The sequence below is a fragment of the Coriobacteriaceae bacterium genome, from assembly GCA_025993015.1.
Lineage (GTDB): Bacteria > Actinomycetota > Coriobacteriia > Coriobacteriales > Coriobacteriaceae > Collinsella.
The window spans coordinates 2186879-2384616 of record DAJPFV010000001.1; the positions used below are offsets into that span (position 1 = coordinate 2186879).

Annotated in this window: 180 protein-coding genes, 8 tRNA genes and 5 pseudogenes; 56 read left to right on the plus strand and 137 right to left on the minus strand. The window is 59.7% G+C overall.

The annotated features are described in order from the left end of the window. The first annotated feature begins 51 nt into the window (after positions 1 to 51). The 15 genes from OIL77_09545 (at position 52) to hflX (ending at position 18147) form a co-directional block, all read left to right on the plus strand. Entirely contained in the window at positions 52 to 1722 is a 1671-nt protein-coding gene (locus tag OIL77_09545) for a ribonuclease J (protein HJI45644.1), read from the plus strand. Position 1723: 1 nt separating this feature from the next. Continuing rightward, complete coding sequence (locus tag OIL77_09550; protein HJI45645.1) at positions 1724 to 4504, plus strand: DNA translocase FtsK; 2781 nt, start codon at positions 1724 to 1726, stop codon at positions 4502 to 4504. Further along, complete coding sequence (locus tag OIL77_09555) at positions 4504 to 6015, plus strand: helix-turn-helix domain-containing protein (protein HJI45646.1); 1512 nt, start codon at positions 4504 to 4506, stop codon at positions 6013 to 6015. The genes OIL77_09550 and OIL77_09555 overlap by 1 nt, the downstream gene beginning before the upstream one ends. A gap of 26 nt (positions 6016 to 6041) precedes the next feature. After that, entirely contained in the window at positions 6042 to 6539 is a 498-nt protein-coding gene (locus OIL77_09560; protein ID HJI45647.1) for a YajQ family cyclic di-GMP-binding protein, read from the plus strand. Between the two features lie 27 nt (positions 6540 to 6566). After that, entirely contained in the window at positions 6567 to 7916 is a 1350-nt protein-coding gene (gene rimO, locus OIL77_09565; protein ID HJI45648.1) for a 30S ribosomal protein S12 methylthiotransferase RimO, read from the plus strand. Positions 7917 to 7925: 9 nt separating this feature from the next. Then, a complete protein-coding gene (pgsA, locus tag OIL77_09570; protein ID HJI45649.1) occupies positions 7926 to 8564 on the plus strand; it encodes a CDP-diacylglycerol--glycerol-3-phosphate 3-phosphatidyltransferase in 639 nt (212 codons plus the stop codon). Between the two features lie 12 nt (positions 8565 to 8576). Next, positions 8577 to 9107 (plus strand): CinA family protein, encoded by a 531-nt coding sequence (locus OIL77_09575; protein HJI45650.1) that lies wholly within the window; start codon positions 8577 to 8579, stop codon positions 9105 to 9107. 323 nt (positions 9108 to 9430) lie between these two features. Continuing rightward, positions 9431 to 10513 (plus strand): recombinase RecA, encoded by a 1083-nt coding sequence (gene recA, locus OIL77_09580; protein ID HJI45651.1) that lies wholly within the window; start codon positions 9431 to 9433, stop codon positions 10511 to 10513. 11 nt (positions 10514 to 10524) lie between these two features. After that, positions 10525 to 11217, plus strand: a complete 693-nt coding sequence (locus OIL77_09585) for a recombination regulator RecX (protein HJI45652.1) — start codon at positions 10525 to 10527, stop codon at positions 11215 to 11217. Positions 11218 to 11474: 257 nt separating this feature from the next. Next, positions 11475 to 13025, plus strand: a complete 1551-nt coding sequence (rny, locus tag OIL77_09590; protein ID HJI45653.1) for a ribonuclease Y — start codon at positions 11475 to 11477, stop codon at positions 13023 to 13025. A gap of 1 nt (position 13026) precedes the next feature. Beyond that, the gene (locus tag OIL77_09595) at positions 13027 to 14112 is read left to right on the plus strand and encodes an ATP-binding protein (GenBank protein HJI45654.1); all 1086 of its coding nucleotides are present in this window, start codon (positions 13027 to 13029) and stop codon (positions 14110 to 14112) included. A 74-nt stretch (positions 14113 to 14186) separates the two neighbouring features. Then, entirely contained in the window at positions 14187 to 14504 is a 318-nt protein-coding gene (locus tag OIL77_09600; protein ID HJI45655.1) for a stage V sporulation protein S, read from the plus strand. A 45-nt stretch (positions 14505 to 14549) separates the two neighbouring features. After that, positions 14550 to 15920: a tRNA (N6-isopentenyl adenosine(37)-C2)-methylthiotransferase MiaB gene (gene miaB / locus OIL77_09605; protein HJI45656.1), complete on the plus strand. Its 1371-nt coding sequence runs from the start codon at positions 14550 to 14552 to the stop codon at positions 15918 to 15920. Beyond that, positions 15920 to 16858: a tRNA (adenosine(37)-N6)-dimethylallyltransferase MiaA gene (miaA, locus tag OIL77_09610; GenBank protein ID HJI45657.1), complete on the plus strand. Its 939-nt coding sequence runs from the start codon at positions 15920 to 15922 to the stop codon at positions 16856 to 16858. The genes miaB and miaA overlap by 1 nt, the downstream gene beginning before the upstream one ends. Continuing rightward, on the plus strand, positions 16858 to 18147 hold the full coding sequence (gene hflX / locus OIL77_09615) for a GTPase HflX (protein ID HJI45658.1): 1290 nt from the start codon (positions 16858 to 16860) through the stop codon (positions 18145 to 18147). The genes miaA and hflX overlap by 1 nt, the downstream gene beginning before the upstream one ends. On the opposite strand, the gene OIL77_09620 is transcribed toward hflX, so the two are convergent. Together OIL77_09620 and lexA are read right to left on the minus strand one after the other, a co-directional pair. Next, positions 18132 to 18836: a DUF1624 domain-containing protein gene (locus OIL77_09620; GenBank protein HJI45659.1), complete on the minus strand. Its 705-nt coding sequence runs from the start codon at positions 18834 to 18836 to the stop codon at positions 18132 to 18134. The genes hflX and OIL77_09620 overlap by 16 nt on opposite strands. Beyond that, on the minus strand, positions 18836 to 19480 hold the full coding sequence (gene lexA / locus OIL77_09625; protein ID HJI45660.1) for a transcriptional repressor LexA: 645 nt from the start codon (positions 19478 to 19480) through the stop codon (positions 18836 to 18838). The genes OIL77_09620 and lexA overlap by 1 nt, the downstream gene beginning before the upstream one ends. 163 nt (positions 19481 to 19643) lie before the next feature. Between lexA and OIL77_09630 the strand changes: the two genes are divergently transcribed. From OIL77_09630 to dut, 3 genes are read left to right on the plus strand one after another with little or no spacing between them, the layout of a single operon-like run. Next, positions 19644 to 20093, plus strand: a complete 450-nt coding sequence (locus tag OIL77_09630; protein HJI45661.1) for a LysM peptidoglycan-binding domain-containing protein — start codon at positions 19644 to 19646, stop codon at positions 20091 to 20093. A gap of 51 nt (positions 20094 to 20144) precedes the next feature. Continuing rightward, positions 20145 to 20588, plus strand: a complete 444-nt coding sequence (nrdR, locus tag OIL77_09635) for a transcriptional regulator NrdR (protein ID HJI45662.1) — start codon at positions 20145 to 20147, stop codon at positions 20586 to 20588. A gap of 4 nt (positions 20589 to 20592) precedes the next feature. Then, on the plus strand, positions 20593 to 21036 hold the full coding sequence (dut, locus tag OIL77_09640; GenBank protein ID HJI45663.1) for a dUTP diphosphatase: 444 nt from the start codon (positions 20593 to 20595) through the stop codon (positions 21034 to 21036). A 393-nt stretch (positions 21037 to 21429) separates the two neighbouring features. Here the strand turns inward: dut and OIL77_09645 are convergent, their stop codons facing one another. After that, positions 21430 to 22788: a UDP-N-acetylglucosamine--LPS N-acetylglucosamine transferase gene (locus OIL77_09645; protein HJI45664.1), complete on the minus strand. Its 1359-nt coding sequence runs from the start codon at positions 22786 to 22788 to the stop codon at positions 21430 to 21432. A 27-nt stretch (positions 22789 to 22815) separates the two neighbouring features. Between OIL77_09645 and OIL77_09650 the strand changes: the two genes are divergently transcribed. Both OIL77_09650 and OIL77_09655 read left to right on the plus strand, forming a co-directional pair. Next, complete coding sequence (locus OIL77_09650) at positions 22816 to 23787, plus strand: FAD-dependent oxidoreductase (protein ID HJI45665.1); 972 nt, start codon at positions 22816 to 22818, stop codon at positions 23785 to 23787. A 154-nt stretch (positions 23788 to 23941) separates the two neighbouring features. Next, positions 23942 to 24553, plus strand: coding sequence for a DUF1836 domain-containing protein (locus tag OIL77_09655; GenBank protein ID HJI45666.1), 612 nt, complete (start codon positions 23942 to 23944; stop codon positions 24551 to 24553). A gap of 72 nt (positions 24554 to 24625) precedes the next feature. Here the strand turns inward: OIL77_09655 and OIL77_09660 are convergent, their stop codons facing one another. The 6 genes from OIL77_09660 to OIL77_09685 form a co-directional block, all read right to left on the minus strand. Next, positions 24626 to 25492, minus strand: a complete 867-nt coding sequence (locus OIL77_09660) for a DegV family protein (protein HJI45667.1) — start codon at positions 25490 to 25492, stop codon at positions 24626 to 24628. A gap of 178 nt (positions 25493 to 25670) precedes the next feature. After that, entirely contained in the window at positions 25671 to 26792 is a 1122-nt protein-coding gene (locus OIL77_09665; protein ID HJI45668.1) for an NlpC/P60 family protein, read from the minus strand. A 32-nt stretch (positions 26793 to 26824) separates the two neighbouring features. After that, positions 26825 to 27355, minus strand: a complete 531-nt coding sequence (locus OIL77_09670; GenBank protein ID HJI45669.1) for an adenine phosphoribosyltransferase — start codon at positions 27353 to 27355, stop codon at positions 26825 to 26827. A 35-nt stretch (positions 27356 to 27390) separates the two neighbouring features. After that, positions 27391 to 28275, minus strand: a complete 885-nt coding sequence (locus OIL77_09675; protein HJI45670.1) for a MerR family transcriptional regulator — start codon at positions 28273 to 28275, stop codon at positions 27391 to 27393. Positions 28276 to 28278: 3 nt separating this feature from the next. Continuing rightward, entirely contained in the window at positions 28279 to 28713 is a 435-nt protein-coding gene (locus OIL77_09680) for an FHA domain-containing protein (GenBank protein ID HJI45671.1), read from the minus strand. 65 nt (positions 28714 to 28778) lie between these two features. After that, the gene (locus OIL77_09685; GenBank protein ID HJI45672.1) at positions 28779 to 29483 is read right to left on the minus strand and encodes a CDP-alcohol phosphatidyltransferase family protein; all 705 of its coding nucleotides are present in this window, start codon (positions 29481 to 29483) and stop codon (positions 28779 to 28781) included. A 388-nt stretch (positions 29484 to 29871) separates the two neighbouring features. Between OIL77_09685 and OIL77_09690 the strand changes: the two genes are divergently transcribed. The 5 genes from OIL77_09690 to OIL77_09710 are packed head-to-tail and all read left to right on the plus strand — an operon-like array spanning position 29872 to position 33203. Further along, positions 29872 to 30600: a lantibiotic protection ABC transporter ATP-binding protein gene (locus OIL77_09690; GenBank protein HJI45673.1), complete on the plus strand. Its 729-nt coding sequence runs from the start codon at positions 29872 to 29874 to the stop codon at positions 30598 to 30600. Beyond that, positions 30597 to 31367 (plus strand): hypothetical protein, encoded by a 771-nt coding sequence (locus OIL77_09695; protein HJI45674.1) that lies wholly within the window; start codon positions 30597 to 30599, stop codon positions 31365 to 31367. Before OIL77_09690 ends, OIL77_09695 begins: the two co-directional genes overlap by 4 nt. After that, positions 31367 to 31621 (plus strand): hypothetical protein, encoded by a 255-nt coding sequence (locus OIL77_09700; protein ID HJI45675.1) that lies wholly within the window; start codon positions 31367 to 31369, stop codon positions 31619 to 31621. The genes OIL77_09695 and OIL77_09700 overlap by 1 nt, the downstream gene beginning before the upstream one ends. Beyond that, positions 31618 to 31779 (plus strand): helix-turn-helix domain-containing protein, encoded by a 162-nt coding sequence (locus OIL77_09705; GenBank protein ID HJI45676.1) that lies wholly within the window; start codon positions 31618 to 31620, stop codon positions 31777 to 31779. Before OIL77_09700 ends, OIL77_09705 begins: the two co-directional genes overlap by 4 nt. 26 nt (positions 31780 to 31805) lie before the next feature. After that, positions 31806 to 33203 (plus strand): HAMP domain-containing histidine kinase, encoded by a 1398-nt coding sequence (locus OIL77_09710; protein ID HJI45677.1) that lies wholly within the window; start codon positions 31806 to 31808, stop codon positions 33201 to 33203. 4 nt (positions 33204 to 33207) lie between these two features. Here OIL77_09710 and OIL77_09715 read toward each other — a convergent pair whose 3' ends face one another. Together OIL77_09715 and OIL77_09720 are read right to left on the minus strand one after the other, a co-directional pair. After that, complete coding sequence (locus OIL77_09715; GenBank protein HJI45678.1) at positions 33208 to 33411, minus strand: ribbon-helix-helix domain-containing protein; 204 nt, start codon at positions 33409 to 33411, stop codon at positions 33208 to 33210. Positions 33412 to 33962: 551 nt separating this feature from the next. Continuing rightward, positions 33963 to 34616, minus strand: a complete 654-nt coding sequence (locus tag OIL77_09720) for a DUF1648 domain-containing protein (protein HJI45679.1) — start codon at positions 34614 to 34616, stop codon at positions 33963 to 33965. A gap of 1372 nt (positions 34617 to 35988) precedes the next feature. Here OIL77_09720 and OIL77_09725 point away from each other — a divergent pair. From OIL77_09725 to OIL77_09735, 3 genes are all read left to right on the plus strand, one after another. Beyond that, complete coding sequence (locus OIL77_09725) at positions 35989 to 37677, plus strand: ABC transporter ATP-binding protein (protein HJI45680.1); 1689 nt, start codon at positions 35989 to 35991, stop codon at positions 37675 to 37677. 1 nt (position 37678) lies between these two features. Continuing rightward, a complete protein-coding gene (locus OIL77_09730) occupies positions 37679 to 38107 on the plus strand; it encodes a hypothetical protein (protein ID HJI45681.1) in 429 nt (142 codons plus the stop codon). A 219-nt stretch (positions 38108 to 38326) separates the two neighbouring features. Beyond that, a complete protein-coding gene (locus OIL77_09735; GenBank protein HJI45682.1) occupies positions 38327 to 38545 on the plus strand; it encodes a hypothetical protein in 219 nt (72 codons plus the stop codon). Positions 38546 to 38557: 12 nt separating this feature from the next. Here OIL77_09735 and OIL77_09740 read toward each other — a convergent pair whose 3' ends face one another. The 3 genes from OIL77_09740 to OIL77_09750 form a co-directional block, all read right to left on the minus strand. Then, positions 38558 to 38797 (minus strand): hypothetical protein, encoded by a 240-nt coding sequence (locus OIL77_09740; GenBank protein ID HJI45683.1) that lies wholly within the window; start codon positions 38795 to 38797, stop codon positions 38558 to 38560. 247 nt (positions 38798 to 39044) lie between these two features. Further along, a complete protein-coding gene (locus OIL77_09745; GenBank protein ID HJI45684.1) occupies positions 39045 to 39215 on the minus strand; it encodes a hypothetical protein in 171 nt (56 codons plus the stop codon). A 29-nt stretch (positions 39216 to 39244) separates the two neighbouring features. Further along, positions 39245 to 39406, minus strand: coding sequence for a hypothetical protein (locus OIL77_09750; GenBank protein HJI45685.1), 162 nt, complete (start codon positions 39404 to 39406; stop codon positions 39245 to 39247). Positions 39407 to 39567: 161 nt separating this feature from the next. Between OIL77_09750 and OIL77_09755 the strand changes: the two genes are divergently transcribed. Continuing rightward, positions 39568 to 40089 (plus strand): DUF6273 domain-containing protein, encoded by a 522-nt coding sequence (locus OIL77_09755; GenBank protein HJI45686.1) that lies wholly within the window; start codon positions 39568 to 39570, stop codon positions 40087 to 40089. Between the two features lie 508 nt (positions 40090 to 40597). Here the strand turns inward: OIL77_09755 and OIL77_09760 are convergent. The 35 genes and pseudogenes from OIL77_09760 to OIL77_09930 all read right to left on the minus strand — a co-directional run bounded on the left by OIL77_09760 (position 40598) and on the right by OIL77_09930 (position 71522). Further along, a tRNA-Pro gene (locus tag OIL77_09760) sits at positions 40598 to 40674 on the minus strand. A gap of 80 nt (positions 40675 to 40754) precedes the next feature. Beyond that, on the minus strand, positions 40755 to 41969 hold the full coding sequence (gene coaBC / locus OIL77_09765; protein ID HJI45687.1) for a bifunctional phosphopantothenoylcysteine decarboxylase/phosphopantothenate--cysteine ligase CoaBC: 1215 nt from the start codon (positions 41967 to 41969) through the stop codon (positions 40755 to 40757). Positions 41970 to 41971: 2 nt separating this feature from the next. Beyond that, complete coding sequence (locus OIL77_09770; protein HJI45688.1) at positions 41972 to 42691, minus strand: hypothetical protein; 720 nt, start codon at positions 42689 to 42691, stop codon at positions 41972 to 41974. Next, the gene (locus OIL77_09775; GenBank protein HJI45689.1) at positions 42688 to 43497 is read right to left on the minus strand and encodes a Nif3-like dinuclear metal center hexameric protein; all 810 of its coding nucleotides are present in this window, start codon (positions 43495 to 43497) and stop codon (positions 42688 to 42690) included. The genes OIL77_09770 and OIL77_09775 overlap by 4 nt, the downstream gene beginning before the upstream one ends. Then, positions 43494 to 44672: an aminotransferase class V-fold PLP-dependent enzyme gene (locus tag OIL77_09780; GenBank protein ID HJI45690.1), complete on the minus strand. Its 1179-nt coding sequence runs from the start codon at positions 44670 to 44672 to the stop codon at positions 43494 to 43496. The genes OIL77_09775 and OIL77_09780 overlap by 4 nt, the downstream gene beginning before the upstream one ends. Positions 44673 to 44678: 6 nt before the next feature. Next, entirely contained in the window at positions 44679 to 45350 is a 672-nt protein-coding gene (gene rpe / locus OIL77_09785) for a ribulose-phosphate 3-epimerase (GenBank protein ID HJI45691.1), read from the minus strand. Between the two features lie 18 nt (positions 45351 to 45368). Further along, positions 45369 to 46376, minus strand: coding sequence for an NAD(P)-dependent glycerol-3-phosphate dehydrogenase (locus OIL77_09790; protein ID HJI45692.1), 1008 nt, complete (start codon positions 46374 to 46376; stop codon positions 45369 to 45371). 9 nt (positions 46377 to 46385) lie between these two features. After that, a complete protein-coding gene (gene plsY, locus OIL77_09795; protein ID HJI45693.1) occupies positions 46386 to 47069 on the minus strand; it encodes a glycerol-3-phosphate 1-O-acyltransferase PlsY in 684 nt (227 codons plus the stop codon). Continuing rightward, positions 47062 to 48396 carry a ribosome biogenesis GTPase Der gene (gene der / locus OIL77_09800; protein ID HJI45694.1) on the minus strand — a complete coding sequence of 445 codons (1335 nt, stop codon included), beginning with the start codon at positions 48394 to 48396 and terminating at the stop codon, positions 47062 to 47064. The genes plsY and der overlap by 8 nt, the downstream gene beginning before the upstream one ends. Before the next feature lie 10 nt (positions 48397 to 48406). Next, positions 48407 to 49849: a DUF512 domain-containing protein gene (locus tag OIL77_09805; GenBank protein ID HJI45695.1), complete on the minus strand. Its 1443-nt coding sequence runs from the start codon at positions 49847 to 49849 to the stop codon at positions 48407 to 48409. Between the two features lie 2 nt (positions 49850 to 49851). Then, a complete protein-coding gene (locus OIL77_09810) occupies positions 49852 to 50751 on the minus strand; it encodes a 4-hydroxy-3-methylbut-2-enyl diphosphate reductase (protein HJI45696.1) in 900 nt (299 codons plus the stop codon). 2 nt (positions 50752 to 50753) lie between these two features. Further along, the gene (locus OIL77_09815; GenBank protein ID HJI45697.1) at positions 50754 to 51482 is read right to left on the minus strand and encodes a 1-acyl-sn-glycerol-3-phosphate acyltransferase; all 729 of its coding nucleotides are present in this window, start codon (positions 51480 to 51482) and stop codon (positions 50754 to 50756) included. A 3-nt stretch (positions 51483 to 51485) separates the two neighbouring features. After that, positions 51486 to 52172, minus strand: a complete 687-nt coding sequence (gene cmk, locus OIL77_09820) for a (d)CMP kinase (protein ID HJI45698.1) — start codon at positions 52170 to 52172, stop codon at positions 51486 to 51488. Positions 52173 to 52238: 66 nt separating this feature from the next. Next, complete coding sequence (locus OIL77_09825) at positions 52239 to 53165, minus strand: rRNA pseudouridine synthase (protein HJI45699.1); 927 nt, start codon at positions 53163 to 53165, stop codon at positions 52239 to 52241. A 22-nt stretch (positions 53166 to 53187) separates the two neighbouring features. Beyond that, positions 53188 to 53916, minus strand: coding sequence for an SMC-Scp complex subunit ScpB (gene scpB / locus OIL77_09830; protein ID HJI45700.1), 729 nt, complete (start codon positions 53914 to 53916; stop codon positions 53188 to 53190). A 12-nt stretch (positions 53917 to 53928) separates the two neighbouring features. Further along, positions 53929 to 54741, minus strand: a complete 813-nt coding sequence (locus OIL77_09835) for a segregation/condensation protein A (GenBank protein ID HJI45701.1) — start codon at positions 54739 to 54741, stop codon at positions 53929 to 53931. A gap of 84 nt (positions 54742 to 54825) precedes the next feature. Then, positions 54826 to 55509: a site-2 protease family protein gene (locus tag OIL77_09840; protein ID HJI45702.1), complete on the minus strand. Its 684-nt coding sequence runs from the start codon at positions 55507 to 55509 to the stop codon at positions 54826 to 54828. 9 nt (positions 55510 to 55518) lie between these two features. Beyond that, positions 55519 to 55815 carry a hypothetical protein gene (locus OIL77_09845; protein HJI45703.1) on the minus strand — a complete coding sequence of 99 codons (297 nt, stop codon included), beginning with the start codon at positions 55813 to 55815 and terminating at the stop codon, positions 55519 to 55521. Next, the gene (locus OIL77_09850) at positions 55802 to 57835 is read right to left on the minus strand and encodes an ABC-F family ATP-binding cassette domain-containing protein (GenBank protein HJI45704.1); all 2034 of its coding nucleotides are present in this window, start codon (positions 57833 to 57835) and stop codon (positions 55802 to 55804) included. Before OIL77_09850 ends, OIL77_09845 begins: the two co-directional genes overlap by 14 nt. A gap of 75 nt (positions 57836 to 57910) precedes the next feature. After that, positions 57911 to 57983, minus strand: a tRNA-Ala gene (locus OIL77_09855). A gap of 434 nt (positions 57984 to 58417) precedes the next feature. Further along, positions 58418 to 58493 (minus strand) — tRNA-Ile (locus OIL77_09860). 198 nt (positions 58494 to 58691) lie between these two features. Then, positions 58692 to 58764 (minus strand) — tRNA-Ala (locus OIL77_09865). 349 nt (positions 58765 to 59113) lie between these two features. Continuing rightward, positions 59114 to 60289, minus strand: coding sequence for a hypothetical protein (locus tag OIL77_09870; protein ID HJI45705.1), 1176 nt, complete (start codon positions 60287 to 60289; stop codon positions 59114 to 59116). Positions 60290 to 60725: 436 nt separating this feature from the next. Continuing rightward, positions 60726 to 60800: transfer RNA gene (locus OIL77_09875), tRNA-Val, on the minus strand. A 138-nt stretch (positions 60801 to 60938) separates the two neighbouring features. Beyond that, complete coding sequence (locus OIL77_09880; protein HJI45706.1) at positions 60939 to 61727, minus strand: DUF3825 domain-containing protein; 789 nt, start codon at positions 61725 to 61727, stop codon at positions 60939 to 60941. Positions 61728 to 62287: 560 nt separating this feature from the next. Further along, the gene (locus OIL77_09885) at positions 62288 to 62554 is read right to left on the minus strand and encodes a hypothetical protein (protein HJI45707.1); all 267 of its coding nucleotides are present in this window, start codon (positions 62552 to 62554) and stop codon (positions 62288 to 62290) included. Positions 62555 to 62797: 243 nt separating this feature from the next. Next, positions 62798 to 63616, minus strand: coding sequence for a hypothetical protein (locus tag OIL77_09890; protein ID HJI45708.1), 819 nt, complete (start codon positions 63614 to 63616; stop codon positions 62798 to 62800). Between the two features lie 92 nt (positions 63617 to 63708). Further along, complete coding sequence (locus tag OIL77_09895) at positions 63709 to 64764, minus strand: hypothetical protein (protein HJI45709.1); 1056 nt, start codon at positions 64762 to 64764, stop codon at positions 63709 to 63711. 476 nt (positions 64765 to 65240) lie between these two features. Beyond that, on the minus strand, positions 65241 to 65540 hold the full coding sequence (locus OIL77_09900) for a type II toxin-antitoxin system YafQ family toxin (GenBank protein HJI45710.1): 300 nt from the start codon (positions 65538 to 65540) through the stop codon (positions 65241 to 65243). Next, positions 65537 to 65812 carry a type II toxin-antitoxin system RelB/DinJ family antitoxin gene (locus OIL77_09905; protein ID HJI45711.1) on the minus strand — a complete coding sequence of 92 codons (276 nt, stop codon included), beginning with the start codon at positions 65810 to 65812 and terminating at the stop codon, positions 65537 to 65539. Before OIL77_09905 ends, OIL77_09900 begins: the two co-directional genes overlap by 4 nt. 189 nt (positions 65813 to 66001) lie before the next feature. Further along, positions 66002 to 67114: a hypothetical protein gene (locus tag OIL77_09910; GenBank protein HJI45712.1), complete on the minus strand. Its 1113-nt coding sequence runs from the start codon at positions 67112 to 67114 to the stop codon at positions 66002 to 66004. A gap of 546 nt (positions 67115 to 67660) precedes the next feature. Further along, complete coding sequence (locus tag OIL77_09915; GenBank protein ID HJI45713.1) at positions 67661 to 68419, minus strand: hypothetical protein; 759 nt, start codon at positions 68417 to 68419, stop codon at positions 67661 to 67663. After that, the gene (locus tag OIL77_09920; GenBank protein ID HJI45714.1) at positions 68416 to 69513 is read right to left on the minus strand and encodes an ATP-binding protein; all 1098 of its coding nucleotides are present in this window, start codon (positions 69511 to 69513) and stop codon (positions 68416 to 68418) included. The genes OIL77_09915 and OIL77_09920 overlap by 4 nt, the downstream gene beginning before the upstream one ends. A 175-nt stretch (positions 69514 to 69688) precedes the next feature. Then, complete coding sequence (locus OIL77_09925) at positions 69689 to 70258, minus strand: hypothetical protein (GenBank protein ID HJI45715.1); 570 nt, start codon at positions 70256 to 70258, stop codon at positions 69689 to 69691. Positions 70259 to 70445: 187 nt separating this feature from the next. Continuing rightward, positions 70446 to 71522: pseudogene (locus OIL77_09930) on the minus strand (UDP-N-acetyl glucosamine 2-epimerase). On the opposite strand from OIL77_09930, the gene OIL77_09935 reads away from it, so the two are divergent. Next, entirely contained in the window at positions 71463 to 71624 is a 162-nt protein-coding gene (locus OIL77_09935) for a hypothetical protein (protein ID HJI45716.1), read from the plus strand. The pseudogene OIL77_09930 and the gene OIL77_09935 sit on opposite strands and share 60 nt — an antisense overlap. Here OIL77_09935 and OIL77_09940 read toward each other — a convergent pair. From OIL77_09940 to OIL77_09965, 6 genes are all read right to left on the minus strand, one after another. Beyond that, positions 71611 to 71814 carry a hypothetical protein gene (locus OIL77_09940; GenBank protein ID HJI45717.1) on the minus strand — a complete coding sequence of 68 codons (204 nt, stop codon included), beginning with the start codon at positions 71812 to 71814 and terminating at the stop codon, positions 71611 to 71613. The genes OIL77_09935 and OIL77_09940 overlap by 14 nt on opposite strands. 306 nt (positions 71815 to 72120) lie before the next feature. Beyond that, positions 72121 to 73503 carry an adenylyltransferase/cytidyltransferase family protein gene (locus tag OIL77_09945; GenBank protein ID HJI45718.1) on the minus strand — a complete coding sequence of 461 codons (1383 nt, stop codon included), beginning with the start codon at positions 73501 to 73503 and terminating at the stop codon, positions 72121 to 72123. Between the two features lie 2 nt (positions 73504 to 73505). Then, a complete protein-coding gene (locus tag OIL77_09950) occupies positions 73506 to 74567 on the minus strand; it encodes a histidinol-phosphate aminotransferase family protein (GenBank protein ID HJI45719.1) in 1062 nt (353 codons plus the stop codon). Between the two features lie 128 nt (positions 74568 to 74695). Further along, positions 74696 to 75763 (minus strand): Coenzyme F420 hydrogenase/dehydrogenase, beta subunit C-terminal domain, encoded by a 1068-nt coding sequence (locus OIL77_09955; protein HJI45720.1) that lies wholly within the window; start codon positions 75761 to 75763, stop codon positions 74696 to 74698. Between the two features lies 1 nt (position 75764). Further along, positions 75765 to 77327: an oligosaccharide flippase family protein gene (locus tag OIL77_09960; protein HJI45721.1), complete on the minus strand. Its 1563-nt coding sequence runs from the start codon at positions 77325 to 77327 to the stop codon at positions 75765 to 75767. Beyond that, positions 77327 to 78178 (minus strand): polysaccharide pyruvyl transferase family protein, encoded by an 852-nt coding sequence (locus tag OIL77_09965; GenBank protein HJI45722.1) that lies wholly within the window; start codon positions 78176 to 78178, stop codon positions 77327 to 77329. The genes OIL77_09960 and OIL77_09965 overlap by 1 nt, the downstream gene beginning before the upstream one ends. 179 nt (positions 78179 to 78357) lie before the next feature. Here OIL77_09965 and OIL77_09970 point away from each other — a divergent pair, with 179 nt between their 5' ends. Further along, the gene (locus OIL77_09970; GenBank protein ID HJI45723.1) at positions 78358 to 79650 is read left to right on the plus strand and encodes an IS30 family transposase; all 1293 of its coding nucleotides are present in this window, start codon (positions 78358 to 78360) and stop codon (positions 79648 to 79650) included. Between the two features lie 464 nt (positions 79651 to 80114). Here the strand turns inward: OIL77_09970 and OIL77_09975 are convergent, their stop codons facing one another. From OIL77_09975 to OIL77_10040, 14 genes are all read right to left on the minus strand, one after another. After that, positions 80115 to 81278, minus strand: a complete 1164-nt coding sequence (locus tag OIL77_09975; GenBank protein ID HJI45724.1) for an O-antigen ligase family protein — start codon at positions 81276 to 81278, stop codon at positions 80115 to 80117. Continuing rightward, the gene (locus tag OIL77_09980; GenBank protein HJI45725.1) at positions 81271 to 82272 is read right to left on the minus strand and encodes a glycosyltransferase; all 1002 of its coding nucleotides are present in this window, start codon (positions 82270 to 82272) and stop codon (positions 81271 to 81273) included. The genes OIL77_09975 and OIL77_09980 overlap by 8 nt, the downstream gene beginning before the upstream one ends. 2 nt (positions 82273 to 82274) lie before the next feature. After that, entirely contained in the window at positions 82275 to 82985 is a 711-nt protein-coding gene (locus tag OIL77_09985) for an acyltransferase (GenBank protein HJI45726.1), read from the minus strand. A 15-nt stretch (positions 82986 to 83000) separates the two neighbouring features. Continuing rightward, positions 83001 to 84038, minus strand: coding sequence for a glycosyltransferase family 2 protein (locus tag OIL77_09990; GenBank protein HJI45727.1), 1038 nt, complete (start codon positions 84036 to 84038; stop codon positions 83001 to 83003). A 15-nt stretch (positions 84039 to 84053) separates the two neighbouring features. Then, on the minus strand, positions 84054 to 84608 hold the full coding sequence (locus OIL77_09995; protein HJI45728.1) for an acyltransferase: 555 nt from the start codon (positions 84606 to 84608) through the stop codon (positions 84054 to 84056). Then, a complete protein-coding gene (locus OIL77_10000) occupies positions 84592 to 85467 on the minus strand; it encodes a LicD family protein (GenBank protein HJI45729.1) in 876 nt (291 codons plus the stop codon). The genes OIL77_09995 and OIL77_10000 overlap by 17 nt, the downstream gene beginning before the upstream one ends. A gap of 1 nt (position 85468) precedes the next feature. Further along, positions 85469 to 86506: a glycosyltransferase gene (locus OIL77_10005; protein ID HJI45730.1), complete on the minus strand. Its 1038-nt coding sequence runs from the start codon at positions 86504 to 86506 to the stop codon at positions 85469 to 85471. Between the two features lie 68 nt (positions 86507 to 86574). Beyond that, positions 86575 to 87684, minus strand: a complete 1110-nt coding sequence (gene wecB / locus OIL77_10010; protein HJI45731.1) for a UDP-N-acetylglucosamine 2-epimerase (non-hydrolyzing) — start codon at positions 87682 to 87684, stop codon at positions 86575 to 86577. Beyond that, the gene (locus OIL77_10015; protein HJI45732.1) at positions 87677 to 88435 is read right to left on the minus strand and encodes a WecB/TagA/CpsF family glycosyltransferase; all 759 of its coding nucleotides are present in this window, start codon (positions 88433 to 88435) and stop codon (positions 87677 to 87679) included. The genes wecB and OIL77_10015 overlap by 8 nt, the downstream gene beginning before the upstream one ends. Before the next feature lie 34 nt (positions 88436 to 88469). Continuing rightward, a complete protein-coding gene (locus tag OIL77_10020; protein ID HJI45733.1) occupies positions 88470 to 89219 on the minus strand; it encodes a sugar transferase in 750 nt (249 codons plus the stop codon). 66 nt (positions 89220 to 89285) lie between these two features. Further along, the gene (gene loaP, locus OIL77_10025) at positions 89286 to 89837 is read right to left on the minus strand and encodes an antiterminator LoaP (GenBank protein ID HJI45734.1); all 552 of its coding nucleotides are present in this window, start codon (positions 89835 to 89837) and stop codon (positions 89286 to 89288) included. A 769-nt stretch (positions 89838 to 90606) separates the two neighbouring features. Next, a tRNA-Ala gene (locus tag OIL77_10030) sits at positions 90607 to 90682 on the minus strand. Between the two features lie 70 nt (positions 90683 to 90752). Continuing rightward, entirely contained in the window at positions 90753 to 91394 is a 642-nt protein-coding gene (locus OIL77_10035; GenBank protein HJI45735.1) for a thiamine diphosphokinase, read from the minus strand. 9 nt (positions 91395 to 91403) lie between these two features. Then, positions 91404 to 92093 (minus strand): HAD family phosphatase, encoded by a 690-nt coding sequence (locus OIL77_10040; protein HJI45736.1) that lies wholly within the window; start codon positions 92091 to 92093, stop codon positions 91404 to 91406. 331 nt (positions 92094 to 92424) lie between these two features. Between OIL77_10040 and glgB the strand changes: the two genes are divergently transcribed. The 7 genes from glgB (at position 92425) to OIL77_10075 (ending at position 105843) form a co-directional block, all read left to right on the plus strand. Next, on the plus strand, positions 92425 to 94683 hold the full coding sequence (gene glgB / locus OIL77_10045) for a 1,4-alpha-glucan branching protein GlgB (protein HJI45737.1): 2259 nt from the start codon (positions 92425 to 92427) through the stop codon (positions 94681 to 94683). A 92-nt stretch (positions 94684 to 94775) separates the two neighbouring features. Next, the gene (locus OIL77_10050) at positions 94776 to 97202 is read left to right on the plus strand and encodes a glycogen/starch/alpha-glucan phosphorylase (GenBank protein HJI45738.1); all 2427 of its coding nucleotides are present in this window, start codon (positions 94776 to 94778) and stop codon (positions 97200 to 97202) included. 105 nt (positions 97203 to 97307) lie between these two features. After that, positions 97308 to 98456 carry a glucose-1-phosphate adenylyltransferase gene (locus OIL77_10055; protein HJI45739.1) on the plus strand — a complete coding sequence of 383 codons (1149 nt, stop codon included), beginning with the start codon at positions 97308 to 97310 and terminating at the stop codon, positions 98454 to 98456. Positions 98457 to 98460: 4 nt separating this feature from the next. Next, the gene (glgD, locus tag OIL77_10060; GenBank protein ID HJI45740.1) at positions 98461 to 99588 is read left to right on the plus strand and encodes a glucose-1-phosphate adenylyltransferase subunit GlgD; all 1128 of its coding nucleotides are present in this window, start codon (positions 98461 to 98463) and stop codon (positions 99586 to 99588) included. 90 nt (positions 99589 to 99678) lie between these two features. After that, on the plus strand, positions 99679 to 102003 hold the full coding sequence (gene glgA / locus OIL77_10065; GenBank protein ID HJI45741.1) for a glycogen synthase GlgA: 2325 nt from the start codon (positions 99679 to 99681) through the stop codon (positions 102001 to 102003). 218 nt (positions 102004 to 102221) lie between these two features. After that, positions 102222 to 105518 (plus strand): 4-alpha-glucanotransferase, encoded by a 3297-nt coding sequence (locus OIL77_10070; protein HJI45742.1) that lies wholly within the window; start codon positions 102222 to 102224, stop codon positions 105516 to 105518. An 88-nt stretch (positions 105519 to 105606) separates the two neighbouring features. Next, a complete protein-coding gene (locus tag OIL77_10075; GenBank protein ID HJI45743.1) occupies positions 105607 to 105843 on the plus strand; it encodes an FmdB family transcriptional regulator in 237 nt (78 codons plus the stop codon). Between the two features lie 141 nt (positions 105844 to 105984). Here the strand turns inward: OIL77_10075 and OIL77_10080 are convergent, their stop codons facing one another. From OIL77_10080 to gltX, 5 genes are all read right to left on the minus strand, one after another. After that, on the minus strand, positions 105985 to 107385 hold the full coding sequence (locus tag OIL77_10080; GenBank protein HJI45744.1) for a hypothetical protein: 1401 nt from the start codon (positions 107383 to 107385) through the stop codon (positions 105985 to 105987). Beyond that, positions 107382 to 108302 (minus strand): methionyl-tRNA formyltransferase, encoded by a 921-nt coding sequence (gene fmt, locus OIL77_10085; GenBank protein ID HJI45745.1) that lies wholly within the window; start codon positions 108300 to 108302, stop codon positions 107382 to 107384. The genes OIL77_10080 and fmt overlap by 4 nt, the downstream gene beginning before the upstream one ends. A gap of 325 nt (positions 108303 to 108627) precedes the next feature. After that, the gene (gene def, locus OIL77_10090) at positions 108628 to 109164 is read right to left on the minus strand and encodes a peptide deformylase (protein HJI45746.1); all 537 of its coding nucleotides are present in this window, start codon (positions 109162 to 109164) and stop codon (positions 108628 to 108630) included. A gap of 18 nt (positions 109165 to 109182) precedes the next feature. After that, complete coding sequence (priA, locus tag OIL77_10095; protein ID HJI45747.1) at positions 109183 to 111636, minus strand: primosomal protein N'; 2454 nt, start codon at positions 111634 to 111636, stop codon at positions 109183 to 109185. Between the two features lie 89 nt (positions 111637 to 111725). Next, positions 111726 to 113201: a glutamate--tRNA ligase gene (gltX, locus tag OIL77_10100; protein HJI45748.1), complete on the minus strand. Its 1476-nt coding sequence runs from the start codon at positions 113199 to 113201 to the stop codon at positions 111726 to 111728. 322 nt (positions 113202 to 113523) lie between these two features. Between gltX and metK the strand changes: the two genes are divergently transcribed. The 6 genes from metK to OIL77_10130 all read left to right on the plus strand — a co-directional run bounded on the left by metK (position 113524) and on the right by OIL77_10130 (position 122192). Next, positions 113524 to 114804 carry a methionine adenosyltransferase gene (metK, locus tag OIL77_10105; protein ID HJI45749.1) on the plus strand — a complete coding sequence of 427 codons (1281 nt, stop codon included), beginning with the start codon at positions 113524 to 113526 and terminating at the stop codon, positions 114802 to 114804. 344 nt (positions 114805 to 115148) lie between these two features. Continuing rightward, complete coding sequence (gene sdaAA / locus OIL77_10110; protein ID HJI45750.1) at positions 115149 to 116756, plus strand: L-serine ammonia-lyase, iron-sulfur-dependent, subunit alpha; 1608 nt, start codon at positions 115149 to 115151, stop codon at positions 116754 to 116756. A 149-nt stretch (positions 116757 to 116905) separates the two neighbouring features. Continuing rightward, a complete protein-coding gene (locus OIL77_10115) occupies positions 116906 to 118639 on the plus strand; it encodes a L,D-transpeptidase (GenBank protein ID HJI45751.1) in 1734 nt (577 codons plus the stop codon). 132 nt (positions 118640 to 118771) lie between these two features. Beyond that, the gene (locus tag OIL77_10120; protein HJI45752.1) at positions 118772 to 120208 is read left to right on the plus strand and encodes an efflux RND transporter periplasmic adaptor subunit; all 1437 of its coding nucleotides are present in this window, start codon (positions 118772 to 118774) and stop codon (positions 120206 to 120208) included. Then, positions 120208 to 120981, plus strand: coding sequence for an ABC transporter ATP-binding protein (locus tag OIL77_10125; GenBank protein ID HJI45753.1), 774 nt, complete (start codon positions 120208 to 120210; stop codon positions 120979 to 120981). The genes OIL77_10120 and OIL77_10125 overlap by 1 nt, the downstream gene beginning before the upstream one ends. Then, positions 120978 to 122192 carry an ABC transporter permease gene (locus tag OIL77_10130; protein HJI45754.1) on the plus strand — a complete coding sequence of 405 codons (1215 nt, stop codon included), beginning with the start codon at positions 120978 to 120980 and terminating at the stop codon, positions 122190 to 122192. Before OIL77_10125 ends, OIL77_10130 begins: the two co-directional genes overlap by 4 nt. 210 nt (positions 122193 to 122402) lie before the next feature. Here the strand turns inward: OIL77_10130 and cobK are convergent, their stop codons facing one another. The 17 genes from cobK to cobM are packed head-to-tail and all read right to left on the minus strand — an operon-like array spanning position 122403 to position 138251. After that, on the minus strand, positions 122403 to 123176 hold the full coding sequence (gene cobK / locus OIL77_10135; GenBank protein HJI45755.1) for a precorrin-6A reductase: 774 nt from the start codon (positions 123174 to 123176) through the stop codon (positions 122403 to 122405). Further along, entirely contained in the window at positions 123173 to 123814 is a 642-nt protein-coding gene (locus tag OIL77_10140) for a precorrin-8X methylmutase (protein ID HJI45756.1), read from the minus strand. Before OIL77_10140 ends, cobK begins: the two co-directional genes overlap by 4 nt. Next, on the minus strand, positions 123815 to 124330 hold the full coding sequence (locus tag OIL77_10145; GenBank protein HJI45757.1) for a cob(I)yrinic acid a,c-diamide adenosyltransferase: 516 nt from the start codon (positions 124328 to 124330) through the stop codon (positions 123815 to 123817). It lies immediately after the preceding gene. Beyond that, positions 124327 to 125826, minus strand: a complete 1500-nt coding sequence (locus OIL77_10150; GenBank protein ID HJI45758.1) for a cobyric acid synthase — start codon at positions 125824 to 125826, stop codon at positions 124327 to 124329. Before OIL77_10150 ends, OIL77_10145 begins: the two co-directional genes overlap by 4 nt. Next, a complete protein-coding gene (locus OIL77_10155) occupies positions 125819 to 127042 on the minus strand; it encodes an aminotransferase class I/II-fold pyridoxal phosphate-dependent enzyme (GenBank protein HJI45759.1) in 1224 nt (407 codons plus the stop codon). Before OIL77_10155 ends, OIL77_10150 begins: the two co-directional genes overlap by 8 nt. Further along, positions 127039 to 128013 carry an adenosylcobinamide-phosphate synthase CbiB gene (gene cbiB, locus OIL77_10160; protein HJI45760.1) on the minus strand — a complete coding sequence of 325 codons (975 nt, stop codon included), beginning with the start codon at positions 128011 to 128013 and terminating at the stop codon, positions 127039 to 127041. The genes OIL77_10155 and cbiB overlap by 4 nt, the downstream gene beginning before the upstream one ends. Beyond that, a complete protein-coding gene (locus OIL77_10165) occupies positions 128013 to 129014 on the minus strand; it encodes a bifunctional adenosylcobinamide kinase/adenosylcobinamide-phosphate guanylyltransferase (GenBank protein ID HJI45761.1) in 1002 nt (333 codons plus the stop codon). The genes cbiB and OIL77_10165 overlap by 1 nt, the downstream gene beginning before the upstream one ends. Next, positions 129011 to 129778, minus strand: coding sequence for an adenosylcobinamide-GDP ribazoletransferase (gene cobS / locus OIL77_10170; GenBank protein ID HJI45762.1), 768 nt, complete (start codon positions 129776 to 129778; stop codon positions 129011 to 129013). The genes OIL77_10165 and cobS overlap by 4 nt, the downstream gene beginning before the upstream one ends. Next, positions 129775 to 130323: a bifunctional adenosylcobinamide kinase/adenosylcobinamide-phosphate guanylyltransferase gene (locus OIL77_10175; GenBank protein ID HJI45763.1), complete on the minus strand. Its 549-nt coding sequence runs from the start codon at positions 130321 to 130323 to the stop codon at positions 129775 to 129777. Before OIL77_10175 ends, cobS begins: the two co-directional genes overlap by 4 nt. Further along, complete coding sequence (locus tag OIL77_10180) at positions 130320 to 131462, minus strand: nicotinate-nucleotide--dimethylbenzimidazole phosphoribosyltransferase (GenBank protein HJI45764.1); 1143 nt, start codon at positions 131460 to 131462, stop codon at positions 130320 to 130322. Before OIL77_10180 ends, OIL77_10175 begins: the two co-directional genes overlap by 4 nt. Beyond that, on the minus strand, positions 131455 to 132837 hold the full coding sequence (locus tag OIL77_10185; GenBank protein HJI45765.1) for a cobyrinate a,c-diamide synthase: 1383 nt from the start codon (positions 132835 to 132837) through the stop codon (positions 131455 to 131457). The genes OIL77_10180 and OIL77_10185 overlap by 8 nt, the downstream gene beginning before the upstream one ends. Continuing rightward, complete coding sequence (gene cbiE / locus OIL77_10190; GenBank protein ID HJI45766.1) at positions 132834 to 134183, minus strand: precorrin-6y C5,15-methyltransferase (decarboxylating) subunit CbiE; 1350 nt, start codon at positions 134181 to 134183, stop codon at positions 132834 to 132836. The genes OIL77_10185 and cbiE overlap by 4 nt, the downstream gene beginning before the upstream one ends. Continuing rightward, positions 134171 to 134914, minus strand: a complete 744-nt coding sequence (cobJ, locus tag OIL77_10195) for a precorrin-3B C(17)-methyltransferase (protein HJI45767.1) — start codon at positions 134912 to 134914, stop codon at positions 134171 to 134173. Before cobJ ends, cbiE begins: the two co-directional genes overlap by 13 nt. Then, entirely contained in the window at positions 134914 to 135999 is a 1086-nt protein-coding gene (locus OIL77_10200; protein ID HJI45768.1) for a cobalamin biosynthesis protein, read from the minus strand. Before OIL77_10200 ends, cobJ begins: the two co-directional genes overlap by 1 nt. 48 nt (positions 136000 to 136047) lie before the next feature. After that, positions 136048 to 136281 (minus strand): hypothetical protein, encoded by a 234-nt coding sequence (locus tag OIL77_10205; GenBank protein ID HJI45769.1) that lies wholly within the window; start codon positions 136279 to 136281, stop codon positions 136048 to 136050. Continuing rightward, positions 136274 to 137458 (minus strand): cobalt-precorrin-5B (C(1))-methyltransferase CbiD, encoded by a 1185-nt coding sequence (gene cbiD / locus OIL77_10210; GenBank protein HJI45770.1) that lies wholly within the window; start codon positions 137456 to 137458, stop codon positions 136274 to 136276. Before cbiD ends, OIL77_10205 begins: the two co-directional genes overlap by 8 nt. 1 nt (position 137459) lies before the next feature. Further along, the gene (gene cobM / locus OIL77_10215) at positions 137460 to 138251 is read right to left on the minus strand and encodes a precorrin-4 C(11)-methyltransferase (protein HJI45771.1); all 792 of its coding nucleotides are present in this window, start codon (positions 138249 to 138251) and stop codon (positions 137460 to 137462) included. A gap of 458 nt (positions 138252 to 138709) precedes the next feature. Between cobM and OIL77_10220 the strand changes: the two genes are divergently transcribed. The 5 genes from OIL77_10220 to OIL77_10240 all read left to right on the plus strand — a co-directional run bounded on the left by OIL77_10220 (position 138710) and on the right by OIL77_10240 (position 144250). Beyond that, positions 138710 to 139636: a sirohydrochlorin cobaltochelatase gene (locus OIL77_10220; protein HJI45772.1), complete on the plus strand. Its 927-nt coding sequence runs from the start codon at positions 138710 to 138712 to the stop codon at positions 139634 to 139636. A gap of 145 nt (positions 139637 to 139781) precedes the next feature. Then, a complete protein-coding gene (locus tag OIL77_10225; GenBank protein ID HJI45773.1) occupies positions 139782 to 140315 on the plus strand; it encodes a hypothetical protein in 534 nt (177 codons plus the stop codon). Between the two features lie 223 nt (positions 140316 to 140538). Continuing rightward, positions 140539 to 141891, plus strand: coding sequence for an ABC transporter substrate-binding protein (locus OIL77_10230; GenBank protein ID HJI45774.1), 1353 nt, complete (start codon positions 140539 to 140541; stop codon positions 141889 to 141891). Positions 141892 to 141913: 22 nt separating this feature from the next. After that, complete coding sequence (locus OIL77_10235; GenBank protein ID HJI45775.1) at positions 141914 to 142936, plus strand: iron ABC transporter permease; 1023 nt, start codon at positions 141914 to 141916, stop codon at positions 142934 to 142936. 51 nt (positions 142937 to 142987) lie between these two features. Then, positions 142988 to 144250 (plus strand): ABC transporter ATP-binding protein, encoded by a 1263-nt coding sequence (locus OIL77_10240; protein HJI45776.1) that lies wholly within the window; start codon positions 142988 to 142990, stop codon positions 144248 to 144250. Positions 144251 to 144364: 114 nt separating this feature from the next. Here OIL77_10240 and OIL77_10245 read toward each other — a convergent pair whose 3' ends face one another. The 13 genes and pseudogenes from OIL77_10245 to OIL77_10305 form a co-directional block, all read right to left on the minus strand. Further along, positions 144365 to 144976, minus strand: a complete 612-nt coding sequence (locus tag OIL77_10245; protein ID HJI45777.1) for a TetR/AcrR family transcriptional regulator — start codon at positions 144974 to 144976, stop codon at positions 144365 to 144367. Between the two features lie 116 nt (positions 144977 to 145092). After that, positions 145093 to 146400, minus strand: coding sequence for a flippase-like domain-containing protein (locus OIL77_10250; protein HJI45778.1), 1308 nt, complete (start codon positions 146398 to 146400; stop codon positions 145093 to 145095). A gap of 247 nt (positions 146401 to 146647) precedes the next feature. Continuing rightward, positions 146648 to 146992: pseudogene (tnpA, locus tag OIL77_10255) on the minus strand (IS200/IS605 family transposase). A 230-nt stretch (positions 146993 to 147222) separates the two neighbouring features. Then, on the minus strand, positions 147223 to 148515 hold the full coding sequence (locus OIL77_10260) for an IS30 family transposase (GenBank protein ID HJI45779.1): 1293 nt from the start codon (positions 148513 to 148515) through the stop codon (positions 147223 to 147225). Positions 148516 to 148633: 118 nt separating this feature from the next. After that, positions 148634 to 148768: pseudogene (locus OIL77_10265) on the minus strand (transposase). Between the two features lie 200 nt (positions 148769 to 148968). Next, positions 148969 to 149045, minus strand: a tRNA-Glu gene (locus OIL77_10270). Positions 149046 to 149067: 22 nt separating this feature from the next. Next, positions 149068 to 149144: transfer RNA gene (locus OIL77_10275), tRNA-Glu, on the minus strand. Between the two features lie 126 nt (positions 149145 to 149270). After that, a complete protein-coding gene (locus OIL77_10280; GenBank protein ID HJI45780.1) occupies positions 149271 to 150665 on the minus strand; it encodes a CCA tRNA nucleotidyltransferase in 1395 nt (464 codons plus the stop codon). Positions 150666 to 150829: 164 nt separating this feature from the next. Next, entirely contained in the window at positions 150830 to 151762 is a 933-nt protein-coding gene (locus OIL77_10285) for a 1-phosphofructokinase (GenBank protein HJI45781.1), read from the minus strand. Positions 151763 to 151950: 188 nt separating this feature from the next. After that, positions 151951 to 152883, minus strand: a complete 933-nt coding sequence (locus OIL77_10290; protein HJI45782.1) for a 1-phosphofructokinase family hexose kinase — start codon at positions 152881 to 152883, stop codon at positions 151951 to 151953. Positions 152884 to 152957: 74 nt separating this feature from the next. Next, on the minus strand, positions 152958 to 154661 hold the full coding sequence (gene ptsP / locus OIL77_10295) for a phosphoenolpyruvate--protein phosphotransferase (protein ID HJI45783.1): 1704 nt from the start codon (positions 154659 to 154661) through the stop codon (positions 152958 to 152960). A gap of 133 nt (positions 154662 to 154794) precedes the next feature. Beyond that, positions 154795 to 155058 (minus strand): HPr family phosphocarrier protein, encoded by a 264-nt coding sequence (locus tag OIL77_10300; GenBank protein HJI45784.1) that lies wholly within the window; start codon positions 155056 to 155058, stop codon positions 154795 to 154797. Positions 155059 to 155583: 525 nt separating this feature from the next. Continuing rightward, positions 155584 to 157587 (minus strand): fructose-specific PTS transporter subunit EIIC, encoded by a 2004-nt coding sequence (locus OIL77_10305; protein ID HJI45785.1) that lies wholly within the window; start codon positions 157585 to 157587, stop codon positions 155584 to 155586. A gap of 272 nt (positions 157588 to 157859) precedes the next feature. Between OIL77_10305 and OIL77_10310 the strand changes: the two genes are divergently transcribed. Continuing rightward, positions 157860 to 158717: a MurR/RpiR family transcriptional regulator gene (locus OIL77_10310; GenBank protein ID HJI45786.1), complete on the plus strand. Its 858-nt coding sequence runs from the start codon at positions 157860 to 157862 to the stop codon at positions 158715 to 158717. Between the two features lie 59 nt (positions 158718 to 158776). On the opposite strand, the gene OIL77_10315 is transcribed toward OIL77_10310, so the two are convergent. The 14 genes from OIL77_10315 to alaS form a co-directional block, all read right to left on the minus strand. Next, positions 158777 to 160405, minus strand: a complete 1629-nt coding sequence (locus tag OIL77_10315) for a DNA repair protein RecN (protein HJI45787.1) — start codon at positions 160403 to 160405, stop codon at positions 158777 to 158779. After that, positions 160395 to 161255 carry an NAD(+)/NADH kinase gene (locus OIL77_10320; protein HJI45788.1) on the minus strand — a complete coding sequence of 287 codons (861 nt, stop codon included), beginning with the start codon at positions 161253 to 161255 and terminating at the stop codon, positions 160395 to 160397. The genes OIL77_10315 and OIL77_10320 overlap by 11 nt, the downstream gene beginning before the upstream one ends. Then, the gene (locus OIL77_10325) at positions 161252 to 162055 is read right to left on the minus strand and encodes a TlyA family RNA methyltransferase (protein ID HJI45789.1); all 804 of its coding nucleotides are present in this window, start codon (positions 162053 to 162055) and stop codon (positions 161252 to 161254) included. The genes OIL77_10320 and OIL77_10325 overlap by 4 nt, the downstream gene beginning before the upstream one ends. A gap of 35 nt (positions 162056 to 162090) precedes the next feature. After that, the gene (locus OIL77_10330; protein ID HJI45790.1) at positions 162091 to 162330 is read right to left on the minus strand and encodes an exodeoxyribonuclease VII small subunit; all 240 of its coding nucleotides are present in this window, start codon (positions 162328 to 162330) and stop codon (positions 162091 to 162093) included. A 2-nt stretch (positions 162331 to 162332) separates the two neighbouring features. Beyond that, on the minus strand, positions 162333 to 162917 hold the full coding sequence (gene nusB, locus OIL77_10335; GenBank protein HJI45791.1) for a transcription antitermination factor NusB: 585 nt from the start codon (positions 162915 to 162917) through the stop codon (positions 162333 to 162335). A 3-nt stretch (positions 162918 to 162920) separates the two neighbouring features. Beyond that, positions 162921 to 163283 (minus strand): Asp23/Gls24 family envelope stress response protein, encoded by a 363-nt coding sequence (locus OIL77_10340; GenBank protein ID HJI45792.1) that lies wholly within the window; start codon positions 163281 to 163283, stop codon positions 162921 to 162923. A gap of 24 nt (positions 163284 to 163307) precedes the next feature. After that, positions 163308 to 163871: an elongation factor P gene (gene efp / locus OIL77_10345; GenBank protein ID HJI45793.1), complete on the minus strand. Its 564-nt coding sequence runs from the start codon at positions 163869 to 163871 to the stop codon at positions 163308 to 163310. Between the two features lie 160 nt (positions 163872 to 164031). Further along, the gene (locus OIL77_10350) at positions 164032 to 165162 is read right to left on the minus strand and encodes a Xaa-Pro peptidase family protein (protein HJI45794.1); all 1131 of its coding nucleotides are present in this window, start codon (positions 165160 to 165162) and stop codon (positions 164032 to 164034) included. 132 nt (positions 165163 to 165294) lie between these two features. Continuing rightward, positions 165295 to 166404 carry a hypothetical protein gene (locus OIL77_10355; GenBank protein HJI45795.1) on the minus strand — a complete coding sequence of 370 codons (1110 nt, stop codon included), beginning with the start codon at positions 166402 to 166404 and terminating at the stop codon, positions 165295 to 165297. Beyond that, positions 166401 to 166934 (minus strand): shikimate kinase, encoded by a 534-nt coding sequence (locus OIL77_10360; protein ID HJI45796.1) that lies wholly within the window; start codon positions 166932 to 166934, stop codon positions 166401 to 166403. Before OIL77_10360 ends, OIL77_10355 begins: the two co-directional genes overlap by 4 nt. Before the next feature lie 8 nt (positions 166935 to 166942). Next, complete coding sequence (locus tag OIL77_10365) at positions 166943 to 167440, minus strand: YqeG family HAD IIIA-type phosphatase (protein HJI45797.1); 498 nt, start codon at positions 167438 to 167440, stop codon at positions 166943 to 166945. Between the two features lies 1 nt (position 167441). Then, positions 167442 to 168875 carry an endolytic transglycosylase MltG gene (gene mltG, locus OIL77_10370; GenBank protein HJI45798.1) on the minus strand — a complete coding sequence of 478 codons (1434 nt, stop codon included), beginning with the start codon at positions 168873 to 168875 and terminating at the stop codon, positions 167442 to 167444. Continuing rightward, positions 168868 to 169296: a Holliday junction resolvase RuvX gene (ruvX, locus tag OIL77_10375; GenBank protein HJI45799.1), complete on the minus strand. Its 429-nt coding sequence runs from the start codon at positions 169294 to 169296 to the stop codon at positions 168868 to 168870. Before ruvX ends, mltG begins: the two co-directional genes overlap by 8 nt. Positions 169297 to 169313: 17 nt before the next feature. Then, positions 169314 to 171971, minus strand: coding sequence for an alanine--tRNA ligase (alaS, locus tag OIL77_10380; protein HJI45800.1), 2658 nt, complete (start codon positions 171969 to 171971; stop codon positions 169314 to 169316). Positions 171972 to 172165: 194 nt separating this feature from the next. Between alaS and OIL77_10385 the strand changes: the two genes are divergently transcribed. Beyond that, positions 172166 to 172405, plus strand: a complete 240-nt coding sequence (locus tag OIL77_10385) for a hypothetical protein (protein HJI45801.1) — start codon at positions 172166 to 172168, stop codon at positions 172403 to 172405. 6 nt (positions 172406 to 172411) lie between these two features. On the opposite strand, the gene OIL77_10390 is transcribed toward OIL77_10385, so the two are convergent. From OIL77_10390 to ileS, 11 genes are all read right to left on the minus strand, one after another. Beyond that, positions 172412 to 173821, minus strand: coding sequence for an AI-2E family transporter (locus OIL77_10390; GenBank protein HJI45802.1), 1410 nt, complete (start codon positions 173819 to 173821; stop codon positions 172412 to 172414). Continuing rightward, positions 173818 to 174609, minus strand: coding sequence for an RNA polymerase sigma factor SigF (locus OIL77_10395; protein HJI45803.1), 792 nt, complete (start codon positions 174607 to 174609; stop codon positions 173818 to 173820). Before OIL77_10395 ends, OIL77_10390 begins: the two co-directional genes overlap by 4 nt. 1 nt (position 174610) lies before the next feature. Next, the gene (locus OIL77_10400; GenBank protein HJI45804.1) at positions 174611 to 174988 is read right to left on the minus strand and encodes an ATP-binding protein; all 378 of its coding nucleotides are present in this window, start codon (positions 174986 to 174988) and stop codon (positions 174611 to 174613) included. Further along, complete coding sequence (locus OIL77_10405; GenBank protein ID HJI45805.1) at positions 174981 to 175571, minus strand: hypothetical protein; 591 nt, start codon at positions 175569 to 175571, stop codon at positions 174981 to 174983. The genes OIL77_10400 and OIL77_10405 overlap by 8 nt, the downstream gene beginning before the upstream one ends. A 100-nt stretch (positions 175572 to 175671) precedes the next feature. After that, a complete protein-coding gene (locus tag OIL77_10410) occupies positions 175672 to 177021 on the minus strand; it encodes a replication-associated recombination protein A (protein ID HJI45806.1) in 1350 nt (449 codons plus the stop codon). Between the two features lie 60 nt (positions 177022 to 177081). Then, positions 177082 to 178329, minus strand: coding sequence for an HD domain-containing protein (locus tag OIL77_10415; GenBank protein HJI45807.1), 1248 nt, complete (start codon positions 178327 to 178329; stop codon positions 177082 to 177084). A 31-nt stretch (positions 178330 to 178360) separates the two neighbouring features. Then, positions 178361 to 178783, minus strand: a complete 423-nt coding sequence (locus OIL77_10420) for a prepilin peptidase (protein HJI45808.1) — start codon at positions 178781 to 178783, stop codon at positions 178361 to 178363. Between the two features lie 81 nt (positions 178784 to 178864). Further along, positions 178865 to 180160, minus strand: coding sequence for a glycosyltransferase family 2 protein (locus tag OIL77_10425; protein ID HJI45809.1), 1296 nt, complete (start codon positions 180158 to 180160; stop codon positions 178865 to 178867). 82 nt (positions 180161 to 180242) lie between these two features. After that, a complete protein-coding gene (locus OIL77_10430; protein ID HJI45810.1) occupies positions 180243 to 181256 on the minus strand; it encodes an RluA family pseudouridine synthase in 1014 nt (337 codons plus the stop codon). Next, entirely contained in the window at positions 181256 to 181813 is a 558-nt protein-coding gene (gene lspA, locus OIL77_10435) for a signal peptidase II (protein ID HJI45811.1), read from the minus strand. Before lspA ends, OIL77_10430 begins: the two co-directional genes overlap by 1 nt. 414 nt (positions 181814 to 182227) lie before the next feature. Next, on the minus strand, positions 182228 to 185029 hold the full coding sequence (ileS, locus tag OIL77_10440) for an isoleucine--tRNA ligase (protein HJI45812.1): 2802 nt from the start codon (positions 185027 to 185029) through the stop codon (positions 182228 to 182230). Positions 185030 to 185527: 498 nt separating this feature from the next. Here ileS and OIL77_10445 point away from each other — a divergent pair, with 498 nt between their 5' ends. Continuing rightward, the gene (locus OIL77_10445; GenBank protein HJI45813.1) at positions 185528 to 186610 is read left to right on the plus strand and encodes an iron-containing alcohol dehydrogenase family protein; all 1083 of its coding nucleotides are present in this window, start codon (positions 185528 to 185530) and stop codon (positions 186608 to 186610) included. Positions 186611 to 187124: 514 nt separating this feature from the next. After that, positions 187125 to 187726: pseudogene (locus OIL77_10450) on the plus strand (peptidase E). Between the two features lie 114 nt (positions 187727 to 187840). On the opposite strand, the pseudogene OIL77_10455 reads toward OIL77_10450, so the two are convergent. The 3 genes and pseudogenes from OIL77_10455 to ftsH form a co-directional block, all read right to left on the minus strand. After that, positions 187841 to 188062 (minus strand): annotated as a pseudogene (locus OIL77_10455) (integrase core domain-containing protein). A gap of 219 nt (positions 188063 to 188281) precedes the next feature. After that, positions 188282 to 188743, minus strand: a complete 462-nt coding sequence (locus OIL77_10460; GenBank protein HJI45814.1) for a DUF523 domain-containing protein — start codon at positions 188741 to 188743, stop codon at positions 188282 to 188284. Between the two features lie 75 nt (positions 188744 to 188818). Continuing rightward, the gene (gene ftsH / locus OIL77_10465; GenBank protein ID HJI45815.1) at positions 188819 to 190711 is read right to left on the minus strand and encodes an ATP-dependent zinc metalloprotease FtsH; all 1893 of its coding nucleotides are present in this window, start codon (positions 190709 to 190711) and stop codon (positions 188819 to 188821) included. A gap of 92 nt (positions 190712 to 190803) precedes the next feature. Here ftsH and OIL77_10470 point away from each other — a divergent pair, with 92 nt between their 5' ends. Next, positions 190804 to 190902, plus strand: coding sequence for a cob(I)yrinic acid a,c-diamide adenosyltransferase (locus OIL77_10470; protein ID HJI45816.1), 99 nt, complete (start codon positions 190804 to 190806; stop codon positions 190900 to 190902). A gap of 29 nt (positions 190903 to 190931) precedes the next feature. Continuing rightward, positions 190932 to 191051: a cob(I)yrinic acid a,c-diamide adenosyltransferase gene (locus tag OIL77_10475; GenBank protein HJI45817.1), complete on the plus strand. Its 120-nt coding sequence runs from the start codon at positions 190932 to 190934 to the stop codon at positions 191049 to 191051. A gap of 129 nt (positions 191052 to 191180) precedes the next feature. Here OIL77_10475 and OIL77_10480 read toward each other — a convergent pair whose 3' ends face one another. From OIL77_10480 to thyA, 4 genes are all read right to left on the minus strand, one after another. Then, positions 191181 to 192530 carry an MATE family efflux transporter gene (locus OIL77_10480; GenBank protein HJI45818.1) on the minus strand — a complete coding sequence of 450 codons (1350 nt, stop codon included), beginning with the start codon at positions 192528 to 192530 and terminating at the stop codon, positions 191181 to 191183. A 125-nt stretch (positions 192531 to 192655) separates the two neighbouring features. Beyond that, entirely contained in the window at positions 192656 to 193570 is a 915-nt protein-coding gene (locus tag OIL77_10485) for an RNA methyltransferase (protein HJI45819.1), read from the minus strand. A 109-nt stretch (positions 193571 to 193679) separates the two neighbouring features. Continuing rightward, positions 193680 to 194198 carry a dihydrofolate reductase gene (locus OIL77_10490; protein ID HJI45820.1) on the minus strand — a complete coding sequence of 173 codons (519 nt, stop codon included), beginning with the start codon at positions 194196 to 194198 and terminating at the stop codon, positions 193680 to 193682. Positions 194199 to 194207: 9 nt separating this feature from the next. Further along, positions 194208 to 195056, minus strand: coding sequence for a thymidylate synthase (gene thyA / locus OIL77_10495; GenBank protein HJI45821.1), 849 nt, complete (start codon positions 195054 to 195056; stop codon positions 194208 to 194210). 218 nt (positions 195057 to 195274) lie between these two features. On the opposite strand from thyA, the gene OIL77_10500 reads away from it, so the two are divergent. Continuing rightward, on the plus strand, positions 195275 to 196039 hold the full coding sequence (locus tag OIL77_10500) for a DUF134 domain-containing protein (protein HJI45822.1): 765 nt from the start codon (positions 195275 to 195277) through the stop codon (positions 196037 to 196039). A 116-nt stretch (positions 196040 to 196155) separates the two neighbouring features. On the opposite strand, the gene ffh is transcribed toward OIL77_10500, so the two are convergent. After that, a complete protein-coding gene (gene ffh / locus OIL77_10505) occupies positions 196156 to 197631 on the minus strand; it encodes a signal recognition particle protein (GenBank protein ID HJI45823.1) in 1476 nt (491 codons plus the stop codon). Between the last annotated feature and the right edge of the window lie 107 nt (positions 197632 to 197738).

Sequence of the window (197738 nt, forward strand, 5' to 3'; positions counted from 1 at the left end):
CCCCGTCGGTTGTTCCAGACCCGTTTCGAAGAAAGGAAACAGCACTCACCTATGGCAGCTAAAAAATCATCTCCCTTGAAGATCATCCCGCTTGGCGGCCTTGACGGTATCGGCAAGAACATGACGGTCTTCGAGTGCGGCGACGACATGGTACTCGTCGACGCTGGCCTCATGTTCCCCGACGACTCCCAGCCCGGTATCGACCTGGTGCTTCCTGACTACACCTACGTTCTTGAAAACGAGGAGAAGCTCCGCGGTATCGTCGTCACCCACGGCCACGAGGACCACACCGGTTCGCTTCCGTACCTGCTGCAGGACCTCAACAACAAGGTGCCCATCTTCTCGAGCAAGCTGACGCTTGGCTTTATCGAGGGCAAGCTTTCTGAGTTCCGCATTCGCGCACCCAAGTTCCGCGAGGTCAAGGGCGGCAGCCATGTCAACCTCGGTGGCATCTCGCTCGACTTCTTCTCGATGACGCACTCCATCCCCGGCGCTCTGGGCGTGTTCATCCGCACCAATCAGGGCACCGTTATGCACACCGGCGACTTTAAGCTCGACCAGACGCCCATCGACGGCGTCACGCCCGACTATGCCGCTATCAGCCGCTTTGCCAAGCAGGGCATCGATCTGCTGCTTTCCGACTCCACCAATGCCACGGTTCCCGGCTTTACCAAGTCCGAGGCCGAGGTTGGTCCCAACTTGCTGCACGCCATCAAGAACGCCCCGGGTCGCGTGTTCGTCGCGTCGTTCTCGAGCCATATCCATCGCCTGCAGCAGATCTGCGATGCCGCCCGCAAGTGCGGCCGTAAGGTCGTTGTGACCGGTCGCTCCATGCTCACCAACACCCGCGTTGCGCGCGAGCTGGGCTACCTCAACATCGACGATGCCGATATCATCGATGCCTTCGATATCGATAACCTGCCCGACGACAAGATCGTCGTCATGTGCACCGGTTCGCAGGGCGAGCCGCTGTCGGCCCTGTCCCGCATGGCCAACGGAGAGCACAAGACGCTCTCCATCCACGAGGGCGATACCGTCATCCTCTCGGCAACTCCTGTTCCCGGCAACGAGAAGGCCGTCCAGCAGGTCGTCAACAGCCTGGCCAAGCTCGGTTGCGACGTGTGGGATAAGAACCGCGCTCTTGTCCACGTCTCGGGCCACGGTAGCCAGGAGGAGCTCAAGCTCCTGATGGCCATGGCCAAGCCCACGTACTTTATGCCGGTTCACGGTGAAGCCGTGCATCTGCGCGCCCATGCCCAGCTGGCTCGCAAGATGGGCATCAAGGACGATCATATCTTTATCCTCGATAACGGCGACACGCTCGAGATGCGCGGCGGTATCGTCAAACGCGGTACGCCCGTCGAGTCCGGCGTCGTCTACGTCGACGGCCTGCGTATCGGCGATACCGACCCCATTGTCCTGCGCGATCGCCAGAAGCTCGCCAACGACGGCATGGTCACGGCCGTTGCTATCGTCTCGCTCAAGCACAAGAAGATCGAGGCCATCGAGTTCTCGGGCCGCGGCGTCTCGTTTGCCATCGACGACCAGTTCTCCGAGGATGCCTCCGCGTCCATTATGAAGACGATCGAGAAGGGCAAGTTTAGCTTTACGAGCAGCGGCTCCGATGCCATTCGCAAGGCCGTGCGCGATTCGCTCTCCAACTTTATTTGGAGCCGTACGCGCACCCGTCCGATGATCATCCCGGTCGTCATGGAGGTTTAGTTTGGCGCGCGGATCTGCACAAAACGCCAAAGGCAATAAGGCCAATAACCAACCGGCATCTGCTAAGGGTGCCGGTTCCCATCTGCGTGCCAATAAGGGCCACGAGGCCGACTTCGACGATTTTGAGCCCCTGGTCGAGCCCTCGGCCAACCGCGATATCGCCGGCGTGGTCATCGCCGTTTTGGCGATTGCGTCCTTCATTGCCGTGATTTCGCCGGCGACCGCACCCGTTACGGCTGCGGTTGCCGGTTTCTACCACCTGGGCTTTGGTCTGGGCGCCTACGTGCTGCCGATCGTCATTTTGCTGTTTGCCGCCACGCTCTTTTTAGGTGAGGACTCGCCGCTCAACGCGCGCTCGGTCGCGGGCGGAGCCGTGGTCTTTATCGCCGTTGTCTCCATTCTTTCTCTGATGGCGCCGGGTACGAGCGACTCGTGTGACCTTATGTTCACGCCGCAAAATCTGTCCGCCTCGGGTGGCTACATCGGTGCGTTTATTGCGAGTGCGCTGCAAAATGCCCTGGGTAAGCCTATCGCGATGGTAGTCCTGCTGGGCCTTGTCGTCGTGGGCTTGGTCATCATTGGCTTTTCGGTGGGCGGCGTTTTGCGCTCTGCCCGCGACCGTGCGGCAGATTTTGCCGAGCGCCGTCGTGCCGACGTCAACGCGAGTCCGTGGGGTGACGACGAAGCTCTGTCGGTGCCCGGCGTTGCCCGTCCGCACCTGAGCATTCTTCGTCAAAAGGGTTCCGATGCTGCCGTGACCATGGTCATGGGCAACGATGCGGACCCGGTTTTGGACGATGACGACGAGGATGAGGATCCGTTTGTCGACGTGTCCGATGCCGTGGAGGCCGAGCGCGCTAAGACGACGCTGCTACCACGCCGTCATGCCAAGAAGGGCAAGACGGTTCCCAAGCTCAATACGAGTGAGCCCGACCCGTCTTGGTCCGAGAGCGAGATTGAGCTCACCGAGGGCGATGACGAGGACGACGAGGCTCCGATTGAGATCGCAAAGACAACTTTGCTGCCGCGTCGCCATGCAAAGCGCGACCAGGTAACCGGTCAGCTTTCGATGGAAGACGACCCCGATAAGATCGACGAGTCCGAGCCGCCGTTTGCCGTGAATCCTGTCTCGGCAGCACCTCAGATCCCCGACTTCTTGAAGCATCCCAAGGTTGCCGATGCGCCTGCCTTGAGTGCTGTCGAATCGGCTGCGGCTAGCGATGGGGGAGCGGACGGCGGCGCCGCAGATAACGAGGGCGAAGAAGAGGACGGCCTCAAACTTCCGCCGCTCGAGATTCTGCATGCCAACCCGCAGTCGGCTTCCTCCGCGTCTTCTGACAAGGAGCTGGAACAGACTGCCGAGTCGCTTCAGTCCACCTTGCTGGAGTTTGGTCGTAGTGCCCGCGTGGTCGGCTGGATCGCCGGCCCCACGGTGACGACCTTTAAGCTGCAACCTGGCGAGGGCGAGCGCGTGAGCAAGATTTCGAGCCTCGAGGACGATATCGCGCTATCGCTTGCTGCCCAGTCGGTGCGTATCTTTGCCCCGATCCCCGGCACCTCGCTCGTGGGCATCGAGATTCCCAACCGCAAGCGCCAGAACGTCAACCTGGGCGACGTGTTGCCCTATGTGAAGGGCGGTCCGCTCGAGCTTGCCATCGGCCGCGATGCCGAGGGTACGCCGGTCGTCGCCGACCTCGCCAAGATGCCCCACCTGCTGATCGCCGGTACCACGGGTTCTGGTAAGTCGGTCATGATCAACTCCATCATCACGACTCTGCTCATGCGCGCTCTCCCCGAGGACGTTCGCCTGATCATGGTCGACCCCAAGCGCGTCGAGCTTGCGGGCTATAACGGTCTGCCGCATCTCTATGTGCCCGTGGTGACCGAGCCCAAGCAGGCCGCGAGCGCTCTGCAATGGGCCGTGTCCGAGATGGAGCGACGCCTGAAGGTCTTCGAGCGTCTCAACGTGCGTAAGATCTCGACCTACAACGAAAAGCAGGCCGCCGGCGAGTTTGAGCATTACGACAATCCGCCGCAAAAGATGCCCTACCTGGTCATCATCATTGACGAGCTCTCGGACCTAATGATGGTTGCCGGTAAGGATGTCGAGGCCTCGATCGTGCGTATCGCCCAGCTGGGCCGTGCCGCCGGAATTCACCTCATCGTGGCTACGCAGCGTCCGAGCTCCAACGTGGTGACGGGCCTTATCAAGGCCAACATCACCAACCGTATCGCCTTTAACGTCGCTACGGGTATCGACTCGCGCGTCATCATCGACCAGATGGGTGCCGAAAAGCTCACTGGTTTGGGCGACATGCTGTTCTCAAAGGTCGACTGGGGCAAGCCTCGCCGTATCCAGGGCTGCTTTGTCTCGGATGACGAAATCAACGAGATTGTCGAGTTCGTCAAGTCGCAGAGCGAGCCCGACTACCACGAGGAGATCCTGTCTGCCGTGGCGCCCGCTTCCATGTCCATGGCGGGTGGCGGCGGCATTGTCCGCACCGGAGTCGCCGAGCCGCAAGACGATGACCCACTCATTTGGGAAGCCGCCCATATTGTGGTGGAATCGCAGCTTGGCTCCACATCTGGCCTGCAACGTCGTCTGAAGGTTGGCTATGCACGTGCCGGGCGTATTATGGACATGCTGGAAGAAAAGGGTGTCGTCGGACCGCCCGACGGTTCCAAGCCGCGCGAGGTCCTGTTGGACGAGGAGGGGCTTGCCGCGCTGGAATCTGTCGACGCCGAGATGGCACGTGAAGATCGTGAGTTTGGAGGATTCTGATGGCTGCACGCTTTGGTGACATGCTGCTCGAGCAGCGTCGCCGAATGGGCCTTTCCATTCAGCAGGTCGCCAACACCATCAAAATCAGGCCGCAGATCATCGAGTTTTTCGAGACCGGTAACTTTGCTTCGATGCCGCCGCGCGGCTATGCGCAGGGCATGATTTCGAGCTATGCTCGCTTTTTGGGCCTCAATCCGCGTGAGGTCGTCAATGCCTACTTTGACGACCTTATGGCATACGAACGCGAGACGTCGCAGCAGGGCGGTCGTTTTCAGGACGCCGCCGGCTACGTCAATTCGCGTTCCTCGGTCGATAACGGGCGCTTCCTGATGGTTCAGGGCGGTCGTTCGACCCGCTATGGACAGCGTCCTCAGCAGGCAGGTTATATTACCGAGACGGGTTCGGGCGAGGAGATTCGCTCACAGCGTGACCGGTTCCGCAGTACGCCGATGCCCGAGGACCGTGCACTTCCCGCTGCCCGAGGCGTGGCGCGTGACCCTCGTGCCGGCTACGGCGACGGCGGCTATTCCGATCGCGGTTACCGTGGTGCCTCTACGGGACGCTCTCGCGGTGGCTATGCGGATGCCGATACCACGCAGGTGACGCCGCGTCTTCGCTCTCAATCACAGCCGTATGGCCAGCGCTCTTCGGCTCCGCGTTCGGGTCAGCGTGGCTATCAAGGCCGCGGTGAACTTGCGCCCCGCTCGGGTCAGCGCAGCCTTCAGGGCCAGGGTGGCTATCGCGGCCGTTCCGATAGCAATCGTGGTCGTATGCCTCAGGGAGGCGGCCGCAGCAGTTCCAATCGTGGACGCGGCGGATCACGTACTCCTCAAAACAACGGGCTCGATCCACGTATCGTCTACGCCGGCATCGGTGCCGTTGCGCTGCTGTTGATTGTGCTCATCGTGGTGCTTCTGCGCGGCTGCGCATCTTCGGCGCCCGAGACCACGCCCGAGACGCTCACTGCTACCAAGACGACGACCAAGAAGTCTTCTAAGAAGACCGAAACGGTCGACGAGGACGAAGACACCGATGAGGCGACGGATGAGTCGACTGACTCGGACGCTACCAAGACGACGGCCAAGAAGGAAGAGAACGAGGTCACGAAGGTCAAAGTCTCCGTTGCCAAGGGAAAGACCGCGTGGATTGAGGTCAAGGTCGACGGCAAGTCGGTCTATGGCGCCCAAGCGACTGGCCCCTTTGAGCAGGAGTACACGCCCGAGTCCTCGATCGAGATCACCACGTCCAAGCCTTCCGATGTCACCGTTACCAAGAACGGTGAAAAGGTCCGTTACGATACCAAGACCTCGGGCGTGGCGCGTGTGACGATCACCGTTCCCAAGAAGGAGACGACTGATTCCGAGAATGGTGAAAGTTCTGATGGTACCGACACCACCGATGGTGCCGATACCACCGACGTTACCGATGCCCAGTCCACGGATGGCGCCGATACCGCAACTGACGATCAGACACCCACCGATTCTACCGACTATTCGTACGATAGCTACTAAGCCGCTCGTACGCGAAAGGAAACATCATGGCTAAAGATTCCAGCTTCGACGTCGTGTCCGAGGTCAACATGCAAGAGGTCGACAACGCCTTCCAGCAGACCACGCGCGAGATTTCCCAGCGCTATGACCTTAAGGATTCCGGCGCCACGATCGAGCTTTCGAAGGGCGACAAACTCTTTACGATCAGCGCCCCGGCTGACTTTGTCTCTAAGCAGATTATCGACGTGCTGAGCTCCAAGCTCATCAAGCGCGGCATCGACCTCAAGGCTGTCTCGTGGGATGCTCCGCAGGCGGCGTCGGGCGGCACCGTGCGCGTGCTCGGCCATATCGTCGAGGGTATCGACCAGGCGACCGCCAAGAAGATCAACAAGGACATCAAGGACCAAAAATTCAAGGTCAAGGTGACCATCGAGGCCGACAAGCTGCGTGTTTCCTCTGCTTCGAAGGACGCGTTGCAGACCGTGATTCAGTTCCTGCGCGACCAGGATTACGGCCAGCCGCTACAGTTCACCAACTACCGCTAATATCATTCGAAAGGACCGCTCTCCAACATGGATACACCGTTGGGCTCCGTGCTCTACATCACCCTCGGGTGCGCTAAGAACGAGGTTGACACCGACCGCATGCGTTCTCTTTTGACCGCCGCAGGCTACGAGGAGGCATTCGACCCGCAGGATGCCGATATCGCCATCGTCAATACATGCTCGTTCCTCGCCTCCGCAACGTCCGAGAGCATCGAGACCACGCTCGAGCTCGCCAATGAGGTTCAGGACGGCGTTCGTTCTTGCCCCATCGTCATGTGCGGCTGTGTGCCGTCGCGCTATGGCGACGACCTGCCCGACGAGCTGCCCGAGGTCGCTGCCTTTGTGAAGGCCGACGAGGAGGACGGCATCGTGGCGGTCATCGATGGCGTGCTGGGTGTCGAGCGTGAAATCGCGGCCTATATCCCTCAGGTCAAGCGTACCGTCGAGGGTGCCGTTGCCTACGTCAAGATTTCCGATGGCTGCAATCGTTTTTGCAGCTTCTGCATGATCCCCTACATTCGCGGTCGCTATCATTCGCGCAATGCCGAGAGCATTATCTCCGAGGTGCGCGACCTGGTTGCTGGCGGTGTGCGCGAGATTGTGCTGATCGGCCAGGACACGGGCATTTGGGGTACCGACTTTGCCGACGAGGACGCCGCCGAGGGCTCGCCGCGCAATCTGGCGCAGCTACTGCGTGCCGTCGCCGAGGCCGTGCGCCCGCACAACGTCTGGGTCCGCGTTCTCTATCTGCAGCCCGAGGGCATGACTGACGAACTCATCGAGACGATTCGCGATACGCCCGAGGTGCTGCCCTATATCGATATCCCCGTGCAGCACTGCGACGCGCGCATTCTCAAGGCCATGCGTCGCTCCGGTTCGCGCCAGGAGCTCGAGGATCTGTTCCGCGACCTTCGCGAGCGCATCCCCGGCATCGTGATTCGTTCCACGGCCATGGTCGGCTTCCCGACCGAGACCGACGACGAGTTCCGCGACCTTATCGACTTTATGGACACCGTCGGCTTTGACTACACGAGTGTCTTTGCCTACTCTCGTGAGGAAGGCAGCCTGGCCGCTAAGATGGAGGGTCAGGTCGACGAAGAAGTCAAGCTCGAGCGCGCCCAGGAGGCCATGGACCTGGCCGAGTCGCTCGGTTTTGCCGCCACCGCCGCACATGTGGGCGAGCGCGCCCAGGTGATCGTCGACGGTATCGAAGAAACCGAGGACGGCGCCGAGCTGATCGGCCATGCCTGGTTCCAGGCGCCCGATTCCGATGGCGCGGTCCACTTGGACGCCAGTGAGGCGTCCGTGGGCGATATTCTGACTGTCGAGTTTACCGATAGCTTCTGCTATGAGCTTATCGGCCATGTTGTGGAGTAGGAGAGCATCGTGGCAAACGAGAGCAATAAGGAACTGACGAGTGTTTGGACGCCCGCCAACATCGTGACGTGCGTTCGCATCGTCTTTATCCCGGTGTTCATGATCGTGTCGGCGCTTTCTCACACGAGTGTTGCCGGTACGGATTGGAGCACCTTCGACGGCCCGCTCGCCGCCGCTGCCTTCATTCTGTATGTGATCCTGTCGTGCACCGATAAGGTCGACGGTTATCTGGCGCGTTCGCGCAACGAGATCACCGACTTCGGTAAATTCTTGGACCCCATCGCCGATAAGCTGCTCGTGTTCTCGGCCCTGCTGCTGTTCTTGGATTTTGGCGCGGTGACCGTGTGGTCGGTGTTCATCATCCTGTTCCGTGAGCTGCTGGTGAGCGCCCTTCGCATGGTTGCGAGTGCGGCCGGTGTGGTCGTTGCGGCCGATAAGCTCGGCAAGTACAAGACAGCGACTACGATGGTTTCCATCTGCGGCTATCTGTGCGTCTTTGCGTTGTCTGGCCTTAACCTGGCCCCGGTGGCGCTGACGCTCGGTATCTATGGCGTCTCACGCTTCCTGTACGCCGTGGCCGTTATCCTGACCGTTATCTCGGGCGCTCAGTACTTCTGGAACTGCCGCAAGATCGTCTTTTCGGTCTAGGTCCTGGTAGGCATGACGGAATCATTTGAGCAGATTGCCGCGCATAACGAAGAGCTCGCACGCGATATTGTCGAGCGCGCGAGCGCTCGGGGCGTGACGGTTTCGACGGCTGAGTCGCTGACGGCGGGTATGATCGCCTCGACGATTGCGGATATCCCAGGCGCCTCGGCGGTGCTGCGTGGCGGTGCGGTGACCTACTGCGATGAGATCAAGCATCGCGTGTTGGGTGTTGAGCGGGAGACGCTCGACCGCTATACCGCGGTGTCGCATCAGACCGCGCGCGAGATGGCTGTGGGTTCGCTGGAGCTGTACCAGAGTGATATTGCAGTGAGCGCAACGGGTTATGCCGGCCCCGGCGGTGGCACTGAGGACGATCCGGCGGGCACTTTCTATATTGGCTGGGCGTATCGCGCGGCTGATGGGAAAGTGCCAGTCGTGGACTCTGTGCGCTGCCACTATGAGGGCGACCGTTCGTGTGTTCGTGCCCATGCGGTCGCGGAGGCATTGGGTCGAATTGTCCTTGTGCTCATCTCTATGGAATAGACGTGTTTTAAGGGGCCTTAGTGCCCCTTAATTGTGGAGATAGGGACCTCAGAAGAATTTAGCGTTTGTGCTGGTCATAGGTGTATTTTTGCCTGCCTTATTCTTATTTGGCCCTTTATGGTCAAGCATTTGGTCAGTGTTTGGTCGGCGTTTGGTTGGGTTTTGGAAAAGTCGGCTGCATATGATTTATCTGAACGGTTGACCACGAACAGCCGTTCGTTTATTATCGATGCATGTTGTTAAGAGGAGGGCTATTCATGGCCAAGAATTCAGGTCCCGTACGTACCGTTCATGCTCGCACGACGGGTAAAGAGCGCGATGAGATGATCGCCACCACCAAGGCCGAGATCGAGAAGAAATTCGGCCAGGGTTCCATCATGAGGTACGGCGACGGTGGCCCCGAGCTCGAGGTCGAGGCCATCCCTACGGGCGCTCTGGCACTCGATGCCGCTCTGGGTATCGGCGGTGTGCCACGCGGCCGAATCGTCGAGATCTACGGTCCCGAGTCCTCCGGTAAGACGACGCTTTCGCTCGAGATCTTGGCCGAGGCCCAGGCAATGGGTGGCGTTGTTGCATTTATCGATGCCGAGCACGCGCTCGATCCCACGTATGCCGCGCGCATCGGCGTGGATATCGACGAGGTGCTCATTTCCCAGCCCGATACGGGCGAGCAAGCGCTCGAGATTGTTGACATGCTCGTGCGTTCCGGCGCCATCGATGCCATCGTCGTCGACTCCGTCGCCGCGCTGACCCCGCGTGCCGAGATCGAGGGAGAGATCGGCGATACCACGGTCGGCTTGCAAGCTCGCCTGATGAGCCAGGCGCTCCGCAAGCTCGCCGGCTCGCTGTCCAAGTCCAACACGACGTGCATCTTCATTAACCAGCTGCGTGAGAAGATCGGCGTCATGTTCGGTAACCCCGAGACTACGACGGGCGGCCGCGCCCTTAAGTTCTTCTCTTCGGTGCGTATCGACATTCGCCGCATCGACAGCATTAAGCTTAAGGACGAGGTTATAGGTAACCGCGTGCGCGCCAAGGTCGTTAAGAACAAGGTGGCAGCTCCGTTCCGTTCTGCTGAGTTCGACATCATGTATGGTACGGGCATCTCTAAGGAGGGCTCGATTCTGGACATGGCTGTCGAGTGCGGCATCTGCAAGAAGATGGGCTCCTGGTTTGCCTATGGCGAGGACAAGCTCGGCAACGGTCGCGAGGCCGCTAAGGCGTTCCTGCGCGAACACCCCGATTGCGCTGACGAGATTGAGCATAAGGTCCGCCTTGCCTGCGGGCTTGAGTTTGATGACGATGCTCCGTCCGAGGTCGAGCTGACCGATCAGCCTGCGCCTGAGGAGTTTGATGAGCTTTACGCCATCGATGGCTCTGCCATGCTCGATGATGACGACGAGTAACGGATTCGCGTATGTCGTATACGGTGACCGAGGCCACGGTCGTCTTTCCCGATAAGAAGGCGGCCTCCTCGTTCTCGAGCGGGTATGCGTCTAAAAAGCCCTGCGCGCATATCGATTGTGAGCTTGAGGGCGGTTTTGAGCGGTCCATTTGGATTCCCGTGCGGGTCGCGCGCCTGTATGTCAAAAACCGCCCCGATCTTCCCTGCGATTGGGACAACTTGCGTGAGGCTGTGCAGCTCGTCGAGCGTAAATGTGCACTTACCATGGTGACTGAGATGTTATCGCGCCGCGACCATGCGACGGGTGAGGTTCGTGACAAGCTGGCTCGCTACGGCTTTCACCAACCCGCGATCGATTTCGCCGTCGAGCGCGCCACCGAGTATCACTTTTTAGACGAGAACCGCTTTTGCTCGTACTTTATCGAGGAACGCAAGCGGTGCGGTTGGGGACAGCGCAAAATCGAGACCGAGCTCAAGCGTCGTCATGTCGTGCTCGATGACATTCCCGGTTATCCCGAGGATTATTTTGCCGTCGAAGACGATTTGGCGCGTGCGTCAGCCCTGCTCGCCAAGCGGCGTGTTCCAGAGACGCGCGGATTCGAAAAACTGGTTCGGTTTTTGATGGGCAAGGGCTTCTCGTATCACATCGCCGCCGATGCCGTTAAGGCACGTCTCGATGCCGAATGCGAGGAATGTGCGCTTTAGGCATATGCGTTTTGTGGTCCCGCCGTTCACCGCGTATTAGCCGCCGTACTGGGGCCATTTATTTGACAGTTGTTGTGGTTCAACGTACGATAAACACTGTCATTTGCTTTGTGATATGTGCTCATCTGTGATGAGTTTGTTTATATGTTTATCTGTATCCGACCCGCATAAGCTGCGCCCATATTACTCAAATGTCGCGAGCCGTTCATAAGGACGGTTCGCTTTGTTGTGTAACGAATCCATAAAAAGGAGTGAGCATGCCTATCATTGCAGCGCTCGTTGGCATCGTTTTGGGTGCCATCGCCGCCATTGCCTACATGCGCACCGCCAAGCAGGGTAGTCTTCACGAGGCCGACGAAAAGATCCAGTCGGCACACGCACAGGCTGAGTCCCTGATCGGTGATGCAAAGCGTCAGGCCGAGACCCTCAAAAAAGAGGCTCTGCTCGAGGCTAAAGAGGAGATCATCAAGAACAAGCAGGCCGCTGAGGCCGAGGACAAGCAGCGTAAGAGCGAGATTCGTACGCTCGAGAACCGCGTGATGCAGCGCGAGGAATCCCTCGATCGCCGCAACGACGCTCTCGACAAGCGTGAGCATCAGCTGTCCAGTCAGGCCGGTCAGGTCGAGAAGCGCTCCCGTGAGCTCGAGGAGCTCTGCGCAAAGCAGACCTCCGAGCTCGAGCGTATTGCCGACCTTACCCGCGAGGACGCCCACAAGGAGCTCCTTGATAAGGTTCGCGGCGAGGTCACCCACGAGGCCGCCACGATCATTCGCGAGTCCGAGCAGCAGGTTCGCGCCGAGTGCCACAAGACCGCCCAGGAGATTCTGTCCCTGGCTATTCAGCGCTGCGCTGCCGACCACACTGCCGAGGTCACCGTTACCTCCGTGCACATTCCCTCTGATGACCTCAAGGGCCGTATTATCGGTCGCGAGGGTCGCAACATCCGGACATTCGAGCAGGTTTCCGGCGTCAACCTCGTGATCGACGACACGCCCGAGACCGTCGTTCTTTCGAGCTTCGACCCGGTCCGTCGTGAGACCGCCCGTGTCGCCCTCGAGAACCTCATCGCCGACGGCCGCATTCATCCTGCCCGCATCGAGGAGATGTATCACAAGGCTGCCGATCTGGTTCAGCAGCGCGTGCGCGAGGCTGGCGAGCAGGCTGCCTTCGATACCGGCATCCATGATCTGCACCCCGAGATCGTCAAGACCCTTGGTGCCCTGCGCTACCGTACCTCGTTTGGTCAGAACGTGCTTCAGCACTCTCTCGAGGTCTCTGATCTGTGCGGCGTGATGGCTTCCGAGCTTGGCCTTGACGTTGTGACCGCCAAGCGCGCCGGCCTGCTGCATGACCTGGGCAAGGCAATCGACCACGACGTCGAGGGCCCGCATGCCGTCATCGGCGCCGAGCTTGCCCGCCGTTATGGCGAGAAGCCCGTTATCGTCCACGCTATCGAGGCTCACCATGCCGATGTCGACCCCAACACGGTGCTCGATGTCCTGGTACAGGCCGCCGATGCTGTCTCTGCTTCTCGCCCCGGTGCCCGTCGCGAGTCTGCCGAGAACTACATCAAGCGTCTTGAAAAGCTCGAGGAGATCGCCAACTCTCATGACGGCGTCGAGCGTACCTATGCCATGCAGGCTGGTCGCGAGGTCCACGTCATGGTTCAGCCGGACAAGATCTCTGATGCCCAGTCCACGGTCCTGGCTCACGATATCGCCCATCAGATCGAGGAAGAGATGGAGTATCCCGGTCAGGTGCGCGTCGTCGTGATTCGCGAGAGCCGCGCTGTCGATATTGCTAAATAACATGAGCGACGCGAACGAGCTCATCTCATTTATCGCGTCGATGTCGGGGGAGGGCAACCTTCGCGTCGAGGAGAACCTTGGCGAGGGGTATGTCCGCCTCCGCGTTTCGGAGGCCGAGCGGCGCCAGGCTAAGCACGACATTCAGCATGTCGAGGACATCGTCATCGAAATGCTCCGTAATGCTCGCGATGCCGGCGCCGACAAGGTCTATCTCGCCACGACCAAGGAAGATGGCGTCCGCACGCTTGTCTTTCTGGATAACGGTTCGGGCGTTCCGCAGGATATGCAAGAGCGAATCTTCGATGCCCGCGTTACCTCCAAGCTCGAGAGCATGAAAATGGATCGTTGGGGTGTTCACGGTCGTGGCATGGCATTGTTTTCGATCAAGCAGAACACCGACGAGGCCCGCGTGGTCACGTCCGGTGTCGATCTTGGTTCAGCCTTTAAGGTGAGCGTCGCGGTAGACCGCCTCAGTGAGCGCGCCGATCAGTCCAGCTGGCCTCAGGCCGTCAAGGATGAGGACGGTCATTATGTCTGTGCTCGCGGTCCGCATAATATTATTCGCGCTGCTTGTGAGTTTGCGCTCGAGGAGTTGCGTGGTTGCGATGTCTATCTTGGTTCTCCGTCTGAGATTGCCGCGACACTTTATGCTCAGTCGTCAAGTCGGCTCGATACGTCTCGTCTCCTGTTCATTGACGACGAGAGCGAGCTTCCGGTTGTCGATCGTTTAAGCCTTGCCTCCGATGCCGAGGACTTTATCCGTATCTGTTCGGGTTTGGGTCTTGAGATGTCCGAGCGCACGGCTCATCGAATTTTGGCAGGGCAGATTAAGCCCGTTCGCGGTGTGACTGCGCGTCTGCTGCGCGAGCGTGACTCATCCTCGCATGCGCCGGCTCCTGTCGATCTCGCGAAGGATCGTCGTGGGCTGCGTATTGCCAAGGATGACATGGCACAGTTTTCGCGTGCTGTGGAGCGCGACTTTAATGACCTTGCCGCCCGGTACTATCTCAATCTTTGCGGCGACCCAAAGATCCGTGTTTCGCGTGATCGAATCACCGTGACCTTCGATCTTGCCAAAGAGGAATAGCGCCTTTACCGAGTCCACTCGGTACGATAAAGTTATTGCAGTTAAAACGTACTTTTAAACGCAGGAGTTTCTTCATGGATTGCCTGAAGGTATCAAGCAAATCATCGCCCGCTTCCGTTGCCGGCGCCATCGCCGGCATGGTCAAGGATGGTGTACCCGTCAACATCCAGTGTGTCGGTGCCGGTGCTGTCAACCAGGCCATTAAGGCCGTTGCTATCGCGCGCGGTTTTTTGATTCCAACCGGTTTTGATATTTCCTGCGCGCCTGTGTTCTCCGACATCCTCATTAACGGGGAGTCGCGCACGGCCATCCGCCTTTCTATCTACGTTCACCAGATCAATCGAGCTGCTATGGATAACGTCGTCATGGATGATGTTAAGCCTGTGGCATAGCTTCTGCTTGCCTCGTTTCGCTCCCCATCGTTAGGACTTATGCACATGGACCAGCGTTCCGTACGCGATATTCTTGCCGGTAAAACCTACTTTATCCGCACCTTTGGCTGTCAGATGAATCAGCACGACTCCGAGCGTGTGAGCGGTCTGCTTGATTCGTATGGCTGCCTCATGGCGCTCGATCCCGAGCATGCCGATATCGTTGTCTTCATGACATGCTGTGTGCGTGAGGCCGCCGATACTCGCCTGTACGGTCAGTGCAATTCCTGCAAAAGCCTGCCGCCTTCGCCTTCGGGCAAGCGTGTGGTTACCGTGGGCGGCTGCATCGCGCAGCGTGATGGAGAGGGCCTGCTCACCAACGTCGATAACGTCAATGTCATCTTTGGCACGCATTCCATCGCACATGTGGCCGAGCTCATTGCCGAGGCGTTCCTTGATGGTAAGCGTCATATCCGCACCAATGAGCATGAGGATACGGATGCCATGAGCATGCCGTGGCATCGCGAGACCCAGTATCACGCCTGGGTGCCCATCATGACAGGCTGCAATAATTTCTGCACCTATTGCATCGTGCCGTACGTGCGCGGTCGCGAAAAAAGTCGCCCCTTCGAGGAGATTGTCGACGAGGTGACCGGTTTGGTGCGCCAGGGCGTGCGTGAGATTACGCTGCTGGGCCAAAACGTTAACTCATATGGTCGCGATCTGTTTGGCAAGCCGCGTTTTGCCGATCTGCTGCGTGCCGTGGGCGATACGGGTGTGGAGCGCATCTTCTTTACGTCTTCGCATCCCAAGGATCTGCTCCCCGAGACCATCGACGCTATGGCCGAGACGCCCGCCGTCATGCCGCAGCTTCACTTGGCCGTTCAGTCGGGCTCCACGCGCATCCTCAAAGAGATGAATCGCCGTTATACACGCGAGGACTATCTGGGCCTGGTCGATCGCATTCGCAACCGCATGCCCGATATCGCGCTCTCGACCGACATTATCGTTGGCTTCCCGGACGAGACTGAAGAAGACTTTGAGCAGACGCTCTCACTTGCCGAGACGGTCCGCTATGCTCAGGCCTATACCTTCATCTATTCCAAGCGCGCCGGTACCCCGGCCGCCGAGATTGACGATCCTACGCCGCATGAGGTTATTCTCGAGCGTTTCAACCGCCTGGTTAAGGTTATCGAGACCACGGCGCACGAGTACAACCAGGGTGAGCTTCATACTGTGGTGCCGGCGCTCATTGAGGGAACGAGTAAAAAGAACGACGCGGTCCTGCTGGGCAAGAGTCCCAAGAATCAGACCGTGCATGCGCCTATCCCCGAGGGTTACAGCATCGATCAGCTTGTTGGCAAGATCGTTGATGTTGACGTTGACGTTGCCAAGACCTGGTATTTGTCCGGCTCCGTTGTGGGCGAGCCGCGCTAATGGTTTCTCCCGGGGCAGGTCTTTCCGCCGTTGCGATCGTCGGTCCGACGGCGGTTGGTAAGAGTGATGTTGCCGACCGTTTGGCGGCTCGTCTTTCGTCCGAAGTGCTGTCGTGCGATGCGATGCAAATCTATCGCGGCATGGACATCGGTACCGCAAAGATGGCGCCCGATGAGTGTACGGCGCCGCTGCGTCTCGTCGACATTGTAGAGCCGGGTGTGGCGTACTCTGCGGCGCTTTATCAGGCTGACGCTCGCGCGCATGTTGAGCGTTTGCTTGGCGAGGGCCGCCTACCGGTGTTTTGCGGGGGCACAGGCTTGTATCTCAAGGCCGCCCTGGATGAGATGGATTTTCCCTCGGGCGAGCTTGAGGACGATCGTCGCGCGGGGTATCAGGAACTTGCCGAGCGTATTGGCGAGGAAGAACTGCATGCTCTGCTTGCCGAGCGCGATCCAGAATCGGCTGCTGTTATTCATCCCCATAACGTGCGCCGTGTGATTCGTGCGCTCGAGATGCATGATGATGGTATCTCCTATGCAAAGCAAAAAAGTCAGTTTAGTGTTCCGCGCGAGCATTATCATGCTCTATGGTTTGGTCTGACGCGTAATCGCGAGGTTCTCTACGAGCGCATTAACCTGCGTGTCGATCTGATGTTTGAGCAGGGTCTTGTCGATGAGGTCCGCGGTCTTATGGACCAGGGGCTGGGAGATGCCCTGACGTCGATGCAGGCAATTGGTTATAAAGAGATCATTGATGCTTTCAATGGCGTGATTTCTATGGATGAGGCTCGCGAACTCATTAAGATGCGTTCGCGTCGCTATGCCAAACGTCAGCTTTCGTGGTTTAAACGCGATGACCGCGTCGTGTGGTTCGATATGGACGAGTTTACGATCGATGAGGTCGTTGAGGACATCCTGCATCGTATTGAGGCTGCCTAATGGCCCGTTTTCCCCTTGTTCCCACGGCACCCGAGCCCGAGCGTGCCATATTAGTTGGTGTTGAGTGGCGCGACAATGCGTGGCCGCTTGATCGTTCGCTTGACGAGCTTGAGCGCCTAGCCCATACGGCTGGCGCCCAGTGTGTGGCGCGTTTGTCACAGCGTCTGGTTAAGCCGTATCCAAAATCGTTTATCGGTTCCGGTAAGGTTGAAGAGCTGTGCGGCCTGGTGCATCGTATGGATGCCGATGTCGTTATTTTTGACGACGACCTGACGCCCTCGCAGCAATCCTATTTGGAGAAAGCCGTGGGCGAGCCGGTAAAGATTATCGATCGTACGGCACTGATCTTGGATATCTTTGGCCTTCATGCTCAGACGCGTGAGGGACGCCTACAGGTACAGCTGGCACAGCTTCAATATCTGTTGCCTCGTCTGCGTGGCATGTGGAGCCACCTCGCCAAGGAACAGACGCGCGGCGGCATCGGCTCACGCTTTGGTCAGGGCGAAAGTCAGCTCGAGGTCGACCGTCGCCTCATTCGTAATAAGATCGCTGCGCTTCGTCGTGAGCTCAAGCAGGTTGAACAGCGTCGCGATGTTCAATCCAAGAGCCGCATTGAGTCACCGGCGTTTCGCGTCGCGTTAGCCGGTTATACCAATGCCGGTAAATCGACGTTGCTCAATCGCCTGACAGGCTCTACGGTACTTTCGCAGGACAAGCTGTTTGCTACGCTCGACCCGACGACGCGTTCGTATCGCCTGCCCGGCGGTCGCGGAATGACGATTACCGATACCGTCGGCTTTATTCAAAAGCTGCCGCATGGTCTTGTCGATGCCTTTAAATCGACGCTGTCCGAGGTGTTGGGTGCCGATCTAATTCTCAAAGTCGTAGATGCGTCTGACGAGGACTATGAGCGACAGCTGGAGGCTGTCGACCGCGTGCTTGATGAGATCGGCGCCGGAGAGCGCCTAACGCTGACCGTATTCAATAAAATCGATCTTCTCGATAGCGTTGATCGATTAAGTTTCCGTCGTCGTTTTCCGGAAGCCGTTCTGTTCTCGGCCCAAACGGGCGAGGGGCTCGACGATCTCGTCGATCGCATTGCTCGCGAGGCAGCTGCCACCGATGTACTGCTTTCAGCCGACATTCCATATCGTGAAGGTGCGCTCATTACACTCGTGCATGAGCAGGGGACCCTTTTGCATGAGGAATATCTTGAGGATGGCGTTCGTATTGTGGCGAAACTGCCGGTTCGTGTTGCACCGCGGCTCGAGCGTTATCGCACCGAGTAGGCGAGCTCCAAAATGCCCAGTATAATGGGCTGATGCAGCAGATAAAAGGGTAGTGCATAACGTCCAAGGCTGGCGAGCGCCGGCAGGGAGTTGGCGTAGGCCCAGCTAGGGACGGTCTTATCGATTCCCTGCGCTATATGTGCGGCGAAGTATCCTGCAAGATACATAAAGATAAACGGGATGATGGGGTAGTAATCACCTGAGACAAACCCAGGGCTCGGAAATCCCAGCCACGCCAGGTAGGGGACAGGGTAGATTGTTTTGGGGATGCTCCAGGTGAGGGCGAACATCACAAGGCATAGGGACATGCCCCATCTCGCTGATATCTTTTTAAGGACGGGATCGGTCAACGCCACGATGCCGGTACATGCGGCCATGCAGTAGATGATGCCAAAATTAACCGAATCATCGACTGAGACAAGTGTTGTTGCCAGCCAGACGACGAGTGCTGCTAAGGCGTATTTGGCGGCACGTTTGATATTGTTGCGCGAAAGAGTGCACATCCAACCCGCGATAAACAAGAATACCCAGCTGATGCTGGCGCGCCAGATGTCTTGAAAGACAGTCTGGGTAAACCAGGGCATATCCCAACCGTACAGGTAGGCGAGATCGTAGCAAGCGTGAAAACCTGCCATTGAAATCATCGTAAACCCGCGGACGGCATCAAAGATGGTGATGCGTTTTTGCATTACGAGAACCGGCGCATCAAGCCGACGACTTTGCCCAAAATAACGGGATTTGTTGCATAGATAGGCTCCATGGTGTCATTCTCGGGCTGCAGGCGTACGCGTCCCTGCTCCTTGTAGAACGTCTTGACGGTCGCTGAACCATCAATCATGGCCACGACGATTTCGCCGTTCATGGCACTCTTTTGTTCACGGACGATGATGTAATCGCCATTGAAGATGCCGACATTGATCATTGAGCTCCCATGCACCTCAAGGATAAAGGAACCCTGATCAGTGGCGATTTCGGTCGGGATAGTAAAAGTGTCTTCGATATTCTGCTCGGCCAGAATGGGAATCCCAGCCGCGACGCGACCAACGAGCGGTAGCGAGACCGTTCCGCGAGGTGCGGTGGGCTCGTCAGATTTAGAAATTGAGACAGAGGAGCCGTCCTCGTTAAAGAGTTCCAGGGCGCGCGGTTTGGTGGCATCGCGCTTGAGCAGCCCGCGCGCCTCCAAGGCAGATAAGTGGGCGTGCACGGTGCTGGGGGAGGAAAGGCCCACGGCAGATGCCATCTCGCGCACACTGGGCGGATAACCCTTCTCCTGCTGATATTCCTTGATGAAGTCGTAAATTTGCTGCTGACGCTTGGTAATTTTGCGAGCCATCAGGGCATCCTCTCTACCCATGTCAAACAAATGTTCGAATTTTGCTTGACAGGAACAACTGTTCGAAGATAATAATAACCGAACATTCGTTCTCGCGCTAGACATTTTTGTCCGCGCGGCTTGATAAAACTGTTCTCAGCAAAACACGCGAGAGGAGAACATGATGAACGCAACGAATATGGTCCAGGGAAACCTTGCCCTTAAACTCGAGACGCCTGCAGAACCCACTTTTACGGTTGTTCAGGGTGGCCGCTCCGGCTTTCAGCCTTTGACCGTAAAGCCTGCTCGCAATCAGCAGGCTGTAGTTGCGCCGGCCCGCGTTGCCCTGAAGGTTCCGACGATTGTCGCCGTTGCCGTTGCGCTTACGCTCTTCGTTGTCCTCGCTACGTCGGTCTTTAGCGCTCGTCACGCCGCGTATGCCGAGTCCGTTTCCAACGTTACCTACGAGACTATTCGCGTTCAGCCTGGTGATTCTCTTTGGTCGCTTGCCGAGGAATATCCTATCGAAGGCCTTTCCACGCAAGAGACTTCCGACATGATCCGTAACGTCAATCATCTGGAGCATGGTTCGCTCGCCGCCGGTGCGCATCTTAAGGTTCCTGCTCGTTCGTAATCATTATCGCGCTGCGCATGGTACCCTTGTTATCGTTTAAGAGGAGGTACCATGCGCTGTCCCAAATGTGGCAAGGCACATACCCGCGTCGTTGATTCCCGTATGCAGGAGTCAAATAACACCATTAAGCGCCGTCGCGAATGTTGTTCGTGTAACTATCGCTTTACAACGTTTGAGCGATGCGAAGACCCAATCGAGGTCATTAAGTCAGACGGAACCAAGCAGCGGTTCGATCGCAATAAGCTGCTCGTCGGCTTGATGCGCGCCACCATCAAGCGTGATATCGATACTAAGAAGCTTAATGAGATTATCGACGACATCGAGGTCGAGCTGCGCTCTCGCACGCTGACGGCCGTCACGTCCCATGAGTTGGGTGACATGGTGCTCAAGCGCTTGGCCAAGATCGACAAGGTGGCCTACATCCGCTTTGCCTCGGTCTACCGCGATTTCAAAGACGTCGATGAGTTTCTGCAAGAGCTCGACAAGCTAAGGTGATTCCATGTCCAATATTACCGTCAACATAAAGCGTCTCGACCCCACCGTCGAGCTTCCCAAATACGCCCATCCCACCGATGCCGGCTTGGATCTGCGCTCCAACGAGGACTGCGTCCTGAAGCCCCTCGAACGCCGTCTGGTCTCTACTGGGTTGGCCATCGCCCTGCCCGACGGCTACGCCGGCTTTGTCCAGCCCCGCAGCGGTCTCGCCATCAAACAGGGCCTGTCTATAGTTAACACGCCGGGCCTCATCGACGCCCACTACCGAGGAGAACTCAAGGTTATCCTCATCAACCTGGATCCCTCCAACAACATCCAAATCAACAAAGGCGACCGCATAGCCCAACTCGTCATCCAAGAAGCCCCCACGGTCAACCTCATAGAAGTAGAAGAACTAGACGAAACCGACCGAGGCAACGGAGGCTTCGGCTCCAGCGGCGTCGCCTAGGGGCGCTCTTATCCCTCCCGCCCGCTCTCACACATATCATTCCATGCTCAAACATTCTCGCTTCGCTTCGCTCGCTGCGAAACTGCGCGTGGAACGATATGTGTGAGAGGCAGGCGGGCGGCTACTCGCTTGAAAAAATATTTATTTTCTAGTAAGCCAATGCGACAAAGGAACAATCCCTTTGTCGCATTGGCTTACTGTATCTAGATTTTCCGGTCTTGCCTTTGATGGTTCTACTGGAGGGGAATCTAGTGTAGCTGCTAGTACGTAAACGCAGCTTACCTGCGGGAGGCCCCTATATATCGTCCCACGCGCAGTTTCGCAGCGAAGCGAGAATGTTTGAGCATGGGATGATATGTAGGGGCCTCCCGCAGGTAAGCGGGCAATCCAATGCTAGCGGATATGCGCGGGTTTTCCGCCCCAGTAGAAGCGGCAGAAGGCTCGTTTGCGCTTTTGGGGTTTGCCTACGAGCTCCATGCTTGCGATGGCTATGTCTTCGGCTGCGTGGGGGCGGCGTAGCACTTCGCCGTTGATGAGTAGGGCTTTGAGTGATTCGGGATGGTCGTGCAAGTGACGTAGGGTTACGATGAGTTCTCGTGCGGTGGTGACATGCATGCTGGCGCCCATGCCGGTGAGCATCGTGGTGTTGGCCTTTTCCTGGCCGTATGATTTGCCCAGCAGGATCATCGGCAGATGCGCGCACAGGCACTCGGTGACGGTGAGTCCGCCCGATTTGAGGATTGCCAGGTCGCAGCCGTGCATGAGGGCCGCCATGTCGTCCACGTAGTCCAGAACTGTGACGTTTTCGAGCTTCATGGCGTCAAAGAGCGTCTTGAGGCGGGTGGCGTATTCCTCATCCTTGCCCGGCAAAAAGACAAAGTGCATGTCCTCGAAGCTGCGCAGGAAGGGGAGTGTGCGGTCCATCTCCGCGCGAAAGCGAACGTACGGTTGAGGCAAGCTGGCACCGGCCATCACCAACACAACGGTCTTGTCAGCGGGGAGATTGAACTTCTCGAGTTCTTCCTCGCGATTGTAGTCCGTATCAAACCCGGCGCGAATGGGGATGCCTGTAATGCGGATTTTGGTCTCGGGAACCTTACGGGGGCGAAGTGTCTCGGCCATAAATTCGTTGGCTACGCAGAACAGGTCGGTGTCCTTGTGGGGCCAAAAGCCTTCGACTTCATAGTCTGTTGGTACGCAGATGACCGGGTAATCGATACCCGTGATGACGCGGGCGCCCACAGCAACATTGGCTGCCGTAATGTGTGTTGCAACCACGGCCATGGGCCTGCGGGTGCGGACATAATCGTTGAAGGCGGGGAACATAATTCGCGACCATGCCGTGCCGCCACCCCAGAGCAGATGTCCCGTAAACGTATATCGCCAGGTTAGGTCATATATGGGGCGCGTGGCGCCGGTAAACGAAGCCGCTGTTTTATTACCATCGAACCTAATGCGTCCAAAATCGAGAATATCCAAGACTTCGATCTCAACATCCTCAGGGATTCCCTTGGTGCCGCGGATAAGATCAAATGCTTGTGCAATCGCGTTGGCGGCGGCTCTGTGGCCCGATCCAACCGATGCGTGCACAATGGTTACTAGGGGTTTTTGTGCAGGTGAAACGGTCATTTGCTCCGGTTGGGGAGTGCTTTGCGTTGGCAGGGGAGCGTCGTTGCTCGTCTGCGTTTGATCCATCGATAACTCCCCTTCAGCTTTGATACGCGGTTTATCATTGTAGTGCATGAGTGTCATGTTCACGTAAATTTGGGTATGAGCGCAATGAACGCCAATCTTTCGACAGGAGGTCTCTTCATGACTACCGATCACCCGATCGATGTTGCGATTATCGGTGGCGGCCCTGCGGGCTATGCTGCGGCCATTTATGCGGCGCGCTCCAACCTAACGACGACCGTGATTGAACAGGGCATGTCGGGCGGACAGATCGCCACGACCAATGAAGTCGAGAACTATCCGGGCATTCCGCTCTTGAGTGGCGCCGAACTCGGCGAGCGTTTTCAGCAGCATGCAGAGGGCCTGGGAGCACAGGTTACATGGAGCATGGTTACGGGTATCGATTACGATGCCGATGCAGCGTTGTTTACGGTGCATCACGATATGGGCGATACGCTGGCCTCGAGCGTTATCGCTTGCATGGGTGCCACGCCGCGTCCGGCAGGTTTCGCTGGCGAGGATACCTATCGCGGTCGTGGCGTTTCATATTGCGCAACATGTGACGGCATGTTCTTCCGCGGCAAACAGGTCTTTGTAATCGGTGGTGGCAATTCGGCATGCGAAGAGGCACTGTTCCTGTCAGACATTGCCAGCAGTGTGACCATCGTGCTGCGCCGCGACCAGTTCCGTGCGCCTGATGGTGTTGTTCAGAAAGTACTCGAAAAGGACAATATTACAGTTAGGTACCAAACTAGTATTGTGCAGCTCTCGGGCGAAGCCATGCCAACGACGATCGCCTTTAAGGACAATTCATCCGGGGAAATTCATACCAAGTCATTTGAGCCCGGCTCTTTCGGCATCTTTGTCTATACCGGGACGCAACCCCATACCGAACTTGTCGAGCATCTAGTCGATCTGGCGCCTGATGGCGGCATTCTGACTGATGAATCCATGGCGACCCGCACGCCAGGTCTATTTGCCGCTGGCGATATCCGTTCCAAGCGTTTGCGCCAGGTTGTGACCGCGGTTTCTGACGGAGCCATAGCGGCAACCAGCGCATACGCATTTCTCCGTAGATAAGTACGATAATATATCTTATGTAAGGTTGCTATCTTTAAACAAAGTGGTTGGACGGTGCTTCAATGTGCTGTCCAACCACTTTTACTTAGCGGCTATGTGGTATGCAAGACTAGATAACCTAGAATACAATATAGAAAACGAACGGAGGCCTGTTATGAACCATGTTAAACATGTTATCCCGATGTCCGATACATCGGTCAGCATTAAGCCCGAGGATATTCAGCCGACGGTGCTGCCGGATGCATTTATTCAGTCCGATATGGTGGGTAAACTCAACGCTTTGAGCCTGCCACGCTATGACCAGCTGCCCAATGTAACGCTCTATCGCGATCAGGTTATTGAATATGTTGCGCTTTGGATGGAGCCGCTTTCGATTTGCGTAGAGCAGCCCGTTATCACGCCATCGATGATCAATAACTACGTGAAGGTCGGCCTCGTTCCCGCGCCGGTTAAAAAGCAGTATGGCCGTGAGCAGATTGCGCGTCTCATCGCCATTTGTATCTTTAAGCAGGTGCTGCCCATCGCTGCGGTTCAGGCACTCTTTAATATTCAGCGCTTGAGCTACGACGCTCCGACCGCCTTTGATTATGTTGTCGATCAACTTGAGGCATCGATTCGTGCGGCGTTTTCCGTCGAGCAGACTCCCGTGCCCGATACCGCACATCAGGTTACGCGCGAGTCGCTGCTTGTACGCAGTGCAGTATCGTCCTTCGTTTCGAAGGCGTACCTGATGAGCTATCTAAAGTTCAATGGGTTTAATAGCTAACCGAGGTATAAAACGGGCGGGATAAGGGGCCAGTGGCCCCTTATCCCGCCCGTGCGTTTGTCTAGTTGGACATTATCGGCCCGAAGCCACGTCCATGCCGTAGCCGATGATGAGGCCGTGCATCTCGGCGTAATAAGAATCTAGGCCGTTGCAGGGCATGATGATGGTCTTGGAGCCTGGCCAGCGCTCCACAATGCGGCTGGCAAGCGCCTGGGCGCCCGCCTCATTCTCAACATGGTCGATAACGACCTCACCGCCAGTAAAGCCCTCGGCCTCCATGGTGTCGACAATCTTGGTGAGCATCTTCTTTTCGCCACGCGTGTGCCCAACGAGTTCAATTTTGCCCGCCTCGCTCGCCGTGCCCAATATGCGGATATTGAGCTTGTTGGCAATAACGCCGGCCGCCTTAGGGATACGTCCGGCCTTTGCAAGGTTTTCGTAATTGCACAAACTAAAGAGGATCTTGCTGTTCTGCTCCAAGCTATCGAAATAGGCGCAGGCGTCCTCAAAGGAGACGTCCGGGTTACTTGCAAGATAACGATCAAACAGTAAGAAGATCAGGTCCATCTTGCCGCCCGCTGCCCGCGAGTTGACCAGGTGAATCTGACGGTTGGGCTCTTCGGCAAGTACCATATCGCGTGCCGTAGCGGCAGCATTGTAGCTTCCAGAGACGCCCTCGGAGATGGGCATGCAGATCGTCTTGTCGGCGAGCTTAAAGAGCTCAGTCCACTCCCCTACGCTTGGACAGGCGCTCGAAGAAGCGCTCGACTCTGCCTGCACGGCACAATTGAGCTCGTGCACGTTGAGCGTCAGGTCGTCAACAAATTCACGCTCCCCCACTCGAATCTTAAGGGGTGCAAATGCAAAGGTGGTATGAGGTGCGGTTGGCTGCCAATCGCGAAGATTGCAGCTCGAATCGGAGATAAGCGCCCAGCTCATTGAGGGTCCTTTCTACTTGTTCCTCAACAATTATAGCCGTCTTTCTCATCAATTGGACGGCTATCTAGTTTTGAATACTAGATAGCCGTGCTGATCTTAAGGCAAACGGTAGGGGCAAAAAGAATGGGCCTCGCGACTCAAGATCGCAAGGCCCACGTTCGTTCGCTGTAGTAATAAATTAGTAGCGTACGAAGATGTAGTTGTTGTTCATACCGGCTGCGACGGAGCTGATGATGACGCCCGTCTTGTAGTCGGAAGCATGGATCATCTGGCCGTTACCAATGTAGATGCCGGTGTGGTAAGAGTTAACCACGACGTCACCAGGCTGGGGATCGGACACGCGGGTCCAGCCCATAAAGGTGCCCGTGGTGCCAAGGCGGCAATAACGGCCGGTGAGGCAGTAGCTTACAAAACCGGAGCAGTCAAAGCTGTTCGGTCCAATGCCGCCCCAAGAATAAGCATAACCGAGCTTGCTGTAGGCGCGCGAAACAACGGTACCACCGTCAACGGACTGGCTCGGTGCGGAAGGCGTCGGAGCCGGAGCGGGCGTCACGGGCTGCGGCGTGGGGGCAGGAGCGGGAGCGGGCGCAGGCGTATTGCCGCCACCATTATTGGTCGTGCCGCCACCATTATTGGTGTTCTCGGTCGTACCGGCGGTGTCGTTGCTCACCGTGGCCTTTTCGGCGGTGCTGGCATTGATGCCAGCCTGAAGCGCGGCGTTGGCCTCGGCCTCGGCAGCAAGCTCGGCCTGCAGCTGTGAATCCAGGGAGTTCACGACACTCTGGGCCTCAGCCTGCTGGGCATTGAGCTCGTCGACCTTCTTCTGCGTCGCGGCGACGTTCTTCTCCTGCTCGGCTTGCTTATCGGTGAGCTGCTGCTTAAGGTCCTTGACCTCCTGAATGGTCTGGGCCTGCTTGTCGGAAACCTTGCCGTAGTAGAACAGACGGTTGAGCATATCGCCCAGATCATCGACGCCCGTCAGAACTTGAAGGAGACTCAGACCGCCGGTCTTGTACTCACCGGCAACGTAGGACGAAAGCTTTGCCTGGCCCTCGGCAATCTCTTGCTGCTTTTGCGTGATCTCGCCTGCAGTCTGATCAAGCTCCTGCGTCTGTGCGGAGAGCTCTTCATGAATTTGCTGGGTTTGGGTGCCAATCTGCTCGAGTTTGGTACGGGCAGCGGCAAGGTCGGATGCGGTATCGGCGTAGGCCGGAGCCACGAGGCCCAGGCCCAAAACACAAGCGAGGGTTGCCGTAGCAGCGCAGCGTGCCATGTTTCTGTGCGTGTTTGCTGTGCGCATGTAGCTTCCTTTCCGGTATCTAAGGGTAGCGGCTAGTCCACCGTTACCAGGCTAAAGAGCTCAACGTCCTCGTTAGAAGGCGTGAGCTTCTTGCGCGGGTTGAGAAACGCAAGCTCAAGGATACAACCGTAACCCACAAGCTTTGCGCCCATATCTCGCACCAGTTTACCTGTTGCCTCGACGGTTCCGCCCGTCGCGACCAAGTCGTCCAGAATCAACACGGTATCTTTAGAGCTGATGGCATCGGCGTGGATTTCGATAGAATCCGTTCCATACTCGAGTTCGTAGCTCTCGCTTACCGTCTTGCGCGGCAGTTTGCCCGGCTTACGTGCGGGAACAAAGCCGGCACCCAGGGCGACGGCCACGGGCACGCCCACCATAAAACCGCGGGCCTCGGGTCCTACGACCTTGGTAATGCCCATGTCGGCAAAATGCTCGGCCAAGGCATCCACCATGGCCTTCAGGGCCTCGGGATTTCCAAAGAGCGGCGTGATGTCCTTAAAGACGACTCCGGGCTCGGGATAGTCGGGGATATCGACGATATGAGATTCGAAGTCGTAAATGGGTGACCTTTCATGGATTGCCGGGTGAACGGCGGTTATTTGCCCGTGTTAGCAGACGAGCTATGCGAGGGAACGACGACCTTGGACGGCTGCACGAGCGACTCGTCGTGCGCGGCAACCGCGGGGACGCTTGTCGCATCGCTTTTAGCCTTGGTGGATTCGGAACGCGCGATCTCCTCATCGAGGGCATCGATGTCAGCGTCCTCGACTACGGCGTTGAGCGACTCAAAGACACGGTTCTTAAGGAGCGCGGTGTGAACACCCTCGGTGAGGTCGTGCAGCTTCTTAAAAGCGCGCTCGAGCTTGGCGTCGCGCTCGTCATCGGAGGTATCCATGCCGAGCATGCTCACGAGAACCTGCTCAAACATCGAAGACTCGCGATTTGCCGACGAAACGTACTGACGCAGGTTGCGCGGCTCAATGTGGAAGCGCGACAGCTCCGAGCAGTAACGGATAATCGGGAAATCTCGGCCATCGACGAGCTCTCGGTTCTGCGGGCTCTTGATGATGCGGATAAGATCGTTCTCGGCAAGGGAGCGGATAAACGAAATCTCGACGCCGAGCATATCGGGAATAGTCTCGATGGGATGCAGCTTTTGCTTGGTCTCCTTGGGCTCCGTCTTAAGCGGAACATCGGACAGAAGACCCACCTCGTAAGCCAAAGTGGACAGGTCCGTTGCGTTTTCCAAGCGCTGCTTAATGACGTTGAGCGGCATATAGCGGGTCTTCTGCAGGTGCAGGATGACCTCGAGACGATCAACGTCTTCCTTGGAGTACTGGCGATACCCCTTAGGCGTACGATGAGGGGTGATGAGCCCCTCATCTTCTAGAAATCTAATTTTTGAGTTCGATAGATCGGGGTATGCGCCTCGAAGAAGGTTGACGACTTGGCCGATACTCAGATAGTTGCGTTCGGCCATTACCTACTCACCGGTTTCGATGCGCTCCGGCGTGCTCTCGTGGTAGATGAGCGTGAACGTACCGATCTGAACGGAAGAGCCGTCGTGCAGCGGAGCACCGTTGACGATGGCGCCGTCAACCCACGTACCATTGAGCGAGCCCAGATCCTCAATACGGGCGCCCAGGCCCTCACGAATAATGCGTGCGTGGCTGCGCGAGACGGTCATGTCGTTGAGGAAGATGCCGTTCGCGGGATCGCGGCCGATGGTGGTCACGTCGTCCTCGAGCTCAAAGGCAGCTCCGGTCTGCGGACCCTTGACGATGGACAGAACCGGAGCGGTGATGCGCACGTTGGCCATAAGGTCGGGAACGGTGACATCGCTCGAAGGAACGCGGAAAACGCAGGTAGCGTCCGCAGTCTTATCGTTCTGAGGCATATTGTTAACCTTGTTGTCCATGACAACCCCTATCTAACGCGGACGTGCCGCAAAGAATGAACCGTACGTAATCATACCCCAATGAATCAGTCTTCGATTTCGGGGTTGAGAAAGTCGGTGTCCTCGTCCTCGGGATGCGCGATGGCCTGTTTAATGGCCGCCCCTCCCTTAATGGAATAGATGACAGCGGTGAGCATGGAGAAGATGACGCCGCCGTATACAAAGAAGATGCCGAGGGGCACCGAGCTGCCGTTGAGGCCTGGGAATGCCGTGAACGTGGCGGGCAGCAGATGCCAGCCGTCGATGACGGGGAACCCAAGCAGCATGAGCGAGAAGCCGGTCATGAGCAGTGCCGTGGCAATCTTGCCGGGAAAGACGACGTCGATGGGGCGCCGGTGGTAGTGGCGCACGATGAGCGTGCCGATGCCCAGGTAGATATCGCGACCGATGATGAGCACGCAGACCCAGATGGGAAGCTCGCCGCGGACCACCAGGCCCAGCACGCCGGTAAACAGCAGCGCGCGGTCGCAGATGGGATCCATAACCTTGCCGAGCCACGAGACCGTTTTGGTCATGCGGGCAATCTGACCGTCCATCCAGTCGGTGGAAGCCGCGATGGCATAGATGACAATGGCAACGACACGGTTGTTGTCCGTCACAAACAGGTACAGGAAGACGAGCGTGAGGACCAGGCGCGTAAAGGTGATGAAATTGGAGATCGTAAAGATCTTATTCGACGGGTAATCGGAAGTGCCGATAAGCTCCTTTTTGATCTTCTTCTTGATGCCCACAGGACTCCCCCGCTGGTAAACGACAAAACTTTCGATACTATACCCGTTCTAGCGATGTCTATCCAGCGTAAGCATAGAGAGTCCAGACATGTGAAGAGTGGTTCTGGGCTGCGCTTGATTCAGCATTTGTGTACATCAGCCTCCAAAAGCGACATTTTTCGGCATCTTTGGTGGCTGGTGTACACGTTTTGATTTGGTGATTACATCGATCGGGAAAGTTGTTGCTTTAAGCAAATGCGTGTGGGTCGAGATTGGCTGGCGCCAAAAGAGCCCAACGGCCGTTACGGCTTCGTTAGAAACGCGCCCCACCATAGATGTTGAACCCGAAAGGTAAGGCGCGCGGGCACGGTGGCTCGGCCCGCGCGCCCGGAAGAGAAAGGATAAACCCATGGGTTACATGCTCGAGACGCGCGGTCTCACCAAGCGCTTCGGTCGCGGCGACCAAGCGCAGGATGCCGTGGCCGACGTGAGCCTTCATATCCGCGAGGGCGAGGTGTACGGGCTGCTCGGCCCCAACGGCGCCGGCAAGTCGACAACGCTCAAGATGATCTGCGGGATGCTGCGGCCGACGGCCGGGGAGATCCTCTTTGCCGGGCACGCCTGGCGCCGCGAGGACCTCTACGCAATCGGCAGCCTCATCGAGGAGGCGCCACTCTACCCCAACCTCACCGCGCGCGAGAACCTGCGCGTGCGCACCACGCTGCTGGGCCTTCCCGAGAGCCGCATAGATGAGGTACTCGCCGCCGTGGACCTCGCGGACACCGGGAAGAAGCGCGCCGGGCGCTTCTCGATGGGCATGCGGCAGCGCCTGGGGCTCGCGCTGGCGCTGATCGCCCGGCCACGCCTGCTCGTGCTCGACGAGCCCACCAACGGCCTCGACCCCATCGGCATCGAGGAGCTGCGCGACCAGATCCGCGGCTTCGCGGCGGCGGGTACGACGGTGATCGTCTCGAGCCACATTCTCTCCGAGGTGCAGCAGATGGCGGACACCATCGGCATCATCTGCGGGGGGTGCCTTGCCTACGAGGATGCGCTTCGGCCCGGACAGGACCTCGAGGAACTCTTCATGAGCTTCTGCCGGGAAGGGCGACGAGCACGCGGGGAGGTGGCGGCATGACGGGCGAGAAAGGCGGCCTGCTCGCGGGCCTGCGCGCCGAGGCCCTGAAGTCGCGCCACGCGGCACCGGTTCGCCTGGTCGTGCTCATGGCGCTGCCGATGCCGCTGCTCGGCGCGATGCCCTACCGGGGCGTGCAGATCTTCAGCGCGTGGAACTACTGGTATGCGCTTTTCCTGCCCGTGTCTCTCTCGCTCGTGGTGGCGTGCGTCGCGCGGGCGGACGCTCGCACGCGGATGCGGGGGCTTCTGGGCCTGGGCTTCCCGCTCGGGCGCGCCTGGTGGGCCAAGGCGCTCTGGTGCCTCGCGCTCTGCACGCTCTCGAACCTCGTGGTTTTCGGCATCTACCTCGCGGGATCGGCGTTCTCCTCGGAGGGCCTCACGGCCGCGGGCACGCTCACGATGCTCCTCTGCGCGCTCGTCAACACGGTGACCGCGGCGTGGATGATCCCCGCAGGGCTCTTTCTCACGGCGCGGCTCGGAATGCTCGCGGGCATCTTCTGCCCGCTCGCCGTTCAGCTCGTGGGTGGGTTCGCCTGGTCGTTGGTGCCGCTGCCGCAGCTCTTTCCGCCGTCGGCGAGCATGGTCATCCCCACGAGCTTCATCCCCGTGCTGCCGAGCGGCGAGCCACTCGCGGCGGACATGGCGCTCGGCGGGGCGCTCGCGGCGGATGGCATGCTCACGCTGGCGGGCCTTGCGGTCAGCGCGCTCGCGTTCGCCGCGCTCACGGCGGCGGGCGCGGCCTGGTTCGCGCACTCCGAGGAGAGGTGATGGCCATGACGCGACTCTCCGACCCGACGCCGTGCATGACTCTCTCGCGGGCCCTGATCTCCGAGGCCCTGCGCCTGGCGCGCTCCCCGCTCACGGCGGTACACCTCGTCTGCGGCCTGGCAGCCGGTCTTGCCTGCGGCGAGTACTTCTCCGTAACCCGATGGGACCCGGCGCTGGGCGCGGACGCCTACGTCCAGTTCCTCGGCGCCCTCATGCCGCTCATGTCCGCCATCGTCACCCCGGGCAGGTCATGAGCCGCGCGCAGATACGCGAGGCGGTGCTCGGCTGGGAGAGCGACGCCGACGACGCGGCCATATCCATGCAAGTCAGCCGCGCCCGGAGGAAACTCTCCGAGGCCGGCGCCGATCCGATCGCGACCGTCTGGGGGATGGGGTACAAGTGGCAGCTCTGAGGACCGGGGCGCGAGGTCGCGGGGGCATGCCGCTCTCCTTCGTCATCGCGCGCTACTTCGCCTACGCGTTCGCGGCGGTCGCCACGGCGTGGCTCGCCTCGTTCATGGCGCTCTCCACGGCGATCAACGCGGGCTTCGTCTACGAGGCGAGCTGGGGGCCGGCCAATGCGCGCGAGGTCGCGGAGGGCCTGGCACGCGACGGCGTCTGCGGACAGCAGGACGTGCCGACGGCGTACCGCTACCTCATCCTGAACAAGGACGGATACGTGCTGATGACAGACCTCGAGGGCACGCGACTCGAGGACGCGACGGAAATGGCCCGTGCGGCACTCGCCGCGGATCCGGGCACAGTGGAGATCGAGGGCGGGGGCTCGGGCCTCACCTACGCCGCGTTCCCGCTCAAGGGCGGCGGGGCCTGCGCACTCGTCAGCGAGTACCTGCCGCAGTGGGTCTCGCGCGACCTCGCCGGCCTGCTTCCCAACCCGCAGAACCTCATGCTCGTCGGCGCCGCGGCGGGAAGCGCGCTCGCGCTCGCGCTCGTGGCGCGCCGCGCGAGCCGTGTGATCTCGCGCAAGATGGCGCCGCTCGCGGAGGCGGCGGGGCGCGTCGGCGCGGGGGAGCTCGACTTCGCGGTCGGCAGCACCAACGTGCGCGAGGTGAACGACGTCCTCGCCGCGATGGACGCCATGCGGGCCTCCCTCGCCGAGTCGCTCGAGGCCCGCTGGGCCGCGGAGCGGGGGCAGCGCGAGCAGGTGGCGTCGCTCGCCCACGACCTCAAGACGCCGCTCACCGTGCTGCGCGCCAACGCCGACTTCGTGGCGGAGGAGCTGGAAGACGAGAAAGACGCCGACCTCGCGGCCGCCGCGCGCGACATAGCCGGCAGTGTCGAAAGGCTCGACGGCTACGTGCGCCTGCTCATCGATGCCTCGCGCGGGTCCGACGGGGCGGAGAGGGCCCCCATGCGGCCGGCCGAGCTCTGCGAGCAGGTCCTCGCCGAGGCCGCCCAGATCGCCCGGGCGCGAGGCGTGACGCTCGACACGGCCACGGGCCCCGCTGTCGCGGGCGCGCCCGAAGCCCCGCTCGACCGAACCGCCCTGGCGCGAGCCGCCGCGAACCTCGTGGCCAACGCCGCCGAGCACGCGCGCTCGCGCGTGGCGGTCTCCTGCGACGTCGCGGGCGGACACCTCGTCATCGAGGTGTCCGACGACGGGCCGGGCTTCTCTCCCGCCGCCCTCGAACGCGGCTGCGAGCGCCTCTTCACAGACGACTCATCCCGCTCCTCGCGCGACGGAGGCCGCCACTACGGGCTCGGCCTCCACGTCGCCTCCGAGGCCGCGAGCGCCCACGGGGGCTCCGTCTCGCTCGCCAACAGCCCCTCGGGCGGCGCGGTGGCCACCATCGCGGTCCCCCTGTGCGGGGCCTGACGAATCAGGCCCCGCACACTGGCATACCTCGCAACCAAACGCTTCCCGGATAATTCATGAGGCCGTACTCGTATTCGAGCCTGCCTATCTCTGCGGCAAGCGCCTCCGTCATGTAGAAGGTTTTCGTGCGGCCCGTCGACTTCGCCAGGCGGTCGTACCTGTTCGCGAGGTCCTCGGGGGTTCTCAGGGCTGCGGTGGCGGTTGCCATGATGCACCTCCCGGTTAGATGTAATACGTGTATTACTTTCTATCACATCACCCGAACCCCGCACCGGCGTACGGTCGTATCTGCTTTTTTACCTTACATTTTGTCAACCGGCCCATGCTCGGCTTGTTCAGCCGGATTAAATCAACTGTTAAATCAATCCAGGCCTGTAGGGGGCGGTGGAAATCTTTCGAGGACTGGGGGCGCCGTCCCTGGGTCGGCTCCTCGATGGCCGCGGCTGAATTCCCCTGCCATCGGCTGCGTGGGTTCCGGCACGGGGTTCTGGCGCTGCTCGAACTGGGCGCAAGACTCGACTGTTGGTCGTACCGGACGGCATACGTTTTGAGACCGGCAAGCTGATGCCGGCTCGAGGACAGCGGCCCGGTGCACCGGGCCGATCGATAGCGGTCTCAGGTTCACAGCGCAGCTTCTCAGGGCTCGCATATATAGGAAGACTTGATTGGCAATCGATTTTAATGAAGTCGGCAGCGCATGTCAGAGTTTTCAACAAATTTAACATGCCACCCTTTATATCCGCACGCGCGTAATTCAACTCATAAGGACCGGCTATCCCTTACCTGTGACACAATCTCAAACGCACAGAACAGAATCATCAGTCCAATCATCGCATAAGAGGCAGCCGGACCTTCAAGCACTATTCCACAAAGAACAATCTCCGCGCCGCCAATAAGAACTGTTATCAGGCGCTCTGCCTTTTTGCTCTCGCCGCTCGCATAAAAAGGCGGCAAAGCGCACAAGATCACATATAGCCCGGGAAGGGAATACAGGATCGATAGTCCAAGCCCCCCATCAACCGCAGTGTTTTGCGTAAGAATCAACTGAACCCAAACGGCAATTATCACTGAGCAGGTTGTCGATAAAAGAAGACTAGAAATATTGCACGCAACAAAGTCCCGTCGCATTCGAACAGAGAAATCCGCGAACTCTCTTCGCCGCGTGGAAACAATAAGGTACACAGAAATTGCAATAGAACCAATCAGAGAAAACAGCGGAACAACCAGCAATTCAAGCTTATTACCCCATCGATCAACCACACCCCCACTCCAATGAGTGGGAATTGTATCAGGGAGGACTGACCAAGCCGTCCATAGAATCAGAAATGGAAGAATAGAGAGGATGAAAGATGATAACACTGCAGTAATTTTTTTTGAGGCTCTCATCGATTCCGCATCTCCTTGCGCGCCCACATTCCACTCCGCCTTAAATCAAGTATACGTTTTGAGACCGGCAAGCTGTTGCCGGCTCGAGGACAGCGGCCCGGTGCACCGGGCCGATCGATAGAGGACTCAGCTTCACAGCGCAGTTTCTTGGGGCTCGCATATATAGGAAGACTTGATCGGCAATCGATTTTAATGAAGTCGACAGCGCATGTCAGAGCTTTCAACAAATCGCAGGTAAATCCATGTACCAATTTTTGGTACACGGATTTACCTGCGATGTTCATGCTTGGCCAAAAGCCCATCAAGCGATATATTCATTATTTGAATGCGCGCGCCTGAGCTTTTGGCTGAAGTGGCAGTCCGACCGCCGGCAGGCGGCCACGCTATATCCAAAGGCCACGCCTACTCCCCGTGCCCGGCTACGTCGACGACCCAGTGCTGCCCGTCGAGTTCCTGCCGCAGAGCTACATCAGGGACGTCTTATTGGGGGACGACCACATGGAACCCGGGAGATCAAGCTGTACGGCTGATCCATCCGTCAACAACATGTCAAAGCCCCAAAACCCAACAGGATCGCGAACGAGGGGATGAATTGACCGCCCGGGTATTTGCGCCCGGGCGGTCAATTTTATCAAGCATGGGTGCGATTCTGTGAGGCCATTTTTCTGGCATCCGCCGTTTGCTCCGGTCTCAACGCACCCATCGACCGTTCAGTTATCTTTGCGAACGCGACCACGTGCGCATTTGTCGAACAATCAAATGTCCGACAATGTCTGACGGAGCTGTCAGACATTCACGCACGAACAGGTGAGCTTCGCGAGCGATTGTAGGCAACTAGTAGCCCCAGCTGCGTCTTTGGCGCAGGTTCGACGTCTGACATCTTGAATGTCTGACGTTGAACGAAGCTGGTTGATAACAAGCAGGTGGAATAAACATGGAGCCCGACACCTCTCGCGCAATCGGCGCGCGGCAAGGGTCCGGCCCATCTCATATGTTGCCAACGCTAACGGTGAACCTGAGCGCCCGGGCACATTCTTTGTTGGCTGAAACCGGCATAGCAACTAGCGGAAGGCATCATCGAAGGAGTGTGCTGGAAAGCACCCGTCTCCTTAACTGTTAGAAATGCAAGTTAATAATCTATGTGGTCAATATAATACCGTTGAACCCGCATATCGATACCGCTCAGCCATTCGCCTCGCCCCCATCGCACGCATCTTCATTCGGTCTGTCATTATTAATCTAACGATGCTTTGAGAAATGTAGGTGCTTCTAAATGTACTGTCGACTTCTTCTCAAACTAATCCTAAGAGACAGGGCCGTATGGATTTGTACGCTCGTTCTCGCTGCAGCCTTCTCCATCCCCATTGCGTTCAATTCACCCATCTACGGGCCCTTCTTTATGAAGCAGGGCATGCAGAGCTTTGTCGACGCATTCAATACGCGCGCGCCCCAGGCCGGCGGCACAGACCTATCGCCAGAGCAGCAAGATGACGCGGAGCTTGCAAGATACGCGAACGCCGCCCTCGCCGCTCAAACCGACGCCGCCTTTCTCGATTCTGCCGAGAGCTACTACGCGCTCATGGGCGAAGGCTTCCAATCCGGGTCCATCGTGGGAGACCGAGAGACCAATGACGCAGACCTCGCGTATTGCCGTGCCCTGAGCAGCTCCGGCATCACGGATATCCCGGCCTCCGCAAGCGACCTGCCATTCCTTTCCTTCCTGCCTTACGCCATTGCCACGGCGCCGTCTTTCCTTCCCTTCATCCCCTTCCTTCTCTCGTCGATACTCGTGCTCGGCGCCACAAGGCCCGGGACCCTGGCGGCGAAGGCGCCCGCGCCCAAATTCCGGCGCCTTATCCAGACCGTGTTTTCGATAATCGGCGCGGGGACCGCGATGCTCCTCGCCGGCCTCGCACCCGGGGGCATTTACGCCTTGGCCCTAAACGGATTCGGGCAAATTGGGTACCCGAGCGCCTTCTTCCATGACGGCGCGCTTGCCACCACGACCGCGGGAGACGTCTTCACGGACCTGCTTCTCGCGCTGCTTGCGGGCGGAACCTTGATATCCGTTTGCTCCGCCGTCCTATCGACCGCAACGAGGCGCGTCCTCGCGGGCCCCCTTGCCTCCGCGCTGCTTGTCGCGGCCCCGGCATTCCCGTTACTGTCCGATTCGGCGCTGGAGCATAACGCCGTGCTCGGGCTCCTGCCGCTGGCCGTGTTCTCGCCTATCGAGGCAACGGGTTACGTGGGATGCTTCCCGACAGAATTCATTGGCTCCGGTTCAGGCAGCGCATCGATGCTTGCCGTGGCCCTGGCATACGTCGCGGTCTTTTTTGCGGTCGGCGCCGTTGCGGCACGTTCCCCCAAACAGCCTGGACCCGCGAAAAAGCACCATGGGCTCGAGCTTCTGGACGCGAGCGTGGGATACGGGAGCACGACGATACTTTCAATCGGATCGTTTTTCCTGAGCCCGGGAACGGCGGCGGGCCTCATTGCTCCCAACGGCTCGGGGAAAACCACCTTTCTTGAAGCGCTGTCGGGCCAATTTCCCACCCGCATCCACTCGGGAAGCCTGGTGGCAGACGGAATCAGCCAACGTCGATCAGCCGAATTCGCAGAACTCGTCTACCTGAGCTCTTCGGGCGGCGCGGATCTCTATCCCACGCTATCGGCCCGCGAGCACCTCTCTTTCGTTAGGGAGGCGTGGAAATCGGCCGCCGACATCGACTCGCTCTGCGACTCCCTCGGAATCTCCCCATATCTCGACAAGCCGACCCGTAAACTCTCGACAGGAATGAAGCAGCAGGTAAAGCTTGCCATGGCGATATCGACCGATTGCCCGTACCTCATCCTCGATGAACCGCTGAACGGCCTCGATCCGGGAAAGCGGAAAACCTCCTGCGACGCGATGCGCAGCGAGGTGGCGCGGGGACGAAGCGTGCTCATTTCAAGCCATCTGCTCGACGACCTGGCAGACCTCACCAACTCGTTCTACTTCATCGAGGCCGGCACGCTCGTGGAAAAGATCAAGTCGTCCTCGCAGACGCTCAAGCAGGAATACCTCGATACATACGAGGGAGGTGAATGACATGATAGGCAAGAGCTATGCAAAGATAGCGATTGTTGGCTTTGTACTTTGTCTTGCAATGGTGCTATGTGCATCATTTGCGAGGTATAGGTCCGAGCAGTCGTTCATCGATGGCGCTGAAAATGGGTTTGGCATAGACGGGATGTATGTCAGCGATGGCGCGACCAGGCCGTCTATGGCGATTCTTGCAGGCGAAGACATGGAATGGCAAATCTGTAATGACGATGGCTCTTGTCTGAGTGGTCGTTTGGCCGCAACGAGCGACCCGAATTCGTTCGATCTTCTCGACAATGATGGATCGGATTGCGGTTCAGTTCACCTGTCGTATGCATCACGAGATGGGATGGACGGCATTCTCTATGTCTCCCACGAGATTGGCGATTTCAAGATGCGCAGGACTAACCGAGTGCCGGCTTTTATCGAGGAGTGAGAATTCCCGGCGGCCTGCCGATCAGGCCGCCGGGGTATCGAATCCCGCATTCATCCGTATGCACACGGATGAATGCGGGAAATGCCCGGATGAAGTTGATAATCAAGGAAACAATGCCGTTCTGCCTGGGACGGCTTTGGTCTGGACTTTAACTACAACATCGCAATCGGCACTTATCAGCTCGCGCGACGCGCATGGCCAAATCTCGGACGCTGGTGCATGGAGGACCTTCGAGATTTACTGTACATCCAAAACGACGACGCACACCGCGTGCTCGCCGACTGCGAAGACGAGATGGCTGTCTACAATGCGATCAGAAACGGCGTGAAGTCCGGAGAGCTTTCTGTCGAACCGCCGCGCCGTCGCGCGAGCCGACCGGGCAATCCGGGCAATCTGGTCCCGGCTCTCCCGGTCGTATTCCTACGATATCGCCCCTAGATCATCAATGTGTCAGATAAAGAATGAGGCAATGGCTATGATCACGCCTACGGCAGATGCAACGACTGCGCCTTTTTTCCTCTCCTTTAGTCCGACGAACAGGGTTGCCGTAAAGTAAAGGGCGGAAATGCAGGCTATGGCAAGCGAAACGAGTTCCTTGGGCGGTTTCAGCAAAAGGTCGCTAGCAAAGAGTAATGCAAGCAGGGCAAAGCCGATTGTGTTCAAGTATCTCGATTGATTTTGCGACAACATGGCAACTTCCTTTCAGAACATGCAAATGAAAAGTCGGTACGATGTCATTGCGGTTGCAAAAAAGCCGCCGCTAGGACCGGTTGTCACGAGACCGGCGATAACTTCAGCGGTGCCAACAAGCTAGAGATCGCGCAGGCAAGCCTCCTCCTTCGCGTTCAGCTTGACCTTGTGAGGGACGGTGCAGTTATTTGCAGATCCGTGAGAATCGCACCACGCCTTGGAATATGAATCCGTGCAGCGCCCGCGCTCAAAAAAGGTATATATCGTAATTATCGTCGTAATTGTCTCCGACGTAGATCTCGCTGCTCTCGGCGGGAGATCCCTCGTCGGCATAGGCTGCCGCAACGGGCACAAATGGTGTCATGACAAGGGAGTGGCAAAGAGCTGCTGAGATGATGGAGGGCAGGCATTTCTTCATGGCTGGCTCCTTAAACTGGCCTTTGATAGTTACTCGATGTCGCCTCCTTCCGCTTTATATCCGTTGTATTCGGCGTATTTCTTTAATAAGGCAAGAGGTTCTTCCTCTCCTTCGGATGAGCCGATGATGTTTCCTTGGTCATCCAGTATGAATACGGACGGAATATGCTCAAGTTCATATTGGTCATTCACGACCTTATCTTAATCTATGTAAATGGGAAAGTCTCCTTCATGGACCGAGGCTTCTTCAATCGTGCTGTCCTCAGAAACATTGAAAAGGTTCTTCCTTATGGCTGCGAAATTATCAAGTTGTGGCATATCCTCTATGAGAGATTCGCAGTGCGGACACCACGATGCCCGGATACCGCATCATCGGTATCAACCATGACGACCTCGCCGACGGTAGCGGCAAGGCGGGGCTGACGTTTGAGACGACCAACGATGTCCTATACAAACACATCTGGAACGACACAAAGACCAATGTCGGCGGTTGGAGGTCCTCTAAGCTCCGCGCCCGCCTGAACTCCGGTGACCTCTGGGCGCTCCTGCCGGCCGAGCTCCAGTCCAAGGCGAAGGTCGTCACGAAGATGACGGACAACGAGGGCGGCGGTAGCGCCGGCACTCCGACGGCAACGAATGACAAGGTCTTCATCCTCTCGACGACCGAGATTTACGGAGACCTCCAGTCTGACGGCGCCCAGTACGAGTACTATGCGACGTCGAGGTATTCTGGACCTGAGATTGTGTGCTATTTCAGCACTCGTTCCGTGTCTCCGAGTGACTCAACGGACTTTATCTATGTTGACCCTTTCGGTCGCTGGAGCAGCGGTAGTGCCAACAGTGCCGGCAACGTGTTTCCCGCTTGGTGCTTCTAGATTTTCTAGTGCAAGGCCCGCGCGACTCCGCGCGGGCCTATCTTTTGGCAAGTGTACGAACGGTTTAGGTTCGCGGCACAGGTATTCGGGTTGAGGAGAAATGGGGTCATATGGCGGCTCTCAGAGCGCCTGCTGCACTCCCCCGCCATTACCCCTGCGGCGTCCTCGTATGGAGCCCATCCTGGTTGGCATATCGTTGCAATCGCTCACTTGTCCACCGGTCAAGTGAGCTACTGGAATAAATACGGCGACACGCTTGTTCGTTACAGTCGCTATATCTGTGTAAATCGCCGCGATAAATACAGTCTGTACTCGACTGTATACCAGCTACGCGTATGTAGATTCATATCGCGTTAATAAATCGGCCCAAGCGTGTGCAAAACGCGCAAGTAGCCGCAAAAGGCGATTATCGCGCAGGGTGATTTTTGGCACCCTGTTGATTAATCAAAATTAAGCAATTGCTTAAAACAAGAAAGGTCAGGCACTAAGTACCTGACCTGCAAACTTCTGGTCGGGACGACTGGATTCGAACCAGCGACCCCTTGACCCCCAGTCAAGTGCGCTACCAAGCTGCGCCACGTCCCGAAGCTTTTGTTTGTTGCTCTGCTCTCGCTCGCAACAGGGAGTATATTAACCCGAAACTTTGGCCTTGCGCAAGAACTTTTTTAAATATTTTTGAGCAAGTCCAAAATTGTATCCGCGAGCTGGGGTTTTGTTAGTACGGGAAGTTCCTGTGTACCCGCTGTGCTCACAATCCAGGCCTTGTTGGTATCGGTTCCAAAGCCCGAATCGGCGCGCGAGACATCGTTGGCGATGATTGCATCGCAGCCCTTGCGGGCAAGTTTGCGCTCAGCGTACTCCACGACGTTATCGGTCTCGGCTGCAAATCCGATCACACGGCGCTCGCCCTTCTGGCGCGAGAGCTCAGCCAAAATATCGACCGTCTCGACCAGTTCGATGCGATCCAAGCGCTCGTTGGCCTTTTTGAGCTTATGGTCGGCAGGGGCCGCGGGTGTGTAGTCGGCGACGGCGGCCGCGCAAATGGCCGCATCGGCCGTCTGAAAGGCGTTTAACGCCGCCTGCAGCATCTCTGCGGCGGTCTGCACGCGCACGCACTCCACGCCGTGGGGAACATCGAGCGACGTCGGTCCCAGCACGAGCGTGACCGCAGCGCCGCGGCGTACGGCCTCCCCTGCTAGGGCGATGCCCATCTTGCCCGACGACCGATTGCCAATGAAGCGCACGGGGTCGATCGGCTCATGTGTAGGGCCGGCCGTGATCACGATGCGCTTGCCCGCAAGGTCCTGAGGCGCGGGGTAGAGCACCTCGCAGATGGCTTCGACGATGTCCTCGGGCTCGCTCATGCGCCCCGTGTCCACATCGCCGCAGGCGAGGTAGCCGCTACCCGGACCCACAACATGGACACCGCGTTCGCGCAGCGTGGCCATGTTGGCCTGCGTGGCCGGCGCCTTCCACATGCCATTGTTCATGGCCGGCGCGATCACAATGGGTCGCGGCGTGGCGAGCAGCGTCGTGGAGATGAGGTCATCGGCAATGCCGTTGGCCATCTTGGCGATGATATTGGCCGTCGCGGGTGCTACGACCACCAGGTCGGGCTCCTGCGCGAGCGAAATGTGGTGGATGGGGTCGGAGGGGTCGTCGAACAGACCCACTGCGACCGGCTCATTGGTGAGCGCGCGGAAGGTGAGCGGGCCCACAAACTCGGTGGCATGCTCGCTCATAACGACCTTGACGCGTGCGCCGCGCTTTTGCAGCAGACGCACGATATTGCACGACTTATAGGCGGCGATCCCGCCGGTAATGCCCAGCAGGATCGTTTTTCCCTCAAGTAGCATTGAATTGTTGGGTGCCGCCGTCATCGTTAGGCTTCCTTGCTAGGGAGCACGAGCAGGCGGTGGCAGTACGGGCAGTGCGTAATCTCACTGCCGTCATGGTTGAGGTCGCTCATGGACGATGCCTGCAGCGCGGTGTGGCAAACCGTGGGGATGTTGCCCTGGATGGTCTCGACGGCCAGGCCGCGGAACTGCTTGAGCAGGCGCTCGTAGTCGGTGAGCACGTCGGTCGGCAGCGTGGCGGCAAGGGCGGTGCGCTCCTTAGTGGCGGCGTCAATCTGTGCCTGGAGGTCGGCGGCCTTGGCGCGGGCGGCCTTGGTGTCGGCCTTCACGCCCTCCTCGAACTTGGCGATGATGGCCTGCGCGCGAGCCTCGCGGTCGAGCGCCTCCTTGTGGGCGACGACGACATCTTTGCGGGTGTGCTCGATCTTGTCCAAGCGCTTGGCCAGGGTGGCGAGCTCGTTCTCCAGGTCCTGAACCTCGCGGTAGTCAGAGCCATCAACGTGGCGCTTCTTGGCGGCCTCGATGGCGTTATTGGTCTGGATCTCGGTGGTGTTGAGATCGTCGAGCTCAATATCCAGGTCCTTGCGCTGGGCGTAGAGCTTGGTCATTTCGGACTTGAGCTTCACATAGGTCTTGCGCTTGGAAGCGAGCTCCTTGAGCTCCGGCATATTGGCAAGTTCGCTCTTGTTGCGGGCGAGCTCCAAATCGATCTGTTGCAGCTTGAGTAGCGTAGCGCCGGCGCTCATAAGTTCTCTCCTTTTGTCACAGTCCACCATTGGCAAGGGTTCAGTATTTTAATCGCATGACGGGGGTCGACCCCGGCATCAACTGCAGAGTTCATCAATATATCAACGAACGGCTCCTCGGAGCGATCGTGGCCGAGCAGGATCGCCGGTAGCCCGCGCAAGGCAAGGTCTTGCGCCACGTGGTAGCCCGCCTCGCCCGTCACGACAACATCTGCGCCCGCGGCGATGGCGAGCTCTCCAAAGTCGCCCAGGGAGCCGCCCAAAATGGCGACGGTTCGGCACGGGTGCTCGGCTTCACCCCAAACGCGCGGGTTGCTGCCGAAGGCCGTGGCAGCACGGGTGGCAAGATCGCGCAGCGTGCACGGGTCGTTGAGCGTTGCAAGTGCGCCCAAGCCGCAGGCTTCGGGCTCGTCCACATGCTCCAGCGAGCTCATGGGCTCAGCACCCAGCAGCTCACTCAGGCAAGCGCGCGCCTCGTGCGAGCGGTCAAGATTGGTGTGAAGCGAGATAATGCTCACGCCGCAACGGGCTGCCTCGTACAGCGCCGCGCTGCACTGGGGACGCGCTGCATCGGCCGGACAAAAGGCCTCGGGAGCCTTGATATAGATGGGATGATGCGTCAGCAGCACGTTAGCCTCGGCCTCAACCGCGCGGTGCACGTTGGCTTCGGTCGCATCGAGTGCGCAGGCAACGCCGGTGATCTCGGCAGTGGGATCTCCGACGGATAGCCCCACATGGTCCCAGCTCTCGGCATCCGCCTTGGGATAGCGCGCCAGCAGTGCACGTTCAAGCTCGGCGACGATCATGCGGCACCCACGATCGAGAGCAACGTCTGGGCAAACTCATCTAGGTCGGCGGGGTTCACGCGGTCATCAAACGAGATGCGCAGCGCGCCCAAAGCCTGCTCGCGGCCGATACCCATGGCGCTGAGCACGTGGCTCGGGTCCATGCTGCCGCTCGAGCAAGCGGAGCCGGCGGAAACCTCAAAGCCGGCAGCGTCGAGCTTGATGATGAGCTCCTCGGAGTCCATGTCGTCGACGTAGATCGAAACCATGCCCGGCAGACGATCGGCCTGCGCGTAGTCGCCCATCGTGGCGTGAATGCGCGGATGGGCCGTGAGCGTGGCGTACAGCTTGTCGGAAAGCGCCTGCAGCTTTGTGCGTTCCTGGGTCACGTGCGGCGCCAGCGCGGATGCAGCGGCGGCAAAGGCCAGCTGCGTGCGCAGGTCCTGCGTGCCGGCACGTCGTCCGGCTTCCTGTCCACCGCCAAAGATGCGGGGGCGCAGCGGCGTGCGGTTCTTAAGGTAGAGCGCACCGGATGCCACAGGACCGCCAATTTTGTGGGCCGCGACGGACATGGCATCGACGCCCAGCTCGGTGACATCGAGCGGAATATGCAGATAGCCCTGGATGGCATCGGTGTGGATCAGGGCGCCGGCGGCGTGTGCGGCAGCGGCAAGCTCCCGGATGGGCTGCACCACGCCGGTCTCGTTGTTGGCAACCATAATGCTCACGAGCGCCACGTCGTCGCCTAGCAGCTCGACAAGCGCGGCAGGCTCAATGTAGCCCATGCGGCAGGGCTGCACCAGGTCGACGGTAAATCCGGCGGCACGCAGCAGCGGCAGGTTGTCCAGAATCGAATCGTGCTCGATGGCAGATACGATCACGCGGTTGCGCTTGCGGTCGCGCTGACGGGCGCCCTCGGCAAGACCGAGCAGCGCCAGCTGGTTGGCTTCGGTGCCGCCGTTGGTTAGAACAATCTCGGACGGGCGGACGCGTGCGCCAAAGCTATGGGCGATCTCGCGACGGGCAACCTCCAGGCGCGCGGCGGCCTTGCGGCCGAGCGAGTGCAGCGAGTTGGGGTTGACGCCGGCAAGCTCGCTGTCGTCATATTCGCGCTGCGCAAGGAGCGCCTCGGCGCGCATGGGCGTCGAGGCGGCGTAGTCAAGATTCACGGGTATGCGGTTTTGACCTGCGGTCATAAGGGTTTATGCCTCCTGTGCGGCCTCATTGCCCAGCTTCTGCAGCAGCGCAACCTCGGCGGCGGGATCTTCGGACTTAAATACGGCGGAGCCGGCCACGAGAACGTTGGCACCAGCCTTGACGACCTCGGCAATGTTCTTGGAAGAAATGCCGCCGTCGACCTCGATCATGGGCGACACGCCGTGGCGCTCGCACATGGCCTTGAGCTCGTGCAGTTTGGCGATAGTGCCCGGGATAAAGCTCTGGCCGCCAAAGCCCGGGTTCACGCTCATGAGCAGCACCATATCGACGACGTCGATGATGCTCTCGAGCACGCACACGGGGGTGGCGGGGTTGAGCACCACGCCTGCCTTGACGCCGCGCTGCTGCAGATGGGTGAGCGTGCGGTGCAGGTGCGTGGAAGCCTCGTAGTGGACGGTGATCATATCGGCACCGGCGTCGGTGTACCAATCGACCGTCTCGTCGGGGTTCGACACCATCAGGTGCGCGTCGACCGGTACATCGGTGGAGCGCTTGACGGCCTTGAGGATGTCGACGCCAAAGGTGAGGTTGCCGGTAAAGTGACCGTCCATAACGTCGAAGTGGACGTAGTCGGCACCGGCGATCTTGTCGAGCTCGCCCTTGAGGTTGGCCATATCGGCCGAAAGGACGGACGGAGCGATTTTGATGGAACCCATGGTAGAAGCCTTTCTGCGCTAGTCGGTGAGTCCGTAGAACTCTTGAGAAGGGACGCGGTCGGTGAGAATCTCGAGCGCCCTATCCAAAGTAACACCGTTGTAGAGCGTTTGCTCCACGGCAAAGGTGAGCGGAATGTCTACGCCCAGCGAACGGGCGAGTTCGCTCACGCTGCGGGCGGCGACGGCGCCCTCGACAACCATATGCGTGCGCGTCTGGTACTCGTCGAGCGAAACGCCGTGGGCAAACTCGTAGCCAAAGGTGCGGTTGCGCGAATGCTCGGAGGTGCAGGTGGCAATGAGGTCACCCATGCCGGCAAGTCCCATGCAGGTCATAGCTTGACCGCCGCGGGCATGCACCAGACGGCTAATCTCGGCCAGGCCGCGCGTCATGATAAGGGCGAGCGTGTTGTCGCCGGCACCGGTGCCGGCGGAGATGCCGCACACGATGGCGATGACATTTTTCATGGCGCCGCAGACCTCGACACCGGTCATGTCTTGCGACAGATAGATGCGAAAGGCCGTGGACAGGAGCAGGTCCTTAAAGGTCTCCCCTATCTGCGGATCTTCGCTGGCGATGACGGCGGCAGAAAGTCCACCGCGGCAGATTTCCTCAGCATGGTTGGGGCCCGAGAGCGCCGCCACGCGCGACTCGTTGCCGATCTCGCTGGCGATGACCTCGCTCATGAGCAGGCCAGACTCGGGCTCAATGCCCTTGGTGAGGCAGAGCACCGGGGTGCCGGCGGCGATGAAGGGTGCTGCCTGATGACATACGCTGCGCAGGTGTGTGGAGGGCACGGCAAAGATAATGGAGTCGGCGCCGTCGAGCGCCTGCGACAGGTCCGTGGTGGCGACAACGTTGCCGGGCAGCTCGTAGTCCACCAGATACCGGGGATTGCGGTGCTCGCCATTGATGCCGGCGGCCGTCTGCTCGCTATGGGCCCACATGGTCACGCGCTCGGCTCGCGCTGCAGCAAGGCCGGCGACGGCGGTTCCCCAGGAGCCAGAGCCAATCAGCGCAACATTCATGACTCTCTCCTACTTATCGTCGGGCTCGGTGACGCGCTTGGTAAACGAGAGCTTGGACTCCTTACCCGTCATGAGCTTTTTGATGTTCGCACGATGGGCCCACACCACAGTAATGCCGATCAGCGCCATGCAAAACTTAAGTCCGAGGCTGCTGTACGGAAAGACCGCGCAGGCAGCGATGGGAAGACCGATGGCCGCGGCAAGCGAGCCCACCGACACAAACTTTGTGATGGCGACGGCCACGATAAACATGCCCAGCAGCGACAGGCCAATAGGCCAGTACCAGGCGAGGATGACGCCCAGACCAACTGCGATGCCCTTGCCGCCATGGAAGTTGAGGTAGGGCGAGAAGATATGGCCCCACACGGCTGCCAGGCAGATGACGCCGAGCATCCAGTCGCCGGCGGCACCGGGGGCCATAATGCTCACGGGGAAGCCATAGCCCAAGTCGGCAATGAGCGGACGCGCGATAAGGACGCAGATGGCGCCCTTAAGGCAGTCGAGCAGCAGCGTGAGCGCGGCCACCTTGGGGCCGGCCACGCGCAGAGCGTTGGTGGTGCCGATGTTGCCGGAGCCCGCCTTACGAATGTCCGTGTGGTTGAACACGCGGCCCAGGATCAGACCAAACGGAATCGCCCCGATAAAGAACGAGACCACGGCGCAGATGGCGGTCAGAAGAATCGGATTATGCATCCTTTTGCTCCTTCTTCCTAAAGAAGAGTCGAATGGGCGTGCCGGCAAAGTCGAAGGTCGAGCGCATGCGGTTCTCCACGTAGCGCTGGTAGGTGTCGTTAACCAGGTCGCTGTGGTTGACGAAGAACGTGAACGTTGGCGGGTTGACGCCCGTCTGGGTCACGTAGTGCATGCGCAGGCGGCGCTTGCCGTCCACCACGGTATGACCGAACTCGCGCAGGTCGGTGAGGAACGTGTTGAGGCGCGAGGTGCTAATCTTCTGCGAGCGCGTCTTCTCGGCGGCGTCGACCATGGCCCAGATCTTCTCGACGCTGCGGCCGGTCAGGGCAGAGATGCGCAGGTACTGGGCCCAGGGAGCCATGACGCCCAGACGGCGGTCGATGGTCTCCATGCAGGCCTCGCGCTTGCGGTCATCGTCGAGCAGGTCCCACTTGTTGAGCAGCACCACGATGGCGCAGCCGCGCTCGATGGCCAAGCCCATGACCTTCTGATCCTGCTCGGTAACGCCCACGGAGGCGTCGACGACGAGCAGCGCCACGTCGGCGCGGTCGATGGCGCGCAGGCCGCGGACCATGGAGTAGTACTCGATGTTCTCGTACACGGTGCTCTTCTTGCGAATGCCCGCGGTGTCGACCATGCGGTAGTGCTTGCCGTTGCGCTCAACGACGGTGTCGATGGCGTCGCGCGTCGTGCCGGCAATGTTGGACACGATAGAGCGGTCGGCGCCCAGGATGCGGTTGAACAGCGACGACTTACCGGCATTGGGGCGGCCGATGATGGCGACGTTCAGCGCGTCGGGGAACTCATCGGCGACCTCGTCCTCTTCCTCAGGAAGCAGGGCCACGATGTCGTCGAGCAGGTCGCCGGTGCCGTGGCCGTGCAGCGCCGAGAGCGGCGTGGGCTCGCCGATACCGAGCGAATAGAACTCCCAGATGCTGTCGTTCTCGCGATCGGGGTTGTCGAGCTTGTTCACCAGCAGAAAGACCGGCTTGTCGCAGCGCTTGAGCATGCGAGCGACCGACTCGTCCTCCTCGGTGACGCCGGTGCGGCCGTCGACCACAAACAGGATGACGGCGGCTTCCTCGGCGGCGGCGAGCGCCTGGTCGCGGATGGACGTGGCAAACACGTCATCGCTCTTGAGCGGCTCGATGCCGCCCGTGTCGACGATGGTGAACTCGCGGCCGTTCCAATCGGCCGTGTGGTACGAGCGGTCGCGCGTGACGCCGCGGGACTCGTGGACGATGGCGTCCGAGGTCTGGGCCAGGCGGTTAACGAGCGTGGACTTGCCCACGTTGGGGCGTCCGACGACGGCGACGATAGGTTTCATCTGCTCTCCTTTAATGGGTAGGGTCAGTGGAAGTGTTAGAGTCTGCGGGCACAATGCCAAGAATGCGCTCCAGGGTATCGAGCAGCTCATGCGGCATGGTCGACACCACATGAACCTCGGCGCCGCGACTGGTAAGGTTTGCGAGTAAATCGTCACGATGATACTCGTCAAGCGTCATGCCGTCAGCGTTGAACATGAGCTTAGGCACAAAGAGCATAACCCCCGACAGGTCTTGGGGCAGCTGCTCCAGAATGTCACACGCGACGATGAGGCCGGTCACGTCTACGTTTCCGCCAAAGTAGCGGTTCTTGATGGCCGTGACAGTGCCGGCGAGTCCCTGGGGCGATTCCACAAAGCGGGCTACCGTGTCGCGTGCGCTGGCGCCGGAGAGGCACAGCAGGTGCTGGCTGCGGAGGGCGATGCCAGAGCGGACGCGGGCCAGACGCTCGGCGTCGGTTGCAAGCACGTCGTCGGTCTCGTCCAGATATGAGCGGATCATGCCGATGCCGTCGTAGTACTGCGGGTAGCCGTCGTAAAAGTCAGCCTCGGGAGGATCGATGCCAGCGTCCAGATAGAACTCGTCGCTCATCTGGAAGGTGTGGCGGCCAAAGCGCTCATAGGCGCGGTCCTGGAACGGTCGGATCATGGCAATGGTCTCGCGCGCTAGCTCGGGCTTGTCGCTGTAGGACCAGCTAAAACGCTTCTGATGCTTGGTAAAACCGAGCGGCACGATGCCCAGGCTTGTGATTTGCTCGTGCTCCTCGCAAAAGCGCAGGGTCTTTTCCAGCTCCTCGCCGTCGTTCATGCCGGGGCAGAGCACGATCTGCGCGTGGATTTCGATGCCCGCAGCCATGATGGCCTCGAGCACATCCATGCCGCGCTGGGCGTTGCGGCCCATCATGCGGCGGCGGACGTCGGGGCTCACGGCGTGGACCGACACGTTCATGGGGCTCATATTGCGGTCGATGACGTTTTGCACGTCCTCGTCGGAGAGGTTCGTGAGCGTAACAAAATTGCCCTGCAAAAAGCTCAGACGATAGTCGTCGTCGCGGATGTAGAGCGTGGAGCGACCGCCCTTGGGCAGCATCGTCATAAAGCAGAACACGCAGGCGTTGACGCAGGTGCGCATGCCGTCGAAGATGGGGCCATCGAACTCCAGGCCCCAGTCCTCGCCGGGAAAGCGATCGAGCTCAACGGGGGTGACGGTGCCGTCGCGCGGATCGAAAACCTCCAGCTCGACGGTGTCGTCGTCTGCCTCCCAGAGCCACACGATCATATCGGTCAGCTGCTCGCCGTTGACCGCAAGCACGCGCATGCCCGGCTCGATACCCACATCCCATGCGGGCGATTCGGGACGTACGTTCTTAACGAGCGCGCCCTCACCCGGCTCGGGGTCGCGGCTGCGCCCGTAATCGGCCACCTCGGCGGCGTATGCGGGTACGGTCTGGTCCATGGTTAGCGGCAAAGCTCCTTGATGCGCTCGACGGCGCGCTCGATGTGTTCTTGTGGGGTGGAGGCTCCGGCGGTGATGCCGATGTGGTGAGCGTCGGTAAACCACGCGGCCTGGAGCTCGGATGCCTCTTCGATGTGATGTGTATGCTCACAGACGTTGGCGCAGATCTGTGCCAAACGACGTGTGTTACCCGAGTTCTTTCCGCCCACCACAACCATGCAATCACAGCGTTTGGCAAGTGATGCGGCTGCCTGCTGGCGCTCGCTAGTGGCGGCGCAGATGGTGTTGATCACACGCAGCTCCTGCACGCGCGGGGTGATGGCAGACACGACCTCGGCGAGGTTCTGTGCGGTCTGGGTGGTCTGCACAACCAGACCCACCTTGCCCTTGAGCGACAAGGCGTTGGCGTCGGCGGCACAGCTCACGACCTGCGCATCATTGCCGGCGTGGCCCAGAATACCCTCGACCTCGGGGTGACCAGGCTCGCCTACGACCACCACGCGGTAGCCCTCGCGCACCAGACGCTCGGCTGCCATATGGACCTTCTTGACGTAAGGGCAGGTGGCGTCGACGACGTTAAGGCCACGCTCGCGAGCGGTATCGATGACCTGTGGCACCACGCCGTGGGCGCGGATGATCACGGTGCCGGTTGTGGCGTCGTCCAGGGTTTCGGCCAAGCCAACGCCTGCCTCAGCGAGCTCGCGTACCACGATGGGGTTATGGATGAGCGGACCCAAGGTATGGACCTGAGTGCTCTCCCCTGCCTGCGGCGCGGCGGCCAGCGCCATGTCGAGCGCACGCTGTACGCCGTAGCAAGTGCCGGCGTGGGCGGCGATCTCAATGGTAGGCGCGATTGCCTGGTCGGACGCAGTCGCGGCGGTGTTCGTTGCGTTCTCGCTCATGGCTAGAACCTGCCCGGATGCTCGTCGCACAGCTCGTCGCGCATGGTGTAGACGCGGTCCATAGCCTCGGTCTCAAACCATGCCAAGCGCTCTGTGCGCTTGAGTCCGGCCGGTGCGTCGGAAAGCGAGACGGCCTTGCCGGCGCGAATCCAGCACTTCTTGGGGCGCATGAGCTTTTTGCCCTTTGGCGTAATGTCGGACCAGCCGCAGATGGCGAGTGGGTTGACAGGCGCCTTGCCCATCTGGGCGATGAGCGCAAAGCCGCCGTGGACCTCGGGCTTGATCTCGCGCGAACGGATGCGCGTGCCCTCGGGGAAGATCAGGACGTCCTCGCCGCGCTGCAACGCGTGCTGGGCGGCGCGCAGGCACTTCATGTCGGCGGTGCCGCGCTCGACGGGAATGCCGCCCACGCGGCTAAAGGCCCAGCGCACGATCTTGGTCTTGGCGAACTCGGACTTAAAGATGGGGCGCACGCGGCGGCCGCCAAAGAACAGGGCGGTTTCCACGGCGAGCACCTCGGCCATCGAGGTGTGGTTGCAGATGACTACGCTGCCGTGGCCTTCCTGGCGCTCAAACAGCAGATCGGCGTCCTCCACCTTCCAGCGCCACATGAGCTTGGAGAAGGCCCATAGGATCGCCATGACCACGACGACGGTGCCGCGGATGAGCGCCGGGAACTCGGCGTAGGGGGCGTTGTAATAGTCCTCGGGCGTCTGCTTAAACAGGCGCATGGGCTACCTCCTTTGGTTGATGAGGTCCTCGATGATGCGTACGACCTCGTCGATGGTATGGGCGGTGGAGTCGACGTGCACGGCGTCCTCGGCGGGCACGAGCGGGGCGACCTCGCGGCTGCTGTCGAGCTTGTCGCGCTGCTTGAGGGCGTCGAGGGTCTCGTCGACCTCGGCCTCGAGCTGCTTGGCGGTCAGCGGCTGGGCGTCGTTTTGGTGGCGCTGCAGCACGCGGCGGCGGGCGCGTTCACGCGGGTCTGCCGTCAGGAAGACCTTGACCTGCGCGTTGGGGAACACGACGGTGCCGATGTCGCGACCCTCGGCCACGATATCGCGGTCCTCGGCGGCGCGGCGCTGGTGAATGAGCATGGCGGCGCGCACACCCGGGTAGGCCGAGACCTTGGAGACGTTGGCATCGACCTGCGGGGTACGGATGGCGGCCGAGGCGTCCACGCCGTCGATGGTCAGGCGCGTGTCCTCGCCGGTGCCGTTGGTAAAGCGGATCTCGATCTGCTCGGCGAGGGCGTCGATGGCCGCCTCGTCGTCCAGATCGATGCCGCGGTCGAGTGCGGCAAAGGTGACGGCGCGATACATGGCGCCCGTGTCGAGCTTGTTAAAGCCCAGCTGGCGGGCAATCTCCTTGGCGATGGTGGACTTGCCGGAACCGGCGGGGCCGTCGATGGCGACGATCATGCAATGCTTCCTTTCGGTGGTTGACGTGCTGGTATGGGACGCGAGTGTTGGGGTGCGGCGGGTTGCCTAGCCCGTGTAGCGCTCGCGATAGGTGTTGCGCTTTGGCGCGGAGCCGTGGCTGCCGTGGTGGCGGGTGCGGCTCGCGGGCGTGTCCTGGGGCTTGCCGCCGCGCTTGGTGCTGGCCTGCTTGGGCGGGATGCCGCCGTCTTTGAGGATCTGTACCTCGCGGTCGGTGAGCTCGCGCCACGAGCCCTTGGCCACGCCCTCGAGCTCCAGGCCGGCAAAGTTGCAGCGATGCAGACGGATCACCGGATGGTGGATCTTGCTCAACATGCGCTTGACCTGGTTCTTACGGCCCTCGCGGATGATGACCTCGACGGCGGTGGTGCCGGGCTTGACGCCCTGCGGCGCCACGGCCTCGGCCTCGCGTGCGTTGATAACGCGGCAGATTGCCGGCTGACACAGGCCGTCGTCGAGCTCGATGCCGCGGCGGAGTGGTTCCAAATCGCGGTCGGTGAGGTGGCCGTCTACGAGGGCCTGGTAGGTCTTGTAGACGTGCTTGCTGGGGTGCAGCAGGTCCTGCGACAGGTCGCCGTCAGTGGTAAAGAGCAACAGGCCCGTGGTGTCGCGGTCCAGGCGGCCCACCGGGAAAAGTCCCGGAAAGCGGTCGCGGGGGACCAGGTCGGCCACGCAAGGGCGCTCCTGCGGGTCGCTCATGGTGGTGAGGTAGCCGGTCGGTTTGTAGAGCATCAGGTACACAGCGCCCTGATTGAGCTTGACGGGCATACCGTCGACCTCGATGTGGTCGCGGTCGACATCGACCTTGGTGCCCAGCTCGGTCGTGACCTCGCCGTTGACGGTCACGCGGCCGGCGGTCATCAGGTCCTCGGAGCCACGGCGGCTCGCCACGCCCGCGCGCGCCAAAAAGCGCTGCAGGCGCATGGTGTGCGGGTAGACGGGCTGGGCGTCGGTTGCGGGTGCTGCGTTGCCCATGGCGCGCGTCTCCCCTACTTCGTTAGTCCTCGTCATGCAAATCCTCCGAGGTCTCGTCGACGACCAGGGTCTCCAAGTCCTCGACTGCCTCAACATCTTCAACATCGGTATCGAGCAACTCGCGCTCTTCGTCCAGATCCTCGGCCTGCTCCTCGAGCGTGGACTGAATGCTGCGGCCGCTCAGGCGCTCGCGGATAAATTGACGCGACTGCTCGTCGGGGGCAAACTGCTCCAGATCGGGAAGGTCGCGGGTGGAGCGCAGGCCGAACTTCTCCAAAAAAGCGTTGGTCGTGCCGTAAATGATGGCCTGACCGCGCTGGGGATCGCGGCCGAGCTCGCGCACGAGTCCCTTGTCAACGAGCGACGCGATGACGCCGTCGGAGTTGACGCCGCGAATGCCCTTGACTACCTCGCGCGTGACAGGCTGGTGGTAGGCGATGACGGCGAGCGTCTCGAGCGCCGCCTGCGACAGCTTTTGCGTATCCCAGCTCAGCACATAGGCCTCGACAACATCGTGGTAGGCGGGGTGCGTAAACAGGCGCCAGCCGCCGGCGACCTCGCGCAGCTGAAAGCCGCGGTTGGCCTCCTCGTACTCAACCTTGAGCTCGGCCAAAAGCGAGGCGCACTCGCCGGGGGCGATATCCAGTGCGCCGGCCAGCGCGGGCGCACTCACCGGGTCACTCGACACCAGCAGCAGCGCCTCGAGGGCGCCCTTGAGGCTGTTTGCCTCCAGCGTGGACAGGTTTGACATGGTTGGTCGCTCCTATTCGGTGAGCTCGGGGCCCTCGCCGGGCACGTAGGCCTCGGCGCCCTCGACGCGGTTGATCTGAATGGTTCCGAAGATTTCGTCCTGGCTTAGCGTGAGCGAGCCGCGCTTGGCGAGCTCCAGCATGGCCAGGAAGGTGACGACGAGCTGCTCGGTGGTGGCGTCGCCGTCCAGCAGCTCGCGGAAGGTGCAGGTTTGGTGTGACATGGTAAAGCGGTCGACTGAGGCCACGGTCAGGTCGAGCGGTACGCGATGCGGCGCCACATGCTCGGCCTCCAGCAGGAAGGTCTGGCGCTTGCCGTCCAGGTCGGCACAGATGACGGCCAGGCCGCGCAGGGTAATGCCGGCAAGGTAGTCGGGCATAAGGCCCAAGAACTCGGGATCGGGGCCGGCCACACGCGGGTGCATGCGGCTCTCGGCCTGCATGCGAGCACCAAGGGCTGCCGCCGCGCCTTTAAACTGCTTGTAGGCAATCAGGCGCTGGATCAGGACCTCGCGCAAGGCGTCACCGTCGAGCGTGCTGAGCTCCTCGAGGTCTTCGTCGAACTCGTCATCGTCGTCATCGGCTTTGCGCGGGGCCTCCCGCGGCACCAGAGAGGCAGCCTTGATGTCCAAAAGGGTTGCCGCGACTAGCAAAAAGTCGCTCGCCACGTCCAGGTCCAGCGCCTCGATGCGCTCGGCCTCGGCAAGGTACTGCTCGGCCACCTCGCTGATAGAGATGGCGCCGATATCTACTTTTTGGCGGGTTACCAGCTGCAGCAGCAGGTCGAACGGTCCGCTGTAGACCTGCGTCGACACACGATACGACATATTCGACCTCCTTTGACGGCGCCTTCGCGGCGCGGTTTGGGTGCATGTTACGACCGCTTTGCAGGGTCGACCTGTAAGTTTACCTTAGATGCCGGCGATTGCGAAGTTGAGCAGCTGCTCAGCAAGCGGATACACGGTAACGTCGAAATAGCGGCCGATTACATCGATGCCGGTCCACATAGGCAGCAGGTATAGAACCAGGATGAGTATGGGCATAGCGTATTGCTGCAGGCGGTAATAGTTGTTGAGCGCTTTGCCCTTGAGGAAGGGCACGATGATCGACGAGCCATCAAGCGGCGGAATCGGGATGAGGTTAAAGAACGCGAGCGACAAGTTGACCACGATAAACGTGGCGCCGAAGTTCATGATTTGTGACGCCAGGGCAAAGGACATGCTGGTGTAGAGGCTGCCATAGGCCAAGCGCATGAGGGCCGCGGCCAGGCACGCGAGCGCGATGTTCGATGCGGGGCCGGCCGCGCTCACCAGGACCTCGTCGCGCTTAGGATGCTTGAGGTTGTTGAGGTACACGGGCACCGGCTTGGCGAAGGCGAATACCGGGCCACCGGCGGCGAGCATGAGCAGCGGCAGGATGATGGTGCCGAACGGGTCGATGTGGTTGAGCGGGTTAAGGGACACGCGGCCGCGTGAACGGGCCGTCTTGTCGCCGAGTGCCCAGGCCGCGGCGGCGTGCGCGCTCTCGTGGATCACGATACCCACGATGACTGCGACGGCGCTGGCAAGCAGGTTCATAAAGTAGCTGCTGGACATAGCGCTCCCCTAGCGGATGCGGCGCGAGGCGCGCGTGAGCAGGTAGTCAATTACAAACAGGATCACAACGACGATGGCGTAATCTAAGCGGAACACGCCGCCAAACGGTGAGGTGATGACGCCGTAGCCGGCGATGGCGCTCGGCAGCGCGCGCGAAAGCTCAACGACAAAGCCCACGATCTGCAGCTTGGCGGTGAGGCCACTAAAGCACAGCAGCACAGTCATCGCGCTCATAAAGATGCCGCAGATGCGACAGGCGATGGCGATGATGCTCATCGCCACGGCAGCGGCCTTACGAGAGTTCACGCGCGGTCTCCTCTTCGATCTGGGTGGAAAGCTCCAGCCATTCGTCCTCGAGCTTGGGTAGCTCTTGCTTAAGGCCGTTATATTCCCCCAGCGCGGCGTTGAACTTGTCTTGATCGGCATAAAGCTCTTCGCTTGCCATCAATTCCATAAGCTCGTCATAGCGGGCGCGCTTTTTATCGAGCTCCGTCTCGATCTTCTTGAGCTGGTTGCGCACGCCCTTGAGCTTTTTGTTGAGGGCGGCGCGGGCCTGGGCCTCGGCGCGTTTTTGCTCCTTGGTCTTTTTGCCCTCGGCCGGCTTGGGTGCGGTGACGGGGGTGTCGGGCTGGGCCGCGGTGACCTTAGCGGACTTGGTCGCGGCCGGCGCACTCTCCGTGGACGCCTCGGCGGCGGCGCGGGCTGCGAGGTCCTCGCGCTTGTAGAGGTAGTAGTCGTAGTCACCGTCGTAGACTGTGACCTTGCCGTCGCGGATGTCGATGATACGGTTGGCCACGGCGCGTACCAGGTGCTCGTCGTGGCTGATCAGCACGATGGTGCCAGGGAAGTTTTGCAGGGCGTTCTCGAGCATGTCCACCGAGTCGATGTCGAGGTGGTTGGTGGGCTCGTCCAGGCACAGGAGCGCCTCGGGGGCCACGAGCATCTTGGCCAGGGCCAGACGCGCCTTTTCGCCGCCGGAGAGGACGCGGACCTGCTTTTCGATGGAGTCGTTGTCGCTAAACAGGAAGGCGCCCAGCAGGCTGCGCTGCTGCGGCACGGTCCACTTGGGCGTGACGGTGTCGATCTCTTGCAGGACGGTATTGGACTCGGTCATGCCCTCGAGTGCGTGCTGGGCGTAGTAGGCCACGCCCACGTTGGTGCCCAGGTCCCGGGTGCCGGTGGTGGGCGGCTCCAGGCCGGCGAGGATCTTCATGAGCGTGGACTTGCCGGCGCCGTTGGGGCCGACGAGCGCCACGTGCTCGCCGCGGTAGAGCTTGAGGTCGATGTCGCTGTAGATGTGCTTGTCGCCGTAGGACTTGGACACGCCCTCGAGCCCTACGACCATGTCGCCGGAGCGCGGCGGATCGGGGAACTTAAAGTCGATGTGCTTGTGGCCCTCAGGCAGGATGACAAGCTCCTTTTTGATCTGCTCGATCTTGCGGATACGCTCCTGGGCCTGGGCGGCCTTAGTGGGCTTGTAGCGGAACTTGTCGACGAAGACCTGCATGTGGGCGATGTCGCGCTCCTGGGCGGCACGCTTGGCGCGCATCTGCTCCAGGTTGTCCTCGCGCTGCTTGAGGTAGCTGCTGTAGTTGCCGGTGTAGGTGGTTACGCGGCGGTTCTCGAGTGCGGCGACGTGGTCGACGCAGGCGTCCATGAAGGCGCGGTCGTGGCTGACGATGAGGACGGCGCCGTCGTAGTTAGCGATAAAGCCGCGCAGCCATTGGACGCTTTCGAGGTCCAGGTGGTTGGTGGGCTCGTCTAGAAGCAGCAGGTCGGGGTGGCGCAGGAAGAGCTTTGCCAGCGCGATGCGCATCTGCCAGCCGCCCGAGAACTCGGAGCACGGGCGCTCAAAGTCGGTGACCTTAAAGCCCAGACCGGACAGGATCTTGCGCGCGTTGCTCTCGAGCTCGTAGCCGCCCAGGTGCTCAAAGCGGTCCTGGACCTGGCCGTATTCGTTCAGGAGTGCGTCGACGTCCTTGCCCTGCTCGGAGAGCTCGGTGATTTGTGCCTGAAGCTCGTTGGCGCGCTCGCCCATGCGGCGGATTTCCTTAGCGGCCGCCATGACCTCGGCGAGGATGGTGGTGTCCTTGTGCTCCAGGTTGGTTTCCTGCTCTAGGTAGCCCACCTGGCAGTCCTTGGCGTACTGGACCTGGCCGGCGTCGGGGCTGTCGATGCCCATGATGATCTTGAGCATGGTGGTTTTACCGGCGCCGTTGGGACCCACGAGGGCGAAACGCTCGCCGGGGTTGATCTGGAAGGACGCGCCGCTAAAGAGGACGCGTGCGCCGAAGCTTTTTTCGATCTTGTCGACCAGAAGGATCATGGTGCCGCCTTTGACCTTGTGTGCCTATATGAAAAAAGGCCCCAACTTGCGTTGGAGCCTCATTCAATGCTCGGGTGGAGACGAGGGGGATCGAACCCCTGACCTCTTGACTGCCAGTCAAGCGCTCTCCCAGCTGAGCTACGCCCCCGTGCGAAGAAGTACTATACGGGAACTCGGACGGCGATGCAAGGACATTTTTGGAAAAACTTTCCGGGGGCGCGGGCGCCGGAGTCCCGCGGGGTCGCGACGGCGGAGACCAGCGTCCGACTATCAGGCTCCACTCCGGTCGCCCCCGGGATCCCCGCCACGAAACCGGCCCATCTACTACGTTTGGGCGACATCCCCCGACCATGGCGTCTCGGGCAAGAATAAAACCGCAGGTAGACGGCCTGCGGTTTTCGCGAAATACGGGGTATGGTCGAGGGGTCGGGGTTAAACGTAGTAGATAGGCCGGTTTCATGGCGGGGGCATCGCAGGCAGCCGACCGAGGACGCCCGGAAATGAGTAAGCAGGCTATTTGCAAGTGAAAACTAATGCCATGAAAAAACAGGCCAGACATATTGCCTGGCCTGTTGAAAAACCTGGTGGGCCCTCCGGGATTCGAACCCAGAACCCAGGGATTATGAGTCCCCTGCGCTAACCGTTGCGCCAAGAGCCCTTATAAAGTGGCGCTTGCAGTTGGGGTGGCAGAACAGCCTCCAACGCTTTGAACCACGATGTGAAATACTACCATGCGCGCGGCACCCGTTCAACGCACGATCTTGTCGACCGGGAGGATCATGCTGCCGCCTTTGACCTTGTGTGCCTATATGAAAAAAGGCCCCAACTTGCGTTGGAGCCTCATTCAATGCTCGGGTGGAGACGAGGGGGATCGAACCCCTGACCTCTTGACTGCCAGTCAAGCGCTCTCCCAGCTGAGCTACGCCCCCGTGCGAAGAAGTACTATACGGGAACTCGGACGGCGATGCAAGGACAATTTTGGAAAATTTCGCAGTCGCGGCGCGGGCCGCCATCCGCCCAACGGCCGTCTTGCCGGCGCCAGGCCCATTGCCGGGGCCAATCGCGCTCCCGCCGACCCGGCGATTTCAAAACCATGCCGGTTTACGGGGCCAGGCCGGGAACCCCCGAGCATGCCGTAATCGGTAAAATCAAAACCGCAAGTAGACGGCTTGCGTATTCCGTGAAATGCAGGGTATGGACGGCCAGTCCGGGTCCAGCCCCGTAATCCGGCATAGTTTTGAAATGACATTATTTTACTAACAGGCAAACTAGGTAGTTCTAGCGCCTTGTCGCCGACAAATTTCCGATTTCCAACCAGTTGCACAAAACATTTGCTCGCAGTCTCGTCTCGGCGCACTTCATTGCCTCAGTTTTGGCTTTATAGCGAATCCCTAAACGGTCGCAGACACTTCTGGCTATGGTGTCTAGCAGCTTTGAATCGTTGAGCATATCGTGAGTCACCAGGAATACATCGAATCCCATGCTCTGCAACGCAGTCATGCGCTCCGCATCGTGGTCAAGTATTGCACCTGAGCCATGAATGACCTCACCTTGGATCTCGATAATAACTGCCTTCATTAGGATTGGGTTTACGATCACGATGTCGCCGTAGCAGACCTTTTGGCCTGCGATGCTTTGGGCTGCCACGGATAGAGGGGTTAAATCGTTGAGGTACACGTATCTGAATCCTGAACCACCTAGACGTCGAGAACGACTTAGAAGCAGTACCCCCGCGACCTCGAGCGGAGACGCAGCAATGCCGATAACCTGCTGAGCGGCATCATAAAACTGCTTTCCCCACATTTGACTTTTGACCTTGTCGGCGAATCGATGCAGATCGCTTAGCTCGATGAGCGGCTTTCTCATCCAAAGAGAAGTGCCTTTGAGTTTCGTAACCTCTCTTCCATCCTCACGCTTGTTCGTTTGGCCTTCTTTATCTGTGGCCTTTACGGTTGCGCGGGCGTAAACTCGTTTCCAAGGAACCTCGTCTTCGCCTTCTCCAAGTTCGAACAGATTCTGCGTGCTGGAATTGCGATTCTCCTCTACCGCCATTTTTAACTGCATTTCGGCAGCGGGAGCAGGCTCGAAAACGGAAAACCAACCGCAAAGTTCGTACATAGCCAGTACGAGATCTATTTCGGACACAAAGCGTGTCATAGTAAATAACGTGTTAAGCGGATTGGTGACACTAAAGCCTAAATTAGTGTCGATTGTTGTGCTGACATCCGATGTCCCTTCCCAGCGAATAGTGGAGCGCAATCCCGAGTGGTGATTGCAATAACCTGGCGAAGCAACAGCGATAATCGGGGTCTTGAGGACGTCGGTTACGAATGGGGCTTGGGATAGAGCTCGCCAGCCTTCTTCGGAGTTGGGCAGGCGCGGGTAGAGATCGCGCACCTGCGGTGGGCAGCGCCAATAGCGGAATGCAGTGTTTGCGCAGACGATTTCGTCCATTTGCGCCTCCCCTGGTTTCGGCCGCGGGCCGTGCGGATTGCGGGTAAGGTCGATTATCTACTAGCGCATCATGCGGGTAAGTACGGGAAGCTGACCAAACGCTGACCAAAAAATGGATGGGATGTGTTGAAAGGTTGTCACGAGGCGTGAATGTGCTGGTACGAGCTGTGAGCCAGTGGTCTTTTTCTCCACAATTGCGTATGAATCATGCAAAGAACTCATTGAAAGAGCGCGTGAACTATTTTCAAAATGTTCGACGACGTCACTCTATAGTTGGTCAACGAACGAAAATAATAATCAATATGTAGGAGCTATGAAGGGTTTGCGATCAATAAAAAATAGGACCCCATGCTAATAAAAATCGAAAATTTGGTGTCACCCTTGGTGTCAAATAGAAAAAGGCCAGAGGCTTAACACCTCTGACCTGTACTTTAGATGGTGGGCGATACAAGATTCGAACTTGTGACCCCATCCGTGTGAAGGATATGCTCTACCCCTGAGCCAATCGCCCGTCGCCTTTCGGCAAAAGAGATACTATCATAGCCGCGCGTGGTTTACCAAGAACTTTTTGCCCCCGATTTTAAATTCGTGGGTGCTAGCCAAGCCAAAACAACCAAAGCAATCGGAAAAACTGCAGCTAAACCACCCTTTATCGCTTGATCCACGAGGTTTCGGGTCGGCAGATAAGTCGCGCGTTGTTGTAGGCCATGTCGAGCGTGAGGCAGGTGCGCGCGGCGTAGAAACCGTCCTCGCGCTGGATGGTCAGCGCCAGCTCGGGCTTGTCGCCGGTCAGGCACAGCGGTAGGAGTAGCTGGATCCGGCCACCGTAGAACTGCGGCACCGCGAGCGTATAGTTGGCTGCGGCGCGGCGGGCGGCCTCGACGACGGCTCCCTCAAAGGCACGGCGCAGCAGCAGCGAGTTGCCCTCCCCCATCAGGCTGGCGGGAATGCGCGTAAGGTTTTCCTCGTCGCCCAGAATGTGGTCGATTTTGGAGCGGATGGGAAGGCGGTAGTCAAAGACCAGCTCGGAGGGGTCCTCGGCAAAGCGCACGCGGCACGGCAGGTACTCAAATGAGACCAGCATGGGGTCGCTCTCCTTAAAGAAGCCCTTCAAAAACCAGCGCTGGCGCGCGTCGGGCTTGGTGTTGGGCTCAAACAGGCTGTAGATGGTCTCGTAGCGACGCGTGTACAGGCCGGTGTTGAATAGGCAACGGTCGTCGTCGAACACCAGCGGTAAGTTGGACGGGGCGGTCCGGTCCACGTCACGCTCGGTCAAGAACACCGCGCGGCTAAACGAAAACGACAGGTAGTTTTTGAGGATGCGGTTGCTGGGACCCCAGTCCTCGGGGTCGGCGAGATCGACCAAGCGGTCATAGCAGGGCTCGGGACAAAACGCGAAGTCGTACACATTGCTGCACAGGGTGCTTGGGATCTCCATGTGGCGTCCATTCCATTTCATAGTTAGAGTTTGGATGCTTAGATTTTATACGTGCGACGCACCGTCGAGACACACAACGCAATTGCGGCGCAGCTCGTCGGCGAGTTCTGCTCGCGTGCGGTTTCCGGAAACAAGGTCCTGGATCCAGGCGTAGTGCTGGTTGTCTTTGGGTTCCGGGCTATCGGAAAGTACGATTGGAGCACTAGCGGCGTAACAGAAAGGTCCCGCCCGTCAACATCGGCAATCATGAGTTGACAAGCGTAATCATGGCTCAATTGCGGTTTAGCAATAGAATGTCAGGGAATCATCACCAAAGGTTTCGCGCCACTTGTCACAAATGTATCGATGGTTCATAGTGATTAGTTTTGAAAGATCCCTGAGATCCTTAGCCGGAATCTTGCTCTCGTTGTTCGCAAGTGTGCATCCGCCATTTTTAGTGAGCCAAAACTTAGTCGAGTTAGCAGCCGCCCTCTTTACCCCTACATGGATGTGAACGGGTTCTCCGTTTTCCGCGATCCAAAAGAACAGAACATACTGTCCAAAAACAAGAATTCGAGGCATTATGCCACCGCCGGTCCAGCTTTTTGCCGTTCTGCAAGCTCGAAGATAAACGGAGCGTTTGATCTAACGAACTCGGTCAAAAAATCCAGATCGTCAGTAGAAAATCCTTCGACGTTAAACCATTTGACCGCAGGTAGAAAGCATTCTGCATGGTCAAAACCAAAATCAACCGGGCGCTCGACGGCTACGCGAACGGTCCCGTCGTCTCGTGTTTCTGAGTAGGCAAACTGAGTGCCGTCATCTAGCTGAACATAGCTCCAAAGCATTGCTGCCTCCTTAGTGTTTATATCCAAGTATAAACAGCCGCTTAGATGCAACGTGATGCGAATTGAATTATTCCCATAAGACCTGAACTGCTGATTATTTGATTTGTTGAGTTTTGAGCTATCTCACACTTCAGTGTCTTTTTGGCATGAAAAACTGTCATTGTGCGATGGTCGGACTTTATGTCAAGGATCGTACTCAGATTCAAGCGCTTGCCTGCTTAACTGTTTGCAAGCGCTTGAATCCTATAGATTACCCAAATGCTGCTCAACAGTCTCCATGCCAACCTCCACATATTTTAGGAGACCTTGTATATTGTTGTAGTTCTTGGGCAAGCGATCTTTTTCAATACCAGTAATTTTGGCTAATAATTCGATTGTCAGATCGAGTGCGAAGTCGATTAGTTTTTGAATTTCGCTGCAAGTTAAAGGAAGTCGCTTAACTAGCTCATCATAATTCAGTGCTTCCATGTCGCTATGGGCGAAAACCTTATTTCGCTGATCGCGCAGCATGTCAGTTAGTTTACTGAGACCGTTGAGTCGTTTTTTCCACAAATTGGAAAGGTCATTAGTGGTTATACACACGGTTACCATTCCGTAATGATCTCCGAACAGTTTTTCATCTGAGCGTTGAGACTCAACCTCTTTGGGGTAAAAACGCTCCTCGTCCTCTGCCAATGGGTGAACGATTGGATTAAGCCTGTCAAAGTTTGGTCGATCACAGAATATAGAGATTGCAAGTGCGTCGATTTCAGCAGAATGAGACGAGACGTCTTCTATCAGTTTCCCAATACTGACGTCACTTTTGGTATCAAATAACCGCGCGCAATTCATGAAACAGGATTCGGTTAATGCAAGTTGTGTAAAGCTGAAGAAGCAGCCAGCGCAAATTACTTCATTCTCATAGTCGGAAGATGCTTTAGACAGTTCGCGAAGGATTGCTAGTTCCGTGTTGGCATAAAATGCCTCGTTGTACAGATAGCTGCAACGCTCGAACAGCTCAAGAAGGCCGGCGTCTAATTCTTTCTTGGCAGCGTCAACTGTATGATCTAATTCGTGGTTCATGTTAGATAAGTCCCGAGTAATTGTCGTAAAAACTATTTTACTAATTCGTCGTTACGAATATAGCCCTCTATATAGCCTATCGAAATGGTGCTTCAGCAGCGGCATGCGGCAGCTAGAAGCACTGTACCAAGCAGGAAAAGCGTCACGGAAGCGGCGATCCATTTATTGTCGGCAGTCTTGGGGAGTACTGCAGTGGTCGCGGTGGCGGTCTTGGGCCTGGAGGACGTGGACACCGTGGTCTTGGCTACTGTCGTTGCTGTCGTGGTTGTCGTGGCCGCGGGTTTCAGCGAGGGATTTGCCGTGGGCCCAATGGCGGGCTCTCCAGCGGTGGGGCTTGAATCGTCGGGAGACTTGTCCGTGCCATCGCCCGGCACCTCGCCCCTGTCGGTCTCCCCTGCCGGAGGCGTGGCCACATCGGGCTCAATCACCACATGCGGTGCCACCGCACCGGTGGCATCCACCACGCCGCTAGCACCAAAGGTCCCGCCAGCAGGCGTCACAAACCGTGCGGACACAAGCGACCCGCCCGTGCACGCAACACCGCCGTCGGCACCGGCCGCATCAAGCCACGAGGCGTCGACAGAAAACCGACGGCCGGCCGCACCATCGCCAAGGCCCGCGTCCTGCAGATACACGCCGTGGGCGCGCACGCCCGCTCCGGACCCGGCGCCCGCGGCAACGACGCGTCCGCCGCCGCGCACGGCCATGTCGCCTGCGATCACGCCGGCGACCGCCTCGTCAGTAATATCGGCCCCGTCCGCCCGGGCATCGACGGTGCAGCCGTCCACCACGAGCGCCTGCGAGACGTGGATCCCGCACTGCGAGCCCGTCGCCGTAAGGGTCCCGGCACCGCGAAGCGTCAGGTTGCCCCACACCTCCATGCCGCACAGCGTGATGTCCGCATCGGGCGCATGCGACTCCGTCACGGAGTTTTGCCCGGCAAGCGTCAGCACCAGGTCGCCGTCGGCGCCGATGGCCTCGCCCGCGTAGCCGTTGAGCTCCAGTTGGTCGGCATCGGTCCAGGCCCAGCCGGGGCCCGACACGCCCGGCTCGTAGTACGTCGCGCCCGCGATGATGAGGCTCTCCGCGCCCGCGGCATAAGAAGGCCCGCCCAGCAAAACGCATAGGCAGGCCATGGCGGTAAACATCTTGCAGTCCCTTTTAATGAGAAGGCAAATCGCTATAACCGAGTTTGTCCGAACATCGCGTAAGGCATGAGTCAGGTCGAAGGTGCTCATCGAGACGACAGGGACAGAGATGCCTTAATAGGTCGTCTCGATCTGGGCGAACCCCTCGTACCTAGGATCGACGCACCTCGATAGAGAACGCGGGGGCGCAGTTTGCCGCATTCCGCTCATCGACAGTGTTGGGCCATCGCTTTAAGGAACCTGTCGATGAAAAGGAAGAGTCTGGTAGCGTATGGCCACGCGCAGGATCTACCGGCGAGCACATTGCGCAACCTTTTGCAGAGCAAACCGCTGCCAGGGCCTGGTTTGGAGACGATATTCCAGCCTAGGATGGGAGGCAATCATCATTGCGCAGCTAAATCTCCAACAATGTTGAACAAATAGGATGTCATTGGCTTGAAATCAGGATAGCTTTGGTGGTGTCGATATTAAGGGAGCTATCGGAACAGCTCATCATGGCTGCCGGTGCGTTCAAAGAAAGCTACCTCTTCGTTTGATGACCATATGACAAGCCAGTCGCCAGAGTTTGCTACGTGACATTCGTTTCGCCCTGCCCAGTTGCCGCTTAGCCGGTGCATATTATGACGTCGTTTTAATATGTCCATTGACTCGGGTGTATTCTGTAGCACCAGGTCAATTAGCTTTTGAAGCTCGGATAGATCCCATTTACGGCGCTTTGCTTTTTTCTTTAAATCGCGGGAGAAGGCTGCAGAGAACTCTGCGGTTAACGTGCTCATTGTGCCATCGCCGCAGCGATAAGATCGGCGCCATTGTCAAAACGTCCTTTTTTGCCAGATGCAAGAAACGCGTCCCCCTCGCGAATGGCCTCAAGGCTTTCGGCATTGGGCTCCTCAGGGGCAAAAGTCAACGGGATGCGATGGGTGTTGACCATTTGCTTGAAGAATGCGCGCGTCACGGACGACAAATCAAGTCCATAGTAATCAGCCACTTCTGCTGCCTCGCGTTTGAGGTCATCGTCAACCCTAATGGTTAATGTTGAGCTTACCATTTTTGGACCCTCCAATCGTGTGAGTGCAACCTTAGTATAACGCACATACACTAGTAAATTATGTAATTACAATCAATTAACTAAGCCCTTTAGTGGTAAGGCACCTCATACATTGCATGCAGTAAAAAGGCAACGCTCCCTTTCGGAAAGCGTTGCCTTTAAAGCTTTTACAGGGCTCTTGTATTGCAGCTAGGTATGCCGCACGCCCCAACAGCGATATGCGGCACCTAGAAGCCCCAGTCCCAACAGGAGTAGCGTAAAGGATGCGGCGATCCAATTGTTGTCGCTGGTCTTGGGGAGAGACACGGAGGTCGCAGTTACGGTCTTGGGCTTTGAGGCCTTAACGACCGTGGTCTTGGTCGCTGTCGTTGTTGTCTTGGTTGTCGTGGTCGCGGGTTTCAGCGCGGGATTTGCCGTGGGTCCAGTGGTGGGCTCTCCGGCAGCGGGGTTAGCATCGATGGGAGACTTATCCACGCTATCGCCAGGCACAACGACCCCGTCGGTCTCCCCCGCCGGAGCCGTGGCGCCCTCGGGCTCAATCACCACATGCGCAGCCGAGACCCCGCCGGCATCCACCACGCCACCAGCACCAAAAACCCCGCCAGCAGGCGCCACAAACCGCGCTGACACAAGCGACCCGCCCGTGCACGCGATGCCGCCATCGACACCGACCGCATCGAGCCACGAGGCATCGACGGAAAGTCGACAGTCGGCCGCGCCTTCGCCAATACCCGCGTCCTGCAGGCACACGCCGTAAGCCCGTACGCCCGCACCAGAACAAGCACCAACAGCGACGACGCGCCCGCCGCCGCGCACGGCCATGTCGCCGGCGATCACGCCCGCCACGGCCTCGTCAGAAATATCGGCCCCGTCCGCCCTGGCATCGACGGTGCAGCCGTCCACCACGAGCGCCTGCGACACGTGGATCCCGCACTGCGAGCCCGTCGCCGTCAGGGTCCCGGCACCGCGAAGCGTCAGGTTGCCCCACACCTCCATGCCACACAGCGTGATGTCCGCATCGGGCGCATGCGACTCCGTCACGGAGTTTTGCCCGGCAAGCGTCAGCACCAGGTCGCCCTCGGCGCCGATGGCCTCGCCCGCGTAGCCGTTAAGCTCCAGGTGGTCGGCATCGGTCCAAGTCCAGCCGGGGCCCGAGACGCCCGGCTCGTAGTACGTCGCGCCCGCGATGATGAGGCTCTCCGCACCCGCGGCATAAGAAGGCCCGCCCAGCAAAGCGCATAGGCAGGCCATGGCAACAATCGCAATGTAATGACGGCTGGTGTAGGACTTTGCAGCAAACATACCCGCTCCGATCTTCGCAGGAGCCAATAGAATGTGCACCAGAAAATGCCCTGGTAGCAGCAGCTATTAGTTTAGCGAGATCGATGCGGGGGCAAAGAGAAATCGCGTGGGCAGTGTCCACAATTAGGTGTAAATCGTTTTGCCAGTCGGTGAAAGGAGGAATCGGCTTACGAATGCGCTACGAGAAGGAGGGACCCAACACGATGATTGTGACGAGCAGTACGCCGGTTCAGCAGTTCCTTACCACGGAACAGCTTCATGTCGAGGACCCTATGCCCAAAGAGGGACACGAGCCCGTCGGTCAGGATGCATTCGGAGGTCAACATGGCGCAGCCTGCACTGTTGTCGGTACCTGACGGTACCCATGTCGCGCCTTGCGGCGTCCCCGTTGACAGACATCGCAAACATCCAGGGTCGGAAAACGTTCGCAATCGTCTGGATCATACAGAGGCAAGTGTTGAGACTCGCTATCTTTGACGTTCGCTATGATTCCAGCTCCCCCGGCCCAACGTTATCCATTCCAGCCTCCTACAACAATCCACCGCCCTAATTACTAGACCGCCCCTCGTACAGCGCATCGCCGTACTCCCCGAACAATAGGTACGCTTTCTGGATTCTGCGCCTCTGCCTGTCCAGGGCCTCAAGTTCCTTGTTAAGGTCGAAAGCTCCAATATAAGTCTGCATTGTAATGCAATTGTCCACCGAGACCGTTTGCTCAAGCCCGCTCACCAGACTCTGCGACAAGTCATGCATGCTAGAGCCGTGCAACTCCCGGAAATGCGTCGCATCAGCGTCTTTGTAGAGATCGTCGTCAACGACATCGCACACCTTCATCCCAAGCGGAACATCAACACACTTCTTCCGGAATGCGTCATACCAGTCCCGTCTGCGTTCCTGTAGATACGAGTAGTCGCCCTTCGCGACCGTTGAGAGTTTGACACACCCACGGACAAGCCGGTCTTTGAACACGTTGGGTAGATCGCACGCTACCATGAACACCGGATGGACGTAATCCATGACCAATGTGTCCCTTAGAACCTTGTCGTCGACCCCCGCGACAATCTCCCCCCATGCCATCAACGACTTCTCGTAGCGAATCATCAGCCTGACCGAATCGAAGAGTGCATTGTTGTATTGCCGGAAGACCTCGAGGAATGTATCACCGAAGAAACCCCTCTTCACGGCATGGAGCGGAATATGCGAATCCTCCAGCACCATCCGATAGTAGAGCGCAGGGTGTCTCTCCACCAACCCGGCAGTCATTTTGGCAAAACTATCGTCATTCACCTCAGCCACTTCTTTCATCCAACGCCCCAAGCCTTCGCAAGATCCCTGTCGAAGCTCATAGGCTGCTTCTCAAGTTCAAGGACGTCAACCTGCACACGCACCGGGTACGTCGTCGCCGTGCCACTCACTATGCAGCACCCCTGCGGAAGCACGGGAATCATGCTCGCATTTGCGCTGTCGATGAACGAAACAGCTTTGCTAATCGCTCTCAGGTCCTCGTCGTTTACGAGTCTATGGATGAAGTAGTTGTGCATCTGCGAGAGAATCGTAGGCGATATGTCGGCCGGCCGTTGGCTGCACACGGTGAGGTACATGCCAAACTTGCGCCCCTCCTTGACGATTTCCTCGAACGTCTCAAGTCGGTAGTCGCGCCAGTTCTCGCTCTCGCGCTGCGACGAGTACGACAAGACGTTGTGTGCTTCGTCGATGACCAGGTGAGCACTGCTTCCACGCTCGTTTTGCCCGCGCTCCTTCTGGAACTGATAGAGCGTCTTCGCCACGACGAGCGGAACGATCTTCTTCTGCTCAAGGTTAACGTTGAGAAGCGAGATGACGGAGACATCGGATTTGAAACCGCTGATGCAAGGCTCGTAGAGCTTTGAAGCCTCCCTCAGCTCTGCCGAGTAACGCTGTATCAAGGGCGCAATGTGCTCACGAGTGATCGTATGAGAGCGAACCGCCTCAATAAACCGATATCGCGCGATGAATTCCAGCAGCGCGGGCCTGTCAGAAGCCAACGATGAGTAGTCCATGCTCTCATAGCATAAATCGGAGAAAACTTCAGGCACATCGGCGGGCGAGTAAAGTAGCTTCCTACTATCGCGTTTGTGGAGCGCATTGTTGTACTTCTGATAAACCTCAATAGAGTCAATCGCCCTTTCCAGGCTGCCTACATCTACGCCGGGGACAAGTGAAAAGAGCCTTACCAAATCCTCGCGCTGCTCATCGAAAGCGGGGCCACAGCCGCAATAGTCTTCCAGAAGCTTTCTGACCATGCCGCGCAGGTAGGCACCGGGGTCGCTCATTTCCAAAATCGCCCCGGCTTTGCGAATGCACCTTTTCAAAAACGGCCGTTGCGTCTTCTCGGTCGCCTTGGCCAACATTGCCCACATGTCCACATCAAAGAAGAAGCCAGGTGGAACGGGGATTTTGGCGCCGGCTCCCGTTCTAGTGCTTGGCCCGTAGACTTCCTTGTCATGACACAATACGGCCTTTGCAGTGTACTCGCCATTAAAGTCGATGAAAACGAACTTGCTGCTCCCGCATCCGGCACGCTGCCCGAGACAGTCAGTGAAAAGTCGACACAGCGTGTTCGACTTGCCCGAGCATTCTGATCTGTTTAAGAATGGATCCTTCGGCACCAGCTACTATAGCGTGATTTCGAGCATTGTCCCAAGGGTCATTTCCATCAAAATCGTTAATCTTGTCACGGAGATCCTTATGAGCTTCTTTAGCTTTACTAAGGTGAGTTGTATTTCCAAAAATTGACGACTTGCTCTCCATCAACCAGTATTCATCATCTTTTAAATAGAAACCGTCAAATCCTTTTTTGATCGACCCCTCTTCAAGATTTGATCCAAGACAAGCCTGCTGATAGCCGTTGTGCCCTAAATAAGCATGTAAGAAAATCTCAGCACAAGAACCGCAAACTAAGGGGCGATTATTTAGTTTTGATTCAAAGTATTTCGAGATTTTCGTCTTTGTGACTTCTAGCGAACGAGGGTCTTTAGGGCCAAACCAAATAGAGGGTAGGCATTGATTTAGACACTCATCGAAGTCGTCATTTTCGATGACGTTAAAATACGTCAGGTGAATTCGATCGGATAGCTCCTTTTCAATAACTCCTGTAAATAGCATCCGATGATCACCTGCTCTAGTAAATTTTAATCAATGGATCGTTTTGTTGCTTCAGGAACCTCATACATTTAGCCTAGGATTTAAATCTAATAAAAAAAGAACCGCCGCCTATCATCTTGATGGAAATAGGCAGCGGTTCATTAGTGAGTGTCAGGTTATTAAGGCCGTCTAATTCTCAAAAGAATGCCTAGAACTTCCTCCACACCATCTTGTCCACAACGCCGGTGTAGCTCTGGATGATCTTGACCACCTTGGTGGACACGGTCTCGTCGGCGTAGTCGGGAACGGGCGCCTCGGGCAGCGACCCCTCGGCGTCGAGCTCGACGGCGGTGTGGACGGCCTGGAGCAGCCCCTTCTCGGAGATGCCGGCCAGCGTGAAGCAGGCCTTGTCCAGCGCCTCGGGGCGCTCGGTGGAGGTGCGGATGCAAACGGCCGGGAACGGGCGCCCAATGCTTGCAAAGAAGCTGGACTCCTCGGGCAGGGTGCCGGAGTCGGAAACCACGGCGAAGGCGTTCATCTGCAGGCAGTTGTAGTCGTGGAATCCCATGGGCTCGTGCATGCGCACGCGCAGGTCCAGCTTGAAGCCGGTGGCCTCCAGGCGCTTGCGGGAGCGCGGGTGGCAGGAGTACAGGATCGGCATGTCGTATTTCTCCGCGAGCGCGTTGATCGCCGTGAACAGGCTCGTGAAGTTCGCCTCGGTGTCGATGTTCTCCTCGCGGTGGGCCGAAAGCAGCATGTAGCGCTTGGGCTCCAGACCGAGCTCGGAGAGGACATCCGAAGCCTCGATCTTGTCCAGGTTGGCACGAAGGACCTCTGCCATGGGCGAGCCCGTGACAGAGGTGCGCTCCGGGGCGCAGCCGGTGTCCCTGAGGTAGCGGCGCGCGTGCTCGGAGTATGCCAGGTTGACGTCGGAGATCACGTCGACGATGCGGCGGTTAGTCTCCTCGGGCAGGCACTCGTCCTTGCAGCGGTTGCCCGCCTCCATGTGGAAGATGGGGATGTGGAGCCTCTTGGCCGCGATGGCGGAAAGGCAGCTGTTGGTGTCGCCCAGGATGAGAAGCGCGTCGGGCTTCACCTCAACCATGAGCTTATAGCTCGCGGCGATGATGTTGCCCACGGTCTCGCCCAAGTCGGCGCCCACGGCGTCCAGCGACAAGTCGCGGAAGAAGATGCCGTTGAGCGTGTAGTCGTAGTTCTACCCGGTGTGCGCCAGCAGGCAGTCGAAGTGGCGGCGGCACTTCTTGATGACCTCGGACAGGCGGATGACCTCGGGGCGGGTGCCCACGACAATCAGCAGCTTCAGGCGGCCATCATTTTTGAAATGAATATTCTTTTCAATTATCTCCTTTCAGCTAATCGCGTTTAAATAAGTCCCTTGTATAAACCATTTCTGAAACATCTGCGAGCTCGTCGCTCCTGCGGTTGGCGACGATCACGTCGCAGCCGGCCTTGAAGGCCTCCAGGTCGTGGGTCACCTCGGAGCCGAAGAACTCCGGCGCGTCCAGCGTGGGCTCGTAGACTGCCACGGGCACGCCCTTGGCCTTCACGCGCTTCATGACGCCCTGGATGGAGCTCGCGTGAGGAATAATGAGGTTTGATTCATCGTAAGACAGTCGGCACTCGCGACCGAGAATAAATAAGAAGCGTCTCTTAGCTTATGGAGTAGCTGCAAATTGCTTTATATAGAGGAAGGGGCGCATTAATTACCGTTAACCAGCGCACTCATTCCTGATGATTATTTAAACAGCTAAAATTGAGTTTTCGCCAAAGATTCTGCACACTCTCACCAGACATTATTGAACGTCCCAGGGGAATACATAGCACGCAGCGAAATTTTGTCAGCTGAAAAGCTGAAGCCCTGATTACCTTACAAACTCTAAGTACTTTACGCTCTCGCCGCGTTCGAATGCGCCTATAACTTCACAGGTGGCTTTGGTGATATCACGATCAATGCCGCCTTCGCGGCGAAGTGCCTCTTCACCTGTGATGCCCTTTTCGACATCGGCGATCATTCTTAGGAAAGAAACCCATTCAAAGCGAATACCTTCCCCGTCTAGCTGATAGAAATAACGTCTGTTATCGGCTGGGTTCTCGTAACGGATTTCGAAATAATCAGTCTTCCACCAGGGCGCAGGAACATATATGTAGCCCTTTGTGCCCGATACAACTAGACTGCCCTCAGACTTAGCGCCTGAGCCGACCTTTGCTGTTGCCACGGCGTTTGGAAACTCAACGTCAAGCCTCGAGAACTCATCAAAAGTCTTGTCGTGTTTCTCGCACAAGGACGAAATGCGCACCGAGTTAGGTTTAGTACCTAGTATCTGGAAGATTGGCAATAAGGCCGTCGGCCCCCATGCCGTCATGCTGCTCCAAGCAGTGTCGCGACGCGTATCAAAAGGAGCGCGATTGGTCTTAAGATTGGTTATAGTGGCATCGACCGAAACGACCTCGCCAATACGTCCACCGGTGACCAACAACAGCATGCGTGCGTAGGCGGTTGAGTATGCCGTGCGCAGCGAGTCCATCAGCACAAGGCCTCGCTCGTCGGCTAATGCGAAAAGCTCACTGCATTCCTTAGCGCTCTTTGCGATAGGCGCTTCGCACATCACATGCTTGTCGGCATTTAAGGCTCGCTTCACCTGATCGTAATGTCGATCAGGATGCGAGTGAATATATACAATATCGACTGCATCCAGTAACTTATCGTATTCATCCGTTACAATCTCAGTTCCAAGTGGGCCCTCATCTAGCAAACTGCGATCTTCAACACAAATGCCGGCAACCTCGAGACCATTTACCAAACCGCACTCAGCAAAAACGCGATTCATATAGTCGGTATATCCAACTAAACCGCAGCGAAGTTTAACCGAACTTCGGATTTCCGTAGAAGAGACACCACTGGTGCGCTCGAGGTACACAACTTTGCAGTACTCATTCAGATAATCGAATTGGCCCTCCCAATCCGATCCCACAGTGAAGATATCGACTCCATAGCGCTTGATATCGTCGATTTTCTGGCCTTCGTACTCTTCGACGACAATCTTGTCCGCAAGCCCGGTTGAACGCACTGCTGCAATACGCTCTTCAAGCGATTGTTGAACGTTAATCTTGCCGCGTTGTTTGTCAAAGTCATCCGACGTAACGCCAACGATTAGATAGTCACCTAAGGCCTTGGCACGCTCCAACAGGCGGACATGCCCGCGATGAAGATGGTCGTAGGTTCCGTAGGTAATGACCTTAGTCATGGCTAAGCCTTGTCCAACTCAATCAGCGCTTCCATGAATCGCTCCATCGAACGCTTAGGACCAGTGGTAACCCTCAGGCAGCTGCCAAAAGCGCCAATACCGTCATATTCCTTAATGAGGATGCCCTTCTCGGCCTTCATACGGCGAACGATTTCTGAAGCATCGCCAAACGGCTTAATGAACATAAAATTGCCTTCACTGCTTCGATATTCATAGCCATTACGGTCAAGTTGCTCAACGAGCCACTGTTTGCCAGCTAGCTGATTCTCGATCATGGAATCGAGCATGCCTTCGGTTTCCATGATTTTCTTTGCAAAGAGCATAGCGAACATATTTACATTGTGGGGAGTATTCAGCTTCTGAACGAGGGCAACTCCCTTAGGCCATCCTGCTACATAGCCTAAACGAGCTCCAGCAAGCGAGAAAAGCTTTGAGAAAGTACGAGTTACAAATACATGTTCATGGGTAAGGGCATAATTAATGGAAGTCTCGGGGCAGAAATAATGATATGCCTCGTCGACAAGAACGGTAATTTGACGTCGTTCCGCTTCCTCGAAAAAGCGTGACATCTCAGTCTCGCTCCAGGCGTTGCCCATGGGGTTATTCGGATTAACAAGAATAAGCAGCTGTGTGTCATTACTAATCTTAGAAATCACATCATCCACCGTGATGGTTAGGTCATCCCTATAAGGAACCGGCACAAAATTACGTCCATACATCTTCGAGTAGACCTCGAACATTGCATAAGAAGGCGATACACAAACGATCTCGCCGTTAGGCGCAGTGAAGGCCTCAATGATGTTGCGAATTCCTTCGGAAGACCCGTTAACAAGCGACAGATGCTCGATGTCCGTACCAAGTCTTCCAGCGAGGAATTCGGTAAACTCAAGAGTCTCCGGGTACTGGGCCACCATTTCGGGCGTCACCCCCGAAAGAACCCCGTCGATGAACTCTTGAGATAGCCCCTCGGGGTTCTCGTTCAGATCAAGTCTGAGGTAACCCTCGCGCTTGTTCTGGTCAAAAATGCGGTGTAGGTTAACTAACCTCTCGTTGATGTAATACATGAATAAACACCTTTCGCCTTTGATTAAAATTGTTAAGGACTGTAACGAATGAGCTGTCTGTCGATATTTCCACTGAGGGTTTGCCGTGTGAGTGAGCTTTGCACTACAAGTGTCTAAACGAAAAGCAGTTACCGTCCATGTCCGTAAACCATACGAACAAGCTTCCAGGGAAGCATTCGCCTAATTCTTGCCATCAAACTAAGCTTTGGTGCCAGCAGCTTTTCGAATGCCAGCTTGTGGTCACCAGCAGAAATCGCTCTTTCGACCTCATCGGCCAGCCTCTCGTCATCAGCAGAACGAGAGGCTGGCTTGACGAGATTTGAGTTATTTGCAGCAACGCTTTCAACGGTTGATTTAATCCACTTACATTCATCGGCACAGCACTCATTAAAGAAACGCTCGCCATTACTAGTGTTTATTAGGACCGCGGAAACGCCTCGTCCGTCAGAAAAGCCGGGATGAACGGAATCGATGCCCCAATAATCTCCTATCGTGATGTCTCCAACACGTTCGAGTCTTGCAAAGGGACACTTGTAACAACACCTCCGATAGATGACCCCTTTCGTAAAAGCTGCGAAATATGGGTCATCACGGGCGGGCCCCAGCACCTCGTGTTTTCTACCTCGACGATAGAAGTAGTAATAATAATTTAGTCCCCACCCCATCTTTTTGCTTCTAAAAGCATAGCCATGGATGCCGTCATCGGCTTTATTCTTCGTGGCGAGCCATTCAAGATATGCAGAAAAAATCTCCTGCTTTGGTGTTCCGTGACAGATAAGATCGACGCACAGCAAGTTGTTTGCAACGACTTCCTTCGGAACTGATTTTTCAAGATATTTTCGAAGTCCCGCTATCTGGCATGGCGTACCGGAATATAGCACTACGGTGTTCTTGCAAAGAAGATGGGCACACTCTTCATATGTATCTGCAACGTTGCTCTTAACGTATTTAGATCCTTGGAGTTTACACAAGTCATCAATCCGCTTTATGCAAATATGACGGACAGTGCCGTTGTCGAGAAGGGAAGCTCCAAATACGGCACCACCAACACGAAGAACAGAGCGGGCAAACAAAGCAAAAGCGCCACCAGAAGCGGACAACTCAAGGCTTTTCGAATCAGAGTCCTGAAGTGCCACAGCATAACGAGCTTTTGCGAACAGCATGTCGAAAGAGTTCGATGGAAGTTCGTCTTGCAACCTAACGCCTCCTAACCAATAACATTCCAAAAGCCTTACGTCGCTCTTCCCCATCGAGTAGAAGGAGGGATAGCTCCGTATAACCGATTGCTGCAGAAATAAGACAAGAAATCAGAAAGCACGCCCACGAAGAAAACGGCAACGCTTTCGAAAGAATTGCAAATGTTGCGAGAACGACGAAAAGCCCCACAACTTCTTTACCAAGTGGTTTATAGAAACTCGATCCACGCAGACCTAACACATGAGCAGCATAAACGGGCTGAATAAAACAATGTCTAAACGTCATGAGAACGGAGCTGACAGAAGCGATTACAAAGAGGCCTTCAAGCTCTGTAAAAAACAGAAGGGACAATTCAATTGCGACGACAAGTAAGCTGAAGCCTAAAGTAATAAGAACTGATCCCTTTATCTTATTAGTAAGGGTATTGGCATAGTAAAGAGGCTCAACGAGCGCGCTCGCGAGTAACGAGACAACAGTCAGAACAGATAGTCTCTGAATCAGAAGGAGCTCCGATACGTCTCGCCCGGGAAGCCATAGTTCGTAAAAATGAAGACCATATGCAACAAAGCCCGCGAGCGGCACAATCATGACCGCAGCGGTGAATCTCATTGCAAAGCCAAACTGTTTAACAAGCTCGTCAGTTTTCTTTTTGGCATAAAGCTCGGCGCATTTGGGATAGAAAAGGCTGGAAAGACTATTTGAAACGGATAACAAAGCATTGGGGATCGTCTTAGCAACTGATAAAATCCCCATCTGGTAGGCACCAACAAAGAGATTCGAAATCCACAAATCAAGACCGGTAAGCAAAAGCTTGTTTATTGACTCGATGCTGACCCATAAGCCACTTTTGAGAATTTCGAGTACTCTATGAATTGAAAAACAGGTCGCTTTCACCCGGTATTCTGGAGCAATACGTCTCGTAGTCCAAATCTGCAATGCGAGGAATGCGACCGATGCGACAACTGCAGCTGCGCTGTAATACCACATATGTGGAACTACAGTCAAAAAAAGAACGCACAGCAACATCGCCCTTATGACGGAGGACACAAGTTGGGCAATGGCGTTGAGGTATAGCTGGTTCTTGATAAATGCGGCAATTCCGAAAACAACAACAACAAGACTAAGCGCGCAATTGAAAAATGCCAGCAAAATCATAAGCTGGAGATCTTCAACTAGCCCAGGCGAAACCGACACGACTGATTCGATATTTGCCGCAAGAAGAACGGATCCAGCCAACACGGCGACGGCCATTACACAGTTTGCAAAAAACACGGAGGAGTAGTAGGACTCCGCACCCTCTTGGTCCCCGCTATGGTGCGCAATCGTGATATAGCGACCTGCGAGCGAATTTAAGGCAGTAGTAATTACAGCCACATAGCTTACAAAGTTGTTAACAAGACCAACAAAGCCATAGGCTTCTGCCCCCATTTTCTCCAGAACAATCGGGGTCAAAAACAAGCTGATGACCATCTGAGCAACAATAACAGACACTTGCGAGATAAGGTTTATCGCAAAAGCGGTCTTGCCCTGTAATATTGGAAGCGGTTTGATCTGTTTAGTCATCACTCGGCAACGCCTCCATTTGAGAGATATGATCTCAGATAGTTGAGCGAGCGTAGCGACTCAGAGCTTCGAATCTTGTCTGAAGATTCGAAATCTGGTTTGATTTCGAGAACCTTGCCCAATTTATCAATTGAGCTGAGTCGCCGATCAGAAAGATTGAGTCCGTCCAGAAGCGAGGTTAGTTTCTGGACATTGCCTCCTTGGCCGTTTCGGTCTCCACGGGGAATCGTCACAAAAGGCGTATGGGTAACGATAGAAAATATGCTTCCATGGAAGGTGTCGGTTAACACATAATCAGCTGCTCGAAAATATGGTAAAACCTGGTCAGGGCGGCATCGAATATGGCGATCGCGCACGGGCTGGTCCTCACCTAATGCGATGAGTTCAAGCCCGTGGGAATGAGCAAATTCGAGAGCCTCTCTGCATTCATCCTCGGTAAATCGGAAGCTGTAGCCGTAAAGAATCATGAATCCACTCTCGTTGCAGGGAGACCAGTCTTCGTTCTCCACTCCACCGACGAGTACAGGATCAAGATGCATGATTGGGGCTTTTCCCGTAAGCCTACTTACAGTGTCAACGGAATTCGTGTCACGAACTGAAACCCCCTCGAAACAATTAAGGCAATCCCCTATTTCCCTAGCCACCCCATAGTGGTCAAGTTTTTCATACGTCGTATTGCCGAACGAAGCGGCATAGCTTATCACTTTACCTGCATTGGCGCGCCTCCCAAACAATTCAAGGGAGTAACCGATATTGGAACCAAGCTGGAGGCAATTAAACACTTCATCGCTGCCTATGACCAAGACGTCGCATTTCGTGTTGTAGTGTCGTCTATCTGTGATTCCAAGCATATCATCGCAACTAAACATTACGGAACGCGATGAGCCGGCATCCCCCTTGAGAGCCTTTTTTCCTTGATTATCGACTTCATCCGAACACCTCCCACATTCATCCGCACATGTGCGGATGAATGTGGGAACCCGATACCCTGAGGGCCGGACCGGCCGGCCCCGGAAGATCGGAGGACGGCATGTCCGGAAAGAGGAAGAAGGGTTCCGCGAAAGCGGCCCCGAGGGCCTACGGAAGGCTCACGAGGCACGAGCGGGACACGGTCCAGAGGATGCTGGAGCGCAGGGCCTCGTGCAGGGAGATCGCGAGGGAGCTGGGCAGGTCGCCCTCGACGGTGAGCGCCGAGGTGGCGTCGCACAGGTTCGTGACGGCGCCGAAGCCCAGGCGCGGCGAGCGCGTGGGCGCCGACACCGACCTGTCGTCGGCCTGCCCGCGCCTGGCGGCGTGGCCGCGCTGCTGCAACGGGTGCGGCCGCTACCGCGCGGTGGGCTGCAAGCGCCGCCCGCACGTCTTCTACGAGGCCCGCGCCGCGCAGCTGTGCGCCGACTCGGTGCTCGTCTCGTCCAGGCGCGGGATCGACGCCGACGAGCCGGCCGCGGCGGCGAGGCTGGAGGCCATCAGGGACTGCCTGCGCCGGGGGCTCTCGCCCGAGCAGATGGCGGCGCGCAACGGCGGGCCGGTGGACCTGTCTCCCTCGACCATCTACCGCTGGGTCGCGGCGGGCTACGACGGCATGACCAACATGGAGCTCAGGCGCAAGGTCGGCTACAGGCCGAGGAGGCGCGCCGCCGTCCGGGCGGCCACGCGCCACTCCGCCCGCAGGTCATACGCCGCGTTCCTCGCCCTCGGGGAGGACGCGTGCGCCGCGGCCTGGGAGATGGACACCGTCGAGGGCGCCCGGGAGGACTCGGCCTGCCTGCTCACGCTACTGCACCGCCCCAGCAGGCTGCAGCTCGCGCTGCCGCTGGGCGGGAAGACCGCCGGGTGCGTCGCGGCCGCCCTGGAGGGCGTCCGGGCGGTCCTCGGCGCCGACGGGGCGCGCCGCGTGTTCCGCGCCGTGCTCACCGACAACGGCGCGGAGTTCGCCGACGAGGCCGCGGTCGCGGCCCTCCTCGGCGAGGGGCCCGGCGAGACGAGGCTGTTCTACTGCGACCCCAGGCGGAGCGACCAGAAGGGCGCCTGCGAGCGCAACCACGTCGAGATAAGGAAGCTGCTGCCCAAGGGCGCCGGCCTCAGGTTCGACCGGCTCTCCCCGGCCGACATGGCGCTCGCCATGTCGCACGTGAACTCCGAGCCCCGCGGCGCGCTCGGCTTCTCGACGCCCGCGCGCGCCTTCAGGGCGATGCTCGGGGACGATGCGGCGGCGCTGCTTGACGCCTACGGCGTGGAGGATGTGCCTCTGGCCGAGCTCGACCTGACGCCGGGACTCATCGAGAGGGCGCGCGCAGAGAGGGGCGATGCCCCGCTGGCCTAGCCTGAAGGCAAAACGGAATAGACTGACCGACCGTCCGGCTGAGTCTGGGAAGAGGTGCCGGGCGGAGGGCGGAGCATGGCCACCGGACCCATCGAAACACATCTCCACCGTTCCTTCAACTGGGAAAACGGCGCCCCCGGGGCCCGGATGGGGCCTCGGGGGCGTTCGGCTAGCTGCGGGAACGGCCTGTCCGCCTAATGTGTTCGGCTGAGATCGGAAATCAACCGAGAGCCTTTTTTATTGAATGACCCAATGATGAGGATTTAAACCACTGTCCAACTTGCCTCATCTCGCATCGAAGGGTTTCCTTTATGTCCCCTTTATGCAAGATATCGGGCTCAATGTGATAGTCGACAAAAACCACCTGATGACCCAAGGATTCAATCATTCTTTTTAGTGAATAGGCTTGCAAGAAAGACCCGTAATTGGGAACTCGGTGCATTGTCATAATTCCAACGAGCATATTATTTCTCCGTAGCATCAAAACCGTGCAAAGCTCCGCAAACCAAAGCAATGCCAAAAGCGAATTGGAAGGAAAGGTTGATCTCCACAGATGAACCGAGAACCATGCAAAGCAAAAAGGCGTAAATGCCAAAAAGGTTTTTGTTCTGAACCGGTTTTCCGAGAAGAGACGTAAATAAACCTGCGAAATAGACCGTAGTGCCCAAGATTCCACACTGGGTTATAAGGTGAAACAATCCGTTTTGCGCGTTACCGTAGCCAAAAGTGATTCGGTAAATATCGGTAAGGTATCCCCACCCGAAAATAGGCTTCATTGCAACCAGATCAAAAGTGACGGCGTATAGCTGCTCACGTCCAGTCATATTTGGATTCTTATGCAAAACATTGACTACAAAATTCTGAAACTCAGGCATTTGGAATAGATTTGCTTGTCCCCAAATGAGAATGTTCAAAACAACAACAGAGGCTGCTAGAAACAAAGGGTTCGCGATAACGAATCGAGTTTTAGCGGGAACAAACGTCAAAGCAAGCATAGCGACCATCATCATGGCACCTGTGCTTGAGCCAGAAAAATACGACATAAAGGCGCCTATGATCACGATAATGCGATTTAAAGTAATCTTATCTCTGTAGCAAACGAGCATAAGACCAGAAAGCAGACAATGCGCGTAGGATACTATGAACTTATTTCCGATTAGGTACACCGTACTGGAATCAGAGCGATTGTAGGGCAAAACAACCATCATTAAATCGTTGAGTAAGATCGCAACAATAAAGATGACGAGCACGCGTTTCAGAACAATCTCGGTGGAAAGGCGACAGCACGCATCAACATAGACAAGAATGACGGCAACGATTCCCATTCCAAACATGAATCCGGAAAAGGACCAAGTCGGACTATGGGTATTAATCCAGGTCGAGTACGCCATAAGCGCAGAGAATGCGCTAAGGAGCATCATGACAATTGGAATGCTCTTACAACAAAGAATGTTCTTTAAGACAAGATACGCAATTAAGCCATAGCGAACCAACGAGTACGCTCCGCCGCCACTGCCATCCGTCGGAGCGAAAAAGAGTAAGGTCGCTAACACGATGTCTATATCCTTGATGGTGACATCAGCAAGAGTTTTTCGCTTAATGGAAACGGTTGCAGCATCATTACACATAGCGCTTTACCCCGTTTCTAACCTGACGGGCTAGCCAGAATAGGCGGTAAAGATGCATACGAGTGGCAAAGACGCGCGCAATTTCAACTTTTTTGTGTCCACCAAGCGTAACGTAGCTTTGGAAACAATGACGGAATAGGCCCCAATAAGCGCTGTAATCCTCGCCCCATTCTTTTCTCGCTCCCGGGGAGCAAATCATGCACTCAATCATTCCTGCCATTTGTGCGCAGCAATAGGAGTTGATGTCCATAGAAAAATCAGGCTTGTATTTCTCTACCCAAGCTGTCATCTCCCGACAGTTATGCATAACATCAAATTTTTTATGGCTGTAGGTTGACTTGCTGATACTTCCGGTACGAAAAACGTAGTGGTACAGACATTTCCCCACATGAACGACATCGCTACAGCGATCGAGCAGTTGCAAAATAATGGCTGCGTCCTCGCTTATGCGTCCATAGGGATAGCGGATTTCGTCAAACAGCTCACGACGATAAAGTTTATCACACGCAGATACATCAATAATGTTACCGAGTAAAGTCTCCTTCATAGCGTCTGCGGAATTAAACCTCATCACTTCGGGTGTTGTGTATTCATTTTTAACAGTGTCTCCCATATGCACATATCTACCACATGTGACCATAGACACTTCATCATCGACCATTCCGGCCAAAAGTGTTTCGTACATATCGGGCTCGATATAATCGTCGCTATCAACAAAACCAAGGTATTTACCCTCGGCAACATCGATACCGGCATTTCTGGCAGAGGACAATCCGCCGTTCTGCTTATGTATAACGCAGATGCGGGAATCACGGTCTGCCCAGGCGTCACAAAGCTCACCACTCAAGTCAGTCGATCCATCATCAACAAGAATAATTTGTAGATCACTGATCGTTTGACCCACAAGGCTCTCAACGCACCTATTTAATTCCTCCTCGACGTTATAGACGGGAACAACAATTGTTACAACGGGTCTATTATTGTTCATATTCATGGTTACTCCACTTCGGCCTTGTCGCAGCAGGCAAGGAACTGCTCAAAGCTATTAAATTGTCTCGGTGTTGCTAAAATCGCTTCGCTTTTGTCGTAAGTTCCCATGAGACTCATTTGAAAAACATAGCTGTCGTTAAGTCGATCAGGGGTGGCCCACAAAAAGAAATACTCCTTCATTTCCTCTGCATGAGGATCGCGCTTGAAACGACGACGAAAACGGGCTACGTAGTCTTTCGCCTCGTCCAGTTGGGCTGACGCACGCTTCTCACGGTAGCGCTCTAATGAGCAAACCTTCTTTGCGGGAACGCCTGCATAAACAGAATCGTGCTCTAGCCTCCCGCTGACGACGGAGTGCGCTCCGACGATCACGTTGTCCTCGATGGTCGTGCCGCACAAGATTGTGCACGACCATCCAATGAATACATTGTTCCCAATGGTCACATGTTTTTGGTTTCCGAAAACCTCCCCCGTTTTTCCCTTAATTACCCCCCAAGAATAATCATGCGTCAGGATTGTAGATGGACCCGTAATCTTTACATGGTCACCGATGGTGATTAGATGTGGATTTTGAATATCAACCGTCATTTCTTTGGGGCAATAAAAAGTCACATCGTCCCCAATGGCAACGCCTAATTTTCTCAAACGGCTAATCAGTAAATCGTTATTGAGAAAAATAGAATTATATAAAGTCTTTAGTCCATCAATTAAAGCCATGTTCGAGCCTCCAATCTAGAAAACCCCAGACGAAGCGGCCATATAGAGAATACTCGCGGCACGCCGCCTCAGCAGTTCCACAAAGACTCTCTGTGTAAAGCCGAGTCTCTCGCATGGATAGTCGCTTATCACCTTTGACAGGCGACTATCACTCGCCATTCTTCGTATAGCATCGCAGGCATCACGTCGGCTCTTACCGCTTACGCGAGGCACTTCCTGCGAGATACACATCTTCATATTGATAAATAAGGTCTTTTTTAATCTCAAAACGCATTCCGCTTCCGAGGGCGAGTCCGCCACGAGTCGAAGAGCGTAGTCGTAGAAAATAAGGCTGGCATCGAAGCGATCTGGTCTATACGAAGTACTAAGTGACGAAAGATTCGTTCGGTACGAATACCCCACGCTGCTCGTTGTCACCACCTTGTTGCTAGTCCGGAGGTACTTGTATTTAAAGACGAAGTCTTCGCTGATTACCTCGCGCTCTGAGGGAAAGCGCAGGGTATGTTCGTCTATGTTTTTCATTGCGAACATAGACGAACATACCGACATTGGAATCGAATCGGACATCTCGGGGGTGCTGCCGCACACACGGGGTACAAGCCTCTTTGCTAGCTCGTCGCCCTCCCACACGGCGTCCTCGAGCTTGAACTCAAACTGGGGACTTCCTTTATCATCTCGCTTGGTGAAACCACCAAGAACACAATCCGCCCCGGTGTCCTCAATGGCTCGGGCGAACGTCTCAACCATGTCGGATTCGAGCCAGTCATCCGAGTCAACGAACATTACGTGCGTTGACTCAGGACGCAGGTTGTCAAGTCCCGTGTTACGCGCGAAACCAAGCCCTGCGTTCTCCTTATGCACTGTCCGCACGCAATCGTTCTCAGAGGAGAGCCGATCACACAGCTCGCTCGACCCGTCGGTCGAGCCGTCGTCGACGAGCAGCACCTCGAAAACTGAATACGACTGTTCCAGAATTGAGCGGACGCACTGCTCGAGGTAACACTCAACGTTGTACACGGGCACGATAAGGGTTATGTTCAGCTTTTGATCCACGTTTAAGAAGGCTTCCTAGTCGTATCTCTTTATCAATCGAGCGGGCGCACCAGCGTACAGCGCACCCGACTCGTTAAGGTCGCACGTGACAACAGAGTTCGCCGAGACGAGAGAGCGGCACGCAATCGAGCAACCGCGCGTAACGACCGCATTAGCGCAAAGCCAACAATGCTGACCAATCGAAACCGGAGCGTGGATTAACTTTGAGCTAACCCCCCTACTGTCGAATTCGTGGTCGTGGTCGTAAATCTGGACATTGGGACCGAAGAACGTGTCAGCACCGATGTGGGCGGATTCGACTACCGTCACTCGGCAGCCCTCGTTCATGTAGACGCCGTCTTCCAGCACTAAAGTTGCGCCTTTATTAACCTGTACGAAGCACTCGGGGCTCAAATAAACGCCCGCACCGATGCTGAGGGAAGCGCCCTCGCCCAATATCACCCGTGCGCCCTTGCCCAGGTACAATGGTTTGCCTGAGGCGATCTTGAGCCGATTTCCGGTCACAACGCGCACCTTGGCAACCCGCAGGGCGGAAGCGCCCCATTTAAGCGCCTTAGCAATCTTGTTCATCGGTGCTTCCGCTACTCGTAGGGTCGAAGTTGCTGGAAGCGCTGACGCGCCAGGCCTTCAACTCATGCGCAATACGTTTGTCGGCAGGTGGAAGTGACATATAGTCCCCGTACATTATAGAGAGATAGCGATCCGCATCCTCAAAGCCAAAGAACCGTTCGTTTTCGAATTCGTATTCAACCAAGTTGCTAAACAGGCTTGCGGGGAAAACCTCCAGCGACTGGCTGACCGCCCAAGCCAGATTGGCAGCAGTGCCGATAGTCGAAAAGCAACCGTTATCCGTCATCGTTCTTAGCTTACCGAGAGCCCACTGTTGCAGAGGGGTGTGCCTGGCAAACGCGCCGAAGACGGTTTTGAAGCAGCCAGCAACTCCTGGCTGTCCCGAGCTCCATCTTGATGCTTGGAACAGGTACTTATATCGAACTGCTGCATCCCAGGCCTTGCTGGCTTCGGCTTCACTTTCGAAAGAAACAATCGGAAAGATATCGATCCACACATATTCGCGGATTCCCTCTGCAATGAATGCAGACTTTACCTCAATGCTGGTATCCACCAGTTTTTCAAAAGGAATTGCAGCTGAACCTTTAAGGTTCAGCTGACTGGCAAGCCCAACATGGGATTGCTTCGCTCCAGTACGGGAGGCGAAGCCAGCCAGAAACTTCCTGTAGTCCTCAACGGGCATGACGACATCGATATCATCATCCCAGGGAATGAACCCCTTGTGCCTAACCGCACCGAGAAGAGTGCCGGAACCCAGTGAGTATCGCAGATTGTTCTCTCGACAATAGCAGTCGAAAATGCGAAGGAGGCGCAGCTCGGCAGCTTTCACCTCTTGCATGGATAAATACTCGGTCGTCATATTACGCTCCTTTAGTCATATTCCTATAGCGATCAGAGAGCTGCTCGTAGAGCGACCTCGTGGTGTAACCCGCTTTATCAAGAAACGGAACATAGTCCGCCTCGGCAGTTAGTTCCCTTTTGCCGGCGCAGGTTTCCAGCAAATCAGCCCACTCCTTGTCGGAAAGCGAAAGTGCTGCGCGCTTGAGAAGGCCCGTCAAATCGGCCTCTTGGGTAACCGCGTCAGAGCTGAGGATGGGCAGTCCATTTGCCTGGGCCTCAATGAAGGCAATCGGTAGCCCCTCGTGGAAAGAGGGGGCAAGCAGCGCATCCATGGCGCTGTAGTACCTCCAGATATCGTCAACGGTACCGATGAAAACCGCCGATTCGCTCAGCCCCAATTTAGCCGCCTTCTCCTTCGCAAGGGGAAGTTCCTCGGCTTGGCCGAAGAGCAGAAGGCGGGAATCGGCCTCACTGGAGCGCAGCTGATTGAAGATATCGAGGGCGCGCAGGGTGTTTTTCGCAGGAATGCCTGCCCCGACAAACCCTATGACGGTGGCATTGCCCGGGATCCCAAGCCGATGTCTAACGGCAGCCCGGTCAGAGGACGAGAATCGGAATTTATCGGAATCGACCCCGTTGTGCACCAAGGCATAGCCAGCGCCCTGAAAGAGATATTCACCTGCGACCTCGCTGCATGCCCAGCGCTCACTCGCCGACGGGAGAAACCTCTCTATCATGGCCACGTTGACCATATTCTTCAAACGCGAGGTGCTGCCAAGCGCGCTGTTGTGGCAGTGCACGATGCGCGAGGGAACTCCGGCTTTTTTGGCCTCAGAGGCGAAGACGAAGCCGAGCGCATTGTTCGTGTGAATCTGAACGATATCGAAACGGTGCTTCGATAGAAAAGCGCCAAGGCGCTTCGCCCCCAGAGTGCCAACCAGTAGCGGGCTGTAGCTATCGATTAAAGGACCGAAGAATCGCTCTCCAAACCTATCCCCTTCGACTCTTCCCACCGACAGCACACTCTGCTCGATATCAGGAGCCGGGCAATCGAGCATCGTGGAGACGAAGGTCCTCACCCCGCCCCTTCCGGGCCCCAGCTGTTGAATGATGTGCAGGACCCGAATCATCGCGACCGGCCTGCCAGCACGTCCGCAATCCGCTCGCTCGCATGACCATCACCGTAAGGATTCGAGGCGTGGCTCATGGCCGCGTACTCAGACTCGTCAGAGAGCAGGCGGCTGAACTCACGATAGATGACGTCCTCCTCGGTGCCCACGAGTTTCAGCGTGCCGGCCGCCACACCCTCGGGACGTTCGGTGGTGTCGCGCATCACAAGCACAGGCTTGCCCAGACTAGGCGCCTCCTCCTGGATTCCCCCCGAGTCGGTCAGGATGAGGTGGCTCGCGGCCATGAAGTTGTGGAAGTCGAGAACCTCGAGCGGGTCGATGATGTGAAGTCGGTCGAAGCCGTCCAACTCCTCGTGCGCTGCCTTGCGGACGAGCGGGTTCATGTGGATGGGGTAGATCGCCTTGGTGTCGGGATGCTCCTCCATCACGCGGCGGATGGCGCGGAACATGCGGTGCATGGGCTCTCCCAGGTTCTCGCGGCGGTGCGCCGTGATGAGGATGAGGCGCGAGCCCTCCGCCCACTCGAGCTCGGGGTGGGAGTAGCCCTCGCTCACGGTGGTGCGCAGGGCGTCGATGCCGGTGTTGCCGGTGACCCAGATCTTGGACTCGGGCTTGCCCTCGGCGAGCAGGTTCTGCTTGCTGGCCTCCGTGGGGGCGAAGTAGTACTCGCTCACGATGTCGACGGCCTGGCGGTTGAACTCCTCGGGCCAGGGGCTGTAGATGTCGTGCGTGCGCAGGCCGGCCTCGACGTGCCCCACGGGGATCTGCAGGTAGAAGCATGCGAGTGCCGCGGCGAAGCTGGTCGTTGTGTCCCCGTGGACCAGGACCACGTCGGGCTTCTCGTCCTCGAGGACGGCCTTGAGCTTGAGAAGCACGTCGCACGTCACGTCGAACAGCGTCTGTCCCGGCTTCATGATCGCCAGGTCGTGGTCTGGGGTCACGTCGAAGACGCGCAGCACCTGGTCGAGCATCTCGCGGTGCTGGCCGGTCACGGTCACGACCGTCTCGAACTCATCCGAACGCGCCCTCAGCTCGTTGACGAGCGGGCACATCTTGATCGCCTCCGGGCGGGTTCCGAAGACGAGCATTACTTTCTTCTTAGACATTGGCCTTGCTCCTCTTTGACTCCTTGCGGAGAAGCATGTAGAAACGGGCGTTACCGACCACGTAGCGCCTCACCAGGCGCTTGGGCTCCTGCATCATGCGGAAGAGCCACTCCAGGTTTGCGCGCTGCATCCACATCGGGGCTCGCGGGATGTTGCCGGAGACGACGTCGAACGAGCCACCCACGCCCACGAATGCGCCCTTGGCGCCCAGCTCGCGGAAACGCTCGATCAGGCGTTCCTTCTTGGGCGAGGTGATGCCCACGAACACGATGTCGGGCTCGGCCTGCTCAACCTCGGCGACCACGGCGTCGAACTCATCGTCGCCGAAGTAGCCGTCACGGTAGCCAGCGAGGACCATATTGGGATACCTCTCGGACAGTACCCCTGCGGTCTTTGCGACCACATCGGCCTTGGCGCCCAGCAGGTAGACCCTGTGCCCTTCGCGCTCGGCCAGTCCGCACAGCTCCCACATGAGGTCGATGCCGGCCACGCGCCCGGGCAGGTCCACGCCCAACTTCCTGGCGGCCATGACCATGGACGCGCCATCTGCGTTAACGATCTCGCAACGGCGCACGCACGCGTCCATCTCGGGATCGTCGCGCATCTGCAGCAGCTTGTCGGCGTTCACGCCGATCAGGTGGGCGAAGCGCCCCTCCTTGATGAGGGCGTCGGTCGCCTCGACGGTCTGCCCCATCGTCCATGGGTCGACTGGTGCGCCCAGGACTTCGACTCGCCCGGGAAGATCAACCACTGAACAGGTGCCTTCGTATTTCTCTGGTGTCTCTTTAGCAAGCGCCATTTCCGCTGACGACCTCAATCACAGTGAGTAGGATTATTTTTAAATCGAAGAAAACGCCCCGTTTGGCGATATATTCCAGGTCGCGACGGACCATGCCTTCGAATCCCGTCGAGTTGCGCTCAGTGACCTGCCACCAGCCGGTAATACCTGGTTTCACTGCCAGGCGCTGCAGGTCGTACTCGGTGTACTCCGCGACCTCGTTGGGCAGCGGCGGGCGCGGGCCGACGACAGACATTTGGCCCAGGAACACATTAAGGAACTGCGGGAACTCGTCGATGGAATGTTTGCGGATGAACTTCCCGATCCTGGTGACGCGGGGGTCCTCCTTCATCTTGAACATGGCGCCGGCGATCTCGTTGCGCTCCTTGAGCTCGGCGAGGCGCTTGTCGGCGTCCTTGTACATACTTCGGAACTTCCACATGCGGAAAGTAGTCAAGCTGCCGTCGGGTCGAGTCTGGCCCACGCGGATCTGGCTGTAGAAGGGGTTGCCCTCGCTCTCAAGGCGGATGGCCGCGGCAAGCACAAGGCTGGGAACGGCGATGACGGCCAGCACGCAGCCGCTGAACACGACGTCAAAGGCGCGCTTAACGGCGCGGTAGACCAAGCGCGAACGATCCCAGTCCATGATGGACTGCATGGCCTTGTAGCGGCCGGCGCCCTCGCGTCGGTCCATGGCCTGAGCAATGAGCGCTGCCCCCGCAGGCGCATCCGTTGCAAATTGAGTTTTATCCGACACGTTTTCTTCCAAGACTTCGTCCCCGGGTCGGGGATCCTCCCTGTTCTGTGTGGCGACCGCCAGCAGCTAGGCGATTGCCTTTTTGATGTTGCGCATGACGCGCTGCTCGTTTGAAAGCACCGCGAGGCCAACGCGGGTGGTTACGCGCCGGCCGCACAGGTTGAGCTCCAAATAAGCAGTGCTCTTGCGTCTGTTAATGGTTTTGATAAGGCCTTCGTGGCTCAGCAGCGGACCAGCCGTTACTACGACCTGATCGCCATCTTTTAGGGCCTCGCTCATGGGCACTACGCGGTCTCCCCTGTGCGTAAAGCTGCCAATAAGCTGGACCTCTTCTTTTGCCAGCGGCACAAACTGACCGTCCTGGGCAAGCACCCGGGCAAAGTCGTCCATGCGCAGCAGATACTGTTGCACGGTGCGGGGATCTGCCGTGTCGCAGATAAGATAACCGGGAAAGAGCGGCTTGGTTGTATTGACCCATTCGCCGTGTACTTTGATCTCGGTTAGAAATTGGGGGTAAAAGAGCTCCTCCATGGCGCCAGCCGGCACCACGCGCTCGATGCGCTCACGCATTACGTCTTCGCGACCGTTAATGACCTGGATCACATACCACACGAGCACCACCCCCCTTGCTGTCTTACGTATGGCTCACGGGATTTGGGTATGGCTTCGCCAGGGCGCTTGTGCGCGAAGGCGCTCCATATTCAAACCCTGAGCCCAGTCAGACAAGCACGTGGCTCTGCCCCACCGTGAACGGTATGTATAGAAGCAGTTGCTAGAGTCGCGGACGTGTATCGCAAAAATGACCGCGACCCCAGCTGGCTGCGTGCGAGCCAGTCAAGCGGGAACAAAACTGGACCGCACGCAAACAGCTGTAGGACTACTACGCTTTGACACGCAAGCTATTAAATGCACCTTGGAATTACATCAATGCAAATAAATAACGTCGCATGACTTCTTTATTGGAGCTCGTGGTGTTTCTGGCACCGCCGTTACGGCCGGATGCTGATCGACCCTGCGCTTTGTGACTTGCTGGAGCCGCGAGCACAGTTGAACTCATGTAACGCTATGTATCCTAGCACAAGCTGGCAGCAAAACTGATTTGGCTAATGGCGGACAACATTTCGTTCATTTAGCGTGCTCAAGGAAGTTGTTTTGGGATGTTGTTCACATCGATGCAGCTTATTGAGGTGCTGGCGGTAATTAAGGGCGTTCCTGAAGCCCAAATGAAGAAGCGAGCTGCGCCGATAATCGCGTTTGTCTAACAAACTATGTACAGACATGGGAAATAATTTGTGCAACTTTTTGTTGGTGTGGATTGGATTTATGGCGCGAGGCATTTTGGCATGAAAAAAGGCCTTCGGAATACCGAAGACCTTTACATTCACGATGGTGGAGACGAGGGGGATCGAACCCCTGACCTCTTGACTGCCAGTCAAGCGCTCTCCCAGCTGAGCTACGCCCCCGTGACGAGGAGAAACTATAGGGGAAGTTGACGCGGCGTGCAAGGACTTTTTTGAGTCAGACTTTAAAGGCCTATTGATATAGGTAAGCGATGGCGGTGCCAGTGTGGACTTGGATTGTGGCTGTTGACCTGACGACGTTGCTGATGCCCGTGTCGGCTAACAAGCCTAGCGGAGCGCGATCTAGTTCCCATTCTAGGCCGTGTTCACTTACCTCGGTGTTGGGGGCAATGGCGATGATGGAGAAGGTGCTGCCCTCGTGGCCTTCAATGGTCCACGATTCGCCTGCGCGAAGGATGCGAGCGACCACCTTGTCCTCGGCTATCCAGACTGGAGCGTCCTCGTAGCCTGCAAGCAGCCCCAGTACGGAAAGCGCCATGTCCGGACGGCCGCCGGTGGCGCAGGTCGCAACTACTTCGGCACTTGGCCAGCGGCGACGGACGGAATCGAGCGCCAGCGCCAGATCGGTATAGTCCTTGTACGGGTCGTGGCGCTCAACTTCAAAGTCGGTGGCGGCATCGACCAATGCGCGACCCGCATCGCTCACCGTGTCGGCATCCCCCACATACACGTCGCAGCTCAGGCCGGCGCCCAGCAGCGCGTCGAGTCCGCGGTCCACGGCGACAACGTGGTCACACTCCCCTGCTAGCCTACGCAACAGATCCGCGCTCGCCACCACGGGTGAGCCGCAGACTACTAATACCTTGCAACCCACGGCCCTCGCCTATCCCTCAAACGAAAGCACACGGGCCAGATCCAGGTCCTCATAGCTGTCGATAAAGATATCGCAGTTGGCGCGTACGTCGTCGCGCTTCATACGGCCGTGCGGGTCATAGATGCCCACGCGCTTAAAGCCGGCGGTGCCAGAACTCTTTAGACCAAAGACAGCGTCCTCAAACACCCAAGCGCGTTCAAACTTGCACTCGTGGCGCTCCTCCAAGCGGCGCAGAGCCAGCTCGTACACATCGGGGAACTGTTTGGAGCGTCCCGCCTCGCCCGTCGTGGTAACAAACTCCATGTAAGCGTCGAGCCCCGCACCTGCGAGCGCAGACTGCACCAGCTCGGCCGGCGTGGACGTAGCCACGCACATGGCAATGCCCGCCGCCTTCGCCTGCTCCAAAAATGCCAGGAGCCCCTCGCGCGGCGGCACCTTGGAGTACCCATCAATCAGAATATTGCTCAGTTCACGATATAGTTCCTCGCCATTCGCGCCAATGCCCCACGTGTCGTGGTAGGCCTGGCACTCGTCCTCCAGCGACAGGTGCTCAAATTGGGCAAAGTCATCCACGGTCACGTCAATCCCGTGGCGGTGCAATAATTCAGGCTGAGCATAAGCCCAAACGGGGGTGCTATTAACCAGCGTGCCATCGCAATCGAAAATAAAAGCAACCTTGGGAGCGGCGTTATGGGACATATACGAACCTTTCGATGTCAAATGGTAAACAACCTGCTAAAAACGTTTTACCAAACGTCAAACTAACATTCTTGAAACCCTAATTGGTAAAACTGTCAAGAGTTTTACCATCGCAAATCTGCCAGTGGCATAAACATGGCGCTCACCGATTAAAAGCCACCGCAAAACCACTTTCCCCCATAAAAGTAATGTACAGGTGTTATGGTAGTTTCTGCCGAAAGTTCCACCGAGCACGCGAGGTGGAACGAATCATAGAACTATCGCCGTCCCTTCGATTCGTGCAGCCCTGGACCTTTCGCATTTAGTCAACAAGGCAACACGCTGCCGCGTCATGATGGGATCAAACGTGAGCGATACAAAGCTAAAGCCAGTAACCAAAAAGCCCGCAACCCGCAAGCCGGCTCCTCACGCACCGGAGCTCTCTAAGGACGATGTCTATCTGTTTGGCATCGGTATGTGGGAGCGCAGCTGGGAAAAGATGGGCGCGCACCCGGACACGCAGAACCGTACGCGCGGCTGGCGTTTTTGCGTTTGGGCGCCCGATGTAAAGAGCGTTCACGTCATTGGCGAATTTAACGACTGGGATGAGGAATCCAACCCGCTGGTGCCCGTGCATACGAGCGCTATCTGGGAAGGCTTTATTCCTGGCGCCGAGCAGGGCCAGCTCTATAAGTACCTCATCGAGACCAACGAGGGCGAAAAGCTCTACAAGGCCGATCCGTACGCCTTTAAGGCAGAGTGCCCTCCGGGTACGGCAAGCGTGCTGTGGACGCTCGACGGCTACAAGTGGAACGACGCCGCATGGCTAAAGCGCCGTGCCGGCCATAACCACATGTCGCAGCCCCTTAACATCTACGAGGTGCATATTGGCTCGTGGAAGCGCCACGGCGACGCGCCACAGGGCGAGCCGGACGAGTACGGCAACTACCCCGGTCCCATGGATCCCTTCCCAGCGCAGCGCGGCGAGTTCTACACCTACGACGACCTGTCGGTGGAGCTCGTGGACTACGTGCGCGACATGGGCTATACGCACATCGAGGTCATGCCGCTCATGGAGCATCCCTTCGATGGCTCCTGGGGCTACCAGACGACCGGCTACTATGCCGCCACGTCGCGCTACGGCAATCCGCAGCAGCTCATGCACTTTATCAATGCGTGCCACGAAGCGGGCATCGGCGTGATCATGGACTGGGTGCCCGGCGGTTTTTGCGCCGACTCCCACGGCCTTGCCACCTTTAACGGCCACATGCTGTTTGAGCACGAGATTCACCCCAACTGGGGCACGCATAAGTTCGACTTCGCCCGCGGCGAGGTCCGCTCGTTCCTGGTCTCCAACGTGCTGTACTGGCTCGAGAACTTCCACGTGGACGGTATTCGCATGGACGGCGTGTCCAGCATGCTGTACCTCAACTTTGGCATCGACGATCCCGGCCAAAAGAAGTTCAACAAGTACGGTACCGAGGAGGACCTGGACGCCAGCGCGTTTATCCGTCAGGTCAACTGCGCTGTGGAGGCGCACTACCCCGACGTGATGATGATGGCCGAGGAGTCCACCGCGTGGCCGCTCGTGACCTATCCGCCGCAGGACGGCGGCCTGGGCTTCCACTACAAGTGGGACATGGGCTGGATGAACGACACCCTGCACTACATGCAGACCGATTTTCCGTGGCGCCCCGGCAACCACGGGCTGCTCACGTTCTCCATCATGTACGCCTTTACCGAGAACTTCATTTGCCCGTTGAGCCACGACGAGGTCGTGCACGGCAAGTGCTCGCTCATCGGCCGCATGCCGGGCGACTGGTGGCGCCAGTTTGCCGGCCTGCGCACGCTGGCCTTCTACCAGATGACGCACCCCGGTGCCAAGCTCAACTTTATGGGTAACGAGATCGGCCAGTTTATCGAGTGGCGCTACTACGAGTCCATCCAGTGGTTCCTGACCGAGGAGTACGAGACCCACAAGCATCATCAGGCGTTTATCAAGGCGCTCAACCACCTGTACACCGCCGAGCCCGCCCTGTACGAGCGCGGCTACACCGACGACGGCTTTACCTGGATCGATGCGGACAACTCCAAGCAGTCCATCGTGAGCTTTGTGCGCCAGGGCGAGGACGTCGATGACGACCTGGTGATCCTGATCAACTTTGACCCGGCGAGCTACGAGAGCTTCCGCGTGGGCGTGCCGCGCGAGGGTGACTGGGAGGTCATCTTCGATTCCGACCGTCCCGAGTTTGGTGGCAGCGGATACGCCGGCGAGGAGCCCTACACCTGCTCGAGCGAGCCCTATCCCTGGAACGGGCAGATGGACTCCATCGAGATCAAGGTGCCCGGTCTGGCAGGCGTGGTGCTTAAGCGCCGCGGTCCCAGCAGCTACAAGCCGCCCGTTGTCGAGGAGCCCAAGAAGGCCACGCGTAAGCGTACGTCCTCGGTGAAGCCCAAGGCCGCAGCCGCTAAGAAGGCTCCGGCCAAGGCTAAGGCTGCCAAGCCCACTGCCAAGGCTTCGGCAAAGCCCGCGACCAAGAAGCCGGCTGCCAAAAAGGCTGCTTCCAAGGCCAAGTCAGCTTCTGTTAAGTCGACCGCTAAGGACGCGTAACAAAGCCGTTACCACTGTAATCACCCGCCCCGCTGGGGCGTAGGATGTAAGTCATAACCGTTCCGGGAGATATCCCCGGGGGAAAGGAACGTATGAATAAGATCTTCGACAACAAGCAGGAGTTTACCGAGCTCTATCGCGATGCCGTCATGAGCATCAGCGGCAAGAGCGTCGAGGCCGCCAGCGACCTCGACCGCTTTAACGCCCTGGCCAAGCTCGTGGCCGAAAAGGCCCGCACCGTTGCCACCAAGAGCGACGCCCGTGCCACCGCCGAGGGCAAGAAGCGCGTGTACTACTTCTCGATCGAGTTTTTGATCGGTCGCCTGCTCGATAACTATCTGCTCAACTTTGGCGTGCGCGACATGGTCGCCGAGGCGCTCGACGACATGGGCTTTGACCTGTCCGTCATCGAGAACCAGGAGCCCGATCCGGCGCTGGGCAACGGTGGCCTGGGCCGTCTGGCCGCGTGCTTCCTGGATTCCATGGCAGCCGAGGGCATTGCCGGCTACGGCAACGGCATGCGCTACCGCTACGGCCTATTTAAGCAGGAGATCGTCAACGGCAGCCAGGTCGAGGCCACCGACGAGTGGCTCACCCACGGCTATCCCTGGGAGGTCCGTCGTCAGGACAAGGCCGTGACCATTAAGTTTGGTGGCCACGTTGAGGGCTTTGAGGAGGACGGCCGCACGTTCTACCGCACGGTGGACACGCAGGACATCCTGGCCGTTCCCTATGACATCCCCGTGGTGGGCTATGCCGGCGAGACGGTCAACAAGCTGCGCGTATGGGCCGCAGAGCCGGTCGAGGAGCACTTTGACCTGGAGGCCTTCAACCGCGGCGACTACGCCCTGGCCGACGCCGAGCGCGCCGAGGCCGAGGCCATCAGCGCCATCCTCTACCCCAACGACGCCGGCGAGCACGGCCGTCTGCTGCGCCTAAAGCAGGAGTACCTGTTTGTGTCGGCCGGCATCTACAGCCTGCTCGATACCTTTGAGAAGGAGCACGGCGAGAACTGGGAGCTGCTGCCGCAGTTCGTCGCCATCCACACCAACGACACGCACCCCGCCATGTGCGGCCCCGAGCTCATGCGCATCCTTATCGATGAGAAGAAGCTCGAGTGGGACGACGCCTGGAACATCGTGACGCAGGTCGTGAGCTACACCAACCACACCATCCTTCCCGAGGCTCTGGAGAAGTGGCCCATCGGCACGTTCTCCAAGCTCCTCCCCCGCGTGTACCAGATCATCGACGAGATCAGCCGCCGCTGGCACGAGTCGTTCGACACCACGCAGGAAGGCTGGCAGGAGCGCCTGCGCCAGACCGCCATCCTATGGGACGGCGAGATTCGCATGGCCAACCTGTCCGTGATCTGCAGCCACAGCGTCAACGGCGTGGCCAAGATTCACTCCGACATCATCAAGAACATCGTGCTTAAGGACTTCTACGCCCTCACGCCCGAGAAGTTCAACAACAAGACCAACGGCATCTCGCACCGTCGCTTCTTTGCCGAGGCCAACCCCACCTACGCCAAGCTGGTCACCGAGGCCATTGGCGACGGCTGGCTCAAGGACGCCTTTGAGCTGGAGAAGCTCAAGGAGTTCCAGAACGACACCGAGTTCCTCAAGGCCGTGGGCGCCTCCAAGCGCGCCAACAAGGAGCGTCTGGCTGCCTACGTAAAGGCCGAGACCGGTCTGGTCATTGACCCCAACACCGTCTTCGATGTTCAGGTTAAGCGTTTCCACGCCTACAAGCGCCAGCTCATGAACATCATGAAGGTGATGGACATCTACAACCGTCGCATCGCCGATCCCAACTTCCATGTGACGCCGACGACCTTCATCTTTAGCGGCAAGGCGGCCTCGAGCTACACCTTCGCCAAGGAGACCATCCGCCTCATTAACTCCGTGGCCGACGTTATCAACAACGACCCGCGCGTCAACGAGGTCATGAAGGTCTGCTTTATCCCCAACTTCCGCGTGAGCAACGCCCAGCTCATCTACCCCGCCGCCGAGATCTCGGAGCAGATCTCCACAGCCGGCAAAGAGGCCTCGGGCACGTCCAACATGAAGCTCATGATGAACGGCGCCATTACGCTGGGCACCCTCGACGGCGCCAACATCGAGATCGCCGACCTGGCTGGCCGCGAAAACGAGGCCATCTTTGGCCTGACCGCTCCCGAGGTCGAGCAGCTCTGGGCATCCAACAGCTACTTTGCGTGGGATACCCTCAACGGCGACCGCGAGCGTCTGGGCCGCGTGATGGACGAGCTCAAGGACAACACCTTTGCGGGTCTTTCGGGCAACTTCGAGAGCATCTACAACGAGCTCATGAACAACAACGACCCCGACCTGGTCATGGCCGATTTCCGCAGCTATGTGGATGCGTGGGAGAAGCTCACGGGCAGCTACGGCGACCAGGAGACCTGGAACCGCAAGGCGCTGCTCAACACCGCCTCGAGCGGCTGGTTCTCGAGCGACCGCACCATTCGCGAGTACCGCGACGAGATCTGGCACGCATAAGCGCGCGAGCTCCCTTTGCCAGCACGGCATTACTCGACGGGCGCGACCGAGCGCCGCGCCCGTCGCTAATGGGTTTAGAAACATCGATGACAGAAGGAGAAATCGATGAGTAAGAAAGAATGCATCGCGATGCTCCTCGCAGGAGGACAGGGCAGCCGATTGGGGGCACTCACCCAAAAGATCGCTAAGCCGGCGGTTAGCTTTGGTGGCAAGTTCCGCATTATCGACTTTTCGCTGTCCAACTGCTCCAACTCGGGCATCGACACGGTGGGCGTTCTGACGCAGTATCGCCCCTACCTGCTGCATGCCTATGTGGGCTCCGGCGAGGCTTGGGATCTGGACAGCCGCGACGGCGGCGTGTCGATCCTGCCGCCGTACGAGACGCAGACCGGCGGCGCCTGGTATGCGGGCACGGCCGACGCCATTACGCAGAACCTCGACTATATCAAGGCCAACGACCCCAAGTACGTCCTGATTCTTTCGGGCGACCACCTGTATCGCATGGACTACCGCAAGATGCTCAAGACGCACATTGAGAACAACGCCGATCTTACGGTGAGCGTTATGCCCGTGCCGTGGGAGGAGGCCAGCCGCTTTGGCATCCTGACCACCGACCCCGAGGACGGCCGCATCACCAAGTTTACCGAGAAGCCCGAGAAGCCCGATTCGAACCTCGCTTCCATGGGCATCTACATCTTCTCGGCCGACGTTCTGATCGAGGCCCTCGAGGAGGACGCTCTGGACCAGCGTTCGAGCCACGACTTTGGCAAGGACATCATCCCCAAGCTGCTCGGCGAGGAAAAGCGTCTGTACAGCTACGAGTTCCACGGCTTCTGGAAGGACGTCGGCACCATCGCCAGCTTCCACGAGACCTCGATGGACCTGCTGGGCAACAACCCCGAGTTCGACCTGTTCGACAAGCACTTCCCCATCATGTCCAACATCACCACGCGTCCGCCGCACTATATTGGTCCCGACGGCCGCCTGGACGACTGCCTGGTCTCCAACGGCTGCAAGATCTACGGCACCGCTCGCCACTCGATCCTTTCGACCGATGTCATCATCGAGGAGCGCGCCGTAGTCGAGGACTCCGTGTTGCTGCCGGGTGCGCACGTTAAGAGCGGCGCGCACATCTGCCGCGCAATTTTGGGCGAGAACTCCACGGTCGAAGAGGGCGTGAAGCTCGGCTCTGTCGATACCACCAAGGATACGGCCGTCGTTGGAAATGACGTCGTTATCGGGAAGGGGGAATGATCCGATGATCAATCGCAAGGCCATCGGTTACATCACCGCTAACTACTCTTCGACCTACGGCAGCGTGCTGCTCAAGGATCGCCCCATCGCGTCCGTCCCGTTTTTGGGCCGCTACCGCCTGATCGACTTTCCGCTGTCCAACATGATGAACGCCGGCATCAAGACCGTCGGCGTCGTCATGCCGGGCAACTACCGCTCGCTGATCGACCACGTGGGCTCGGGCAAGGACTGGGGCCTGGACCGTAAGAAGGGCGGCCTGTTCATGGTGCCCGGCAACGCGTATGGCACCACCAAGGGCGGCATGCGCTTCCTGCTGCGCGACATCATCTCCAACAAGACGCTGTTCCAGCGCTCGGACAAACCCTATGTTGTGATGATGGGCACCAACATCATCTTTAACATGGACCTCAACACCATCATCGAGGCGCACGAGAACTCCGGCGCCCAGATGACCGTGGTGTACTGCAAGGCCACGCGCAATGTCGATGACGAGACCAAGCTGCAGATCAACGAGAACGGCCGCCTGACGGGCGTGAGCGCCGGCGTCGTGTATGGCGACAACGCCTCTATGGACTGCTGCATCGTCAACCGCGAGACGCTGCTCGAGATCATCGACCACTACCAGGCCGCCGACTATCTGGACCTGCTCGAGGCACTCCAGGGCGACTTTGGCAACATCGACGTGTGCAGCTACGAGTACAAGGGCGAGGTCGTGGGCGTGTTTAGCGAGAAGTCGCTGTATCGCCGCAGCATGGACCTGCTCGACCAGACCGTGGCCGACCAGCTCTTTGACCCCGAGCGCCCGATCCTGACCAAGGCTCACGACGTGCCGCCTTCGCGCTATGCGACCGGCAGCCACGCGTGCAACTCGATCATCTCGGCCGGCTGCATCATCAAGGGCACCGTGCGCAACTCGATCCTGTCGCGCGGCGTCGTGGTCGAGGAAGGCGCTTCGGTGACCAACTCGATCATCAACCAGAGCTGCATCATCAAGAGCGGTGCCCGCGTTGAGAACGCCATCCTGGACAAGAACAACGTGGTGCCCGTCAACACCGAGCTTCGCGGCACGCCCGAGAACATCCTGGTGCTGGGCAAGGCTCCGTTAACTTCCGATACCACCATCGTTCGTTAACATTGGCGTCGCAAAATAGCACGTAAACGGTAGAATAGCCGCCCGGTTAGCGCCAGGCGGCTATTCTCGAATTACAACATGGGAGACAATATGGCTGATTCCAGCAAAAAGATGCAGATCGTGTTTGCCTCGGCCGAGTGCGCACCGTTTGTTAAGACCGGTGGCCTGGGTGACGTGGCGGGCTCGCTGCCTGCGGCGCTCGTTCGCGCCGGTGCCGAAGTCATCGTGATGGTGCCCAAGTACGCCACCATCAAGGACGAGTACAAGGCGCAGATGGAGCACTTCTCCGACTTTTACGTGAGCCTGGGCTGGCGCAACGAGTACTGCGGACTCGAGAAGCTCGAGCGCGACGGCGTCACCTATATGTTTATCGATAACGAGCGCTACTTTGCGCGCGACTATCCGTACGGCTTCTTTGACGACGGCGAGCGTTTCGCGTTCTTCTCCAAGGCCATCACCGAGAGCCTGCAGCACCTGCCGGCCGGCTTTGAGTGCGATATTCTGCACTGCAACGACTGGCAGACGGCACTGGCGCCCGTGTTCCTGCGCGAGTTCTACCAGGGCCTGCCGCTGTACGACCGCGTCAAGACCGTGTTCTCGATTCACAACGTGGCGTTCCAGGGCCAGTTTAGCGACACCGTGATGGAGGACATCTTGGGTGTGGCACATATTCCGGCGGCCGCCTCGCAGCTGCGTTGCGACGCCTGCAGCATCAACTACATGCTGGGCGCCCTGCGCTATGCCGACGCCATTACCACGGTGAGCCCCACCTATGCCAACGAGATCCAGACGCCCGAATATGGCGAGGGCCTGGACGGCGTGCTGCGCGAGCGTTCGTACGCGCTGCAGGGCATTTTGAATGGCATCGACGTTGCGGGCTTTGACCCGGCGACCGACAAGCGCATTGCCGCCAACTACACCGTGGAGGACCGTTCCGGCAAGGCCGTGTGCAAGACCAAGCTGCAGGAGGAGCTGGGCCTCGAGGTTCGCGACGACCGCCCGCTCATGGTGATGGTCACGCGCCTGACGCGCCAGAAGGGCATGGACCTGGTCATGTATGCGCTCGACCGCATCCTTTCCGGCGGCGTGCAGGTGGCGGTGCTGGGCACCGGCGACCGCGACTACGAGGACGGCCTGCGCTACTTCCAGGACAAGTACCCCGGCACCATGGCCGCACGCATCGAGTTCGATCCTGCGCTGTCGCAGCGCATGTACGCCGCCGCCGACATGTTCCTGATGCCGTCGAAGTTTGAGCCCTGCGGCCTGTCGCAGATCATCGCCATGCGTTACGGCACGCTGCCCATCGTGCGCGAGACCGGTGGTCTGAAGGACACTGTAATCCCGTATAACGAGTTTACCGGCGAGGGCACGGGCTTCTCGTTTAGTAACTTTAACGGCGACGAGATGGGCGACGCGGTATTCCGCGCGGCGCGTCTGTTCTGGGATAACCGCGACGCCTGGAACCAGCTGGTCACGCAGGCCATGAGCCAGGACTTTAGCTGGACGCGCTCGGCCGATAAGTATCTGGACCTGTACTTCTTTATGCATCCGGAGATTGAGAGGCCGGCGGCTGTTGTCGACGAGCCTGAGGCTGCAGCTGAGCCGGTGACCGTTGAGGAGCCCAAGGCCGAGGAGAAGCCGGTTGAGGCTGAGCCCGCAAAGGCCGAGCCTGAGGTGAAGGCTGAGGTTGCTCCTGAGGCAGAGACCGAGGTCAAGCCCGCTGCAAAGCCCGCAGCTAAGAAGACCACGACTCGCAAGACGACGGCCAAGAAGGCTACGACAACCAAGACTGCCGCCACCAAGACCGCCGCAGCAAAGACGACTGCTGCCAAGGCAACGACCACGCGCAAGCGCACGACCGCCGCTGCCAAGAAGGCCGCAGAAGCCGAGGCTGCTCCCGAGGTAAAGGCCGAGGTCGCTGATGCCAAGCCGGCCGCCAAGGCTCCGGTAAAGACCGCTGCCAAGAAGACGACCACGACCAAGACCACGACCGCCAAGAAGGCCACGGCTACGAAGTCGACAACGACCAAGGCCGCTGCGACGAAGGCTGCTACGAAGACCACTACGAAGGCTGCCGCAAAGCCCGCCGTCAAGGTCGAGGAGGCGGGTGCCGAGCCCAAGGCCGAGGCAAAGCCGGCCGCCAAGACCACCACGCGCAAGCGCGCTACGACGACGGCCAAAAAGGCCACGACCAAGGCCGCTGCTCCCAAGGCAGAGGCTACGGCCGAGGACAAGCCCGCAGTAAAGGCCGAGCCGGCACCGAAGGCCGCTGAGGTCAAGACCGCTCCGAAGGCTACTGCAAAGACCGAGCCCGCCAAGGAGAGCCCGGTCTCCCCCGCCGCTCCGGCAGAGAAAAAGGCTCCGTCCAAGAAGACGTCCGTCCGCAAGGCCACGGCCACCCGCAAGCGCCGCTAGCCCACAGACGATCCAAAACCTAATCAAACCCTATGTAAGGGGCGCTCCAACCGGGCGCCCCTTCTCTGTTGATAGTTGGTAAAACGATTTTCTAGGACAACCGTTCGCCGATGGTAAACGGATGTTGTTTATACAGCCTGTGTACAACAGATATACTTACATCCTGTGCGTAAAGCCCATGGCCCGCAGGCCGTGATTCTATTGAACTGGACCGTACTATGAGATTGATACACAACAGCCGTCTGCCGCAGTTTCGCACTCCGTTTGGCGCTGTGACCACTGGAACTTCCGTTTCCCTCTCGGTGATTTTGGAGGATGCCGACCCCAACCAGGCAACGCTTACGCTGCGCACCTGGGTCGATGAGATCGGTGAGTCTCGGTATCCCATGACGCACGAGGGCGACGGCATCTTTACCGTCGAGCTGGAGTGCGCCGAGCCCTGTCTTATCTGGTACAGCTTTATCTGCAATATCGAGGGCCAGCCCGAGGTTCGCCTGGGCGCACCGCAGGGCCGCACCGGCGGCGAAGGCATAACCTACGATTACGCCGAGGTGCCGTCATTCCAGGTCACCGTCTACAAACACCGCGAAGTTCGACCCGAGTGGTACGAGCGCGGTATGGTCTACCAGATCTTCCCCGATCGCTATGCCCGCGACGAGCACTGGCGCGAGCGCACGCTGGCCGAGGTCGAAAAACCGCGCAACGGAATCCAGCGCCGGATGGTCGAGGACTGGAACGAGCCGCCTGTGTACGAGCGCGCCGAGGACGGCTCCATCAAGACCTGGGACTTCTACGGCGGATCGCTCAAGGGCATCCAAGAAGACCTGCCTCGCATCGCCGAGCTGGGCTTTACAGCCATCTACCTCAACCCCATTTTTGAAGCCGCGAGCAACCACCGCTACGACACCGCCGATTACACCAAGATCGATCCGATCCTGGGCACCGAGCAGGACTTTACCGAACTGTGTCAGGCGGCCGAGAAGCTGGGAATTTCCATCATTCTGGACGGCGTCTTTAACCACACGGGTGACGACTCCATCTATTTCAACCGCTATGGCAACTACCCCGGCGTGGGCGCGTGGCAGAGCGAGGATTCGCCGTGGCGCGATGCGTTTTATTTCCACGAGGACGGCTCGTACGACTGCTGGTGGGGCGTGGGTAACATGCCCGCCATCAATGAGAGCTCCGAGCTGGTACGCGAGCGGCTCCTGGGCAAGGACGGTGTGATCCGTAAATGGCTGCGCGCTGGCGCCCATGGCTGGCGCCTTGACGTGGCCGACGAGCTTTCGGACGATTTCCTGACCGAGATCAAGAAAGCAGTACTTGCCGAAAAGCCCGATGCGCTGTTGCTCGGCGAAGTCTGGGAAGACGCCTCCAACAAGATCAGCTACGGCCATCTGCGTCGCTATCTACAAGGCTCCGAGCTGGACTCGGCCATGGATTACCCCTTCCGCGACATGGTCATCGGCTTTTTGATGGGCTACAAGAACGCCTACCAGGCAGCCGAGGATATCGAAACCCTGCGTGAGAATTATCCGCGCGAGGCCCTGTCCTGCGCGCTCAATCTGCTTTCGAGCCACGACCGTCCGCGCATCATCTCGGTGCTCGGCGGCGGCCCCGACGAGTCACAGCTGCCCGAGTGCGAGCGCAGCAAATGGCGCCTGGACGAGAACTCGATGGGCCTGGCCAAGAGCCGTTTTTGGCTTGCAACGCTCATGCAGATGACGTTCCCTGGCGTGCCTTCGATTTACTATGGCGATGAGTACGGCCTTGAGGGCTTGACCGATCCGGGCAATCGCCGCACGCTGCCTTTGAAGGAAGACCTGCACGACTTCGATACGCTCGCCATCCTTAAAAATGCCTCGGCCGTGCGCCGCGCGCTGCCGTTTATGGTTGACGGCGATATCAAGGCCTTCGCGCTCAACGACGAGGTACTCGCCTACACGCGCACCGGTAAAGACGGTGAGGCCGCGACGGTTATCATCAACCGCAGCCTGCGCAATTCACACCGCGTGACGATTCCGGCGCTCGACGAATGTGCGAGCGATGTGATTAGCGGTCACGAGTGCGAGATTCACAATGGCACCGTCACACTCGATCTGTATCCGCTGGGGTCGTCGATCATCTATCACCACGCCGAGCAGCGTCTGCAAGAGCCGCTCGACCACGGCGCGGGCGTTGTGTGCCATATCACATCGGTGCCCACCGACGACGGCAAGCCCGGCACGATTGGCGCGCCCACGCGTCGTTTTATCGACCATCTGGCCGCTATGGGCATGCGCTACTGGCAGGTTCTGCCTGTCAACCCGACGGACTTCTTCCGCTCCCCCTATGCCGGGCCCTCGGCTTTTGCTGGCAATATCGACCTGCTGCCCGAGAGCCACAAGGAGCTGGCCGCCGACTTTGAGACCTGGAAGACCCGCGGCGGCGAAGATGCCGATCCGCTGTATACCGCGTTTAAGCATCGCAATGCCGATTGGCTCGAGAAGTACTGCGTCTATATGGCGGTTAAGAAGTACTTTGAGGGCGAATCGCGCCACGATTGGCCGGCAGATGTTGCACGCTACAACGAGCACCTGATCGACGACAAGCGCTTCCACGACGAGGCCGAGCTTCAGGCGTACATGCAGTACCGCTTTGACCTGGCTTGGTGCGAGCTCATGAACTATGCGCACAAGAAGGGCATCGAGGTTATCGGCGATATTCCTATGTACGTGTCCGACGATTCGGCAGACGCGTGGAGCGAGCCCGAGAACTTCTGGCTGTCCGATACCGGCAAGGCGATTGAGATTTCCGGTGCGCCGCCCGACAACTTTGCGCCCGAGGGCCAGGTGTGGGGCAACCCGACGTTTCGCTGGGACCACATGAAGCAGAACGGCTATAGCTGGTGGATGGATCGCCTGCGTCGTGCGTTTTCGCTCTACGACCGCGTGCGTCTGGATCACTTCCTGGGATTCCACAGCTACTTTAGTATCCCCGCGGGCAAGGCTTGCGCCGACGGTCGCTGGCTGGCGGGCCCGGGCAAGGACCTGTTCCAGACCGCCTACGACGAGCTGGGTCCGCTCAACTTTATCGCCGAGGACCTGGGCTATTTGACGCCCGGTGTTCGCGCCATGGCCTCGACCTGCGGCTTCCCCGGCATGGAAGTGCTGGAGTTTAGCGATTACGACGTTCGTTGCGGTGTGCATCCCACGCCCGGCAAGATTCTGTACACCTCGACGCACGATACGTCGACGCTGGCCGGTTGGTGCACGCGCTCCTTTGCGGGCGGCGACGAACCAAGCGGTGTTGAGGTGGCGGCCAAGCTGATGAGCGACGCGCTGGCAAGCGACGCTCCCCTGGTGATGATGCCGCTGCAGGATGTCCTGGGGCTGGGCGACGACGCGCGCATGAACGTACCGGGCGTGGCCACGGGCAACTGGACCTGGCAGGCTGACGAGGCCGACGTTGCGGCCGCTGAGGACAAAACCGCACAGCTCCTGCGCAACACGCATAGATTCTGGGGCGAAGCGTGATAAAACGCCCGATATAGGGTACAGTTACAGACGTTTGAATTTTTGCGGGCAGAGTAATCTGCCCGCTTTGTGCTGAAAAGGAAGTATTATGGCGCGCTACGATTACAAGTGCTCGAGCTGCGGCAACGTGTTTGAGGTTGAGCATCCCATGTCCGAGACTCCCGAGGTCGTGTGCCCGAGCTGCGGTGCCCCGGCGGCCAAGACGTTCTCGGCCAGCGGCATTAAATTTGAGGGTAGCGGTTTCTACAACACCGACCAGCGAAGCGGCGGCTCCAGCACCAACGCCACGAGCGGCTGCTGCGCCAACTGCCCGCATAACCACTAGAAACAACACGGCCCCGCGATCAACATCGATCGCGGGGCCGTTTCTTTAGCTACCCAGGCATCACTATGAGTTGCGGTGAAATAAGGACTGTTTGGCGGGCAGAAGCCGCTATTCAATCCCTATTTCACCGCAACTTAGTCGTTACTTGCGGACCAGCCTGGCGCAGAAGTGACCGTCGTAGGAATCCGCGTTAACCGGCACGCTTTGGAAAAGTCCTCGGTCGTTCTGGCGTACGGAAACGAGCTTCTTGGCCTGATCGAACTCGGGGAGTTGCAGAATCTGTGCCTCGGAAAGCGGTGCCACGCTAAAGCCGGCACCCTCGGGAGAAGCAAGGAAAGCATCCACCACCTGCGTGTTCTCCTCGTCGAAGACCGAGCACGTCGCATAGATGAGCTCGCCGCCGGCAGCTACGCGCGCAGCAGCCTCTTTGAGCATCGTCAGCTGCAGCTTGGGCAGCTCGCACGTGACGTCACGCTCGGTCAGGCGCCACGGGATCTCGGGATGACGACGCATAGTTCCGGTGCCAGAGCACGGTGCATCGATAAAGACCGTGTCGAACTTAACCGGCTTGCCAAGCATGGCATCAAACGATGTGAGCACCTCATCAAGCTCGCAGGCATCACCCGAAACCGTACGAACGCCCTGAATACCGGCCTTATGCAGGCGAGCGAGATTCAGATCGCACTTGCGATCATGCAGATCGAGCGCCGTATGCTGACGCTCATAGCCCGCACGCTTGGCCTGGCTCATCATCACATAGGTCTTGGTGCCACGACCGGCACCAATCTCAAGGCAGCTTCCAGGGCGCGTGGCAGCTGTGGCGATAAGCTGCGCGTTGAGATCAGATGCCACCGCGGCAGCACGCTCAAACACACCCGAAGCAACGGTAACCTGCGCATCAACCGGGGCATGACAGCCCGGAAAGACAGGCGCGACGAGCTGCGAGATATACGGATCGAGCTTGGTCGCAAAGGCGTTCTCATGCAGGGCCAGCGGCGCGGGGGCCAGATTGCCGGCAAAGTTAAGCGCACCCTCTGGCGTGTCAAACGACGCCATAATACGAGCGCACAGCCAGCGCGGCAGGCCCATCAGGCGCGACAGACGAACCAGGCGTCGCTCAGACTCATCTACATCGGACGCCGTGGCAAAGTCCTCAACATTGTCCGCAACCTTATGCAGCACGGCATTGGCCAAGCCAGCGGCGGACTTAGCGCCGCAGCGAACCAGCTCAACACCCTGACTTACGGCGACGCGGCCAGGCGTATGTAGATAGAGCATCTCGAAGGCCGAGATACGAAGCGCCATGCGAACACGCGGCGCAACCTTTTTAGGCTTATCAAGAAACTGATCGAGCAGCTCGTCCAAAATACCCTGGGTAGCCGCAACGCCCAGTGCCAAACGAGCGGCAAAAGCGGAATCGCGCTGGTCAATAGCCTTGGCAGATGCGCGAGAGGACAGCACGTCGCGCGCATACATACCGCGGCGATCGGCCTCCATGAGCACATCGAGCGCAAGTTTGCGCGCGGGAGACAGCTTGCTCATGACAAAACACCCCAGATAAGATCGGCGCCCTGCAGGCCAGCAGCCCAAGCAGAAGCGGCCATAGCACGCTTACCATCGGGCTTAACCTCGAGCAACTCAACCGAGCCATCGGAAAGACCCAGGTAAACACGCTTGTTCTTAACGTCAACAGCGCCCTCGCCAAGCGAGACATCGGCCGGTGCAGCATCGAGCACGCGCACGGTCTTGCCGGCAATCACGCATCGGGCAGGCGCGGTATCGGACGAAGCGAGCACATGACGCACGCAATCGAGCGCAGCCATCTGCGGATCCAGACGCATCTCCAGCTTGGAAATCTTGGCAGCATGGGTAACGAGCGCCTCATCCTGTTCAGTCCACACGGCGGTGCCATCGGCAAGAGAGGGAAGCGTATCGGCAAGCAGTTTGCCGCCAAGCTCACCAAGCTCCATCGTGAGCGCCTCGGCATGCTTACCGGCAACAGACGTAGACGCCTGGGCACAATAAGCGCCGGTATCAACGCCATGTCCAATACGCATAATAGAAACGCCAGCAACCTCATCACCAGCGAGAATCGCACGCTGAATAGGAGCAGCCCCACGCCAACGAGGCAGCAAGGACGCATGAACATTCACAATACCAAGCGGCGCCATATGCAGCACGTCATCAGGCAAAATGCAGCCATAAGCAGCCACACAGAAGATATCGGCTTGCGCAGCTTGGAGAGCCTCAACAACCTCAGGCGTCATACGATTAGCCTCAACAACGGGCAGACCAAGCTCAAGCGCTTTAGCCTTAACAGGAGACGGCTCAAGCTTCTTACCACGCCCACGAACAGCATCAGGACGAGTAACAACAAGCGCAATCTCATTGCCAGCCTCAACAAGCGAAACCAGCGAAGGCACAGCAAAATCAGGCGTACCCATAAAAACAATACGCATAAAGAACGTCTCCCCTCAACCAAAGCCGAGACGGCTACAAATTAACAGCGAAAAGCCGAGTCACCAGCCCATCCGCAATAACAATTCAACAAGAACAAATATACCCAAAACCAAAGAAAGAGCCGCAATAAAAGCAGCTCTTTCAGCAAAGCACCTATCAGCGAAGACGCCCATCCCTGGCCCGACGGCACCCGGGCGAACCGAGCCAGAACAACGCAGTCCCCGGTGCTGAGCGCCCACATCTCGTCCCGCGCGCAGTTTCGCAGCGCAGCGAGAATGTTTGAGCACGGGAAGATATAGGCGGGCACCCCGGGGACGGACAAACCTACTCCGTCTCGCCCGGTCGAGCGCCGCGGGCCAGGGCGTCCTGGTACTCCTTGACGGCCTTGAGCCTCTGCATCGGCTTGAGTCGCTCGAACATGGTGTTGCCGTGCAGGTGATCGATCTCGTGCTGCAGGCACACGCAGAACAGGTCGCCCGAGGCCTCATAGCGAATCAGGTTGGCGTCCAGGTCATACGCCTCGACGACAACGTGGTCGGGGCGCTCAATCTCGCAGCTAATGCCGGGGATGGACAGGCAGCCCTCGCTAAACGGCACCAAATGGTCGCTCTGCTCAACAATGACAGGGTTGATGAGCACGTACGGGTCATAGTCGTTCTTGTCGCTGTAGTCGCAGTCGATAGTGACAAGCTGAATGAGCTCGCCAATCTGCGGGGCGGCCAAGCCGCAGCCGCCGTTCTCGAACATCATCTTCTTCATCTTCTCGGCAAGCGCCTCGATCGCCGGGGTAATCTCCTCGATGACGGCGCACTCCTGACGCAGACGAGGGTCGGGCGAAAGTACGATTCCGTTGGCTTCCATGGCCATCCTTTCGGGTTGTTACATCAAATCATAAGCATCGACGTCAACGCTCACGCTCACGCCGCGCACAGAGCCCACCTCTTTGAGGCAGGCGTCGATATCATCAGAGACATGGTACCCCACGGGCGACTTCACAAGCAGGTGATAGCGATAACGGTCCTTGGCTCTCTCGATTACACACGAAGCAGGGCCCAGCACCTGCGGCGCAGCACTCCCCGCCCTCAAAAAGTCGGGAGCGGCGACATGCCAGCGGCGCTTGAGGAGTTTCGCGATGCGACCGATGTAGTCTTGCGCTTCGTCTCGGTTCGCCGACCACACCAAGATGTTGACCAGGCGAACAAACGGCGGATACAGCGCGTCGCGACGCTGGTCCAGGTCGTAGTCGGTAAAGATCGAACGGTCGTGCTCGGCGACGGCGCGAATGACCGGGTCCTCGGGCAGATAGGTCTGGATGATGACCTCACCGGGGCGATCGCCGCGACCGGCACGGCCCGCCACCTGTTCCAGCAGGTCGTAGGCGCGCTCCCCTGCGCGAAAGTCGGGCAGCTTGAGGGCGAAGTCGGCATTGACCACGCCTACGAGCGTGACCTCGGGAAAGTCGAGACCCTTTGCGATCATTTGGGTGCCCAGCAACACGGCGCAATCGGCGGCATCGAACTGCTCGAGCAGCTTTTTGTGTGCATCCTTGCCGCGCGTGGAATCGGCATCCATGCGAATAATGGCGACGTCCTCGGGAAGCAACTGGTGCAGTGCGTCCTCGATCTGCTGAGTGCCCAGACCCATTTTTGCCAGGTAACGGCTGCCGCACTTGGGGCAGCGACTCGTGCGCGCAGGATACGGCTGCACGCGCCAAGACGAACCGCAGGTGTGACATTGAAGCGTGTGCGTGCGCTCGTGATACGTAAGCGCGGTGGAGCAGTGATTGCAGGTGGGGACGCATCCGCACTCGCGGCACATCAAGAACGGCGCAAAGCCACGGCGGTTATGCAGCAGCACGGCCTTTTCGCGGCGCTCGACCACACGCTCCAGGCCTTCCATCAGCGGTTTAGAGAACATGGAGCGGCTGCCATGCGAGAACTCGCGGCGCAGGTCGGCAATGAGGACAGTCGGCAGCACGGCGTGTCCCGGGCGCTCGGGCATCTCGACGCGCGTCCAGGTGACACCGTTATACGTGCCGCGGCGGCAGCGATCGAGGGCCTCGGCAGAAGGCGTGGCCGAGCCCAGCACGAGCGGGCAGCGATAGCGACGCGCCATCTCGGCCGCCACTTCGCGCGCATAGTAGCGCGGGCTGGAACCCTGCTTGTAACTGGTCTCGTGCTCCTCGTCGATGATGATAAGGCCCAAGTCGCTGAGCGGGCAAAAGAGCGCCGAGCGGGCGCCCACGACCACGCGCGCGGCACCGCTGGCGACCATATCCCATTGGTCCAAGCGTTCACCGGCCGAAAGGCGCGAGTGGAAGACCGCAACCGTTTCGCCAAAGCGCGAGCGGAAACGGCCGACGGTCTGGGCCGTCAGCGAGATCTCGGGCACAAGCACGCAGGCTGAGCGGCCGGCTGCGAGTACGCGCTCAATGGCGGAGAGGTAGACCTCGGTTTTGCCGGAGCCGGTGACGCCGTCGACCAGCACCACGTCGCCATGAGCGTCCAGACGGGCGCGCTCAATCTGCGCGAGTGCCTGTTGCTGGCCGTTGGTAAGGGAGACCGGCGCCTTGCCGCTTGCCGAGGACAGCGTGGTCTGCTCGCTGCAGCCACGCCAAGCACGGCGCTCCTCCACCACCACGACGCCGCGCCTTTCGAGCGACTTGATGGTCGCCGACATGCTGTTATAGAGAAGGTTGAGGTCGCGCGTCGTGACCGGGCCGCACTGGAGCGCCTCGATGAGCTGACGCTGGCGGACCGCGGTCTTGGGCGGCGTATAGTCGAAGCCCTCGGGCGTGAGCATGACCCAGCGGTTTTGGATGGGTTTGACGGCGGGGCGCTCAACGGCCCACACGCCGTCGTCGCCCTTGACCACACGCGGGCTGCCGCCCGGGGGCAAGAACAGGCGCAGGCACTCGGTAAGCGTCGCAACATACTCACGGCTCATCCAGCGCGCGATGCGGGCAGCCTCGGCGGTAAAGAGCGGTTTGCTGAGGATAGCCTCGATGGCTTTAATGCGCGCGGGTTCGAGGGCGTTGTTGCCCTGCAGGTCGCCCAGATCAGGCGCAATGTCGACGATATAGCCCGCGGCCGCACGGTTACCAAAGTGGACCAGGACCGTGGATCCGATCTGCGCCTCGTTGGCAAAGGACCGGGGAATGCCATAAGCAAACGGCTCGGACAGCGCACGCGTCGGGATGTCGAGGACCACGCTCGCATAGGCGGTGACGGGTTCGGGTGCAGGCTTAGGCTGAGCCGAGGCAGCGGCAGGCACAGGCTTCACCGGAGCCCGCTCGGGTTCAGGCGAACCAAACAGCGAAAGTTGCTCAGCCATGGCCCCAGCACCTCCTATCCCATACGTCTACAGAAACAAGAGCCCCGCTCGAGGTGAACGGGGCTCGGATACAAACGTTTGCGCAGCGATTACAGCGCCATCGTGCGGGCGCGATCGATGCGCGCCAGGCAGTCGTCGCGGCCGACGAGCGCCATGGTCTCGCCCAGCGGAGGGCTCACCATGTTGCCGCAAACGGCGACGCGCACGGCCTGGAACACCACGCGCTTCTTAAGGTCCATCTGCTCGGGCAACGGCTCAAGCGCAGCGTCGATATTGGCAGCCGTCCACTCGTCCACACCCTCGAGCGCGGCCTTGGCGGCATCCAGAATGGCACCCATGCCCTCCTTGGCCAGGCCCTTGTTGACGGATTTCTCGTCATACTCGAGCGTCTCGGCCGTGGCAAAGATGGGAGCGGCGACGGTCACGGCGTCGGCCGGCATCTTAGTGCGCGGCTTGACGATAGCGGCAAGCGCGTCGATCCAGTCCTCGCCGTACTCGACGTTGCCCTCGATGAGGCCCGCCTCGTGCAGCTCGGGGACCATGATCTCGTCGGCAAACTGGGCATCGGTCATGCCGTTGATGTACTCGGCATTGACCCAGTCGAGCTTCTTGGGGTCGAAGGTCGCCGGGTTCTTGGAGATGCGGTCGAGCGAAAACTTACTGGCCAGAACATCGCGCGGGATGATTGTAGTCTCGCCGTCGAGCGACCAGCCGAGCAACGCCAGGTAGTTGACGAAGGCGTCGGACAGGTAGCCGGCGTCGCGGTACTCCTCCACCGAGGTGGCGCCGTGGCGCTTGGAGAGCTTCTTGCCGTCGGCGCCCAGGATCATGGAGATGTGGGCGAACGTAGGCACGGGCGCGCCGAGGGCCTCGTAGACCATGACCTGACGCGGGGTGTTCGACAGGTGGTCGTCGCCACGGATGATATGGGTGATCTTCATCATGGCGTCGTCGACGACGGTCGCAAAGTTATACGTGGGCGTGCCATCGGAGCGGAAGATGACAAAGTCGTCGAGCTCCTTGGCATCGAAGGTCACCTCGCCGTGGACGGCATCGTGGATAACGACGTCGCCGCGGTCCTCGGGCACCTTGATGCGAAGGACGTAGGACTCGCCGGCCTCGATGCGACGGCGGGCCTCCTCGGGATCAAGATTGCGGCAACGGCGCTGATAGCCCTGGAAGGGGTCCTTGCGCTCCTGCGCGGCCTTGCGGTCGGCGTCGAGCTGCTCCTTGGTGCAGAAGCAGGGATAGGCCTTGCCCTCGTCCCAAAGCTTCTGGGCGGCCTGCTTGTACAGGTCCAGGCGCTCGGTCTGGGCGTAGGGGCCAAAATCGCCGCCCACCTCGGGACCCTCGTCCCAGTCCAGGCCCAGCCAACGCATGGCGCGCAGGATGATCTGCGTGTTCTCGTCGGTAGAGCGGGTGGGGTCGGTGTCGTCGATGCGCAGGATGAACGTGCCGCCGTTAGCACGGGCGAAAGCCCAGTTATAGATAGCGGTGCGGGCGCCGCCAATGTGCAGCTTGCCCGTCGGTGAGGGTGCAAAGCGGACGCGAACGTCTGATGCCATGGAAATCTCCTCGATTGCAGGATGGATGTCTAACCGCACCAGTATAAAGCATCAAAGCAACCTCCGCACAAAGGGCACCGACCCAGTCATTGGGTAGCTAATTTTGGGACGGGGCTTTTTTAGCTACCCTATATCGAGATTGGTCTTAGGCTCCGAAGACTCCGGATTGGGTAGCTAAAAAAGCCCCGTCCCAAATTAGCTAACCAATGGCTCGGTGCGGAAAGGGTGTGAATGTTTGATTTACGCGCTATGATGTGCCCTTGCATAGAGAGCCTGGCGGAATGGTAACGGTCGCCGGGACACGTTTTTTGAAAGGACTATCATGTCAGAAGAACTTCGTTCCATCCCGCCCCAACACGGGTACTTTGTTTTTACGTCGGAGTCGGTGACCGAAGGTCATCCCGATAAGATCGCTGACCAGATCAGCGACGCCGTCCTCGACGCAATCCTCGCCAAAGAAATAGAGCTGCAGGAGAAGGGCTACATCGCCCCCAACGGCGTGCCTGCCAACGTGGAGAACGTCCGCTGCGCCTGCGAGACCCTCGTGACCACCGGCACCGTCATCGTCGCCGGCGAGATTCGCACTCAGGCCTATGTCGACGTACAGGAAATCGCCCGCGGCGTTATCCGCCGCATTGGCTACAACCGTGCCAAGTTCGGTTTTGACTGCGACACCTGCGGCGTTATGAGCCTCATCCACGAGCAGTCGCCCGATATCGCCCAGGGCGTCGACGAGTCCTTCGAGACCCAGACCGGCGCTACCACCGACCCGATCGACCTGATCGGTGCCGGCGACCAGGGCATGATGTTCGGTTATGCCTCCAACGAGACCAAGACCCTCATGCCCATGCCACACTACCTGGCAAGCCGCCTGGCCGAGCGCCTGGCCACGGTGCGTCACGACGGTACCCTCGCCTATCTGCGCCCCGACGGCAAGACCCAGGTCACCGTGCGCTACGAGGACGGAAAGCCCGTCGAGGTCACGACCATCGTCATCTCCACGCAGCACGCCGCCGAGATCGAGGACATGGGTAAGATCAAGGCCGACCTCATCGAGCACGTCATCACCCCGGTCATGGCCGCCGAGAACATGCCGTGGGATAATACCGACATCTATGTGAACCCCACCGGTCGCTTTGTCGTGGGCGGCCCCATGGGCGACACGGGCCTCACCGGCCGCAAGATCATCGTCGACACCTACGGCGGCTATGGCCGTCACGGCGGCGGTGCCTTTAGCGGCAAGGACTGCACCAAGGTCGACCGCTCCGCCGCGTATGCCGCGCGCTGGGTCGCCAAGAACGTGGTCGCCGCCGGTCTGGCCGACCGCTGCGAAGTCGAGCTTGCCTACGCCATCGGCGTTTCCAAGCCCCTCTCAATCATGGTCGACACCTTCGGTACCGCACATGTTGCCGAGGACAAGATCGTCGAGGCCGTAGAGAAGACCTTCGACCTGCGCCCGGGCGCAATCATCCGCGACCTAGACCTGCGCCGCCCCATCTACGAAAAGACGGCAGCCTACGGTCACTTTGGCCGAGAAGACGCCGACTTCACCTGGGAGAAAACCGACCGAGTCGAAGAACTCAAAGCAGCCTGCGGCCTGTAATTGGGAACCGCTAAGGTCATAACAACATATGCACTTTCAAAAGAAGTACCGGTCCCAAACGGTACTTCTTTTTTATTTAAAGGTGGTGAAGATGAGCCTACCTGGGACATGGAATAAATCACAGGCCGATAAATTTTGCAGCAGAGCGACTCCAACCATGTATCCTAAGTTCCGAGGGCTTTAGTATTTGGTCGATCGCGAGTTCCGCACGAGCCGGAGGCCACTTAATGTGGCCTCCGTGCGAGCAGGACTGTCCGAGCAGGCGACCAAATACTAAAGCCCTCGGAACGGCGGGACAGAGTATGCCCCGCCCCTCGGGACGACGGGATAGATAAGGAGCACCCATGGCAGGCAAGCCGCAAACACTAGCTACGACCTCGGCATTCGAGATCTTGGGCCCCGTCATGGTCGGCCCCAGCTCATCGCACACCGCCGGCGCCCTGCGCTGCGCCCAAGTTGCCGCCAGCCTGCTGGAAGGCCGCATCACCAAGGTCACCTTTGGCCTGTGGAACTCCTTCGCCCACACCTACCGCGGCCACGGCACCGATCGTGCGCTCGTCGCGGGCATCCTGGGCCTCGACACCGATGACGAGAACATCAAGCAGGCCTTCGACCTCGCGCGCGAGCAGGGCCTCGAATATCACTTTGACATCAAAGGCGACGACGCCTCCATCCACCCCAACACCGTCGACATCGAAATGGTCGACGACACGGGCGCCACCGCCCAGGTTCGCGGCGAGAGCCTGGGCGGTGGCAAGATGCGCATCAGCCGCATTAACGGCGTCGGCGTCGACATCTCGGGCATGTATTCCACGCTCTTCGTGGCGCACAAGGACGTCCCCGGTGTACTCGCCGCGCTCACCAACCTACTCGCCTACGCCCACGTAAACATCGCCTTCTGCCGCACCTACCGCACCGAAGTGGGCGGCCAGGCCTACTCCGTCTTTGAGACCGACGGCGCGCCCGACGACACCGTCGTCCCCATGCTGCGCAAGCTCGACAATGTCGATTACGCGACCTTTATCGAGCTCCCCGGTTCTGCCTCGTCGCTCTCCCCCGGCGTCTCGGCAAAGGAGATCTTCGACGACGGCGAGCAGCTGCTCGATGCGTGCGAGGAACTGGGACTCAGCATCGGTGCCGTCATGGCCGTTCGCGAGGCACGTCTGACCGGCGAGGCCCACGCCGTCGCCGCCATGCGCCGCGTGCTCGACGTCATACGCGAGGAGACAACGGCCCCCATCGCCAATCCGCAGCGCTCGCTCGGCGGGCTTATCGGCGGCGAGGCCAAGCTCGTCGAAGCAACCCGCTGCAACGATTTGAGTGAAAGCCTGATGGGCCCCGTCCAGACCGAAGCCGTGGCCCGCGCCATGGCCGTGCTCGAGCGCTCCGCCACCATGGGCGTGATCGTCGCAGCTCCGACGGCAGGATCCGCGGGTGTCGTGCCCGGCTGCGTGCTGGCGCTCGCCGATCACCTTCAGCTCGACGACGAGCAAGTCATGGACGCGCTCTACTGCGCAGCCGCCATCGGCCTCAACCTCACCACAAGCGCCTGCGTTGCCGGCGCCGAGGGCGGCTGCCAAGCCGAGGTCGGAAGCGCCGCCGCCATGGCAGCCGCCGCGCTGGTGCAGATGCTCGGCGGCACGCCCGAGCAGGCGCTTGACGCCAGTTCCATCGCGCTGAGTAACCTGCTGGGCCTCGTTTGTGACCCCGTCGGTGGCCTCGTGGAGGTGCCCTGCCAAAACCGCAACGCCATCGGCGTGGCAGCGGCCTTTAGCTCGGCACAACTCGCCCTCGCAGGCATTAAGAGCCTGGTGCCGTTTGACCAGATGGCACATGTCATGCTCTCAGTGGGCCACGCGTTGCCGGCCACGCTGCGCGAGACGGCAAAGGGCGGCATCGCGCAGGCTCCGGCCGCACTTTCGGCCTGTGCAAAATGCGGTGTGTGCGGATAGCGGCAAAGAACGACTCAAAGGTGGGACAAATGTCCCACCTCTTTTGAATGCCACCGTTTCCGTACCACAAACAGCAGGGCAATCGCTATAATGCAAGCCCAGTAAAAACACGATGAACCGCAAGGCGAAAATCGAAGGATATGCATACGATGTCGCAAAGCGAACGAACTCAACTGATTCCCGATCCGCAGCAGCCGAGCAGGCACACCGGCGGCGTTCAGTCGCCGCGTCCTATCGCGCCGAGCCACGGTCAGCAGCGTGGTGCGGCAAACGCTTCCCAACGCCCGAACCAACAGCGACAGCAGCGTCAACAACGTCAGCAGCGCCAGGCAAACGGCAATGCGCCCAAGCAGCCCCCCACGCACGCTCGAGGCGATCGCGGCCCCGCGCGCAAACCCGCCGAGAACAATAAGTCGGGCAAAAAGACGACGCTCTTTGTCATCCTGGGTCTAATCGTCATTGTCTATATCGTAGGCGTCGTAGCGTTTTCGCAGGTAGCCTACCCCAACACCACCATTGCCGGCGTCGACGTCTCCTTCTCCAACGCTTCGTCTGCCGCCACCAAGGTCAACTCGGCATGGAAGCACTATAAGCTCACCGTGACAGGCGATGACTTTAGCTGGACCTATCAGCCCGAGTCCGATGAGCCCATCGTCGACGGCGAAGCTGCCGCAAAAGAAATCATCAGCCACAACGAAGCCTTTATTTGGCCGGTCCGCCTTGTGGAATCCTTAAGCGGCAAGACCAAAACAACCGCTACCTCCAACGAAGTCGATCTTGATCAAGACGTCGACCTGTCCATGCTCTCCGACGCCTTTGACCAAAAGAAGTTTGAGGAGGACCTGGGCGCCGCTATCGACGAGTTTAACGAGGGCCGTTCGGGCACGTTCGAGGCCAATAGCTCCTATGACGAGCAGGCCGGCAAGTTTACCGTCGAGAAGGCGCGCTCCAACGAGAAAATCAACCGCGAGCATGTCATTAAGTATGCCGAGCTCGAGCTTGCCTCGCTGGCCGAGTCCGTAGATCTTTCCAAGCTCGGCAACGATGCCTATGAGCCGCTCAATGGAACGCTGACCGATGATCAGATTCAGGCCGCATGCGATGCCGCCAACAACTTCCTGGGCGTCAACGTGACCCTCAAGCTCAACGGCGAGGATGCCGGCAAGGTTGATGGCAGCTCCGTATTGCAGTGGATCAGCTTTGCCGATCCCGCCAACCCAACGCTCGATACGTCGCAGATCAGCAACTGGGCAGCCGAACTCGCCAACGGCTTTAATACCGTGGGCTCCACTCGCTGGTGGACGCGCGCCGATGGCAAGCAGTGCGCCGTCGAAGGCGGCGACTTTGGTTGGTCCATCGACAGCAGCTCGCTCGCCAAGCAGGTCGAGGACGCCATTAACAACAAGCAGACCGGCGAAATCGAGATCAAGTACTCCCAGAAGGCCGACACCTTTACCGCAAAGGGAGAGCCCGACTGGAAGGCGTATATCGACGTCGACTTGTCCGAACAGCACGCGCGCTACTATGACGAGAGCGGAAATATCGTTTGGGAGGCAAACTTTATCTCGGGCAAGCCGGGCGAGGACGCCACGCCCGAGGGCGTCTGGCAGATCAACAGCAACGACGGCGGCAGCACCCTGATCGGAGCCAAGGACCCCAAGACCGGTAAGCCCAAATACGAGAGCCCGGTGAGCTACTGGATGCCTTTTGAGGGCAACATGATCGGCTTCCACGATGCCACCTGGCAAAACGACAAGAGCTTCGATAATGCCGAGTCGTACAAGTGGTGCGGCAGCCACGGTTGCATCAACCTGCGCCTGGCAGACGCCAAGGCACTTCACGACTGCATCAAAGTCGGCCTGTGCGTGGTTGTCCACTCGTAGTGCAACGCGCACATTCCTACAACATGGAGCTGCTGCGACCAATCTAACAGTTCCGAAAGAAACCGTCCCATGCGCCCGCCCCAACCGGTGGGCGCATATACTTATCGAGGTACTTTCTATAAAGGAGACGCTATGCCGAATGTCCCCACGACCACCCCGGGCCCGGATGATACCGAGCACACGCCCGAAGATGTCACCGAAACGATTCCTCTGATTACAAACGTACATGCCGATAAGCAGAGCGGACGCGCGAACGATGCGACCGAGATTTCCGATGAAGAGGCATATGCCAAGCTCAAGGCAAAACGTGCCGAACGTCGACGCAAAAAGCTCATCCGACGCGGTATTGCCGCCGGCGTCGTGGGTACCATCGCACTCATTGCCATTGTCGCAACCCTGGTTATCAATGCTCAGCCACAGGGCGCTAGTGGGCCTGTGACCGACATGGTGACCGAGGGTCCGTTTACCACAACGGTCGAGGCGAAAGGCCAGCTCAAACCCATTTCGTCCTCAGTGGTCTCCCCTTCTGTCGACGGCACGGTCGATTCGATCAACGTGCAGGCAGGCCAATCCGTCAACGAGGGCGACGTGCTTATGACCATTAAAAATGACGAGCTCGATCGCAACGTTGCCGAGGCGCAGCGTGCAGTTGCTGCCGCTCAAGAAGACCTCGCCAACGCGCAGAAAGCCGCAGCTGCCGCACAGGCCACCCCAACGACGGACGTCGATGGAGCTTCCGCAGCGGCTGGCGTCTCCGACGCATCAACGGACACGAACGCCGTATCGGCCGCGCAGCGCAGCCTCGCTTCGGCCCAGGCAAACCTCGATCAGGCGAACGCCAAGGCAGGCAGCCGTACGGTCACGGCCCCGAGCTCGGGCAGCATCGTGGAGCTCAACGCCAAGGTGGGCGCCACGGTAACAGGCGGCATGATCATGGGCGAAAGCGATACGAGCGGCGGCAAGCAGTGCATGCAGATCGCCGACCTGTCCAAGATGAAGGTGACCGTGCAGGTGGGCGAAAAGGACATCGCAAAGATCGCCGTTGGACAGAGCGCCAACGTCACGTATCCCGCATTTCCCGATATCGTGAGCCAGGGCACCGTCACGGCTATCGCGTCGGTGGCAAACTCCGACGCCGCCAACGGTGGCGGCGGCAGCGTAACCTTTAACGTCGACATTCTCATCGAGGCGCCCGACGCGCGCCTGAAGCCGGGCATGACGGCCGAGGTATCGGTGGTGACTGAGCAGCTCGACGACGTGGTGATGGTGCCGACGATGGCGCTCATGACCGAAGACGGCGAACACTATTACGTCAACGTGGCGACTGATGACGAGGGCAAGCAAACCCGTCGCGTGAAGGTGACCGTCGTGACGCAAAACGACAACGAAGCCGTAGTCGGCAAGACACAGGTCAAGCGCGACGACCAGGGCAACGAGATCAACCCCAACGTGCCGGTTACCAAGCTGCGCGATGGCGACACCCTCGTCATGGACACCGGAGCGGACGCAACGGCTGACGGCGGCTACGGCGCGGATTCGGGCAGTATGTCTGCCGACGAGGGCATGTAATGCGTCCCGTTATCGACATCCGCAACGTGCACCGCATCTTTGAGAGCGAGGCGGGGTGCGTCCACATCCTGCATAACGTGAGCCTGGCGGTAGATCCCGGCGAGTTCGTCGCCATTACCGGCCCTTCGGGCTCGGGCAAATCAACGCTCATGAACATCCTAGGCTGCCTGGATAAGCCGACGGCGGGCGACTACTACCTGCAAGGGCTCAACGTTGCCGAGCTCGACGATGACGAGCTCACCGAAGTTCGCGCCCTGAGCATTGGCTTTGTCTTTCAGAGCTTCAACCTGCTGCCGCGCCTGTCGGTTATCGAAAACGTCATGCTGCCGCTGGCCTACACCAATGTGCCCCGTAGCCAGCGCGAAATGCGCGCCGTGCACGCGCTGCAGGCCGTCACGCTGCCGGTCGACCACTGGGACCACCGCATATCCGAGCTCTCGGGCGGCCAGATGCAGCGTGTCGCCATCGCACGCGCCCTCGTCAATGACCCGCCCATCATTCTGGCCGACGAGCCGACGGGAAACCTTGACTCCGCCACCGGAGCGCTTGTAATGGAGACCTTCCATAGACTTCAGGAGCGCGGCAAAACCATCGTTCTTATCACACACGACCCCGGCATCGCCGCCGAAGCCGACCGTGCCGTGACCATCCGCGACGGTCGCATTCACGACGGCGCGTATATTCCACATGCACCGCGGACCCTGCGCAGCGCCGTAGATAGCCTGCCCATGATTTCCGCCTCCGCTAACCCGCCGAAAGGAGTGATGGGATGAGCGCCCGCGATCTCATCCAGGAAGCCCTTCACTCGCTCGAGGCCAACAAGGGGCGCAGCCTGCTCACCATCCTGGGCATTGTCATCGGCATCGCCTCGGTTATCGCCATGACTTCGCTCATCGGCGGCATCCAAAACAGCCTGGTCAACAGCCTGGGCCTCAACGCAGCTCGTATGGTTCAGATCTATTCGTCCCAAGAACTCACCGATTCTGACGTTCAGAAGCTTCAAAAACTAGTGCCGCAGATAGAGCAGATCGGAATAGTCGACAGCGCGTACACCGAGTACAAGACCGGCGATAAAAGCTATACCGTCATGGCACAAGGTGTCGATAGCGACATGCTCGACGCCGTGGGGGCCAGCAAGCTCGTTGCGGGGCACACCTATTCCCAGGCCGAGTCCCAATCAGGCTCGCGCGTGGCGCTCATCAGCCGCAACGGCGCCGATCAGCTTTACGGCAACGAACAGGACGCGGTAGGCAAGACTATTGAGGTCTCCAACGGCGAGGTACAGATTGTCGGCGTTATCGACGGCGGCAGCGACTCCATGGGCTCGCTCACGCTGTATATGCCACGCGAAACCATCTCTGGGCTGTTTAGCGACGAGAATCCTTCATTCCCCAGCGTGACGGCACTTGCCGCCGAGGGCACGGACATGGATGAGCTTTGTAAGACCATCGAGTCCAAGGTGCGCGCGATGAAGGGCATCGAGGAGGAGGATGAGTACGACAGTGTATCAGCAACATCCATGAAAAGCGCCATCGATACACTCAACTCCTTTATGGGCGCGTTCTCGCTCATCATGGGCTCTGTCGCCAGCATCTCGCTGCTTGTCGGCGGTATCGGCATTATGAATATGATGCTCACCAACGTAACGGAGCGCATCCGCGAGATCGGCATCCGCCGTGCTCTGGGCGCCAGTCGTCGCGATATCACCGCGCAGTTTTTGGCCGAGTCTTCGGCGCTGTGCGTCACCGGCGGACTGTTGGGTGTCCTGATTGGCTATCTGCTGGCCTGGGCTCTTGCGATGTTTGCCTCCGGATCCGGGATTCTTGGCGAGCTAGGTGCCAGCGGGCAAATCAAACCGAGCTTTTCAATCGCCACGGTATTGCTGGCCTTCGCCGTCTCCGTCGGCATCGGCGTAATCTTTGGCTTCTACCCCGCTCGCCGCGCGGCAAAGCTCGACCCGGTGGAGTGCCTACGCTACCAGTAAGCCACCACCAACAAGTTGCGGTGAATTAGGGACTGAATATGCTATCTAGTAGCAAAACAGACACTATTTCACCGCAACTTATTTAAGGGCTGCTTGCGCCAGTTCCGGGCGTCCTCCTCGAGCTATTGGCGGATGACGGTCTTGTACGGCTCGAGCTTGCTCGGGGCGCTCCTCCTCGCGGGCGGGAGGACGCGCAGGCGCGGCGAGCGCCTAGCGCGCGAACTCCCGTAAGAGTGCGTCTTCCACTTCCCGAAGCGAAAGGCCCCCGTCTCCCTCGGCGGGACGGGTGACCACGATGCAGCGCGCTCCCACGTCGCGCGCGGCGGCAAGCTTCTCGGCCGTGCCGCCTACGGTTCCCGAGTCCTTGGTCACAAGCCACTGGGCTCCCACCTGCCGAAGCATCGCCTCGTTGAGCTCGCGGGTGAAGGGCCCCTGCATGCCGATGACGTGCGACGGCGAAAACCCCGCGTCGATGCACTTCGTTATAGCACCGGGCAGCGGGAGCACACGCACGAAGAAGCGCTCCGAGAAATCGGCGACGCGCGTATAGGGAGCAAGCTCCTTGCTCCCCGTCGTGAGAAGCGCGCGACCCGGGTTCTCGGAGAGAAAGCGCGCCGCGCAGGCGATCGACGCGACCGACACGACGCCTTTGGGCAGCGCCTCGGCCGCACGCGCAAGGCGCAGACATCGTACACCCACGGCAAGCGAAGCGGCCCGGATGTTGCCGCTGGCGAGCGTAGCGAAGGGGTGCGTGGCGTCGACGACGATGCGCGCGCCGGAAAGCTCGCGCTCCATGTCGGCCTCGTCGAGCCTGCTCGCATGCACCTCGATGCCCGGAAGCTCGCCCAAAAGCTCGCCTCCGTACTCGGTTGCCGCGTAGGCACGGGCGGGGATGCCCGCCCCGCTCGCCCATTCGCACAGAAGGCGGCCCTCGGTGGTGCCGGCGAAGATGCGCAGCGCCGGCGCAGATGCGGGCGCCGTCACTTCGGGCCGCCTGGGCGCGTGATCTGGTAGAGCAGCGCGTTCATAATGGCGGCCGCCACGGTCGAACCACCCTTGCGACCCCTCGCGACGATGGCCGGCGCGCGTCGCGCGAGTAGCTCCTCTTTCGCCTCGACCACGTTCACAAACCCGACCGGCACCCCAACGACGAGCGCGGGCGCGATCTTCCCCTCGTCCATGAGCTCGGCGAGGCGCAGAAGTGCTGTGGGAGCGTTGCCGACGGCCACGATGAGCGGACCCTCGATGCCGCAAGCTTTGTCCATGCTCGCAACGGCGCGAGTCGTGCCCGCGGCGCGCGCAGCCACGGCGACATCAGGGTCGGCCATGTAGCACACGGCCTTGCAGCCGAGCTTCGCGAGCGCAGGCTTGCTTATGCCTGCGAGCGCCATGTTCGTATCGGTGAGCACCGTGGCCCCTGCGCGCAGTGCGTCGAGCGCACAGTGCGCGGCGTCATGAGTGAAAACGAGGGAATCGGCGTACGAGAAGTCGGCAGTGGTGTGGATGACGCGCTTCACGACGGGTTCTTCGAGCGGCGGGAACGTGCGGCCGCCGAGCTCTTCGGTGATGATCTCGAAGCTGCGCCGCTCGATGTCGCCGGGCGCCATCTCCTTGGAATCCATCTAGTACTCCACTCCTTCCCTTGCACATATCCCCTGCTCGTAGGGGTGTTTCTCGCACCGCATCTCGGTTATGTAGTCGGCCTTCTCCACGATCTTGCGGGAAGGCGCGCGCCCGGTGAGCGCTACTTCGACGCCGCGCGCGGACATATCGAGCGCGCGGTCCACGAGCGCCTCGTCGACAAGCCCCTTCGAAAGCGCATCGAGCGCCTCGTCGAGCACGAGCAGCCCCTCCTGCGCGCCCTCGAGCTCGGCAAGCGCGGAAGCGAGGTTCCCATCGTGCAGCTCGCACGTAGCGGCAAGTTCTTCCGACGACATCGACCAGGTAAACTTGTCCGACACCTTCCCCGCGAACACGGGCACGCCGAAATGCTCGGCGAGCAGGCGCGCCTCCCCGCTTTCGCCGTCTTTCAGGAACTGCACGACGACGACGCGGCGGCCTGCGGCGAGCATGCGAAGGGCGAGGCCCATCGCCGCCGTGGTCTTGCCTTTGCCGTCGCCATGATACACGTGAATCATACGCCCTCCTCGATAATGCGGTAGACATACTCCATGTCGAGCGCTCCGCGCACGACGTCGGCCAGGCGGTCGAACTCGCGCGCACGGTGATCGGCCGCGGACGCCGCGCCCGCAGCACCCACGACGCTCTCGGGCAGGCCGCGCATGCGCGCGAGCGAGCGCGCGAGGGCGAGCGCCACCCCCGGTTCGTCGAACAGGCCGTGGAGATAGGTTCCGAACACGTTTCCGCAGGCCGCGCCTTCTGGTTTGCCGCCAATCGTGCCCGCAGGGGCGCAGGAGACGGTCGTTTCGCCGTCGTGAATCTCGTACCCACGCGCCGTCATGCCGTTCCACACCGAGAACGCGCCTTGGGCGCCCGTGATGCGCAGCTCCGACTGGGCGAGGCGCTTTTCCTCCTTGAACACCGTACTTGCAGGGATGAGCCCGAGCCCGCGCGCGGTGCCAGCGCCTTCCCTGCCGTGCGGGTCCGAAAGCTCGTCTCCCAAAAGCTGGTAGCCTCCGCATATGCCGAGCACCGGCGTGCCCGCGCCCGAAAGCGCGCGTACACAGGCTCCGATGCCGCTAGCCGCAAGCCAGCGCGCGTCGTCGACCGTGGACTTCGAGCCGGGAAGCACCACCAGGTCGGGTCGGCCCAGATCGGTCGTCGAGGAAACGTAGCGCACGCCCATGCCGGGCACGCGCGAAAGCGGGTCGAAGTCGGTGAAGTTCGACAGATGCGGAAGGCGCACGACGGCGACGTCGATGACGCCGCGCGCCTCGCGGGCAGTTAGGCGCGGCGCGAGCGAGTCCTCGTCGTCCAGGTCGAGCGTAAGATACGGCACGACCCCCACGACGGGAACCCCGCACATTTTCTCGAGCGGAGCCAAACCCGGACGCAGGATTTCCACATCGCCGCGGAACTTGTTCACCATAAGCCCCCGCAAAAGCGCGCGGTCCTCGGGCGCAAGGAGCGCGACCGTGCCGTAGAGCTGGGCAAACACCCCGCCTGGGTCGATGTCGCCCGCGAGCAGCACGGGGGAGGACACGGCGCGCGCGAGCCCCATGTTGACGATGTCGTTTTCGGCAAGGTTGATTTCGACGGGACTGCCGGCGCCCTCGATGACGATGACGTCGTTTTCCTCCGCGAGCGAATCGAACGCCTCCAAAATCTGCGGCATGAGCGCCTTCTTTCGCGCGAAGTAGTCCCTCGCAGCGAAGGCTCCCTGCGCCTTGCCGGCCACGATGAGCTGGCTTCGGTGATCGCTTTCGGGCTTGAGCAGGATGGGGTTCATGCGCACGTCGGGCGCGATGCCGCACGCCTCGGCCTGCATGATCTGAGCGCGCCCCATCTCGAGCCCGTCGGCCGTGACACCGCTGTTGAGCGCCATGTTCTGGCTCTTGAAGGGAGCCACGCGCAGGCCGTCCTGCGAAAGCACACGGCACAGCCCCGCCGCAAGCAGGCTCTTCCCCGCGTTCGACATGGTGCCCTGGATCATGATGGGCTTCGCCCTACCCACGGGTATCGACCTCCTTCGCCGAGCCTCGGCCATCCGCGCCCGCCATAGCGCCGCTGCAAGAAGCGCCGCCCCGTTCGTCGGGTTCGCCTTCGCCCGATGCGCCTTCCGCCCGAAGCGCGCGGCTGAACGCCATCGCAAGCCGGGCATTCTCCTTGTGCGTGCGCACGGCGACGCGGCACCAGAAACGGGACAGTATCGAAAACGAGTCGCACGTGCGGACCAAAAGCCCCTGTTTATACAGGCGCTCGGGGATGTCTTTCGCCGGCGTGCGGACTAAAAGGAAGTTCGCATCCGACGGCACGACGGAAAGCCCGAGCGAGGAGAGCTCGTGGGAAAGCCACGCTCGCTCGCCCGCCAATACATCGCGCGTGCGCGAGACGTATTCGACGTCTTCCAGGGCGGCGATGCCCGCGGCCTCGGCGACCGAGGAGACGGGCCACGCCTGCCCCGCCCGACGAATCCCCTCGATGAGTTGGGCGTTTCCGCTGATCAGATACCCCAACCGCAACCCTGCCATTCCGTAGAGCTTGGTGAACGCGGAGAGCACGGCCACATGGTGCGAACACGCGGCGCGTGCGGCCACGCTCCTTTCGCGGGCGTCGGGCGCAAATCCGAGGAAGCACTCGTCCACGACGAGCAGCGCGCCCACCTGCTCGCAGCGGCAAGCCGCGGCATCGATCACGCGGGGGTCGACGAGGCGCCCCGTCGGGTTGTTCGGATTGCAGAGGTACGCCACGTCTCCCGGCCCCTCGATCGCGCGGGCGAAGGAGGCGGGCACGTCGAAGTCATCCGCCTCGGAGAGCGGGAACTCCTGCACGCATGCACCGTAGTACGATGCCGCCTCCGCATATTCAGAGAACGTCGGCGCGCACACGACGATGCGTTTCGGGCGCACCGCCGCGGCGAGCCGCCAGATGATGTCAGACGCGCCCGCGCCGCAGACGATAGTATCTTCGGGAATGCCCTGGGCGCGCCCTAGGGCGCGAACGAGTGCGAGGCTTTCCCTATCGGGGTAGGCGTCGATTCGAGAAAGCGCCTTGCAAGCTGCGGCGACGGCGCGCGGCGAGGGGCCTGCCGGATTCACGTTCACCGAGAAGTCAATGAGGTCGGAGGCGCCCCCCTCGCAAGCGATGCCGAGCGATTGCGAGCTGCCCCCATGCGTACGGGCGCGCAGGATTCCCCCGGCAGCCTGGGGCGCGGCGTGGTCTTCCCTCATGCCATCGCCCCCACGGCGAGCACGACCGCCGCGCGCGCGGCGCCGAAGACGACGAGCGCGCATACGGACGCGGCGAGCATGAGCCTTGTCGCCCGTGCGATGTCGCCCCACTCGATTTCGCGGGACGCGTCGCCTATCGTCGGTTTCTCAACGAGCTTGCCGAAATACACCGCGGGTCCCGCCAGGCGCAGCCCGAGCGCGCCCGCGCACGCTGACTCGGTCTGCGCCGAGTTGGGGCTCGCATGGCGACGCCTGTCGCGGCGCCAGATGCGCGCCGCCCCGCGCGCGTCGAGCCCGACGATCGGGCACACGGCGATCATGAGCAGGGCCGATAAGCGCGAGGGAATCCAGTTCACCGCATCGTCGAGGCGCGCCGAGGCGCAGCCGAAGTCGATGTAGCGCTCATTTTTGTAGCCCACCATGCTGTCGAGCGTGTTCACCGCCTTGTACGCCATGCCCAAGGGCGCACCCCCGATCATAAGGTAGAAAAGCGGCGCGATGACGCCGTCGCTCGCGTTCTCCGCCACCGTTTCCACGGCGGCGCGCGCAACGCCCTGCTCGTCGAGAACAGACGTGTCGCGTCCCACGATGAGCCCGACGGCTTCGCGAGCCGCGACAAGGCCGCCCTTCGAGAACGCGCGGGCCACGGCCAGGCTCTGGCGGCGAAGCTCGCATGCCGCGAGAATCTGATAGCTTGCCCATGCCTCGGCCACGAAGCGCAAGCCGGAGTGAACCATGCCGCAAAGATGCAGGATTCCCAAGGTCAAAAGCCCACACGCAAGCGGAAGCGCCACGGCGAGCACAAGCCCTGCGGCGCGCGTGCCCGCGGACGTTTGCGGGAATGCGCCCCGCAGGCGGCCTTCGGCCCACGTGATCGCGCGCCCCATGGCGACGACGGGATGGGGAAGCCAGCGCGGGTCGCCGAAGGCAAGGTCGGCCGCTAACCCGGCGGCGACGGCAAGAATCGTCATCACCGGGCATCGCCCCCCGAAGCGGGCCGAACGTCGCGAAGGCAGCGCCCATCCCAGGTGGCGGCCCATGCACCACCCGGCTCGGTATGCACGTCGAAGTATCCCATTTTCGGGACAGCTAGCTCGGAGAGCAGCGCTTTCACGGTACCCGCGTGAACGACGAAGACGGCGCGCCCACTCCCCTGGGCGCGCTCCGATTCGCACGCCTCCCGAAACGCCGCGACGACGCGGCGGGTGAAATCGCTCTTGCCCTCGCCATGCGGGCAGCGCGTCTCACACCAGGAGTCTACCCAGGCGCGGTAACGCGCATCCTCTTTAAGTTCGGCGGCGCTTCGCCCCTCGAAGTCGCCGAAATCTATCTCGCGCAGACCGGGGCACGCCATCAGCTCCGCGTTCGGGAAGAGAATGCGTGCCGTCTGGTCGGAGCGGGCCATGCCGCTCGTGATAACACGGAACACGTCACGATCGCACGCGAGGTCGCGCAAAGCGCGCTCGCCCGCGCTCGACAGGGGCTCGTCGGTGCCCGCCCCGCTGTAGCGATGGTCTTCCGTGCCCGCCGTGGCACCATGGCGCACGAAGATGACTTCCAAAGGCGCGCCCGCGCCCAGCGTCCCTCGAGGCGCATCGGCAAGGTTTCCTTTGATGACCTGGGGAATCCCGCACGTCATGCGCACGACGACGTCGGCGCGCGCAGCGAGCGCGCATCCCAGGCGCCCCGCGCGCTCGCGCCATTGGGCGTCTTCCGCACGCATAGGGACGACCCCCGAGCCGACCAAGGTCAGAATCACTGCGTCGAAGCCAATCAGCCGCTCGAGCGCCCGGTCAGCGTCGAGCGTGCGTACGAGTTCCTCAGCACGGTACGCGACACGGCCGGCAAAAACCGCGGGCACGACGCCCTCCGCAAGCTGCGCCGCGTCGACGAAATCGTCCGCCGCGAACCCGAGCTTTTCGCGCACGAAGGTCCTCTTCCCCGAATGCGCGCCACCTACCACGAGCATCATAGGAGCATGCCCCCCGCCACCAGCATGGCAAGCATCGCGAGCTCGGCCCATTGCAGAAACCATCCGGCCAAATCCCCCGTCACCCCGCCGAAGCGGGACAGGGCAACATGGCGATACCACGCGAGCGCCAAAAGCCCCGCCACCGCCATAAGGGCGCCGACGGCCCGAGCGCACGCGACCATCCCTGCAGCCGAAGCCGCAGCGAAAGCGCAAAGCGGCACGACGATCGCCGCGCGCTTCTTCGAAGGCGAGAGTCCCGCGGCCATGCCGTCCGCCCGCGCGGCAGGCCAGCATTCTACGGCGAGCCCCGAAAGCGCGCGGGAGAACACGAGCGAGCACAGAAGCGCGAGGAACGCCCCCGCCGTAAGCGGCAGCGCGGTGAACAGGGAAAACTGCAGAATAAGGTACACGACAACACCGATGACCCCGAAGGCGCCCGCCCGCGGGTCGTGCATGATCTCGAGCTTTCGCTCGCGCGGGGCCCAACTTGCAAGCGCATCGGAGGTGTCGCAGAGCCCGTCTAGGTGGATGCCACCCGTCACCGCCACAGGCAGCGCCACGAGCACGGCCGCGACGATGGTCGCGGGCACGACAAGCAGGTTAGCCACGTACCCCCACGCCGTCATGAGGAAACCTTCCGCAAGGCCCACCAGGGGAAACGCGGCAAGCGCATGGGTTGACCCGAAATCGGTCCAGGCCGATTTCGGGACGGGGATGCGCGAGAACGTTCCGAACGCCGCGCCGATTGCCTCTGCTATCTTCACCTTGTAGGTCCTTCGCCTTTCATCCACACGGGAATCCCGCATACCACTTCGACTGCGCGGTCGGCCATCGCCGTCACGCCCTCGTTCACGCGCGCGAGCGCGCGCCTCCACGCCTCGGTCCCCTCATCGTAGCGCATCCCATCGGCGAACACGTCGACGGTGACCACCACCGTATGCACAGCGGCCTGAGCGAGCCGTTCGATGCCTCCGAGCACCTCGCGCGCCGCAGCGTCGGGGTCACGTGGGGGCAAGCCGCCTTCCGGGAAGAGCTCGTTCGCAACCAGGTTGCCCACGTCCTCCAAAAGAAGCGTGCAGCCGCGCGGAAGCCCGGGCACTGCGGCGCCCACGTCACGCGTGCGCTCGAGGGTGGAAAACCCCTTGCCCTCGCGCAGCGCCCGATGGCGCGCGATGCGGCGGGCGCCCTCTTCCCCGAAGGGCTCCATCGTTGCCAGGTACACGCGGGGCCCGTCGTGCCCGAGGCACAGGGACTCGGCGTAGGCGCTCTTGCCGCTCGCGGCGGCGCCGATAACGAGCGTCACCGTCATTTCCAGGCCTCGAAATGCTCGTAAGCAGCCATGCCGGTCGCCGTGAACGTCTTCCCATCCCGGTACACGCGCAGCGCCGAATCCAGAAGGGGCAGATACGCCATGGCGCCCGCGCCCTCGCCCAAGTGCATGCCTGCGTCGAGGGGTGCCTTTATGCCGAGCTCGCGAAGGAGCTCCTGGCTTGCGGGTTCACTTGATGCGTGGGTGCCCACGAGGTAGCCCAAGGCGTTGGAGCACAGGCGCGCCGCGCACAGGGCCGCCGTGCAGGATACTACCCCGTCGAGGAGCGCCGGAGCCTTCGAGGCCGCGGCCCCCAGGTAGAAGCCGCACATCGCCGCGATGTCGAAGCCGCCCACCTTCGAGAGCACGTCGATCGGGTCGGCGGGATCGGGCGAGTTCGCGTCGATAGCGCGCTCGACCACGTCGCGCTTGCGCGCGAGTGAGGCGTCCGAGAGCCCCGCGCCGCGCCCGACGAGGCTCCGCGCGTCCGCCCGGAGGAGCACTGCGGCCACCGCCGCCGAGGTGGTCGTGTTGCCGATGCCCATCTCGCCCGCGACGAGAAGGCGCACGTCGGCGCGGGCAAGCCCGCACGCGACGGCGATTCCGACCTCGATTGCGCGCACGGCCCCATCGCGAGACATAGCGGCGCCGTGCGCGATGTTGTCGCTCCCCCGCCGCACGTTCGCGCGCACCATGCGCGCGTCTTCTATGCCCCGGGCCATACCCACGTCGACGGGCACGACCTCGGCACCCGCGAACGCCGCCATGCGGCAGGCACTCGTGGCCCCCTCGCACATGTTGCGCGCGACGGCTCGCGTCACGTCTTGCCCGCTTTGCGACACGCCTTCGGCAACGACCCCGTTGTCGGAGAAGAATACCGCGAGTGCACGGGGAAACTCGGCCACCTCGGCGCTCCCCTGAGCCGCGGCGATACACGCGACGGCGTCTTCAAAGTCGCCCAATCCCCGCAAGGGATGCGCGATGGAGTCCCACTCGGCGTACGCGGCGGCGCGGGCGCACTCGTCTGCGGGCGCGATCCGGGAGAGCGCGGCTTCGAGCACGGCGCCCGGCGCCGACGAGAACGCGCGCTCGACTTCCTCGCGGATGCAGGCCAACGCGGTTTCGGTTGCTTCAGCCATGCCGTCTCCTCTCTGCGAACGACGCTGCGGCAGACGCGAACGTGCGCGCAACGTCGGGGTTCGCAGGATAGTACACATGCGGGAAGCCCGCAACCAGGGACGGGGTGGTCGTCATGCACGGCCAGCCCTTGTCGCGCCGGGGCTTCTGCGCCCAGAAGTCGCCGCCCGGGCAGGTGGACTGCCAGTAGTGGAACTCGTGCGCGCGGATGCGTGTGCCGCGCGGCCCGTAGAGCCCGTCGCGTTGGGAAGTGAGCTCCACGTACCCGAAATGGGACAGCCTTCCCCCGTTCTCGCTTGCGCCTTCAAGGGCGCCCGCAACAGGCCAGCGCCGCCCCTCGCTATCGGCGATTTCACGCTGCAGGTACAGAAACCCACCGCATTCGGCGACCGTCGGCATGCCGGATTCCACCGCGCGCCGCACCGCCTCGCGCATAGGCGCGTTCTCGGAGAGCTGCCGCGCATGGAGCTCCGGGTAGCCGCCTCCCAGATAGAGGGCGCTTGTCCCCCGGGGCAACTCACTATCACACAAGGGGCTGAAAAAGGCCAGCTCGCAACCCAGGTCCTCGAGCGCGCGCAGGTTCTCCTCGTAGTAGAACGAGAACGCCTCGTCACGGGCGACGGCGACGATGGGCCGCGCTCCCGCGATCGGCTCCAACCGGTAAGGTTCCTCGCGGATATCGGGTGCCGTCGCCGCTGTTTCGAGCAAGCGGTCGACGTCGACGGTCTTTTCCACCAGCTCGGCCATCTTGTCGATGCGCGCGGAGAGCTGCTCGACCTCGTCGGCGGTCACAAGCCCCAGATGCCGGCTTTCGAGCGAGAACGCCTCGTCGGCGGGGATATTCCCCAAAACCGCGACGCCCGTGTGCTTCTCGATCGCAGGCGCCGCGTAGGCGCAGGCAGCGGCGCTCGTCTTGTTCAACACGACGCCGCGCACGTTCGCACAAGGCAGGAACTCGGCGATGCCGCGGATTACGGCGGCGAGCGATAAAGACGCCCCGCGCCCGTTCACCACTAAAACGACCGGCGTTTCCGTGTCGCGCGCAACCTGGTAGCTGCTCGCGTCGGCCACGCCGGGCGCCATGCCGTCGTAGAAGCCCATGACCCCCTCGAGCACCGCGACATCCGCACTCGCGGCGCCGCGTGCGAGCAGGGCGCGCAGCGTCGGGGCGTCGGTGAAGAAGCCGTCTAAGTTGCCCGAGCGCGCACCCACGACGCGACGATGAAAGAGCGGGTCAATGTAGTCGGGGCCGCATTTGAAGGCCGCGCATGCAAGGCCGCGGCGTGCGAGCGCGCGCAGGAGCGCGCACGTAACGACCGTCTTGCCGCTCCCGCTCGAGGGCGCAGCGACCATGAAGCGCGGGATGGTCGTGCTCACCGGGCGCCGCCTTCCCCACCTGCACCACGCGCGCTGACGAGGAACACGGGGTTTTGCGCCTTCATAAGATGGTGCGAGCCTACAGCCTCGGCGCGGGCGGCCGACACCTGGCACGCCTCGAACCCCTTAAAGCGCGAACCCGAGAGGAGCGCGCACGCCTCGGTGAGCGTCTCAACGGTGACGCATGGCACACACAGGCGAACCTGCGAGTTTTTCTCGAGCGCCGCCTCCACGATGGAGGGAAGCTCACCCGCGCTCCCGCCGACGAACACGGCGTCGGGGACGGGCAGTTTCGCGAGCGCTTCGGGGGCGACACCGGGGACCGCATGCACGTTGCCGCAGCCGAATGCATCCGCGTTCTCTCGGATGAGCCGCACGCCGGCCGCGTTGCGCTCGACCGCCCATACCGACCCCACTCGCGCGACGAGCGCCGCCTCGATCGACACGCTCCCCGTGCCGGCGCCGACGTCCCACACGGTGTCGGTCGCGGTAAGGCGCAGCTTCGCGAGCGCGACGGCGCGCACCTCCTGCTTGGTCATGGGAACGTCGCCGCGGATGAAGAGCTCGTCGGGAATGCCCGAGGAAGCGTACGGCCAGCGGGAGCTCGCGGCGCGGGATGCGCCCGCAGAGTCCGCCGCGGAAGAAGCCGCCGTGGGCGCAGACGCACCGGCAGGCGCCTCAGAGGCTACGCTAGAGCCCGCGGGCGAGCCGGCGCCGCCTGCGAACTCGATAAGCATCACGTTCAAGTCGTCGAACGTCTGACCTGCAATTTCACTTGCGGTCGCGCAGGTGATGCGCTCCTCGGGGTACGACAGGCGCTCGGCCACCGTCACGCGCGCGTCCCCGAAGCCCGCATGCACAAGCTCACCCGAAAGCCGCGAGGGGTCTTCCCCGCCCGACGTGACGAGGAAGAGTTCACCTGCGCGCTCGGCCTCGGCCACGATGTCGCACGCCACGCCGTGAGCGCTCGCGAAGCGCCAATCCTGCCATGGACGCGCGAGGCGCGCGGCGAGATACGACGCTGAGCTTATGCCGGGAATGACGCGCACGTCCACCTGCGCGTCGCCGGAGAGCGCCTCCACCAGGCGGCGCGCGCCACTGAACAGCCCCACATCGCCCGTCATCACGACCACGGCGCGCTGCCACGACGCCGCATCGGTGAGCGCGGCGACGATGTCCGCCGTCTTCACGAGCTCGCATCTCACCACGTCGGGCGGCACGTCGATGCCGGCAAGCGCGCGATGAGCGCCGATGACCACATCGGCGATGTCGATCGCGTCGAGCGCCGCGCGCGAGAGCAAGTCGGGGTTTCCGGGCCCCGCCCCGATTATCGTTACCTTTCGCATGGAATCTCCCGATACCCGCGCGGCGTGACCATACGGCCGCCTACGCGCTTCGTGTCCGCGTTGCCGACGAACACGGTGGTGAACATGTCGGCGTCGAGCTCCCCCAGCTCGGAGAGCCTGCACATGCCCGACTGCTGCCCCTCGCGCCCGATGTTGCGTACCCAGCCGCAGAGCGTGTCGGGGGCCTTCCATTCGAGCATAATCTTCGCCGCGCGCGAGAGCCTGTCGGCGCGCTTTCTGCTGCGCGGGTTGTACAAACAGATGCAGAAGTCGGCGCTCGCCACGGCGGCGAGCCTGCGCTCGATGACCTCCCACGGCGTGAGCAGGTCGGAGAGCGACACGACCGCGAAGTCGTGGGCAAGCGGGGCGCCGAGCACCGCCGACCCGCTCTGAGCCGCGGTGGCCCCGGAGATAACTTCCACGTCTACATCGGGGTAGTCCTCCGCAAGCTCCAGCACGGGGCTCGCCATGCCGTAAACGCCCGCGTCACCGCTGCACACGAGCGCCACGGCTTCTCCGCTCTGCGCGCGCGAAAGCGCCAGACGGCACCGTTCGACCTCGTGCATCATCGGCGTCGCGAGATGCGCCGCGTCGGGCACGGCGGCAAGCGCGAGCTCCACGTATTTCGTGTACCCAACAACGATGTCGGCCGCCTCGAGCGCGCGCCGAGCCGCAATCGTCATGCCGTCGGGGCCGCCCGGGCCGATCCCCACCACGAAGAGCTTTCCCATCACCGCTCCTTAAACGAAAGTTCGATAGATACTTTGGAAAACGCGACGGTCACGCCGCCGTGAGCGAGCTTCGGGAAGATAAGTTTGCCCCCGCCCGCGAGCGCCGCGCGCTCGCACACATTGTCGACCCCCACCGTCGCGCGCACGAAATCAGATGGCGAAACGCTGCCTTCGACCTGCGACAACTCCTCTGCGGAATACGTCGCAAGCGGGATATTGCGCGCGCGGCAGAAGGCGAGCAGACCCTCCTCGTGCGCCTTCACGTCGATCGTCGCCGCCTCGCGCACGGCCAAAGGCGAGATGCCCGCCTGCCCGCACGCGAGAAGAAACGCCTCCCCGATCGCTTCGGCGCACGCACCGCGACGGCACCCTATGCCCGCAACGATACAGGGCACGACAAGGCGAAGCGGCTCGGGCGCAGGCGCCTGCACCCGCATGCCCGCCGGCATCCCCGTCTCACCGGCGGGCACGACCTCGTCCGTTGTCTCCGCCGCGCGAACGAACGCGCCTGCATTCGCGCCAGCGAACGGCGACACGACGATATCGGCCCGAGCGCGGTCGGACGCAATGTCTACCCCCTCAGGCGGCTGTCCCGAAATCGGCATGTCGGAATAGAGTGCCACGCGCCCGCCCGAAAGCAGCCGCGCCGACACTCGCTTGATGGCCTCGGGATTCGAAACGGCGAGCCCCGCACAGCGCGCCCACGTATCCACCGCCCACACGCCGCGGACGTCGGTCGCCGTGGTGATGACGGGGATGGCCCCTACCGCGCGGGCCACAGTTTGCGCAAGCTCGTTCGCACCGCCCAAATGCCCCGACAAAAGCGGGACGGCAAAGCGCCCCGCCTCGTCAATCACCACAACCGCGGAATCGGTTGCCTTCGAAGCGACATGCGGCGCGATCGCCCGCACGGCGATGCCCGCCGCGCCCACGAACAGAAGCGCGTCCGACGCTTCCCACGCGAGCGCCGTCCATGCGCGCAGGTCGGCCTTCCCCTCGCCGAACCCGCGCGAAACGGAAACGTCCCAGCCAGGGTCGTCTTCACCTGTCTGTGCGCAATCGGAAAGCGCGTGTGCGGTGCGCACCGCCAACGCATACCCCCTCTCAGTGAACGCTATGCAGGAAACCCTCATCTAGCGCACCACCATCGTCGAGAAGTAGCTGCCCCGATCGGGCACATCGTCGAGCGAGCGGTACACGCGCTCGCCCGGAAGCCCACAGTCCTCTACAAGCTCGGCACCGTCGAAGGCACCCTCCTCGCAAAGGAAGCGCTTCGTGTCCGCAAGCGAGCGGCGCGCCTTCATGACCACCTTCGTCCCCGGCCAGCCGATTGCACGGCGCACCCCGTACAGAACGCCTTTACTCATACGTCGCCCCCAATTTCCCGATAACTGCATCGGCGCCCGACGTGCGGAAAAGCTCGCGGCGCTCGGCGTCGAACACGACCGCGGCGATGTCGCATGCGCCCGCCGCGCGGCGGCGCAACCTGTCCTCGATTGCCGCAGCGAGCGAGGCGCGCGCAGCGTCCCCCACGCCGGCGGCCTCGATTACCTCGAGCGCCGCCGTGGTCGTGACCGACGACAGGATCTCACGCACGGTCTTCGCGCCCGCGCCGGCCAAGGCCGCGTGGGCGGCCAGAATCTCCGCGCGGCAGTCGGCGGTACGCGAATGGGTGTCCATGATGCCGCCCGCGACCTTCACCAACTTGCCGATGTGTCCCACAAGAAGGACATTAGTAAATCCCTCGCGAACGCAGCAATCAATCGCATCGCCCACAAAGTTGGAGATAAAGACCACCGGCGCACCGTTTAGGTGGAAATGCCCCGAGATGAACTGCCCGCCGTAGTTGCCGGGCGTGAGCACGACTCCGCGCCGCCCCATAGCCGCATGCTGCCGAATCTCGAGCTCGATGCTGTCGCGCAAAGCAGCGAGGCTGCGCGGCTCGACGATGCCCGTCGTGCCCAGGATGGAGATGCCGTCCTTTATCCCCAGGTGCGGGTTGAAGGTCTTTTCGGCAAGGGCAACACCCTCGGGTACCGAAATCGTCACAGCAATATTTCCAGAAAAGCCGTGCGCGGCGCACACCTCGCGCACCGCCGAAGTGATCATCGCGCGCGGCGTCGCGTTGATGGCGGCCGCCCCCACCGGCTGCTCGAGCCCGGGCAACATCACGCGCCCCACGCCCACGCCGCCATCGACGGAAACTTCCGATTCGCGCGCGGGCACGCCCTTGCTGCCCGCAGCGCCCGCGCCCGAGCCCGCATGTTCCACGCGCGCGTACACGAGCACGCCGTCGGTCACATCGGCATCGTCGCCTGCGTCCTTTCGCACGGCGCACTGGGCGCACCCCTCGCCGATGCATGCGTCGACCACGTCCACCTCGACGGGCAGCCCGCCGGGGGTGACGATCGACACGCGACCGACGGGCTTTCGCGACAAGAGCATCTCGCAGGCCGCCTTCGCCGCGAGCGCGGCGCAGCTCCCCGTGGTGTAGCCGCAGCGCAGGCGGGTCGTCCCGGTATATATGTAGTGCTCGAAGGCCACGCTAGCTGCTCGCCTTCCGATACCCCGTGGCAAACGAAGGGTCATAAAGCTTGCTGCGCTCGTAGGACTCCGCTTGCGCGCCGTCGTGCGCAAGTCCGCCGCGAGCTCCGAGCACGCGGCCCACCACCACGAGCGCCGTGCGGTCGATGCCCTCTCGCGCGCCCGCATCGGCGAGCGTGCCCACTGTGCATCGCACCACGCGCTCCTCAGGCCAGGTCGCCTTGTACACGAGCGCCGCCGGCTCATTGGAGCTGCGGCCCGCGGCCAAAAGCTCGGCGGAAAGCTCGGCGAGCATACCCGAGCTCAGGAAGATGACCATAGTCGAGCCGCTTTCCGCCATGGTGCGCATGCCCTCGCCCGCGGGCATGGGGGTGCGTCCGGAAAGCCGCGTGATCACGACCGACTGGCTGATTCCCGGCAGCGTGTATTCCTGGCGAAGCGCCGCCGCGGCACCGCAAAAGCTCGACACGCCGGGCACCACCTCGTAGTCCACGCCGCGCGCGTCGAGCGCGTCCATCTGCTCCTGGATGGCGCCGTACAGGCACGGGTCGCCCGTGTGCAGGCGCACCACTTCCTCGCCCCGCGCATCTGCCGCGCACATCACGTCGAGCACTTCCTCCAAGGTCATGTGCGCGCTGTCGTAGACGATGCAGGATTCCTTGCACTCAGCGAGCAGCTCGGGGTTCACAAGGCTTCCCGCCCAAACGACCACGTCGGCTGCGCGCAGAAGGCGCGCCCCGCGCAGCGTGATAAGGTCGGCGGCGCCCGAGCCTGCGCCAACGATATGAATCATCCGAGCCTTCCCTTCCCGTTTCTCATCGCAACCGTTTACGCCGCCATTCGCGCAGCGGGCAAAACACGGCGCCTGCGGCAGCAATCGGCGCAAATACGCAGGCAGGAGGCGCAATGCCGCCCGCCCTGGCTTTGACACGTTCACAAGTGCCCACTATCATAGTAAAAGATTCGGCAACGAGCATATGACAATCGGATAAAAGGAAATGACCGGCGCGGCGCCCGCACAGCCCGCGCTGGCTTGCGGAGGGAACCAGGTGGGAATCCTGGGCAAGGGACATTACTGTATAGGACGCGCGGGCAAACCGCCTCGCGCCCCAAGCCAGACTGCTTCGCCTTTTCCTCACGGCATCGCCGTGGCGTTAGCTCCTTGTGAACCCCGAGGGGTGCGCTTTTCTTTCGCTTGTGCCGACAAGCAACTGTCGCCGGGGGACCGGCAAACCGAGGAAAGGAAAAACCATGTCCGACCAGATGTCACGCCGCAGCTTCATGGGCGCCGCAGCAACCGGAGCCGTCGCGCTCGCCGGAGTCGCGCTCGCGGGCTGCTCCAACACCTCCGCGAGTTCCGAGAAATCGAGTGAAAAGGAGAAGGCCGTGAAGCCGGTCATCCTCGTCACGAGCTTCGGCACGAGCTACAACGACTCGCGCCACATCACCATCGGCGCCATCGAAGACGCTATCCGCGAGAAGTACTGGCAGGACTACGACATCCGCCGTGCCTTCACCGCGCAGATCATCATCGACAAGCTGAAGAAGCGCGACGGCATCACGATCGACAACATGACCGAGGCGCTCGACCGCTGCGTGGAAGACGGCGTGAAGGAAATCGTCGTGCAGCCGACGCATCTCATGGGTGGCCTGGAATACACCGACGTGAAAGACGAGCTCGACAAGTACGCCGACAAGTTCGACAAAATCTCGCTCGGCGACCCGCTGCTCACCTCCGACGACGACTACAAGAAGGTGGCCGCAGCCATTAAGGAGAACATGGCGTCCTTCGACGACGGCAAGACGGCGCTGTGCCTCATGGGCCACGGCACCGAAGCCGATTCCAACGCCGACTATGCCAAGATGCAGGAAGTGTTTAAGAACGAGGGCTTGACGCAGTTCTTCGTCGGCACCGTCGAGGCTGAACCGACCTGCGAGGATGTTATCGCCGCCGCGAGCGCCGCAGGCTACAAGAAGGCCGTGCTCGCGCCGTTCATGGTGGTCGCGGGCGACCACGCGAACAACGACATGGCAGACGAGACCGACCCCGACAGCTGGGCTGCGAAGTTCGTGGCCGCCGGCTTCGAAGTGACGTGCCTGCTCCAGGGTCTAGGACAGAACGTCGCGGTCGACGAAATCTACGTCTCGCACGTGGACGACGCCATCGCCAAGCTGTAAACTCGCCGCGCACGGGGGCGCCGGTCGCGTCCCCGTGCAACGGGCATGCGCCTTCCCCGACTGACGGCGCATGCCCGTTGCATTCGCATCCCGCCCGCCCATCGCACGGCGCGGGCGGTCGAAGCGATTGAAAGGAACCCCCTCCATGTTGAAGAAAATCCTCGCCTTCGCCCTGTCAGCGGCGCTTTTCGCGTTCTCGCTCGCCGGCTGCGGCGGAAATTCAATCGACAGCGCAAAGGCAAGCGATGCCGATTCCCAGGAAAAGACCGAACAGGCGGCCGATGCGCCCGAGGGCGCAAGCGCTGCCCCCATCACCGCCGACAAGGTGGCCGACGGCACCTATCCGATCACCGTAGATTCCAGCTCGAACATGTTCAGGATTGTGGACGCCCAGCTCATCGTGGAAAACGGCTCCATGCACTGTGTGATGACACTTTCCGGCACGGGCTACGGCAAGCTCTTCATGGGCACGGGTGAAGAGGCTGCCGCCGCGAGCGAGGCCGACTTCATCCCCTATGTGGAAAACGCGGAAGGCAAGTACACCTACGACGTGCCCGTTGATGCGCTCGACGAGGACACCGCCTGCGCCGCGTGGAGCATTAGAAGGGAGCGGTGGTACGACCGCACGCTCGTATTCGAATCCGCCGGCGTCGATCTGCGCGCCGACGCACTGAAGTAACGCCATGCGGTCGATTCTTCCCAAGGGGGAAAACAGGAAGCGCCGCAGCATCGCGGCGCGCGCGATCGCCTGCGTTCTCGTCGCCCTGCTCGCGCTTCCCTTCGCGGGGTGCAGTACGAGCCCGAACGCGACCGGTGCCACGGCGGGCTCTCAGGAATACACTGTGAGCGTCTCGCTTTCCGGCGGGTCAGGGCGCGCAAGCATCGCCTCACCAACCACAATTGTGAAAGATGGAGACACCTACACCGCGACCATCACCTGGTCGAGTTCGAACTACGACAAGATGACCGTCGACGGCGTGGACTACGCGCCCGTAAACGATGGCGGCAACTCCACGTTCGAGATACCCGTCACGCTCGACGAGGACATCGCCGTGTCGGCCGAGACCGTCGCCATGTCGACGCCGCACACCATCGACTACACGCTCTACTTCGACTCATCCACCATGAAGGAGAAATCGGGCGACGATGCAAGCGGCGGCTCCCCTGCGGGAACGGCCTCAAGCGCCGCGGCCGACTTCCACAACGCCGATTTGGGCTGCGGCTGGGAGCCGACGGGGACGCTTCAGCTTGAATACGCCAAGCACTTCACTGTCGACGAGTTCGAAGGCGGCTTGCGGCTTATCTGCGTTTCGAACGGGGAGCGCTTCCTCGTGGTGCCGCAAGATGCGAAGGTGCCTGATGGGTTGAGCTCCGACATCGCGGTCATAAGGCGCCCCGCCGACAAGGTGTACCTCGTGTCGTCGGCGACGATGTGCCTGGTCGACGCGCTCGATGCGAACGACAATATCTTCATGTCGGGCACGAAGGCCGACGATTGCTCGGTCGCGGGCTTCAAAAGCGCGCTCGAAAGTGGGGCGATCGCCTACGGCGGCAAGTACAGCGCGCCCGACTACGAGCGAATATCGGCCACGGGCTGCACGCTCGCCATCGAGAACACCATGATCAACCACACGCCCGATGTGAAGGAAAAGCTGCAGAAGCTCGGGCTCGTCGTGCTCACCGAACAGTCGTCGAGCGAGCCCGAAGCACTCGGGCGCGTCGAGTGGATTAAGCTTTTCGGCGTCCTGTTCGACAAGGAAGACGAGGCCGCGCACCTGTTCAACGAGCAGAAGGCCCGCGTCGAGCAAACGTCGGGGCTCGCGTCGTCAGGTAAAACCGTGGCGTATTTCTACATTAACTCGAACGGGGCCGCCGTCACGCGGCGGGCGGGCGACTACGTGGCGCAGATGATCGAGCTTGCAGGCGGCAGCTACGCACTCGATGACGCGCAGACGGCGTCGACGTCAGGTTCGTCAGTAACGCTCGAAATGGAGCGCTTCTACGCGACGGCGAAGGATGCCGACATCATCGTCTACAACGGCACCATCGACGAATCGGTTGCCACCTTGAACGACTTCGTAGGCAAAAACGCGCTATTGTCGCAGTTCAAAGCCGTGAAGAACGGCAACGTCTGGGTCACAAGCGCCGACATGTACCAGCAGATGACTTCTACCGCCGACATTATCGACGAGCTGCACGGGGCGTTCACCGGCGATGACGCGAGCGACTTCCATTATCTGAGGAAGCTTGGCTAGCGTCATGAGAAGCCGGCTTTCCATGACATACGACGAATCGGGGCGCGCCGCGCGGTGTCGCGTCGTGACGGCGCTGCTCGCTGTTGTCCTCATCGTGCTCGTCGGGGCCAACCTGTGCATCGGGAGCGTGCTCGTGCCCGCAGACCACATCCCCGGCATCCTTTCGGGCGGCGCGGCCAATTCCATGGAAAGCCAAGTCATCTGGGAGATTCGCCTGCCGCGCGTGCTTTCAGCCGTGCTTCTCGGCGGGGCACTTTCGCTCTCCGGGTTCCTGCTGCAGACGTTTTTTAACAACCCCATCGCCGACCCGTTCATCTTGGGCGTCTCCTCGGGCGCAAAGTTCGTCGTCGCGCTTACGATGATCGTGCTTCTGGGCGCGAACCAGGCCATGTCCTCGCCGGCCATGGTGGCCGCAGCGTTTCTGGGATCGCTTATCACCATCGGCTTCGTGCTCCTCATCGCACGGCGCTTAAGTTCCATGGCCATGCTCATCGTGGCGGGCGTCATGGTGGGATACATCTGCTCGGCGGCGACGAACTTTCTCATCGCCTTCGCCGACGACCAGTCCATCGTGAACCTGCACAACTGGTCTTTGGGCAGCTTCTCGGGTTCGAACTGGGACGACATCGCGGTCATCGCGGTCGTGGTGATTACCGTGAGCGCATGCGTATTCGCGATATCGAAGCCCCTTTCCGCCTTCCAGCTGGGAGAAGCCTACGCGAAAAGCGTCGGCGTGAACGTCGCACGCTTCCGCGTGGTGCTCGTCCTTCTAGCGAGCATGCTCTCCGCCTGCGTGACCGCGTTCGCTGGTCCGGTGTCGTTCGTAGGCATCGCGGTTCCGCATCTCGTTAAGTCGGCGCTGAAGTCGTCGAAGCCTATCCGCGTGATTCCTGCGTGCTTCTTGGGAGGCGCCATCTTTTGCGCGGGCTGCGATTTGATCGCGCGCACGCTGTTCTCCCCCGTCGAGCTTTCCATCAGCGCCGTCACCGCCATCTTCGGCGCGCCGGTGGTTATTGCACTCATGTTGAAGAAGCGGGTGAGGTAGATGGGGGAATTCGTGCCGCGGACCAAAACGCTCGGAGGGAACATTCCATGCTTGGCCAGTTCTGAGCTCGCACGAAAGCGCCAGAAGGCACTTTCGGCTCGTGCGGAACTGCGCGCGGAACGCCTCCTTCGAGCGGAGTCGAACCTCGAAACCCCGGTAGAAACGCAGGCTGACGGAGCACCGCTTTTCCGCATAAGCGACCTGTCGGCTGGCTACGACAAGAAGGTCGTAGTCGAAGGCGTCGATCTGGAGGTTCGCGCGGGCGACGTAGTGGCGCTCATCGGGCCGAACGGCTCGGGCAAGTCGACCATCTTGAAAACCATCACACGCCATCTGGCACCGCTTGCCGGCGCGGTCGAGCTCGACGGGCAGGAGATTTCCCGATGGAAGACGGCGGAGTTCGCAAGGAACCTTGCCGTTATGCTGACAGATCGCCCCCGGACCGAGCTCCTCACCTGCCGCGATATCGTAGAGGCGGGAAGGCATCCCTACACCGGGCGAATGGGCACACTCACGCCCGACGACCATAATCGGGTCGACGAGGCCATGAAAACCGCACATGTGGAAAAGCTTGCCGAGCGCGACTTCATGCAGATAAGCGACGGGCAACGCCAGCGCGTCATGCTCGCACGCGCCATCGCGCAGGATCCGCGCGTGCTCGTGCTCGACGAGCCCACGTCGTATCTCGATATCCGCTACCAGATCGACCTGCTACGAATACTTCGCCACCTTGCGAAATCGCGGAATGTTGCTGTCATCATGTCCATCCACGAACTCGAGCTCGCGCAGAAAAGCGCCGACAAGGTGATTTGCGTGAAGGACGGCCGGGTCTTCCGCGCCGGCGCACCCGAGGACATATTCACGCGCGAGACGATTGGCGAGCTCTACGGCCTTCAACATGGCACCTTCAACGAGCGCTTCGGCAGCGTGGAAATTGGGCGCCCGCACGGCGATGCGCACACGTTCGTCATCGCCGGCGCAGGTACGGGGTCAGCTGTGTTTCGCCAGCTCATCCGGCAGGGCAAGGCGTTCTACGCGGGCATTCTGCACGAAGGGGACATCGACTGCGAGCTCGCGCGCGACCTGGCGACGGAATGCGTGGCCGAGCGCGCCTTCGAGCCGATCGGGGATAAAACCATAGCCCGCGCCAAAGAGCTCCTCGTCCACTGCGCGCGCCTTATCGTGTGCCCCGCCGCCTTCGGCACCATAAACGCCCGCAACGCAGAGCTCGTCGAGTTCGCACGATCGCATGGTATCGAGGTCATGCAAGCGTGCGAAGGCGCATCGGAGGATTCCCAATTGGAGTGGGAATGATAAACTGGACCTTCTTTTAGGGATCCTCAGGCTACAGCTCCTACGCGGCGAGGTCTACAAGGCGCCGGAGAACCTCGTGAACAGGAATTTCCACGCCGACGAGCCCAACTAGGCCTAATCCAAGCGAGATTCCAGACTCGACAGACCGTTGAGAGTCAGGTCGTTGGCGACCTCAGAGACGCGCTCGATAGGAACCGAGCCGTCAGACAGCGCCCACGTGCGATAGATACCGATAATACCCGACAGCAAAAACGACAGATAATAGTCGAACATCTCGTCCTTGAGACCTTGAGGCAGCAGATCGCGCTCGGCAATCTCGTGCTCGAGCGGCGCACGAAGACGAGCCATAAAATCATCGAGCGGAATGTTCTCGATAAGTTGACGATTAAGCACCAAGTTGTTGCACAGTGCCTCGTTAACGGTTTTAAAGAAGGTCGCCGCCGCGCCAAGAGCGCGCTCGTTGGTGTCGCCGTCCATTGAAGCAAGCGTTTTCTCGACCGAGTCGACAATCATCTCCACCACATCGACGGCAATGGCATCGAGCAGGCCGTCAACCGTACCAAAGTGAACGTAAAAGGTCTTGCGGTCGACATTGGCCTCGCGCGCAATAGCACTCACCGTAATGTCTGCCAGCGGCTTTTCCATGAGCAGGCGCTCGAAAGCCGAAAGGATGGCATTACGGCTGCGAACGATGCGACGATCAAGACGCGGTTTGCTGGTTGCCATGGGCGTGTCCCTTCGATATGCGAGCATTCATCAACAGATGAGAGATAATCTACGTAAGAGGATTATCCCCCATACAGCACAAATATGCCTCGCATCATGAAGAACGCACGACTGCCCTACTGCGACTTAGGGTGCTTCTTCTTATTGAGTGCCGACGGAGATACGCGAATACCGTCTCCTGTCTGACGCACATAGGCCTTATGAGCCGGCTTTGCGGTCCCAGAAGCCTTCTGAGCGTGCTTCTTGGGATCAACGGTAACAGCATTCGTGGGGTGCGGCTTAGTGGGCGCAGAGGGCGTCTGAGGCGTGCGGCCGAGCTTGCGCATCACGCGATCCCAGCGCGCATGGATGCTCTCGTTGTGGGCGCTCTTAAGTCCCAGCAGGGGCGCAGCCAAAATGGTAGGCGCAATAAACGTAATGAGACGCCACAGCAGATAGCCGGCGGTCGAAGCCGAACCGAAGAAATGACCCAAGAACAATGCAAAGCCGCCCTCAGCGCCACCAGTTCCACCGGGCAAGGGAACCGCAGAGCTTAACAGCTGGACAAAGGCGCTCGCGGCCATGACCGAGAAAAAGTCGACCTCGTGGTGGCCAAAGGCAAGCATCAGGAAATACGGAACCAGATAGAAAAACGCGAGCTGCAGCATGGTGATAAACACGGTGAGCAGCATGGAAGAAAAATGTCCGGCCGAAAGCTTGAACTTCTCGGAGAAGGAGTAGATCTCGCCATCGACAAACGTGCGCCAACCCTCGATCTTAGTGGCCGAGACACCAATGCGCTCGAGCCAATTGATGATGCAATGGGCGACGCGCGTGACGGTCTTAGGCATGAGCGCGACGGCGAAGATGCCAAGCAAGATGCAGCAGTGTCCACCAAAGCTAAAGACGCACAGCAGCGTCATGTCGCCGTAGCGTTCGGCAAAAAACGGCATACGGGCGAGCAGCAGGATAGCGCCCCAGGCGACCAGGCCAAACTGGTACACGATAAAACGCGTGAATTGCGTGGCGCCGGCCTCGCCCACGTTTTGGCCCGCCTTGGTCAGGCGGTAGATCTGGGCGGGAGTCGAGCCCATCATCATGGGCGTCAGGTTGCCAAAGAAGATGCCACTCGCCTCGACCGAGATCAGGTCGCGGATGCCGACGGGCGAATTGGGATCGAGCCAGACGGCGATCGCATAGGCCACAATGCCAAAGAACAGGTACATGAACATGCAAAGACACGCGACAACGAGCCATGACGCCTGGACGCTCGACATAGCGGCCCAGAACTGCCCCATCTGCCCGGTTACCACCAGATAGACGATATAACCTACCAGCACGACGCCGATAAAGATGGCGCCGCGGCGTGCGCTCTTATTGTCATCTCCGCCCGAGGCCTCAACCTCGACCTGGGGCTTAGACGTATGCTGAGAGGACTCCGTCATGAGACTCCTTCTAACAGTCAAAATATCTTGGTTATTGTACCCGTAAGGGCCATAGGCAGAACGCAAAGCTCTGGTTCAAACGGGAATTGCAGACGGTTGTTTGAAAACAATCAAAACCACCCCTAAAAGGGGTGGTTTGCTCTTAGGGTATAACCCTTGGATTTCCGGCACGCGTCTAAAGGCGCCGGCCCTCACGGGGTTCGGGCCGCACTGCAGATTGACCCGTGGCGGGCCGGTCAAACCGGCGCTATTTACGCCCCGGCCCCCTGCCGAAGGGGTCCTCGTACTCCTTGACGCTCAGCCGGTCGAGCGCGATGTCGGCCTTCTCCTGCTCCCGGATGTACTTCGCGATCGTGGCCTCGTTCAGGCCGACCGTGGACACGTAGTAGCCCTCGGCCCAGAACTTCCTGTTGCCGAACTTGTACTTCATGTTCGCGTGCTTGTCGAATATCATCAGCGAGCTCTTCCCCTTCAGGTAGCCCATCACGCTCGATACGCTGTACTTCGGCGGTATCGCCAGCAGCATGTGGACGTGGTCGGGCATCAGGTGCCCCTCGATGATCTCTATCCCCTTGTACTGGCAGAGCTTCCTGAAGGGTTGATTTCCGATCTCAGCCGAACACATTAGGCGGACAGGCCGTTCCCGCAGCTAGCCGAACGCCCCCGAGGCCCCATCCGGGCCCCGGGGGCGCCGTTTTCCCAGTTGAAGGAACGGTGGAGATGTGTTTCGATGGGTCCGGTGGCCATGCTCCGCCCTCCGCCCGGCACCTCTTCCCAGACTCAGCCGGACGGTCGGTCAGTCTATTCCGTTTTGCCTTCAGGCTAGGCCAGCGGGGCATCGCCCCTCTCTGCGCGCGCCCTCTCGATGAGTCCCGGCGTCAGGTCGAGCTCGGCCAGAGGCACATCCTCCACGCCGTAGGCGTCAAGCAGCGCCGCCGCATCGTCCCCGAGCATCGCCCTGAAGGCGCGCGCGGGCGTCGAGAAGCCGAGCGCGCCGCGGGGCTCGGAGTTCACGTGCGACATGGCGAGCGCCATGTCGGCCGGGGAGAGCCGGTCGAACCTGAGGCCGGCGCCCTTGGGCAGCAGCTTCCTTATCTCGACGTGGTTGCGCTCGCAGGCGCCCTTCTGGTCGCTCCGCCCGGGGTCGCAGTAGAACAGCCTCGTCTCGCCGGGCCCCTCGCCGAGGAGGGCCGCGACCGCGGCCTCGTCGGCGAACTCCGCGCCGTTGTCGGTGAGCACGGCGCGGAACACGCGGCGCGCCCCGTCGGCGCCGAGGACCGCCCGGACGCCCTCCAGGGCGGCCGCGACGCACCCGGCGGTCTTCCCGCCCAGCGGCAGCGCGAGCTGCAGCCTGCTGGGGCGGTGCAGTAGCGTGAGCAGGCAGGCCGAGTCCTCCCGGGCGCCCTCGACGGTGTCCATCTCCCAGGCCGCGGCGCACGCGTCCTCCCCGAGGGCGAGGAACGCGGCATACGACCTGCGGGCGGAGTGGCGCGTGGCCGCCCGCCCGGCGGCGCGCCTCCTCGGCCTGTAGCCGACCTTGCGCCTGAGCTCCATGTTCGTCATGCCGTCGTAGCCCGCCGAGACCCAGCGGTAGATGGTCGAGGGAGACAGGTCCACCGGCCCGCCGTTGCGCGCCGCCATCTGCTCGGGCGACAGCCCCCGGCGCAGGCAGTCCCTGATGGCCTCCAGCCTCGCCGCCGCGGCGGGCTCGTCGGCGTCGATCCCGCGCCTGGACGAGACGAGCACCGAGTCGGCGCACAGCTGCGCGGCCCGGGCCTCGTAGAAGACGTGCGGGCGGCGCTTGCAGCCCACCGCGCGGTAGCGGCCGCACCCGTTGCAGCAGCGCGGCCACGCCGCCAGGCGCGGGCAGGCCGCCGACAGGTCGGTGCCGGCGTCCACGCGCTCGCCGCGCCTGGGCTTCGGCGCCGTCACGAACCTGTGCGACGCCACCTCGGCGCTCACCGTCGAGGGCGACCTGCCCAGCTCCCTCGCGATCTCCCTGCACGAGGCCCCGCGCTCCAGCATCCTCTGGACTGTGTCCCGCTCGTGCCTCGTGAGCCTTCCGTAGGCCCTCGGGACCGCCCTCGCGGAGCCCCTTTTCTTCTTTCCGGACATGCCGTCCTCCGATCTCCCGGGGCCGGCCGGTCCGGCCCTCAGGGTATCGGGTTCCCACATTCATCCGCACATGTGCGGATGAATGTGGGAGGTGTTCGGATGAAGTCGATAATCAAGGGAGCTTCCTGAAGATCTCCCCAAGGTCGGACCTTATTTGGTTGTAGATGACTTTGCGCCTATACTTCGGCGTGAACACGACGTGGTACTTGCACATCCACTTCGTGTGCGACAGGCTGTAGGCCTTCTGGGCCATACGCCACCACCGCCCTCTCGACTCGGATTCCTTGCGGCCTGAACAATCGCAAGTGTCCGGCGAGGGGGCGGCTTTGTAAAGCCGTTTGGCCCCACCCGCATAGCGGGTGGTTTCTGATGCGGCGCGCTGCGCGCCCCGCACAGGCTAAAGCCTTTAATAAAAAACCCGGCCTTCCATGGGAAGCCCGGGTATCAAATGCGTGGTAGCCCGTACCAGATTCGAACTGGTGATCTCCGCCTTGAGAGGGCGGCGTCCTAAACCGCTAGACGAACGGGCCATAAGCCTCAGCAGAAAAGAAGTGGTAGCCCGTACCAGATTCGAACTGGTGATCTCCGCCTTGAGAGGGCGGCGTCCTAAACCGCTAGACGAACGGGCCACATGACATCTGCACTGCCGTGCTGCGAAGAAATATATTACGGGACAAAAAACGTCAGCGCAAGAAGAAATTCCAAATTGCCAAAAATTGTCGGCAGGTTATGGAACACGCAGGTAAACTGGGTAGCTAATTCAAGTTGAGATGGACCAAAAGAGCTTCGCGATCGTTGGGAATGTTGTCTTCGATCACGGCGTCGAGGGCGGAGTTGAGAAGCTGACCCAGTTCCGGCCCGGGCTTGACTCCGGCACGGATCAGGTCGCCGCCGTTGATGGAGAGCATCTTGAGCGTATAGGGCTCCCCTGCCTTCAGCAGCTCGTGCGCCATCGCGCGCATCTCCTCAATCGTCTCAACGTAATAGAAGCACGACGGGGCCTTGCCAAGTGTGTCGGCACGCTTAAGGTCCATGAGCTCGTCAATCAGGCGGGCCGTGTCGACGCCCTCACCCGAAAGCGCGCGCATCATATTGAGCAGACAGGAGCGCTCGGGGCGCAGCGGCTTGTCATGGTATTTGATGAGCAGGCACACGTCGCGCACCAAGTCGTGCGAGAGCGCCAGGCGATCCATAATGACGCGCGCCTTCTTGGCGCCGAGCTCGGGATGACCGTAGAAGTGTCCGCTACCGGCATGGTCGACCGTGAAGCACTCGGGCTTGGACACATCGTGCAAAAACGCCGCCCACATAAGGCTCGACGAGGGCGCGACGCCGTCACACAGCGCGAGCTCCCCCGCCACCGTCAGCACACGGGCAATATGCACGTAGACGTTAAACGCATGATAGACACTGCGCTGATCAAACCCGCGACCCGCTGCCAACTCGGGCACGGCGGCGCAGATGAGCTCGGGATAGCGGAGCATCGCGTCTCCCCCATGACCGGTCGAAAGAATGCCCTCGAGCTCAATACCCACACGCTCACGCGCCACGGCATCGAGCAGCGGCGCGCACTCGGCAAGCGCACGCTTGGTCTCGGGCTCAATCATAAAGTCCAGACGGCAGGCAAAGCGCACCGCACGCAGCATGCGCAGGGCGTCCTCGTTAAAGCGACGCTTGGGATCGCCGACAGCGCGAATCAGCTTGCGCTCCAAGTCACCCTGGCCGTCGTAGCGGTCGACAAGCCCGCGCTCGGGATGCCAGGCCATGGCATTGACGGTAAAGTCGCGGCGCACCAGATCGTCCTCGAGCGAGGCGGCACGCTCCACACTCTGGGGATGACGACCATCGGTGTAAAAGCCATCCAGACGGTACGTGGTGACCTCGATACGCTCGCCATCGGAAATAGCCGTGATTCCGCCAAATTTAATGCCCGACTCCACAACCGCGATGCCGGCGGCCTCGAGCGCCGCTTTGGACTCCTGCCACAGGCCGCTACAGCACATATCAACATCGTGGCTGGGGTACCCCATCAGGGCGTCGCGCACCCAACCGCCCACGTACCAAGCCTCAAGACCAGCCGCCTCAAGCGCGCGCAGGACGCGCAGGGACGCATCGGACGGTTGAGTACCGTTGAGCGAAACATTGCACATGCCTATGGCCTCCTGCGACTATCAAATTGGCTATCGATTGCGTCTGCAAAAAGTCTAGCAAGAAACAGCCTCCACTGCACACGCAAGTCCGATAAACAAAAACGCATCCGTCCTAGTCTAAGACGGATGCGAAATAATCAAACTATTCAGACAAGGTGCCGGAACTAGCAGACCTGGCGAACCTCGATGTGCTTCTTATATTCGTCCACCTTGGCAAAATCACCCAGACCGGGGCACTCGACCACGTTGGCGCCAGTGGCCATCGAAAGGCGCAGGGCGTCCTCGACGCGCTCGGGGGCGTCGTGCCACACGGACAGGAAGGCAGCGAGCGAGGAATCGCCGGCGCACACAGTCGACAGCAGCTTGACGTCGAAGGTGCGGTTGGCAAACCAGATATGCTCGCCGTTGGAGAAGTACGCACCGGCGCCACCAAGGGTCAGCAGCACGTTCTTGGCGCCCTTGGCGTGCAGCTCGGCCATAGCGCCCTTGACGGACTCGTCGCCACCACCGCTCACCTTGATGCCAAAGATGTCAAGCAGCTCGTCGTCATTGGGCTTGATCAGCAGTGGCTCCAGAGCAATGAGGTCTGCCAGCTGATGGCTCGAGATATCGAGCACGAACTCGGCGCCCTTTGCCTTCACGCGACGCAGGACCTCGGCCAAGAAGCCCTCGGAAGTGTTGGGAGGCAGCGAGCCGCTGATGACCAGGCAGGTCATGTCATCGAGCGAATCGATAAGTTCAAACATCTCCTGCTCGTTGGCCTCATTGATGGCGGCACCGGCATTGACCATGTTGTACTCGGTGTCGGGACCGGCGTTGAGGAACACATTGACGCGCGTAATACCGTCGGTCCACACGGGCTTGACGGGCACGCCCAGGGCCTCGGCGCCCTTAACGATAAACTCACCCGAGAAGCCGGCGAAGAAACCCAGGATCGTGGTGTCGACACCATAGTGGTCAAGCGTAAACGAGACGTTGAGGCCCTTGCCGTTGGGCGTGTAGACGGCATTGCGGGTACGCGTGACGGTGTTGGCAGCAAGACCGTCGCAGGCGATGTTGTAGTCAATGGCGGGATTTGCAGTGAGCGTGTATATCATGAATGTTCCTTTCACGAAGCAACGTGTTAATGAAAGTATATTCCACGCATCGGTAAAAGGCTAGGACAACTCGGTGAACGGTGTGGAAGCGATGAAGTACGGCAGGACATCTCTCCCCTATGACGGAACAAAAAGGCGCCCTGGCCGAAACCGGGGCGCCGCATGCGCACGAATATGTCGCGTTTCGATTACTGACGATCGAGCTTGCGGACAGCAACGCGCTTGCTGTACTCGTCAACGTGACCAAAGTCGCCAATGCCGACGGACTCGGCAACGTTGGCGCCGGTGGCCATAGCGAGCTTCATGGCCTCCTCGACGTTGTCGCGATCCCTGTACCACTTGTGCAGGAACGCAGCGAGGGTGCAGTCGCCGGCGCAGACGGAAGAGACCAGCTTGATGTTGAACTCACGCTTGGCGTACCAGATGTCCTCGCCGTTGGAGAAGTAAGCGTCGCCGCGGCTACCACGGGTGAGCAGCACGTTCTGAACGCCAGCGTCGTGAGCCATCTTCATGGCGACACGAACCTCGTCGTCGGTGTCGACCGGCACGCCGAAGATGGCCTTCATCTCGTGATGGTTCGGCTTGATGAGAAGCGGCTTCTTGTGAGCGAGCTCCTTGAGCTTGTCGGAGGACAGGTCCAGGACGACGTCGGCGCCACGAGCCTGAGCGTGCTCCATGACCTGAGCCAGGAAGTCGGGCGTAGCTTTGGGAGGCACGGAGCCGGAGACGATCAGGCACTCAAGATCGCCCGCGGTGTCCAGGATGTTGTAGAGCTCCTCCTGGTGCTGCGGCGTGATCGGAGCACCCGGGTTCAGGATGCCGTACTCGTGCTGGCCATCGTTGACGTAGGTGTTAATGCGCGTGATACCGTCGGTCCAGACCGGGCGGCAGAGGCAACCCAGGTTCATGACCTCCTCAACGATGAACTTGCCCGTGAAGCCAGCAAAGAAGCCGAGTGCGACGGTGTCAACGCCCATCTTCTTAAAGGCGAAGGACACGTCAAGGCCCTTGCCGTTAGCCGTGTAGCTGGCCGAGCCGGTGCGGACGTTCTCATCGGGCTCGAGCGGAGAGCTCGAAACCGTCATGTCGACAGCCGGGTTAGCGGTTAGCGTGTAGAACATTTACAGTACCCCCTGTATATGTGAGGGCCGCGTGGCCGGCCCATTCCAACCACGCGGTTACCTCTGATACCAAATTAGCGAGCTGCGGACTCGAGCAGTGCCTTGACCTCGGCTGCGGTGTTGCAGGCGAGCGCCTTCTCGGCGAGCTCGTCGCACTCGGCCTTGGTCCACTGGCTGATGGTCTTGCGGGCGCGCAGGATAGAAGGAGCGCTCATCGAGAACTCCTCCAGGCCCCAGCTGATCAGCAGCGGCTCGAGCAGCGGATCGGCAGCGGCTTCGCCGCACATACCGACCATGATGCCGGCCTTCACGCCGCTCTCGATGATGTTCTTGAGCGAGCGGAGCACGGCGGGATAGTAAACCTGGTACAGGTTGGAGATGGTGTCGTTACCACGGTCGGCGCACATGGTGTAACCGATCAGGTCGTTGGTTCCGATGGAGAAGAAGTCGGCGACCTCGGCAAGACGGTCTGCGAGCAGCGAAGCGGCGGGCGTCTCGACCATGATGCCGACCTCGATGTTCTCGTTGAACTTGCGACCCTCTTCGGTCAGCTCGGCCTTGCACTGCTCGACGAGCTCCTTGACAGCCAAGACCTCCTCGACGCAGGTGACGAGCGGGATCATGATCTTGACGTCACCGAAGGCGCTAGCGCGCAGCAGAGCGCGGAGCTGGACCTTGTACTGGTCGGGATTGGCCAGGCAGTAACGCACGGCGCGGAAGCCCATGAAGGGGTTATCTTCCTTGACCATGTGCAGATACGGAATCTCCTTGTCGCCGCCAACATCGAGCGTGCGGATGATGACCGGAGCACCCTTGAGCGCGCTGGCGACCTTACGGTAGGCGTTGAACTGCTCCTCCTCGGAAGGAAGCTCAGCAGAGTCCATGAACAGGAACTCGGAGCGGAACAGACCGATGGCCTCGGCGTCGTGATCGAGCGCGTTGGGCACGTCATCGGGGTTACCGATGTTGCAGGCGATGATCTTCTTGATGCCATCGGCAGTCACGGACGGCTTGCCGCGGAAGGCCTCGAGGGCTGCCTTCTCGGCAGCGAAGGCCTCGGCCTTGGCGGTGTATGCGGCGAGCGTCTCCTCGTCGGGATCGGCCTCAACGATACCCTTGCCACCGTCGACGACAACGGTCATACCGTTGCGCAGCGCGGTGCAGCTATTGGAAACCGAAAGGACAGCCGGGATCTCGAGGGCGCGCGCAATAATCGCGGAGTGCGACGTGCGACCACCGGTCTCGGTGACGATACCGGCAACGTGGGCCTTATCGATCGTGGCGGTCATGGACGGCGTGAGGTCGTGAACGACAACGACAGTATTCTCGGGCAGGACGGAGAGGTCGACGACCTCCTTGCCCAGCAGCTCGGCCAGAATACCGGTGCGGATGTCGGCGATGTCGGCCGCGCGCAGACGAAACATCTCGTCGTCCATGGACAGGAACATGTTCTCGAACATGGTCGAGGTGTCCATGAGCGCCTGCTCGGCGCAGGTACCGCCGTCAATGGCGGCGTTGATGGCGTCGGTCATGCCCGGGTCCTGAGCCAGGACAATGTGTCCGCTCATGATCTCGGCCTCGGCCTCGCCCACCGTCTCCTTCATGTGGTCGGCCTGAGCCTGGGTCTTCTCGCAGAAGACCGAAAGAGCGGACTGATAGCGCTCCTTCTCTGCTGCCGAATCGGCAACCTCGTGCGGCTCAAACGTCAAGTCGGGATCGACGGCGACCATGACGGTGCCGATACCGATGCCCTCGGAAGCGTTGACTCCCTGATACATTCCCATTCCTCTCTCCGTGTCATGTGATAAAGCGTTTTGCCATATCCATGACAAAAGAGCGCAGCTACCTTACAACAGGTCACTGCGCCCCCAAATATGAACTTAGTTGTTCAACATGCGACCCGTTTGAGTTCTACTCGCCAAGACCGCTCTTGATGAGCTCAATGGCAGCAGCCAGAGCCTCGGCCTCGTCAGCGCCGTCGCACTTGACCTCGACCTCAGTGCCGCAGGGGATACCAGCAGCCATGAGGGCCATCGGGGACTTGCCGTTGACCTCCTTCTCGGGGGTAACGACCGTCACGTCACAGGCGTACTTGCCCATGGTGGAGGCGAACAGACCAGCCGGACGCATGTGCAGACCCTGAGGATTAACGAGGGTAGCCTTCTCAGAAACCATAGTTGACTCCTTTTTGTGTTTAACCCCTGTCATGCATGTGGCAGGAGTCAGATTCACGACGTTGTTTATATTAACTCACATCAAACGGTTTTTCATTATGTTTCCCACGAATTGTTGGACAGATGTCGTTCCTGTACGCTTGCCCGCCGGGCGGGGCGGTTAAGTTTGCTGCTCTACAGTCCTGCGCAAGACGAAAAGCACATTAATTGCTTTCCTTTGCGTGCGGAACTCGCGACAAACTTAACCGCCCCGCCCGGCGGGCGAGCTGCGGAAACTCGGTCGGTCCAGAGCAATATCGGCGGAACGGAATTCTGGCTGAGGATCTGTTCGCGACAAAGACTCGACAGGCGGCCCTCTCTATGCCCTTTTATAAGTTGCGGTTAAATAGGGACTGAATTTGGGGTTGAACCGTTTAAACAGTCCCTATTTCACCGCAACTTATGGGAGGGATAGAAAAAAGGCGGAGGCCCTGGAGAGGGACTCCGCCTTATATACAGGGGGCGATGTTATTCGCGAGCTGGTGGATTAGACCAGGCGGGCGTTGATCGTCTTGGCGATCTCGGCGGCGTCGGTGGAACCCTTGACGGTGGCACGGAAGTCCTCGTCCATAAGCGCCTCGGCGACCTTGGACAGGATCTTGAGGTGCGTGGTTCCAGCCTGAGCGCCCGGGATGAGCAGGGCGATGGCAACGTTGACGGGAGCGCCGTCCATGGTGTCCCAACCGGTCACGCCGGACTCGTCCTTGACGACGATGACGGCAGCCTCGGTAATGGCGTCGGACTTGGCATGCGGGATGGCGAAGCCCTCCATCATGCCCGTGGTGCCCTCGGCCTCGCGGGCCAGGAAGGCGTTCATCACGGCGTCGGCGTCGCTGGCGATACCGGCCTTGACAGCCTGGTTGGAAACGAAGCTCAGAGCCTCGTCACGAGAAGCGAAGTCCTCGGCGACAAAGACGTTCTCGACCTTCACGAAGTCAGCAGCCTCGGCCTTGGGGGCCTCGACGGCAGCGGCCTTGGGGGCCTCAACCGGCTTGGTTGCAGGAGCGGGCTTCTGGTTCTTCTCGAAGTCGTACTTCTTGAAAGCCACGAACAGGATGCCACCGACCACGGCGCCGATGAGGATCGCGAGGACCCACAGCGGACCGTTCTCGACAACGGGCAGGACCAGGAAGCCGCCGTGAGGCGCCGGATCGTGAACGTTGAAGAAGATGGTCAAGATGGAAGCGATGGAAGAACCGAGCATCATGATGGGCATAACGGGCCAGATGTTCTTGGTCATGAACGGAATGGCGCCCTCGGTGATGTGGGTGCAACCAAGGATGAGGTTGACGATACCGGCGTCATGATCCTCCTGGCTGAAGTACTTCTTGCCGACAACGACGGCGAAGGTGGTGATCAGCGGCGGAACGATGCAAGCGGCGGAGACGGCAGCCATGAAGTTGGTGCCGAAGTTGTAGGTCTCGGTGCCGACGCCAGCTTCGAGAGCGGTACCGAGCAGGAAGGTGCCAGTAGCGTAAGCAGCCTTGTTGACCGGGCCGCCCATATCAAAGGCGCACATGCAGCCGATGGCCAGGCCAAGGATCACCGGACCGGAGTTACCGAGGCTCTGCAGGAAATCCATCATGCCCTGGTTAATGGCAGCCATGGGGCCGGAAATACCAAGCATGACCAGACCGACGATGGCGGTAGAGCACAGCGGATACAGGAAGATTGCCTTCAGGCCATTAAGGCTCGCAGGAATTTTAGAGAAAACCTTCTCGAGCAGCAGGATGACATAGCCAGCGAGGAAGCCGCCGACGATGCCGCCTAGGAAGCCAAAGCCCACACCTGCGCCACCGGCGTCGATCATGCCGGTATCGGCGTTAACAGGCAAGCCCTGGATGGCAATCATACCGGCGACGAAACCGGGGACGAGCGCCGGGCGCTTGCCGATGGACTCGGCGATGTAAGCGGAGAGCACCGGAACCATGAGGTTCATGGCGATACCGCCGATAATCTTGAGCATCGCGGCAAAGCTGTTGTAGTCGGCAGCCGTCGAATCAAAGGACGTGATGCCCCACAGGAACGAAATGGCGGTCAGAACACCACCGGCAACGACGAAGACCAGCATGTGGCTGACGCCGTTCATGAGGTGCTTGTAGATGACGTGGCCGATGGACTCCTTCTCCTCGACCTCGTCCTCGACATCGGCGGCAGCGGCAACCGTGTCGTCGCCCTTGGCGGCGAGCGCGCGGTCGATCAGCTTACCAGCAGCCTCGACAGACAGGGCCTTGGAAACACCAACGGAAACCATGGGCTTACCGGCGAAACGCTCAGCCTGGACATCCTTATCGGCTGCGACGACGACGGCCTTGGCACCGGCGATCTCGCTCTTGGTGAGCTCGTTCTCGACACCGACCTGGCCATGAGTCTCGACCTTAATGGTCAGACCGCGCTCGGCAGCTGCCTTCTCCAGCGCCTCCTTCGCCATGAAGGTGTGCGCAATGCCGGTCGGGCAACCGGTCGCGGCGATGATGTCAAACTTAGCCATGTGTCCCTCCTTCTTGAGTACAGCGCCCGCGGGCGCTCCCCTACACGCGCTTCGATGCGCGTTTTTCCACAACTGAAAGATACCAACCTACCGTCCGCGTGAGAAGAGACAAGGCGCAATTCTCCGGTGAAAGGTTCTTTCATAACCGTAAACGGCAAGTGAAAGTTTACCATCAACACTTGAAACGGCAAGGTGTATCTTGTAATTGAAAATGCCCGTATACTATGGCATTGCAAATCAAGTTAGATTTTCATGCCAACCAGGAGCCATCCATGACCGATAGTAGCAAAAGCGCACTTTCCCTCATTAGTACCCACCAGGGATACAGCGAGTCCGAGCAGCGCATTGTCGACTATATATTGGAGCACCAGTCCGAGGCGCCACGCCTCACGGCGGCTCAGCTCTCGCGCGCTGCCGCCACGTCCGAGGCGACCGTTTCGCGTTTCTGCCGCAAGCTGGGCTTTGGCAGCTTCCGCAGCTTTCAGTTTTCGTTGGCGCGCGACTTAGAGAGTCAGCGCAACGAGGGCCTGACCGACGAGGTCTCGCTCGACAACATGGAGCAGAGCCTTAAAAATATCCTCGCCGCCAAGGTGAGTGAGCTTAATGCGACCATCGACGGCATTGATCACGACACGTTGGCCGCAGTTGTACACGCGCTTAAGAATGCCGGCGTTATTGAGTTTGCGGCCGTAGGCAACACCAACGCCGTCGCGCTCGACGCGACGTTCAAGTTCTCGCAGCTGGGCCTTCGTTGCATGGCAAGCACCATCAGCGAGACCTCGATTGGTTTTGCGCTCACGCTGCGCCCCGGTGACGTTATCGTGCTGATCTCAAACTCCGGCAAGTCGCGCCGTCTGAATCGCATGGCAAAAGCGGCTCGCGACTGCGGCGCAACCGTAGTCGTCATCAGCAGCGACAGCAAATCCCCGCTCGCGCGCCTGGCAGACTACACCTTTAATACCGTCAACCACGAAGCACTACTGACAACGGGCGACTTCGCGTTCTCCAAGATGAGCGCCACGATGATCATCGAGGTCATCTACAACTTCCTGCTGCCCGAAATCGAAGACGCACGCGAGCATATCAGCTACTACGAAGAGCTCATCCAGCCGGATAAGGTTGTGGAGTAAAACGCGTAGTGGGACAAAAATTTCAGTCTATTTTGTCCCACCAACACCGCTGATACGACCTAACCTCGAGCTTCTTCAAGCATCTGCTTGGCATGCACAAGACTTGCCTCCGATTGGTCGCCGCTGAGCATGCGGGCAATCTCGGCAGTGCGGGCATCCCCAGCCACCTCATCCAGATGCGTCTGGGGAACGTCGCCGGGCTCTTTACTGACCACGTAGTGCTTGTCGGCCATAACCGCAACCTGCGCCAGGTGTGTTACGACGATGACCTGATGCGTGGCGGCAAGATCGGCCAGCACACCAGCAAGAGCGCGGGCCGTGGAGCCGCCGACACCAGCATCGACCTCGTCAAACACCAGCGTATCGACACCGTCCGCGTTACCGAGGACAACCTTACTTGCCAACATGACGCGGCTGAGCTCGCCGCCCGACGCAATGCGGCGCAGGGGACGTGGAGTCAAACCGGCACCGCTGCGGTATAGCAGCTCGTAGCTCGAAGGACCAACGGGCGTCCACTCAGCACGGGGAAGATCACGCGACTCCCAGACGAGCTCGGCACTACCCATTTCCAGGCGAGCCATCTGGCGGCCAACCTCGTGGCAGAAGCGCGGGGCCGCCGTATTGCGAGCGCGCTTAAGTGCCTTGGCAGCGGTAAACAACTCGCGCTCAGCGCTCCCGAGTGCCTCACGCGCCTTTTTGATCTGCTCATCGCCATCATCGACCAGGGACAGCAGCTCTTGCGAGCGATCGCGCATGGCAAAAACATCGTCCATGGTAGGACCCCACTGACGCAGCAGGCCCTTGAGGTCGGAATACCGCTCACGCATGCGAGCGAGCTCGCGCGGATCGAAGGCGACGCCATCGCGATAGGCACGAAGTTCGTTCGCGCAATCCTCAAGGGAGATACAGGCATCCGAAAGCAAATCGGCAATGTCGCCAAGTTTGCGATCGACGGAAGCCATACGGGAAAGTTCTGCCACGGCGCTGTTCACGGCATCGAGCGCTCCCCCTTCAGAGGCAAGCGATGCATGGGCATCATTAGCTGTGGCAACCAGCACCTCGGCATGTTCGGAGCGCGGCAGCAGTTCCTCGAGTTCCTCATACTCGCCCGGTTTGGGGTCGACCTCGCCGATGCGCTCGAGCGCAAAGCGCGCTTCCTCGACGCGGCTCCCCTGCGCACGCGAGGTCTCTTCGACACGTCGAACCTCCTTAGCGGCAGCGCGCGAAGCCTTAAAGCAAGCACGGTAGTGCTCGAGTGCCTCGAGCGCAGAGCGCCCCGCCCACGCATCGACCATCGCAACGTGATGTGCCGGATCGAGCAAGCGTTGGTGCTCGTGCTGGCCGCACAAATCCATCATCACGCCAACGCGCTCCGAAAGCTCGCGCACACTGGCGATGCGCCCGTCAATCTTCACGCGGCTGCGGCCCTCGGCGGAAAGGCTGCGCTGTACGGTGAACCCTTCCGTGTCGTGCGGCCCGTCGAAGAGTCGTGCCTCGACGCTCGCGAGCGCCTCGCCCTCGCGCACCGTCGACGAATCCGCGCGCACGCCCAAAATAAGTTTGAGGGCCGAGAGCAGCGCGGTCTTGCCGGCACCGGTCTCGCCGGTCAGGACAGTCAGGCCGGCACTCGGCACCAACGTCGCCTCGCGAATGAGTGCAATGTTAGAAACCTGCAGCTCATCGATCATGACGCACTCCGTAGAACACACGGCTCACCGAGTTATAGAAGCTCTCGGGGCCGTAATCCAGCAGCAGCACATCGCCGGGACCGCGACGCACAGCCACGCTCTCGACCGTGCCATCGCAGGTAATAAACTGTCCATCGATAGCGATCGCCGGAACACTCGGACGGTCATCAGACATAAAGATCTCGACGACATCACTCGGCGAAGTCAAGAAGGCACGGGCCTGAATGGTGTGCGGCGCAATGGGTACGCAGACCATGCCCGTATAGTCGGGGCTCACGATGGGGCCACCGGCACTGAGTGCGTAACCCGTAGAACCAGTCGCCGTGGACACGACCACGCCGTCGCCACGCAGGCGATCGATATGGTGGCCGGACACCGTGATGTCAAACTCGACCATATCGGACAGGGGGCCGCGCGTGAGCGCCATGTCGTTGAGGGCGAACGTGCGCACGACATCCTTCGTGCCATCGTCACGCACGGACACGATATCCGCGGCGATGGTAGCGCGACGGCTCACATGCAGCTCGCCGGACAGGGCGTCGCTCACAACCTGCAAAATGTCGCGCTCCTCGGGACTCGCGGCCGTCAAAAAGCCCAGGTGACCATAGGAAAGACCGAGGATAGGAATCTCGCGATGGTTGAGGATGCGGGCAGCGCGCAGCAACGTACCGTCACCGCCGAGCGTAATGACCAGATCGGAGCCGTCAATATCAGGCGTGCTTTGAATCTTCGATCGCTGGTCGGCAGCCCATGCGACCTCATAGCCCTGGCGCGTCAGCCAAAGCTCGAGCATCAGGCCGCTCTCGACCGCCTCTTGCTTGTAGTAATTGGGAACCAGAAAGACCTTCATAGCGTTGCAGCTTTCTCGCTCATAACCGATACCTGGGATTGCAGCTCGTCTTGCGTGCGGTCGCCGGGGTCAAATCTCGTGCCGTACAGGAAAAACTCAACGTTGCCCTTGGCACCATGAATGGGCGACACGCACACATCGACCGGGAACAGGCCCTTGGCAGCAAAGAGTTCAACCGCCGCCACGAGTGTATCGCGGCGCACGGCGGAATCGGTCACAATGCCGCCCTCGCCAACCAGCGCCGCCGGAGCCTCAAACTGCGGCTTTACGAGCGTGCAGAATGCACCCGTAGGCGCCAGGCACGCCAGTACCGCATCGATAATGTTCGCGATGCTGGTAAACGAGACATCACACACAGCCAGGTCGATAGTGCCGGCATAGCCAAGCTCAGGCAGCTGCGTCACGTTTGTGCGCTCATGCAGCGTCACGCGATCGTCCTGGCGCAACGACCAATCGAACTGGGCGCGACCCACGTCCACCGAGACAACGGTCGCAGCTCCGCGCTTGAGCAGGCAATCGGTAAAGCCGCCGGTAGAGCAGCCCACATCCAGACAGGCAAGGCCCGTCGGATTGATGCCAAACGCATCAAGCGCGCCTTCGAGCTTAAGACCGCCGCGGCCAACATAGGGAATGCGCCCCTTCACATGCAGCGGCAGCCCCGGGATCACCTTAAGGCCCGGCGAAGTCAAGCGCTCACCGCCACTCGAGACCAAGCCGGCCATAAGAGTGCGAAGGGCATCCGCGCGATCGGCGCAGATGCCCTGTGAAATCAGTTCGTCATCAAGACGCACGCGTTTCATGAATGCCATCAACCATTCGTATCCGGAGATGCGGCCTAGCTATCCTGGGATTCGTTTGCCGCATCCTCATCGTATTCCTGTTCGAGCTTGTCGGCCTCACGCGGCGTCAGCTCAAACTTGTCGACCATGTCGACCGCACGGGAGCCCAGCTCAATCGCCTCGTCAAACAGATCGAGCGAACGCTCCAAGGACGTATCCTTAGAGCGAACGGTAGCTATGATCTGGTCCAAGCGGTCCGAAATCTCGTCGAAGTTGCGGACGGAACCCTCTGGCATGGCTACTCCTCGACGGTACCGGTCTCGGCCTCGGCGACCTCAGCGTCCTCGTCGAGAACGCCGGCCTCGGCCTGAGCAACCGCAACCTTTGCGGCAGCCTCGGCAGCCTGTGCCTCCTCGCGAGCGCGATCCTCGGCCAGCAGCTCCTGGTATAGGTCCTCGCCCGGCAGCTCCTCGCTGCGAGCGATCTTACCCAGCACGCCGTTGACGAACGACGCGGACTGGTCGGTGCCATAGGCCTTGGCAAGCTCAACGGCCTCGTTGATCACGATGGCGTCCGAGACCTCCTCGTCGGTGAGGAAACGCATCTCGTAAACGGCGATACGCAGCAGGTTGCGGTCGGCGCCGGGCATGCGCATAAGATCCCAGTTCTTGGCAACGGAGCGCAGAGCACAGTCGATGCGGTCGATATGCTCGTAGGCACCGCGGCACAGCTCCAGAGCATAGGGATCGAGGGGACCCTTCGAGATCAGGAAATCACCCTCGAGGACGCGCTCGAGCGGGCTGTCCGTGGCCTCGGCCTGGAACAGCAGCTGCAGCGCCTGACTGCGGGCAAGCGTACGCCCGCGATAAACCTTAAGGCTCAAAGGTTACTCCTTGGGGAAAACGAGGCCGTCGATGCAAACGTCAACGCGCTCGACCTCAACGCCAACCTGGGCATCGATGGCGGCGACCACGGCAGCGCGAACGGCCTCGGCGAGTTTCTTGAACGGATAGCCAAAGAACACCACGACGCGCACGGTGAGTGCGAGCTTGTCGCCGACGACCTCGGCCTCGACCGCCGGCTCAGAAGCCGGGGCCTTGGACGAGAGCATCATGGAGACAAGGTTGGTGGCAAGGTCCTTGACGCCAACGGAGGCGATGCCCTCGACATCCGACACGGCGCGCGAGACGATGGCGGTCAGAACATCGGGCGAAATCCCGATGCCGTCAATCTTGATTTCCTGGGGCATAAGTCCTCCTAGAAGAGTTGGTTGCTAGACGCGGGAGACGAACTTGCCGTCGCGGGTGTCAACCTTGATGACCTCGCCCTCGTTGAGGTACATGGGGACCTGGATGACAGCGCCGGTGTCGATCGTGGCCGGCTTGGTGGAACCCTGGACGGTGTCGCCCTTAAAGCCCGGGTCGGTCTGGACGATGGTGGTCTCGATGAACATCGGCGGGGTCACGCCCATGAGCTCATCGTCGGCGAAGAGCAGCTGGCAGATGTCGTTCTCGCGCAGCCACTTGGAGTTCTCGCCCACCATGTCCTCGGGAACGGGAACCTGCTCATAGGACTCGTTGTCCATGAAGATGTAGTCGGTGCCATCGTTGTAGAGGTACTGGAACTCACGGGTGGTGAGCATGACGCTCTCGAACTTGGTGCCGGCGTTGCAGGTGTTCTCGACGACGCGGCCGCTCTTGATGTCGCGGGTCTTATAGCGCACAAACGCGCCGCCCTTGCCCGGCTTGACATGCTGGAACTCGACGATGGTGTAGACCTTGTCCTTGATGCGGAGACCGAGGCCGTTCTTGAAGTCGGCGGTGGAAATGGTAGGCATAGCGACCTTTCTTGTTATGGGCAGAACGCACAAGCGTCCAAATTACATACGACAGAAATTATACACTTGCAGACGGCGCCTGCGGCGAGCGCATAAAAAGAGAACGCGGGGCGTCCGAATCAATCCGGACGCCCCGCCCCAAACTATCTACTGAAGTAAACTAGCAGTCGATAACGTGCAGGTCGTGCGGGGTCTTGGTGAAGGGCTCATAGCCGTTCTCGGTGACCACGCCGTAGTCCTCCAGGCGCACGCCGCCCACGCCGGGCAGGTAGACGCCGGGCTCCATGGTGATAACCGAGCCGACCTCGATGATATTCTTGCTGCGGTTAAAGTTGGGCAGCTCATGGATGTCGATGCCCACGCCGTGACCCAAGCCATGGTTATAGTAATCGCCATAGCCGGCATCGCCGATGATCTTCTTGGAGAGCTTGAAGATGTCGTTGCCCTCAACGCCCGGATGGATGGCGGCGACGCACTCCTCGTGCGTACGGCGCACGAGTGCGTACAGGTCGAGCTGCTCCTGGGTGGGCTCGCCCATCACGACAGTGCGCGTCATGTCGGAGCGGTAATCGCAATAGCCCGCGCCGTAATCCATAAGAACGAAATCGCCCTTCTCGATCACGCGGTCGCTCGGCACGGCATGCGGGTTGGCGGTGTTGGGGCCGCTCGCGACGATGGAACCGAAGGCCAGGCTGTCGGCACCGTTGGCGAACATAAAGTTCTCGAGCTCGTTGCGTACCTGCTTCTCGGTCATACCGGGCTTAATAAAGCCGAGCATGTGCTGGAAGGCGGCATCGGTGATCGACTGCGCATGGCGCATGAGCTCAATCTCCTCGGCGTCCTTGATGGCGCGCATCTTGCGGATATCGTCGTGCATCAGCGGCAGCATACAGGCGACGGAACGGTCCTCCAGGCCGCGCTGAATACCCTGGTAGAAATTAATCTGCATATCGTCCTCGACAGCGCAGACGCGGCATTTGTTGGCCGCGATCTTGCCGGCGACCCAACCGGGGATGGTGCCCTCATCCATGTCGTAGACCCAGGGGCTGCCGGCTGGCGTGTTCTCCTCAAAGCTGTTGAGGTAGCGCGAGTCGGTGTGGAACAGGCACTGGTCGGCCGTAATAAACGCAGCGTGCGGGAACTCGAAGGTGTAGTCGAAGACGCCCTTCACGCCCGTAAGCCAACGAAGGTTGGCCTCGTCGCGCACCACGATGGCGTCGTAGCCACGCTCGACCATCAGGGCACGGACACGCTCGATACGACCGGCAGGACCGGCAGCAAACTCAGACATGCAGATTCCTTTCTTGTTGTCTCAATATAGACGGGACGGGTCTCAACCGAACGACGGAATCGCATGCGATCCGCAACCGATTGAAAACCCGCCCCTCAACATGATACGAAAGACGATGGAAGTCAATAAATCTTAGAGAAGTTCTTTACGAGAAGCCAAGTAGGCGTGAGCATGGCGCTCAAGAACCTCGTCCTCGACGCTCGTTAGGCGAATGGCGCCGAGCGCCGCGGGCAGCGGCAGCATGCTGCGGTTCGAGCGGACAAACTGCTGTCTGCGGAACTCCTCGATATATGCGGCAGGCTCCAAGTCGAAGGCAAGCTCCTCGATGCCAAAGTCCTCCAGGCAGTCATCGAGATCAAACACATAGTCGATATCGAAGTCGCAGGCATCGTGTGCTAGGCGCGCCTCAAAGCGCATGCCCTCGGATAACAGCTGATAGGCAGGGACCTGCGAGGCGGCATCGCCCAAGCAGGCGCGCAGGGTACGCTCCCCCGTCTTGCCAAAATCGAGCGCATGGCGAGCGCTCGGGTTCGTGGCCATCAGTACGTCCTTACGGGCAGTCTGAGACCATTGAACGGCATTGACGAGCGCGACCTCCTCGCCCGCGAGAATCTCGGGGACGGTCTCAGTAAACTGATTCCAGCGGGACTTACTGCTCGAAAGCATGGTGCCAACAAGCACCACAAAGCCGAGCTTGAGGTCCTCGGGGTCCGCCTCACGAACAAGGTCGAGGTCACACACGACCAAGCCCGGTTCGGGACGGAACGCGATAGCGGGAAGCGCATTGGCCGACGAGGCGACGAGCGGCTTCATGGTCGTCGCGACCGTGAGCATGGCGTCAAAGGTCGTCGGCAACAGCGCGCACTCGGTTCGGCCGCACCACTGGTTGGCGCACCAGCTAACAACCGAGCAGGTTGCGGCATCGCCAACGGCGACAACCAGATCGTCGCAGGTAACGCCGTTGGCAGACAGGGCGCCAAAGATAGCATCAGCATCGGCCAGCGTGGCACCAGCAGGCGAAACCTCAAGGACTAGCAGCGACACGGCAAAACCGGCGTCGACCAGCGCATGCTCGACGACTTCACCAAAACGCTCAGATGTGGCGGTGTTCCAAACGACCATCGCGCGCTTAGGCTTGCCCACGGCCGAGGCAAACATACGCGACAGTTCATCGAACGCGCCCAATCCGACGCGGACATCGACGCTGCGGTTTTGGAAATTGATCAGTTGACGGCGAATCATAGCAGCCCACGCTCCAAAAGCATCTCGGCACAAAGGTAGGAAACGTCCTCGAAGGACTTGTTGCGAATATCAAGGGTAAGGTCGGCGGCCCGGCGATACAGCGGACGGCGATGCTCAAACAGGCGCGCGGCATGCTCGGGAGAGCGAAAATCGGGGCGCGTGTCGGACCGACGAATCTGGCGAATCGAATCCTCGAAGTCACCCTCGAGGTACACGCACGTACCCATTTCGTGCATCAGCTCAATATTCACCGGCGTCTCGACAATGCCGCCCCCGCACGAAACCAACAGGCTGCGCTCACTTTGGAGCGAACGGAGCGCCGAGGTCTCGAGCTCGCGAAAACGATCCTCGCCCTCGGTCTGAAAAATCTCGGTTACCGACTTGCCGCAACGGCGCACGACCAGACGGTCGGTATCGATAAAACGCCGCTTGAACATAGTGCCGACGTTGCGCGCGAGCGTCGATTTGCCCGCGCCCAAAAAGCCGATAAAGAAGATATGGTCGCAGCCGTGTTTGGTGTGCTGGGACATAGCGAGACCTATTCCTCGCAGGGAAGGTCGCGAAGGGCCCGGCGCTCAAAGATACGGAAGATCTGCGTATACCACAGGTCCTGCGTCGCCTGCGGCTTTACCAGGATGGTATCGACGCCGGCGAAGTTGCCGCTCCACACGTCCGTGTAGAGCTGATCACCGATCAGCACCGCCTCGTCGGCCGTGGCGCCGAGGCGCTTAAGACCCGCCTTGAGGGCAAACGGCGCCGGCTTCATGGCGTGGCTGATGGCCTCGAGTCCCAGCTCGCGTGCAGAGCTCATGACCTGGTCGCGATGCCAGTTGTTGGACACCATGCACAGCTTAAAGCCTTTGGCGCGGGCGGCATCGAGCCAAGCGGAAACCGCGGCGGGAACCTGCTCGGTGTCGCGCGGCACCAAGGTGTTATCGCGATCGAGCAGAATGGCGCGTTTGCCGTCGGCCCACAGGGTATTAAGGTCGATGCGATCGACCGAGGCAACGTAACGTTTGGGGCTAAAAATCCTCATGCTAATTCCAAGACTGTTGATGCTCTTCGTAGGTTTGCGAGAAGTACTCCTCGTCCTGCGTAATGTAGAAATACAGGTCATCGGAGTCGGTCGGCTCAAGCGTGGCCTTGAGTGCCTCGAGCGACGGAGAGCAGATGGGCGTGGGCGGCAGACCCTCATGCTTATAGGTGTTATACGGACTATCGCTCTGCAGGTCGTCGGCGGTAACCTCGCCACCGGTGACATACATCATAGTCGCATCGCTGTTGAGATAGCGCAGACCGTCGAGCTTGCCGGCAAGGCGGTTGTAGAAAACCGAGGCCACATGCGCACGTTGATCGGCGTTGAGGCCCTCGCGCTCAACGATAGAGGCCAAGTTGACGATGTCGTAGTCGGACATCTCCACACCGTAGCGTTCCTTGATCTTGGCTTCGCAGCTCGCAAAGTCAAGCGACTTGTACTCGGTCTTAAACTGATCGAGCATAGCGCGAATCACGTCATCGGCCGTCGGCGAATCGCCCAGCGAATAGGTCTTGGGGAACAAGAAACCCTCGAGCGAATCGTTGGCGGCGCCCTTAAGGAAGCTATAGTCGTCCACGTAGTTGGAGGCCTTGGCCTGGTTGAGGAAGTCTTCCTTAGAGATGCTGTCGTAGGCCTGGGCCACACGGTCGGCGACTTGATCGACCGTCAGGCCCTCAGGGATAGTCAGCGTATTGGAGCCCGCGTTGGGGCCTTCCATGAGCTGCTGAACAACCTTGGTCGCATCCATGAGTGTGGTGAACGAATAATCACCAGGCTTGAGCGACATATCGGCGTTGAGCTTTTTCACCGCCGCATAGTAATCCTTGGGATTTTCTACGATATGGTTCTCGGAGAGAATCGAAGCGATGCTGTCACCCGAGGCACCATCGGGAATCGTGATAGTAACCTGCTGGCCTGCAACGACTTTCGCACCCTCACCGCCAAAGAAGCCCTTGACGGCTGGCACGACAAAGAAAACGATCGCGACAAGCGCAAGCACGGCAACAACGCCACCGATAATCATAGGCACCGGGGAGCTTTTCTTTTGAGCACCGCGACGAGCATGCGTGTTGTAGCTCGAGCGGGTCGCCGGAGCAACGCCATGCGAACCACGAGCGTGATGCGAATGCGATTGGGGGGCCTGCGTTCGCTGGGTAGGTGCCTGCTGCTTAAAGCGGGTGCCGCCTGCAGGCTGGGCCGTACGAGCAGTGGGCTGCTGAACCGCGTGAGAAGCCGAATGCTGAACCGAACGAGCAGAAGGCTGCTGACCCGTCCGTTGAACAGGTTGGGCCGAACGAGAGAAGGACTGCGCCGGGCGCGCGGCAGGCTGAGCTGCGCGCTGCGTCGGCTGTGCCGGACGCTGGCCAGGCTGGGCAGGGCGCGACGCCGGCTGCTGTGTACGATTCGGCTGGCGCGGATCGGAAGCACTAGGCATGCGAAACCTCCTCGTTTTTACGATCGAGCCACGTCTGCAAAAACAGGCTGGCGGCAATCATGTCGATCTTGCCCCTCATCTGCTTTTCGTTGAGTCCCTGCTCGCGCAGGATACGCTTGGCCTCTTGCGAGGACAGACGCTCGTCCTCAAACTCCAACGGAAGATCGAGCTCGTCGGCAATCTTTTGCGCCACAGCGGCAACGCGCTCGGCCTGAGGGCCGGGCTCACCGGCCATGGTCAGGGGACGTCCGCTTACCAGGATGTCGGGCTCATAGTCCTCAACCAGGTAGCGGAACGTCTTGGCCATACCGGTGACCTCGGCAGCCGGAAGCACCTTGACAGGCATCGCCATCTTGCCATCACGGCTCGAGACGGCGATGCCAATCCTGGTCTCCCCTATGTCCAGCGCGAGCGCAACCACAGTGACTTCTTAGATTCTTAGGCGCCGAGCGCGGTCTTAGCGGCCGCGAGGGCATCGGCGATGCCGGCAGCATTCTTGCCACCGGCCTGGGCCATGTTGGGACGACCGCCACCGCGACCGTCGACCAGACCCGCGATCTGCTTGATCACGTTACCGGCGTGGAAACCGGCCTTGACGGCGTCATCAGAGCCGGCAGCGAGCAGGGCCGGAGTGCCCTTCTCAGTCACGCTGGCGACGACACAAGCGACAGGGCCGGCGACCTTCTGATGCACGGTATCCCATACGTTGCGCAGGTCGGCAGCCTCAAGGCCCTGGAGCTCAGCGACAACGAGCTTATAGCCGTCGAGCTCGACGGCGCCCTCGATGGCGCTGGAGATGGCGTCGGAGGAGCCACCGGTCAGAGCCTTTTTGAGCTTATTGGACGTCTCGCGCAGCTCGGCCTGCAGGTTCTCCACACGAGCGGGAACCTCATCCACGCGGCACTTGAGCGCAGCGGCGGCGGCGTCAACGAGTGCCAGGCGGTCGGCCATATAGTCGAGGGCACCCTTAGAGGTCACGGCCTCGATACGGCGGACATTGGAGCCCGTGGAGGACTCGGAAATGATCTTGAACAGGCCGATCTCGGCGGTGTTGGCAGCGTGTGTGCCACCGCAGAGTTCGCGGGAGAACGGCTGGTCCTCAGCGCCCACGGAGACAACGCGGACGACGTCGCCATACTTCTCGCCAAACAGGGCGACAGCGCCGGCAGCCTTAGCCTCGTCGATGCCCATGACACGGGTCACGACCGGCTTGGAAGCGAAGATCTGCTGGTTGACCAGGTCCTCGACAGCCTTGAGCTGCTCGGAGGACAGGGCCTCGAAGTGCGTAAAGTCAAAGCGCAGGTGCTCGGGCGTCACCAGCGAGCCGGCCTGGGAGACGTGCTCGCCCAGGACCTGCTTAAGGGCGGCGTCGAGCAGGTGCGTCGCGGTGTGGTTGCGGCGCAGGAAGCCACGGCGCTCGGCGTCGAGCGCGGCGGTCACGGTAGCACCGACGGCCAGCGTGCCCTCGGCAATGTGGGCGACGTGAGCATACAGGCCGTTGTGGTTCTTGGTATCGGCAACGGTCAGAACAACGCCCTCGGCGGAAAGCTCGCCGGCGTCACCCTGCTGGCCGCCCATCTCGGCGTAGAACGGGGTGCGGTCGAGCACGACCTCGACGTCCTCGCCGGCGGCAGCGGACTCGACCGACTCGCCGTTGCGAACGATGGCGACAACCTTGGCACCCTCGATCGCATCGTTGTCATAGCCGTCGAACTCGGTCGCGGCGACCTTGTCGGAAAGCTCGACCCACACGTCGTTGAAGCTGCCCCAGGCATCGCCCTTGGCGTTGGCACGAGCGCGGGCCTTCTGGTCCTCCATGCAGGCGGTGAAGCCGTCCATGTCGACGTCGTGGCCAGCAGCGCCGGCGATCTCGACAGTCAGGTCAATGGGGAAACCAAAGGTGTCGTGCAGCTTAAAGGCAACGTCGCCCGGAAGCACAGCGCCCTCGGCAAGCGCTGCCAGGGCCTCGTCCAGGTAAACACGGCCGTTGTCGAGCGTCGTGGAGAAGCGCTCCTCCTCGGAGGCGACGATACCCTTGACGAGGGCGACGTTCTTGAGCAACTCGGGATAGGCCTCGCCCATCTGAGCGTTGACTTCGTCGATGAACTTGGTCAGGAAGGCGCCCTCGATGCCCAGCAGGCGACCGTGGAACACGGCACGACGGAGCAGGCGGCGAAGGACGTACTCGCGACCCTCGTTACCGGGAAGGATGCCGTCAGAGATCATGAAGTCGACGGCACGGGAGTGGTCGGCGATGATGCGCAGAGAACGGCTAGCACCGGAGTAATCATCGGCGTCATAGGTCTTACCGCTGATCTCCTCGCCCAGCTTGATGAGGTGCTGCATCAGATCGCCGTCGTAGTTGGCGGTCTTATGCTGCATGATGGCGGCCATGCGCTCCAGGCCCATACCCGTATCGAGGTTGCGGTGCGGCAGCTCCGGCATGGAGCCGTCCTCCTGGCGGTCGTACTGGGTAAAGACGAGGTTCCAGAACTCCAAGAAGCGGTCGCAGTCGCAGCCAGGCTTGCAGTCGGGGCTGCCGCAGCCGACCTCCTCGCCCATATCAAAGTAGATCTCAGAGCACGGACCGCAGGGGCCGGTGGGGCCAGCGGCCCAGAAGTTGTCGTCCTCGCCCAGGCGGGAGATGTGATCCTCGGCAACGCCCAGGGAGCGCCACACATCGTGGGTCTCGTCGTCCTCGGTAAAGACGGTGAAGTACAGGCGGTCAAGCGGCAGCTTGAACTCCTTGGTAATGAGCTCAAAGGCCCAAGCGCAGGCCTGCTGCTTGGAAACGCCGCCAAAAGAGAAATCGCCGAGCATCTCGAAGAAGGACAGGTGACGGCCGTCCTCGCCGATGCAATCGATGTCGTTGGTGCGGACGCACTTCTGGCAGGAAATCGCGCCGATCTCCTTCATGGTCTTCTTGCCCTGGTAGTACTCCTTAAACTGGTTCATGCCGGCGTTGGCAAGCAGCAGCGAAGGATCGTCGGGGACGAGGGACGAAGAAGGATAGAGCTTAAGACCGCGCTCCTCAAAGAAGTTGAGGAACTTGGAGCGAATCTCGGCCGTAGTCATTGACGGGTAGTCAGCACTCATAGAGGGAATCTCCTCGGTTTCACATCGAAACAGTTCAAACGTAACGATATTACCATCCCGCCGCGCCCATGCAAAAAAGAGGGCCGCCAAACAGCGACCCTCCAGCGAAAGTGCACGTTATTCAGTACTGTGCGATCCTTTGAAAAAGGACTGCTGTAGAATTACATATAAGAGTCACCCGGAAGGAGCGATCGATGAAAAGTAAACGATTTGTCCTGAATGCACTTCTGGTACTAGCACTTTTAGCGCTCTTGGCCTTCTCCTGCTGGTACGCAAACCAACCAGCATTTGGCTACGTATTGTATGCAGTAATGTCCGGCGATAAGGCTTATTACACTCTACGCGCAATTGACGTTCTCTTTTTCTATGTAGCCGGCCCCTTATCAATCGCTTTGGTCGCGTTTCTTGTCATTTACAACTTCAAGAAACGTTAATAGAACCTATTTAGAATCCGAATCGTCCATGGAGCCGTCGATGCCGGTTTTGGTGTCGTCCGTGTTGGAATCGTCATCCTTGGCAAAGGGGTTCTTGAAGAAGCCCGTGGAATCGGGTTGCAAACCCGAGAGCTTGATCCAGGGATTATCGAACTCGGGCTTAGGCATCGCCTGGGCCTCGGGCGCAGTCTCGTTACCGATGAGCTCGGACTCATAGATGAAGGTGTCGTCGCCGAGCGCGTCGTAGGCGGCGACCGGGTTGCCATCGGCATCGCGGTACGGCGTGCCCTTAAACACGGCACCGTCATAGGCCACAAGCTGGCGGCCGGTCTCATTCTCGAAGTAGTACACGAAGATACCCTTGAGGGCCGCACACAGCGGGATGGCAATAATCATACCGATGGGGCCCATGAGTGCTGAGCCAATAACGAGCGCCGTGAGGCTCATAATGGGATGCACCTGCACCGAGCTCTGCATAACCTTGGGCGAAATCACGTTATCGGTGACGTTTTGCGCGACCATCGTCACGATGAGCGTCCATAACGCCAACATGGGGCTGAACATGAAACCAAGCACTGTGGCGATTGCTGCGCTCACCCAAGGACCGACGACCGGAACCAAATGCATGATGCCGGTAAAGATAGCCATGAGCGCCGCATACGGATGACCGATGATCATAAAACCGATAAAGGCCAAGATGCCGCCGCAGATAGACGTCACGACCATACCGCGCATGTAGCCGCCGACAGAGCGAGAAAGGATGGCGACCATAAAGCGGTACGAGGTCTCCTTCTCCTGACCGATGATGGTGCAGATCTCGTGGTGCATGCGAGGGTAGTCGCAAGCCATCCAGTAGGCAAGCACCAGACCAAGGAAGATCACGAATAACTGCGAAGCCGTATTGGTGATGAGCGGGAACACACCGCGGCCAAGCTCGGCAGCGATCTGAGACACATACTTCGATGCCACGGTAACCAACGACGAAAGATTATCGTCCAAATACTCCTTGAGCGGCGTGTTGTTGAGCGTCTTGGCATGCGAGATCATCTCATTGAGGTCGCCTCCCGCAACACGAAGCTGCTCGGGCAGGCGGCTCAGGACTTCCATGATCTGACCAAAGAGAATCGGCGACAAGATACAAACGACACCGACGAGCACGGCAACAACAACAATAAGCGCGATAAGCGAACCGATGCCGCGATTCACGCCATGGTGCTCGAGCCAGTTGGTGATCGGGGACATCACAAAGGCAATGATGGAACCAACAGCGAGAAACTCGATAACCGGTGCCAGGATGCCCATAAGGTTAAAGATGACAGCAGCAATAACAATGCAGCCGACAACAGCCCAAATGCGCAGCGTCAGAATGCGGGTGTCGCGCAGCACGCGATCGGTTTGTTGGGGGTGCTCACTCATGAACGAATCATCACTCCGTCGGGGTCGATCTTGTCCTGAATCTTCTTAAGCGTGCGGCGCAGCAGACGCGAAACCTGCACCTGAGAAATACCCAGCTTCTTGGCGATCTCGATCTGGGTCATGCCCTTCACAAAGCGCAGCTCGATCACCTCGCGCTCGCGCGGCGAGAAATCACGGATGGCTTCCTCGATCACCAGGCGGTCATCGGTAAAGTCGAGCTCGTTGTCGTCGTCGGCGTAACGGTCGAGAATCGAAGGGGCATCGTCGGAATCGGACGCACCAGGAGCCTCGATGGGCACCGAGGTATAGGCCGAAGACGATTCCATAGCCTCGAGGACCTCATCGACAGTCACATCTAGATACTCAGCGATCTCCTCAACCTTGGGCGAGCGCTGTAGCTCGTTGGTGAGCTTATCGGTAGCCTGGTTGACCTTGGCCGAGAGCTCCTGCAAGCGACGGGGCACGCGCACGCTCCAGCCCTTGTCGCGGAAGTGACGCTTGATCTCGCCCAAGATGGTAGGCGTGGCAAACGTGGTGAACTCGAGTCCGCGCTCAGGGTCAAAGCGGTCGATAGCCTTGAGCAGGCCCAAATAACCAACCTGCATCAGGTCATCGAGCGGCTCGCCGCGGTTCTTAAACTTGTTGGCAAGAAACCTTACCAGGTTCATGTGGGACATGACGAGCTGCTCGCGTGCGTCCGGGTCACCGGTCTCTTTATAGCGACGAAACAGCTCGCGGGTTTTCTCCTTGTCCCAAGCGGTCTTACCGCTCCGGGAACGTTCGGTCATATTAGATATCCGCCTTGAGGTCGAGGGAAAGCGTCAGGGGCGCCGCAGTCTTTTCGTAGGAGTCGCACACGCTCGCCAAAATGAGCTCGGCATACACAGCGGCCTGGTCATCCTCGTCGACGGTGGCCTGGTCGCCAAAGGTAAAGGTCATGCCAACGTGAGATTCGTCGACATCGAATTTGATCGAGATGTCATCGGAATCAACAGCCGTGCAGCCGAAAATAAATGCTTCCTCGGCAGCCATACGAATGTCCTCGATGCGATCGACGGACATGGAGCAGAGCGCACCGACATTTGCCGCCGTCATGCGCACAAGGCGCGCCAGACGCGGGTCGCCGGCAACGGTCAGCGTAATGGGGCAAGTTGCTTCGCTACTCATCGCAGGACTCCTCAGAGGTCTCGGCGGGCGTGTAGGTGTAATACTGGGCTGCTTTAGCAGCAGGCTTCTGTGCATCATTGTCACCAGCAGCGACATCGTCCCCGGCTTCGCCAATCAGGACACGCTCGGTCGGCTGCTCGGCTTCTTCGGCAGCGGAAAGCTTGCACTCAGCGTCGGCCGCGGGAGCCTTCACCTTGTTAAAGAGTTTCTGCACGGCACCTGCCGCAGAATCAGTCACGCTCGACACAGCATTGCTGGCCTCGGCCATGCTACCGGTGACCTCAGAAATGTCGCGAACCACGGCTTCGACCTCTACGAGATTGGAGGTAAGGGCATCAACTGCCGTCTTGCTCGACTTAAGCAGCGGCTCCATCTGGGCAAGCGCCGGCGTAAGCTCATCGACAGCGCCATCGAGCTTTGCCACCACAGGCTGAGCCTCGGCGATGGTGTTGTTGAGGTCGTTAACGGTCTTATCGAGCGAGTCGACAACGGTGCGGGTCTTGCGCAGGGTAAGCGCGAGCTCAACGATGGCCCACACGCCGGCAACAGCGAGCAGCAGCAGGGCGATTTGAATGGGACTCATACAAGCCTCCCAAAGGAATCGATATACAGACGGTTTCCATGGTACCCCAAAGGGGACCGAACATGCCATGAGCAGCAACGTGGGACAAAATTATCAGCAGCTACTTCGGTGCATTCCCGCTGCGGTCGCGTTCACTTTGCTCTGCGCGCCATTCTTCCCAACCGCGGCCGGCAGGCTGCCAAAATGCACCGCGTTCCAAGCCTTCGGGCAAATAGCGCTGATCGACCCAGCCTTCGGGATAATCGTGCGGATACTTATACACACCGTATTCATCGCTGCCCGGGCGATGGCGATCGCGCAGGTAGCTGGGCACCTCGCGAAGACCACTGCTGTGGATATCGGCTAGCGCCGCATCGATCGAGGCCTCGCACGCATTGGACTTGGGCGCCAAGCACACATAGAGCGCAGCTTGTGCAAGGTTAATGCGACATTCAGGATAGCCAATAACTTCAGCAGATTTAAAGGCAGCATGCGCCACCAAAAGCGCCTGCGGGTCGGCGTTGCCAACATCCTCAGAAGCGTGAATCATAATGCGGCGAGCGATAAACTTAGGATCCTCCCCAGCATCGATCATGCGCGCGAGCCAATAGATCGTGGCATCGGGGTCGCTACCGCGCATAGACTTAATAAACGCACTGATGATGTCGTAGTGCATGTCGCCGTTTTTGTCATACGTAAAGCCGCGACGCGGGTTGGCGATCTTCACGTCATCCACGGTGATGGGATAGCGCTCCCCCGCCGCAGGCGCTGGCGTTCCCTCGGTATCGGGACGCGTGACGGCAATCTCGCTCGCAAGCTCAAGCGTCGTGAGCGCCGAGCGAGCGTCACCCGCTGCCAGCGTGCAAATGGTCTTAACCGTATCCTCATCGGCCGAGAATTTGCCGTTCAGGCCCTGAGGTGCCTCGAGCGCACGCTCGATAAGCATGGCGATATCCTCGTCCTTTAAATGCTCAAGCTCCACGACGCGACCACGTGAGAGCAGCGCCGAGTTGACCTCGAAGTACGGATTCTCCGTCGTAGCGCCAATCATAATGACGGTACGGTTCTCAACTGCATGCAGCAGGGCATCCTGCTGCGACTTAGAGAAGCGGTGAATCTCATCGATGAATAGAATGGTGCGGCGGTCGTACGTATTCAGGCGCGTCTTGGCCTCATCAATCACACGACGCAGGTCCTTCACGGTACCCGTGACGGCGCTGACCTCGACAAACTCGCTCTTGGTATGGTTGGCGATAATGTGGGCCAGCGTCGTCTTGCCCGTACCGGCAGGCCCGTACAGAATCACGCTCGAAAGCACGTCGTGCTCGATCGCGGCACGCAGCCATGAACCCTTACCGACGGCCTTTTGCTGGCCCACGTACTCGTCGAGCGAATTGGGGCGCATGCGCACCGCAAGCGGCGCATTCTGAAAGGAACGCTCGCGCGTCGAAGCAGAAAAAAGGTCGTCCATAGCCATCCCGTGCATCAATCAAAGTCGTCATCTGCTAACAGTATACCGAATATATACGAACTACCGTTCGTTAATATAGGTACGATGCGGAAACTTCAATCCCGGGAACAACTTGCTCGTGAGCTCACAGAAATAGCCATCCGTCATGCTCGAAATGTAATCAACTACGGTCTGATCTTTATCGTCCTGCCATGCATAGGTGCGATCGTAGTAGGAAAGCTGCTGCTCAATGCGCGAAATGTGGTGCTTAAAGATGTAGGAGGACTCGTCGCCTTCGTTTATATCCTGCAGGCAACGGTCGTAGAGTTTTTCGAATGCCTCGCGCAGCTCCGCCTCGGAATCGCCTTCGATACCGCCCTTGCTATAGATCTTCTCGTAGTTCTCGTGCTTGGCTCGGCGAATTTCCTCAAACAGGTCCTCGCTCATCTCGATGCGCGGCTTACCATAACTGTGCTCAACGATATCGATGGAGGCATGCGTGAGGATCCAACTGTTGTAGGCACCGCCCCGGCCATCATCAAAAGCGTCGGGCGAAAGCAGGCCCGCCGCAATGGCGTCTTGGCGATCGCGCCCAACGTAGGCAAGGATATCAGAGATGCGGACCACGCAGCCTTCGAGCGTCATGGGACGCAGATGCTCAATTGCGCTATAGCCCGTGGCAATGCAATCCTCAACCGTCTGGTCAAACTGGTCAAAGGAGCCCATGTCCGAGAGCTCAAACACACGCTGCTCGTACTCGCCGTTATGGCATAGCACGCCGTCGAGCGTCTGGAGCGACACGTTGCGGCCATACAACGCGTCGAGCACGCGGACCGACTGCACGTTATGGAAAAAATAACGCCCCGTACGCTCATGAAAGATATCGTTGAGGAAGCGCTCGCCGGCATGGCCGAAAGGCGTGTGTCCCAAGTCGTGACCCAGGCCAATCGCCTCGATCAGATCGCAATTGAGCCCCAGGGCGCGACCGATATCGCGCGCAATGCGGGAGACAAGCTGTACGTGCAAACCGCGGCGTGAAAGATCATCATTGCTACGGAAGCTAAAGACCTGCGTTTTGCCTGCATAACGGGTGTACGCCGGAAGATGAAGTATCTTTTCGGTATCGCGCATAAACGCCGGACGCATAAGCGTGCCTTTGTCGGCGGCGCGATCAATACGACGAATGACCTGATCGTCGTTGCAACGATACGGGTTGACATGCCCCGAAGCACGATCGGCGGAAATGCGCTCGACAAGTTCGGACGACAACGCCGAGGGAATACGGTCCATGCGCGCCTTAATGACGGCCGTTTCTTGATTAATTGCCATGGCATGCTCCTTAAGAAGGATGCGCAATCGGTTACAAAGTGCAGCCCACGACCTCGATTATGGCAAAAATCGGCACCAAAAACGGGAGCAATGGCAGAGAGCGCGATTTCGTGATGAGGCAGGAGAGGGCAAGAACCAGGAGCGCAGCGGCAAATGCCACGATGCCACCCATAGGGTCGAGCGTGCAAAGCGCGAAAAGTGCCTTAGCATCTCCCATGCCGATGCCCGGGGTTTGGCGAAGACGACGCCAGAAGGACTCAGTCAGCACGAGAGCAAGATACACGATGACGGCAAGACCTGCGTGGTCAAGCGCTGTGTTCAAACCGAGATCGAACCAAACACCCGCTAACGCCGCCACCGCACACGCGCCGGCAAGCGAATTCGGGAACCGCCGATCACGAGCATCGATAACGGCGCCAGCAATAGCAAACAACCAAAACGGGATATAGACCATCGAACGCCTCCTCGAGTTACATCGCAAAAACAAAAACCACCACACAGGTGCCTGTCCCCTTTGTGGTGGTTTTGGTGGTGATTATTTGGCGCCTTGCATGACCTCGTCAAGGGTGACGTTGACGGCGTGCTGCGTCGGCACCCAGTCGACCTTCAGGAACAGCGCAGCCACCGTGATGGGGATATAGCTGAACATAAAGATCGGGAAGGTAAACAGGTTAGTAACCAGACGCCACTTTTGCGCGCAGTGAATGTGCTTGTACTCAAAGATAGTCGTGAGCAGCGCCAGGATAAAGAACGTCTGATACATCATGGCGAAGGTCATAATGAGCGAAGCGGCGCACGCCTGCATCTCGACTTCGGTAGCCAAGAAACCATGCGAAAGACCGCCCACGATCAGGAACGTCGCGTTGGCGAGCATGGAGATCAGGGACAGCAGCATGCCCGGAGCGATGGTCATAAACATGTCGTACGCGGCAAAGCGATGATAGCGGAACGTCGATTTGACAAGATGCTTGCCATAGGTAAAAAAGACCTGGTAGAAGCCCTTGGTCCAGCGCATACGCTGCTTCCAGGATGCCTTGAACGTCACGGGTTGCTCGTCAAAGAACTCCGCAGGCGCATAACCGATGCGAATGCCGTGAATGGCGCAGAACGTGGTGAACTGAATATCCTCGGTCAGCGTATGGAACTGCCAACCGTGCATGCCCTCGATAACGCTTGACGAGATAAGGTAACCCGAACCCGAAACAGCGCAGGACGTCTTGCAGATATTGCGCGCGTTGTTGAGGAAGCGCGCCTCGCGCAGGTACCAAGTAGCATTAGCTGCCGAGATCCACGAGCTGCCGAAGTTCTTGGAATTGCGATAGCTCGTGACCACATGGAAGCCCTGGTCAAAGGCATCATTCATCTTGGAAACGTAATCGCGGGAGATAACGTTGTCGGCATCGAAGATAAAGTAGCCCTCAAACGTGTCGGGATACTCGTTGAGAATGCGGTCGAAGCCAAAGTCCATGACCCAGCTCTTGCCCTTGCGGGCCAGGTCATTGCGCTCGTAAACAATGGCACCGGCCTCGCGCGCGAGCTGCGCCGTGTTGTCGGTGCAGGCATCGGCGACCACGAAAACCTCGATGAGCTCGGACGGATAATCCTGGTCCTTGATGGAGCGAACGAGATTGGCAATCACGGCCTCCTCGTTATGCGCCGCGATAAAGAAAGCATAGCGATGGAGTTTTTTGGCCTTGGGAGGCGCGACCTCGCCACGAAGAGCGCCAATGACAAAGAAGACCACCTGGTACAGAAAGCAGACCGTGAGCAGCGTGACGACAATCTGGTTGAAGATCACGATGGGTGTGTTGGTTTGTAAAAAGGCGAGCATGCAGGCTCCCAGCAACGCGTTACGTAAACAACCGTATATCTTACCGCAGGCTTACCGAGTTCAAGAAACCACCTAATACTGGCTAGGCTTCGAGCAGACCGAGCTGCGGAACGATTTCGTCGCCGGCAGCGGTGCGGCCAAGCGAGCGCGGGGCCAGGTCGTCAAGAACCGCGGCGAGATCCCACGGTAGCTCGTCGCGGCACTCAATGCGCTCCCCCGTCACGGGATGGTCGAATGCAACACGCCAGGAATGAAGGAATTGCCTGGTCAGACCCTGATCGGCGCGTGCATCGCACTTGCCGTAGAGCGGATCGCCCACGCAGGCGTGGTTGATATGGCGCATATGCACGCGAATCTGATGTGTGCGGCCCGTAAACAGGTGGCACTCGACGAGCGTATAGCCGTCGTCAAAACGCGTGGAATCGAAGCGCTCGAGGACCTTAAAGGTCGTAATGGCCTGGCGCGCGAAAGGATCGTCCGAAACCGCCATCTTGACACGGTCACGCGTAGAACGGGCAATGCCGGTGTTAATGGTGCCCTCATCCATAGCGATATGTCCGTGAACGAGCGTGATATAGCGACGATCGAGCGTGCGCGTGCGAATGAGATTTTGGAGCGCGCGCTGCGTGTCGTCGTCTTTTGCCGCAAGCATGAGGCCCGAGGTATCGCGATCTAAACGATGCACGATGCCGGGGCGGTCCTCACCCTGCACGGTACCCAGATGGTCAATGCCGCAGTGGTAGACCAGAGCGTTCGCAAGCGTGCCGCTCTCGTGGCCATGGGCGGGATGGCACACCAGGCCGCGCTGCTTGGAGAGCACGATGAGGTAGTCGTCCTCGTAACGGATATCGAGGGGGATGGCCTCGGGAATCACATCAGTGGGATCATGCGGCTCGGGCAGGTCGACCGAGATGCGGTCACCGGAGCGCACAGCATATTTTTTTGATAGGCAGGTCTCGCCGTTCACGATTACGGCGCCGCCCTCGATCAGATGCGCGCAGGCAGAGCGCGTGGGGCAGCCGTCGTTGGCACCCAGAAAGGCGTCGAGACGCTGGCCAGAGCAATCGTCGGCAACAAGAATATGAATGTCGGCCATTAACGCTCATTCCTTTCGCGAATCTTGCGGGCACGCTCCCCACGCTGCTTGGCTTTGCGCTTGGCGCGGGCCTCATCACGGGCATTGAGCTCGGCAGTCGCATCGACCTCGCGAGCGGCAGGGCTCAAAAACATGTAACCAACGAGGGAAAATACGACACCCACGGTAATACCGATGTCCGCAACGTTAAAGACAGGGAAATCAATGAAGGTAGCAGCAATAAAATCAGTTACAAAGCCCATGGCCAAGCGATCGATCGCGTTGCCGATGGCGCCGCCCGCAACCATAGCCATGCCCACGACCTCCAGGCGAGCGAGTTGAGGCGCGCGAACCAGGTACACGGCAATGGCGATAATAACCGCAAGCGCCAGTACGGCAAACGCTATGCCATGGCCCTCGCCCATGCTAAAGGCGGCTCCGATATTGCGAACGAACACGAAATCGATCACGCCGGGGATAACGGTCATATGCAGGGCATCGCCCACGGAACGAACCGCAAACTTGGTCAGCTGGTCAACAAGCAGCACAGCGAACGCCACGCCACCAGCAACACCCAACCGCCAACGCAAAGCCGGCGTCATATCCCCAGTACGACCCAAAGAAATCCCCTACCCTCAAGAACTCGAATTCCGTTTAACGCAAGTCACCATCTTATAGTGACAAGCGCCAAACGCGCAGCATATTCTCCAACGCTAGCGAAATAACCAGCACAAAACAAAAGCGACATCCCGAATAACGGAATGTCGCTTAATAGCTTTCGACTAAGAACGCAAGTCGAAAGAAAGCCTTTAGTTCCAGCAATGGAAACGCCGCGTTTTCGTCACCAACAGCGAAAACGTCCCTAAGCGAGCAAGGTGACGTGAAAGAGGAGGGAAGCGTACTTTGGTACGCGACCGACGATTGAACGTCAGATTGCCGCTTAGGGGCGTTTGCAGCGTCGGTAGGTTACGGCGTTCTAGGAACGCCGTAACCTACAAAGCGTCGGCGCAGCGCTTGCAAATATGCGCGTGGCCGTTGTACTCGCCGACGGTGGTGCGGTAGTTCCAGCAACGGTCGCAGCACTCGCCCTCGGCTGCCTCGATGGCAACGGAGAGTTCCTCGCCCTGGGTCAGCTCAACATCGGAAACGATGTAGAACTCGGCCAGGTCGACGGCCTTATCACCGGTCAGCAGCGCGTACATCTCGGCGGGAACGACCGCCTTGACGCGGACCTGCTGGCTCTTGGTGAAGGTGCCGGCAGAACGGGCATCCTCAAGGGACTTGGTCACGGCGCTACGGAGCTCGAGCGAAGCCTCGAGCACACCCTCAAACTCATTGGCCTCGTCGACCGTGATGGGCGACTTGTACCAATCGAGCAGCGCGGCGTACTTCTGGTGATCGACGCAGCCGGCGGGCGCATAGGCCATGGCCTCGTCAACCGTGTAGGACAGGATCGGCTGCAGATCGCGCATGAGCATCGAGAAGAGCTCGGCCAGCACGGTCTGGGCGCTGCGGCGCTCGAGCGAGCCGGGCTTCTCACAGTACAGACGGTCCTTCAGGGCGTCGAGATACACGTTGGAGAGCTCGGTAACCACGAAGTCGTAGAGCGCACGGTAAGCGCGCGGGAACTCGTAGCAAGAGTAAGCGTCGTCGACCTCGGCCTGGACCTGGGTCAGACGGGCAACCATGAGCTTGTCGAGCGGCAACAGGTCGGCAAAGGCGACGCCGTCGGTCTCGGGCTCAAACTGGCCCTCGAGCTCGGAGAGCAGGAAGCGCAGCGTGTTGCGGAAACGACGGTAGGCATCGGACGTACGAGCGAGGATCTCGTGGTCGATGGAAACGTCGGAGCTGGTATCGACAGATGCAACCCACAGACGGATGATGTCGGCACCCATCTCGTCACAGACCTTGTTGGGGTCGATGACGTTACCGAGCGACTTGGACATCTTGCGGCCCTGGCCGTCGAGCGTGAAGCCCTGCGAGACGACCGCCTTATACGGAGCGTGGCCGTTGGCGCCCACCGAGGTGAGCAGCGAGCTCTGGAACCAACCGCGGTGCTGGTCGGAGCCCTCGAGATACACGTCCGCCGGATACTCCAGCTCGGGGCGATACTCGCAGACGGCCTTCCAGGAGACGCCGGAGTCCCACCACACGTCGAGGATGTCCTTATCGGCCTTGAGGTGATGGCCGCCGCACTTGGGGCAGACGCAGGCCTCGCCCAGGTAGCTCTCGGGAGCGTCGGTGAACCAGGCGTCGGAGCCCTTCTCGTGGAAGAGCTTGATGACGGCGTCGAGAGTAGCGTCGTTCATGACCTTCTCGCCGCAGTCGGCGCAGGTGTAGCTGGGGATAGGCACGCCCCAGTTGCGCTGACGGCTGATGCACCAGTCGGGACGCTGCTCGACCATGGCGCCAATGCGGTTAGCCGCGTGGGCCGGATACCACTTGACGTTCTCGCGGACCTCCTTGCCAGCCTGCTCGCGCAGACCCGTCTTGTCCATCGAGACGAACCACTGGTCGGTGGCACGGAAGAGCACCGGGTGCTTGCAGCGCCAGCAGTGCGGATAGCTGTGCGTGATCTTCTTCTCAAGAACCAGGGTGCCGCGCTCGCGCAGGAACTCGATGATGTGCGGGTTGGCCTCATCGGTATCCATACCGCTGAAGGGACCACCGGTGCCAAACTCCTCGCCGGTGTAGAAATTACCGTCGTCATCGACCGGCATGCAAATGTCGGTGATACCCTCCTTAAGGCAGGCGAAGTAGTCGTCGACGCCGTGGCCGGGCGAGTTGTGGACGATACCGGTACCGTCGTCGACACCGACGTAATCGGCCAGCAGCGCCACGCCCTCAACGCCGTCAAAGATCGGCTGCTTGTAGTGGATGTGGTGGAAGGTCTCGGCGGGAACCACGTAGGGCTTGCCGTCGACCATGACCGGGGTGTACTCCCAGCCAAACTCCTCACAGCACTTGGGAGCCAGGTCCTCGAGCATGACCTCGGCACGCCCATCGTGCTCAACGGCGACGTAGGCGGCGCCGGGCTTGAGGGAAACGGCCTGGTCGGAGGGGATGGTCCACGGCGTGGTCGTCCAGATGATAAAGTCGACCGGGCCGTCGAAGTTCTCGAGGCCGGCGGGCTTGGAGGTCAACTCAAAGCGCACGAAGATGGACGGGCTCGTCTCATCGGAGTACTCGATCTCGGCCTCGGCGAGTGCGGTGTGGCAGTGCTTGCACCAGTGGACGGGCTTGTGACCGCGATAGATCATACCCTTGTCGAACATGGCTTTGAAGACCTCGATGTCGGCAGCGTCATGCTGGTGATAGAGCGTCAGGTAGGGGTTGTCCCAATCGCCGAGAACGCCCAGGCGGCGGAAGCCGGCCTTCTGCAGCTCAATATTCTCGACAGCGAACTTGTTGCAAAGCTCGCGGATCTTAGCCGTGGAGGTCTGGTTGAACTTCTCGGTGCCGAGCTTCTCCTCGACCTTATGCTCAATCGGCTGGCCGTGGCAGTCCCAACCGGGGACATAGGGAACTTCGCAGCCCTGCATCATCCAGTAACGGTTGATCATGTCCTTGGAGATCTTGTTCATAGCGTGGCCGATGTGGATCGGGCCGTTCGCGTACGGAGGGCCGTCGTGCAGCACGAACTTCTTGTGACCCTCGTTCTTCTTCAGAACTTGCTCGTAGACCTTGTTGTCCTGCCAGTCCTTGAGTCGCTTGGGCTCGGACTTGGAAAGACCGGCACGCATGGGAAATCCGGTTTTTGGCAGATTCATCGTCTGCTTGTACTCGTTTGCCACGGTACCCCTTTCTTGTCATGGGCGCGCACGCCCTCTGGGCACCAAAAAAGCGCCCGTCCCTGCAAGCTGGGACGAAGCGCCACAAAACGGGCAGGGTACCCGCAAAAGCTCTTCGCTTAACCACCCAGCTTAGATGCCCTCACCCGCGTCGCCGCGCGCTCGCATCCGTTACTCGGCTGGCCTGTATCGACGACCATCTCGGCGATGTCTACTAAGACGAACCTGCGCGGCACGTCCGTTGGGACCGCAGCTCCGGGGTGATTTTCATCGGTCGCATGCACGGGTTCTCAGCGCTCCCCGCTCTCTGTGGCATGCGGACGGCCGACTACTCGTCCCCATCAACGCTTATGCGGAGTATGCTAGCACGTTCCGCGTCGGCGAAAAACCCTCAACACTGGTTTTATACGTTCGGAATTTTGGTTTGAAATTCTCGCGACTGATGCAGCCGCCTTGGAGCAAAATACCTGAAAGTACTTTATCGAGCGAAAGAAGGTTGCCATGCGCACGATTGGAATGAGTGACTATACCGTCGGCGAGGACTGCTTTGACGAGTTGCCCGCCGCATTGGCCGAGTACGGGGCGAAGAAGGTCGCGATCATCGGTGGCAAGCGGGCACTGGCCGCAGCACTTCCCGGTATCGAAGCTGCGCTGGCGGGTACCGACGTCGAAATTCTGGAGACGCGCGTCTACGGCACCAACAGTACGCGCGCAAATATCGCCAAGGTCGTAAACTCCCCTGCCTGCCAGGAAGCTGACGTGCTTATCGCATGCGGCGGCGGCAAGGCGCTCGACACCGTGAAGACCGCAGCTATCGAGCTCAAGAAGATCGTCTTTACGGTCCCGACGATCTGTTCCAACTGCTCCGCCGCGACCGCCATTGCCGTCGTGTACAACGACGACGGCTCGCTCGAGGGCTATTCGTACCCCAACCGACCGGCGCACATCTTCATCAACCCCAAGATCATCGCCGAGGCACCGGCAGAGTATTTCTGGGCCGGCGTAGGCGATGCCCTGTCTAAGCAGCCCGAGGTCGAGTACGCAACGAGCGCCGGCAATCTGGAGCACACGGCAGGCCTTGGTCTGGCACTCGCCCACACCTGCTCCGAGCCGCTGTTTACCTATGGCGTCCAGGGTCTTGAGGACGTGCGCCAGGACCTGTCGAGCGAGGCCGTCAAGCAGATCGCGCTCGACATCGTGGTCAACACGGGCTATGTCTCGAACCTGACCAACCAAAACGATTACTACTACAACTCGAGCGTGGCGCACGCGTTCTACAACGCCACTTGCAGCATTCCGCGTGAGGGCACCTACCTGCACGGCGAGGTCGTGAGCCTGGGCGTGCTCGTGTTGTTCGCCTACACGGGCGACACCGAGAACCTTAAGCGCTACGCTGCCTTTAACAAGCAGATGGGGCTGCCCGTGACGCTTGAGCAGGTCGGGCTTTCCGAGTCCGATATCCCGGCCCTGTGCGAGTATGCGCACGCCACCAACGAGTGGAAGCAGGGAAACCCCGAGCCCTTCACCGACGAAAAGTTCGCCGCCGCCATCAAGGCCGCCAACGCCTACGGCCGCACGCTATAGGCCTAACCCAAAACCACCACAAAGGGGACGCAGTTCATTTGTGGTGGTTTTTTATTGCTTCAACATTCAGTTCGCACTCGAACCCGATTCTATACGAGAAAGGGTCCGGGTACGTTTTTTGTTTATCGGTAATTCTGCGGAAGGACCACTCGGAACGGTAAACAGAAACGAACAGAGGCAGAGTACCATCGTGGTGATGGTATCCTGCCTTTTGTTTTGCGGAACCAAGGTCGCTTTATGCGAACTTGATCGCCACTTATATGGCGCATTGATGGCAATTGCTGCGTACGTGCGTACCGGGAGCCTGTACACCTCTGGCAAGGCGTAACACACTAGACTTTGTTCCAAAGTGCGTGTGCTAAGGGGGCAGGGCCCTTAGAATTCCTGTGGAGTGTGTACGCACATACGCAGGAAAACAGCAAATTACGCTATATCAGGGCGTTCTTTCATTGGTGAGTATGGTATACACGGCTTAGTTCAACAAATAAGAATTTATATATAAAGGAGAATATTGATGAAAATGTTTTTATGTTCGCACTTTTCAAGTGTAGGAAGTCTGATAAAGGAAGAAATTGAAAATAAAAAAGTCGCATTTATTCCAACAGCTTCGCTGCGTGAAGGCTACACCGGTTATGTCGGCTCGGCTCGAAAATTATTCAAAAAGTTGGGAGCAATCGTAACTGAAATTGATATTTCAACGGAGGCTTATTCAACGATACAGTCTCTTTTTGAAGATGCGGATGTGATCTATTTTACCGGCGGAAATTCTTTTTTCCTTATAGACCAGCTCCGTAAAACGGGAACGGATGAGCTGCTGAAGAAAGAATTGGCAAAGGGAAAACTGATGATTGGTGAATCGGCAGGTGCGATTGTATGCGCTCCAAGCATCCAATATATCGAGCAAATGGATGAAAAGCCGGAGGACTACTCACAAGAAGATGATGCAGGGCTTAATTTGATTGATTTCTATGTTCTTCCGCATTTTCTTACAGCACCATTTAAGAAAGTTACCGAAAAATAATAACTGAGTTTTCGGATTTGAATATATGCCCAATTAACAATCGTCAGGGAATTGTAATTGATGGTGAAGGTTCAAAGGTTATTTGCAAAGACTAATTTAAACTTCCAGTTTGCTGCACTCGCTCCTGGCAGGGTTTGGGGCAGGCACGCCCCAACAAGAAGCCGCCCCAAAGGGGCAAGAATGGGGACTGCGGACGATTTCTTGGACCGTTACGTGGCCCTTCCCAGCGCAGAGCGGAACTCGGCCGGCGTGCGGCCACCGAGCGCATCGCTGCGCCTCTCCGTATTGTATCGGCCGATCCAGCCCCCGAGCTCCTCGATGAAGCGGGCGGGGGTCCAGCCCGACCAGTCCCTGCCGTGCCAGAACTCCCTCTTGAGCAGGCCGAAGAAGCCCTCCATCGCCGCGTTGTCCGGGCTGCAGCCCTTGGCGGACTGGATTGGTTACACTGATGTGGACAGTTCCGGGAGGGGCGCAAGAGACGGGAGGGCCGTGTACGCGTTCCTGCGCGAGAGCCGCGGGGAGGGGCTGCCTGGGTACGGCGCCTGTCAACTCGGCCTACGTCTTTGATGACCGGGTCGTACTCAATATCAAATTCACGGATGATGCCAAAACGGTCACCCGTGAGGAAGTGTTGGGTTCGAGTGCTGCGGTCAATGTTCCAACATGCTGGGGTCGAACTCGCTTGCCGGGATCACACGGTAGCCGTGGCGCAAGAGCATGTCGACGAAGACGCCGTTGCCCGCGGTGAGCGTACCGCTAAAGGTGCCGTCGTAGACGCGGCCCGCGCCGCACGAGGGACTACGGTCCTGCAGGATGCACGCGGCGATCTCTTCCGGCCCACCCGCCTGCTCGCACATGTCGAGCGCACGTTGGGCGCCTAGGCGAAATTCCAGGTCAACGGACACGCCCTCGCAGGTACAGACCTCGCCGTTCACAATCTCGGACGGCTTGCGCGGCGTAGGCAGGCCGCCAAAGACCTCAGGGCACACCAAGAGGACCTCGGTCCCTGTACGCTCGCAGGCCTCGACCAACTCGCGATGATAGTTGTCGAGCCCATTATACTTGCAGCTCTCGCCCATCAAACAGGCACTCACCACGATCTTCATTTCCATCCCTCTCAAGCAAAACGCCCCATTTGAGTAAGCTGCTCAAATGGGGCGTCGGCGTTTACTGGCTCGGCCGCGGCTTTACTGCTGCGTGGGCATCAGCGGATTCTCGCGCGTGAGGAGGTTCATGAACTCCTCACCCGTAATGGTCTCCTTCTTGTACAGATAACGAGCCAGCTCATGGAGCTTAAACTTGTTCTCCTTGAGGATCTGCAGAGCGCGGTCGTGCGCATCCTCGATCAGCTTGGCGACAATCGCGTCCACGCGCTCGGCCGTACCGGGGGCGCAGGTGAGCGACGTGTCCTGGTTAAGGTACGCATTCTGAACGGTACCGAGTGCCATCATGCCAAACTCATCGGACATACCAAAGCGCGTCACCATGTTACGGGCGAGCTTGGTGGCCTGCTCGATATCGTTGGCGGCGCCGGTCGTCATCTCACCAAAGATGAGCTCCTCGGCTGCACGGCCACCGCAATAGACGGCGAGCTTGTCCAGGACCTCCTGGCGCGTGGTCAGGAAGCGCTCATCCTCCTCGACCTGCATGGTGTAGCCCAGAGCACCGCTCGTGCGTGGCACGATGGTGATCTTCGTGACCGGCGCAGAGCCCTTCTGGCGAGCGGCAACAATGGCATGGCCGATCTCATGGTAGGAAACGACCTGCTTCTCGTGGTCGGAAAGCACCGTGGACTTACGCTGTTGGCCGGCAATGACGACCTCCACCGACTCCTCGAAGTCGTCCTGGGTTGCACGCTTGCGACCTTCGCGAACGGCGCGCAGGGCGCCCTCGTTGATGATATTGGCCAGGTCGGCGCCCGAGGCACCGGGCGTGGCACGGGCAATCGCGGTCAGATCGATCGGCGGCTCGGTCTTCACACTCTTGGCGTGGAGCTCGAGGATGTTCTTACGGCCGGTCAGATCGGGCAACTCGACGGGGATGCGGCGGTCAAAACGACCGGGGCGCAGTAGAGCGGGATCGAGACTGTCGGGACGGTTGGTGGCAGCGAGGACAACGATACCCTTGTGGTTATCGAAGCCATCCATCTCGGTCAGCAACTGATTGAGCGTCTGCTCGCGCTCGTCGTTGCCGCTAAAGCCGCCGCCATCGCGCTTCTTACCGATGGTATCGATCTCATCGATAAAGACGATACACGGGGCCTTTTCCTTGGCCTGCTTAAACAGGTCACGAACCTTTGCAGCGCCGCGACCAACAAACATCTCAACGAACTCAGAGCCCGAAATGCTAAAGAACGGAACACCGGCCTCGCCGGCAACAGCCTTGGCAAGCAGGGTCTTACCGGTACCCGGAGGGCCAACAAGGAGAGCACCGCGCGGCAGCTTGGCGCCGATCTCCTCGTAGCGCTGCGGCTTCTCCAGAAAGTCGACGACCTCCTTGAGAGACTCCTTGGCCTCTTCCTGGCCGGCGACGTCCTTAAAGGTCACGCCCACGTCCTTGGAGGCGATCACGCGCGCGCCGGACTTACCCAGTCCGCCGCCGCCAAAACCGCCGCCACCAAAGTTCATCGACGGGCCGTCATCGCCCATAGCCTTCTTCATGCGGCGGTTAAGCCACCAACCGATGAGGAAGAAAATCGCCATGGGAAGAATGAGAGTGAGCAGGTAGTAGGTCATCAAACCCGAGTTTTTATCGGGAACGACCGACTCCAGCGAAGCGCCAGACTCAAGCACGCGATCGGTAAAGCCCGCATCATTCGGCACACCGGTCGTCTTATAGGCGATGTTCTTGTCCTCGCCCTTCTTGGTGTAATAAATGGTGTAATCGTCCGTGTTGTACTCGACCTTGTCGACGCTCTTCTTATCGAGCGCTTTGACAAACGTCGAGTAGTCGGTCTTCGTAATCTGCTGCGTGTGACCGATGTTGGGGAACAGAACGGTCGAGAGCACGAGGTAGACGACGAAGGCGATGAGCACGTAGAGGATCATATTCCGTCTACGCTTGTTGTCATCCATCTCCATCTGCTTGAACTCCATCTACTGGGGTTGATAATGGTTTCTAGAATACCCAACCCAAGCGACGATAAACCGACGCCGGGCACGAAAGGACAGATATGGCATCACTGGAAGTCGGCAAGGTTCAGATCTATACGGGCGACGGCAAGGGCAAGACGAAGGCTGCTTTGGGGCGCGAGAGGATGTCGAGGAACTGATTGCGATAAAGCCCGCCACCACGGAGCTCGTGCTAACCGGCCGCGGCCTGCTGCCCCTCGCAGACCTCGCGGACCTGGTCACCGAAATGCGACCCGTCAAACACTACTTCGACGAAGGCCTCCTAGCCCGTCAGGGCATCGAATACTAATTGATTCGTTTTCCGCCAACACCTACAGCTCATAAGGAAGTTGCGGTGGAATAGTACTTGTTTGACGGTCCGCAAGGGCTTTTCAGGAACTATTTCACCGCAACTTATCAGGGGTATCCGACGGATGAGCTAGGCGGTGGCGCGGCCTAGCCAGTTGCCGCTGTGGTGGTAGATGGTGAACATCGTGGCCGTAATGAGCCAGGTTACGGGGTAGACCAGTAGTAGATGCTCGAGCGACGGATCGAAGGGCATGATCGCAAACACCCAGATCACCCTCAAGACAACGGTGCCAAAGATGGTGAGCATCATAGGCTGCAGACTCACGCCGGCGCCGCGAATGGAGCCCGACGCGTTCTCGATAATCGAGAAGATCGCGTAGAACGGCGCGATGAAATGAAGAATCGTCGTGGTGTACGCCGAAATCGAAGCATCGTCGACAAACAGACGCGACAACGGACCCGAGAACACCAGCAGCACGGCAGACAGGCCACCAATGAGCATAAACGACAGCACGAGCGACGTATGGTAGCCCTTGCGCATGCGCTCGTAGTTGCGCGCGCCAAAGTTCTGTGCCGAGAACGTGGTGATCGACACGCCGAGCGCCTCGGTAACCATCCAGATAATGCCATCCAGGCGCCCAGATAGACCCCAAGCAGTCGTGACATCGGCGCCAAACGAATTAACCGACACCTGGATCAACACGTTCGAGATCGAATAGGCAGCCGATTGAAAACCGAGTGGCAGACCACACGAGATCATACTCTTGCAAATACCGCGATCGATGCCGAGCCTAGACAGCGAAAGACGCCATGCACCCGGAGCGCGCATCATGCGCAACACGATCATCGTTGCATTGGAACAAATGGTCAGCGCCACTGCGATGCCACAGCCCAGCGCCTCCATATGCAACACAGCGACAAAGATGATATCCAGCACCACGTTAACCAGGCAGCCAGAGGCAATGATCACGGCGGGCCCGCGTGTGTCGCCCACGGCACGCAGCAGTGCGGTTCCCATATTAAGCAGCAGTGCCGCAACCATCGCGGCAAAATAACAGCGAGCATAGGCCACGCCCTCGGCCAATAGTTCATGCGGCGTGTTCATAAGCACCAGCATGGGCTCAACGAACACTATGCCAAGAATCGAGAAAACGATACCGCCCACCAGCGCAAGCGTCATGGCCGTATGGACCGAACGGCTCAGACGCTCATCATCGTGCTGGCCAAAAAACTGACCCGTGATAACGGCACAACCAGCGCCAACGCCAACGCAAAAGCCAATGCAGAGCTCGGTGAGGACCATCGTGGTTTGAATGCCGCCCAGCGCGAGCTTGCCGCCAAACTGACCGACAATATAGGTACCGATAAGCGTGTAGGCCTGCTGAAAAAACGAACTAAAAAAGATGGGAACGCACAGCGAAAGCAGCTGCTGCCAAATAACACCCTGCGTTACATCGATAGCCGTAGATTTCTTAGCCACACGCCCTCCCCACACGCATACGTCAAACAACAAAACAGCAATTTAAAACCAAAGCCAAAACCAGCTTAGCACCGACTGGCGGCGACCGAAACACCCCGAATTAGAGCGCGGTGCGAAATATCTGCCTAGTGATACAAACCCGGCTGGTAGTGATACTCATTGCTCACGTGCGGGCACAGCTGCCAAAAGGCGACGGCGCTCGCCGCGGCCACGTTGAGCGAATCGACCCCGTGCGCCATCGGAATGCGCACGGCGCGGTCACAGCCCTCAATGGTCTTGGCTCCCAGGCCGGCACCCTCGGTACCCATAAAGATCGCCAGGCGATCAATCTCCTGCAGCACGGGATCGTCCAACGACACCGAATCATCCGTCAACGCCATGGCGGAACACGAAAAGCCGGCATCGTGCAGCGCCGCCAGCCCATCATGCGGCCATACGCGCGCCTCACTGCCAATACGCGTCCACGGCACCTGAAACACGGTGCCCATGCTCACGCGGGCCGAGCGACGATACAGCGGGTCACAGCACGTAGGACTCACCAAAATGCCATCGACGTTCAGCGCAGCCGCCGAGCGGAAAATCGCGCCGACGTTGGTGTGGTCGACAATGCCCTCGAGCACGCACACGCGCACCGGGCGCTCCCCCGCCGCCTCGACGACGCCGCCTAAGAACTCGGCTACCGGAATCTGACGCGGGCGACGGAACGCCGCGAGCGCACCGCGCGTCACGTTAAAGCCCGTCAGCTGCTCCATAAGCTCCATCGAGGCCACGAACACGGGAACCGGGCCCGCACCTTCGCGTACCGCCAGGCGCTCAAACAGTGGCATCATCTGGTCGAGCCAGCGTTCGCCCAAAAGAAAGCTCAACGGCTCGTATCCGGCGCGCACTGCACGCTCGATGACCTTGGCACTCTCGGCGATAAAAATGCCCTTCTGCGGCTCCAGCACGCAGCGAAGCTCACGCTCGGTCAGTCGCACGTAGGCATCGAGCCGCTCGTCCTCGAGCGAATCGATTCGCAGCACCTCAACGGCATCAGTCATAGCAGCCTGCCCGCACCTTTCTTTACAGCAGATCTATACCAAACGAGGCGACGCTAAGCGCCGCCCCATGCATTCAAATAACCCGATGATACCGTTCACGCCAGACGATTTACGCCTCAATGCGACGATACGTCACGAACTCATAATCGAGACCCTCGTCACCCTCGCCCGCGGCAATCGTGGCAACACCGCCACGCCTCGCAATCTCCCACGCGGGATCGGCATCCAGATCGGGAAAGTACGTATCCACGTCATGCACGCAATGGTTATGCGTAACCTCGGCCTCGACGCAATACGGCAAGAACTGTCGATACACCTCGCCGCCGCCGATCACCCACGCAACGGGTTCATCGGCTACCGCGACGAGCGCTTCGTCAACGCCATGCACCACGTCGACGCCCTCGGCAGCAAAGCTCTCGTCGCGGGTGAGCACGATATTACGGCGATTCTTGAGAGGACGCCCGCCGGGAAAACTCAACAGCGTCTTGCGCCCCATAATGACCGGGCAACCCTTGGTGCATGCCACAAAATGACGCATGTCGGCACGGTTGGACACGACCATGTCGCCCTCGCACCCAATACCCCAGTCATCGCACACGGCGACAATGGCAGAAAGCTTACACGTCATGCGCGTCACCTACACCGCGATGGGAATGTTCTTGACCTGCGGGCCGTGCTCGTAGCCCTCCACGATCAGGTCGTCGGTCGTAAACGCATAGAAATCGTGCACGTCGGGGTTCAGCGTTACCTTGGGTGCCGCAAACTGCGGACGCTCGATAAGCTCGCGGACGATATCGACATGACGATCATAGATATGGGCGTCGGCGATCACGTGCAGCAGCTCACCGGGAATCATATCGACCGACTGCGCGACCATCATCAGCAAAATGGCGTACTGGCACACGTTCCAGTTGTTCGCGGCCAAAATGTCCTGGCTGCGCTGGTTGAGAATCATGTTGAGCGTCGGCTTGTCGTCCTGAGGACGCTGCGTCACGTTATAGGTCACGCTATAGGCGCACGGATAAAGGTGCATCTCGGACAGATCGCTAAACACGTACGTATTGGTCATAATGCGGCGACTATACGGCGTGTGCTTAAGGTCGTACAGCACACGGTCCATCTGGTCGAAGTCGCCCTCGGCGTAATGGCTCTTCTGACCAATCTGATAGCCGTAGGCTTTACCGATGGAACCGGTCTCATCGGCCCACTCATCCCAGATATGGCTGTTGAGATCATGCACGTTATTGGACTTCTTTTGATAGATCCACAGAATCTCGTCCATGGCAGACTTAAGCGCCGTACGACGCAGGGTGAGCGCGGGGAACTCCTCGCGCAGATCATAGCGCGCCGTGACACCAAAGTTTTTAATGGTATAGGCAGGGGTGCCGTCCGCCCACACCGGACGGACCTTTTGGCCCTCGGTGGTGGTGCCATGATCCAAGATATCGCGGCACATGGTTACAAACTGCTGATCAGCTTTGCTCATTGACCCTCCTGTCAGTCGCCTATAAGCGAGATTTATTGTAGCCCAGGCGCGCGAGTGTCGAATTGGACACTTAGTCCGGCACACGCAATGCACGGCAGCGCGGCTCCGCAAGCGGCAACGAGGCATCTTAGCCTTTTTCTGACATATGCCAGAAATGCCTTGCGCCCAACGACTAACGCGTTATCCTATTGTTGACATATGTCAGATAAGGAGTGTGCATGGCAGGGAGACGCGAAAAACTGCGCCGCGTCGGGATCATCCCCGAATACCGCGGCTTCACCCCCGATGGCCTGGCCAGCGGTGATGCCATCGACATGACCGTCGACGAGCTTGAGGTGCTGCGCCTGTGCGACCTGGAAGGTCTCAACCAAGAGGCGGTCGCCCAGCAGATGGGCATCGCCCGCGCCACGGTGGCGGCAATCAGCAGTCGCGCGCATCGCAAGGTGGCAAACGCGCTGGTCAATGGACGGGCGATCGTCATCGAAGGCGGCAGCATCGCGTACTCCCCCATCACCACGACGACGGCCGCATGGCCAGCAAAGGAGGTCGGCACCATGAGGGTGGCAACAACGTACGACAACGGCAACATCTTTATGCACTTTGGCCGCAGCGAGCAGTTCAAGATCTACGACATCCAGGATGGCAAGGTGCTCAACGAGCAGGTCGTAGGCACCGGTGGCACCGGCCACGGCGCCTTGGCGGGCCTGCTTGCCAACGGTGGCGTTGACACGCTCATTTGCGGCGGTATCGGCGGCGGCGCTATCAACGCGCTTGCCCAAGCCGGCATCACGGTCTATGCGGGCGCCCAGGGCAGCTGCGATGCCTGCGTCGAGGCCCTCATTGCCGGCACGCTCGCTCAGACCGGCGAGGCCACCTGCGACTGCCATGGTCATGACCACGAGCACACCCGCGAGCATGGCGAGTCCTGCGGCTGCCACGGCCATCACGAGCACGAGGGCCACGAGGGCTGCAGCTGCCACTAACGACAAGCACCTCGTCGAGAATACGCTTCCGCGCGTGCGACAATCCACGAACAAACGGCGAAGGCCGCCTGGAGTACCATCCAGGCGGCCTTCGCCATACACGACTCAACCAGTCGTTATTTCCTATTGCGCATCTGCGCTTCCATCTGGCGCAGCAGGTCCATATCGGACTTAGGGCCGCCCGTTCCCAAGCCGCCCATGCCGCCCAGACCCATGGCATCCAGACCGGGAATATTGGGCATGCGCATCTTCTTGCCCTTCTTACCCTTTTTGCCCTTCTTGCCGCCGGCCTGCGCCTGATTGGCCATCGTGCGCATGCGGCCCATCATCTTGTTCATCTCGCCCCACTGCTTCATAAGGCTATTGACCTCGGTGGGGGTCACACCGGCGCCCTTGGCAATGCGGGCACGGCGCTGGCCGTTGATGATGGAGGGGCGAAGGCGCTCCTCCTTGGTCATCGACATGATGATGGCCTCATTCTTGTCAAAGATGCCCTCGTCCAGGTTGCCGCCCATCTGGTTAAGCGCGCGCTGACCACCGGGGAGCATGCCCAGAATGCCCTTCATGCCGCCCATCTTCTTGACGGCCTTCATCTGGTCGAGCATGTCGTTCATGGTAAAGCCCTCGCGCAGCATGCGCTCGGCGGCCTCGAGCTGCTCGGCATCGGCGGCCTCCTGGGCCTTCTCGATAATGCCGACAACGTCGCCCATACCCAGAATGCGCTTGGCCATACGATCGGGGTAGAACGGCTCCAGCGAATCGGGCTTCTCGCCCATGCTCACAAACTTGATGGGCTTGCCCGTCACCTGGCGCACGGAAAGCGCGCCGCCGCCACGGGCGTCGCCGTCGAGTTTGGAGATGATCACGCCGTCAAAGTCGGTGCGCTCGGCGAAGGTCGAGACGACATTGACGATATCCTGGCCGGTCATAGCATCAACGACCATCAGCACCTGATCGGGCTTGACGGCCTTCTTGATGTCCACGGCCTCCTGCATCATCTGTTCGTCGATCTGCAAGCGACCGGCGGTATCGACGATGACCACGTCACGCAGGTGGTCGACGGCCTCCTGAATGGCGCCCTTGGCGATGTCGACCGGGTGCGCACTGTCGCCGCGGAAGACCGGTACACCGATCTCGCCACCGAGCGTGGCCAGCTGGTCGGCAGCAGCGGGACGGTAGACGTCGCACGCGGCGAGCAACGGCGAGCGGCCCTGCTTCTTGAGCAGGTAGGCCAGCTTTACGGCAGCCGTGGTCTTACCGGAGCCCTGCAGGCCCACAAGCATGATGACATTGGGAATGCGGTTGCTAAAGACGAGCTTGCTCTCGGTTGAGCCAAGCATCTCGGTGAGCTCGTCGAGCACAATCTTGACGACGTTTTGCGCCGGCGACAGCGACTCCATGACCTCGGCGGTCATGCAGCGCTCCTTGGTCTTGGCGACGAACTCCTTGACGACCTTAAAGTTGACGTCGGCCTCGAGCAGCGCCATGCGAATATCGCGCATGGCCGAAGTAATATCGGCCTCGGTCAGCTTGCCCTTGCCGCGCAGGCGGTCAAATGTGTCGTTGAGGCGATCGCTCAGGGAATCAAACACTAGTCACTCCTTAATTGGACTCGCCCACCAGGGCGCGGCAGAAATCTTTGGCATTGAACTCCTGCAGATCATCGACCTGCTCGCCCACGCCCACGCGCAGGATCGGG

Bases quoted from the DNA above. Each gene is read 5' to 3' on its own strand.
- OIL77_09545 (HJI45644.1), top strand. From the start codon at position 52: ATGGCAGCTAAAAAATCATCTCCCTTGAAGATCATCCCGCTTGGCGGC.
- OIL77_09555 (HJI45646.1), top strand. From the start codon at position 4,504: ATGGCTGCACGCTTTGGTGACATGCTGCTCGAGCAGCGTCGCCGAATG.
- OIL77_09560 (HJI45647.1), top strand. From the start codon at position 6,042: ATGGCTAAAGATTCCAGCTTCGACGTCGTGTCCGAGGTCAACATGCAA.
- rimO (HJI45648.1), top strand. From the start codon at position 6,567: ATGGATACACCGTTGGGCTCCGTGCTCTACATCACCCTCGGGTGCGCT.
- OIL77_09575 (HJI45650.1), top strand. From the start codon at position 8,577: ATGACGGAATCATTTGAGCAGATTGCCGCGCATAACGAAGAGCTCGCA.
- recA (HJI45651.1), top strand. From the start codon at position 9,431: ATGATCGCCACCACCAAGGCCGAGATCGAGAAGAAATTCGGCCAGGGT.
- OIL77_09585 (HJI45652.1), top strand. From the start codon at position 10,525: ATGTCGTATACGGTGACCGAGGCCACGGTCGTCTTTCCCGATAAGAAG.
- rny (HJI45653.1), top strand. From the start codon at position 11,475: ATGCCTATCATTGCAGCGCTCGTTGGCATCGTTTTGGGTGCCATCGCC.
- OIL77_09595 (HJI45654.1), top strand. From the start codon at position 13,027: ATGAGCGACGCGAACGAGCTCATCTCATTTATCGCGTCGATGTCGGGG.
- OIL77_09600 (HJI45655.1), top strand. From the start codon at position 14,187: ATGGATTGCCTGAAGGTATCAAGCAAATCATCGCCCGCTTCCGTTGCC.
- miaB (HJI45656.1), top strand. From the start codon at position 14,550: ATGGACCAGCGTTCCGTACGCGATATTCTTGCCGGTAAAACCTACTTT.
- miaA (HJI45657.1), top strand. From the start codon at position 15,920: ATGGTTTCTCCCGGGGCAGGTCTTTCCGCCGTTGCGATCGTCGGTCCG.
- hflX (HJI45658.1), top strand. From the start codon at position 16,858: ATGGCCCGTTTTCCCCTTGTTCCCACGGCACCCGAGCCCGAGCGTGCC.
- OIL77_09620 (HJI45659.1), bottom strand. From the start codon at position 18,836: ATGCAAAAACGCATCACCATCTTTGATGCCGTCCGCGGGTTTACGATG.
- lexA (HJI45660.1), bottom strand. From the start codon at position 19,480: ATGGCTCGCAAAATTACCAAGCGTCAGCAGCAAATTTACGACTTCATC.
- OIL77_09630 (HJI45661.1), top strand. From the start codon at position 19,644: ATGAACGCAACGAATATGGTCCAGGGAAACCTTGCCCTTAAACTCGAG.
- nrdR (HJI45662.1), top strand. From the start codon at position 20,145: ATGCGCTGTCCCAAATGTGGCAAGGCACATACCCGCGTCGTTGATTCC.
- dut (HJI45663.1), top strand. From the start codon at position 20,593: ATGTCCAATATTACCGTCAACATAAAGCGTCTCGACCCCACCGTCGAG.
- OIL77_09645 (HJI45664.1), bottom strand. From the start codon at position 22,788: ATGACACTCATGCACTACAATGATAAACCGCGTATCAAAGCTGAAGGG.
- OIL77_09650 (HJI45665.1), top strand. From the start codon at position 22,816: ATGAACGCCAATCTTTCGACAGGAGGTCTCTTCATGACTACCGATCAC.
- OIL77_09655 (HJI45666.1), top strand. From the start codon at position 23,942: ATGAACCATGTTAAACATGTTATCCCGATGTCCGATACATCGGTCAGC.
- OIL77_09660 (HJI45667.1), bottom strand. From the start codon at position 25,492: ATGAGCTGGGCGCTTATCTCCGATTCGAGCTGCAATCTTCGCGATTGG.
- OIL77_09665 (HJI45668.1), bottom strand. From the start codon at position 26,792: ATGCGCACAGCAAACACGCACAGAAACATGGCACGCTGCGCTGCTACG.
- OIL77_09675 (HJI45670.1), bottom strand. From the start codon at position 28,275: ATGGCCGAACGCAACTATCTGAGTATCGGCCAAGTCGTCAACCTTCTT.
- OIL77_09680 (HJI45671.1), bottom strand. From the start codon at position 28,713: ATGGACAACAAGGTTAACAATATGCCTCAGAACGATAAGACTGCGGAC.
- OIL77_09690 (HJI45673.1), top strand. From the start codon at position 29,872: ATGGGTTACATGCTCGAGACGCGCGGTCTCACCAAGCGCTTCGGTCGC.
- OIL77_09695 (HJI45674.1), top strand. From the start codon at position 30,597: ATGACGGGCGAGAAAGGCGGCCTGCTCGCGGGCCTGCGCGCCGAGGCC.
- OIL77_09700 (HJI45675.1), top strand. From the start codon at position 31,367: ATGGCCATGACGCGACTCTCCGACCCGACGCCGTGCATGACTCTCTCG.
- OIL77_09705 (HJI45676.1), top strand. From the start codon at position 31,618: ATGAGCCGCGCGCAGATACGCGAGGCGGTGCTCGGCTGGGAGAGCGAC.
- OIL77_09710 (HJI45677.1), top strand. From the start codon at position 31,806: ATGCCGCTCTCCTTCGTCATCGCGCGCTACTTCGCCTACGCGTTCGCG.
- OIL77_09715 (HJI45678.1), bottom strand. From the start codon at position 33,411: ATGGCAACCGCCACCGCAGCCCTGAGAACCCCCGAGGACCTCGCGAAC.
- OIL77_09725 (HJI45680.1), top strand. From the start codon at position 35,989: ATGAAGCAGGGCATGCAGAGCTTTGTCGACGCATTCAATACGCGCGCG.
- OIL77_09730 (HJI45681.1), top strand. From the start codon at position 37,679: ATGATAGGCAAGAGCTATGCAAAGATAGCGATTGTTGGCTTTGTACTT.
- OIL77_09735 (HJI45682.1), top strand. From the start codon at position 38,327: ATGGAGGACCTTCGAGATTTACTGTACATCCAAAACGACGACGCACAC.
- OIL77_09740 (HJI45683.1), bottom strand. From the start codon at position 38,797: ATGTTGTCGCAAAATCAATCGAGATACTTGAACACAATCGGCTTTGCC.
- OIL77_09745 (HJI45684.1), bottom strand. From the start codon at position 39,215: ATGAAGAAATGCCTGCCCTCCATCATCTCAGCAGCTCTTTGCCACTCC.
- OIL77_09755 (HJI45686.1), top strand. From the start codon at position 39,568: ATGCCCGGATACCGCATCATCGGTATCAACCATGACGACCTCGCCGAC.
- coaBC (HJI45687.1), bottom strand. From the start codon at position 41,969: ATGACGGCGGCACCCAACAATTCAATGCTACTTGAGGGAAAAACGATC.
- OIL77_09770 (HJI45688.1), bottom strand. From the start codon at position 42,691: ATGAGCGCCGGCGCTACGCTACTCAAGCTGCAACAGATCGATTTGGAG.
- OIL77_09775 (HJI45689.1), bottom strand. From the start codon at position 43,497: ATGATCGTCGCCGAGCTTGAACGTGCACTGCTGGCGCGCTATCCCAAG.
- OIL77_09780 (HJI45690.1), bottom strand. From the start codon at position 44,672: ATGACCGCAGGTCAAAACCGCATACCCGTGAATCTTGACTACGCCGCC.
- rpe (HJI45691.1), bottom strand. From the start codon at position 45,350: ATGGGTTCCATCAAAATCGCTCCGTCCGTCCTTTCGGCCGATATGGCC.
- OIL77_09790 (HJI45692.1), bottom strand. From the start codon at position 46,376: ATGAATGTTGCGCTGATTGGCTCTGGCTCCTGGGGAACCGCCGTCGCC.
- plsY (HJI45693.1), bottom strand. From the start codon at position 47,069: ATGCATAATCCGATTCTTCTGACCGCCATCTGCGCCGTGGTCTCGTTC.
- der (HJI45694.1), bottom strand. From the start codon at position 48,396: ATGAAACCTATCGTCGCCGTCGTCGGACGCCCCAACGTGGGCAAGTCC.
- OIL77_09805 (HJI45695.1), bottom strand. From the start codon at position 49,849: ATGGACCAGACCGTACCCGCATACGCCGCCGAGGTGGCCGATTACGGG.
- OIL77_09810 (HJI45696.1), bottom strand. From the start codon at position 50,751: ATGAGCGAGAACGCAACGAACACCGCCGCGACTGCGTCCGACCAGGCA.
- OIL77_09815 (HJI45697.1), bottom strand. From the start codon at position 51,482: ATGCGCCTGTTTAAGCAGACGCCCGAGGACTATTACAACGCCCCCTAC.
- cmk (HJI45698.1), bottom strand. From the start codon at position 52,172: ATGATCGTCGCCATCGACGGCCCCGCCGGTTCCGGCAAGTCCACCATC.
- OIL77_09825 (HJI45699.1), bottom strand. From the start codon at position 53,165: ATGGGCAACGCAGCACCCGCAACCGACGCCCAGCCCGTCTACCCGCAC.
- scpB (HJI45700.1), bottom strand. From the start codon at position 53,916: ATGTCAAACCTGTCCACGCTGGAGGCAAACAGCCTCAAGGGCGCCCTC.
- OIL77_09835 (HJI45701.1), bottom strand. From the start codon at position 54,741: ATGTCGTATCGTGTGTCGACGCAGGTCTACAGCGGACCGTTCGACCTG.
- OIL77_09840 (HJI45702.1), bottom strand. From the start codon at position 55,509: ATGTCCAGCAGCTACTTTATGAACCTGCTTGCCAGCGCCGTCGCAGTC.
- OIL77_09850 (HJI45704.1), bottom strand. From the start codon at position 57,835: ATGATCCTTCTGGTCGACAAGATCGAAAAAAGCTTCGGCGCACGCGTC.
- OIL77_09870 (HJI45705.1), bottom strand. From the start codon at position 60,289: ATGGACGAAATCGTCTGCGCAAACACTGCATTCCGCTATTGGCGCTGC.
- OIL77_09880 (HJI45706.1), bottom strand. From the start codon at position 61,727: ATGGAGATCCCAAGCACCCTGTGCAGCAATGTGTACGACTTCGCGTTT.
- OIL77_09885 (HJI45707.1), bottom strand. From the start codon at position 62,554: ATGCTTTGGAGCTATGTTCAGCTAGATGACGGCACTCAGTTTGCCTAC.
- OIL77_09890 (HJI45708.1), bottom strand. From the start codon at position 63,616: ATGAACCACGAATTAGATCATACAGTTGACGCTGCCAAGAAAGAATTA.
- OIL77_09895 (HJI45709.1), bottom strand. From the start codon at position 64,764: ATGTTTACCGCCATGGCCTGCCTATGCGTTTTGCTGGGCGGGCCTTCT.
- OIL77_09900 (HJI45710.1), bottom strand. From the start codon at position 65,540: ATGAGCACGTTAACCGCAGAGTTCTCTGCAGCCTTCTCCCGCGATTTA.
- OIL77_09905 (HJI45711.1), bottom strand. From the start codon at position 65,812: ATGGTAAGCTCAACATTAACCATTAGGGTTGACGATGACCTCAAACGC.
- OIL77_09910 (HJI45712.1), bottom strand. From the start codon at position 67,114: ATGTTTGCTGCAAAGTCCTACACCAGCCGTCATTACATTGCGATTGTT.
- OIL77_09915 (HJI45713.1), bottom strand. From the start codon at position 68,419: ATGAAAGAAGTGGCTGAGGTGAATGACGATAGTTTTGCCAAAATGACT.
- OIL77_09920 (HJI45714.1), bottom strand. From the start codon at position 69,513: ATGTGGGCAATGTTGGCCAAGGCGACCGAGAAGACGCAACGGCCGTTT.
- OIL77_09925 (HJI45715.1), bottom strand. From the start codon at position 70,258: ATGCTATTTACAGGAGTTATTGAAAAGGAGCTATCCGATCGAATTCAC.
- OIL77_09940 (HJI45717.1), bottom strand. From the start codon at position 71,814: ATGAAGCGCGTGAAGGCCAAGGGCGTGCCCGTGGCAGTCTACGAGCCC.
- OIL77_09945 (HJI45718.1), bottom strand. From the start codon at position 73,503: ATGACTAAGGTCATTACCTACGGAACCTACGACCATCTTCATCGCGGG.
- OIL77_09950 (HJI45719.1), bottom strand. From the start codon at position 74,567: ATGTATTACATCAACGAGAGGTTAGTTAACCTACACCGCATTTTTGAC.
- OIL77_09960 (HJI45721.1), bottom strand. From the start codon at position 77,327: ATGACTAAACAGATCAAACCGCTTCCAATATTACAGGGCAAGACCGCT.
- OIL77_09965 (HJI45722.1), bottom strand. From the start codon at position 78,178: ATGCTTGGAATCACAGATAGACGACACTACAACACGAAATGCGACGTC.
- OIL77_09970 (HJI45723.1), top strand. From the start codon at position 78,358: ATGTCCGGAAAGAGGAAGAAGGGTTCCGCGAAAGCGGCCCCGAGGGCC.
- OIL77_09975 (HJI45724.1), bottom strand. From the start codon at position 81,278: ATGTGTAATGATGCTGCAACCGTTTCCATTAAGCGAAAAACTCTTGCT.
- OIL77_09980 (HJI45725.1), bottom strand. From the start codon at position 82,272: ATGAATATGAACAATAATAGACCCGTTGTAACAATTGTTGTTCCCGTC.
- OIL77_09985 (HJI45726.1), bottom strand. From the start codon at position 82,985: ATGGCTTTAATTGATGGACTAAAGACTTTATATAATTCTATTTTTCTC.
- OIL77_09995 (HJI45728.1), bottom strand. From the start codon at position 84,608: ATGAACAAGATTGCTAAGGCGCTTAAATGGGGCGCTTCCGCCCTGCGG.
- OIL77_10000 (HJI45729.1), bottom strand. From the start codon at position 85,467: ATGACGACCGAGTATTTATCCATGCAAGAGGTGAAAGCTGCCGAGCTG.
- OIL77_10005 (HJI45730.1), bottom strand. From the start codon at position 86,506: ATGCTCGATTGCCCGGCTCCTGATATCGAGCAGAGTGTGCTGTCGGTG.
- wecB (HJI45731.1), bottom strand. From the start codon at position 87,684: ATGTCTAAGAAGAAAGTAATGCTCGTCTTCGGAACCCGCCCGGAGGCG.
- OIL77_10040 (HJI45736.1), bottom strand. From the start codon at position 92,093: ATGTCCCATAACGCCGCTCCCAAGGTTGCTTTTATTTTCGATTGCGAT.
- glgB (HJI45737.1), top strand. From the start codon at position 92,425: ATGATGGGATCAAACGTGAGCGATACAAAGCTAAAGCCAGTAACCAAA.
- OIL77_10050 (HJI45738.1), top strand. From the start codon at position 94,776: ATGAATAAGATCTTCGACAACAAGCAGGAGTTTACCGAGCTCTATCGC.
- OIL77_10055 (HJI45739.1), top strand. From the start codon at position 97,308: ATGAGTAAGAAAGAATGCATCGCGATGCTCCTCGCAGGAGGACAGGGC.
- glgD (HJI45740.1), top strand. From the start codon at position 98,461: ATGATCAATCGCAAGGCCATCGGTTACATCACCGCTAACTACTCTTCG.
- glgA (HJI45741.1), top strand. From the start codon at position 99,679: ATGGCTGATTCCAGCAAAAAGATGCAGATCGTGTTTGCCTCGGCCGAG.
- OIL77_10070 (HJI45742.1), top strand. From the start codon at position 102,222: ATGAGATTGATACACAACAGCCGTCTGCCGCAGTTTCGCACTCCGTTT.
- OIL77_10075 (HJI45743.1), top strand. From the start codon at position 105,607: ATGGCGCGCTACGATTACAAGTGCTCGAGCTGCGGCAACGTGTTTGAG.
- OIL77_10080 (HJI45744.1), bottom strand. From the start codon at position 107,385: ATGAGCAAGCTGTCTCCCGCGCGCAAACTTGCGCTCGATGTGCTCATG.
- fmt (HJI45745.1), bottom strand. From the start codon at position 108,302: ATGCGTATTGTTTTTATGGGTACGCCTGATTTTGCTGTGCCTTCGCTG.
- def (HJI45746.1), bottom strand. From the start codon at position 109,164: ATGGAAGCCAACGGAATCGTACTTTCGCCCGACCCTCGTCTGCGTCAG.
- priA (HJI45747.1), bottom strand. From the start codon at position 111,636: ATGGCTGAGCAACTTTCGCTGTTTGGTTCGCCTGAACCCGAGCGGGCT.
- gltX (HJI45748.1), bottom strand. From the start codon at position 113,201: ATGGCATCAGACGTTCGCGTCCGCTTTGCACCCTCACCGACGGGCAAG.
- metK (HJI45749.1), top strand. From the start codon at position 113,524: ATGTCAGAAGAACTTCGTTCCATCCCGCCCCAACACGGGTACTTTGTT.
- sdaAA (HJI45750.1), top strand. From the start codon at position 115,149: ATGGCAGGCAAGCCGCAAACACTAGCTACGACCTCGGCATTCGAGATC.
- OIL77_10115 (HJI45751.1), top strand. From the start codon at position 116,906: ATGTCGCAAAGCGAACGAACTCAACTGATTCCCGATCCGCAGCAGCCG.
- OIL77_10120 (HJI45752.1), top strand. From the start codon at position 118,772: ATGCCGAATGTCCCCACGACCACCCCGGGCCCGGATGATACCGAGCAC.
- OIL77_10125 (HJI45753.1), top strand. From the start codon at position 120,208: ATGCGTCCCGTTATCGACATCCGCAACGTGCACCGCATCTTTGAGAGC.
- OIL77_10130 (HJI45754.1), top strand. From the start codon at position 120,978: ATGAGCGCCCGCGATCTCATCCAGGAAGCCCTTCACTCGCTCGAGGCC.
- OIL77_10140 (HJI45756.1), bottom strand. From the start codon at position 123,814: ATGGATTCCAAGGAGATGGCGCCCGGCGACATCGAGCGGCGCAGCTTC.
- OIL77_10145 (HJI45757.1), bottom strand. From the start codon at position 124,330: ATGATTCACGTGTATCATGGCGACGGCAAAGGCAAGACCACGGCGGCG.
- OIL77_10155 (HJI45759.1), bottom strand. From the start codon at position 127,042: ATGAGGGAAGACCACGCCGCGCCCCAGGCTGCCGGGGGAATCCTGCGC.
- cbiB (HJI45760.1), bottom strand. From the start codon at position 128,013: ATGACGATTCTTGCCGTCGCCGCCGGGTTAGCGGCCGACCTTGCCTTC.
- OIL77_10165 (HJI45761.1), bottom strand. From the start codon at position 129,014: ATGATGCTCGTGGTAGGTGGCGCGCATTCGGGGAAGAGGACCTTCGTG.
- OIL77_10175 (HJI45763.1), bottom strand. From the start codon at position 130,323: ATGACGGTGACGCTCGTTATCGGCGCCGCCGCGAGCGGCAAGAGCGCC.
- OIL77_10180 (HJI45764.1), bottom strand. From the start codon at position 131,462: ATGGCTGAAGCAACCGAAACCGCGTTGGCCTGCATCCGCGAGGAAGTC.
- cbiE (HJI45766.1), bottom strand. From the start codon at position 134,183: ATGCGAAAGGTAACGATAATCGGGGCGGGGCCCGGAAACCCCGACTTG.
- cobJ (HJI45767.1), bottom strand. From the start codon at position 134,914: ATGGGAAAGCTCTTCGTGGTGGGGATCGGCCCGGGCGGCCCCGACGGC.
- OIL77_10205 (HJI45769.1), bottom strand. From the start codon at position 136,281: ATGAGTAAAGGCGTTCTGTACGGGGTGCGCCGTGCAATCGGCTGGCCG.
- cobM (HJI45771.1), bottom strand. From the start codon at position 138,251: ATGATTCATATCGTTGGCGCAGGCTCGGGCGCCGCCGACCTTATCACG.
- OIL77_10220 (HJI45772.1), top strand. From the start codon at position 138,710: ATGTCCGACCAGATGTCACGCCGCAGCTTCATGGGCGCCGCAGCAACC.
- OIL77_10225 (HJI45773.1), top strand. From the start codon at position 139,782: ATGTTGAAGAAAATCCTCGCCTTCGCCCTGTCAGCGGCGCTTTTCGCG.
- OIL77_10235 (HJI45775.1), top strand. From the start codon at position 141,914: ATGACATACGACGAATCGGGGCGCGCCGCGCGGTGTCGCGTCGTGACG.
- OIL77_10245 (HJI45777.1), bottom strand. From the start codon at position 144,976: ATGGCAACCAGCAAACCGCGTCTTGATCGTCGCATCGTTCGCAGCCGT.
- OIL77_10250 (HJI45778.1), bottom strand. From the start codon at position 146,400: ATGACGGAGTCCTCTCAGCATACGTCTAAGCCCCAGGTCGAGGTTGAG.
- OIL77_10260 (HJI45779.1), bottom strand. From the start codon at position 148,515: ATGTCCGGAAAGAAGAAAAGGGGCTCCGCGAGGGCGGTCCCGAGGGCC.
- OIL77_10280 (HJI45780.1), bottom strand. From the start codon at position 150,665: ATGTGCAATGTTTCGCTCAACGGTACTCAACCGTCCGATGCGTCCCTG.
- OIL77_10285 (HJI45781.1), bottom strand. From the start codon at position 151,762: ATGATATACACGCTCACTGCAAATCCCGCCATTGACTACAACATCGCC.
- OIL77_10290 (HJI45782.1), bottom strand. From the start codon at position 152,883: ATGTTCTACACGCTAACCGCTAACCCGGCTGTCGACATGACGGTTTCG.
- ptsP (HJI45783.1), bottom strand. From the start codon at position 154,661: ATGTATCAGGGAGTCAACGCTTCCGAGGGCATCGGTATCGGCACCGTC.
- OIL77_10300 (HJI45784.1), bottom strand. From the start codon at position 155,058: ATGGTTTCTGAGAAGGCTACCCTCGTTAATCCTCAGGGTCTGCACATG.
- OIL77_10305 (HJI45785.1), bottom strand. From the start codon at position 157,587: ATGGCTAAGTTTGACATCATCGCCGCGACCGGTTGCCCGACCGGCATT.
- OIL77_10310 (HJI45786.1), top strand. From the start codon at position 157,860: ATGACCGATAGTAGCAAAAGCGCACTTTCCCTCATTAGTACCCACCAG.
- OIL77_10315 (HJI45787.1), bottom strand. From the start codon at position 160,405: ATGATCGATGAGCTGCAGGTTTCTAACATTGCACTCATTCGCGAGGCG.
- OIL77_10320 (HJI45788.1), bottom strand. From the start codon at position 161,255: ATGAAGGTCTTTCTGGTTCCCAATTACTACAAGCAAGAGGCGGTCGAG.
- OIL77_10325 (HJI45789.1), bottom strand. From the start codon at position 162,055: ATGAAACGCGTGCGTCTTGATGACGAACTGATTTCACAGGGCATCTGC.
- OIL77_10330 (HJI45790.1), bottom strand. From the start codon at position 162,330: ATGCCAGAGGGTTCCGTCCGCAACTTCGACGAGATTTCGGACCGCTTG.
- OIL77_10340 (HJI45792.1), bottom strand. From the start codon at position 163,283: ATGCCCCAGGAAATCAAGATTGACGGCATCGGGATTTCGCCCGATGTT.
- efp (HJI45793.1), bottom strand. From the start codon at position 163,871: ATGCCTACCATTTCCACCGCCGACTTCAAGAACGGCCTCGGTCTCCGC.
- OIL77_10350 (HJI45794.1), bottom strand. From the start codon at position 165,162: ATGTCTGAGTTTGCTGCCGGTCCTGCCGGTCGTATCGAGCGTGTCCGT.
- OIL77_10355 (HJI45795.1), bottom strand. From the start codon at position 166,404: ATGATTCGCCGTCAACTGATCAATTTCCAAAACCGCAGCGTCGATGTC.
- OIL77_10360 (HJI45796.1), bottom strand. From the start codon at position 166,934: ATGTCCCAGCACACCAAACACGGCTGCGACCATATCTTCTTTATCGGC.
- OIL77_10365 (HJI45797.1), bottom strand. From the start codon at position 167,440: ATGAGGATTTTTAGCCCCAAACGTTACGTTGCCTCGGTCGATCGCATC.
- mltG (HJI45798.1), bottom strand. From the start codon at position 168,875: ATGCCTAGTGCTTCCGATCCGCGCCAGCCGAATCGTACACAGCAGCCG.
- alaS (HJI45800.1), bottom strand. From the start codon at position 171,971: ATGAGTGCTGACTACCCGTCAATGACTACGGCCGAGATTCGCTCCAAG.
- OIL77_10385 (HJI45801.1), top strand. From the start codon at position 172,166: ATGAAAAGTAAACGATTTGTCCTGAATGCACTTCTGGTACTAGCACTT.
- OIL77_10390 (HJI45802.1), bottom strand. From the start codon at position 173,821: ATGAGTGAGCACCCCCAACAAACCGATCGCGTGCTGCGCGACACCCGC.
- OIL77_10395 (HJI45803.1), bottom strand. From the start codon at position 174,609: ATGACCGAACGTTCCCGGAGCGGTAAGACCGCTTGGGACAAGGAGAAA.
- OIL77_10400 (HJI45804.1), bottom strand. From the start codon at position 174,988: ATGAGTAGCGAAGCAACTTGCCCCATTACGCTGACCGTTGCCGGCGAC.
- OIL77_10405 (HJI45805.1), bottom strand. From the start codon at position 175,571: ATGAGTCCCATTCAAATCGCCCTGCTGCTGCTCGCTGTTGCCGGCGTG.
- OIL77_10410 (HJI45806.1), bottom strand. From the start codon at position 177,021: ATGGACGACCTTTTTTCTGCTTCGACGCGCGAGCGTTCCTTTCAGAAT.
- OIL77_10415 (HJI45807.1), bottom strand. From the start codon at position 178,329: ATGGCAATTAATCAAGAAACGGCCGTCATTAAGGCGCGCATGGACCGT.
- OIL77_10420 (HJI45808.1), bottom strand. From the start codon at position 178,783: ATGGTCTATATCCCGTTTTGGTTGTTTGCTATTGCTGGCGCCGTTATC.
- OIL77_10425 (HJI45809.1), bottom strand. From the start codon at position 180,160: ATGCTCGCCTTTTTACAAACCAACACACCCATCGTGATCTTCAACCAG.
- OIL77_10430 (HJI45810.1), bottom strand. From the start codon at position 181,256: ATGGCCGACATTCATATTCTTGTTGCCGACGATTGCTCTGGCCAGCGT.
- OIL77_10445 (HJI45813.1), top strand. From the start codon at position 185,528: ATGCGCACGATTGGAATGAGTGACTATACCGTCGGCGAGGACTGCTTT.
- OIL77_10460 (HJI45814.1), bottom strand. From the start codon at position 188,743: ATGGAAATGAAGATCGTGGTGAGTGCCTGTTTGATGGGCGAGAGCTGC.
- ftsH (HJI45815.1), bottom strand. From the start codon at position 190,711: ATGGAGATGGATGACAACAAGCGTAGACGGAATATGATCCTCTACGTG.
- OIL77_10470 (HJI45816.1), top strand. From the start codon at position 190,804: ATGGCATCACTGGAAGTCGGCAAGGTTCAGATCTATACGGGCGACGGC.
- OIL77_10485 (HJI45819.1), bottom strand. From the start codon at position 193,570: ATGACTGATGCCGTTGAGGTGCTGCGAATCGATTCGCTCGAGGACGAG.
- OIL77_10490 (HJI45820.1), bottom strand. From the start codon at position 194,198: ATGACGTGTAAGCTTTCTGCCATTGTCGCCGTGTGCGATGACTGGGGT.
- thyA (HJI45821.1), bottom strand. From the start codon at position 195,056: ATGAGCAAAGCTGATCAGCAGTTTGTAACCATGTGCCGCGATATCTTG.
- OIL77_10500 (HJI45822.1), top strand. From the start codon at position 195,275: ATGGCAGGGAGACGCGAAAAACTGCGCCGCGTCGGGATCATCCCCGAA.